General features: G+C 62.9%; 209 protein-coding genes (2 of these 209 cut by a window edge). 116 read left to right on the top strand and 93 right to left on the bottom strand.

All coding sequences use genetic code 11. The features are described from left to right. From BMZ70_RS04885 to BMZ70_RS04890, 3 genes are all read left to right on the top strand, one after another. Positions 1-282 carry the 3' end of a Clp protease N-terminal domain-containing protein gene (locus tag BMZ70_RS04885; protein WP_092270660.1) on the top strand. It extends 303 nt beyond the left edge of the window, so 282 of the gene's 585 nt are visible here — the last part of the coding sequence; the start codon falls outside the window, past its left edge; it ends in the stop codon at positions 280-282. 113 nt (positions 283-395) lie between these two features. After that, positions 396-524 (top strand): hypothetical protein, encoded by a 129-nt coding sequence (locus BMZ70_RS29080; RefSeq protein WP_255372214.1) that lies wholly within the window; start codon positions 396-398, stop codon positions 522-524. A gap of 3 nt (positions 525-527) precedes the next feature. After that, a complete protein-coding gene (locus BMZ70_RS04890; RefSeq protein ID WP_092270663.1) occupies positions 528-1,514 on the top strand; it encodes a TraB/GumN family protein in 987 nt (328 codons plus the stop codon). A gap of 2 nt (positions 1,515-1,516) precedes the next feature. Here BMZ70_RS04890 and BMZ70_RS04895 read toward each other — a convergent pair whose 3' ends face one another. Continuing rightward, positions 1,517-3,139, bottom strand: coding sequence for a response regulator (locus BMZ70_RS04895; protein WP_092270666.1), 1,623 nt, complete (start codon positions 3,137-3,139; stop codon positions 1,517-1,519). Next, entirely contained in the window at positions 3,139-4,794 is a 1,656-nt protein-coding gene (locus tag BMZ70_RS04900) for a tetratricopeptide repeat-containing response regulator (protein ID WP_092270669.1), read from the bottom strand. The genes BMZ70_RS04895 and BMZ70_RS04900 overlap by 1 nt, the downstream gene beginning before the upstream one ends. Before the next feature lie 261 nt (positions 4,795-5,055). Here BMZ70_RS04900 and purL point away from each other — a divergent pair, with 261 nt between their 5' ends. Beyond that, positions 5,056-9,105 (top strand): phosphoribosylformylglycinamidine synthase, encoded by a 4,050-nt coding sequence (gene purL, locus BMZ70_RS04905; protein ID WP_092270672.1) that lies wholly within the window; start codon positions 5,056-5,058, stop codon positions 9,103-9,105. A 76-nt stretch (positions 9,106-9,181) separates the two neighbouring features. On the opposite strand, the gene BMZ70_RS04910 is transcribed toward purL, so the two are convergent. The 7 genes from BMZ70_RS04910 to BMZ70_RS04940 all read right to left on the bottom strand — a co-directional run bounded on the left by BMZ70_RS04910 (position 9,182) and on the right by BMZ70_RS04940 (position 14,378). Beyond that, positions 9,182-9,832, bottom strand: coding sequence for a DNA alkylation repair protein (locus BMZ70_RS04910; protein ID WP_092270674.1), 651 nt, complete (start codon positions 9,830-9,832; stop codon positions 9,182-9,184). A gap of 93 nt (positions 9,833-9,925) precedes the next feature. Beyond that, a complete protein-coding gene (locus tag BMZ70_RS04915; protein WP_092270677.1) occupies positions 9,926-10,705 on the bottom strand; it encodes a peptidylprolyl isomerase in 780 nt (259 codons plus the stop codon). Positions 10,706-10,796: 91 nt separating this feature from the next. Next, positions 10,797-11,573 carry a peptidylprolyl isomerase gene (locus BMZ70_RS04920; RefSeq protein ID WP_092270680.1) on the bottom strand — a complete coding sequence of 259 codons (777 nt, stop codon included), beginning with the start codon at positions 11,571-11,573 and terminating at the stop codon, positions 10,797-10,799. 90 nt (positions 11,574-11,663) lie between these two features. Continuing rightward, a complete protein-coding gene (locus BMZ70_RS04925) occupies positions 11,664-11,939 on the bottom strand; it encodes a BolA family protein (RefSeq protein ID WP_092270683.1) in 276 nt (91 codons plus the stop codon). Then, positions 11,936-12,565, bottom strand: a complete 630-nt coding sequence (locus BMZ70_RS04930; RefSeq protein ID WP_092270686.1) for a septation protein A — start codon at positions 12,563-12,565, stop codon at positions 11,936-11,938. Before BMZ70_RS04930 ends, BMZ70_RS04925 begins: the two co-directional genes overlap by 4 nt. An 11-nt stretch (positions 12,566-12,576) precedes the next feature. After that, positions 12,577-12,975: a peptide-methionine (R)-S-oxide reductase MsrB gene (msrB, locus tag BMZ70_RS04935; protein ID WP_092270689.1), complete on the bottom strand. Its 399-nt coding sequence runs from the start codon at positions 12,973-12,975 to the stop codon at positions 12,577-12,579. A 14-nt stretch (positions 12,976-12,989) separates the two neighbouring features. Further along, positions 12,990-14,378 carry a protein adenylyltransferase SelO gene (locus BMZ70_RS04940; protein ID WP_229205297.1) on the bottom strand — a complete coding sequence of 463 codons (1,389 nt, stop codon included), beginning with the start codon at positions 14,376-14,378 and terminating at the stop codon, positions 12,990-12,992. A 207-nt stretch (positions 14,379-14,585) separates the two neighbouring features. On the opposite strand from BMZ70_RS04940, the gene BMZ70_RS04945 reads away from it, so the two are divergent. From BMZ70_RS04945 to BMZ70_RS04955, 3 genes are all read left to right on the top strand, one after another. Then, positions 14,586-16,208 (top strand): 3-(methylthio)propionyl-CoA ligase, encoded by a 1,623-nt coding sequence (locus BMZ70_RS04945; protein ID WP_175500791.1) that lies wholly within the window; start codon positions 14,586-14,588, stop codon positions 16,206-16,208. A gap of 78 nt (positions 16,209-16,286) precedes the next feature. Next, positions 16,287-17,888, top strand: coding sequence for a methyl-accepting chemotaxis protein (locus BMZ70_RS29180; RefSeq protein WP_092270698.1), 1,602 nt, complete (start codon positions 16,287-16,289; stop codon positions 17,886-17,888). A gap of 67 nt (positions 17,889-17,955) precedes the next feature. After that, on the top strand, positions 17,956-18,363 hold the full coding sequence (locus BMZ70_RS04955) for a hypothetical protein (protein WP_092270701.1): 408 nt from the start codon (positions 17,956-17,958) through the stop codon (positions 18,361-18,363). Here the strand turns inward: BMZ70_RS04955 and BMZ70_RS04960 are convergent. From BMZ70_RS04960 to BMZ70_RS04990, 7 genes are all read right to left on the bottom strand, one after another. Beyond that, entirely contained in the window at positions 18,360-19,754 is a 1,395-nt protein-coding gene (locus BMZ70_RS04960; protein ID WP_092270704.1) for an MDR family MFS transporter, read from the bottom strand. The two genes, BMZ70_RS04955 and BMZ70_RS04960, sit on opposite strands and share 4 nt — an antisense overlap. Continuing rightward, the gene (locus BMZ70_RS04965; RefSeq protein ID WP_092270707.1) at positions 19,751-20,194 is read right to left on the bottom strand and encodes a MarR family winged helix-turn-helix transcriptional regulator; all 444 of its coding nucleotides are present in this window, start codon (positions 20,192-20,194) and stop codon (positions 19,751-19,753) included. The genes BMZ70_RS04960 and BMZ70_RS04965 overlap by 4 nt, the downstream gene beginning before the upstream one ends. Before the next feature lie 194 nt (positions 20,195-20,388). Further along, positions 20,389-21,081: a DUF4197 domain-containing protein gene (locus tag BMZ70_RS04970; RefSeq protein WP_092270710.1), complete on the bottom strand. Its 693-nt coding sequence runs from the start codon at positions 21,079-21,081 to the stop codon at positions 20,389-20,391. Positions 21,082-21,128: 47 nt separating this feature from the next. After that, positions 21,129-22,643 (bottom strand): chemotaxis protein CheW, encoded by a 1,515-nt coding sequence (locus BMZ70_RS04975; protein WP_092270713.1) that lies wholly within the window; start codon positions 22,641-22,643, stop codon positions 21,129-21,131. Beyond that, positions 22,636-23,199 carry a chemotaxis protein CheD gene (locus BMZ70_RS04980; protein ID WP_229205298.1) on the bottom strand — a complete coding sequence of 188 codons (564 nt, stop codon included), beginning with the start codon at positions 23,197-23,199 and terminating at the stop codon, positions 22,636-22,638. Before BMZ70_RS04980 ends, BMZ70_RS04975 begins: the two co-directional genes overlap by 8 nt. A 3-nt stretch (positions 23,200-23,202) precedes the next feature. Further along, entirely contained in the window at positions 23,203-24,018 is an 816-nt protein-coding gene (locus BMZ70_RS04985) for a CheR family methyltransferase (protein WP_229205299.1), read from the bottom strand. 2 nt (positions 24,019-24,020) lie between these two features. Then, the gene (locus tag BMZ70_RS04990; RefSeq protein WP_092270720.1) at positions 24,021-25,718 is read right to left on the bottom strand and encodes a methyl-accepting chemotaxis protein; all 1,698 of its coding nucleotides are present in this window, start codon (positions 25,716-25,718) and stop codon (positions 24,021-24,023) included. Positions 25,719-26,011: 293 nt separating this feature from the next. Here BMZ70_RS04990 and BMZ70_RS04995 point away from each other — a divergent pair, with 293 nt between their 5' ends. The 3 genes from BMZ70_RS04995 to BMZ70_RS05005 all read left to right on the top strand — a co-directional run bounded on the left by BMZ70_RS04995 (position 26,012) and on the right by BMZ70_RS05005 (position 29,648). Beyond that, entirely contained in the window at positions 26,012-28,093 is a 2,082-nt protein-coding gene (locus tag BMZ70_RS04995) for a 3-hydroxyacyl-CoA dehydrogenase NAD-binding domain-containing protein (protein ID WP_092270723.1), read from the top strand. 109 nt (positions 28,094-28,202) lie between these two features. After that, the gene (locus BMZ70_RS05000; RefSeq protein ID WP_092270726.1) at positions 28,203-28,832 is read left to right on the top strand and encodes a PEP-CTERM sorting domain-containing protein; all 630 of its coding nucleotides are present in this window, start codon (positions 28,203-28,205) and stop codon (positions 28,830-28,832) included. Positions 28,833-29,021: 189 nt separating this feature from the next. Continuing rightward, positions 29,022-29,648 (top strand): PEP-CTERM sorting domain-containing protein, encoded by a 627-nt coding sequence (locus BMZ70_RS05005; RefSeq protein ID WP_092270729.1) that lies wholly within the window; start codon positions 29,022-29,024, stop codon positions 29,646-29,648. Positions 29,649-29,782: 134 nt separating this feature from the next. Here the strand turns inward: BMZ70_RS05005 and BMZ70_RS05010 are convergent, their stop codons facing one another. Next, complete coding sequence (locus BMZ70_RS05010) at positions 29,783-31,477, bottom strand: MFS transporter (protein WP_373922466.1); 1,695 nt, start codon at positions 31,475-31,477, stop codon at positions 29,783-29,785. A 205-nt stretch (positions 31,478-31,682) separates the two neighbouring features. Here BMZ70_RS05010 and BMZ70_RS05015 point away from each other — a divergent pair, with 205 nt between their 5' ends. The 6 genes from BMZ70_RS05015 (at position 31,683) to BMZ70_RS05040 (ending at position 37,915) form a co-directional block, all read left to right on the top strand. After that, positions 31,683-32,861, top strand: coding sequence for an acetyl-CoA C-acyltransferase (locus tag BMZ70_RS05015; RefSeq protein WP_092270735.1), 1,179 nt, complete (start codon positions 31,683-31,685; stop codon positions 32,859-32,861). A gap of 4 nt (positions 32,862-32,865) precedes the next feature. Then, complete coding sequence (locus tag BMZ70_RS05020) at positions 32,866-34,707, top strand: acyl-CoA dehydrogenase (RefSeq protein ID WP_092270738.1); 1,842 nt, start codon at positions 32,866-32,868, stop codon at positions 34,705-34,707. Positions 34,708-34,807: 100 nt separating this feature from the next. Beyond that, positions 34,808-35,587: an SDR family oxidoreductase gene (locus BMZ70_RS05025; protein ID WP_092270741.1), complete on the top strand. Its 780-nt coding sequence runs from the start codon at positions 34,808-34,810 to the stop codon at positions 35,585-35,587. A gap of 2 nt (positions 35,588-35,589) precedes the next feature. After that, a complete protein-coding gene (locus BMZ70_RS05030) occupies positions 35,590-36,597 on the top strand; it encodes an NADP-dependent oxidoreductase (protein ID WP_092270744.1) in 1,008 nt (335 codons plus the stop codon). Further along, positions 36,594-37,505: an SDR family oxidoreductase gene (locus BMZ70_RS05035; protein ID WP_092270747.1), complete on the top strand. Its 912-nt coding sequence runs from the start codon at positions 36,594-36,596 to the stop codon at positions 37,503-37,505. The genes BMZ70_RS05030 and BMZ70_RS05035 overlap by 4 nt, the downstream gene beginning before the upstream one ends. Continuing rightward, the gene (locus BMZ70_RS05040) at positions 37,502-37,915 is read left to right on the top strand and encodes a GNAT family N-acetyltransferase (protein WP_092270750.1); all 414 of its coding nucleotides are present in this window, start codon (positions 37,502-37,504) and stop codon (positions 37,913-37,915) included. The genes BMZ70_RS05035 and BMZ70_RS05040 overlap by 4 nt, the downstream gene beginning before the upstream one ends. Positions 37,916-37,926: 11 nt before the next feature. Here the strand turns inward: BMZ70_RS05040 and BMZ70_RS05045 are convergent, their stop codons facing one another. After that, positions 37,927-38,277 (bottom strand): flagellar protein FlaG, encoded by a 351-nt coding sequence (locus BMZ70_RS05045; RefSeq protein WP_092270753.1) that lies wholly within the window; start codon positions 38,275-38,277, stop codon positions 37,927-37,929. A 163-nt stretch (positions 38,278-38,440) separates the two neighbouring features. Here BMZ70_RS05045 and BMZ70_RS05050 point away from each other — a divergent pair, with 163 nt between their 5' ends. Continuing rightward, positions 38,441-39,832, top strand: coding sequence for a pyridoxal phosphate-dependent decarboxylase family protein (locus BMZ70_RS05050; protein WP_207231553.1), 1,392 nt, complete (start codon positions 38,441-38,443; stop codon positions 39,830-39,832). Beyond that, a complete protein-coding gene (locus tag BMZ70_RS05055) occupies positions 39,829-41,040 on the top strand; it encodes an ATP-grasp domain-containing protein (protein ID WP_092270759.1) in 1,212 nt (403 codons plus the stop codon). Before BMZ70_RS05050 ends, BMZ70_RS05055 begins: the two co-directional genes overlap by 4 nt. Here the strand turns inward: BMZ70_RS05055 and BMZ70_RS05060 are convergent. The 4 genes from BMZ70_RS05060 to BMZ70_RS05075 form a co-directional block, all read right to left on the bottom strand. Continuing rightward, positions 41,023-41,964 carry a hypothetical protein gene (locus BMZ70_RS05060; RefSeq protein ID WP_092270762.1) on the bottom strand — a complete coding sequence of 314 codons (942 nt, stop codon included), beginning with the start codon at positions 41,962-41,964 and terminating at the stop codon, positions 41,023-41,025. The two genes, BMZ70_RS05055 and BMZ70_RS05060, sit on opposite strands and share 18 nt — an antisense overlap. Positions 41,965-42,076: 112 nt before the next feature. Then, entirely contained in the window at positions 42,077-42,820 is a 744-nt protein-coding gene (locus BMZ70_RS05065) for an NRDE family protein (RefSeq protein ID WP_092270765.1), read from the bottom strand. Next, complete coding sequence (locus BMZ70_RS05070) at positions 42,811-43,101, bottom strand: DUF4936 family protein (RefSeq protein ID WP_092270768.1); 291 nt, start codon at positions 43,099-43,101, stop codon at positions 42,811-42,813. The genes BMZ70_RS05065 and BMZ70_RS05070 overlap by 10 nt, the downstream gene beginning before the upstream one ends. A gap of 2 nt (positions 43,102-43,103) precedes the next feature. After that, entirely contained in the window at positions 43,104-44,087 is a 984-nt protein-coding gene (locus tag BMZ70_RS05075) for a CAF17-like 4Fe-4S cluster assembly/insertion protein YgfZ (RefSeq protein WP_092270771.1), read from the bottom strand. A 105-nt stretch (positions 44,088-44,192) separates the two neighbouring features. Between BMZ70_RS05075 and mltG the strand changes: the two genes are divergently transcribed. From mltG to BMZ70_RS05100, 5 genes are read left to right on the top strand one after another with little or no spacing between them, the layout of a single operon-like run. Next, on the top strand, positions 44,193-45,182 hold the full coding sequence (gene mltG / locus BMZ70_RS05080; protein ID WP_175500753.1) for an endolytic transglycosylase MltG: 990 nt from the start codon (positions 44,193-44,195) through the stop codon (positions 45,180-45,182). A gap of 5 nt (positions 45,183-45,187) precedes the next feature. After that, a complete protein-coding gene (gene tmk / locus BMZ70_RS05085; RefSeq protein ID WP_092270774.1) occupies positions 45,188-45,793 on the top strand; it encodes a dTMP kinase in 606 nt (201 codons plus the stop codon). A 16-nt stretch (positions 45,794-45,809) separates the two neighbouring features. Beyond that, entirely contained in the window at positions 45,810-46,841 is a 1,032-nt protein-coding gene (locus BMZ70_RS05090) for a DNA polymerase III subunit delta' (RefSeq protein WP_092270777.1), read from the top strand. A gap of 10 nt (positions 46,842-46,851) precedes the next feature. After that, complete coding sequence (locus BMZ70_RS05095) at positions 46,852-47,235, top strand: PilZ domain-containing protein (RefSeq protein ID WP_175500754.1); 384 nt, start codon at positions 46,852-46,854, stop codon at positions 47,233-47,235. 15 nt (positions 47,236-47,250) lie between these two features. Then, positions 47,251-47,754, top strand: coding sequence for a GNAT family N-acetyltransferase (locus tag BMZ70_RS05100; protein WP_092270782.1), 504 nt, complete (start codon positions 47,251-47,253; stop codon positions 47,752-47,754). Here BMZ70_RS05100 and BMZ70_RS05105 read toward each other — a convergent pair. Together BMZ70_RS05105 and BMZ70_RS05110 are read right to left on the bottom strand one after the other, a co-directional pair. Beyond that, the gene (locus BMZ70_RS05105; RefSeq protein ID WP_175500755.1) at positions 47,729-48,262 is read right to left on the bottom strand and encodes a DNA-binding protein; all 534 of its coding nucleotides are present in this window, start codon (positions 48,260-48,262) and stop codon (positions 47,729-47,731) included. The genes BMZ70_RS05100 and BMZ70_RS05105 overlap by 26 nt on opposite strands. Before the next feature lie 20 nt (positions 48,263-48,282). After that, positions 48,283-49,491 (bottom strand): cation:proton antiporter, encoded by a 1,209-nt coding sequence (locus BMZ70_RS05110; protein ID WP_175500756.1) that lies wholly within the window; start codon positions 49,489-49,491, stop codon positions 48,283-48,285. Positions 49,492-49,615: 124 nt separating this feature from the next. On the opposite strand from BMZ70_RS05110, the gene BMZ70_RS05115 reads away from it, so the two are divergent. Both BMZ70_RS05115 and BMZ70_RS05120 read left to right on the top strand, forming a co-directional pair. Beyond that, a complete protein-coding gene (locus BMZ70_RS05115; protein ID WP_092270791.1) occupies positions 49,616-50,395 on the top strand; it encodes a TatD family hydrolase in 780 nt (259 codons plus the stop codon). Beyond that, positions 50,395-51,075 (top strand): ankyrin repeat domain-containing protein, encoded by a 681-nt coding sequence (locus tag BMZ70_RS05120; protein WP_092270794.1) that lies wholly within the window; start codon positions 50,395-50,397, stop codon positions 51,073-51,075. Before BMZ70_RS05115 ends, BMZ70_RS05120 begins: the two co-directional genes overlap by 1 nt. Here BMZ70_RS05120 and BMZ70_RS28720 read toward each other — a convergent pair. Together BMZ70_RS28720 and BMZ70_RS05125 are read right to left on the bottom strand one after the other, a co-directional pair. Continuing rightward, entirely contained in the window at positions 51,072-51,239 is a 168-nt protein-coding gene (locus BMZ70_RS28720; RefSeq protein WP_229205300.1) for a hypothetical protein, read from the bottom strand. The two genes, BMZ70_RS05120 and BMZ70_RS28720, sit on opposite strands and share 4 nt — an antisense overlap. Beyond that, on the bottom strand, positions 51,206-52,087 hold the full coding sequence (locus BMZ70_RS05125) for a Fic family protein (RefSeq protein WP_229205301.1): 882 nt from the start codon (positions 52,085-52,087) through the stop codon (positions 51,206-51,208). Before BMZ70_RS05125 ends, BMZ70_RS28720 begins: the two co-directional genes overlap by 34 nt. A 126-nt stretch (positions 52,088-52,213) precedes the next feature. Between BMZ70_RS05125 and BMZ70_RS05130 the strand changes: the two genes are divergently transcribed. Next, positions 52,214-53,137: a class I SAM-dependent methyltransferase gene (locus BMZ70_RS05130; RefSeq protein ID WP_092270797.1), complete on the top strand. Its 924-nt coding sequence runs from the start codon at positions 52,214-52,216 to the stop codon at positions 53,135-53,137. Positions 53,138-53,162: 25 nt separating this feature from the next. Further along, positions 53,163-53,411, top strand: coding sequence for a hypothetical protein (locus BMZ70_RS05135; protein WP_092270798.1), 249 nt, complete (start codon positions 53,163-53,165; stop codon positions 53,409-53,411). Positions 53,412-53,419: 8 nt separating this feature from the next. Here the strand turns inward: BMZ70_RS05135 and BMZ70_RS05140 are convergent, their stop codons facing one another. After that, positions 53,420-55,129, bottom strand: a complete 1,710-nt coding sequence (locus tag BMZ70_RS05140; protein ID WP_130300906.1) for a tetratricopeptide repeat protein — start codon at positions 55,127-55,129, stop codon at positions 53,420-53,422. A gap of 132 nt (positions 55,130-55,261) precedes the next feature. On the opposite strand from BMZ70_RS05140, the gene BMZ70_RS05145 reads away from it, so the two are divergent. Further along, entirely contained in the window at positions 55,262-55,459 is a 198-nt protein-coding gene (locus tag BMZ70_RS05145; protein ID WP_092270804.1) for a hypothetical protein, read from the top strand. Here BMZ70_RS05145 and BMZ70_RS05150 read toward each other — a convergent pair. After that, positions 55,456-56,514 (bottom strand): phospholipase A, encoded by a 1,059-nt coding sequence (locus BMZ70_RS05150; protein WP_092270807.1) that lies wholly within the window; start codon positions 56,512-56,514, stop codon positions 55,456-55,458. The two genes, BMZ70_RS05145 and BMZ70_RS05150, sit on opposite strands and share 4 nt — an antisense overlap. A gap of 135 nt (positions 56,515-56,649) precedes the next feature. Between BMZ70_RS05150 and fusA the strand changes: the two genes are divergently transcribed. Further along, positions 56,650-58,761, top strand: a complete 2,112-nt coding sequence (gene fusA / locus BMZ70_RS05155; protein WP_092270810.1) for an elongation factor G — start codon at positions 56,650-56,652, stop codon at positions 58,759-58,761. On the opposite strand, the gene BMZ70_RS05160 is transcribed toward fusA, so the two are convergent. After that, positions 58,758-59,228: a hypothetical protein gene (locus tag BMZ70_RS05160; protein WP_092270812.1), complete on the bottom strand. Its 471-nt coding sequence runs from the start codon at positions 59,226-59,228 to the stop codon at positions 58,758-58,760. The genes fusA and BMZ70_RS05160 overlap by 4 nt on opposite strands. A 59-nt stretch (positions 59,229-59,287) precedes the next feature. Between BMZ70_RS05160 and BMZ70_RS05165 the strand changes: the two genes are divergently transcribed. Continuing rightward, positions 59,288-60,517 carry a hypothetical protein gene (locus tag BMZ70_RS05165; RefSeq protein WP_130300904.1) on the top strand — a complete coding sequence of 410 codons (1,230 nt, stop codon included), beginning with the start codon at positions 59,288-59,290 and terminating at the stop codon, positions 60,515-60,517. Here the strand turns inward: BMZ70_RS05165 and BMZ70_RS05170 are convergent. After that, positions 60,514-61,566 carry an acyltransferase family protein gene (locus BMZ70_RS05170; RefSeq protein WP_092270818.1) on the bottom strand — a complete coding sequence of 351 codons (1,053 nt, stop codon included), beginning with the start codon at positions 61,564-61,566 and terminating at the stop codon, positions 60,514-60,516. The two genes, BMZ70_RS05165 and BMZ70_RS05170, sit on opposite strands and share 4 nt — an antisense overlap. Before the next feature lie 122 nt (positions 61,567-61,688). Between BMZ70_RS05170 and BMZ70_RS05175 the strand changes: the two genes are divergently transcribed. The 3 genes from BMZ70_RS05175 to BMZ70_RS05185 are packed head-to-tail and all read left to right on the top strand — an operon-like array spanning position 61,689 to position 66,576. Then, the gene (locus BMZ70_RS05175; protein WP_092270821.1) at positions 61,689-63,365 is read left to right on the top strand and encodes a methyl-accepting chemotaxis protein; all 1,677 of its coding nucleotides are present in this window, start codon (positions 61,689-61,691) and stop codon (positions 63,363-63,365) included. Between the two features lie 2 nt (positions 63,366-63,367). Next, complete coding sequence (locus tag BMZ70_RS05180; RefSeq protein WP_165403527.1) at positions 63,368-65,158, top strand: sensor domain-containing phosphodiesterase; 1,791 nt, start codon at positions 63,368-63,370, stop codon at positions 65,156-65,158. A gap of 44 nt (positions 65,159-65,202) precedes the next feature. Next, the gene (locus tag BMZ70_RS05185; protein WP_092270826.1) at positions 65,203-66,576 is read left to right on the top strand and encodes a DUF2799 domain-containing protein; all 1,374 of its coding nucleotides are present in this window, start codon (positions 65,203-65,205) and stop codon (positions 66,574-66,576) included. Here the strand turns inward: BMZ70_RS05185 and BMZ70_RS05190 are convergent. Next, on the bottom strand, positions 66,573-68,750 hold the full coding sequence (locus tag BMZ70_RS05190) for a TonB-dependent receptor (RefSeq protein ID WP_092270829.1): 2,178 nt from the start codon (positions 68,748-68,750) through the stop codon (positions 66,573-66,575). The two genes, BMZ70_RS05185 and BMZ70_RS05190, sit on opposite strands and share 4 nt — an antisense overlap. Before the next feature lie 120 nt (positions 68,751-68,870). On the opposite strand from BMZ70_RS05190, the gene BMZ70_RS05195 reads away from it, so the two are divergent. Genes BMZ70_RS05195 through BMZ70_RS05220 form a run of 6 tightly spaced genes read left to right on the top strand, consistent with a single transcriptional unit; the run spans position 68,871 to position 73,396 of the window. Beyond that, complete coding sequence (locus BMZ70_RS05195) at positions 68,871-70,013, top strand: PepSY-associated TM helix domain-containing protein (RefSeq protein ID WP_092270831.1); 1,143 nt, start codon at positions 68,871-68,873, stop codon at positions 70,011-70,013. Next, entirely contained in the window at positions 70,010-70,192 is a 183-nt protein-coding gene (locus BMZ70_RS05200; RefSeq protein ID WP_092270834.1) for a hypothetical protein, read from the top strand. The genes BMZ70_RS05195 and BMZ70_RS05200 overlap by 4 nt, the downstream gene beginning before the upstream one ends. A 51-nt stretch (positions 70,193-70,243) precedes the next feature. Beyond that, entirely contained in the window at positions 70,244-71,164 is a 921-nt protein-coding gene (locus tag BMZ70_RS05205; RefSeq protein WP_092270837.1) for a phosphate acetyltransferase, read from the top strand. A gap of 4 nt (positions 71,165-71,168) precedes the next feature. Next, positions 71,169-72,362 (top strand): acetate/propionate family kinase, encoded by a 1,194-nt coding sequence (locus tag BMZ70_RS05210; protein WP_092270840.1) that lies wholly within the window; start codon positions 71,169-71,171, stop codon positions 72,360-72,362. Next, on the top strand, positions 72,359-73,135 hold the full coding sequence (fabI, locus tag BMZ70_RS05215; protein WP_092270842.1) for an enoyl-ACP reductase FabI: 777 nt from the start codon (positions 72,359-72,361) through the stop codon (positions 73,133-73,135). The genes BMZ70_RS05210 and fabI overlap by 4 nt, the downstream gene beginning before the upstream one ends. Before the next feature lie 12 nt (positions 73,136-73,147). Then, a complete protein-coding gene (locus BMZ70_RS05220) occupies positions 73,148-73,396 on the top strand; it encodes a hypothetical protein (protein WP_092270845.1) in 249 nt (82 codons plus the stop codon). Here the strand turns inward: BMZ70_RS05220 and BMZ70_RS05225 are convergent. From BMZ70_RS05225 to BMZ70_RS05255, 7 genes are read right to left on the bottom strand one after another with little or no spacing between them, the layout of a single operon-like run. Then, positions 73,393-75,048, bottom strand: coding sequence for an FAD-dependent oxidoreductase (locus BMZ70_RS05225; protein ID WP_092270848.1), 1,656 nt, complete (start codon positions 75,046-75,048; stop codon positions 73,393-73,395). The genes BMZ70_RS05220 and BMZ70_RS05225 overlap by 4 nt on opposite strands. 41 nt (positions 75,049-75,089) lie before the next feature. After that, positions 75,090-76,451, bottom strand: a complete 1,362-nt coding sequence (locus BMZ70_RS05230; RefSeq protein ID WP_092270851.1) for an FGGY-family carbohydrate kinase — start codon at positions 76,449-76,451, stop codon at positions 75,090-75,092. Beyond that, positions 76,448-77,446 (bottom strand): ABC transporter permease, encoded by a 999-nt coding sequence (locus tag BMZ70_RS05235; protein WP_092270854.1) that lies wholly within the window; start codon positions 77,444-77,446, stop codon positions 76,448-76,450. Before BMZ70_RS05235 ends, BMZ70_RS05230 begins: the two co-directional genes overlap by 4 nt. Beyond that, entirely contained in the window at positions 77,443-78,426 is a 984-nt protein-coding gene (locus tag BMZ70_RS05240; protein ID WP_092270857.1) for an ABC transporter permease, read from the bottom strand. Before BMZ70_RS05240 ends, BMZ70_RS05235 begins: the two co-directional genes overlap by 4 nt. After that, on the bottom strand, positions 78,423-79,940 hold the full coding sequence (locus tag BMZ70_RS05245; protein WP_092270860.1) for a sugar ABC transporter ATP-binding protein: 1,518 nt from the start codon (positions 79,938-79,940) through the stop codon (positions 78,423-78,425). The genes BMZ70_RS05240 and BMZ70_RS05245 overlap by 4 nt, the downstream gene beginning before the upstream one ends. Positions 79,941-79,952: 12 nt before the next feature. Beyond that, positions 79,953-80,939, bottom strand: coding sequence for a rhamnose ABC transporter substrate-binding protein (gene rhaS / locus BMZ70_RS05250; RefSeq protein WP_092277576.1), 987 nt, complete (start codon positions 80,937-80,939; stop codon positions 79,953-79,955). Between the two features lie 17 nt (positions 80,940-80,956). Next, positions 80,957-81,823, bottom strand: a complete 867-nt coding sequence (locus BMZ70_RS05255) for a DeoR/GlpR family DNA-binding transcription regulator (RefSeq protein ID WP_092270863.1) — start codon at positions 81,821-81,823, stop codon at positions 80,957-80,959. 249 nt (positions 81,824-82,072) lie between these two features. On the opposite strand from BMZ70_RS05255, the gene BMZ70_RS05260 reads away from it, so the two are divergent. From BMZ70_RS05260 to BMZ70_RS05270, 3 genes are read left to right on the top strand one after another with little or no spacing between them, the layout of a single operon-like run. After that, entirely contained in the window at positions 82,073-84,151 is a 2,079-nt protein-coding gene (locus BMZ70_RS05260; RefSeq protein ID WP_092270866.1) for a bifunctional rhamnulose-1-phosphate aldolase/short-chain dehydrogenase, read from the top strand. Between the two features lie 19 nt (positions 84,152-84,170). Continuing rightward, on the top strand, positions 84,171-85,466 hold the full coding sequence (rhaI, locus tag BMZ70_RS05265) for an L-rhamnose catabolism isomerase (RefSeq protein ID WP_092270870.1): 1,296 nt from the start codon (positions 84,171-84,173) through the stop codon (positions 85,464-85,466). Further along, positions 85,463-85,777 carry an L-rhamnose mutarotase gene (locus BMZ70_RS05270; RefSeq protein WP_092270873.1) on the top strand — a complete coding sequence of 105 codons (315 nt, stop codon included), beginning with the start codon at positions 85,463-85,465 and terminating at the stop codon, positions 85,775-85,777. Before rhaI ends, BMZ70_RS05270 begins: the two co-directional genes overlap by 4 nt. Here the strand turns inward: BMZ70_RS05270 and BMZ70_RS05275 are convergent. Further along, positions 85,765-86,667, bottom strand: coding sequence for an alpha/beta hydrolase (locus BMZ70_RS05275; RefSeq protein WP_092270876.1), 903 nt, complete (start codon positions 86,665-86,667; stop codon positions 85,765-85,767). The two genes, BMZ70_RS05270 and BMZ70_RS05275, sit on opposite strands and share 13 nt — an antisense overlap. Before the next feature lie 12 nt (positions 86,668-86,679). Between BMZ70_RS05275 and BMZ70_RS05280 the strand changes: the two genes are divergently transcribed. Next, a complete protein-coding gene (locus BMZ70_RS05280; RefSeq protein WP_092270878.1) occupies positions 86,680-87,309 on the top strand; it encodes a 3-keto-disaccharide hydrolase in 630 nt (209 codons plus the stop codon). A 39-nt stretch (positions 87,310-87,348) separates the two neighbouring features. Here BMZ70_RS05280 and BMZ70_RS05285 read toward each other — a convergent pair whose 3' ends face one another. Then, positions 87,349-87,837, bottom strand: a complete 489-nt coding sequence (locus BMZ70_RS05285; protein ID WP_207231522.1) for a glycine-rich domain-containing protein — start codon at positions 87,835-87,837, stop codon at positions 87,349-87,351. A gap of 124 nt (positions 87,838-87,961) precedes the next feature. Between BMZ70_RS05285 and BMZ70_RS05290 the strand changes: the two genes are divergently transcribed. Together BMZ70_RS05290 and BMZ70_RS05295 are read left to right on the top strand one after the other, a co-directional pair. After that, positions 87,962-90,451, top strand: a complete 2,490-nt coding sequence (locus BMZ70_RS05290) for a cellulose binding domain-containing protein (RefSeq protein ID WP_092270881.1) — start codon at positions 87,962-87,964, stop codon at positions 90,449-90,451. A gap of 16 nt (positions 90,452-90,467) precedes the next feature. Further along, positions 90,468-92,435: a cellulase family glycosylhydrolase gene (locus BMZ70_RS05295; RefSeq protein ID WP_130300902.1), complete on the top strand. Its 1,968-nt coding sequence runs from the start codon at positions 90,468-90,470 to the stop codon at positions 92,433-92,435. A gap of 1 nt (position 92,436) precedes the next feature. Here the strand turns inward: BMZ70_RS05295 and BMZ70_RS05300 are convergent, their stop codons facing one another. Continuing rightward, positions 92,437-93,072 carry an NrsF family protein gene (locus BMZ70_RS05300; protein WP_092270884.1) on the bottom strand — a complete coding sequence of 212 codons (636 nt, stop codon included), beginning with the start codon at positions 93,070-93,072 and terminating at the stop codon, positions 92,437-92,439. Continuing rightward, positions 93,069-93,641, bottom strand: a complete 573-nt coding sequence (locus BMZ70_RS05305; RefSeq protein ID WP_092270887.1) for a sigma-70 family RNA polymerase sigma factor — start codon at positions 93,639-93,641, stop codon at positions 93,069-93,071. The genes BMZ70_RS05300 and BMZ70_RS05305 overlap by 4 nt, the downstream gene beginning before the upstream one ends. 138 nt (positions 93,642-93,779) lie before the next feature. Here BMZ70_RS05305 and BMZ70_RS05310 point away from each other — a divergent pair, with 138 nt between their 5' ends. Genes BMZ70_RS05310 through BMZ70_RS05320 form a run of 3 tightly spaced genes read left to right on the top strand, consistent with a single transcriptional unit; the run spans position 93,780 to position 95,432 of the window. After that, positions 93,780-94,385 carry a cytochrome b/b6 domain-containing protein gene (locus BMZ70_RS05310; protein ID WP_092270890.1) on the top strand — a complete coding sequence of 202 codons (606 nt, stop codon included), beginning with the start codon at positions 93,780-93,782 and terminating at the stop codon, positions 94,383-94,385. A 15-nt stretch (positions 94,386-94,400) separates the two neighbouring features. Then, positions 94,401-95,177 (top strand): molybdopterin-dependent oxidoreductase, encoded by a 777-nt coding sequence (locus BMZ70_RS05315; protein WP_092270893.1) that lies wholly within the window; start codon positions 94,401-94,403, stop codon positions 95,175-95,177. Between the two features lie 42 nt (positions 95,178-95,219). Then, positions 95,220-95,432, top strand: coding sequence for a pentapeptide MXKDX repeat protein (locus BMZ70_RS05320; protein ID WP_092270896.1), 213 nt, complete (start codon positions 95,220-95,222; stop codon positions 95,430-95,432). Between the two features lie 24 nt (positions 95,433-95,456). On the opposite strand, the gene BMZ70_RS05325 is transcribed toward BMZ70_RS05320, so the two are convergent. Together BMZ70_RS05325 and BMZ70_RS05330 are read right to left on the bottom strand one after the other, a co-directional pair. Further along, on the bottom strand, positions 95,457-98,699 hold the full coding sequence (locus tag BMZ70_RS05325; protein ID WP_092270899.1) for a di-heme oxidoredictase family protein: 3,243 nt from the start codon (positions 98,697-98,699) through the stop codon (positions 95,457-95,459). A 168-nt stretch (positions 98,700-98,867) separates the two neighbouring features. Then, positions 98,868-100,838, bottom strand: a complete 1,971-nt coding sequence (locus tag BMZ70_RS05330) for a peptidase U32 family protein (RefSeq protein ID WP_092270902.1) — start codon at positions 100,836-100,838, stop codon at positions 98,868-98,870. A 303-nt stretch (positions 100,839-101,141) separates the two neighbouring features. Here BMZ70_RS05330 and BMZ70_RS05335 point away from each other — a divergent pair, with 303 nt between their 5' ends. The 8 genes from BMZ70_RS05335 (at position 101,142) to BMZ70_RS05370 (ending at position 115,006) form a co-directional block, all read left to right on the top strand. After that, entirely contained in the window at positions 101,142-103,070 is a 1,929-nt protein-coding gene (locus tag BMZ70_RS05335; protein ID WP_092270905.1) for a TOL_0244 family TonB-dependent receptor, read from the top strand. A gap of 2 nt (positions 103,071-103,072) precedes the next feature. Continuing rightward, on the top strand, positions 103,073-103,648 hold the full coding sequence (locus BMZ70_RS05340; protein WP_165403525.1) for a TOL_0243 family YfiR-like periplasmic protein: 576 nt from the start codon (positions 103,073-103,075) through the stop codon (positions 103,646-103,648). Continuing rightward, on the top strand, positions 103,645-106,668 hold the full coding sequence (locus BMZ70_RS05345) for a sensor histidine kinase, YfiR-like protein-associated (protein WP_092270911.1): 3,024 nt from the start codon (positions 103,645-103,647) through the stop codon (positions 106,666-106,668). Before BMZ70_RS05340 ends, BMZ70_RS05345 begins: the two co-directional genes overlap by 4 nt. Further along, the gene (locus BMZ70_RS05350; RefSeq protein WP_092270914.1) at positions 106,665-108,902 is read left to right on the top strand and encodes a two-component system response regulator; all 2,238 of its coding nucleotides are present in this window, start codon (positions 106,665-106,667) and stop codon (positions 108,900-108,902) included. Before BMZ70_RS05345 ends, BMZ70_RS05350 begins: the two co-directional genes overlap by 4 nt. An 87-nt stretch (positions 108,903-108,989) precedes the next feature. Further along, positions 108,990-110,216, top strand: coding sequence for a hybrid sensor histidine kinase/response regulator (locus BMZ70_RS05355; protein ID WP_092270917.1), 1,227 nt, complete (start codon positions 108,990-108,992; stop codon positions 110,214-110,216). Further along, a complete protein-coding gene (locus tag BMZ70_RS05360) occupies positions 110,197-111,219 on the top strand; it encodes an ABC transporter substrate-binding protein (protein ID WP_092270920.1) in 1,023 nt (340 codons plus the stop codon). Before BMZ70_RS05355 ends, BMZ70_RS05360 begins: the two co-directional genes overlap by 20 nt. Before the next feature lie 8 nt (positions 111,220-111,227). After that, positions 111,228-113,744: an ATP-binding protein gene (locus tag BMZ70_RS05365; protein ID WP_092270923.1), complete on the top strand. Its 2,517-nt coding sequence runs from the start codon at positions 111,228-111,230 to the stop codon at positions 113,742-113,744. An 86-nt stretch (positions 113,745-113,830) separates the two neighbouring features. Then, positions 113,831-115,006: a tyrosine-type recombinase/integrase gene (locus BMZ70_RS05370; protein ID WP_092270926.1), complete on the top strand. Its 1,176-nt coding sequence runs from the start codon at positions 113,831-113,833 to the stop codon at positions 115,004-115,006. 85 nt (positions 115,007-115,091) lie between these two features. Here the strand turns inward: BMZ70_RS05370 and BMZ70_RS27880 are convergent, their stop codons facing one another. The 9 genes from BMZ70_RS27880 to BMZ70_RS05410 form a co-directional block, all read right to left on the bottom strand. Continuing rightward, positions 115,092-116,861 carry a patatin-like phospholipase domain-containing protein gene (locus tag BMZ70_RS27880; protein WP_130300900.1) on the bottom strand — a complete coding sequence of 590 codons (1,770 nt, stop codon included), beginning with the start codon at positions 116,859-116,861 and terminating at the stop codon, positions 115,092-115,094. A gap of 127 nt (positions 116,862-116,988) precedes the next feature. Further along, the gene (gene pcaD, locus BMZ70_RS05375; protein WP_092270930.1) at positions 116,989-117,741 is read right to left on the bottom strand and encodes a 3-oxoadipate enol-lactonase; all 753 of its coding nucleotides are present in this window, start codon (positions 117,739-117,741) and stop codon (positions 116,989-116,991) included. A gap of 3 nt (positions 117,742-117,744) precedes the next feature. Next, positions 117,745-118,527, bottom strand: a complete 783-nt coding sequence (gene benD / locus BMZ70_RS05380) for a benzoate diol dehydrogenase BenD (RefSeq protein WP_092270933.1) — start codon at positions 118,525-118,527, stop codon at positions 117,745-117,747. Further along, positions 118,524-119,549: a benzoate 1,2-dioxygenase electron transfer component BenC gene (gene benC, locus BMZ70_RS05385; RefSeq protein ID WP_092270936.1), complete on the bottom strand. Its 1,026-nt coding sequence runs from the start codon at positions 119,547-119,549 to the stop codon at positions 118,524-118,526. The genes benD and benC overlap by 4 nt, the downstream gene beginning before the upstream one ends. Positions 119,550-119,559: 10 nt before the next feature. Continuing rightward, positions 119,560-120,039, bottom strand: a complete 480-nt coding sequence (benB, locus tag BMZ70_RS05390; RefSeq protein ID WP_092270939.1) for a benzoate 1,2-dioxygenase small subunit — start codon at positions 120,037-120,039, stop codon at positions 119,560-119,562. After that, on the bottom strand, positions 120,036-121,391 hold the full coding sequence (gene benA / locus BMZ70_RS05395; protein WP_092277580.1) for a benzoate 1,2-dioxygenase large subunit: 1,356 nt from the start codon (positions 121,389-121,391) through the stop codon (positions 120,036-120,038). Before benA ends, benB begins: the two co-directional genes overlap by 4 nt. A 10-nt stretch (positions 121,392-121,401) precedes the next feature. Beyond that, the gene (catA, locus tag BMZ70_RS05400; RefSeq protein WP_092270941.1) at positions 121,402-122,322 is read right to left on the bottom strand and encodes a catechol 1,2-dioxygenase; all 921 of its coding nucleotides are present in this window, start codon (positions 122,320-122,322) and stop codon (positions 121,402-121,404) included. A 27-nt stretch (positions 122,323-122,349) separates the two neighbouring features. Further along, the gene (gene catC, locus BMZ70_RS05405) at positions 122,350-122,640 is read right to left on the bottom strand and encodes a muconolactone Delta-isomerase (RefSeq protein ID WP_092270944.1); all 291 of its coding nucleotides are present in this window, start codon (positions 122,638-122,640) and stop codon (positions 122,350-122,352) included. A 12-nt stretch (positions 122,641-122,652) separates the two neighbouring features. Further along, entirely contained in the window at positions 122,653-123,762 is a 1,110-nt protein-coding gene (locus tag BMZ70_RS05410; RefSeq protein WP_092270947.1) for a muconate/chloromuconate family cycloisomerase, read from the bottom strand. Between the two features lie 100 nt (positions 123,763-123,862). Between BMZ70_RS05410 and BMZ70_RS05415 the strand changes: the two genes are divergently transcribed. Next, on the top strand, positions 123,863-124,777 hold the full coding sequence (locus BMZ70_RS05415) for a LysR family transcriptional regulator (RefSeq protein WP_092270950.1): 915 nt from the start codon (positions 123,863-123,865) through the stop codon (positions 124,775-124,777). Here the strand turns inward: BMZ70_RS05415 and BMZ70_RS05420 are convergent. Continuing rightward, positions 124,774-126,111 carry an MFS transporter gene (locus BMZ70_RS05420; RefSeq protein ID WP_092270953.1) on the bottom strand — a complete coding sequence of 446 codons (1,338 nt, stop codon included), beginning with the start codon at positions 126,109-126,111 and terminating at the stop codon, positions 124,774-124,776. The two genes, BMZ70_RS05415 and BMZ70_RS05420, sit on opposite strands and share 4 nt — an antisense overlap. Continuing rightward, positions 126,089-127,282 (bottom strand): benzoate/H(+) symporter BenE family transporter, encoded by a 1,194-nt coding sequence (locus BMZ70_RS05425; protein WP_092270956.1) that lies wholly within the window; start codon positions 127,280-127,282, stop codon positions 126,089-126,091. Before BMZ70_RS05425 ends, BMZ70_RS05420 begins: the two co-directional genes overlap by 23 nt. A gap of 300 nt (positions 127,283-127,582) precedes the next feature. Here BMZ70_RS05425 and BMZ70_RS05430 point away from each other — a divergent pair, with 300 nt between their 5' ends. From BMZ70_RS05430 to BMZ70_RS29275, 3 genes are read left to right on the top strand one after another with little or no spacing between them, the layout of a single operon-like run. Next, on the top strand, positions 127,583-128,578 hold the full coding sequence (locus tag BMZ70_RS05430; RefSeq protein WP_175500757.1) for a zinc-dependent alcohol dehydrogenase family protein: 996 nt from the start codon (positions 127,583-127,585) through the stop codon (positions 128,576-128,578). Next, positions 128,575-128,838: an LLM class flavin-dependent oxidoreductase gene (locus tag BMZ70_RS29270; RefSeq protein WP_373922468.1), complete on the top strand. Its 264-nt coding sequence runs from the start codon at positions 128,575-128,577 to the stop codon at positions 128,836-128,838. The genes BMZ70_RS05430 and BMZ70_RS29270 overlap by 4 nt, the downstream gene beginning before the upstream one ends. Beyond that, positions 128,784-129,554, top strand: coding sequence for an MsnO8 family LLM class oxidoreductase (locus tag BMZ70_RS29275; RefSeq protein WP_373922469.1), 771 nt, complete (start codon positions 128,784-128,786; stop codon positions 129,552-129,554). Before BMZ70_RS29270 ends, BMZ70_RS29275 begins: the two co-directional genes overlap by 55 nt. A gap of 195 nt (positions 129,555-129,749) precedes the next feature. Here BMZ70_RS29275 and BMZ70_RS05440 read toward each other — a convergent pair whose 3' ends face one another. The 3 genes from BMZ70_RS05440 to BMZ70_RS05450 form a co-directional block, all read right to left on the bottom strand. Then, positions 129,750-130,217 (bottom strand): MarR family winged helix-turn-helix transcriptional regulator, encoded by a 468-nt coding sequence (locus tag BMZ70_RS05440; RefSeq protein ID WP_092270959.1) that lies wholly within the window; start codon positions 130,215-130,217, stop codon positions 129,750-129,752. 4 nt (positions 130,218-130,221) lie between these two features. Next, a complete protein-coding gene (locus BMZ70_RS05445; protein ID WP_165403568.1) occupies positions 130,222-131,394 on the bottom strand; it encodes an MFS transporter in 1,173 nt (390 codons plus the stop codon). Between the two features lie 104 nt (positions 131,395-131,498). Then, positions 131,499-132,314: a ferritin-like domain-containing protein gene (locus tag BMZ70_RS05450; protein WP_092270965.1), complete on the bottom strand. Its 816-nt coding sequence runs from the start codon at positions 132,312-132,314 to the stop codon at positions 131,499-131,501. A 152-nt stretch (positions 132,315-132,466) separates the two neighbouring features. On the opposite strand from BMZ70_RS05450, the gene BMZ70_RS05455 reads away from it, so the two are divergent. From BMZ70_RS05455 to BMZ70_RS05515, 13 genes are all read left to right on the top strand, one after another. Further along, positions 132,467-132,976, top strand: a complete 510-nt coding sequence (locus BMZ70_RS05455) for a PRC-barrel domain-containing protein (protein ID WP_092270968.1) — start codon at positions 132,467-132,469, stop codon at positions 132,974-132,976. Between the two features lie 85 nt (positions 132,977-133,061). Further along, positions 133,062-134,123 (top strand): ABC transporter substrate-binding protein, encoded by a 1,062-nt coding sequence (locus BMZ70_RS05460; protein ID WP_092277584.1) that lies wholly within the window; start codon positions 133,062-133,064, stop codon positions 134,121-134,123. Between the two features lie 43 nt (positions 134,124-134,166). After that, positions 134,167-134,919 carry a transporter substrate-binding domain-containing protein gene (locus tag BMZ70_RS05465; protein ID WP_092270970.1) on the top strand — a complete coding sequence of 251 codons (753 nt, stop codon included), beginning with the start codon at positions 134,167-134,169 and terminating at the stop codon, positions 134,917-134,919. Positions 134,920-134,980: 61 nt separating this feature from the next. Continuing rightward, a complete protein-coding gene (locus tag BMZ70_RS05470; protein ID WP_092277586.1) occupies positions 134,981-136,411 on the top strand; it encodes a circularly permuted type 2 ATP-grasp protein in 1,431 nt (476 codons plus the stop codon). A gap of 2 nt (positions 136,412-136,413) precedes the next feature. After that, positions 136,414-137,361, top strand: a complete 948-nt coding sequence (locus BMZ70_RS05475) for an alpha-E domain-containing protein (protein WP_092270973.1) — start codon at positions 136,414-136,416, stop codon at positions 137,359-137,361. 16 nt (positions 137,362-137,377) lie between these two features. After that, positions 137,378-138,181 carry a transglutaminase family protein gene (locus tag BMZ70_RS05480; protein WP_092270976.1) on the top strand — a complete coding sequence of 268 codons (804 nt, stop codon included), beginning with the start codon at positions 137,378-137,380 and terminating at the stop codon, positions 138,179-138,181. 33 nt (positions 138,182-138,214) lie between these two features. After that, positions 138,215-139,090, top strand: a complete 876-nt coding sequence (locus BMZ70_RS05485; RefSeq protein ID WP_092270979.1) for a proteasome-type protease — start codon at positions 138,215-138,217, stop codon at positions 139,088-139,090. Positions 139,091-139,148: 58 nt separating this feature from the next. After that, on the top strand, positions 139,149-139,544 hold the full coding sequence (locus BMZ70_RS05490) for an Hpt domain-containing protein (RefSeq protein ID WP_092270982.1): 396 nt from the start codon (positions 139,149-139,151) through the stop codon (positions 139,542-139,544). A 290-nt stretch (positions 139,545-139,834) separates the two neighbouring features. Beyond that, on the top strand, positions 139,835-140,224 hold the full coding sequence (locus tag BMZ70_RS05495) for a hypothetical protein (protein WP_092270985.1): 390 nt from the start codon (positions 139,835-139,837) through the stop codon (positions 140,222-140,224). Between the two features lie 9 nt (positions 140,225-140,233). Then, on the top strand, positions 140,234-141,142 hold the full coding sequence (locus BMZ70_RS05500) for a LysR family transcriptional regulator (RefSeq protein WP_092270988.1): 909 nt from the start codon (positions 140,234-140,236) through the stop codon (positions 141,140-141,142). Between the two features lie 80 nt (positions 141,143-141,222). Beyond that, positions 141,223-143,169, top strand: coding sequence for a serine protein kinase (locus BMZ70_RS05505; protein ID WP_092270991.1), 1,947 nt, complete (start codon positions 141,223-141,225; stop codon positions 143,167-143,169). A 1-nt stretch (position 143,170) separates the two neighbouring features. After that, entirely contained in the window at positions 143,171-144,292 is a 1,122-nt protein-coding gene (locus tag BMZ70_RS05510; RefSeq protein WP_092270994.1) for a DUF444 family protein, read from the top strand. Further along, positions 144,289-145,656: a SpoVR family protein gene (locus tag BMZ70_RS05515; protein WP_092270997.1), complete on the top strand. Its 1,368-nt coding sequence runs from the start codon at positions 144,289-144,291 to the stop codon at positions 145,654-145,656. Before BMZ70_RS05510 ends, BMZ70_RS05515 begins: the two co-directional genes overlap by 4 nt. A 7-nt stretch (positions 145,657-145,663) precedes the next feature. On the opposite strand, the gene BMZ70_RS05520 is transcribed toward BMZ70_RS05515, so the two are convergent. Then, entirely contained in the window at positions 145,664-145,954 is a 291-nt protein-coding gene (locus BMZ70_RS05520) for a cation transporter (protein WP_175500758.1), read from the bottom strand. Between the two features lie 200 nt (positions 145,955-146,154). On the opposite strand from BMZ70_RS05520, the gene BMZ70_RS05525 reads away from it, so the two are divergent. From BMZ70_RS05525 to BMZ70_RS29095, 5 genes are read left to right on the top strand one after another with little or no spacing between them, the layout of a single operon-like run. Then, positions 146,155-146,469: an ArsR/SmtB family transcription factor gene (locus BMZ70_RS05525; protein WP_092270999.1), complete on the top strand. Its 315-nt coding sequence runs from the start codon at positions 146,155-146,157 to the stop codon at positions 146,467-146,469. Positions 146,470-146,487: 18 nt separating this feature from the next. Beyond that, positions 146,488-146,979: an arsenate reductase ArsC gene (locus BMZ70_RS05530; protein WP_092271002.1), complete on the top strand. Its 492-nt coding sequence runs from the start codon at positions 146,488-146,490 to the stop codon at positions 146,977-146,979. A gap of 51 nt (positions 146,980-147,030) precedes the next feature. Further along, positions 147,031-147,747, top strand: a complete 717-nt coding sequence (gene arsH / locus BMZ70_RS05535; RefSeq protein WP_092271005.1) for an arsenical resistance protein ArsH — start codon at positions 147,031-147,033, stop codon at positions 147,745-147,747. A gap of 40 nt (positions 147,748-147,787) precedes the next feature. Further along, entirely contained in the window at positions 147,788-148,054 is a 267-nt protein-coding gene (locus tag BMZ70_RS27885) for a hypothetical protein (RefSeq protein ID WP_130300898.1), read from the top strand. Positions 148,055-148,107: 53 nt separating this feature from the next. Next, positions 148,108-148,239, top strand: coding sequence for a hypothetical protein (locus BMZ70_RS29095; RefSeq protein ID WP_255372215.1), 132 nt, complete (start codon positions 148,108-148,110; stop codon positions 148,237-148,239). A 53-nt stretch (positions 148,240-148,292) separates the two neighbouring features. Here BMZ70_RS29095 and BMZ70_RS05540 read toward each other — a convergent pair whose 3' ends face one another. Then, positions 148,293-149,354, bottom strand: coding sequence for an SDR family oxidoreductase (locus tag BMZ70_RS05540; RefSeq protein WP_092271007.1), 1,062 nt, complete (start codon positions 149,352-149,354; stop codon positions 148,293-148,295). After that, complete coding sequence (locus BMZ70_RS05545; RefSeq protein WP_092271010.1) at positions 149,354-150,928, bottom strand: TIGR03013 family XrtA/PEP-CTERM system glycosyltransferase; 1,575 nt, start codon at positions 150,926-150,928, stop codon at positions 149,354-149,356. The genes BMZ70_RS05540 and BMZ70_RS05545 overlap by 1 nt, the downstream gene beginning before the upstream one ends. A gap of 168 nt (positions 150,929-151,096) precedes the next feature. Between BMZ70_RS05545 and nadB the strand changes: the two genes are divergently transcribed. Beyond that, positions 151,097-152,713, top strand: coding sequence for an L-aspartate oxidase (gene nadB, locus BMZ70_RS05550; RefSeq protein ID WP_092271013.1), 1,617 nt, complete (start codon positions 151,097-151,099; stop codon positions 152,711-152,713). Continuing rightward, entirely contained in the window at positions 152,710-153,249 is a 540-nt protein-coding gene (locus BMZ70_RS05555) for a GNAT family N-acetyltransferase (protein ID WP_092271016.1), read from the top strand. Before nadB ends, BMZ70_RS05555 begins: the two co-directional genes overlap by 4 nt. Here BMZ70_RS05555 and BMZ70_RS05560 read toward each other — a convergent pair. From BMZ70_RS05560 to BMZ70_RS05580, 5 genes are all read right to left on the bottom strand, one after another. Further along, positions 153,236-154,012 (bottom strand): substrate-binding periplasmic protein, encoded by a 777-nt coding sequence (locus BMZ70_RS05560; protein WP_092271019.1) that lies wholly within the window; start codon positions 154,010-154,012, stop codon positions 153,236-153,238. The two genes, BMZ70_RS05555 and BMZ70_RS05560, sit on opposite strands and share 14 nt — an antisense overlap. A 44-nt stretch (positions 154,013-154,056) precedes the next feature. After that, entirely contained in the window at positions 154,057-154,836 is a 780-nt protein-coding gene (locus BMZ70_RS28725) for a PEP-CTERM sorting domain-containing protein (RefSeq protein ID WP_092271022.1), read from the bottom strand. Between the two features lie 103 nt (positions 154,837-154,939). Then, positions 154,940-155,806 carry a carboxylating nicotinate-nucleotide diphosphorylase gene (gene nadC / locus BMZ70_RS05570; protein ID WP_092271025.1) on the bottom strand — a complete coding sequence of 289 codons (867 nt, stop codon included), beginning with the start codon at positions 155,804-155,806 and terminating at the stop codon, positions 154,940-154,942. After that, positions 155,803-156,957 carry a quinolinate synthase NadA gene (nadA, locus tag BMZ70_RS05575; protein ID WP_092271027.1) on the bottom strand — a complete coding sequence of 385 codons (1,155 nt, stop codon included), beginning with the start codon at positions 156,955-156,957 and terminating at the stop codon, positions 155,803-155,805. The genes nadC and nadA overlap by 4 nt, the downstream gene beginning before the upstream one ends. Positions 156,958-156,963: 6 nt before the next feature. Beyond that, positions 156,964-158,565 carry an ABC-F family ATPase gene (locus BMZ70_RS05580; RefSeq protein ID WP_092271030.1) on the bottom strand — a complete coding sequence of 534 codons (1,602 nt, stop codon included), beginning with the start codon at positions 158,563-158,565 and terminating at the stop codon, positions 156,964-156,966. A gap of 278 nt (positions 158,566-158,843) precedes the next feature. Between BMZ70_RS05580 and BMZ70_RS28730 the strand changes: the two genes are divergently transcribed. The 3 genes from BMZ70_RS28730 to BMZ70_RS05595 all read left to right on the top strand — a co-directional run bounded on the left by BMZ70_RS28730 (position 158,844) and on the right by BMZ70_RS05595 (position 161,165). After that, a complete protein-coding gene (locus tag BMZ70_RS28730; protein ID WP_229205303.1) occupies positions 158,844-159,719 on the top strand; it encodes a PEP-CTERM sorting domain-containing protein in 876 nt (291 codons plus the stop codon). 44 nt (positions 159,720-159,763) lie between these two features. After that, entirely contained in the window at positions 159,764-160,627 is an 864-nt protein-coding gene (locus BMZ70_RS05590; protein ID WP_229205304.1) for a PEPxxWA-CTERM sorting domain-containing protein, read from the top strand. A gap of 76 nt (positions 160,628-160,703) precedes the next feature. Further along, positions 160,704-161,165: a hypothetical protein gene (locus tag BMZ70_RS05595; RefSeq protein WP_092271039.1), complete on the top strand. Its 462-nt coding sequence runs from the start codon at positions 160,704-160,706 to the stop codon at positions 161,163-161,165. Here BMZ70_RS05595 and BMZ70_RS05600 read toward each other — a convergent pair whose 3' ends face one another. The 5 genes from BMZ70_RS05600 to queE are packed head-to-tail and all read right to left on the bottom strand — an operon-like array spanning position 161,166 to position 164,639. After that, complete coding sequence (locus BMZ70_RS05600) at positions 161,166-162,086, bottom strand: LD-carboxypeptidase (RefSeq protein WP_092271042.1); 921 nt, start codon at positions 162,084-162,086, stop codon at positions 161,166-161,168. A 10-nt stretch (positions 162,087-162,096) separates the two neighbouring features. Beyond that, a complete protein-coding gene (locus tag BMZ70_RS05605; RefSeq protein WP_092271044.1) occupies positions 162,097-163,038 on the bottom strand; it encodes an alpha/beta fold hydrolase in 942 nt (313 codons plus the stop codon). A gap of 41 nt (positions 163,039-163,079) precedes the next feature. Beyond that, the gene (gene tadA / locus BMZ70_RS05610; RefSeq protein ID WP_092271047.1) at positions 163,080-163,565 is read right to left on the bottom strand and encodes a tRNA adenosine(34) deaminase TadA; all 486 of its coding nucleotides are present in this window, start codon (positions 163,563-163,565) and stop codon (positions 163,080-163,082) included. Further along, complete coding sequence (gene queD / locus BMZ70_RS05615; RefSeq protein WP_092271050.1) at positions 163,555-164,004, bottom strand: 6-carboxytetrahydropterin synthase QueD; 450 nt, start codon at positions 164,002-164,004, stop codon at positions 163,555-163,557. Before queD ends, tadA begins: the two co-directional genes overlap by 11 nt. Then, positions 164,004-164,639, bottom strand: coding sequence for a 7-carboxy-7-deazaguanine synthase (queE, locus tag BMZ70_RS05620; RefSeq protein ID WP_092271053.1), 636 nt, complete (start codon positions 164,637-164,639; stop codon positions 164,004-164,006). Before queE ends, queD begins: the two co-directional genes overlap by 1 nt. Before the next feature lie 151 nt (positions 164,640-164,790). Here queE and BMZ70_RS05625 point away from each other — a divergent pair, with 151 nt between their 5' ends. Both BMZ70_RS05625 and BMZ70_RS05630 read left to right on the top strand, forming a co-directional pair. Beyond that, positions 164,791-165,552 carry a sensor histidine kinase gene (locus tag BMZ70_RS05625; RefSeq protein WP_092271056.1) on the top strand — a complete coding sequence of 254 codons (762 nt, stop codon included), beginning with the start codon at positions 164,791-164,793 and terminating at the stop codon, positions 165,550-165,552. A gap of 27 nt (positions 165,553-165,579) precedes the next feature. Beyond that, positions 165,580-166,569 carry a sensor domain-containing diguanylate cyclase gene (locus BMZ70_RS05630; RefSeq protein ID WP_229205305.1) on the top strand — a complete coding sequence of 330 codons (990 nt, stop codon included), beginning with the start codon at positions 165,580-165,582 and terminating at the stop codon, positions 166,567-166,569. A gap of 4 nt (positions 166,570-166,573) precedes the next feature. On the opposite strand, the gene BMZ70_RS05635 is transcribed toward BMZ70_RS05630, so the two are convergent. The 3 genes from BMZ70_RS05635 to BMZ70_RS05645 are packed head-to-tail and all read right to left on the bottom strand — an operon-like array spanning position 166,574 to position 168,030. Beyond that, positions 166,574-167,005 (bottom strand): hypothetical protein, encoded by a 432-nt coding sequence (locus BMZ70_RS05635; protein ID WP_092271062.1) that lies wholly within the window; start codon positions 167,003-167,005, stop codon positions 166,574-166,576. Between the two features lie 3 nt (positions 167,006-167,008). Further along, a complete protein-coding gene (locus BMZ70_RS05640; RefSeq protein ID WP_092271065.1) occupies positions 167,009-167,257 on the bottom strand; it encodes a hypothetical protein in 249 nt (82 codons plus the stop codon). After that, complete coding sequence (locus BMZ70_RS05645) at positions 167,254-168,030, bottom strand: DNA/RNA non-specific endonuclease (protein WP_092271068.1); 777 nt, start codon at positions 168,028-168,030, stop codon at positions 167,254-167,256. The genes BMZ70_RS05640 and BMZ70_RS05645 overlap by 4 nt, the downstream gene beginning before the upstream one ends. 315 nt (positions 168,031-168,345) lie before the next feature. On the opposite strand from BMZ70_RS05645, the gene BMZ70_RS05650 reads away from it, so the two are divergent. The 4 genes from BMZ70_RS05650 (at position 168,346) to BMZ70_RS05665 (ending at position 174,400) form a co-directional block, all read left to right on the top strand. Then, a complete protein-coding gene (locus BMZ70_RS05650; protein ID WP_130300896.1) occupies positions 168,346-168,840 on the top strand; it encodes a hypothetical protein in 495 nt (164 codons plus the stop codon). A 12-nt stretch (positions 168,841-168,852) separates the two neighbouring features. Then, positions 168,853-171,150 (top strand): hypothetical protein, encoded by a 2,298-nt coding sequence (locus BMZ70_RS05655; protein WP_092271073.1) that lies wholly within the window; start codon positions 168,853-168,855, stop codon positions 171,148-171,150. After that, the gene (locus BMZ70_RS05660; protein ID WP_092271076.1) at positions 171,147-172,526 is read left to right on the top strand and encodes a hypothetical protein; all 1,380 of its coding nucleotides are present in this window, start codon (positions 171,147-171,149) and stop codon (positions 172,524-172,526) included. Before BMZ70_RS05655 ends, BMZ70_RS05660 begins: the two co-directional genes overlap by 4 nt. A 278-nt stretch (positions 172,527-172,804) precedes the next feature. Beyond that, the gene (locus tag BMZ70_RS05665; protein ID WP_092271077.1) at positions 172,805-174,400 is read left to right on the top strand and encodes a methyl-accepting chemotaxis protein; all 1,596 of its coding nucleotides are present in this window, start codon (positions 172,805-172,807) and stop codon (positions 174,398-174,400) included. On the opposite strand, the gene BMZ70_RS05670 is transcribed toward BMZ70_RS05665, so the two are convergent. Beyond that, the gene (locus BMZ70_RS05670; protein WP_092271080.1) at positions 174,354-175,535 is read right to left on the bottom strand and encodes a glycosyltransferase; all 1,182 of its coding nucleotides are present in this window, start codon (positions 175,533-175,535) and stop codon (positions 174,354-174,356) included. The genes BMZ70_RS05665 and BMZ70_RS05670 overlap by 47 nt on opposite strands. Further along, on the bottom strand, positions 175,532-176,176 hold the full coding sequence (locus BMZ70_RS05675) for an HAD family hydrolase (protein WP_092271083.1): 645 nt from the start codon (positions 176,174-176,176) through the stop codon (positions 175,532-175,534). Before BMZ70_RS05675 ends, BMZ70_RS05670 begins: the two co-directional genes overlap by 4 nt. 127 nt (positions 176,177-176,303) lie before the next feature. On the opposite strand from BMZ70_RS05675, the gene BMZ70_RS05680 reads away from it, so the two are divergent. Further along, positions 176,304-178,250, top strand: a complete 1,947-nt coding sequence (locus tag BMZ70_RS05680; RefSeq protein ID WP_229205453.1) for a diguanylate cyclase domain-containing protein — start codon at positions 176,304-176,306, stop codon at positions 178,248-178,250. Between the two features lie 8 nt (positions 178,251-178,258). On the opposite strand, the gene BMZ70_RS05685 is transcribed toward BMZ70_RS05680, so the two are convergent. Together BMZ70_RS05685 and BMZ70_RS05690 are read right to left on the bottom strand one after the other, a co-directional pair. After that, a complete protein-coding gene (locus tag BMZ70_RS05685) occupies positions 178,259-178,897 on the bottom strand; it encodes an FABP family protein (protein WP_092271089.1) in 639 nt (212 codons plus the stop codon). A gap of 24 nt (positions 178,898-178,921) precedes the next feature. After that, positions 178,922-179,341, bottom strand: coding sequence for an ATP-binding protein (locus BMZ70_RS05690; protein ID WP_092271092.1), 420 nt, complete (start codon positions 179,339-179,341; stop codon positions 178,922-178,924). 40 nt (positions 179,342-179,381) lie between these two features. Between BMZ70_RS05690 and BMZ70_RS05695 the strand changes: the two genes are divergently transcribed. Beyond that, the gene (locus tag BMZ70_RS05695) at positions 179,382-179,822 is read left to right on the top strand and encodes a FecR family protein (RefSeq protein WP_229205306.1); all 441 of its coding nucleotides are present in this window, start codon (positions 179,382-179,384) and stop codon (positions 179,820-179,822) included. Between the two features lie 3 nt (positions 179,823-179,825). Next, positions 179,826-180,416: an OmpA family protein gene (locus BMZ70_RS05700; protein ID WP_092271098.1), complete on the top strand. Its 591-nt coding sequence runs from the start codon at positions 179,826-179,828 to the stop codon at positions 180,414-180,416. Between the two features lies 1 nt (position 180,417). Here the strand turns inward: BMZ70_RS05700 and BMZ70_RS05705 are convergent, their stop codons facing one another. The 3 genes from BMZ70_RS05705 to BMZ70_RS05715 are packed head-to-tail and all read right to left on the bottom strand — an operon-like array spanning position 180,418 to position 183,899. Next, complete coding sequence (locus BMZ70_RS05705) at positions 180,418-182,565, bottom strand: CHASE2 domain-containing protein (RefSeq protein WP_092271101.1); 2,148 nt, start codon at positions 182,563-182,565, stop codon at positions 180,418-180,420. Between the two features lie 9 nt (positions 182,566-182,574). After that, positions 182,575-183,543 carry an MBL fold metallo-hydrolase gene (locus BMZ70_RS05710; RefSeq protein WP_092271104.1) on the bottom strand — a complete coding sequence of 323 codons (969 nt, stop codon included), beginning with the start codon at positions 183,541-183,543 and terminating at the stop codon, positions 182,575-182,577. Continuing rightward, complete coding sequence (locus BMZ70_RS05715; RefSeq protein WP_229205307.1) at positions 183,540-183,899, bottom strand: STAS domain-containing protein; 360 nt, start codon at positions 183,897-183,899, stop codon at positions 183,540-183,542. Before BMZ70_RS05715 ends, BMZ70_RS05710 begins: the two co-directional genes overlap by 4 nt. Before the next feature lie 121 nt (positions 183,900-184,020). Between BMZ70_RS05715 and BMZ70_RS05720 the strand changes: the two genes are divergently transcribed. Continuing rightward, complete coding sequence (locus tag BMZ70_RS05720; protein ID WP_092271110.1) at positions 184,021-185,316, top strand: NCS2 family permease; 1,296 nt, start codon at positions 184,021-184,023, stop codon at positions 185,314-185,316. Here the strand turns inward: BMZ70_RS05720 and BMZ70_RS05725 are convergent. After that, positions 185,294-185,545 (bottom strand): hypothetical protein, encoded by a 252-nt coding sequence (locus tag BMZ70_RS05725; RefSeq protein WP_092271113.1) that lies wholly within the window; start codon positions 185,543-185,545, stop codon positions 185,294-185,296. The genes BMZ70_RS05720 and BMZ70_RS05725 overlap by 23 nt on opposite strands. Positions 185,546-185,656: 111 nt before the next feature. Here BMZ70_RS05725 and BMZ70_RS05730 point away from each other — a divergent pair, with 111 nt between their 5' ends. The 7 genes from BMZ70_RS05730 to BMZ70_RS29185 all read left to right on the top strand — a co-directional run bounded on the left by BMZ70_RS05730 (position 185,657) and on the right by BMZ70_RS29185 (position 193,166). After that, positions 185,657-186,115, top strand: a complete 459-nt coding sequence (locus BMZ70_RS05730; protein ID WP_092271116.1) for an Lrp/AsnC family transcriptional regulator — start codon at positions 185,657-185,659, stop codon at positions 186,113-186,115. Positions 186,116-186,177: 62 nt separating this feature from the next. Then, positions 186,178-186,687 (top strand): sigma-70 family RNA polymerase sigma factor, encoded by a 510-nt coding sequence (locus BMZ70_RS05735; protein ID WP_092271120.1) that lies wholly within the window; start codon positions 186,178-186,180, stop codon positions 186,685-186,687. Further along, positions 186,684-187,637, top strand: a complete 954-nt coding sequence (locus BMZ70_RS05740; protein WP_092271123.1) for a FecR domain-containing protein — start codon at positions 186,684-186,686, stop codon at positions 187,635-187,637. The genes BMZ70_RS05735 and BMZ70_RS05740 overlap by 4 nt, the downstream gene beginning before the upstream one ends. Positions 187,638-187,715: 78 nt before the next feature. Continuing rightward, on the top strand, positions 187,716-190,160 hold the full coding sequence (locus BMZ70_RS05745) for a TonB-dependent siderophore receptor (RefSeq protein WP_092271126.1): 2,445 nt from the start codon (positions 187,716-187,718) through the stop codon (positions 190,158-190,160). A 2-nt stretch (positions 190,161-190,162) separates the two neighbouring features. Beyond that, positions 190,163-191,935 carry a PepSY-associated TM helix domain-containing protein gene (locus BMZ70_RS05750; RefSeq protein ID WP_092271129.1) on the top strand — a complete coding sequence of 591 codons (1,773 nt, stop codon included), beginning with the start codon at positions 190,163-190,165 and terminating at the stop codon, positions 191,933-191,935. After that, a complete protein-coding gene (locus BMZ70_RS05755; protein ID WP_229205308.1) occupies positions 191,932-192,285 on the top strand; it encodes a DUF3325 domain-containing protein in 354 nt (117 codons plus the stop codon). Before BMZ70_RS05750 ends, BMZ70_RS05755 begins: the two co-directional genes overlap by 4 nt. Before the next feature lie 80 nt (positions 192,286-192,365). Further along, entirely contained in the window at positions 192,366-193,166 is an 801-nt protein-coding gene (locus tag BMZ70_RS29185; protein ID WP_092271132.1) for a beta/gamma crystallin-related protein, read from the top strand. A 13-nt stretch (positions 193,167-193,179) separates the two neighbouring features. Here BMZ70_RS29185 and BMZ70_RS05765 read toward each other — a convergent pair whose 3' ends face one another. Then, the gene (locus BMZ70_RS05765) at positions 193,180-194,106 is read right to left on the bottom strand and encodes an NAD(P)H-binding protein (protein ID WP_092271135.1); all 927 of its coding nucleotides are present in this window, start codon (positions 194,104-194,106) and stop codon (positions 193,180-193,182) included. A gap of 95 nt (positions 194,107-194,201) precedes the next feature. Here BMZ70_RS05765 and BMZ70_RS05770 point away from each other — a divergent pair, with 95 nt between their 5' ends. Beyond that, positions 194,202-195,110 (top strand): LysR family transcriptional regulator, encoded by a 909-nt coding sequence (locus BMZ70_RS05770; RefSeq protein ID WP_092271138.1) that lies wholly within the window; start codon positions 194,202-194,204, stop codon positions 195,108-195,110. Here the strand turns inward: BMZ70_RS05770 and BMZ70_RS05775 are convergent. Further along, positions 195,097-195,435, bottom strand: coding sequence for a DUF4124 domain-containing protein (locus tag BMZ70_RS05775; RefSeq protein WP_165403523.1), 339 nt, complete (start codon positions 195,433-195,435; stop codon positions 195,097-195,099). The two genes, BMZ70_RS05770 and BMZ70_RS05775, sit on opposite strands and share 14 nt — an antisense overlap. A gap of 140 nt (positions 195,436-195,575) precedes the next feature. On the opposite strand from BMZ70_RS05775, the gene BMZ70_RS05780 reads away from it, so the two are divergent. Both BMZ70_RS05780 and purT read left to right on the top strand, forming a co-directional pair. Further along, positions 195,576-196,325 carry a DUF481 domain-containing protein gene (locus BMZ70_RS05780; RefSeq protein WP_092271144.1) on the top strand — a complete coding sequence of 250 codons (750 nt, stop codon included), beginning with the start codon at positions 195,576-195,578 and terminating at the stop codon, positions 196,323-196,325. 17 nt (positions 196,326-196,342) lie between these two features. Then, positions 196,343-197,554 carry a formate-dependent phosphoribosylglycinamide formyltransferase gene (gene purT / locus BMZ70_RS05785; RefSeq protein WP_092271147.1) on the top strand — a complete coding sequence of 404 codons (1,212 nt, stop codon included), beginning with the start codon at positions 196,343-196,345 and terminating at the stop codon, positions 197,552-197,554. A gap of 4 nt (positions 197,555-197,558) precedes the next feature. On the opposite strand, the gene BMZ70_RS05790 is transcribed toward purT, so the two are convergent. The 5 genes from BMZ70_RS05790 to BMZ70_RS05810 form a co-directional block, all read right to left on the bottom strand. Continuing rightward, a complete protein-coding gene (locus BMZ70_RS05790) occupies positions 197,559-198,302 on the bottom strand; it encodes a LytR/AlgR family response regulator transcription factor (RefSeq protein ID WP_229205454.1) in 744 nt (247 codons plus the stop codon). A 20-nt stretch (positions 198,303-198,322) separates the two neighbouring features. Then, entirely contained in the window at positions 198,323-199,510 is a 1,188-nt protein-coding gene (locus BMZ70_RS05795) for a sensor histidine kinase (RefSeq protein ID WP_092271149.1), read from the bottom strand. Beyond that, positions 199,507-200,925: a carotenoid oxygenase family protein gene (locus tag BMZ70_RS05800; RefSeq protein ID WP_092271151.1), complete on the bottom strand. Its 1,419-nt coding sequence runs from the start codon at positions 200,923-200,925 to the stop codon at positions 199,507-199,509. Before BMZ70_RS05800 ends, BMZ70_RS05795 begins: the two co-directional genes overlap by 4 nt. 12 nt (positions 200,926-200,937) lie before the next feature. Continuing rightward, the gene (locus BMZ70_RS05805; protein WP_229205309.1) at positions 200,938-201,357 is read right to left on the bottom strand and encodes a DUF2141 domain-containing protein; all 420 of its coding nucleotides are present in this window, start codon (positions 201,355-201,357) and stop codon (positions 200,938-200,940) included. Positions 201,358-201,438: 81 nt separating this feature from the next. Further along, positions 201,439-203,115, bottom strand: coding sequence for a PAS domain-containing sensor histidine kinase (locus tag BMZ70_RS05810; RefSeq protein ID WP_229205310.1), 1,677 nt, complete (start codon positions 203,113-203,115; stop codon positions 201,439-201,441). Positions 203,116-203,233: 118 nt separating this feature from the next. Here BMZ70_RS05810 and BMZ70_RS05815 point away from each other — a divergent pair, with 118 nt between their 5' ends. After that, on the top strand, positions 203,234-206,809 hold the full coding sequence (locus BMZ70_RS05815) for a CHASE domain-containing protein (RefSeq protein WP_092271159.1): 3,576 nt from the start codon (positions 203,234-203,236) through the stop codon (positions 206,807-206,809). Between the two features lie 44 nt (positions 206,810-206,853). Here BMZ70_RS05815 and BMZ70_RS28540 read toward each other — a convergent pair whose 3' ends face one another. Further along, on the bottom strand, positions 206,854-207,048 hold the full coding sequence (locus BMZ70_RS28540) for a hypothetical protein (RefSeq protein ID WP_165403522.1): 195 nt from the start codon (positions 207,046-207,048) through the stop codon (positions 206,854-206,856). On the opposite strand from BMZ70_RS28540, the gene BMZ70_RS28545 reads away from it, so the two are divergent. The 3 genes from BMZ70_RS28545 (at position 207,047) to BMZ70_RS05830 (ending at position 211,753) form a co-directional block, all read left to right on the top strand. Beyond that, positions 207,047-210,019, top strand: coding sequence for a ligand-binding sensor domain-containing diguanylate cyclase (locus BMZ70_RS28545; protein WP_165403521.1), 2,973 nt, complete (start codon positions 207,047-207,049; stop codon positions 210,017-210,019). The two genes, BMZ70_RS28540 and BMZ70_RS28545, sit on opposite strands and share 2 nt — an antisense overlap. 116 nt (positions 210,020-210,135) lie before the next feature. Next, a complete protein-coding gene (locus BMZ70_RS05825) occupies positions 210,136-211,332 on the top strand; it encodes a hypothetical protein (RefSeq protein WP_165403520.1) in 1,197 nt (398 codons plus the stop codon). A gap of 10 nt (positions 211,333-211,342) precedes the next feature. Continuing rightward, positions 211,343-211,753: a type 2 periplasmic-binding domain-containing protein gene (locus BMZ70_RS05830; RefSeq protein ID WP_092271164.1), complete on the top strand. Its 411-nt coding sequence runs from the start codon at positions 211,343-211,345 to the stop codon at positions 211,751-211,753. A 6-nt stretch (positions 211,754-211,759) separates the two neighbouring features. On the opposite strand, the gene BMZ70_RS05835 is transcribed toward BMZ70_RS05830, so the two are convergent. Next, positions 211,760-213,142, bottom strand: coding sequence for an MATE family efflux transporter (locus tag BMZ70_RS05835; RefSeq protein ID WP_092271167.1), 1,383 nt, complete (start codon positions 213,140-213,142; stop codon positions 211,760-211,762). A gap of 181 nt (positions 213,143-213,323) precedes the next feature. Between BMZ70_RS05835 and BMZ70_RS05840 the strand changes: the two genes are divergently transcribed. From BMZ70_RS05840 to BMZ70_RS05855, 5 genes are all read left to right on the top strand, one after another. Continuing rightward, on the top strand, positions 213,324-214,433 hold the full coding sequence (locus BMZ70_RS05840; RefSeq protein WP_092271170.1) for an ABC transporter substrate-binding protein: 1,110 nt from the start codon (positions 213,324-213,326) through the stop codon (positions 214,431-214,433). 11 nt (positions 214,434-214,444) lie between these two features. Beyond that, positions 214,445-218,560 carry an EAL domain-containing protein gene (locus BMZ70_RS05845; protein WP_092271172.1) on the top strand — a complete coding sequence of 1,372 codons (4,116 nt, stop codon included), beginning with the start codon at positions 214,445-214,447 and terminating at the stop codon, positions 218,558-218,560. Next, complete coding sequence (locus BMZ70_RS05850) at positions 218,557-220,668, top strand: TonB-dependent receptor plug domain-containing protein (RefSeq protein WP_092271175.1); 2,112 nt, start codon at positions 218,557-218,559, stop codon at positions 220,666-220,668. Before BMZ70_RS05845 ends, BMZ70_RS05850 begins: the two co-directional genes overlap by 4 nt. A gap of 153 nt (positions 220,669-220,821) precedes the next feature. Continuing rightward, positions 220,822-221,181 (top strand): hypothetical protein, encoded by a 360-nt coding sequence (locus BMZ70_RS27900; protein ID WP_130300892.1) that lies wholly within the window; start codon positions 220,822-220,824, stop codon positions 221,179-221,181. Then, a complete protein-coding gene (locus BMZ70_RS05855; protein ID WP_092271178.1) occupies positions 221,150-221,650 on the top strand; it encodes a hypothetical protein in 501 nt (166 codons plus the stop codon). Before BMZ70_RS27900 ends, BMZ70_RS05855 begins: the two co-directional genes overlap by 32 nt. Positions 221,651-221,724: 74 nt before the next feature. On the opposite strand, the gene BMZ70_RS05860 is transcribed toward BMZ70_RS05855, so the two are convergent. Beyond that, positions 221,725-223,350, bottom strand: a complete 1,626-nt coding sequence (locus tag BMZ70_RS05860) for a methyl-accepting chemotaxis protein (protein WP_092271181.1) — start codon at positions 223,348-223,350, stop codon at positions 221,725-221,727. A 207-nt stretch (positions 223,351-223,557) separates the two neighbouring features. Between BMZ70_RS05860 and BMZ70_RS05865 the strand changes: the two genes are divergently transcribed. From BMZ70_RS05865 to BMZ70_RS05880, 4 genes are read left to right on the top strand one after another with little or no spacing between them, the layout of a single operon-like run. After that, a complete protein-coding gene (locus tag BMZ70_RS05865) occupies positions 223,558-224,760 on the top strand; it encodes a SpoIIE family protein phosphatase (RefSeq protein ID WP_092271184.1) in 1,203 nt (400 codons plus the stop codon). A 12-nt stretch (positions 224,761-224,772) separates the two neighbouring features. Then, positions 224,773-225,330, top strand: coding sequence for a SiaB family protein kinase (locus tag BMZ70_RS05870; protein WP_092271187.1), 558 nt, complete (start codon positions 224,773-224,775; stop codon positions 225,328-225,330). A 20-nt stretch (positions 225,331-225,350) separates the two neighbouring features. Next, positions 225,351-225,737 carry a DUF1987 domain-containing protein gene (locus BMZ70_RS05875; RefSeq protein ID WP_092271190.1) on the top strand — a complete coding sequence of 129 codons (387 nt, stop codon included), beginning with the start codon at positions 225,351-225,353 and terminating at the stop codon, positions 225,735-225,737. A gap of 8 nt (positions 225,738-225,745) precedes the next feature. Continuing rightward, entirely contained in the window at positions 225,746-226,513 is a 768-nt protein-coding gene (locus BMZ70_RS05880) for a GGDEF domain-containing protein (RefSeq protein ID WP_092277594.1), read from the top strand. Here the strand turns inward: BMZ70_RS05880 and yjjJ are convergent. Then, positions 226,470-226,694 carry the end of a type II toxin-antitoxin system HipA family toxin YjjJ gene (gene yjjJ / locus BMZ70_RS05885; protein WP_092271193.1) on the bottom strand. The gene runs 1,149 nt beyond the window's last position, so the window shows 225 of its 1,374 coding nt (coding positions 1,150-1,374); its start codon lies beyond the right edge, outside the window; its stop codon occupies positions 226,470-226,472. The two genes, BMZ70_RS05880 and yjjJ, sit on opposite strands and share 44 nt — an antisense overlap.

The raw sequence follows: 226,694 nt of genomic DNA on the forward strand, positions 1-226,694 counted from the left end.
GGGCCGGCCGACGCCGCCGCCGCCGCGCGCGCCGACGACGCCGTGCCGCCGGCGGAAGCCAGCATCTTGTTCGACGCCCAGCCTTCCGGCCAAGCCTTGATGCAAAGCCTGCCGGAGTTGCAGCGTCGCTTGTCGGCGCCGCTGTGTGGCGCCCACGTCCTGCTGGCTGCGGCGGCGATGGCCCACAGCGCGGCCGGCCGCGCCTTCAAGGCCATCGGCATCGATCTGCAAGCACTCGGCAGCGCCGCCGAAACTGAGCTGCGGTCCGGCATGCCTTTCTGATAAGCTCGTTTTGCGATACCCGAGGTATTGCAATCCGCGACCACGGAATCCCGGCTTGTCGGCCTCCCGGCTGGCACGTACAGTCGGGTTTTTAACCGGCGGGGAGAGACATCATGGCGAAATTACTGAGGCACTTGCAGCCCGCCCCAGCGATCGTTTCGGCATTCGCGCTGTGCGGACTGTACTTCGTGTCGTGGTACGTGATCAGCCACTACCTGACCGCTGGCCTGGTGGGCTACTGAACCATGCGCCTGCTGCTCGCTCTCTGCCTGACCATCCCATTGAGCGCCGTGCTGGCGCAAACTGAAACGCCGGAGGTTGAAGCGCCGCCGGAGCAAGTGCTGCTGGTCGGCCAACGCCCGGGGCCCGGCCTGTGGAAGGTCAGCAAAGACGATCACGTGCTGTGGGTGCTCGGCATCTACACGCCGCTGCCGCAAAAGATGGAGTGGCGCTCGCAGCAGGTCGAGGTCACGCTGGCGCAGTCGCAGGAATATCTGGCGCCGCCCGCCGCCCATGCCAAGGTCGGCTTTTTCCGCGGCCTGACCATGTTGCCGGGCCTGATCGGCATCAAAAAGAATCCGGACGGCGCCACCTTGCGCGACGTCCTGCCGCCAGACGTGTACGCACGCTGGCTGCCGCTGAAGGCCAAATACCTCGGCGATAACGACAGTATTGAACGCGAACGTCCCATTTTCGCGGCAGATACCTTGTTCAGCGCCGGCCTCAAGCAGGCCGGGCTGACCAGGGGTATGGTGGTCAGCACCAAGCTCGACGCCATCATCAAACAGCACAAAATCAAGGTCACCGAAACCGGCATCAAGCTGGACATGGACGGCGCGTCGGACATGATGAAGGACTTCAAGAAGTCGTCGCTGGCCGACGCCGCCTGTTTCGACAAAACGCTGGCACGCCTGGAAACCGATATCGAGGCCATGCGTGTGCGCGCCAACGCCTGGGCCAAGGGCGACATCGAGGCGATTCAGAAACTGACGTATCCAGACCAGGACAACGAGTGCAACAACGCCATGCTCGGCGCCGAGTTCGTCAAGAACCGCCCCGGCTTTCAGAATATCAAGGAGCGGGTGCGCACCGCTTGGCTGGACTCAGCCGAGCAATCCATCGGCGCCAACGCCAGCACCTTCGCCGTGCTGCCGTTGTCGAACATCATCGGCGCGGACAGCTATCTGGCGGCGCTCAAGGCCAAGGGCTATCAGGTCGACAGCCCGGAATAAACTCAGGCCACCACCGAAATACCGTACTTGCGCTGGGTGTGCTGGTACTGCGCCAGCAGGTTTTCCAGTGATGGATGATTCGGATCCAGCCGGCGCATGCGATCCAGCAGGAACTGGCACTGTTCGGCCAGCGGCGCTTCCCAACCGAGGTCGTCCAGCTGCTTGAGCATGGCCGAGGCGGCCGCCGGCAGCAGCGCCAGATTGCCGGGCGCCTTGCGCAGGCCGGCGTTCAGCGTATCCACCGCCGCGCGCAGGTCGCCTTGGGTGCGCTGCTCTTCGGCATGCGCGATGAGCTCGTCCACCTGAATCTTGATTTGCTCGCCCATGCCTTGCGCCAGATCGTGGCGGCCGGCTTTTTCGAACACTTGCACCGCGTCGTCCATCGACACGCCGCTTTCGGTGTCGTTCATCAGATTGAGCATCAGGTCCGAGGCCTGCTGGTCGAGCTTGATGTTCAGGCAGCTGTGCACCAGCCCGATCTTGAGCCCGGTCGATAGCCCACGGCTGCCGGCCACGGCGTTGACCGCATTGGTCAGCTCGGCCGCCGCAGCGGTGATGTTGCCGGTCATTTCCTGCAGCATGCCGGCGGCGATGGCGCGGCAGGCGTCGACATTGGTGCCGCCGCGTAACGAGCGCTCCATGTCGCGGATCACGCCGCTGGCCTGGTTGGCGTCGCCCTTGCGCACCAGCGTCTTGACCAGCTTGACGTGGTCCTCGGGATCGCGGAATTCGGAATATTTAGCCTTGGCCACCACTTGCTTGAAGGCCTTCTCGGCCGCCGTGACGTCGCCCGTTTCATAGGCCACGTCGCCGAGGTGGCGCAGCCGGTGCACCATGTGCGGCGAGATGGCGACCGCGTCTTCCAGAATCTTCTTGGCCGCTTCCTGCTGGCCCAGCGCTTCATGCGTGCGCGCCAGCAGGTCGTAGGCCGCCATGTATTGGGAGTTTTGGTTGAGCAGTTCTTGCAGCGTGGCCTGCGCCTCGACGTATTTCTGCAAGCCGAACTGGCTGCGTGCCAGGCCGAGGTGCGCCCAGGCGACCGGCTTGGTCATCAGGATCAACTGGTAGGCTTGCTCGGCCTGCGCCAGTTCGCCTTGCTGCGTCAGCAGTTCTGCGCGCAGGCGGATGAAATCCGTGGCGTAGCGTGGGTTCTTTTCCTCGCCCGTGACGCATTCGGCGATGGCTTTTTGCAGGTTGCCCAGCTCGACCATCTGGTAGGCGCGCTGGAACACATCGCGCCGCTCGACGGCCCGGCGCATGCGCTGCAGCAGGGCGTCCACGGTGAACGGCTTGAGCACGTAATCGGTCGGCGTCAGCTCGGCGGCGCCGATGACTTTGCTGTACACGCCTTCCGAGGTCAGCATGATGAAGATGGTCCACGGCTGGATCAGCTTGTGCAGGCGCAGGTCTTCCAGCAATTGCTGGCCATCCTGGCCGCTGCCGAGGTCGTACTCGCACAGCACCACGTCGTAGCTCTTCTTGTTGATCTGGCGGATGGCCGTGCCGGCGCTGACGGCGTCATCAATACTGGTAATGCCGGCCTGGCCGAGCATGTTGCGCAAGTTGGCGCGCATGCTCTGGCTCGGGTCGACCAGCAGGACGGAGAGGGCGGCGTAATCGGCCATCAGTTGCTTTCTGCCGCAGCGGGCGTTGGGTTGGCGGCGGCCTTCTGCCGCAGCGATGCGTATTGTGCCAGCAAACCCGGCAATAGTGGGTGTTGTGGATTGTCTTCGCGCATGCGGCGCATCAGCGTGGTGCACTGGGTGGCCAGCGCCTGATCCCAGCCCAGCTCGGCGATCAGGCGCAGCATGGCGGTCACGCTCACGGACCACAGACCGGTATGGCTCGGGTGGCGCTGCAAGGCGTCCTGCAGCGCCGCGACCGCGCCGCGCACGTCGCCTGAACGGCTGAGGACGGCCGCTTCGCGCACCACCGCGTCCACCTGCTGTTCCTGGCTCATGGTGTAACGCTTGACGATGTCCTGCCGGCCGGCTTGTTTGCACAGCTCGGCCACCTGTTCGGCATCGATGCCGCTGTTCGGGTTGGCGATCAGTTGGTCGAACAGGGTGGCGGCTTGCTCGTCCATGCGGTTGGTCAGGCAGCTGTGGGCCAGGCCGAGCTTGAGATCGCTGGACATGCCGGTGGCTTCGGCCAGTTTGTCCATTGCCTTGGCCAGTTCGGCCGCCGCACCCTCGGCATCGCCATTGAACTGCTTGATCATGGAGGCGGCGTAACCTTTGCAGACTTCCACGCTGGGGCTGCTGCGCATCGAACGCTCGAGGTCGCGCACCACCCCGGCCGCGCCGGCCGCGTCGCCCTTGTGCACCAGCGCGCGCACCAGGTTCACATGGTCGGCCGGATCGCGGAATTCGGAATACTTGGCCTTGGCCACCACTTGCTTGTAGGCTTTCTCGGCGCCGGCCACGTCGCCGGTCGCCAGCGCCACGTCGCCGAGGTTGCGCAGCCGGCGCACCATGTGCGGCGACAGCGCCACCGCGTCTTCCAGCACTTGCTTGGCGTCGGCGTCGCGGTCCTGCTCGCGCAGCAGTTGCGCCAGCAGGTCGTAGGCGGCGATGAATTTGGCGTTCTCCTCCAGCAGCGCGCGCAGCAGTGCTTCGGCATCGGCCAGCCGGCCCAGCTCGTAGACAGCACGGGCCTGGCCCAGCTGCGCCCACCCCAGCGGCTTGACCTTGAGGATGGCGGCGTAGGCTTGCTCGGCTTCGGCGTGGCGGCCAAGGCTGGCCAGCAGCTCGGCGCGCAGGCGGGCGTAGTCGACGGCGTAGCGCGCTTGCGTCGCTTCATTGGTCAGGCAGGCTTCAATCGCTTCGCTGGCGCGGCCCTGGCCGATCAACTGGTACACCGGCAGGAACTTGGCGCGCCGCTCGAGCGCGCGGCCGATGCGCTGCGACAGCACGTCCACGGTAAAGGGCTTGAGAATGTAATCGGTGGGCAGCAATTCGGCCGCGCTCATCACCTTGCCATACACGCCTTCCGAGGTCAGCATGACGAAGATGGCCCACGGGCTGATGACTTTATGGTGGCGCAGGTCTTCCAGCAATTGCTGGCCGTCCTGGCCGGCGCCGTCGGCGCTGGTGCCGAGGTCGTATTCGCACAGGATCACGTCGTAGGAGCGGGTAGAGAGGGCGCGAATGGCCAGGGCGGCGCTGACCGCGTGGTCGACCTTGGTGATATTCACCTGCGTCAGCATATTGTGCACGCTGGCGCGCATGCTCTGATTGGGATCGACAATCAGGACCGACAGGTTGCTATAGTCTGGCATCGCTTGCTCTCGTGGGCCGCTACTTTCAAATCAGCATACTCCAAGGCAAGCCGAAAAGCCGGAATTTCGCACTTTTTGGCCCGAAATGTTGCATCGGAGGCACGTTTTAAGGCCGCATCGCGACGAAATATCCAAGGGCGGCGGGTGGCGGGAGAGGGGGCAAAAAGGTATAATGCGCGCAAAGGAAATTCTGCATTACAAGTATCTCGTGCCCCATCTCCCTTTAAACCGCAGCCTAGCTGCATCAACTATCTTCCCACCATGCTGATTCTGCCGGGTTCCAACGCCCTGTCCGCATTCCGTAGCCAACGCCTGTTGAACCAATTGCAAGCGGTGCTGCCTTCCGTTGCCGCTGTCCAGGCACACTACGTCCACTTCATCGATGCCGCCGCGCCTTTGTCGGCCGACGACACCCAGCGCCTGACCGGCCTGCTGACCTACGGTGAGCCGGCCCACGCCGAAAACACCGAGGGCCACGCCGAAGAGTTCTTCGTCATCCCGCGTTTCGGCACGATTTCGCCGTGGGCCTCCAAGGCCACCGACATCGTCCACAACTGCGGCATGGCGCACATCAAGCGCGTCGAGCGCGGCGTGGCGTTCCGCATCAACCTGAAGACTGGCCTGCTGGGTACCTCGCTGGGCGCGGCCAAGAAGCTGAGCGACGACGAGTTGCAAGCCGTTGTGGCGCTGCTGCACGACCGCATGACCGAATCGGTGCTGCGCTCGGCCAACGACGCAGCCGGCCTGTTCCGCGAACTGGAAGCTCGTCCGCTGGAAACCGTGGATGTGATCGGCAGCGGCAAGGCCGCGCTGGACAAGGCCAACACCGACCTCGGCCTGGCCATGTCGGAGGATGAAGTTGAATACCTGGACGCCGCCTTCACCAAGGCCGGCCGTAACCCGACCGACGTTGAACTGATGATGTTCGCGCAGGCAAACTCGGAACACTGCCGCCACAAGATCTTCAACGCCGACTGGACCATCGACGGCGTCGCCCAGCCTAAATCGCTGTTCGGCATGATCAAGAACACCCACCAGCTGCAGCCGAAGGGCACCGTGGTGGCCTACAGCGACAACTCGTCGATCATGGAAGGCGCGGAAGTGATGCGTTTCTTCCCGCAGGCCGGCAGCAATGAATATGCGCCGACCACCGAGCTGACCCACACGCTGATGAAGGTGGAAACTCACAACCACCCGACCGCGATCTCGCCATTCCCAGGCGCCTCGACCGGCGCCGGTGGTGAAATCCGCGACGAAGGCGCAACCGGCCGTGGCGCAAAGCCGAAGGCCGGCCTGTGCGGTTTCACCGTCTCCAACCTGCTGCTGCCGGGCGCTGTGCGTCCGTGGGAAAGTGACGCTGTCGTCACCGCTCCAGTGGCCGACTACCGTGACACCGGCACCCCATACGGCAAGCCGGAGCGCATCGCTTCGCCGCTGCAAATCATGATCGAAGGCCCGCTCGGCGGCGCCGCGTTCAGCAACGAATTCGGCCGTCCTGTGCTGGGCGGTTACTTCCGTACCTACGAACAAAACATCGGCAGGCAGTTCGCCGGCGCGCACGACACCGTGTTCGGCTACCACAAGCCGATCATGATTGCCGGCGGTATCGGCAATATCTCGTCGCAGCACACCCACAAGAACGACATCCCGGTTGGCAGCCTGCTGGTGCAGCTGGGCGGTCCTGGCATGCGCATCGGCATGGGCGGTTCGGCCGCTTCGTCGATGGCAACCGGTACCAACACCGCCGACCTGGACTTCGACTCGGTCCAGCGCGGCAACCCGGAAATGGAACGCCGCGCGCAGGAAGTGATTAACGCTTGCTGGCAGCTGGGCGCGAAGAATCCGATCATCTCGATCCACGACGTGGGCGCGGGCGGTCTGTCGAACGCATTCCCGGAAATCACCAACGACGCCAAGCGCGGCGCGATCTTCGACCTGCGCAAGATTCCGCTGGAAGAGAGCGGCATGGCGCCGAAAGAAATCTGGTCCAACGAATCGCAAGAGCGTTATGTGCTGGCGATTGCGCCGTCCGACCTGCCGCTGTTCCAGTCGATCTGCGAACGCGAGCGCAGCCTGTTCGCCGTGGTTGGTACTGCCACCGAAGAGCGCCAGCTGAAGCTGATCGATCCTGAACTGGGCAACAACCCAGTCGACATGCCGATGGACGTCCTGCTGGGCAAACCGCCAAAAATGCAGCGCGACGTACACCACGTGCAAAACGACTTCCCGGCCATCGACCTGACCGGCATGGATCTGGAAGAAGCCGCCAAGCGCGTGCTGCTGCTGCCGACCGTGGGCGACAAATCGTTCCTGATTACCATCGGTGACCGTACCGTGGGCGCCATGTCGGTGCGCGACCAGATGGTCGGTCCGTGGCAGGTGCCAGTGGCGGACTGCGCTGTGACCGCGATGAGCTACGAAGGCTACCTCGGTGAAGCGATGGCAATGGGCGAGCGTACCCCGCTGGCGGTGATCAACGCCGCCGCATCGGGCCGCATGGCTGTTGCTGAAGCCGTGCTGAACATCGCCGCCGCGCCGATCCGCTCGATCGAAGACATCAAGCTGTCGGCCAACTGGATGGCGGCTTGCGGCCAGCCAGGCCAGGACGCCGCGCTGTACGACACCGTCAAGGCAGTCGGCATGGATCTGTGCCCGGCGCTGGGCATCTCGATCCCGGTCGGTAAGGATTCGCTGTCGATGCGCACCACCTGGAAGGATGGCGATGAGTCCAAAGCCGTGCTGTCGCCAGTGTCGCTGATCGTATCGTCGTTCGCTCCGGTGTACGACGTGCGCAAATCGCTGACCCCGCAGCTGCGTACCGATGCGGGCGAAACCTCCATCATCCTGATTGACCTCGGCCGTGGCAAGAACCGCCTGGGCGCCTCGGCGCTGGCGCAAGTCATGGGCCAGCTGGGCAACTCGGTGCCGGACGTCGACAATCCGGAAGACGTGAAAGCCTTCTTCGCCGCCATCCAGCAACTGAACGCTGACGGCAAGCTGCTGGCTTACCACGACCGTTCGGACGGCGGCCTGTACGGCACGCTGACCGAGATGGCCTTCGCCGGCCGCGCCGGCCTGTCGATCAACCTCGACATCCTGACGCTGGAAGAAGGCCACGGCGCCGACCAGGGCGATGCCAAGAACTGGGCCACCCAGATCGCCGAGCGCCGCAACGAGCAAACCCTGCGCGCGCTGTTCTCGGAAGAGTTGGGCGCTGTGATCCAGGTGCGCGCCGACGAAAAATCGGCCGTGATGGACGTGCTGCGTTCGTTCAACCTGGGTGCATGCAGCCACATCATCGGTAAGCTGAACGACCGTGGCGTGATCGAATTCACCCGCGACGCCAAGATCATCTACAGCAAGCCGCGCATTGAATTGCACCGTCTGTGGAGCGAAACCAGCTGGCGCATCGCCCGCCTGCGCGACAATCCAGCCTGCGCGGACGCCGAATATGATCGCCTGCTGGACGAACAAGACCCTGGCATCACCCCGAAAGTCACCTTCGACCTGTCGGAAAACGTGGCTGCACCGTTCATCGCCACCGGCGTGCGTCCGCGCGTTGCCATCCTGCGCGAGCAGGGCGTGAACTCGCACATCGAGACCGCCTTCGTGATGCACCAGGCCGGCTTTACCGCCGTCGACGTGCACATGAGCGACCTGATCGCGGGCCGTGCCAAGCTGGACGACTTCCAGGGCATTATCGCCGTCGGCGGCTTCTCGTACGGCGACGTACTGGGCGCGGGCGAGGGCTGGGCCAAGACCATCCTGTTCAACAGCGCGCTGTCTGATCAATTTGCCAAGTTCTTCGCGCGCAAGGACAGCTTCGGCCTGGGCGTCTGCAACGGCTGCCAGATGATGAGCAACCTGAAACCGCTGATCCCCGGCGCGCACGCATGGCCGAAATTCACGACCAACAAGTCGGAGAAATTCGAAGCCCGCTTCGCAATGGTGGAAGTGCTGGACTCGCCGTCGATCTTCTTCAACGGCATGGCCGGCACCCAAACGCCGATCGCGATCGCCCACGGCGAAGGTTATGCCGACTTCTCGCAAACCGGCAATATTGCCGAAGCCGTGGCCGCCATGCGCTTCGTCGACAACCGTGGCGCAGCGACCGAAGCCTACCCGTACAACCCGAATGGCTCGCCGCAAGGCCTGACTTCGGTGACCACGCCGGACGGCCGCTTCACCGTGATGATGCCGCACGCGGAGCGCGTATTCCGCTCGGTGCAGCATTCGTGGGCGCCGGAATCGTGGGGCGAGGAAGCGCCTTGGATGCGTATGTTCCGCAATGCCCGTAAATTCGTCGGGTAATTAAATTCGGGGTCAGATCCGACAATCGGACATTTCGCTGGCGAAATGTCCGATTGTCGGATCTGACCCCGAATCTTTAGAGGTGTTTATTCGCCTCCCGGAAAGAGAGCGGCGCAAGCCGCTCTTTTTGTTTGTGGGTGAATAAACGCACGGCGTCCGGCGCGTGGCGGGCATAATCCCTTAATGCCCAGCCGATGGCTTTTTGAATAAAGAATTCTTTTTCGTGAGCCAGCTTTAAAGCGTAATCGAATAAACGCTGCTCATCGGTTTTATTCCGCCAGCCTAATTGGTGCAGTAATGCGATACGGCGCATCCATAAATTATTATGACTTAAACAGTCGTCCATATAATCGTGCCGGTGCCGTAAAACATCGCCAATAATTCCTGCCAGCGCATCTACCGTATCCCACCACGATTTATCCTGCACCAGTTCCAGCAGTGCGGGAATATCTTCTGTATTTAATTCTTTCCAGTGCATGGCCAGCAAATCCAGTGCCACGTATTGATATTCGCGCTGCGGCAGGTCCCACAGCGCGCGGGCGTGCTGCAGCAGGTCGGCGTTGCGCAGCGGCTTGAGCAGCGCGCGGCAGGCGCCACGGCGCTGTGGCGTGCCGACGCCCATGAAGTCGAACTGGTCGCGCATGTAGGCGCGCATGGCTGGCGCGCGTTCCGCGTCGGCTTCGGAGGCGAGAGCAATCGACACATCCGTCAGGAAGTCAGGTTTCATGCTAGTTGTTGGCACGTACAAGCCAGCTTTGAGTTTAAGAAGGGCGTAAAAAAAGCGCCTGCATGCAGGCGCTTCTTGCTGACCAGATCCTGATTACTGGATCTTGGCTTTCTTCAGCAGTTCTTCGCGGTAGGCCACGATCTTGCGCTGTTGGATGCCTTCGGCCACCTGGGCTTTGACTTCCTCGAACGATGGGAACTTGGTTGGGCGCGATTCTTCCAGTTTAATAACGTGATAGCCGAAGTCCGATTTAACCGGAGTCTGGGTCATTTCGCCGTTTTTCAGTGCGACCATTGCATCGGCGAATGGTTTAACCAGTTTGCCCGGAGTCATCCAGCCCAGATCGCCGCCATTGGCGCCCGAACCTGGATCTTTCGATGCTTTGGCCAGTTCTTCGAATTTAGCGCCGCCTTTCAGCTTGGCGATAATATCCTTGGCTTCCTGCTCGGTGGCGACCAGAATATGACGCGAGTGATATTCGGTTGGGCCGACAGCGGCTTTATATTTGTCGTATTCAGCTTGAATCTCGGCGTCTTTTACCGGATTCTTTTTCACATAATCAGCCAGCATGGCGTTGATAATAATGCTCTGACGGGCATTATCAATAGCGGCGGTAACTTCCGCTTTTTTGCCGTAACCCTGTTTGTCTGCTTCTTGCAGCAGTACTTCGCGGCCGATCAGTTCTTTTTTGACGGCTTCGCGCAGTTGTGGCGAATCCGGCTGCTGGCCTTGGGCGACAACTTGTTTCACCATTTGATCAACCTTGGCGGCTGGAATGGCTTTGCCGTTGACGGTGGCGACGTTCTGCGCGAAAGCAGGTGCTGCCGCAACAGCGATCAGGGCTAACATCAGGCGAGCTGGCTTCAACATCATTATTAAATCCTTAAAAAATTACACTCTGAAGGTGCATGATACCAACGCAGAATCAAAAACGGCGCCCCGCAGGGCGCCGCCTTTCATAACATTACTGCACTTTTGCTTTCTTTACCAGTTCTTCCTGGAAGGCTTGCAGTTTCTTCTGGGTCAGGGCTTCGGCCACTTGTGGCTTCACTTCTTCCAGGGTAGGCAGCTTGGCCTGGCGCACGTCGTCCACTTTGATTACGTGGAAACCGTTAGGGGTTTGCACCGGCTTCTCGGTAACCTGGCCTTTTTGCAGGGCTACGAAGGCTTGCGAGAATACTGGTGGGAAGGACGAAGGCGAGGCCCAGTCCAGATCGCCGCCGTTGGCTGCCGAGCCGGTGTCTTTCGACAGTTTGGCCAGGTCTTCGAACTTGGCGCCGCCCTTGATCTTGGCGATCACGTCGTTGGCTTCAGCTTCGGTGCCCAGCAGGATGTGGCGCACGTGGTATTCCTTGTCGCCGGCTTGCGCTACGAAACGGTCGTATTCGGCCTTGATGTCGGCGTCCGACACCGGGTTTTTCTTGACGTAGTCAGCCACCAGCGCGTTGATGATGATGGCTTGGCGGGCGTTTTCCAGCGCTGCCTTGACGTCGGCGTTCTTGCCAAAACCTTGCTTCTCAGCTTCCTGCATCATGACTTCGCGGCCGATCAGGTCTTTCTTGATCAGATCGCGCAGTTGCGGCGAATCTGGCTGCTGGCCCTGGGCCACGACTTGCTTGACGACGGCGTCCACGCGCGAGGTCGGGATAGCCTTGCCATTAACCACGGCAACGTTTTGTGCGAAAGCTGGTACAGCAACAACGAGGAGTGCGATCAGCAACTTGGCTGGCTTGAAAGTCATTATTAATTCCTGTCAGGGGAAAGTTATAGCGAATTAGCTTTGGACGGCTAGGTTCTTGTCTTCAATTATTTTAAAAGCCGATAGCGGCCATCATACTTCGGACGGTGCCAAAGCTGTAATGGCCAGTGCATGAATCTCTTTATGCATCATATCGTGCACAGAATCATACACGAGACGATGCCTTGTGACGAGTTTCAGCCCCTCGAATTGTAACGAAACAATTCTGACGTTGTAGTGGCCGCCGCCGGAAGCCGCACCGGCATGGCCGGCGTGGGCGGCGGAGTCGTCGTCCAGCACCAGTTCGGTGGGTTGCAGCTTGGCTTCAAAGGCAGCGCGCATGCGCTCCATGCGGGTATCCTGGGTCATGCCTGGTCTTTCATGTGACGCGATAAATAAATCGTTTGTGCGATGATAAACACAAACATGATGGCGGTGGCGCCGAACGCTTTAAAACTCACCCACGCATCGGTATTTCCTTTAAACAGCACAAACGCCAGATACCAGTTCAACGCGCCCATGAAGGTAAAGAAGACGATCCATGCCAGATTAAGGCGGGCCCAGACCAACTCCGGCAATTCAATGATTTCCTTCATCGATTGGCGCATCAGGTTCTTTTTAAACAGCAGGTCGCTGAACAGCAGTACCACCGCAAACAGCCAGTAGACGATGCTCAGTTTCCATTTGATGAAATCCTCGTCGTGCAGGTAGATTGTCAGGCCGCCGAACACCACGAACATGCCCAGCGAAACCCACAGCACACCGTCGACCTTGCGGCCGCGCAACTTGATCCAGGCGATTTGCGCCATCGTGGCCAGGATGCCGACCACGGTGGCGATGACGATCGGTGATTGCTCGGCGGTCACGGAACCGCCGGAAATCATGCCACTCATATAGGTGTTGATGAGGTGCTGTGCAGCCTCGGCGTTCATGCCGGCCACTTTGTAGGAGCCGAAGAACAGCAACACCGGGATCATGTCGAACAGGAATTTCATGATGTCTCTTATTAGTCTTGTGGGTCGAAGCGGAGCGAGGCGGAGTTAATGCAGTAGCGCAGGCCGGTCGGCGGCGGGCCGTCCGGGAATACGTGGCCGAGGTGGGCGTCGCACACCCCGCAAATGGTTTCGGTGCGCAGCATACCATGCGAGCGGTCGACTTTTTCGATCACATTGGCCGGATCGATCGGTTCGAAGTAGCTTGGCCAGCCACAGCCGGAGTCAAATTTGGTGTCGGAACGGAACAGCGGCGTGTTGCAGCAGACGCAGGTGTAGATGCCTGGCGCATGATGATCCCAGAACTTGCCGGTGAAAGCGCGTTCGGTGGCGGCATGGCGCGTGACTTGGTATTCCATCGGGTCGAGTTGGGCGCGCCATTCGGCGTCGGATTTGACAACTTTATTGCTCATGACTTATTTCTCGCTTAAGAAGAACAGCTGACTTCGAGGTGGCTTGCCCAGTCCGGCGGCAAGGCTGCATAGTGTTCGTGCTCGGGCTGTTCGTCGTAGGGACGCTGCAATACAGCCAGCAAACGCTCCACCTCGGAAAAGTCCTTATTTTGCGCCTTTTCGATCGCCACTTGGGCGAGATAGTTTCGCAGCACGTATTTGGGGTTGACTTGATTCATCGCAAGCGCGCGCGCTTTGTCGTCGCTCTGTTCGGCTTGCAGGCGAGCGCGGTAGCGTTCGGCCCAGGCGTCGAACGCTTCGCGCTCGATGAACAGGTCGCGCAGCGGTTCATCGCCGCTGGCGTCGGCCGCGCGCACGCCGCTCAGGCGGCGGAAGAACAGGGTGAAATCGACGCCCGGCAGGATAGCGAACAGGTCGTCGAACAGGGCGCGGTCGGTGTCGAAGTGCTCGTCCAGCAGTGTCAGGCCGAGCTTGGCGTGCAGCAGTTCGTCGATCTTGGCGGCGAATTCGGGCTGGTAGACGTCCAGCGCAGCCTGGGTCGGCTCGATTTCGCCGATCAGCGGCAGCAGCGCCTGCGCCAGTGCGTAGCAATTCCAGTGCCCGACTTGCGGCTGGTTGGCGTAGGAATAGCGGCCTTGCTGGTCGGTGTGGTTGCAGATGTGGTTGGCGTCGAAGGCTTCCATGAAACCGAACGGGCCGTAATCCAGCGTCAGGCCGAGGATGGACATGTTATCGGTGTTCATCACGCCATGCATGAAGCCGACCGCTTGCCAGTGCGCGATCATGTGTGCGGTGCGGCGCGTGACTTCTTCCAGCAACGCGGCGTACGGGTTGTCGGCGTCACGCAGGGCAGGGTAGAAGCGGTCGATGACGTAATCGGCCAGCAATTTCAGTTCATCGTTTTTCTTGCGGGTGTACCAGTGCTCGAACGAGCCGAAGCGCACGAACGACGGCGCCATGCGCACCACCACCGCCGAAGTTTCCACGGTTTCGCGCATCACGCCCTGGTCCGAACCGGCCACCGACAGCGCACGCGAGGTCGGGATGCCGAGCGCGTGCATCGCTTCCGAGCACAGGAATTCGCGGATCGAGGAGCGCAGCACGGCGCGGCCATCGCCCATGCGCGAATACGGCGTCAGGCCGGCGCCTTTCCACTGCAGCTCCATCGGGCCTTGGGCGGTGACAACGTCGCCGAACAGGATGGCGCGGCCGTCGCCCAGCTGGCCGGCCCAGACACCAAACTGATGGCCCGAATACACGGCCGCCAGCGGTTGCGCGCGTTCCGGCACGGCGTTGCCGATCAGGATGTCGAGGCTGTCGGACAGATCCGGGCCGAGGCCGATCAAGCCCGCCGCCGGCGCACTGACCGCCACCAGATAAGGTGCAGGCAGCGGCGTAGGCATCAGGCGGGTGTAGAAAGCAGGCGGCAGCGATGCGAAGGAATTGTCCAGCGGCAGGTTGGCGGCAGTGATGATGTACTCCTATTAGCTCAGTCCCGGATTTTACCGCAGGGCGGCGATGCGGCAGTGCAGCATAGAAAAGCGTTGACGCTGCGCGCAACGCGCCGCCACACTCGAATCAAGCAAACGACCAATGGAGACCTCATGCTGATGGGCCAGATGATGGATCAGCCTTTGCTGATTTCAAGCATCCTTGAATTCGCCGCCCGCCACTACGCCAACAGCGAAATCGTTTCGCAGCGCGTCGAAGGCGACCTGCACCGCTACACCTTCCGCGACTGCCACCAGCGTGCGCAGCAGCTGGCCAATGCCTTGCAGGCGCTGGGTGTGCGCAGCGGCGAGCGCGTGGCCACGCTGGCGTGGAACGGCTACCGTCACCTGGAGGCTTACTATGCCGTGTCCGGTAGCGGCGCAGTGCTGCACACCATCAATCCGCGCCTGCATCCGGAACAGCTAGCCTACATCTGCAACCATGCGGAAGACCAGTACCTGCTGTTCGATTTCTGCTTCCTGCCGCTGGTCGAGGCGATCGCGCCGCACTGCAAAACGGTCAAGGGCTGGATCCTGCTGGGCGCGGCCGACCGCATGCCGGCCGAGACCAGGATTCCCAACCTGCTGTGCTACGAGGATTTGCTGGCCGCCCAGCAGGCCGATTACGCCTGGCCGCGTTTCGATGAAAACGCCGCCGCTACACTGTGTTACACATCCGGCACCACCGGCAATCCGAAAGGCGCCTTGTATTCGCACCGTTCGACCGTGCTGCATGCCTATGCATCGGCCTTGCCGAACGTGCTGAACGTGTCCTCGCACGATGCGGTGATGCCGGTGGTGCCGATGTTCCACGTCAATGCATGGGGCTTGCCGTACTCGGTGCCGCTGTCGGGAGCGAAGATGGTGCTCCCCGGCCCGGCGCTGGACGGCAAGTCGGTCTACGAGCTGATGGAGAAGGAAAAAGTCACGTTCTCGGCCGGGGTGCCGACCGTCTGGCTGGGCTTGATCAATTACTGCCTGCAGAACAAGCTCAAGTTTTCGACCTTCCGCCGCACGGTGATCGGCGGCTCGGCCTGTCCCCCGGCCATGATGAACACGCTGATCGACGACTTCGGCGTGGAAGTGATCCACGGCTGGGGCATGACCGAGATGTCGCCGCTCGGCACCACCGGCGGCCTGTTGAGCAAGCATATGGCGCTGCCGAAGGAAGAACAGCGCAAGATCCTGCAGAAACAGGGCCACGCTATCTACGGCGTCGACATGAAAATTGTCGACGAACTGGGAGAGGAGTTGCCGTGGGACGGCACCACTGCGGGCAGCCTGTTGGTCAAGGGGCCGTGGATCATCGCCAGCTACTTTAAAGGCGAGGGCGGCGGTGTGTTGGAAGACGGCTGGTTCCCGACCGGCGATGTCGCCACTATCGACCCGGACGGCTTCATGCAGATTACCGACCGCGCCAAGGACGTGATCAAGTCCGGTGGCGAGTGGATCGGCACCATTGACCTGGAAAACATCGCCATGTCGCATCCGGGCGTGATGCAGGCGGCCTGTATCGGCGTGTTCCACCCGAAATGGGATGAGCGGCCGCTGCTGGTGGTGGTGCGCCGTCCCGGCAGCGAAGTCACACGCGACGAATTGCTGGCCCATTACGAAGGCAAGATCGCCAAGTGGTGGCTGCCCGATGACGTGGTGTTTGTCGACGCTTTGCCCGTCGGCGGCACCGGCAAAATCCAGAAAAACAAGCTGCGCGAGCAATACCGCGACTATCAAATGTCTAGTTAATTCATGAATAAATAGTTTGACTGCGAATTGTTTTCCTCATACATTATTGCCTTGGAGCATTTAAAACAGAGGGAAACAATGTTTAATAGCATAACCATACGAGCGCGCCTGATCCTGACCATGTCGGTATTGGGTGTGCTGATGCTGGTCTTGGGCGGCCTGAGCATCTTCGGTATGAATACCGTCAACTACGCGTTGAAAGACGTGTACTCCAACCAGATGGCCTCGACCATCGCACTGGCCAACGCCAAGAATTTCCTGAACCGCTCGCGCTTCGTGATTGACCGCGGCGTATTTCATCCCGAGGCAGCTGACCTGGATAAAACCCTGGGCCGCGCCGACGGCTTCATCCAGGACGCCGACAAGGCCTGGAAAGACTACCTCGCGCTGCCGCTGAGCGACGACGAGAAAACGCTGGCCGCCGACCTGGACGCCAAGCGCACCGTGTACGTCGCCGAGATGCGCGCCCTGATGGCGGCCTTGCGTGCGCAAGACAAAGACAAGATCGAAGACCTGTCGATGAAAACCCTGTCGGCGCAGTTCGGTATTTTTGACGCGGCCTCGGTCAAACTGGAAAACTTCCAGCTGGATTCGGCCAAGACCCACTACGACGAGAGCCAGTCGTTCTTCTCCGGCTTCACCAAGGGCTACACCATTGCGCTGCTGCTGGGTGCGGCGCTGATCGTGTTCTCGGCGGTACGCTTGCTGGGCGCCATCCTGCGTCCGCTGGAAAGCGCGCTGGGCCACTTCGACCAGATCGCCAGCGGCAACCTGGCCAACCGCATTGTGGCCGACCGCAACGATGAAATGGGCAAGCTGATGCAAGGCCTGACCAAGATGCAGGACCAGATGTCCGGCACCGTCAGCAGCATCCGCACCGGCAGCAGCGCGATCGCCACCGCCAGCGCCGAAATCGCTTCCGGCAACCTCGACCTGTCGCGCCGCACCGAGAACCAGGCGGCCGCGCTGGAAGAAACCGCGTCGTCGCTGGAAGAGCTGACGTCGACCGTGCGCCAGAATGCCGACAACGCCCGCCAGGCCAACCAGCTGGCGCTGAGCGCGCAGGATGTGGCCGGCAAAGGCGGCCAACTGGTGTCGCAAGTGGTGGACACGATGGGTACCATCAACAGCTCGTCGCGCAAGATTGCCGACATCATCGGCGTGATCGATGGTATCGCCTTCCAGACCAATATCCTGGCGCTGAATGCGGCGGTGGAGGCGGCGCGCGCTGGTGAACAGGGCCGTGGCTTCGCGGTGGTGGCGACCGAAGTGCGTAACCTGGCGCAGCGCTCGGCGGCGGCAGCGAAAGAGATTAAAGAACTCATCACCGCATCAGTGGAACAGGTGGATGCAGGCACGCAGCTGGTCGACAAAGCCGGTGCGACGATGGAAGAGATCGTCACCAGCGTGGAGCGCGTCACGAGCATCATGACCGAGATCATGATCGCCGGCGAAGAGCAAAGCTCGGGCATCGAGCAGATCAACCAGGCCATCGTGTCGATGGACGAAGTGACCCAGCAAAACGCCGCGCTGGTGGAAGAGGCGGCGGCTGCCGCCAACGCCATGCAGGAACAGGCGGCGCAGCTGGAAGAAATGGTCAGCACCTTCAAGCTCGACAGCACCGTGCGCGTTGGCCATCACCAAGCCCTGCGCCGTCCGGCGCTGGCCCTGCCAAACTGATTTGACGCTCCACAAGCATGGCTGTGGTGCGAGTTGCACGCGCTGCGTGAAGCTCGTACCATGAGCCATGACTACTGTCACCACAGATCTCCTGAATGCCCGGCTCAAAACCGTCGAAACGCGGATGGATGCCAGGATTTTGGCTATTGAAGCCGCGATCGCGGGATTGATCGAGTCGCAACGCCAACTGCGTGCGGACATCAAGAGCTTGCAGGTGACCGTCGTCGTCACAGCCATTGCATCGGTACTGGCGATTGGCGCGATTAACGCAACCGTCTTTTCCAACATGCTGGCTGCTTTCAAATCGGGCGCGGACGTCGGCGCTTTTCAAACCGAGCTACTAAAAACCCAAGCGGAGTTGGCTGAGACTCAAGTCGAAGTCAAGCGGCAAGTGGAGGCCACTGCCACTTTACTCAAGAAAATGGAAGCCAGGGAGCGACAGCAAGCTGAGGCAGCCAACTCTCGCCGTAATTAGCGTGCGGCTGGCGTGGTGCTCAACGGTTGCTCCGGGAGCCAGAACAGCATCAGCAGGCCCAGTCCCACCAGCACCGTGCCGGCACCGAAGATGGTGCCGATGGCGTGACGGTACATCGCGGCGTTGGCCGCCTGGCCGTGTAGTTGCTGCGCCAGGATAGCGCCGGAGCCGGTCACGCCGATCAGTCCCCCCAGCGAACGGAAGAAGCCCAGCATGGCCGTGCCGACGCCGCGCCGCATCAGGGGCAGGGCGTTTTGGACGGCGATGGTCATATTCGGCATCACCAGTCCCAGCCCCGCGCCAAGCACGAAGATGGCCGGTTCCAGCACCATGTAGCCGGCGGCCGAGCTGATCCCCCATGCCAGCGCGGCAAACGACGCCGTCGCCATCGCCAGGCCCAGCACCTGCGCCGGCTTGTAGCGGCCGGACTTGGCCAGCACGCGGCCGTTCAGCCCCGACGAGATCACCAATCCCACCATCATCGGCATGGTCAGCAAGCCCGAGCTGGCCGGCGACGCCCCCATCACCATCTGGAACAGCAGCGGGAAGAACACACTGGAACCCATCATGCCGACGAAGGTCAGCGCCAGTACCACGCTGGCGATGTTGAACACGCGGTTGTCGAACAGATCCGGCGGCAGCACCGGCTCCGGCACGCGGCGCACGTGGATCAGCAGTCCAACCGCCAGCACGCCGGCCAGCACGCCGGTGTAGAGCAGCTCGCGCGAATCCCAAGCCCACTCATTGCCGCCCAGCGCCAGCACCAGCAGCGCGGCGGTGATGGCACCGGTCAGCAGCACCGAGCCCAGATAATCGATCTTGTGGGCGGTGTGTTTTTTATCGTGCGGCATGAACTTGGCGATGACGTACAGCGCCAGCGCGCCCATCGGCAGATTGATGTAGAAGATGGCGTGCCACGACAGCCAGTCCGTCATCAGCCCGCCCAGCACCGGTCCGAGCACGCTGGTGGCCGCGTACACGGCGGCGATGGCGCCCTGGCGCTTGCCGCGCTCGGCCGCCGGGATCAGGTCGGCGATGACGATTTGCGCCAGCGGCATGAAGCCGCCCGCGCCCAGGCCCTGGATGGCGCGGAAGGCGATCAGCTCGACCATGTTCTGCGCCAGCCCGCACAGCGCCGAGCCGATCAGGAAGATGATGATGGCCGTGTACAGCAGCGGCTTGCGGCCGTACTGGTCGCTCAATTTGCCATACAGCGGCATGGTGGCGGTGGAGGCCAGCACGTAGGCCGTCACCACCCATGACAGGTGCGCCATGCCGCCGAGATCGGAGACGATGCGCGGCAGCGCGGTGGCCACGATGCTCTGGTCCAGCGCCGCCAGGCCGATCATGATGACCAGGCCCATGTAAATGTTACGGATTTGATGATTCATTCGCCAATCTCGTTGAGGTAGACAAGTGCGTTGCGCAAGGCAGCCGCGCCTTCCGGCGGCAACTGGGCCAGCCGGCGGGCCAGCCAGTCGCGGCGGCGGTTGCGGATATCGGCCAGCACCGCCGCGCCGTGCTCGGTCAGCAGCAGGCCGCTGCGGCGGCGGTCTTCAGGATCGGGCGCGTCGCGCCTGACCAGATTGAGCGCTTCCAGCGTCTTGATGTGGCCGCTCATGGTGGGGCCGCGCAGCTTTTCCTGCCGCGCCAGTTCGGCCACGCCGATGCCGGGCTGCAGGCTGATGGTCGAAATCAGCATCTTCTGCTGCAGCGTGAGTCCGGACGAATCGTCGTCGCTTTCCTGCCTCAGGCGCCGGAACACGTGGTGCAGGGCAACGCGCAGCTCATCGGCCAGCGCGATGGCATGTTGGGGGATTTCAGTCGTCATGATAGTTAGATAGGTAGGCTACCTATCTATTATATCAAAAAGACTTTTGGTCAGCATATTGAGGCTTCTCAAAGCTGGGGTACTGCGGCCGCCACGCACCCGGATCCCAGGTACGTGCAGGCGGCGCTCACTTATTACGCCGATCAGGTGCTGCGCGCGCCTGCCAGGCGCGCCGAGTTCTGCGGCAGGTAAGCTTATTTGAGTGCGCCGAAGACTTTGCCGATCAGCTTGCTGCCGGTGCCGATCGGATCGGCGCGGATGGCTTTTTCTTCTTCGGCGATCATGGTGTACAGGCCGTCCAGCGCACGCTTGGTGACGTAGCCTTCCACCGTGGCCTGGTCTTTCGCCACCACGCCCAACTGCGGCGCCAGGCTCATGGCGGTGTTGTACTTGGTGGCCAGGCCGGATTTGTCGGTGACTTTTTTCACCACCGGCAGGAATTGCACCGCCAGCTTGTCCTGCGTTTTGCCACGGAAGAAATCGGTCACCGAGGTGTCGCCGCCGGTCAGGATGTTCTTGGCGTCGGTGATGGTCATGGATTTGACGGCGTCCAGCAGCAAGGGCTTGGCCATCGGTACGGCCGCCTCGGCGGCGTGGTTCATCTGCACCACCAGGTCGTCCAGCTGCTGGCCCTTGCCGGTCATCTTGAGGATGGGGCGCGCCTGCTCGAGGATTTTCGGCAGCGGGATGCGGACCTTGTCGTTGTTGAGGAAGCCGCCGTCCGCGCCCAGCTTGGACACGGCCGCGTTGGAGCCGGTCTCCAGCGCCGCTTTCAGGCCGCCCGCAGCGTCCTTGTTGGTCAGGTCGTCCAGCGACAAGGCAAAGGCGCTCGCAGCCAGCAGGCTGCATGGAATCAATAGGGCAATGGCGCGGCGCGAAACTGGCATGGTTAAACCTCCGGGTGAGCAAAGGCTTTACTGTACTCCACCGCAGCCTACGCCGCCAGCGCCGGAATCTCCCTGGCCAGCCGTTCGAGCAGGCGGTCGCACTGGAATACGCTCAGGGTTTTGTGAGCGTCGCCTTCGCCTTCGATGTCGATGACTTCGTCCATTTCCGCGCGCGGGTCGCCGTTGGTGCTCTGGTTACGCATCATTTTCGGCGCGCCGAAGCGCTTGTTGTCGGCGATGGTCATGATGTTTTCCACCGCATCGACCAGCAGGCCGTAGCACTCGTCGCCGCGCTCGATCACCAGGATCTTGGATTGCGAGGTATCGTCCAGCGCAGCCATACCGTACAGGCCGCGCAGGTCGATTACGGTCACCATCTGCTTGCGCAGGTTGAGCATGCCGCGCATGAAGGCCGGCAACCCCGGCGGCCGGGTGATTTCGCCCACCGTCAGGTCGATAATCTCGCGCACTTGCTTGATCTCGACCGCATACGAGTTTTCCAGTGCGAAGGTGATGTAGACCTTGCGCTGGCCGCGCTGCACATCGTGGCGCTGGATCTTGGCCACCTGCGCCTCGTCCTTGGGATACAGGTTGGCATGGCCGTTGCGCATTTCCTTGATCTCGTTGCTGGAAAAGATTTGCTGATGGTCGAGGAAGAAGATATCGCCCAGGTCCGGCTTCGACAGGCAGCCGCCGAACATGCCGGCGCGCGCCTTGCTCAGCATCGGGATCGGCATGATTTCTTCGCTGTAGAAGTGCACGATGTTATCCACCGAGTCGACCAGGAAGCCGATGGTGGCATCGTCGATGCGTGCCACGATGATGCGCTGGTCGGGCAGGGCGCCGCGCTCGCTGGACGGCTCTGAATTGAGCAGGATGCCAAAGTCCACCACCGCCACCGGGCTGCCGCGGAAGTTGATGCGGCCCAGGCACAGCGCGCTGTTCAGCACCGACGGCTGCAGTTCCGGCACGCGGATGATCTCCTGGATGGCCGCCATCTCGAACGCGAACGAGGCGGCGCCGACCCGGAAGCTGACGCACTTGCGGCGCTCGCCCTGGTGGCGGCGGGTTTCCTTGTCCGCGCATTGCAGCGCCAGCACTTGCGGCACGTTTTCAATATGGACCAGGGTGTCGGGATCGAGGATTTGCACCAGCCGCGCGCCGTGGTCCAGCAGGATGGTGCCGGCCACCACGCCGCGCTTTTCGCCGTCGGCATAGGTCAGCGTGCTGCGCTGTTCGGGCCGCACCCGCAGGATTTCGCCGGTGGCATCGAACAGGATGCCGACCAGCACGCCCTCGTAATCGAGGATGGCGATCTTATCGGTCGGCAGCGCCGCGCGCGCTTCCGGATTGAACACCCGGCCCAGGTTGACGATCGGGATGACGCTGCCGCGCAAGGTGAAGATGCCTGCCAGAAAACGCGGCGACAGCGGCAGTGGCGAGATTTTCTCCGGATAATTCACCACTTCGCGGAAGCACTTGGCGGGGAGGGCGAACTCGTCGTCGCCAAGGACAAAAGAACCAAATAATTCAGTGCTGTTGGTGGTGGGCGCATCAGGCATGCCGGGCTCCGCTGTAAGGGGTAACGAGTTCCTGCACCGTGTAGTCGCAAGTCGCACAGTCGATGGTCAGGGTGCGGCCGCTTTTGCCGCCGACGCGGCAGTAGCTGACGTTCAAGCCGAACTGGCGCAGGTAGCGGCGCGCCGCATCGGCATTTTGCTGGCCGATCTGCAAGCGGCTGGAACAGCCATTCAGCATGGTGGCGCCGCCGGCCAGCACCACTTCGATGTCGGGATAGTCCGCCACGCAAGCGCCCATCAGGCGCAGCAGGGAGGGCACAGCCTGGCTGACGTAGCGCGCGCCCAGTTCGCCATTGGCGGTGTCGCACTCCGGCAGCAGGCAGTGGGCCAGCCCGCAGCGGCCCTGTTTTTTCCAGAGGAAGGCGATGCCGACGCAGGAGCCGAGCAGGGCCTGCAGGTGGCCGCTGCGCGCGCTCACCTTCAGCTGGCCCATCGCCACCTGTTGCGGCCTGCCGATGTCGAGGTCTTGCGCGTCGTCGGCGTCGTCCCACGGCACGGCGGCCGGACGCATATCGCTGGGCAGGTGCGTGACTGGCATGGCTTATTCCATCCGATAAATCATTGGCCGGTCGAACTGGTAGGCCGTGTTCATGCCCGAGATCGACTCCGACTCGCCCACGATCATGACCGCGTGCGACGCCATGCTCAAGCGCGCTTGTTGCAATATGGTTTGCTGCTGTTCCTGGTCGAAGTAAATCAGCACGTTGCGCAGGAAGACCAGATCGAATTGCTTGCCGGGCCGGAGTGGCGTCAGCAGGTTGTGCTGGGCCAGTTCGACATTCTTTTTCAGCGCATCGACCACGCGCAAGCCGTTGGCGCCGGGGCGGAAGTACTTCTTCACCCATTCCGGATGGGTTTCCTGGATGCGCTCCACCGAGCGGCCGGTGTACTGGCCGTCGCGCGCCAGCGCCAGGATTTGCTGCGAGATATCGGTCGCATGGATCTGATAGCCGAAGCCGGGATGGCGCTCCTGGAATTCCTCGCACAGCATGGCCATCGAATACAGCTCTTCGCCGCTGGAGGCGGCCGCCGACCACACCTTGAGGCGTTTGCCCGGATGCTCGCTCCACCAGCGCGGCAGGAATTCCTGCTCGACGTAGTCCCACACCTGCGGGGTGCGGAAGAACAGGGTGTCGTTGGTGGTGACCAGATCGATAAAGTGCGGCACCTCGGCGCGGTCCTGTTCCACCTTGTCGAGGTAAGCCTGATAGCTGTTCAGCTTGAGCGCCTGCACGCGCGGACGCAGGCGCCGTTCCAGCAGCACGCTCTTGCGCTCGCTCATCGCGATGCCGGTGTGTTTGCGGACGAGCGCGATCAGCGCCGTCAGCGTGGCGGGAGTGATGCCGGTGGCGTCCATGATTACACCGTAAAGCCGGCCACGGTTTTATTCAGGTCGCCTGCACGCTGGTTGAGCCCCTCGGTGGAGCGGGCGATGCTGTCGCAAGCGGCGGCCGATTTTTCGGCTTCCTCGGCAATGTACTGCACGGCGGTGCTGACTTCGCGCGCCGTCAGCAGCTGCTCGTTGGCCGCCTTGGAAATATCGGAAATCGCCACCGTGGTCTTGACCACGCCGTCGAGGATCTTGTCGAAAGCATCGCTGGCCTGGCGCGAAATCTCGCTGCCGGCGGAAACCCGCTTGACCGATTCGTTGATCAGCTTGGAAATCTCCTTGGTCGCCTGCGAGGAACGCTCGGCCAGCTTGCGCACCTCGTCCGCCACCACCGAGAAGCCGAGTCCATGCTCGCCGGCGCGCGCGGCTTCGATGGCGGCGTTGAAGGCCAGCATATTGGTCTGGTTGGCGATGTCGCTGATGACTTTGACGATTTCGCCGATGTCTTCCGAGGAGCGGTTGATCAGGTCCATCGCCTCGATCGACTTGGCGACGGCCTTGGCGCCGACTTCGGCCTCGTGCTGGGTCGACTTGGCCATCGAGTCGGCGTCCGAGGTGTTGTTGGCGATGGTGTTGATCGAGCTGGTCAGGCCGTCGATGGAGGCGTTCATTTCCTCCACCGTGGCGCCCAGCGCCTGGGTGCCCACTGCCACGCCGTTGGAGCGTTCGGCGATGGTGGTGGACGCGTCGGCCAGTCCGCTCGCGGACATCACCACGTCGCTGATCACCTTGCGCAGGTCGGCTATCATCTTGCTGATGCCTTCGGCCAGTTGGTCCAGCGGTTCGTTGCCGTCGACCACGACGTTGCTGGTCAGGTCGCCGTTGGCGGCGCGCGCCACCGAGTCCAGCAGGCGGGAGATTTTTTCGCCGTCGGAGCTGGCCTTGGCGGCGACCGACTCTTCCAGCGCCACCTGGTCGGTAATATCGCTTGCATATTTGACTATTTTGTATGGTTTGCCACTTAAATCCAAAATCGGATTATATGTTGCTTGAATCCAAACGGTTTTCTTGTTATTGCCGACGCGTTTATAGCGGCCGCTATCAAATTCACCACGATTTAATTTTTGCCAAAAACGTTTATATTCGGCGCTGGCGGCATATTCCGGGTCGCAAAATATGCGGTGATGCTCGCCCTTAATGTCGTCCAGGTAGTACCCCATCACTTCAAGGAAGTTATCGTTGGCAATCAGTACATGGCCCTGCATGTCGAATTCGATCACGGCCTGGGCCTTGCTGATGGCGCTGACCTTGCCTTCATACTCGGCGTTGCGCAGGCGGTTGGTGGTGATGTCGGTGGCGAACTTGATGACCTTGTAGGGCTTGCCGTCGGCGTCCATCACGGGGTTGTAGGAGGCCTGGATCCAGATTTCACGGCCGTCCTTGGCTACGCGCTTGTATTCGCCTTGCTCGAACTCACCCTTGGCCAAGCGGCCCCAGAATTGTTTGTAGGCCGGCGAGGCGGCAAACTCCGGCTCGCAGAACATCGAGTGATGCTGGCCCTGGACTTCGGCCAGCGAGTAGCCTAGCACGCGCAGGAAGTTGTCGTTGGCGTGTAAAATTTTCCCTTCCAGATCAAACTCGATGACCGCTTGCACGCGGTTGAGCGCGGCGTGGATAGCTTGGAGTTCTACATCCTGGGTCTGGATTACCTGGCTCGGTGCGTTCATAAGATTCCCGGTTATGTGATATTTGGTGAGATTTAATCTGATATTCGGGGGCGGGGAATATGCAAGCTGCGTTTAATTATTTCCCTTATTCAAATTCGAGGCAAGCACGGCAATAACGAATCGGGATCAAATGTATTCTGCAAGCGACATATGTTGTACTTATTCTCAGCATTACAAAGCAGTACCTACGGATTCAAAAGTGCGGTACCGTACATAAAAAAATAACACGGTCGTTCTTTTTATGAGGTATAGTGAGCGAGCCTCCCATTCCAACCAGAACACAAGGATGAGACATGACTGCTGAATACCAAGTACACGGCGCGGTTGCCGTCATCACGCTGAACAATCCGCCGGTCAACGGCATGGGCCTCGTCACCCGCACGGCCGCCGTCAAGGGCATTCAGCAAGCGCTGGCCGACGACGCCGTCAAGGCCATCGTCATCACCGGCGCCGGCAAAGCCTTCTCGGGCGGCGCCGACATCAAGGAATTCAACACCCCGGCCGCGCTGGCCGAACCTAGCCTGCACACCTTCATCGCCACCGCCGAAAGCTCGACCAAGCCGGTGGTCGCCGCCATCCACACCGTCTGCATGGGCGGCGGGCTGGAACTGTCGCTGGGCTGCCATTACCGCGTGGCGCTGCCGGGTGCCCAGATCGCGCTGCCGGAAGTGAAGCTGGGCCTGCTGCCGGGCGCCGGCGGTACCCAGCGCCTGCCGCGCGTGCTGGGCCTGGAGCCGGCACTGAACATGATCGTCTCGGGCAACCCGGTGCCGTCGGAAAAACTGCCGGCCCTGTTCGACCAGATCTTTGCCGCCGATGCCGATATCGTGCAATCGGCCGTGGCGTTTGCCGAGAAAATCGCCGATGTGCGCCCGCTGCCGAAAGTGCGCGACCGCAAAGTCGACTACCCGAACCACGAAGCCTTCCTGCAATTTTCGCGCAACACCGTGAAAGCCATGTCGGGTCCGTTCCCGGCGCCGCTGGAGTGCGTGGAAACCGTGGCCGCCTCGGTCACCATGAAATTTGAAGACGGCATGAAGTTCGAGCGCGAGCGCTTCCTGCACCTGATCCAGACCACCGAATCGAAATCGCTGCGCCACGCGTTCTTCAGCGAGCGCACCGCCAGCAAGGTACCGGATGTGCCGGCCGATACGCCGGTGCGCAGCATCAAGTCGGCTGCCGTGATCGGCGCCGGCATGATGGGCGGCGGCATCGCCATGAATTTCCTCAACGCCGGGATTCCGGTCAAGCTGCTGGAAACCAGGCAGGAAGCGCTGGACAAGGGCATTGCCACCATCCGCAAGAACTACGAGAGCAGCCTGAAAAAGGGCAAGCTGACCCAGGAAAAACTGGACCAGCGCATGGGCCTGCTGACCAGCACGCTGTCCTACGATGACATCGGCCAGGCCGACATCGTGGTGGAAGCAGTGTTCGAAGAAATGGGCGTGAAAGAAGCCGTGTTCCGTAAGCTGGATGAGGTGATGAAGCCGGGCGCCATCCTGGCCACCAACACCTCGACGCTGGACGTGGACAAGATCGCCGCCTTCACCAAGCGTCCGCAAGACGTGATCGGCACCCACTTCTTCTCGCCGGCCAACGTCATGAAGCTGCTGGAAATCGTGCGTGGCAAACAGACCGGCAAAGATGTGCTGGCGACCGCGCTGGCGCTGTCCAAGAAACTCAAGAAAACCGGCGTGGTATCGGGCGTATGCGACGGCTTCATTGGCAACCGCATGATCGAGCAGTACAGCCGCCAGGCCGGCTTCCTGCTGGAAGAGGGCGCGCTGCCGGAACAGGTCGACAAGGCGGCCGAGAAGTTCGGCTTCGCGATGGGCCCGTTCCGCATGGGCGACCTGGCCGGCAACGATATCGGCTGGGCCATCCGCAAGCGCCGCTATGTCGAGAAGCCAGAAATCACCTACTCGAAAACCGCCGACCTGCTTTGCGAAATGGGCCGCTACGGCCAGAAAACCGGCGGCGGCTGGTACGACTACAAGGCTGGCGACCGCAAGGCCTACCCGAACGAGCAGGTCAACGCCATGATCGTGCAGCATTCGGCCGATCTGGGCATCACGCGCCGCAAGATCAGCGACGAGGAAATCGTCGAACGCCTGGTGTATTCGCTGGTGAATGAAGGCGCGCTGATCCTGGAAGAGGGCATCGCGCTGCGCGCGTCGGACATCGACATGGTTTATCTCACCGGCTACGGCTTCCCGCTGTACCGTGGCGGCCCGATGTTCTACGCCGACACCGTGGGCTTGCCGAACGTGCTGGCGGCGATCAACAAATACGCCAAGGGCCACCAGGGCCAGGCGTGGAAGCCGGCACCGCTGTTGCTCAAGCTGGCTGCTGAAGGAAAGTTGCTTAACAGCTAGTAGTTGTTGCATTTAAGCCATATCTGTTGAAATTATTTACACGAAACAGCGTGGGTCGTTATAATGCGACCCACGCTGTTTTTATTTCAACAACAAAAAAGGGGATCAAATGAAGCACACTATCTTTGCTGCAGCACTGGCCCTGGCCAGCCTTTCCGCCCACGCCCACACCATCGGCGGCCTGTACAACACCGGCCTGGGCCAAGGCGCCACCGACGCACACTACAACCTGAGCTCGGCTGTCAGCAACACCGCCTACATCTCGACCGAGTCCGCATGGCCGATCAACGACGGCACCTGGCTGCACAACTCCGACGTTTCCAAGTGGATTACGCCATTGGCCGACCAGGCGACCTCGCTGGATCCGAGCGTTGACGGAATCTACACCTACACCCTGAGCTTCGACCTGACCGGCTACAACGCCAGCACCGCCTCGTTCAGCGGCCACTTCGCGGCGGACAACTCCGTGGTCATCAAGCTGAACGGCGCTGAAATCGCCAGCGGCACCGGCTTCAAATCGTGGCTGGACTTCGGCGCCAGCAGCGGCTTCGCTTCGGGCGTGAATACCCTGGAATTCGTGGTCACCAACGACCACCTGGGCTCGGGCAACCCGACCGGCCTGCGCGTTGAGTTCGCTGCGTCGAACGTGAGCGCCGTCCCTGAGCCAGCCACCTACGGCATGCTGCTGGGCGGCCTGGCACTGGTGGGCGCAGTCGCCCGCCGCCGCAAGCAGAAGTAATCTGTGGAAAAATGCTCACATGCCACACAGAAATTTAAGTGGCATGTGAGCACAAGCCCCCAAAGCTGGCTATAATTCATCCCAACAGCTCCCACCTTTTCGACGCCCTAAAAAACGGTTCGATGAAATCCAGGCATCCGTACTTCCGATGCTGGCTGACACGCTAACCAACCTTTTTTAGAGGCACTCATGAAACGCACCCTGATCGCCGCCGCACTGGCGCTGACCGCAATCACCTCCGCACACGCGGCCACCATCACCGGCCTGAAGAATACTGGTTTAGGCGACAGCGGCAGCGTCGACAGCAACTACAGCCTGAGTTCGGCGGTCAGCAGTACCCCCATCATCACCGTTGACGGCCAGTGGCCGATCAGCCCGTGGCTGGCGAATGACAGCACCTCCAAATGGATCACGCCGACCAGCAACCAGGCGGAAAGCTTCGATCCGTGGAGCAACGGCACCTACACCTACACCCTGACGTTCGACCTGAGCGGCTACAACGCGGCGACGGCAGTGTTCACTGGCCGGCTGGCGGCGGACAACTCGGTGGTGGTCAAACTGAACAACAGCGTCATCAGCAGTGCGACCGGTTTTACCGACTGGACCAGCTTTGGCGCCAGCAGCGGCTTCGTCTCGGGCGTCAACACGCTGGACTTCGTGGTGAACAATTGGGCGCAGAACGGCGGCAATCCGACCGGTCTGCGGGTGGAGTTTGGCATGTCGAGCATCGCAGCGGTTCCGGAACCGGCAACCTACGCGATGCTGCTCGGCGGCCTCGTCATGGTGGGCGCCATCGCGCGCCGCCGCAAGCAGTAAGCAGAAGCACCGCAGTACCGCAGTATCGTAGTAAGGGACTCCTTGGGTTTATTTCACCGCCTCTCCACGAGGCGGTTTTTTTTGCCCGAAAAAAAGCCGCCCGGAGGCGGCTTGAGGGTCAGGGGTAACGAGGCTTAGTCGCCTGCATAGATGTTGTTGTCTTTGGTCTCGCCGATGAACAGCACGCCGATGACGACGGTGATCAGGGCGATGATGATTGGATACCACAAGCCGTAGTAGATGTCGCCCTTGAACGCCACCAGCGCGAACGAGATGGTCGGCAGCAGGCCACCGAACCAGCCGTTACCGATGTGGTATGGCAGGGACATCGAGGTGTAGCGGATGCGGGTCGGGAACATCTCCACCAGCATGGCCGCGATCGGGCCGTACACCATCGTCACGTACAGCACCAGGATGAACAGGATCAAGACCATCATCGGTTTGTTGATCTGCGACTCGTCCGCCTTGGCTGGGTAGCCGGCCGCTTTCACGGTGGCGGCGACTTCTTTCTTCAGCGCGGCGTCCTGGTCTTTACTGGCTTTGTCGAAGTTCAGGCCGTCCGGGGTCAGCACCGCGTTGAAGGCGGTGATTTCCTTGTCGCCCACTTTGATCTTGGCCACGCTGCCAGCCGGCGCGTCTTGCTTGGTGTAGTTCACCGAGGCGTTCGACAGGATGCTGGTGGCAATGTCGCACGACGAGGTGAATTTTTTCTGGCCGGTCGGGTTGAACTGGAAGTTGCACGAGGCAGGATCAGCGTACACCACCACCGGCGAGTTTTTCAGCGCGGCTTCCAGCTGCGGGTTGCCGTAGTGGGTCAGGGCGCCGAACAGCGGGAAGTAGGTAGCAGCAGCCAGCACGCAGCCGCCCAGGATGATGTATTTGCGGCCGATCTTATCCGACAGCATGCCGAAGAAGATGAAGAACGGGGTGGCCAGCGCCAGCGACAGCGCGGTCATGATGTTGGCGTTAGGACCGTCAATCTTCAGTACCTGGGTCATGAAGAACAGGGCGTAGAACTGGCCGGTGTACCACACCACCGCCTGGCCCATGGTCAGGCCGATCAGGGCCAGGATCACGATTTTCAGGTTTTTCCATTGGCCGAAGGCTTCGGTCAGCGGCGCTTTCGAGGTTTTGCCCTCGGCTTTCATTTTGGCGAAGGCCGGCGATTCATTCATCGACAGGCGGATCCACACCGAAATGCCCAGCAGCAGTACCGATACCAGGAATGGCACGCGCCAGCCCCAGGCGTTGAAGGCTTCTTCGCCGACGGCGGTACGGGTGCCCAGGATCACCAGCAGCGACAGGAACAGGCCCAGCGTTGCAGTGGTCTGGATCCATGCGGTGAACGAGCCGCGCTTGCCGTGCGGTGCGTGCTCGGCCACGTAGGTGGCTGCGCCGCCGTACTCGCCGCCCAGCGCCAGGCCTTGCAGGATGCGCAGCGTCACCAGCACGATAGGCGCAGCAATGCCGATCGCCGCATAGCCAGGCAGCAGGCCGACAATAAAGGTCGATGCGCCCATGATCAGGATGGTGATCAGGAAGGTGTATTTACGGCCGATCATGTCGCCCAAGCGGCCAAACACGACAGCGCCGAATGGACGCACGATAAAGCCGGCAGCAAACGCCAGCAGCGCAAAAATGAAGGTGGTGCTTGGATCGCCGATAAAGAACTGCTTGGCGATAATCGATGCGAGCGAACCGTACAGATAAAAGTCGTACCATTCGAACACGGTGCCGAGCGAGGATGCAAAGATCACTTTGCGCTCTTCGGCGGTGATTGGTGTGGCTTTGCCCGATGCGCGCGGGTCAGCCGTTCCTGTATTTGCCATGATGTGTGTCTCCTTTGATTTTTAGGATGTTATTTCCCCAGCCGAGATAGTTACTCCTTCGTCAGCTTATCCACAGTCTGGACTCTTAACCTTACGGCATTCTTGCACCAAACTTACGCGAAACTTACAAAATAAATTTGCGAACGACCGTACTAAAAATATGCTATTCTGGTCCGAACAACACTACACCATAGGAGACACTCTCATGATCGATGCCGTCATTGTATCTACCGCCCGCACGGGTTTGGCCAAGTCCTGGAAAGGCGCGTTCAACATGACGCACGGCGCCACCTTGGGCGGACACGTGCTGCAAGCCGCCATCCAGCGCGCCGGCATCGAAGCCGCTGAAGTCGAGGATGTGCTGGTCGGCTGCGCCAATCCGGAAGGCGCCACCGGCGGCAATATCGCCCGCCAGATCGCCATTCGCGGCGGCTGCCCGGTTACCACCGCCGGCATGACCATCAACCGTTTCTGCTCTTCCGGCCTGCAGACCATAGCCACTGCGGCCCAGCGCATCATTGCTGGCGAGGGCGATATTTACGCCGCCGGCGGCGTGGAGTCGATCTCCTGCGTGCAGCAGGAAATGAATATGCACATGTACAAGGAAGTCTGGCTGTCGCAGAACAAGCCGGAAATCTACTGGCCGATGCTGCAAACCGCCGAAACCGTCGCCAAGCGCTACAGCATCAGCCGCGAGCGCCAGGACGAGTACGGCGTGCAAAGCCAGCAGCGCGCCGCCGCCGCGCAAGCCGCCGGCCTGTTCGACGCTGAGATCGTGCCGATGACCACGGTGATGGGTGTGGCCGACAAGGCCTCGGGCATGCTGCTGTCGCGTGAAGTGACGATCTCGGCCGATGAAGGCATCCGCGCCGATACCACTTACGAAGGCGTTTCAAAAATCCGCACCGCAGTGCCGGGCGGCGTGATTAGCGCCGGCAACGCCAGCCAGTTCTCGGACGGCGGTTCGATGTCGATTGTGATGAATGCCCAGACAGCCGCCGCCAAGGGCTTGGAGCCGCTGGGCGTGTTCCGTGGCTTCGCCGTCGCCGGTTGCGAGCCGGACGAGATGGGCATCGGCCCGGTGTTTGCGATTCCCAAGTTGCTGAAAAAAGCCGGCCTGAAGGTGGAAGACATCGGCCTGTGGGAACTGAACGAAGCGTTTGCCGTGCAAGTGCTGTACTGCGCCGACAAACTGGGCATCCCGATGGATCGCCTGAACGTGAACGGCGGCGCGATTGCGGTCGGCCACCCGTACGGCGTGTCAGGCGCGCGCCTGGTCGGTCATGCGCTGATCGAAGGCAAGCGACGTGGCGTGAAATATGTGGTGGTCACCATGTGTATCGGTGGTGGCCAGGGAGCGGCAGGCCTGTTCGAAGTGGTGTAAGCGCATGGACTCGACCATCCTGTCGCGTCGCGACATCGCGTTCATGCTGTACGAATGGCTGGATGTGGAGGCGCTCACCGGGCGCAGCCGCTTCGCAGACCACAACCGCGAGACGTTCGACGCCGCCCTCGATACCGCTGAGCGGCTCGCCACCGATCTGTTCGCGCCACATAACAAGAAGTCCGACCAGCACGAGCCGCATGTGGTGGGCGGCAAGGTGCAGATCATCCCCGAGGTGAAGGCGGCACTGGACGCCTTCGGCGCCGCCGGCCTGATGGCGGCCGGGCAGGATTACGAACGCGGCGGCATGCAGCTGCCGTCGGTGGTCGACAAGGCGCTGGCGGCCTGGTTCACGGCGGCCAATGTGGGCACGGCGGCCTACACCTTCCTCACCATGAGCAATGCCAACACCTTGCTCAAGACCGGCACGCCGGAGCAGATCGAACGCTTCGTCACGCCGATGCTGGAAGGCCGCTTCTTCGGCACCATGTGCCTGTCCGAGCCGCAGGCCGGTTCCAGCCTGTCGGACATCACCACCCGCGCGGTGCCGGATGGCGAAGGCCAGTACCGCATCACCGGCAACAAGATGTGGATTTCGGCCGGCGAGCATGAGCTGGCGGAAAACATCATCCACCTCGTGCTGGCCAAGATCCCCGGCGAAGACGGTAAGCTGATTCCGGGCGTGAAAGGCATCTCGCTGTTCATCGTGCCGAAATATCTGGTCAACGATGACGGCAGCCTAGGCGCGCGCAACGACGTGGCGCTGGCCGGTCTCAATCACAAGATGGGCAATCGCGGCACCACCAACTGTCTGCTCAATTTTGGCGAGAACGGCGGCGCGATCGGATATCTGGTTGGCAAGCCGCACCACGGCCTGGCCAATATGTTCCACATGATGAACGAGGCGCGCATCGCCGTCGGCCTCAACGCCGCTGTACAAGGCTACACCGGCTATCTGCATGCGCTCGATTACGCACGTAATCGCCCGCAGGGCCGTCATCCGGCGCAGAAAGATCCGGCGCAGCCGCAGATTCGTATCATCGAGCACACCGACGTGCGGCGTATGCTGCTGGCGCAGAAGGCTTACGTGGAAGGCGCGCTCGGGCTGGTGCTGTACAGCGCCCGCCTGGTCGACGAGCAAAACACTGCCGAAACGCCGGAAGCCCGCGAGCATGCTGGACGGTTGCTGGAATTCCTGACGCCGATCACCAAGTCGTGGCCGTCGCAGTGGTGCGTGGAGGCCAATTCGCTGGCGATTCAGGTGCATGGAGGCTACGGCTACACGCGCGAGTACAACGTCGAGCAGTTCTACCGCGACAATCGCCTGAACGCCATCCACGAGGGCACGCACGGCATCCACGGTCTCGATCTGCTGGGCCGCAAGGTTTCGCTGCAAGATGGCGCCTTGTTCAAGGCATTTGGCGCCGAGATCCGCAAAACGGTGCGTAAAGTGCGCGGCAGCGTGGGGGCGCCGGATGTGGCGCCGGTGGGCTACGCCGACATCGGCAAGGAGCTGCTGGCCCATGCCGATGCGCTGGAACAGGCGTGGCAGGCCTTGGAGCAAACCACGCAGAAGCTGTATGCTGTCGGCGACATGAACAAGACGCTGGCCAACGCCAGTACCTATCTGGAAGCGTGCGGCCACATTGTGGTTGCGTGGATCTGGCTGCAGCAGGCCTTGCTGGCCGCTGCATCGCTACAGCGTGGCGACGCGGATTTCTATCGCGGCAAGCTGCAAGCCTGCCGTTACTTCTTCCGCTGGGAGCTGCCGAAAATCGGACCGCAGCTGGAACTGCTGGCCAGTATCGACACCACCACGCTCGATATGCAAGACGCGTGGTTCTAAGCCGTCGCACCGGCGCAGGCCGGTGCCTAAGAAATGCTAGCTCAGCATGGGTACCGGCCTTCGCCGGTACGACGTGCATGGGCAAACACAAGGAGACATAATGCGTACAACTCAAGAACTGTTTTCGCTGGCCGGCAAGACCGCGCTGGTCACTGGCGGCTCGCGCGGCCTCGGCCTGCAAATGGCGCTGGCGCTGGGCGAGCAGGGCGCGAAGATCGTGGTCTCGGCCCGCAAACAGGCCGACCTCGATGAAGCGGTCGCCTTCCTGTCGCAGCACGGCATCAGCGCGCACGCGATTGCCGCCGACCTGTCGCAGGACGAGCAAGCCGCCAAACTGGTAGATGGGGCGATCGCCCATCTCGGCCACATCGATATCCTGATCAACAACGCCGGCGCCAGCTGGGGTGCTCCAGCCGAAGATCACCCAGTCGAGGCCTGGGACAAGGTGATGGACCTGAACATCCGCAGCATCTTCGTGGTGTCGCAGCTGGTCGGCAAGCGCTCGATGATCCCGCGCGGCTACGGCCGCATCATCAACATCGCCTCGATCGCTGGCCTGGCCGGCAATCCGCCGGGCACCATGACCACCATCGCCTACAACACCTCGAAAGGCGCGCTGGTCAACTTCACCCGCACGCTGGCGGGCGAGTGGGGCCGTCATGGCATCACCGTCAACGCGCTGGCGCCGGGCTTCTTCCCGTCGAAGATGACCAAGGGCTTGCTGTCGCAAATGGGCGATGAGCTGATCAGCCACGCACCGCTGAACCGTCTCGGCGACGATGAAGACCTGAAAGGCGCGGCAGTCCTGTTCGCATCCGACGCGGGCAAGCACATCACCGGCCAGATCCTGGCGGTGGATGGCGGCGTCTCGGCGGTTTAAATATGCTGGAGATTCCTGAGTCGTACCGGCGCTTCGTGCTGGCAGCGCGTCCGCGCGGCCCGGTGGTGCCGGAAAACTTCCGCCTGGAGACGGTGCCGGTGCCGGCACTGGCCGAGGGCGAAGTCCTGATCCGCAATCACTATCTCTCGCTCGATCCTTACATGCGCGGCCGCATGAGCAAGGCGGCCAGCTACGCCGCCTCGCAAGCGCTGGACGAGACCATGATTGGCGGCACGGTCGGCCAAGTGGTGGCCTCGCGTAACGAGTTCTACCAGGTAGGCGATTACGTCAACGGCACGCTGGGCTGGGCCGAGATGGGCGTGTCCGATGGCCTGTTGCTACGCAAGCTCGACACCACGCGCATTCCGCTGTCGGCGTATCTTGGCGTGGTTGGCATGCCGGGCATGGCTGCGTGGTATGGCTTTAACCAGATCATGGAAGCGGCGGCCGGCGAAACTGTGGTGGTGTCTGCCGCCAGCGGTGCGGTCGGCAGCGTCGTCGGCCAACTGGCGCGGCTGCGCGGCTGTCGCGTGGTCGGCATCGCCGGCGGTCCGGAGAAATGCAGCTACGTGGTCGATGAGCTGGGCTTCGATGCTTGCGTCGACTACAAGGCCGGCAACCTTGAGGCTGACCTCGCCGCTGCTACGCCGGACGGCGTCGACGCCATCTTTGAAAACGTCGGCGGCGCCTGCTTCGACGCGGCGCTAGCACGTACCAACGCCTTCGCCCGCATCGCGCTGTGCGGCCTGATCGGCGGCTTCAACGGCGCCGACATGTCGATCAAGAACACCCGCGCGCTGCTGCTGAATCGTCTGACGCTGCGCGGTTTCATCATCACCGAGCACATGGAGTATTGGCAGCAGGGCCTGCAGGAGCTGGCCGTGCTGGTCGCCAACAAGCAAATCAAGTACCGCGAAACGGTGGCGCAAGGACTGGACGCCGCGCCGCAAGCATTTATCGGCCTGCTGCAAGGGCATAACTTTGGCAAACAACTGGTGAAGCTCATATGAAAACATTCCGGGACAAGGTAGCCGTCATCACTGGCGGCGCGAGTGGTTTGGGTCGTCAATTCGCCAACGTGGCGGCGCGCGAGGGCATGAAGCTGGTGCTGGCCGATGTGCAGTCCGATGCGCTCGACCGTGCGGTCGAGGAGTTGCGCGCGCAAGGCGCCAGCGTCACCGCCCGCCTGTGCGACGTGCGCCAGAGCGAGCAAGTGCAGGCGCTGGCCGATGCCGCCGTGGCCGAGTTCGGTGCCGTGCACCTGGTGTTCAATAACGCCGGCGTTGGCTCGGGCGGCCTGATCTGGGAAAACACCGAGGCCGACTGGGAGTGGGTGTTGGGCGTGAACCTGTGGGGCGTGATCCACGGCGTGCGCATCTTCACCAAGCTGATGTTGGCCTCGGCCGCGCAGGATCCATCGTTTGAAGGCCACATCGTCAACACCGCCTCGATGGCCGGGCTGGTGAATACGCCGGCGATGGGCGTGTACAACGTCTCCAAGCATGCCGTGGTGTCGTTGAGTGAAACGCTGTATCACGACTTGCAACTGGTGGAAGCGCCGATCGGCGCGTCCGTGCTGTGCCCGTACTTCGTCCCGACCGGCATCAGCCAGTCGCACCGCAACCGTCCGGAAGACGTGCGCATGACGGCCGGGCCGACCGCCAGCCAGCTGGCGGCGCAAGCCATGACCGACAAGGCCGTCACTTCGGGTAAAGTATCGGCCGAGGATGTGGCCGAGACGACCTTCAAGGCGATTGCCGCCGGCCAGTTCTACATTTACTCGCATCCGGAAGCATTGACCGGCGTGCGCGAGCGCATGGAGCACATCGTGGCGGGCGACAATCCGGCCGATCCCTACACCCACGCGCCGCAGCTGCGGGAGATCTTGCGGGCCAAAATCAAGGGAGCCAAACAATGATCAAGCTGGGAGACTGGACCACGCTGAGCGCCGATGCAAAGCTGATCCGTTTCGAGGTGTTCGTGCAGGAGCAAAACGTGCCGGCCGAGCTGGAGATGGACAACATGGACGCGGTCTGCCTGCACGCCGTGGCCTACGCCGGGGATGGCACGCCGGTCGGCACCGGCCGCCTGCTGCCGGACGGCCATATCGGCCGCATGGCGGTGCGCAAGCCGGGTCGTGGCACTGGCATCGGCGGCGCCTTGCTGCAGGCGCTGATGGCGCAGGCGAAGGCGCGCGGCGACAAGGCCGTGGTGCTGAGCGCGCAAACGCACGCCGCGCCGTTCTACGAGCGGCACGGTTTCAGCGTCGACGGGGAAGAGTTCTTCGAGGCGGGCATCGCACACATCAATATGCAATACACCTTCTGATAGTCAGATAATCAGGCTTCGCTATTAATTAGCAAACCCTTGGTGCTGAGGTTTTTCCCGATTTCCAGCGACTGCTCGGACGGGAACTGCCGCAGCACCTTTTTCGTTTCAGTATCGATCACTTTCACAACCGAAAGTCCACTGTCTTCATCGATGCTGAAAAGCACCTCACTGTTATTTTCGAGGAAGCGATTAATTGCATCCACGGAATTTTTTAACTCAGTTTTACTCGGCACGCGGGCCGCAGCATCGTCTTTAGCGGCGACAATACTCTGTGGCGTCGGCGACCCCACAGTCTTTCCGGACGTGGGCACGGTGGATGCCGGTAGCAAATCCAGTCGATTGATACTGCTCGTGTCCATGATGGGCTGATTCCTTCGTTTTAGTGGGGTAGATTACTCCGCTACTGGTGATAACGGCAGGGCTGAAGAAAAATTGAGTTAAATGTCAGAGAAAATGCAAAATATTTCCAACGGATCGCTTGATCCGGGGGATTGGCAGCAATTCCGCGCGCAAGGGCATCGCATGCTGGACGATATGATCGATTACTTGCAGGGCATTCGCCAGCGTCCGGTCTGGCAGCCGATACCCGACGCGGTGCGCCACAGCTTCGGCGACGGCATGCCGGCGCAGGGCAGGGAGCTGGCCGAAGTGCACCAGCAGTTCATGCAGCAGATCTTGCCTTATGCGGTCGGCAATGCGCATCCGGGATTTTTCGGCTGGGTGCATGGTGGCGGAACGCCGGTCGGCATGCTGGCTGACATGCTGGCGGCCGGGCTGAACGCCAATCTCGGCGGGCGCGACCAGATTCCGGTCGAAGTCGAGCGCCAGCTGGTGCGCTGGATGGCGGAGCTGTTCGAGTTTCCGGCCACCGCTTCGGGCCTGTTCGTGACCGGCAGTTCGATGGCCAATATGATCGCGCTGCTGGTAGCACGCTATCATGCGCTGGGTCGCGAAGTGCGCAGCCACGGCATTCCGCCCAAGTGCCAGCTGGTCGCCTATGCCTCGGCCGGCGCGCACGGCTGTATCGCACAGGCGATGGATCTGGCCGGGCTGGGCAGCGCCAATCTGCGCAAGATCCCGATGAATGCGCAGTTCCAAATGGATACCCTGGCGCTGGAAGCGGCCATCACCGCAGACCGCCAGGCTGGCCTGCAGCCGTTCTTCATCGCCGCCACTGCCGGCACGGTGGATGTCGGCGCCATCGACGAGATGCCGGTGATGGCCGCCATTGCCGAGCGCAACAGTCTGTGGTTCCACGTTGATGGCGCGTATGGTGCGCTGGCCGCGCTGTCGCCGGAGTTGCGGCCGCTGCTGGAAGGCATCGAGCTGGCCGACTCCATCGCCTGCGATTTTCACAAATGGGGACAAGTACCGTACGACGCCGGCTTCATCCTGGTGCGGGACGGTGCGCTGCACCTCGACACCTTCGCCACCCGCGACACCTATCTGCGCCGCGACGAGCGGGGAATGGCGGCCGGCTCGCCGTGGCCGTGCGATTTCGGGCCGGACCTGTCGCGCAGCTTCCGCGCCTTGAAGACCTGGTTCACCTTCCAGGTTTATGGCGCCGAGCGCATCGGGCAAGTGATCCACCAGACCTGCGAGCTGGCGCGCTACCTTGCTGAGCGCGTGGCTGCGCAGCCGTCGCTGGAATTGCTGGCACCGGTGGCGCTCAACATCGTCTGCTTCCGCCATCGCTGCGACGGCGATGTAGACAGCTTCAATGCGGCGCTGGCGGCGGACCTGCAGGAGTCCGGTATTGCCGCTCCCTCCGCTACGACAGTGCGCGGCAAGCTGGCGATCCGCGTGGCGATCGTCAACCACCGCAGCGGCCGCGACGATCTCGATGCGCTGCTGAATGCCGTGCTGGCGCTGGGCGCTGCACGCTTGAACAACCTCACCACGGAGACTGCATGACTTTTGATGCAAGCACGATCGGCCATCACAACGCGCCCTTGATCGGCGTCGCGCCCCTGATGCGGCGCGCCTTTGCCGGCGAAGATTTAACGCCTGTGGGCGAGATCCTGCTGGAACGGGCGCAAACCTATCCCAACGACGCGCATGCTTACATGGATTTTTCCACCGTACTGCAACTGACCGGCAACCGCGACGATGCGCTGGCGGTGCAGGCTGAAGCCATCATGCTGCAGCAGCATTACACGCTGCCGGCGCCCGAACCGGGCCTGACCTTGCTAGTGCTGATGGGGCCGGGCGATTTGATGGCCAACACGCCGGTCGAATTTCTGGTCGAACAAAGCGATGTGACGCTGGAACTGCTGTACCTGCGCGCCGATGAAGAGTTCCCGGATGAAGTCCCGGACCACGACGTGATGCTGGTGGCGGTGGCCGAGTCGCAAGCCAACCAGCCGCTGCTGGAACGGCTCACCGAGTATGTCCGCGACTGGCCGCGCCCGGTGATCAACCGGCCGGAGCAGATTCGCCGGCTGTCGCGCGATGGCGTGTGCGCGGCCTTGCAGGGCGCGCCGGGGATCGAGATGCCGCAATCGGTGCGGGCAGGGCGCTACACCTTGTTCAAGGTGGCTTCGCTCGAGCAGCCGATTGAATCGTTATTGAGCGACGGCGGTTTTCCCATCATCGTGCGCCCACTGAGTTCGCATGCGGGCACCAATCTGGAAAAGATCGACACGCCGGCGCAGCTGGCCTCGTACCTCAATGAAGTGAGGGGCGAACAGTTCTATATCTCGCGCTTTGTCGACTACCGTGGTGCGGATGGTCTGTTCCGCAAATACCGCGTGGCGCTGGTGGACGGCAAGCCGTTCATCTGCCATTACGCCATCTCGGAACGCTGGATGATTCACTACCTGAACGCCGGCATGACCGAGAGCGCGGACAAACGTGCGGAAGAGGCGGCGTGCATGGCCGCGTTCGACGATGGTTTCGCGGTGCGCCACAAGGCGGCGCTGGCGGCGATCCATCAGCGCATGGGCTTGCCGTATCTGGGCATCGACTGCGCCGAGATGCCAAACGGCGATCTGCTGGTGTTCGAGGTGGACAATGCCATGATCGTCCACGCGATGGATCCGGAAGATATGTTCCCCTACAAAGTGCCAGCCATGCGGCGCGTATTCAACGCCTTCCGTCAGCTGTTAAGCCGGGCCGCCTAGCAGGCGTTCGAAGAAAGCCAGCTTGCTGGCGTAGCGCTCGCTGCGCCAGTCCATCTGCCAGTTCAGCAGCAGCTCGCCGTGCTGGTAGATGCGTACCGACAGCGGCCGCTGCAACAGCACCATGTGGACGTAGCAGGCGAGCGACTCGGCGAAATCCTCATGCACGTTGGCGGCCGAGTACAGCGTCGGGAAGCTGGTGCGCTTCAGCGCGCGGTAGATATCGGCCATGTAGCCGGCCGGCAGGCGTGGATCGCCATCGTAGTGCGACACGCTGGCGCGCAATGGAAAGTCATTGCCAGGGAGCGGCACTATGCGGCGCTTCTCGTCGATCTGCCACGAGATGGGCAGGTAAGAATAATCGCTGGCCGCACGGCCGTCCGGCAGGCCGCTCCACCAGTCAGGCAGGAAGTTGCGGCCTGCGCTTAATGCGTGACCAAGCTCGTGCAGCAGCAGGAAGCGGATGGCGTGCAGCAGATCGTCGTCATAATCATCAGCGATGCGCATATCGAGCGTCATCGCGGCCGAGTAATCGAACGGCGAACGCTCGCGCCAGCTGGCCCAGGCGTTGGCGTCCGCATGATCGAGCGCCTCAAGATCGAGCACGATAATCAGCCCAAGAAACTCGCTGCGTTGCGATACGACGATGTCGGTAACCGCTGACGAGCCCACGCCATTGGCGAAATACACGCCAAGAAAACTATCCTGCAAGCGCGCAATGACAGCCTGCGGCAATTCCGCCAGCGCCAGCTGGATGCGCATGAGCAGCGCGTCGTCAGGCACGGCGGCGCGCGTATCAGTCCACATGCGTCCGGCGTTCACCTGCCTGATATGCCGCAGCGCCTCATCCGGCGCCGGACCGTAGCGTTGGTGGATAGGGAGATCAAATACGTTGGCCCAGGTGCTATCTGCGCTGGCAATAATCATGAAAATCGAAGGTTGTACTGCCAAGGGCAAGAACAACCATCTTATTCACGAATGAAAGCGCTATGTGTTAAGGCGCGTTAAGGCAAGTAAAGTTATGTTTTGCAATTCAGGGTCAATGGACCAGCATTTCCTGCAGCGTGGCCGGGGCGTTTGCATATAGCTTAACGACGGTGGAGGTGCGGGTGCCGTAGCTCGGGCTTTCGATGCGCACGGCGGAGAGCACGCGCTCAAGGTCGAGCGGGACGCCGGTTTCCGGCAGGCGCAGGTCCGGCGCCTGGGTGGTGTCGGCCAGCATTTCGAAGTAGGCGTCGTCCGGGGCGCCCAGGCATAGCAGGCTGGCGAATTGGGCTTTGGTTTTCAGGACTTTCGGCCACGGTGCGTCCAGCAGCGCGTTCGATAAACCGTAGACGCCAGGCTCCAGCGGTTTGCCGTTGCGTGGGTCGGCGTCGCCTTTGTTGGAGTACCAGATCAGGGTGTCGCTGTCGCCCAGCACGAGGTTGAAGCCGTTGTACTCGTGCGCGGTGGTGCGGATCGCGTTCACGTATTCTTGCGGCGTCATGCTGCCGGCCAGGTAGTCGGCGACCAGATGGCCGCGGGATGGCGCATCGTCCTTGTGCTCTGACGGCGCGCGGATGTTGGTGATGGCGGCGAAGCGCGATGGCCCGCCATCGTCGCCCGGCTTGGTGATGCCCATCCAGCTGCCGCCGGCTTGCAGGTCGCGGCCGGCGTAGATCTGCGGATGCTCAGGCCACGGCGCGGCCGGTGCGGTGGCGCGCTGGTAGTATTCATCGCGATTGGCGGCGGCGATCAGCGGCACCGCAGGCACCACCTGCCAGGCGAAGACGATCAGGCACATGATGGAACCACGTCCACAAAAACTTCGGTATGACGCAGGCCTGCAATCCAAGCCAGCACGCCGGCTTCATGCACGGCGCTGTCCAGCAAGGCCGCAAATCCTTCAGGCGTGGACGCGTACACTTCCATCCACGTCTGCACGCCATCCTTGGCTTCCGGGCGGCGCTTGAGTTGGCCAGCAACGCCGTGGCGCTGCGCCAGTGCCGTCTGCATCGCGGCCACGGCCGCCTGCAAGGACGCGGCGTCGGCGTCCTTGACCTTGTAGTAGATGTACAGGTCCATGCTTACAGATCGAGCGGTTCCAGCACGTACGGCATGTCGAGGAAGGTCAGCGCCGTGCCTTCGGCCGAGCCGAGGCGCACCGAGCCTGCCTCGATGGCGGCCAGTTTCATTTCCACCAGCGCGTCGACGCCGCCGTTGCCGTTCGGCGCGGCGTTGACGATCATGCCGCATGGCTGCTCGGGATCGGCGGTGGCAAATACTTCCATGCCGGCCGCTGCGGTCGCATCGGGAATGCTGACCAGCGTGGTGCGGCGCTTGAGCTTGCCCAGGTATTGGCTGCGCGCGACGATCTCCTGGCCGGGGTAGCAGCCTTTCTTGAAGTTGACGCCGCCCAGCAGTTCGTAGTTCACCATCTGCGGCACGAACTGTTCTTGCGTGGCTTTGGCGATTTGCGGCACGCCGGCGTGGATTTCCGACAGATGCCAGGCGTCGCCGGAAGCGGCCAGCAGCTTGCCTTCCAGCGCAGGTAGCACGGTTTCAGCGGTCTCGGCCGACATCAGCCATTGGTAGCGCGGCGCGCCGAAAGCGTCGGCCACGCGGATCAGGGTGCCCAGCGCGTGGTCGACTTTGGTGTACGGCGCAGCGGGCAGGACATCGAACCACGCTTGCAGCGCGGCCGGGGCCTTGGCGCCGCCGACGCCCAGTACTACCGCGTTGGCGGCCGCTTCGGTCGCATCGCTCAGTTTGGTTTTGGCGCGCAGCACGAACATCGACAGGCGCTTTTGCACCGCCGCCTGGATGTCGCGCGGCAGTTGCAGGTAGATAGTCGAGGCGCTGCGCCACATCAGGAACGATGCCAGCAGACGGCCTTTCGGCGAGCAGTAACCGGCCAGGCGCGCTTCGCCCAGACCGAGGTGTTCGACATCATTGGTCAGCTGATTGTGCAGGAAGCTGGCCGATTCTTCGCCGTCCAGTGCGATCAGACCGAGGTCGGCGATACGGGCAACGAAGCCGTCAGCAAGTTGGGTAGGGCTCAAGGAAGACATAATTTTCAATATTTTCACTGGGAAGGCATTATCATTACGGGCTTATTATAGTGATGTCGCGCAAAACGCGTCAGATCGTCCCGATCCACCAATTCGGCTTCAACAATGGCTTTTATCAAAAAAATAATTAGTCTGTTTATCGTACTCGCCATTCTCGGCGGCGGTTATTTCATGTACTGGTCGCAAAAGCCCATCATTCCCGAGGATGCGGAGGCGATTGAGTTTAGCATCACGCCCGGCAGCGGCGCGCATGCGGCCGGCCAGCAGATCGCCGAGGCCGGTATTCCGATCCAGCCGCTGCTGTTCAACCTGCTGGCGCGCGTGACTAATAAAAGCGCCAGGCTGAAAGCCGGCTCCTACGAGTTGAAGCCGGGTTCGTCGCCGCTGCGCCTGATCGACCAGCTGGCGCGCGGCGAGTATGCGCAGGAACAGCTGACCATCATCGAAGGCTGGAGCTTCCGCCAGATGCGGGCAGCCATCGCCGCGCACAAGGGATTGAAGCACGACACCATCGCGCTGTCCGATGCCGAGGTGATGAGCGCCATCTCGTCCGACTACAAGCAGGCCGAGGGCTTGTTCTTCCCCGATACCTATCTGTTCGCCAAGGGCGCGAGCGATCTGCAGATCTACAAGCAGGCCCACGTGATGATGCTGACCCGCCTGGCCGAAGCCTGGGACAAGCGCGACCCGGCGCTGCCATACAAGACGCCATATGAAGCGCTGACGATGGCTTCGATCGTGGAAAAGGAAACCGGCCAGAAGTCCGAGCGCGCCATGATCGCCGGCGTGTTCGTCAACCGCCTGAAGATCGGCATGCTGCTGCAGACCGATCCGACCGTGATCTACGGCATGGGCCTCAAGTACGACGGCAAGATCCGCAAGAAGGATCTGGAAACCGACACCCCGTACAATACCTACACGCGCGCCGGCCTGCCGCCGACGCCGATCGCTTTGCCGGGCGTGCAATCGCTGACGGCGGCGCTGGCGCCGGCCAAGACGGCCGCGCTGTATTTCGTCTCCAAGGGCAATGGCACCAGCCATTTCTCGGACAACCTGAACGATCACAATCGCGCAGTCAATCAGTACCAACGTTAATAATAATGAGTAAATTCATCACCTTTGAAGGCATCGATGGCGCCGGTAAGTCGACGCACATCGCCTTCGTTTCCGACTACATCAGGCAGCGCGGCGTCGAGCTGGTGAGTTCGCGCGAACCGGGCGGCACGCCGCTCGGCGAAAAGCTGCGCGAGCTGGTGCTGCACGAAAAAATGCACCTCGAGACCGAAGCGCTGCTGGTGTTCGCCAGCCGCCGCGAGCACGTGGCGCAAGTGATCAAGCCGGCGCTGGCACGCGGCGCCTGGGTCATCTCGGACCGCTTTACCGATTCCAGTTTCGCCTACCAGGGCGGCGGCCGGGGCCTGGAGCTGGCCAAGCTGGATGTGCTCGAACAGTGGGTGCATCCGGATTTGCAGCCGGACCTGACTTTGCTGTTCGACGTGCCGCTGGACGTGGCGCGCGCCCGTCTCGACGCCAGCCGCGAGCTGGACAAGTTCGAGCAGGAAAAGGCCGACTTCTTCGCCGCCACCCGCAACGAATACCTGCGCCGCGCGGCGCAGTTCCCGCAGCGCTTCCGTGTCATCGATTCCACACAAAGCATCGCCGCGATTCAATTGCAGATCGCAAGCATCCTCGATGCTTGCTTTTGAAATACAATACTGAGTAATGAGCAATTCCATCTACCCGTGGCAAGAATCGTCGTGGCAGCAGCTGCAAACGCTGCGCCAGCGCATGCCGCACGCCATCCTGTTTCATGGCGCCGCCGGGATAGGCAAGTCCGACTTCATCGAGCGCTTTGCGCAAGGCTTGCTGTGCGAGGCTGTGCTGCCGGACGGCCATGCCTGCGGCGCGTGCGCCTCCTGCGGCTGGTTCTCGCAGCAAAACCATCCTGACTACCGCCGCGTGCGGCCGGAATCGATGGAAGACGAGCCGCCGGCCGAGGGCGAGGAGGGCGAGGGCGAGACCAAGAAGGCTGCCAAGTCCAAAACGCCATCCAAGGAAATCAAGATCGAGCAGATCCGCGCGCTGGCGGATTTCATGAATATCTCGACCCACCGCCAGGGCTTGCGCGTGGTGGTGCTGTATCCAGCTGAAGCGCTGAATATGCCGGCCTCCAACGCGCTGCTGAAGACGCTGGAGGAGCCGCCGCCAGGCACGGTGTTCCTGGTTGCCTCCAACAGCCTGGACCGCGTGCTGCCGACCATTCTGTCGCGCTGCCGCAAGTTCGCCTTGCCGATGCCGAGCCACGCCGAAGCGTTGGCCTGGCTGAAGGAACAAGGCGTGGCGGACGCCGACAGCTGGCTGCGCGAGCAGGGCGGCGCGCCGCTGGCGGCGATGGAGCAAGCCGAGTCCGGCAGCCGGGAAGATCTGGAAACCCTGCTGCAGCTGCTGGCGCACCCAAGCATTGAAGGCGCGCTGAAAGTGGCCGATAAATTGCAGAAAGTGCCGCTCAGCGGTACGGTTTCCTGGTTGCAGCGCTGGCTTTATGATGTGTTTTCCTACAAACTGGCAGGTAACATCCGGTATTATCCTCGCTACCAGAAAGAGCTGGCCGGGCTGGCGGACAAGATCCATGTCAGCCGCCTGATGGCTGCGATCAAGGGCGTCAACGAGCGGCGCGCGACATCCGACCATCCGCTGTCGCCCAAGCTGTTCCTGGAGGAGATGCTGCTTGACTACGCCAACTGCTGCGCCTGAAAGGTAAGGAATGTCCGCTGCCAGCCCTCTCGACCCGAACACCGTGCCAATGACGCCACGGCCGACGGTGTTGTCGCTGGCGATCAAGGAAAAGGCGGCGCTGTACGCCGCCTACATGCCGTTCCTGAAAAACGGCGGCATCTTCGTGCCGACCCAGAAACCGTACAAGCTTGGCGACGAGATCTATCTGATCCTTGCCTTGATGGACGACCCCAATAAATACCCCATCGCAGGCAAGGTCGCCTGGATCACGCCGCCCGGTGCCCACCACAACAAGGCGCAGGGCATCGGCTTGCATTTCCCGGACGACGAAAGCGGCCAGCGCGCCCGCCTGCGCATTGAAGAAATCCTCGGCGCCGCGTTGCGCTCATCGCGCGCCACCCACACTTTGTAACCTCGCTTTTATCTCATGACTTTCCGCCACCGCCTCGCCACGCTTGAAGACCTGCCGACCATTGTAGCCATTTACAACAGCACCATCGCCTCGCGCGAGGTAACTGCCGATACCGAACCGGTGTCGGTCGAATCGCGCTTGCAGTGGTATCACGATCACACCCCGGACAAGCGTCCGCTGTGGATTATCCACCCGGCCGAAGGCGATGAGATTCTGGGCTGGATGTCGTACTCGAACTTCTACGGCCGTCCGGCTTATTCGGGCACTTCGGAGATTTCGATTTACATTGCCGAAGCGTCGCGCGGCAAGGGCGTGGGCCGCTACTGCATTGAGCAGGCGATCGCCTACGCGCCGCAGATCAAGGTGCACACGCTGCTGGGCTTCATCTTTGGCCACAACAAACCTAGCCTCGGCCTATTCGGCAAGTTCGGTTTCGAAACGTGGGCGCACCTGCCCAAGGTGGCGAATCTGGACGGCGTTGAACGCGACCTGATTATCCTTGGAAAACGCGTGGCGTAAGCTGGATTTGCGGGCTGTCGAAATCGACCACAGCTGAGCGGCCGCCGTTCATCAACATGCTGAATGGCGTGCTGTCGTTCAGGCCGCAGCGCAGGCTGGACTGCATGTGGTTGAAATGGCCGAAGCCGTGGTCGTGCGGCTGGCTGGCGTAGGCGTCGATTTCCAGTCCTTCCACACGGGCGCGCAGGCGCTCGACTTCGCGCCGCAAGGCCGCCAGTTCCTGGTCTTTCTGTTCCAGTTGGGCTTCGTAGCGACGCTCGGCGTCCTGATGCAGCTTGTCGGCCAATTGTTCGACCAGTGCTTGCAGCGTGCGGGTGGTGTCTTCGTGCTTGAGGCCGACGCGATTGTCTTCCTCCGCCAGCTCTTTCAAATGCTTGTGGATGGTGGACTTGGAGCCGGTGTCGCCCAAGGCATGGCGGACCGCATCAACCGAGGGGTAACGCCCGTCAGCCAACAGCTGATCGCGGGTTTCCCTGACTTGAGACTTGGTTAATCCGGTACGCGCCATGTTCTTCATCCTTTCAAAGCTCAGGAGCTGGCTTGACCAACCAGTCCACGATTCTGTGCACGGTTAAGTTTAGGGTGCACGACAGGAATCGTCAACATGGTGCTGCCAACTGCCATCAACAGCAGGGCGGTGAAGGTCTCGCTGGTGATGATCTGCTTGTCCAGCAGGATGTTGGCAAAGATGATCTCGATCAGGCCCTTGGATTGCAGCAGCCAGCCGATGATCGAGGCTTCACCGTCTTTCCATTTCAGGACTTTGCCGGCGATATGGGCGCCAGCCAGTTTGCCACCAACCGAGGCGAACAGCAGCAGGCCAGCCACGAAGAATACCGAGTAGCCACCCAGGTCCCATTTGGTCCGCAGGCCGGTGCTCAGGAAGAACACTGGCATCAGCACCAGCAGCACGTTCTTGAACAGGCTGTCCAGTTTCTCCTGGCCGAACCATTCCACATCCATCACCACGCCGGCCAGGAAGGCGCCCACCATGAAGTGCAGACCGGCCCAGTCGGCGCCGAAAGCGCAAGCCAGCAGCCAGAAGATGGCGACGTACCAGCGGTCGCTTTCCTTCAGGCGCACCATCATGCGGCGGAACAGCGGGGTCAGCAGGGCGAAGGCGACCAGGAAGCCGAGTTGGCGGCCCATGCGTTCGTAGTCCAGCATGATCACGGCCAGCACGCCCCAGATAGCGACGTCATCCAGGCTGGCGTAACGCATGATGCGCTGACCCATCGGCTGGCGCAGGATGTCCAGTTTTTCCAGCAGCAGCACCAGCACCGGCAGCGCAGTAACGGCGCAGGCCATGCCTACGCCCAGCATGAATTGCCAATTGGCGGCCTTGGCGCCCATCCAGCCCTGGTAGCCCATCAGCAGCAGCGCGGCGGCGCAGCCGAAAATCAGCGGCATGGTCAGCGACAAGCCGGCGGTGGTGACGCTCTCACGGCGATATTGCCAGGTCTTTTTCAGGTCCAGCTCGATACCGGCGAGCATTACGAAAAGCATTACACCCCATTGGGCCACGCCGTTGAGGGTCTTGACCACGTCGGGATTGAAGACGAATTTGTGGTACTCAGGGAAAGCGGCGCCGACTACGCCCGGGCCGAGAATGATGCCCATGATGATCTGGACAATGACCAGCGGCGCGAAGTAGTCGGTCTTGAATAGTCGCCAGACCAGGAATGGGGCGACGAAGATCAGCAGCATCGCCAGCAAATAGATTTCGGTGGTACTCATATGAGCGTTCATAGGTCTCCTTGTCGTATTACGTAATTACATAACGTGCATGAATGCTATCTTAGTAATTGGTAAAGAGGAAAGCGTTTTTTAACGACCGTGGCGGATACGGTACAATCGCGGCATGTATATCGATTCTCACTGCCATATCAATTTCCCGGAGCTGGCCGCCCGCATGCCGGACATCCTGGCGCAAATGGAGCACAACAAGGTGACCCATGCGCTGTGCGTGTCGGTCGACCTGCCGGACTTCCCGCAGGTGCTGGCGCTGGCGCACCAGTATCCGCACATCTACGCCTCGGTCGGCGTGCATCCGGACTATGAAGACACGCCGGAGCCGTCGGTGGAACAGCTGGTGCAGCTGGCCGATGACCCGAAAATCATCGCCATCGGCGAGACCGGGCTGGACTACTTCCGCCTGGAAGGCGATCTGGAATGGCAGCGCGAGCGCTTCCGCACCCACATCAAGGCCTCGCGCATCACGCGCAAGCCGCTGATTATTCACACCCGCAATGCCAGTGAAGACACGATACGTATCATGCGCGAAGAGGGCGCAGGCACCGAGGCGGGCGGCGTCGCCGGCGTGATGCACTGCTTTACCGAATCGCTGGAAGTGGCGCGCGCGGCCATCGAGATGGGCTTTTATATTTCCTTCTCCGGCATCGTGACCTTCAAGAGCGCCAAGGAATTGCAGGCGGTGGCGCTGGAGCTGCCGCTGGAGCGCATCCTGATCGAGACCGATTCGCCTTACTTGGCGCCGGTGCCGTATCGCGGCAAGATGAACGAGCCGGGCTTTGTGGCGCACGTGGGCGAGTACATCGCCAAGCTGAAAGGCGTGCCGGTCGAGGAAGTGGCGGCGCAGACCACCGCCAACTTCCGCAAGCTGTTCAACGTGCCGGCGTGATGGTGCGCGTGCGTCGCTTGCTGTTGTTGGCGCTCGCCGCTGTGGTGGCGGCTCCGGCCCTGGCTGCCGCCGCCGAGCCGCGCGAGCAGACCGACGATGAAGTCGACTTCTTCCGTGCCGCCCAGCTGGACGGCGCCAGCCGGGTGGCGACGGCGCTGCTGCGCGGCGTCGACCCGAACGTGCGCGATCCCAATGGCGAAACCGGCCTGATCGTGGCAATGCGCTACGAATCGCTGAAAGTCGCGCGGCTGCTCATGGACCAGCCGGGCATCGACCTGGAAGCGAAAGCACCCAACGGCAACACGGCGCTGATGATGGCCGCGTTCCGTCAGAATAAAACCGCTGTGCTTGAACTGCTGAAGCGCGGCGCGCAAGTCAATCAAAAAGGCTGGGCCGCGTTACATTACGCGGCGGCCGCTGGCAGCGTGGAAATCACCCGTATCCTGCTCGACAAACACGCCTACATCGACGCCGAGTCCCCATCCGGCATGACGCCGCTGATGATCGCCGCCCGCGAAGGCCAGGAAGACGTGGTTGCGCTGTTATTGGAGGAAGGCGCCGACGCCACGCTGAAAGATGGCGGCTTCCACCTCACCGCCGCCGAATTCGCCCTCAAGGCCGACAAGCCCTGGATCGCCAAAACCATCAACACCTTCCTCGCCAACAAAAAGCCCCGTTAATCGCGGGATAGCAACTGGATGTAGCGCAGATAGCCGAAGCTGCGATTTTTCCGTTGTCCGCTCATTTCGCTGACGATCCCGCAGTCCACAAGCAGCTTGATCGCTGCGTTCGCCGTCGGGAAACTGGTTTTCAATTGCTGCCGTGCGCGTTCGACGGTAAACATGCCTCCCAATCTCCTTGATTGCGGATCGAGGAAAGCAGCCGATAGTATTCTTCCTGGTGCCGCTTCAGGTAACCGCTCAGGTATAGTAACGGCTGGGGCAGTAATCCCCAGTGCTCAACCAGCGCGGCAATAAGCAGGCGCCCCATGCGGCCATTCCCATCCAGGAAGGGATGAATGGTTTCAAACTGCGCATGCAGCAATGCGATGCGCACCAGCGGAGGGAGGTCGCTATGCTCTGTGTGTATGAAGTGTTCGAAGTCAGAGAGCAGTCCGCCGATGAGGCCGGGCGGAGGCGGAACAAAGACTGCATTGCCCGGACGGCTGCCTCCGATCCAGTTCTGCGAGCGCCGCAGCTCTCCGGGAAGCTTGTCCTTGCCGCGCACGCCGGCCATCAGCACGCGGTGAGCATCGCAAATCAGGCGAGTGCTGAGCGGCAGGCCATGCTCATCGCGTAAATTGTCCTGTACCATGCGGAACGCGCGGATGTAGTTGGTAATTTCCTCAACGTCGTCCCGATTGCTAAGCGGAAGTCCGGCTTCCTGCGCAAATAGATCCGTCAACGTGGCTTGCGTACCCTCGATTTGGGATGTCAATAAGGCTTCCTTGCGGACCGCACTGTAAAGTAGCCAATCAACCGATGGCACGAGGCCAGCGACGGCGGACAGGCGAGCCAAGGCCAACTCCGCAATGCGATGCAAATCCTCGTAGCTTTCGGCTGCCAACGCGGGCTCCGCCGGCGGCAGGCGATGCGGCACGAAGGCTCGTACTATTTCGCCCTGCATGATGCTACTGATACTGGTTCCGGACACGCGCGGCACGTTAAAGACTCCTTTAATACGCCATTTCATATTAAAGCATCCATTAACATCAGCAAGCCCGATCCGGGAATTGAAGGGTGTTTGCGGCCTAGCTCGCGGCATGGGGAGTGCGCGTTGTTCACGATAATGTTCCTCAGGCACTTACCGAGGATCACCATGCTGAACGAACGCGAAATTGAGAGCTGCTATCTGGGGCAGTTTATTCCAGTCCACTACCATCACAATATGCTGATGGATCAGAACCGCATGCACGGCTTTAAGTCGGCCATCGACTATGCCGTCAAGCCGGGCGCCAAGGTGCTGGAGCTGGGCGGCGGCACCGGCGTGCTGTCGTGGTTCGCGGCGGCCAAGGCGGCCAAGGTGTATTGCGTCGAGTTCAATCCGGACATGGTAAAGGAGGCGCGCAAGTTCCTGGCCAAGAATCCCAACGGCGAAAAGGTCGAGGTGATTCACGCCGATGCCTTCGAATACCTGCCGCCGGAACCGGTCGATGTGGTGATCTGCGAGATGATCCATGTCGGCATGCTGCGCGAAAAGCAGGTGGAAGTGATCGAATCGTTCAAACGCCGTTACGCCGAGCGCTTCGGCGGCCCGCTGCCGGTGTTCCTGCCGGAAGCGGTGATCATGGCGGTGCAGCCGCTGCAGCAGGAATATGACTTCGAAGGCTTTCACGCGCCCATCGTGCAGTTCCAGGAAACCACGGTCATCTATCCGGGCACGGTGGAGATGGCGCCGCCGGCCGTCTACAGCATCATCGATTTCAATCAGCCGAATGAGCTGGTCTACACCTGGCAGGGCAAGTTCGTGGTGGAGCGCAACGGCGAGATCAACGCCATGCGCTTCGTCACCAAGAATATTCTGGCAGTGGTGCAGGAGCGCTCCACCACCATCGACTGGCTCAATCACTACATGACCTTGCCGCTGGCCGCGCCGGTCAAGGCGCGTGAGGGGGATGTGCTGCAGGTGAGCTTCCAGTACCGCGCCGGCGGCTCGATTCCATCGCTGCAAGCCTCGCTGAAAGCGGAAATTCTGTACGAGGCGGTACTGCAACCAGCCCAGCAAGTCCCGGCATTCGCTTAAAATAGACCTTTTAAGCGAGATTTGTATGACCGACACCGACCAACGTTACCTGATCCAGCAAAACAAGATCGCCGACGGCGAAACCAAGCCGCCGGTGTTTGCCAAGGTCATGCGCAGCAAGGACGGTGCGTTCGAGGGCGTGTCCTTCATTAAGTCGAAGGACAAGGCCTCGGTGCTGACCATCGAGCAAGCCAATGAGGCTATCGCATGGGCGAACAAGAAGAAGCCCAACGCCAAGGAATACGTCACCAAGATTATCTGCGTCGGCCAGTAATCAAGCAATCAACGCGTCGGTGACGACGGCATAGCCTGCGCCGGGATCGATGGATTGAGAGCCTGGTCGATGTGGCCGCGCGCGTCCTGCATGCCGGCGTTGCGCTCCACGTCCGCCATCACGCGGGCGTTGGCGATGGTCCATTCCCTGAACGCCGTACCGGCCGCCGGTTGCTTGCGCATCTCGGCCAGCAGTTCCGGCTTGCTGGCGCCGGCCGCCACTTTCCTCAGCCAGGTCCTGGCCCACGCCGACAATTCCGGTTCCCTAATGTTATGCGCCATCAGCCTGAGCGCATTGCGCGCGCGTGCTGTGTTGCCGGTGTAGGCATAGGCCAGCGCCGCTTGCCGGGCAAAGGTATTGACTTCATGCGCACTATCCCAGGCCGCGATGGCCGCCAGCAGGGTAGTCTCGTCCGGCTCTGCCGACGATTGCAGGCCCGCCAGAAATAGCGCGTGCGCTGTTTCGGCCGAGTTTGGATTGAGTTCCAGCGCCCGGTTTAAATTGCTGTGCGCCGCCTCCAGCTGCGACAGGCGCAGATGGGCCTGGCCCAGCAGGTAGAGCACTTCCGCATCCGGCTTGCGTGCTGCGGCATTCAGGTAGGGCAGCGCATCTTGCGGATTGCCCCAGTCGACCTGGGCGCGGCTCAGCACGCGCTGGGCGTAGTCATTGGCGGGATAGCGCGCCGCCTCGGCCGCCACGCGGCGCAGCAGGGCCTCGCCCTCCTTGCGCTCGGGGCAGGACTTGAGCGCGGCCTCGGCCAGCACGAATTCTCCCGATGATTGCGGCAGGCTCTTGAACGCCATCCTGGCCAGCGGCAGCTCCGGCACATTGACCGTCAGGACCTTGATGGATTGGCGCCGGTAGCGCCACAGGATATTGCCCAGGTCGGCCACTTTGATGCCGAACGCCTGCTCGAAGGCCTGGCTAATCGGCACGTCGCGATAGACGGCGCCCAGGTAGTTTTCCATGCGCTTGCGCGTATCCTGGCTGGACAGCATGTAATGCGTCAGCAGCCACGAGCGCGCCGCGAATTCCAGCTTGAGGCCCGCCGTGGCGGCGTAGTTGACGCCGCGCGTATCGTTTTGCTCCAGCACGTCCTTGTAATCGAGACTGTAGCGGCGGCCTTCGTCGAGGAAGCTCAGGTATCGGCCGACGTTGAGCGGTGTTTTACCGACGGTCATCTGGGTATCGCTAAAGCGGGCGCTGGCGAAGTAGTGGGCCAGGCCATCGATAAAGGAGATCGGCGCGCGGATATCGGTGTAGCGGTACAGGAAGTGGCGGGTGTAGGCCTCGTACAGATAGCTCAGGCCTTCGTCGCTGGGATCGAGCTCCACGCCGAAACCCTGCACGCCCGCGCTGCAACTGTTGTACAGCCCGATGGCATTGGCCGGCTGGCTGACTGCCAGCGCATTCAGCGCCACCGCGCCGTCGTGGTAGTAGAACGTGAGCCGTGGCTCGGCGCCGGTGGTCTTGAGGAACGGCTGGGTGTAGATCCGCAGCATGTAATCAAGCCGCTCCAGCTGGTTGAGCAGCGCGGCCACATCGTCATTGCTGGTGTTGGAATACACCACGAAGTGCTGGCTCTCGACCCGGAACCACTCCGACGCGTTGCGCTGGCCTGCCACCACCACGCGTTGTTCGGCCACTTGTTGCGCATGAACGTTGACCAAGCTGGCGCTACCGAGCAGCATTGCCACATACAATGGTTTGAATCTCATTTTTCCGTTTGTCCCCAAAAAGCGCCGATTGATCGCCGTTATCTGCAGCTGGTCGCACGGGAATTGCGTCTGCGCCGCCGCTCTAATAGAGTGTCATTATAGACATTAAATTAACTGTATCGGGGGCGTCTCATGCTGAGTTTCATGCTATGGCTGGTGTTGTTGTTCCTGTGCTGGCCGCTGGCCTTGCTGGCGCTGGTGTTGTATCCGCTGGCGTGGCTGGTCCTGCTGCCGTTTCGCCTGATCGGCATCGGCGTGGAAGGCGTGTTTGAGCTGTTGCGCGCCATCGTCATGCTGCCGGCGCGCATCCTCGGCGGCTCGCCGCGTTAGAAGTCGACCAGGAAGCCGGCGCCGACGGATTTCTGCGAATAGTTGTAGTCGATCAGGCTTTGGCCGTAGCCGCTGAAGCCCTGCACATATCCCTTCAGATTGGCGGCTACGGGGAACGACCAGCCCACGCGCAGCGCGCCATGCTTCTTGCCGAAATTGCGGCGCGCCATCACCGAGAGCTCGTTGCCGTCAAAGCGGTAGGTGGCGGTCAGGTCGCCGTGACCAAGGTAGTCGGTGATGTCGATGTTGTCATTGTCCGAGCGCGCATTGTCCAGCCGCTTCCACAGGCGGAAGGAAACGCCGAATTTCCCTTTCTCCGCTCCCACCTCCGCATAGATCCGGTTCCAGCTGCGCGACAGCGTGGAGGTCTGGCCGTTCGACTGGTGATTCAGGCCCAGCGTCAGGTAGCGCGTCTCCAGCGGCCCGAGGTTCAGGTTCAGCGGCGTGGTCAGCATCATCTCAGGCTGGTAGTTGGTTTCGCGGAAGGGGCTGGACGCCGCGCGGTTGTATGCTTGCCAGAAGCTGTTCTGGGTGTAGCCGAACCACAGGTCGACCGGCGTGCTCATCAGCTGCTCGATCAGCTTCATCTTGAAACTGATCTGGTAGGTCAGCTCCACATGCTTGGATTTGATGCCGGCAGGCGTAAACTCCTGAAAAGGCGCATCATTGGAGCTGGTGCTGTAATTGGCCAGCAAAAGATAGGTGTCCTTGTGCGGCCGGAAGTTGAACACGCCGCGCTTGGCGGCGCGATCGAGCTCCCATTCCTGCACCATGCGCGAGACGCTGTCTTCCGGCGCAATGGTGGTCAGCGCGGCCACCTTGGCCGGGACTTTCGGCTCGGGCGGGGGCGCGGCCGGCTGGGTGCGGGCCGGCTCAGCCTTGCGGTCGGGCGTGGCGACGTTGGCCAGTCCGTCGTAGCAGGCGAGGCGGGCGCTGGCGTCGCCGAGCACGGCGCAGCGTTCCAGCCGCAGTTGAAGATCGGAGGCCTGGGCGAAAGCCAGGGCCGGGGCTATGCCTAAAGAGAGGAAGAGCGTGTTTTTTGCCAGTGCGCGCATGCAGTGAGGCCCAAGGAAAGGTAGAGTTAGGCGCCAGATTACATTAATTGCCGCGAATCATGTAGCACGCTAGCTCTTGAATTCTATCGCATGCGCCATATTTGTGAGTTCCATCAAGATACCAAGGAGATTGTGATGACCCGCAAGACCCCCATCGAGCGTTACCGCAACATCGGCATCAGCGCTCACATTGACGCTGGCAAAACCACGACCACGGAGCGCATCCTGTTCTATACCGGCGTCAACCATAAAATCGGCGAAGTGCACAACGGCGCGGCGACGATGGACTGGATGGAGCAGGAGCAGGAACGCGGGATCACGATCACCTCGGCCGCCACCACTGCCTTCTGGAAGGGCATGGCCGGCAATTTCGCCGAGCATCGCATCAATATCATCGATACGCCGGGCCACGTCGACTTCACGATCGAGGTGGAGCGTTCGATGCGCGTGCTCGATGGCGCCGTGATGGTGTACGACGCTGTCGGCGGCGTGCAGCCGCAGTCGGAGACCGTGTGGCGCCAGGCGAATAAATACCATGTGCCGCGCATCGCGTTCATCAACAAGATGGACCGCGTCGGTGCGGACTTCTTCCGGGTGCGCGAGCAGATCGCCAATCGCCTGAAAGGCGTGGCAGTGCCGATCCAGATTCCGCTCGGCGCCGAGGATAACTTCCACGGCGTGGTGGATCTGGTCAAGATGCGCGCGATTAACTGGGACGACGAAACCCTCGGCGTCAAGTTCACCTATGAAGACATCCCGGCCAACCTGCAAGGGCTGGCGCAGGAATGGCGCGACAAGATGGTGGAAGCGGCCGCCGAAGGCACGCCCGAACTGCTGGAGAAATACCTGGACGGCGGCGTGCTGACGGAAGACGAGATCAAGACCGGCCTGCGCCTGCGCACCATCCGCAACGAGATCGTGCCGATGCTGGCCGGCAGCGCCTTCAAGAATCGCGGCGTGCAGGCCATGCTGGATGCGGTGATTGAATATCTGCCGTCGCCGGTGGACGTGCCGGCCATCGCCGGTCACGACGAGGACGATAAGCCGATCGAACGCCATCCGACCGATTCGGATCCGTTCTCCGCGCTGGCGTTCAAGATCATGACCGATCCATTTGTCGGCCAGCTGACCTTCTTCCGCGTGTACTCGGGCGTGGTGAATTCCGGCGACACGGTCTACAACCCGACCAAGTCGCAGAAGGAACGTCTGGGCCGCATCCTGCAGATGCATGCGAATGAGCGCAAGGAGATCAAGGAAGTCTACGCCGGCGATATCGCGGCGGCGGTGGGCCTGAAGGGCGTGACCACCGGCGATACCTTAAGCTCACCGGACCACGTGATCGTGCTGGAAAAGATGATCTTCCCAGAACCGGTGATCTCGCAGGCGGTGGAGCCGAAGACCAAGGCCGACCAGGAAAAAATGGGCATCGCCCTGAACCGGCTGGCGCAGGAGGATCCATCCTTCCGCGTGCATACGGACGAGGAATCGGGCCAGACCATCATGTCCGGCATGGGCGAGCTGCATCTGGAAATTCTGGTGGACCGCATGCGGCGCGAGTTTGGCGTGGAGGCGACGGTCGGCAAGCCGCAAGTGGCTTACCGCGAGACCATCACCAAAACGGCGACCGACGTCGAAGGCAAATTCGTCAAGCAGTCCGGCGGGCGTGGCCAGTATGGTCACGTGGTGCTGACGCTGGAACCGCTGGAAGCCGGCGGCAAAGGCTACGAGTTCGTGGACGCCATCAAGGGCGGCGTGGTGCCGCGCGAGTTCATCCCTGCGGTGGACAAGGGTATCCAGGAGACCTTACGCACGGGCGTGCTGGCGGGTTATCCGGTGGTCGACGTGCGCGCCACGCTGACCTTTGGCTCGTATCACGACGTGGACTCGAACGAGAATGCCTTCCGCATGGCCGGTTCGATGGCCTTCAAGGAAGGCATGAAGCGCGCAGGGCCGGTGCTGCTGGAGCCGGTGATGCAGGTGGAAGTCGAAACGCCCGAGGAATTCATGGGCAATGCGATGGGCGACCTGACCGCGCGGCGCGGCATGGTGCAGGGCATGGACGAGATCCCAGGCGGCGGCGGGAAGATCATCCGCGCCTCGGTGCCGCTGGCCGAGATGTTTGGTTACTCGACCACCCTGCGTTCACTGACGCAGGGCCGGGCGACCTACACGATGGAGTTCAAGCACTACGCTGAAGTGCCGAAACACATCCTCGACCACATCGCCGTGACCAAGGCGCGTGCTTAAAACGCCTTGAGCTTCAACTGAAGCGAAATCCCGCCGTACAAGCGGTCTTTGTACGACGGGATGATCGCCACGTTGATGCCGACGCGTTCATATTCGTAGCTCAAAGTCGGAATGGCGGCGGGGAACCAGCCGCCATTGCGCATTTTAGGGTAGCCGTCAAAGGCGCCCAGCACCGCGCCGATGCGCACCGGGCCGACTTTCCACGGCTGGTAGTAGATGCCGGCGTAGTTGGAGTAGGCGCGGTCGCTGTTGTAGAAACGCCCCGCCGTGGCCGAGGCGACGGTCGAGAAGCGCCATTCCGCGCCGATGCCGCCGTTGGCGCCGTTCAGGTCTTTGTCGCGCTGGAAGTGCGCGGTATAGAAGCCGCCGTTGATCCACACTTCATTCAGCGGCGCCGATTCGATGGTTTCGGCGCTTGCGCTACCCGCCAACAGTGCCAGCAGCGCGATACATACACGTTTCATCATCTAAAGCTTTCTTCATCTAAGTTGAAGGACGATGGATTATAGCCGTGTATCATGCAGGCATGAAACTACGCTTGATTCCCTTCATGCTGGCGCTGGTGGCCTCGTCCGCTGGCGCACAAAACGTTGAGTGGCGCGGCCTGCTGGACGTGCGTGCCGTCGATTCCGACGCCGGCCGCAGCTTCCTCGATAGTGGACTGGGCAAGACCCGTTACGATGAAAACTCGCCGCGCCTGAGCATCGGCCAGGCCGTACTGCGCGCCGATGCCGATTTATTGGACAGCGTGAGCGCCAGCCTGGAACTGAGCGCAGACCAGCAGCATCGCGGCGTGGTCGATGTGCGCGAAGCCTTCCTCACATGGAGCCCGGTGCCGGACGGTGCGTGGAAAACCCGCGTGCGGGCCGGCTTTTTCTTCCCGCCGACCAGCGTGGAACTCGATTACGACAGCGTGGGCTGGGTGCCCAAACACACCATTTCCAGTTCTGCCATCAACAGCTGGATCGGCGAAGAGCTGCGCACCAATGGTATCGAGTGGAGCGCGCGGCGGCTGGGCCGGTACAGTGGCGATGCGTACGATGTTGGTGTACTGGCTGCCGTCTTCACCGGCAACGACCCTACCGGTACACTTTTGTGCTGGCGCGGCTGGTCGATCAGCGACCGTATCGCCGGCCGTAACGATACTGTGAAGCTGGCTGATTTGCCGGTGTACCGGCGGCCTGGCGGCTATTTGCTGCGGCAGTCGCGCGACATTCACCCGTTCCGGGAGCTGGACGGGAAGCTTGGCTACTACGTCGGCGCGAATTTCAATGTGGGCACGCGGCTGGAAGCGGCGGCGCTGCATTACGATAACCTGACCGACCCCACGGTGGTCAAGGACGGCCAATACGGCTGGCGTACGCATTTCAACCACGTGAGTGTCGTGTGGCGCCCGCATGGCGCATGGGAATTGGCGATGCAGTCCATGCGCGGCGATACCATCATGGGCCGGGTCGGCGCTGGCAGCTACTTCCAGTCCTGGTTTGCGCTGGCCAGCCATCCACTCGGCCCTGGTACGGCGGCCGTGCGCTATGACCGCTTCAGCACCACCGAACACGATAACATTCCATCCGATCCGAACGGCGAAGTTGGCCACGGCGTCGCGCTGGCCTACGACCTGCCGCTGGCGGAAAGCCTGTCGCTGATGACCGAGGCACTGCTGGTGCGCAGCGAGCGCCCGGCGCGCGCCCTGATCGGCGAGCCGGTATCGCAAAAGGAGCGCAGCCTGACCGTCTCGTTACGCTGGCGCTTTTAAATGGTGACGCGCCAGCCGCGTTTGTAGGCATAGGCCATCGCCAGCCAGAACACGGCGGTGAAGCTGGCGGCAAACGCCATCGACGCAAACTCGGGACCGAACACCGGTGCCAGTGGCGCGCGAAACACATGTTCATACAACGGTCCCATCACGCCGCCGTAGGCCAGCGCGCATGCTGCCAGCCACGAACCGGCATACGCCGTGATGGCGTTCACACCCATCGCACGACCCAGTGGCGGCCAGCCTTGCACATCGATCAGCCGATGGGCGAGGGCGATGGCAAGCATGCCCAAGCCGCCGGTCCACAGCACGAACGATGAAGTCCACAACTGCTTATTCAGCGGCAGCGCCAGCGACCACACGCCTCCAACTAGCATCGCCACCACGCCCGCGAGGGCCAGCGTGCCGGTGCGGCCTTTGCGCAGCCAATCGCCCGCGCGCATGCCGAGGATGACGGTGCCCAGCGAAGGCAGCGTACTCAATATGCCTTCCGGTTCGTGCGCCAGACCGGTGGCGGCGTCGTACTGATAAGAGAGTGCGCCCAGCACGGCGGTGTCGATGCGGTCTGCGAGGTTGAGGTCAGGTTCCACACTTCCGCTCAACAGCGCCCAGTAGCCGAGCAGGATGGTGGCCAATGCGGCCCACTGCGCGCGGGCGTTGGGCAGGTAGATGGCGATCAGGCCGGCGGCCGCGAAGCAAATGCCGGTGCGCTGCAGGACGCCGAGCAGGCGGAAATGCGCGCCCATCGCCAGCATCGAGACCACATTCAGTGCGACACCAAGCAGCACGATGCGTGCCCCGCGCAGCATGACGGCGCGCGCCATCGGCGCGGCGGGCGCGTCGGCGTCGAGCTGCTTGCCGAGCGCCAGCTGCAGCGATACGCCGACGATCAGCATAAATACAGGGAAGATGAAATCTGCCGGCGTGCAGCCGTGCCAGTGCGCGTGCTCCAGCCAGGGATAGATGTGAGACCAGTCGCCGGCATCGTTCACCAGCAGCATGGCGGCCACGGTGAGGCCGCGCACAGCGTCGATAGAGTTGATCCGCATAGTGTTTTTATATTTTTAGCCAGCGCGAACAGTATCACAGCATCCCTCCTTAGGGAGGTGTTTTCTGTCTCTTTGGATAGTACAGTTTCAACCAGTTTCACTAATGGTGCGAGGAGCAGGGAATGGAAGTCAACAAAAATGAGATCAGCGTGTCGGGCCGCCTTGGCATGGGCTTCGGGATTATCCTGGCCATGATGCTGGTGCTGTCTGCGCTGAGCGTGTTCAAGGTGAACGCGATCGACAACAGCCTGCAGCACATCAGCGAGGTGAATAACGTCAAGCAGCGCTACGCGATTAATTTTCGCGGCAGTGTGCATGACCGCGCGATCGCGCTGCGCGATGTGACGCTAGTCGGCGATGCTGAGATCTCCGCCGTGACGGCGTTGATCGATAAACTGGATAACGACTACCAGCAGTCCGCACGTCCATTGGATGCGCTGTTCAGCGACACCAAGGCCATCGTCTCGGTGGAGGAACGCGCATGGCTGGAAAAGATCAAACAGACCGAAGCCCGCGCCATGCCGCTGGTGCGCAAGATTATCGCGGCGCGCCAGTCAGGTGATGTCGACGGCGCGCGGGCGATGATGCTGGCGCAGGCCAAGCCCGCCTTTGTGGATTGGCTGGCCAGCATCAACGGCTTTATCGATCAGGAAGAGAAACTGACCGAGGCCGAGTCGGCCCTGGCCCGGCATGGCGCGCATAACTTTCAATCGCTGGCGTTGGCTGCGGTGGCGGTGGCGATCGCCATCGGCGTGGTGGTGGCCTGGCGCGTGACGCAGTACTTGCTGCGCGCGCTGGGCGCCGAGCCGGCCGAAGTCAAGGCGCTGGCGAATGCGGTGGATCGCGGCGAGCTGTATCACGAGGTGGCGCTGCGCGGCCAGGATCATGACAGCATCATGGCGGTGCTGGTGAAGATGAGCCGCAACCTGCGCACGACGGTGACGGAGGTGCATGACGCCGCGCTGGCGGTAGCCAGCATCAGCGATCAGATCTCGGAACAGAACCAGCATTTGTCCGGCCGCACCGAGGATCAAGCCAGCTCGCTGGAGGAAACCGCGTCGGCGATGGAGCAGTTGACTGCTACCGTCAAGCAGAATGCCGACAGCGCGCGCGATGCCAATGCGCTGGCGCAGAATGCGTCCGAAATCGCCAGCAAGGGCGGCGAGATAGTTGGGGAGGTGGTGCTGACCATGAACGCCATCGATGAATCGTCGCGCAAGATCGAGGAAATTATCAGTGTGATTGACGGTATCGCGTTCCAGACCAATATTTTGGCCTTGAATGCGGCAGTGGAAGCGGCGCGCGCAGGTGAGCAGGGACGCGGCTTCGCTGTAGTGGCGACCGAGGTGCGCAATCTGGCGCAACGCAGTTCCAGCGCGGCGCGCGAGGTGAAGACGCTGATCGATACGTCGGTGGCACGGATTCATGCGGGCACGCAGCTGGTGGAGCACGCGGGCAGCACCATGCGCGATATCGTGGACAGCGTGAAGCAGGTCAGCGATATGGTAGGCGCGATTACGCTGGCCAGTACTGAGCAACGCCAGGGCATCGAGGAAGTCAACCGCGCGATTTCGCAGATGGACCAGGTGACGCAGCAGAATGCGGCACTGGTCGAACATGCGGCCGCCGAGGTGGAGGTCTTGCAGGATCAGGCAGCGCAGCTGAACCACGCGGTCAGCGTGTTCAAGACCGAACGCGAAGGCTGGCGCGCGCCGACCGGCCGCAGCGGCCACGCGTCCACCGGCGGCGAGGCGCGTGCGTTGACGGCCGGCCTGCTGCCAGCGCCTGCTGGAGCCTGAGCATGCAGGAGATCTTGCTGAACCACTCCGAACCTGAACGGCTGCAGGCGCTGCACCAACTGGGCCTCCTGAACACCAACACCAGCGCCTACTTCGACTCCATCACCAAACTGGCGATGGACATCTACGGCACCGCCGGCGCCTACATCTCGCTACTGGATAGCGACCGCCAGTGGCTGAAGTCCACCGTCGGCTTCTGCCCGCCGAACACGCAGCGCGACCAGACCTTCTGCCAATACACCATCCAGCAGGCCAGCGTGCTGGTGGTGGAAGACACGCTGTGCGACGCCCGCTTTGCCGGCAATTCGATGGTCACCGGCCCACAGTCGGTGCGCTTTTACGCGGGCGCGCCGCTGATTACGCAGGACGGCTTTGCGATCGGCGCGCTGTGTGTGATCGATACCCAGCCGCGCACACTGGCCGCCGCCGAGCGCGAACAACTGGCCAACCTCGCCAGCATGGTCATGGCGCACATCACGCTCGGCCGCGCCGTCGGCCACGTGGACGCGGTGAGCGGAATGCCGAATAAATACCAGCTGTTCGAAGATCTGACCGCGCAGGCCAGCACTGGGCGTGGCCAGCGTCGCGTGCTGGTCGATATCGACATGCCCGACGCCGCCAAGGCCTTCGAAATCATCCGCGTGCTGGGCGCGCCGGTCTATGATGAACTGGTACGCGAAGCCGGCGCGCGTCTGCTTCGGTTGTTCGAGGGCAGGGCGCAGGTCTACCACCTGACCGACGCCCGTTTCGCCATCCTCTCGCGCGATGAAGATACCGAAGGCTTCATCAGCTACCTGCATGGGCTGGAACCTGAACTGCAAGCGCCGTTCAACAGCGTGAACATCCCGATGGTGCTGCCCAGCTTTGGCGGCATCGTGCAATTCGACCTGTGCACCAACTCCGCGCAGGACGCGCCGCGCAAGGCAGCCGCCGCCATCAACCAGTCGCTGATGCGCCAGCAGCGCTGGAGCTTCTACAGCAACGCCGAAGACGAGCAGCAAAAGCGCGCCTTCCGCCTGCTGCATGACGTGCGCCATGCCATCGCCCATGATCATTTTGAACTGGTCTACCAGCCCAAGCACGCGCTGCAAAACGGCGCCTGCCTGGCCGCTGAAGCGCTGCTGCGCTGGACCCACGAGGAACTGGGTCCGGTGTCGCCGGCTGAATTTATCCCGCTGATCGAAAAGACCGCGCTGATTGGTCCCTTGAGCCACTGGGTGATCCGCAGCGCCATCCGTCAGGTCGCGGAATGGCATGCGGGCGGCAATCCGATCAAGGTGGCCATCAACCTGTCGGCCTTTAACTTCGAGGAAGCGGACATTGTTGAACGCCTTGCGGCGACCTGCCACGAATTCGGCGTCGATCCGCGTTACATCGAAATCGAATGCACCGAAGGCATCTGGATGGAAGGCCCCGGCATCCTGAAGGCGCTGCACGGCATCCGCGATCTGGGCATGAGCCTTGCGCTGGACGACTTCGGCACCGGCTACAGCAATTTCGCCTATCTGCAGAAGGTGCCGGCCACCGTGGTCAAGGTTGACCAATCCTTGATCCGCCATGTGGATGCGAATCCGCGCGACCAGCGCATTGTGCGCTCGCTGATCGCACTCGCACGCGAACTCGATTATCAGGTGGTGGCGGAAGGCGTGGAAACCGAACAGTCCCTGGGATTGATCCGCGATTGGGGCTGCGACCTGGCGCAGGGCTACCACTTTGCCAAGCCGCTCAGCGCCAGCGCTTTCCTCGCGCATGCGATCCAGTACCGCGACAGCCACATGGCGATCGCTGCATAAGGATAGCTGCATTGGGATAGTAATTTGGCACTATAATTCAGGCCATGAAAACCTCATTGCGCCTGATTCCCTTGATCCTGTTGCTGGCCGGCTGCCAGTCCCACATGCAGCGAGTCGCCGATTGCAAAGTCGGCGACTGGAACGCTATTGGCCACAAAGACGGCTTGCTCGGCGAGCCGGCCAACTATGCCGAACGCAAGGACTTCTGCGACGACCACGCCGACAAGCCAGCAGCTAGCGATGCCGCCACGCGCTACACCGCCGGCTGGGCGCAAGGGAACTGGGATTTGTGGTACTCGCTGGGCAGCCAGGATGGCCAGCAAGGATCGCTGGCACAGTACCCGCGTCACGCCAATAGTGAGGAAGTGCGCAAGCATAAAACGCCGCTCAACCCATCCGCCTACGACGCCGGCTGGACCGCCGGGAATAGCGCTTACTGGACCGCGACCGGACAGCGAGAAGGCGCAGCCGGCCAGCCGCTGACGCAGAAGGAAGCCAATCGCAGCAAGGCTTCCGCCGCGCAGCTGCGGTTTGACGAACAGGCATACACCAACGGTTGGCGCGCCGGTAATCGCACCTTTTGGTCGGACGCCGGCTACTCCGATGCACGCAGCGGCATCCCGGACAGCGAATTCCGTAAGCGCGCTGCCGCCGCGCGCAGCGCTGGTGTCGAAGTGCAGGAAGAGTCGTACCGGGCTGCGTGGGAAGCGGAAATCGTCAACTACTGGCGCAACCTCGGCACGCAGGACGCCACCAGCGGCAAGGAGTTCGGCACGCGCGGACGCGAAGCCAAGGCCAAGGGCCTGAAGATCCACGAACGCGAATATCGGGAAGCATGGGAAGCGCGCCTGCTGGTCTACTGGCGCGACACCGGCGCGGCCGATGGCTACGGCCATCCATTCCAGCTGGATCAGCGTATCGCCAACGCCAGCCGCGACGGCGTGTTCGCGATTCCCGGCACGCAGGATGCCTACACCAACGCATGGCGGCAAGAGAATGCGCGCTACTGCACGCCGGAGAGTGCGTTCGAGCGAGGCCGGGGCAGCGTCGGCATGGCGGTGGAGGTGTGCGCACCGGCGGCGCAAAACCAGTTGAAGCACGCCTATGTCAGCGGCCAGGATTTCGAAGTGGTGGCGGCCAAGCACCGGCAGGCGGTGGCGGACGCGAATGAACTGGCGAGCCGCGTGCGCGATGCACGCAATCGTCTGGGACGGCTGGAACGCGAGATCCGCGCCAGCCAGGACGCGAAAGACCGTCCCGTCAACGACGAAACGGTCAAGCAGGACAAGCGCCGCGAACAGGAGCGGCGCGAGTTAAGCGACTATGTGCAACGGCTTGAGCGCCAGCTGGATGACGCCCGCCGTTGGGTGGATCGTCATGACCAGCAAATGCAGCGCCTGCGCCGCGAGATTTATTAGAACTCGAAAGTCGCCGATACCGAAGCGGTGCGCGGCGCGCCCAGGATCAGGTAGTTCGAGCCAGGGTAGCCGCCCGCCGAGGCCCAGTAGGCCTTGTCTGTGACGTTGTCGATGCGTGCGCGGAAGGTCACGTTGCGATCCAAAATGCGGGTCGCGTAGCTGGCGCCGATGTCGAGACGGGTCCACGACGGCAGTTGCTGCGTATTGGCCGCATCGGCGTATTGCGACGAGGTGTACACGGTGCGTGCGTTCAGGTTCAGGCCTTGCACGCCCGGCATATCCCATTCCGCGCCGATGTTCAGCTGCGTATCCGGCACGCCGATCACGTCCTTGCCCTGATTCTTGCCGCCCTGCGTGACCTGCTGTTTTGCTTCCAGCAGCGTCAGGCCGCCGAGCAGGCGCAGGCCGCGCAGCGGCACGCCGTACACGGTCAGCTCCATGCCCTGATTGCGCTGTTCGCCGAACACGCCAAAGTGGCCGTTTTCCACGTAGCCTGCTGGCTGGTTGGTGCGGAACAGGGCGGCGGTCGCGCCCAGCGTACCGTGTTCATACTTGACGCCGACTTCCTTCTGCTTCGACACGTACGGGGCGAACATGAAGCCTTCATTGTCGATGACGGTGCCGGCGCCGGAAGCGGTCGCGCCTTGCTGCAGGCCCTCGATATAGTTCGCATACAGCGACACGCCTTTTACCGGCTTGTACACGATGGCGGCGACCGGCGTGACCTTGGTCTGGTCGTAGTGCGCGGTGGTGGCGCCGCTGTTGTAGTCGTAGCTGTCCGCCTTGATGGACTGATGGCGCGCGCCCACGGTCAGCAGCACTTTATCGTCCAGCATGGACAGCGTGTCGGCGATGGCGTAGCTGGAGAGGATACTCTTCGCAGTCAGGCCAGGATTGCTCAACACACCGCCGGTGTAGAAGGTGGCGGCGGGTGCGCTCACGTCCACCGGATTGTAGATGTTGGTGGCGATGCCGCCAAAGGTGCTGAACGCGTAAGCGTTACGCGATTCCATCCAGTAGCTCGACGCGCTGGCGCTGATGGTGTGGCCGATATCACCGGTACGCAGCTTGGTGCGCACGCCGACTTCACCGGTGCGCACGTTGTCGTGGCGGGTGTTGTCGAAGCGGTAGGCGGTTGCGCTGCCGTCGGTTTTGTAGACGCTAGGCTCGGACAGCACGTTGTTCTCATCGCCGCTGCGCGCGCCGAAAGCGGCCCAAGCGACGGTGTTCTTGTTCAGATCCCATTCGCCGCGCAGGGTGCCGAAGGTATCGCGTTCGTTGGAGTGGGTCCAGTTCTGCGCCCAGTTGCTGCTGCTGTCCGGTGCTGCCGGCAGCGTGATGGCGGCGCTCGGCGTCACGGCAGGGCGCGGGTTGGTCAGTTTGTGGTCCTGGTAGCCGATATCGGCCGACAAGCGGAAGTCGCGGCCCTGATAGTCGAGGCCCACCGAGGCCACGTTCAATTCACGGTGTTCTCTATCGACGCTGGTGTCGCCATCGCGGCGTGCGACGTTGACGCGGATGCCGGCGCGGCCTTCGGGGCCGAAGCGGCGGCCGATGTCGGCGGCGGCATAACCCTGGCCGCCGCTTTCCACGCCAACCGTCACCTGAGTCAGCGGATCCGTACCCGCGCGTTTCGGCAGCAGGTTGATTGAGCCGCCGATGCCGCCGCCGCCTGGCGCGGCGCCATTCAAGAAAGAGTTCGCGCCACGGAATACTTCCACGCGCTCCAGCAGTTCGGAGGCTACGAACTGGCGCGGCAGCACGCCGTACAAGCCGTTGTAGGCCAGATCGTCCGAGCTGACGGCGAAGCCGCGAATCACATACAGCTCCTGGAAGTTACCGAAACCGCGCGCAACGCGCACCGATGGATCGTTCTGCAGCACGTCGCCGACGCTGCGCGCCTGCTGGTCCTGGATCAGGGCCGAAGTGAAATTCAGCGAGTTGAATGGGCTGTCCATGATGTCGACGTTGCCCAGCAGGCCCGCGCGGCCGCCGCGTGCGACCTGGCCGCCCGCGAAGTTTTTGGACAGGCCTTCGGCCGAAGCGTCGGCGGAAGCGCTGACGACCACGGTCTGCACTTTGTCGGCGTTGTCCTCAGCGGAGGCGGTGGCGCTGGCGGCCAGCATCATGGCGGCGAGGGCGAGCGGGGACAGTTTCAGATTCTTGTTATGCATGGCGATTTGCTAAGTAAATGAGAATGATTCCCAATTATATCCGTTGCGGCCGATTTTTGCTGCTAAATGAGAGTCATTTGCATTATCATTAGAGTTTGAGCATCGCATCCGGATTTTGAAATGACACCAAACACCGTCCGCCGCTGGGCATGGATACACAAATGGAGCAGTTTGATCTGCACCGTGTTCATGCTGCTGCTTTGCGTGACCGGCCTGCCGCTGATTTATCACCATGAGATTGACCACGCGCTGGGCAATGCCATCGAGGCGCCGGCCATGCCGGCCAATACACCCAAGGCCAGCCTGGATGACGTGATCGCCGCCGGCAAGGCGCTGTACCCGAACAAGATCGCGATGTACCTGTCGCAGGAAGCGGACGATCCAAGCATCTGGTTCCTGACGATGGGTGATAACCCCACCGACGAAAAATTCAAATCGATCGCGGTCGACGCACGCACCGCCAAGGTGCTGGGCGAGCCTAGTTTCGAAGGCAGCTTCCTCGGCGTGATGTTCCACCTGCACGTGGATTTGTACGCGGGCTTGTGGGGCAAGCTGTTCCTCGGTTTCATGGGGCTGCTGCTGGTGATTGCGATTGTCTCCGGGGTGGTGCTGTACGCGCCGTTCATGCGCAAGCTCGATTTCGGCGAAGTGCGGCGCGAGCGCGGTCCGCGCGTGAAGTGGCTGGACCTGCACAATATGCTGGGCATCGTGACCATGACGTGGGCGCTGGTGGTCGGCGCCACCGGCATGATCAACACCTGGGCGGACCTGATGTTGAAGTACTGGCAGGTTACTGAGATGGCCGAGATGATCGCGCCGTATAAAGGCATGGCGCCGCCGACGCAACTGGGCTCGATGCAAAAATCGTTGGAGCACGCGGTGGCTGCGGAGCCGGGCATGAAGATCGGCTTCGTCGCGTTCCCTGGCACGGCATTCAGCAGCCCTCACCATTACGGTATCTTCATGCGCGGCGATGCAGCGTTGACCTCGCGCTTATATAAACCGGTGCTGATCGACGCGCAAAGCACCGAGATCACCGACCGCCGCGAACTGCCGTGGTATCTCACCGGCCTGCTGATTTCGCAGCCGCTGCACTTCGGCGACTACGGCGGCGCGTGGATGCAGTTCCTGTGGGCGGCGCTGGATGTGATTACCATCTTCGTGCTGGGTAGCGGCTTGTATTTGTGGCTGAAGCGCCGTGCGCCTGCACCGGCAACGCGCGCTGCCGCTGCGGCGCCAGCGGAAGAGGAGGCGACAGTATGAGCGGTCCATTCGTGCGCATGTGGGGCGCGCCGATCGCGCTGGCGATCCTGACTTTGATCGGCCTGATTTCGGCGCTGGTCGGCGATGGCGTATGGGATCACGTATCGGCCGTCGCGCTGGGCGTGCCGGTGGCACTGTGCCTCTGGTACGGTTTGCCGCGTCGCACAAAAAAAGATTGATTTATTTGCATGGCTTGATATGATTTCCTTGTCGCCCAACGAGGAGATCGTATGGAAGTGCAGCACCCGCATTACGATAGGCTGATTGCCGCAGCGCGGCAGGCAGGGCCGGTGACAGTAGCTGTCGCCCATCCGTGTGACCGCAACGCGCTGGAAGGCGCGCTTGATGCGGCCAACCTGGGCATCATCAAACCGATACTGGTTGGTCCGCAAGCGCGCATCCGCCAGGCTGCCGACGCCGCGCATCTCGATATCTCCGCACTATCCTTGATCGACACGGAACACAGCCACGCTTCGGCCGCGCGCGCGGTGCAGCTGGTGCGCGAGGGCCATGCGTCCGCGCTCATGAAGGGCAGCCTGCATACCGATGAACTGATGGGAGCCGTGGTCTCCAGCGCTACCGGCTTGCGTACCGCGCGCCGCCTCAGTCACTGCTTTGTCATGGATATTCCGGGCCGTTCCGAGCCGCTCATCATCACCGACGCCGCCGTCAACATCACGCCTGATTTAACCGACAAGGCCGATATTGTGCAGAACGCGATCGACCTGGCGCATGTGCTGCGATTCGATCCGGTCAAAGTCGCCATCCTCGCCGCCGTGGAAACGGTGAGCGCCAAAATGCCATCCACTATTGATGCCGCCGCGCTGTGCAAGATGGCGGATCGTGGCCAGATCACCGGAGCGCTGCTCGACGGCCCGCTGGCGATGGATAACGCTATCGATCCGGAGGCGGCGGCAATCAAGCATCTGGTGTCGCCGGTGGCGGGGCAGGCCAATGTGCTGGTGGCGCCGGATCTGGAGGCCGGCAATATGCTGGCCAAGAGTCTGACGTTCATGGCCGGGGCCAGTGCGGCCGGGATTGTGCTTGGCGCGCGTGTGCCGGTGATCCTCACCAGCCGTGCAGATACTGTACAGGCACGGTTGGCGTCGTGTGCGGTAGCTGTGCTGGTGGCGCATAGTCGCAGGAGCTGATGGCATGCAGGCCAATGACTGCATCATCGTGATTAACGCCGGGTCGTCGAGCATCAAGTTCTCGATGTACACCGGACCGGCGCTGGCGCTCGGCCTGCGCGGCAAGATCGAAAACCTGTACAGCGGCGTGGCGCGTTTTGCCGCGCAGGATGCGGACGGCACGGTGGTCGGTGAGCGCAGCTGGCCAGATGCACGGCTCGACCACGAAGGCGGCATGCGCTTTCTGGTCGACTTTGCGCAGAAGCATCTGGACGGGTATCGGGTGGTGGCGGTCGGCCATCGTATCGTGCATGGCGGCGTGGCGCACAGCGGGCCGCAGCGGCTGGATGCCGCGCTGGTCGACGAGTTGCAAAAGCTGGTGCCGCTGGCGCCCCTGCATCTGCCGCACAATCTGGCGCCGGTTCGCTCGGTGCTGGCGATGGCGCCGGACGTGCCGCAGGTTGGCTGTTTCGATACGGCCTTCCATGTCGGCCAGCCGGCCGAGGCGCAGGCGTTCGCGCTGCCTGCGCGGATAACTGATCTGGGCGTGCGCCGGTACGGTTTTCATGGGTTGTCTTACGAGTATATCGCCAGTGTATTGCCGCAGGCGGATCCTGTACTGGCACAGGCCAGGGTAGTGGCTGCACATCTGGGCAACGGCGCCAGCATGTGTGCGATGCGGGCCGGGCACAGCGTGGCCAGCACGATGGGCTTCACGGCGGTCGACGGCCTGCCGATGGGCACCCGCTGCGGTGCGCTTGATCCGGGTGTGGTGCTGTACCTTATGCAGGAATTGGGCATGGACGTGGCGGCGGTGCAGCGGCTGATGTATCAGGAATCAGGCTTGCTGGGCGTGTCCGGGATATCGTCGGACATGCGCACGCTGGAGCAGAGCGACGATCCGCGCGCCAAAGCGGCGATCGCGTTGATGGTGTACCGCATCGGCCGCGAGCTTGGCTCGCTGGCGGCGGCGCTGGGCGGGCTGGACGCGCTCGTGTTCTCCGGTGGCATAGGCGAAAACAGCGTCGCGCTGCGAGCTGCCGTCTGCCGCGATGCGGCATGGCTCGGCGCGCGGCTGGACAGTGCGGCCAATACCGCTGTGTCTAACGGCGTGCGGCGGATCAGCGCGGAGGACAGCAAGGTCGCGGTGTGGGTGGTGCCGGCCAACGAGGAGTTGATGATCGCCCGACACGCATTGGAACTGGTGGAGCAGCCATGAATACGGAAACGGTCTATCCCATTTTGTCCGGCAAGCGCGCGCTGGTGGTTGGTGTGGCCAACGAGCATTCAATCGCATGGGGCTGCGCGCTGGCCTTCCGCAGACTGGGTGCGGACGTGGTGCTCACTTACCTGAACGAGAAAGCGCTGCCGCACGTGGCCCCGCTGGCCGAACAAATCGACGCGCAACTGCTGCCGCTGGACGTTACCCAGCCCGGCCAGCTGGAAGCGGTGTTCGCCGCGCTGGCCGAGCGAGGCAAGCTCGATATCCTGGTCCACTCCATCGCCTTCGCACCCAAGGCCGACCTGCAAGGCGGCTTGCTGGACTGCTCGCTCGAAGGCTTCCTGCAAGCGATGGACGTGTCCTGCCACTCCTTCGTGCGCATGGCCAAGCTGGCCGCGCCGCTGATGACCGACGGCGGCAGCATGTTCGCCATGAGCTACCACGGCGCCGACAAAGTGGTCCCCAACTACAACGTCATGGGACCGGTGAAGGCCGCACTCGAAGCAGCCTGCCGCTACCTGGCTTATGAACTCGGTCCGCGCGACATCCGCGTGCATGCCATCTCACCGGGACCGCTGCAAACCCGCGCCGCCTCTGGGCTGAAGGACTTCGACCACTTGCTGGCCGAAGCCGTGCAGCGCGCGCCGCTCGGTGAACTGGTCGACATCATCGATGTCGGTAACACCTGCGCCTATCTGGCATCGCCGTACGCCAGGCGCCTGACCGGCAGCACGGTCTACGTCGACGGCGGCTTGAATATCATTGCGTGAAAGGAGCGCCAGATGCAAATTATCCTGAGAGGCTTGCACGGCGACGACAACGAGGAAAGCGTGACACAGGAACTGTCGACCTACCTGCATGTCACGTCCGTTGAAATGGTGCGGCAGGGCGAGGAAGACAATCCGTGGGCGCTGGTGGAAGTCAGCGATTCGTATGAGCGGGTATGGAACGTCTGCAATCAGCTGCGCGGCGTTTTCCATCGCGGTAAAGCGCTACACCTCACCATTCCGCTGCACCACGACGATACCTAGCCGCGCCGCGCGAGGAAACCGTGGATCTGTGATACCACGGCCGCGCCTTCGCCCACCGCCGCCGCCACACGCTTGGTCGAATTGGCGCGCACATCGCCAATGGCGAACACGCCTGGCACGCTGGTCTCCAATGCCGCGCGTCCTTCGCCGCCCGGCGCATCGTAGCCGGTCAGGATAAAGCCCTTGTCGTCCACCTGCACACCGCAATCGCCCAACCAGCCGGTGTTCGGGTCGGCGCCGATGAACAGGAATATGCGGCAAATGTCATAGTCTGTTTCAAGCTGGCTGCGGTTGTCGCGCACGCGCACTTGCTGCAAGCCTTCCTCATCGCTGCCTTCCAGCGCGACGATTTCGGACTCCACATGCAGTTCGATGTTGGGCGTGGCCGCAATTCTCTCGATCAGGTAGCTGGACATGGTGGAAACCAGGCTGTCCTTGCGGATCAGCATATGTACCTTGGCCGCGTGCGCCGACAAATACACCGCCGCCTGTCCCGCCGAATTGCCGCCGCCGACCAGGATCACTTCCTCGCTAGCGCACAGACCCGCTTCCAGCGGCGAAGCCCAGTAGTACACGCCTTTGCCTTCAAACTGGCGCAGGTTGGCCAGCGACGGACGACGGTAGCGCGCGCCGCATGACAGCACCACAGTGCGGCCTTGCAGCAGCGTGAGGCTGCCGCACATCTCCACTTGCAGCGGATAGGTATCGCACAGCAGGCGTCCGGCCGGCGCCGGAATCGCCATCTTCACACCGAACTTCTGCGATTGCACGAACGCGCGTCCAGCGAGCGCGCCGCCGGATATGCCGGTCGGGAAACCGAGATAATTCTCGATGCGCGCGCTGGCAGCGGCCTGTCCGCCATAGGCGCGGGTTTCCAGCACCAGCACCGACAAGCCTTCGGACGCCGCATACACGGCGGTCGCCAAACCAGCAGGGCCGGCGCCGACCACGATCACGTCCCAGACATCGTCGGGATTGAGCGGCGGCAGGGTGCCGAGACAGCGGCCCAGATCGACCACGCTGGGATTTTTCTTGACGTCGCCGTTGGGGCACACGGCCAGCGGCCAGTCCTCGGCCGTCGGCTGATAGTGCTCGCACAGCGCGCGCGCCTGTCCGTCGCTGGCGGGATTCAGCACCCGGTGCGGCAGCCCGTTACTGGTCAACCAGCCTTGCAAGGCATGCAGGCGCGGATGGCCCGGCGTGGCTACCAGCACCAGTCCACCATCTTTGCTATCGATTTGCTCCACACGGCGCAGGATGAAGGCGCGGACGATGCGCTCGCCCAGCTCCGCCTCGGCGATGATCAGCGCACGCAGGCCTTCAACGCTGAGCATCAGCGCTTCCACATCGCCGACCGCGTGGCCGTTGACCAGCGTCGGCGCGCCGGCCAACTGGCTGATTTCGCCCGCAAACTCGCCATGCGTATGTTCGGTGATGACGGAGCTGTTACCAAGGCCGTCGTAACGGCTGATGCGGATCGCGCCTTTCAGCACCACGTACATGCCAAAGTAAGTGAGGCCCGCCTCAAACAGGCGTTCGCCATCCTTGAAACAAACGAGTGTCCCAAAACGCTGGATGCGCTTGAGTTCCGCCGGTGCCAGCTTGGGCAGCGCCTGGGCGGTGCGGTTCTTGAAGGTGTCGTAGATGGTCATGCGCCATAGTCTAGCGCGAATTTTCCTCCGCTCGCCAGATTCTAAAGTAAGACTTTTAGCCAGCGTTGTTTATAGTCGTCCCACCCTGGCAAATGGAGCGGCGTGGCGGCCCGCTTGTTGTTGGCCGGTGCCCGGCCCCAGTGATGCAGCATCCATGCGCCGCTGGCGGTGCCGCTGCTGTCGTCGGTGCTGCTGACTTTCTGATGCGGTCGCAACGCGGCCAGCAGGCGCGCGAACCAAGGGTTCCCGGTGAAGCTGCCTTCGACGACGATGGCCGTGCCTTCGGCTTTGACGCCCAGCGCGTCGAGGCAGTAGTCACTCATCAGCACGCAGTACAAGGTGGCGAGTGCGTAGCGCTGGCCGCTGCTGGATGGCGCGGGGCCTACGATGCTGCCGGTGAGACCTGCGAATGGACCGCCGGTGGCGGCAAAACAGGGCAAGGCCAGCGTGAATTGGTCGATCATCGCCTGCAGGTCGGCGAGGCTGCACGGTTCTGTGTGCGGGCCGGCCAGTTCGGCAAATTCACGGCCGCCCATGAAGCGCATGCTGGGCACAGGATGACCCATTGCGTCGCTGTTGGCGAGCATGTCGGCTTGTTCGTGCAGCGCGTCCAGCGGCGCGCCGGGAGCGGCGGCGATGACCCAGGTGCCGGTTGATAGCACGGCGGGCGGCGGCGTCACGGTCAAGTGGCGCAGCAGCGAGGCGTTGCTGTCATGGATGCCGCACAGGACGCGGCAATTCTCCGGCAATCCGGTGCGTGCGACGATTTCCGGCTTGAGTGTGCCGAGCGCGGTCCACGCTGGACGCATGGGGGCAAACAGCCGGTTCCAGCCCGTACGGTCGACCAGCGATGAATACTGCTTGCGCGACGGCTGCCACAAATCGGTATGGCAGCCGAGCGAAGTGATTTCGCTGGCTGCGACGCCGCACAGCCGCCAAGCCCAATACTGCGGGTACATCAGGATATGGCGCGCACGGCGGAATTGTTTCGGGAAGGTGTGCGACTGCCACACCAGTTGTCGGCCCAGATTCAGGCCCGCAGGCAGCAGCGGCGAGTGCGTGGCGGAATAGGGTGGCCGCTCCACGGCGTAATGCGTTTGCTGCGAGGCTGGCAGTTCGTATTCGTAGTCCAGCACCGGTAGAACAAGGCCTTCATCGTCCACCAGCGCGGCGGTGGCGCCGTGCGTGACCGGAACGATGGCGTCGATTTCCGCCTTCTGCGCGAAGTCGCACATCCGGTCCAGCATCCATTCCCAGATGCGTTCCGTGTCGTGATGCGGATACGGCCCGTCGCGCAGTATGGTGTTGGCGCTGCGCTGTTCGGCCAGTACGGCGCCTTGCGCATCGAGCAGCACCAGCTTGACGTTGGTCTTGCCGATGTCCAGAACGATGGTGGCGCTCATGCTTTGCGGCCGCGCAGCAGGCGTGGCAGCGCGATGGTCGCCAACAGCAGCATGCCGATCACGATGGTCATGTAGATGCCGGGGACATTGGCCAGCGACAGGCCGTAGGTCACAGTGCCGAGCGTGAGCACTGCCAGCATGACTCCCGCGATGGTGCCCGCGCCGCCGGCGATACTCACTCCGCCGAGGATGACCATCGTGATGATCTCCAGCTCCCAGCCCATTGCGATATTGGGGCGCGTGCTGCCGATACGGCCTGTGAGCAGGTAGCCTGCCAGTCCGGCCATCGCGCCGGTCAGCATGAACAGCGCGAGGCGGTAGCGGTCCACGGCGATGCCTGAGAAGCGCGCAGCGACCGGATTGTTACCGATCGCGTAGATGCGGCGTCCCCAGCTCGTTGCGTGCAGCATTACCGCAAACAGCGCGGCGCACGCCAGCAGGATGACGAATTCGCGCGGAATGGCGTCGAAGAAGTATCCCTGGCCCCAGTCGGCCATTTGCTGAGGATAGCCGGTGTAGGCCTGGTCGCCCAGCATCACGCTGGCGACGCCGCGGAATACCGACACGGTGCCGATGGTAACCACGATGGACGGCAGGCCAAAGCGCGTCACCATCACGCCGTTCAGCAAACCGCAGGCGGTGCCGGTGGCCAGCGCGATTGGCAGCAGCGCTTCCGGCGGTGCGCCATTGGCGTTGGCGAAGCCCATCGCCACCGATGACAGGGCGAGGATGCCGGAGACGGAGATGTCGATTTCGCGGCAGATAATCAACAGCGCCATCGGCAAGGCGATCAGCGCTTTTTCGCTGAAGTTGAAGGTGCCGTCGGCCAGGTTGTCGAGGTCGAGGAAGTTCGGCAGCAGGATGCTGTTGGCGATGAAGGCGGCCAGCAGCAGCAACGCCAGCAGGCTCTCGCGCCGACCCAGCGCGGCGCGAATACGGAAGCCCGGGCGGTCCGAGATGATGTAACGTGAAGTTGGCATGGTGGTCGTGTTCATGCGGTGCGGCCTCCATGCAGCGGCAGGATCTGGCGGCCACCTTGTTTGCCGTTGCGGGCGTTGATCAGTACTGCGGTGAGGATGACGATGCCGGTCAGCGCGCTTTGCCAGAACGGCGATACTTTCACCACCGGCAGTGCGTTGCCGATCACCGCGAGGAACAAGCCGCCCAGCACCGCACCGGCCACGCTGCCGCAGCCGCCGGCGATGCTGATGCCGCCGATGACACAGGCTGCGATCACGGTGAATTCAAATCCATACGCGATCTCGGTGTAGGCGACGGCGTAGCGCGCTACCCACAGGTAGCCGCACAGTCCCGCCATTGCACCGGACAGTCCATAAGTCCACAGCAGCCGCTGCGCGATTGGAATGCCGACATAGCGCGCCGACGATGGCGCGTTGCCGATGGCGTAAAGGTCGCGGCCGAAGCGGCTGTGCCGCGCCACGTACCACGCCGCCAGCACGACCAGCGCCGCAATCCATACCAGATGCGTCACGCCGAGCAGCCGCGCCAGAGGGAATGCCACGAAATCTGAAGGCATCTGGTGCGACGACACCCAGGCACCGCCGGAGAGCACGAACACCATGCCGCGATACACGCTCATGGTGCCTAGCGTGACCACGATGGGCGGCAGGTCGAGATAGCCGATCAGATAGCCGTTAATCAGGCCGAGTGCCAGACCGATGCCCAGCGCCGCCAGCACGATCAACGGCAGCGGCAGGGCGGGGAAGCGCGCCGCCAGCAGTGCCGACATCATGCCGGCCAGCGCCAGGCTGGAAGCCATCGACAAGTCCACGCCGCGCGTGACGATGACCAGCATCTGCGCCAGCGCCAGCATGATCAGCGGCGTGCTGTCGGTTAGCAGGTTGGCCAGGCTGGCCGGCGTGACGAACACCGGCGCACGCGCGCCGACCAGCGCAATCAGTCCAATGATGCACAGCGCCAGTTGCGTCTCACGCATTCTCAACAGCGCCTTCATGCGCATTCCTCCAGCGGCAGCGCGCAGCCCGATGCGGCGGCGACGATCATTTCCGGCGTGGCCTCGGCCCGCGCGTATTCGTTTTCAATTCGGCCTTGATGCATGACGATGATGCGGTCCGCGAGACCCATCACTTCAGGTAGTTCGGACGACACCAGTATCACGGACAAGCCCTTGGCTACCAGATCGCTGATGAAGCGATGTACGGCGGCCTTTGAGCCGATGTCGATGCCCTTGGTCGGCTCGTCCAGGATGATGACCTTGGGATCGGTCGCCAGCCATTTTCCCAACACGACCTTTTGCTGGTTGCCGCCCGAAAGTTCGGACACATGCTGCGTCAGATGCGTCGCCTTCAGTTCCAGCTGTTCCGCGTAGTGCCGCGCAATCGCGTTCTCCTGCTTGCGTCGTCCGCACAGGAAGAAACCGACACGCGACAGGATCGGCAGCGTCATGTTATGCAGGATGGGCAGCGTCAGGTGCGCGCCTTGATGCTGGCGGTCTTCCGGCACGTAGGCGATGCCGTGAGCGATGGCGTCTGCGGCGGAGCTGATATCGGCCCGCTTGCCGTGTATGCGCACTTCGCCGCGTACCCCGGCGGTGAGGCCGAACAAGGCTTGCATCACTTCCGAGCGGCCGGCGCCTACCAGGCCGTAGAAGCCCAGTATCTCGCCCTGGCGCAGCGAGAAGCTGACATTATCGAATTCGGTTGGATGGCTGAAGTTGCGCACTTCCAGCACCACTTCGCCCGGTGTGACGTCGGCCTTGGGATAGGCTTCTTTCACGGAGCGGCCGACCATCAGGGCCACCAGTTCAGGCTCGGTGATATCGGCCAGCGCGCCCTCGGCGATGAACTGGCCGTCCCGCAGTACCGTGTAGCGGTCGGCGACGGCGAAAATCTCGTCGAATTTGTGGGAGATGAAAATCACCGCCGTGCCGGCAGCACGCAACTGGCCGATGATGCGGTACAGCTCCTGTATCTCGCGCTGCGACAGCGAAGCGGTCGGCTCGTCGAGGATGACGACCCGCGCATCCTGCGACAGGGCGCGAGCGATTTCCACGAAATGGCGCTGCGCCACGCTCAAGTCCTTCACGCGTGCGCGCACCGGCAGCGCGACTTCCAGTCGCTCAAACAGCTTTTCCGCCTCAGCCTCGATGCGCTTCCAGTCGATGCGCGCACCACGGCAGGGCTGGCGGCCGACGTAGATATTTTCAGCGACCGTCAGTTCATCGAACATCACCGTTTCCTGGTGCACGGCGGTGATCCCGGCCTGCATCGCGTCCTGCGCGCTGCTGAAAGACACCGGCTGGCCGGCCAGCGTAATGCTGCCTTCATCCGGTTGATAAATACCGGTGAGCGTTTTCACCAGCGTGGACTTACCGGCGCCGTTCTCGCCGATCAGCGCCATCACTTCGCCGGCGCGCACCGTCAGCGCGACTTGATTGAGCGCGACGATGCCTGCAAAGCGCTTGCTGATCCCGGCCAGTTGCAGGACCGGGCTTGTATTGGTGGTCATAGTGGGCCCGGCTCAGAAGATCTTGGCGAATTTGTCGACGTTGCTCTTATCGTAGGTGAACGGCGGCGCCATCGCACCTTCGCCGTTCGCATCGATAGCGATGGCGCCCATGCGGCCAGCCGAGATGCTGCCGCCGGGATGTGCGGTCGGCCGCTTCTGCACAAATTCGTACGCAGCGTATGTCGCCGCGTATCCGAGATCAATCGGATTCCAGATCGCGAACTCGCGCACTGCACCGCTCTTCACGTGGCCCGCCATCTCAGACGGCAGGCCAAGACCGGTGACAAACACCTTGCCCACCAAATGCTCGTCCACCACGGCCTTGCTTGCCGCGTTGATGCCGACCGTGGTCGGTGCAATGATGGCTTTCAGGTGCGGATTGCTGCGCAACAGGCCGATGGCTTCGCGGTAGCTTTTGTCCGACTGGTCATCGCCGTAGACCGTGGCCACCAGTTTCATCTTGCTGTACTCCGGCTGCTGCAGCACCTTCTTCATCACGCCGATCCAGATATTCTGATTGGTCGCTTGCGCCGATGCCGACAGGATGGCGATTTCACCCTCGCCGCCAATGGCGTCCGCCGCCATCTGGACCTGCTTGGTGCCGATCAAATCGGCGTTGGAAGGATTCAGCTGCATTAAACGTCCTTCCGGCGCCAGGCCGCTGTCGAAGGAAATCACCTTGATGCCGCGCCCCATTGCCTTCTTGGTGATCGGCACCAGCGCGTTCGGGTCGTTGGCCGAGATGACGATGGCGTTGACCTTCTGGCTGATCAGCGAATTGATGATCTCAATCTGGCCTTCCGCGCTGGGCGTGGTGGGGCCGGTGTAGATAATCTCGACGTTCTTCAGTTCCCTGGCGGCGTCGTTGGCGCCGTTATGGGCGGCGTCGAAGAAGCCGTTGCCGAGGTTTTTCACCACCATCGCGATGCGGATGTGGTCCGGCTCTTTTTCCTTGCAGCCTGCGATGGCCACCAACAGGCCGGCGGCAACGGCCGCCATTACGATCTTCTTGAGTTTCAATGCGTGGCCTCCGGTTGGAACATGCCTACGGATTCAAAGCCGTACGGTGCGTTGAACGCCGACGGCGCGATTTGCTGCGGCAGCGCTTCGCGCTCCACGGTGACCACGCGCACGCCGGACTGTTCCAGCAGCTGCACGGCCGCATCGGATGCCTCGGTATCGGTGATGACGGTCGACACGCGGTTCAATCCGCACAGGATCAGGCCCGCCTTCTTGGCGAACTTGGAGCTATCGGCCAGCACGATCAGTTCCTCGGCCTGCGAAATCAGGCGCTTCTCGGCCTGGATCAGCAGTGGGTCAGCCTCCATCAGGCCAAGCAGCGACAGGCCGTAGACGCTCATGAACATCTTGGCCGCGTAGTGGTGCTGGGTGATGTCGTTGTCGAAGGGGCTGAGGATGACGTTCTGTTCGCGGTACACCTTCCCGCCGGGGACGATGATCTCGTTCTCGCTCGAGACCAGCAGGCGCTCGGCCATCAGGAAGGAATTGGTGAGGATCTTGAGGTGATGGTCGACCAGGAATTCAGCCATCATGAAGGTGGTGGTGCCGCCGTTAATGATGATGGTTTCACCCTCGTTGCACATGCCGGCGGCGTAGCGGGCGATGGCGCGTTTGTGCTCGGCGCGGCACTGGATATTGTTCTGGAAGGTCTCGCTGGTGAGCGTGAAGCCGCGCTTTTTCTGCTCAAGATTGGCGGCGCCGCCGCGTGTGCGGGTGAGCAGGCTACGGGCCGCCAGCCAGCTGATATCGCGCCGCACGGTGGCGGGCGAGGCGTTCAGCCAATCGACCAGTTGTGGCACACTGGCCGTATTATGTTCGGCAAGCAGTTTCAATAAACGCTTGCGACGCTTGTGATTTACCATTTGAGTCTCCTTTTATTCTGGGCTACTCCCGTCATTCACTGCGGCGTGCCCGTTTATTAGCGATAAAGGCTAACCACTTCCAAATCGCTCGTCAATCATTGTTCGATCAATTTAGTGATTGTTTTATCAGGTTCGATCAATAGAGTGATTATTTGGTGCTTGCTCATTTTCTTGATTGCTTCTGCATTGACACCCATCGCCCGCCGGTTTCTACTGAATAAAGTGAAAACACAACAACGGAGACCAGCAATGAAAGAACCCCCGATCACTTCCTTGTGGGACGACGCCGCAGCCGCGAAGATGAGCGAACCTGAGCTGCTGCTGTACCGTTCCAACCTGCTTGGATCGGACCTGCGCATTACGAACTTCGGCGGCGGGAATACCTCGGCCAAGGTGATGATGGAAGACCCGCTCACCGGCGCTCAAGTGGAGGTGCTGTGGGTGAAGGGCTCCGGCGGGGACCTGGGCAGCATCAAGATCGACGGCTTCTCCACGCTCTACATGGACAAGCTGCAGGCGCTGAAGGGGCGATATCGCGGCCTCGCGCACGAAGACGAAATGGTGGCCTATCTGCCGCACTGCACCTTCAACCTGAATCCGCGCGCGGCCAGCATCGACACGCCGCTGCATGCCTACATCGCCCGCAAGCACGTCGACCACATGCACCCGGATTCAGTGATTGCGATCGCCGCTTGCGCCAGCAGCCAGGCGCTGACGCAGAAGATCTTTGAAGGTGAACTGGGATGGCTGCCGTGGCAGCGTCCCGGCTATGATCTTGGCCTGAAGCTGGAAGCGCTGTCGCAGCTGCAGCCGCACTTGAAGGGGATCATCCTTGAAGGCCACGGTCTGTTCACCTGGGGCGATACCGCCAAGTCCTGTTACGAAACCACGCTGGCGATCATCAAGCGCGCGGAAGAATGGCTGGCCGCGAACGTCAAGCAGCCGGTGTTTGGCGGTGCGGCCATCAAGCCGTTGCCGGCCGAAGAACGTAGTGCTTTCGCAGCCCGCTTGATGCCGCTGCTGCGCGGGAAAATCAGCCGCGACGAATATAAGCTCGGTCACTTTGACGACAGCGCGGCGGTGCTGGAATTCGTTTGCAGCAAAGACTTGCAGCCGCTGGCGGCGCTGGGCACTTCGTGTCCGGACCACTTCCTGCGCACCAAGATCCGTCCGTTCGTGGTCAACTACGACGCCGATTTCGACAAGGTGGTGGCGGGGCTGGATGACGCGCTGGAAGCCTATCGCGCCGACTACAAGGCCTACCACGAGCGCTGCAAGCGCGATAACAGCCCGGCGGTGCGCGACGCTAATCCGATCATCTACCTGATTCCCGGCGTCGGCATGCTGTCCTTTGCAAAGGATAAGGCCACGGCGCGCATCGCCGGCGAGTTCTACGTCAACGCCATCAACGTGATGCGCGGCGCGAACGGCGTCGATACCTACGTCGGTCTGCCGGAACAGGAAGCCTTCGACATCGAATACTGGCTGCTGGAAGAAGCGAAGCTGCAGCGCATGCCGAAACCGAAAAGCCTGGCGGGCCGCATCGCGCTGGTGACTGGCGGTGCTGGTGGCATCGGCCAGGCGGTGGCGAAGCAGATGCTGCAAGAGGGCGCATGCGTGCTGCTGACTGATATCGACGCCGAAGCGCTGGAGCAGGCGCAAAAGGATCTGGCCAAGGTGGCCGGCAAGGACAACGTCGGCGGCGTGGTCGCCAACATCACCAGCGAGGAAGATGTCGAGAACGTGCTGAAAGCGGCGTCGTTACGCTTCGGCGGGCTGGATCTGCTGGTGTCGAACGCCGGTATCGCTTCGTCGGCGCCGCTGGAAGACACCACGCTGGACGTCTGGCAGCGCAATCAGGACATCCTCGTGAAAGGCTACTTCCTGGCCAGCCGCGCGGCCTTCCGCATCATGAAGCAGCAGAAACTGGGCGGCAGCATGGTGTTCGTGGCGAGTAAAAATGGCTTGGTGGCGTCGGCTGGCGCGTCAGCCTACTGCACCGCCAAGGCGGCCGAGATTCACCTGGCGCGCTGCGTCGCGCTGGAAGGCGCGCCGCACGGCATCCGCGTCAACGTGGTCAATCCGGACGCCGTGATTCGCGGTTCGCGCATCTGGGACGGCAAGTGGAAGCAGGAGCGTGCGCAGTCCAACAAGATCGACGCCGATGATGTGGAAGCCTTCTATCGGGACCGCAGCATGCTGAAACTGAGCGTGCTGCCGGAGGATATCGCGGAGGCGGTGTATTTCCTGTCCAGCGACAAGGCGGCCAAGAGCACTGGTAATATCCTGAACGTGGACGCCGGTAACGCTGGCGCATTCACGCGATAAAAAGAATCAAGGAGACATTGTGAGCACCATCATCGACAGCGGACGCGTGGCCGAGCATAACGCTCAACTGCGCGCCGGACTGAATGCGGACTACGAAGCGCTGGGCGGCATGCTGGCACGGCGCGGCGTGGATATCGAAAAGCTGACCGCCGCCGCGCAGACCTTCGCCGTGGCCTTGCCCAGCTGGGGCGTCGGCACCGGCGGCACGCGCTTTGCGCGCTTTCCCGGTCGCGGCGAGCCGCGCAACGTGTTTGAAAAAATCGACGACTGCGCGGTGATTCATCAACTGACGCGCGCCACGCCGGGCGTGTCGCTGCACTTCCCCTGGGATAAAACCACCGATCCCGCAGCGCTGCGGCAGCAGGCCGAAAGCCACGGCTTGTATTTCGATGCGGTCAATTCGAATACCTTCCAGGATCAGGCAGGGCAGGAGCACACCTACAAACATGGCAGCCTGACCGCCATCAACGCCGCCACGCGCGCGCAGGCTGTAGCGCACAATATCGAATGCATCGAGCTGGGACGCGCGCTCGGATCAAAAGCGTTGACGGTGTGGGTAGGCGACGGCGCCAACTTCCCCGGCCAGCACAATCTGCGCGGTGCGCTGGAGCGCTATCTCGGCAGCATGCGCGAGATTTACGCGGCCTTGCCGGCGGACTGGCTGATGTTCATCGAACACAAACTGTTCGAGCCGGCGTTCTACGCCACCACCATCGCCGACTGGGGCACCAGCTTTGCCTGCGCGCAGACGCTGGGCGAGAAGGCACGCTGCCTGGTCGACCTGGGCCACCACGCGCCGAACACCAATATCGAAATGATCGTCGCGCGGCTGGCGCAATTCGGCAAGCTCGGTGGTTTCCACTTCAACGACAGCAAATACGGCGACGACGATCTGGATTCGGGCAGCATCAATCCCTTCCAGCTGTTCCTGGTGTTTAACGAGCTGGCCGATGCTGCGGAGCGCGATGGCGCGTCGTTCAAGCCGGCCTACATGCTGGACCAGTCGCACAATGTGACCGATCCGATCGAAAGCCTGATGAACAGCGCGGTGGAAGTGCAGCGCGCCTTCGTGCAGGCGCAGCTGGTGGACCGCGCCGCGCTGCGCCAGCATCAGGAGTCCAACGATGCGCTGCAATCGGCGCAGGCCTTGAAGCATGCCTACCGTACCGACGTCAGTGCGATCCTGGCGATGGCGCGGCTGCGTGCCGGTGGCGCCATCGATCCGGTGGCGTGCTATCGCGAGAGCGGCTATCGCGCCAAGGCGGCGGAAGCGCGTCCGGCCAAGGCGGGTGCCAGCGGCAGCGGCATCGTGTGAATACGCGCGCCTTCCGGATGCAGCTCAAGCCCGGCGCTGTCGCCGAGTACAAGCGTCGCCACGATGAATTGTGGCCGCACCTCGGCAAGGCGCTGCGCGACGCCGGCATTTACGACTATTCGATTTTCCTCGATGAAGAAAGTCTTCAGCTATTCGCCGTACTCAAACTCTGGCCTGACCACAGAATAGAGGATCTGCCGCTCAAGCCCGTAATGCAGCGGTGGTGGGACTATATGGCGGACCTGATGGAGGTGGAGCCCGGCAACCGGCCACGCGAGTGGCCGCTCAAGCAGGTGTTTCACTTCGCCTGATTCAACAGGCCGCGATCGCGCAGCCATTCCTCCGCGCGGCGCGGCCACAGCGACGACGTGCCGAGGCCATCGCGCATGCCCATGCCGTGGCCGCCGTGCTCCAGCAAATACATCTCCGCCGGTACTTTGTTTTTGGTGAGCGCCTGATAGAACAGGATGCTGTTGTCTACCGGGACGGCGGTATCGGCCTGGGTGTGGATCAGCAGCGTCGGCGGGGTGGCTGCCGTGACCTGCTTCTCCAGCGACATCAGGTTCAAAAGCTCGGCGGACGGCGCGACGCCCAGCAGCGCCTTGCGCGAACCTGCGTGCGCTGCTGGATCCTGCATGGTGATCACGGGGTACATCAGCATCAGGAAATCCGGCCGGGCGCTGACACTATCCAACGCCCCGCCTGTACGGCCAAGGGGGTGGTCGAAAAGTGTACCGGCGCTGGCGGCAAGGTGGCCGCCGGCGGAACTGCCCATCGCACCGATGCGGTCCGGACGGATGCCGAATTCGGCCGCGCGCGAGCGCAGCATGCGGACCGCGCGCAGCACATCCTGCAAAGGTGCTGGATGCCCGAACTCCTGCATGCGATACTTGAGCACAAAGCTGGTCACGCCCAGGGTGCTGAGCCAGGTCGCGTATTGATCGCCTTCGCGCGCGGTTGCCATGCGGATGTAGCCGCCGCCGGGACAGATGATGACCGCAGTGCCATTGGGATGATCTACCGCCGGTCCGATCATGGTCAATGCCGGCTCGCTGACGTTGGAGGTGTAGCCGTCGCCGACCTTCTCCGGTCCGATATTGCGTTGGCCAGGTACGCCTTCAGGCCAGAGCGGGATCACAGCGGGTGCTGCGGAAGTCCATCCGGCGGCACTGAGCATCAGTACGAGCAGTAGTTTTTTCATAGAGGAGACAGTGTGAACAAATTGTTGGGCGCCATAATATTAACCTTGTCCGCGCACAGCGCGGGCGCGGCTGAATTGTTTAATGGCCGCGATTTCAGCGGCTGGGAATTGCAAACCACACCCGCTGCTGCGGTGGCGGAGGCGTTCCAGGTGCTGCCGGACGGCGTGATCGCGTCGGCTGGCAAGCCTTCCGGATTTATCGCCACGCGCGAAAGCTACCGTAATTACAAACTGCACGTAGAATGGCGCTGGCCGGGCAAGCCGGGGAACGGCGGCGTGCTGCTGCACATCAGTCCCGGCACATTCGACCGCGTATGGCCGGTGAGTTTGCAGGTGCAGACCAAGTTTGGCAATGCCGGCGACCTGCTGCCGATGGCGGCGGCCAGCTTCGCCGAGCCGTTGACCAGCGCGCCCGGCGCGGAAACCCGCATCAAGGCGCACACCGCTGCGGACAGCGAAAAGCCTGCGGGCGAGTGGAATACCTGCGACATCGTCAGCCGCGATGGCACGGTGGAGGTGACGGTGAACGGTGTTCTGCAAAATCGTGTCTCGAATGCGTCGCCGGCGTCGGGGAGGATCGGCTTCCAGCTGGAAGGCACGCCTTACGAATTGCGCCGCGTGGAACTGACGCCACTCGATTAAAAAAGAAACCCTGCCGGCCGAGGAGACGTGGGAGAGTGTTTAGCCGGCAGGGAAGGAGTGCAGATCCAGTATCTGCATTTGCGCACAACGTGTCAACGGCGCGCGCAATCTAATCACATTGATGATCGGATTAGTCGCCGCCGCAACCACCGCCGCCGCAGCTGCTGCCACCATCTCCACCGCCGTCGCTTCCTCCGCCTCCACAAATGCCTTCCGGCAGAACTGCTCGTAGTTTCTGGTGTAGAGGATGAACTCATGCCATAAATCGTCCGCCACCTGTGACGGCATGGAGACGTATTTGCGTCCGCTCTTCAAGTGCGCGAGGAAGAATTGGCGTAATCCCTGTGCCACCAACTGGCAATCCTTCAGACTCAGATGCGGGTGCCGGGCGCGCAGTTTGTCGAACAGGCCATGCGGCAGGATGAAGTCGCGGATATAAGCCTCGCGGCGTGCCTGGTGCTGTCGCGCCCACAATACGGCCGAGACACCGGCAAGGGCGATGCAAGCGATGGAAGTGGCTGTATTCATAGTCTGGTTGCCAAATTTCGTTCCCGGATTTGGTGGTTTTCGTAATTGCCCTAACGTGAAACCAGTCGCAGAATGATTTCACACGTGCTAACACGTGATAACTATAAAACGACGGAGACGAAAAATGAAGCTCAAACACAGCTTGGCGCTGCTGACGGCAGCGCTATGGATGCCGCTCGCCTGTACAGCGGAAAACTACCACTGGGATTCGGTCGCCATCGGTGGTGGCGGCTACGTAACGGGGATCATTCCCAGTAAAACTGAACGCGGCGTGGTGTATGCGCGCACCGATGTCGGCGGCGCCTACCGATGGGACGCAAACAACGCACGCTGGATCGCATTGAACGACTGGATCGGCGAGGCGGATATCGGCTTGCTCGGCATCGAGTCGCTGGCAGTCGATCCACGCAACGCGGCCAATATCTATCTGCTTGCCGGTACCAGCTACTTCAGCGGCGGCAAGACCGCCATCCTCCATTCCACCGACTACGGCAAGACCTTCACCGTGACCGACGTGAGCGCGCAGTTCAAGGCGCACGGCAATGGCATGGGGCGGCAGAACGGCGAACGGCTGCAAGTCGATCCCGGATCCAGCAATGTGCTGTACGTGGGCACGCGCCGCAATGGCTTGTTCAAGAGTGTGGACTCCGGCGCGACATGGAACCGTGTGGCCGGGCTGGATGTGACCACCACGCCGAATGATAACGGCATCAACTTCGTGCTGCCGGATCCGTCCAGCGTGAGCGGCGGCGTGGCGAAACGTATCTTCGTCGGCGTGTCGCGCTTTGCTTCGGCTGGCCCTAACCTGTACTTCAGTGCCGACGGCGGCGCCACCTTCACTGCGGTGAAAGGCGGGCCAGGCGCCAGCTTGATGCCGCAGCGCGCGGCCATCTCGTCCAAGGGCAAGCTGTATGTCACCTATGCCAACGGCGCGGGGCCGCATCCGGTCGACGGCGAGCCGATGGACAATGGCCAGATTTGGGAATACAACGCGGTGGGCGGCAACTGGGTCAACATCACGCCGGCTGGGCTGGCACGGCCTTTCGGCGGCATTAGCGTGGACCCTGCCAATCCCAAGCATCTGGTGGCATCGACCATCAACACATGGATGCAGCAAGGCGCCAACGCATATGGCGACCGCATCCTGACTTCCCTCGATGCCGGCCGCACGTGGACCGATGTGGTGGCGCGCGGCTTCGCGCTGGACAGTGGCGGTGCGAGCTGGATCACCAACGGCGCCTCCATCCACTGGGCTGGCTCGATTGAGTTCGATCCGTTCGATACCAAAAAAGCGTGGGTCGGCTCGGGCAACGGCTTGTTCAAGACCGCAGATATCGATGCGCCCACCACCACCTGGAACTTCAACGTCGCCGGGCTGGAAGAAACCGTGCCGTTCAACTTTGAGACGGTTCCGGATGGCCCGCTGGTATCGACCATCGGCGACTTCGATGGTTTCGTGAACGCAGATCCAGCGCAGTACGGCGTGCAGCACAACCCTCAAATGGGCACCACCAGCGGCCTGGCGATCGCGCCGCAAGATGGCCGTATCATGGCGCGCGCCGGTTCATCGCTGTACTACTCGATCAACGGCGGCGCCAGCTGGAACAAGTCGGCTTCGTTCAACGGCTCGCAAGGTCAGCTGGCCTTGTCGGCCGATGGCTACGTGCTGCTGCACAGCCCCGCCAATTCGTCGACCAGCTATCGCTCCACCAACTACGGCGGCAGCTGGACGCCAATTGCCGGACTGGCGATCAACAACGCTCGCCCGGTGGCCGATCCGGTTAATCCCAACAAATTCTATGCCTACGACGGTGGCAGCCTGCTGGCCAGCGTGGATGGCGGCGCGAGCTTTGTGGCCAAGGGCAATCCCGGTGCTGGCGGATCGAACATCATCCGCCTCGCTCCCGGACGGGAAGGGGACGTGTGGGTTTGCCTGAACGGCGGCGGCTTGACGCGCTCCACCGACTCCGGCGCCACTTTCACCAAGATCGCCAGCGTGAACCAGTGCGGCGGCATCGGCTTCGGCAAGGCCGCGCCGGACGCCAGCTATCCAGCGTTGTATATGCTGGGCGCCGTGGGCAGCACCCGTGGCGTGCTGCGCTCGATCGACGCCGGCGCAACGTGGGTGCGCGTCAACGATGACGCTCACCAGTACGGCGGCAGCGGCAACGCGCACATGATTAACGGCGACCTGAATGTGTTTGGCCGGGTGTACATGAGCACCGCCGGGCGTGGCATCGCTTACGGCAGCGTGGCGGCTGAGGGGGACGTGGCCGTCACGCCGGTCACCGCCGCTCCACCGACCAGCACAGAACCGGTAAACCAATGCAGCTACGTGGTGACGGCGTCCTGGAACGGCGGCTACAACGCGGCAGTACGCATCACGAACAATCGCAGCACAGTGATCAGCGGCTGGTCCGTCACTTGGACCTATACAGACAACTCAGTCGTACAAGGGTACTGGAACGCCGCCGTTACAGGCAGCAGCCCGACCTATACAGCGGTGCCGAACCAGAGCTGGAACCACGACATTTATCCGGGCAATACCGTGGAATTCGGCATGACGGTGAGCGGCTCGGCCATTCCGGTAGTGACCGGCGACGTTTGCAACTGAACGAGGGAACCACAATATGAAGAACTTCCTGATCGGCTTACTCATGAGCGCCGGCCTGCTGCTGGCAACGCAGGCGCAATCCGCAGCGGTGGACTTTGAAGACTTGCATGCGGACGGCGACCTGACCGCACTGACCAGCCAATACGCTGGCCTGAACTGGGGTGAGGACTGGTACTACGGCGACACCACGGTCGAAGGTTACGGCAACGCCGCGCATTCCGGCGCGTCCTACGTCACCAACGGCTACGGCGTGGACAACCTCGCGGTCAGCAGCGCCAGCGGCTTCAATTTTGCTGGCGCATGGTTCGCCGCGCCGAACACGAATGGCGCGGTGGCCAGCTGGATCAACATTACCGCCTATGATGCGGCTAACCACGTAATCGGCAGCACCGGCAATGTCAGCATCGGTTCAAGCTACCAATGGATTGCCGCAAACTTCAGCAACGTCGCACGACTCAACATCACCCGCGACGACGGCTGGTTCGTGATGGACGACTTTACGCTGGCAAGCGCGGTGCCGGAGCCTGGCAGTGTCCTGATGCTGCTGGCCGGATTGGCCGTGCTGGCGGTTACCGCGCGCAAGCGGCTGGCGGCGCGGCTGATGTTGCCGCTCGCTGCGGCCGGGCTGTTGATGGCGACTGGCGGCACGGCGCAGGCGCAAAGCTGCGGCACCGGCGCGGGCGCCACGGTGTGCCTTAGCGCCGCCGGTTCATCCGATAACATCAAGCTGACATGGACCGTCAGCGGCACGGTCACCGGCGTGCAAATCTACCGTGATACTGACAGCGACGCCAACGGCCGTACCCGCATCGCCATCCCAAGCGCTACAGCCACCACCTACACTGACACCACGCCGACGCTCGGCGTGCCTTATTGGTATTGGGTCAAATTCACCACCAGCTCGGGCAGCGGCAATTCCGGCTCCGCCACGGCGGTGCGCGTGGGCGTTATCCGCAGCCTGACCAGCGTACAGCTGTCGGCGCAGATGTCGCCAGGCTGGAATCTCGGGAACTCGCTGGAAGCCATCGGCGGCGAAACCGCGTGGGGCAATCCGCCAGCCAACCAGACCTTGTTCAACGCGGTGAAGGCGGCCGGCTTCAAGACCGTGCGCATTCCGCTGTCGTGGACCCAGTACGCCGATGCCAACTACAACATCAGCGCCAGCTGGATGGCGCGCGTGAAGGAAGTGGTGGACGCGGCCCGCAGCGCCGGTTTGTACGTCATCATCAATGTGCACTGGGACGGCGGCTGGCTGCAGCCAACCTACGCCGCGCAATCCGCTGCCAACGCGCGGCTGGCCAAGTTCTGGACGCAGATCGCTAACACCTTCAAATACTACGATGACTACCTGCTGTTCGCCGGGACCAATGAGGTGATGGTGACGGACGTGTACTCCGCGCCGACGGCGGAAAACATCGCCGTGCAAAACGGTTTCAATCAAGTGTTCGTGAACACCGTGCGCGGCACCGGCAGCAACAACGCCCAGCGCCACCTGGTGGTACAGGGCTACAACACCAACATCGACTACACCTACGCGACCAACACGGTGCCGTCCGACAGCGCGGCCAACCGCCTGATGATGGAGGTGCACTTCTACGATCCGTACAACTTCACGCTCAACACCAACAGCACGATCTGGCAGTGGGGTTCCATCGCTACGGATAGCACGGCTACGGAGACCTGGGCCAACGAATCCTACGTCGATGCCCAGTTCCAGAAAATGAAGACGCGCTTCATCGACAAAGGTGTGGCGGTGATCCTGGGTGAGTACGCTGCCAGCCTGCGCACCGAGTACGACTCGGCTGGCAAATACCGCCAGTACTGGGACCAGTACATCACCAAGTCAGCTTACCAGCGCGGTTTGGTGCCGGTGTACTGGGACAATGGCCCGACCACCAACCATCAATCGGGACTGTTCAACCGGTCCACCGGTGCACAGGCTTACCCGGCGGTGATCACGGCCATCGTCAACGCTGCCAAATAGTTCACCAGGCCAGCACGCGCGGCCCGATCAGCGCGCCGACCGCCGCAGGAATGAGCATGCCGAGCAAGTACCAGAAGCCGACAAAGACGATGCTCAGTTCCGGGCAGTGCAGGCAGTAGACGGCGGCGGCAGCCGCGCCGGCCGCAAATCCCGCCGCCGCGCCGGCGGTGCGCAGCCGTGTTGGGGTGCGCGAACGCATGATGGCCAGCATGGAGGCGAACAGCGGAATGGAGATCAGGGCGATCAGCACAGGGCAGTAGCGCCAGGTGCTGCCCCAGAACAGGGCCGCGCGCGTTTCGGGCGCGGCCTGTGACAAGACCACGGCGCTGGTCAGCCAGATTGCCAGCACTGGTGCGCCGAGGTAGAACGGCAGAGCGTTGGTGCGCGCGCCCGGTATCGACAGGCGCCGTACCGCGACCCAGCCGGCTGCGGCTAAGGCGAGGGAGAACACTAATTTGCTCCAGAACGCCGGCCAGGTCAGCTCTTCCAGCAGATTGGGGCGCACGCCCAGCAGCACCAGCAGCAGTGCGAAGCTGGCCAGCAGGCCGCCAGCCAGCAGAGGCAGGAAGCCGGTACGGCGCGATGGCGGCGTATCCGCACCGGCGGCCAGCATATCGATCAAATCATCAGTCTTCATTTCTCTTCTCGCATTAAGGCCGCCAATGTCTTCAGGCCGCGGTGGACCGATACCTTGACAGCCGCTTCCGACATGTCCAATAGCTGCGCCGCTTCGCGCATGGATAGGCCATCCAGCTTGGTGTGGACGATGGCCTCGCGCTGCTTTTCCGGCAGCGCGGCCAGCAGTGTCGCGACGTCGCGCCGTGCATCGCCGGCTTCCTGGTCGGCGCTGGAAAACAGCGCATCTTCATCATCGAGCGGCAGAAGCATGCTGTCCTGCCGTGCGTGCCGCCGCAGCCAGTCGATCAATTTATAGCGCGCGATGGCGTAAATCCACGCCGTCACCGGTAAGCCGGTGTCGTAACTCTGGCGCTGGTTGTGGATCGCCAGCAGCGATTCCTGTACCAGATCCTCCACCTGATCCGGCCACGCAACCAGGCGCCGTCGCAGGAAAGCACGCAAATACGGCGCGGTCGCCTTTAAAAAGCCGCGATATGCCGTCGCGTCGCCATCCAGCCCTTGCAAGAACAGGGCGTGCAGGCGCAACTCGGTATGGTGCAAGGGACTATGCTCAGTTATTCGTTCCATTGGCGTCGTTGGTAACAGCCTCTAAAAATTATTTTTGCATGACGCTGTAACTATTTTGTCCATCACAGCGAATTACCTGGCACTGTCTCTCCAAACAGGTGATGCGCAATGAAACCTTCTGATTCGCGGCTGAATGATATGCCGGCTGTGGCCAGCAAGTCAAAACTAGTCCATCCAGCATGGCTACGATGCATGCATTGGCTGAACGCCATTGCGGTGGTGATACTGGTCACCAGCGGCTGGCGCATTTACAACGCTACCGGCTTTCTGGGCTTCAGCATCCCGCGCAGCATTACGCTGGGCGGCTGGCTGGGCGGGGCCTTGCAATGGCACTTCGCGGCGATGTGGCTGCTGACGGCCAACGGCGCCTTGTATTTGCTGACTAACCTGCTGTCCGGACGTTTGCGCAGCCAGTTCTTCCCCATCTCGCCGAAACAGCTACTGCTCGACTTGAGCGCAGCGCTGAAGGGCAAGCTGTCGCACGCAGATCCGCGTCACTACAACAGTGTACAGCGTCTCGCCTACATCTTCGTGATGCTGGATTGCCTGCTGCTGGTGCTCTCCGGGCTGGTGCTGTGGAAGTCGGTGCAGTTTCCGCTGCTGCGTGAATGCCTGGGCGGCTACGAGGGCGCGCGATACATCCATTTCTATGCAATGTCCGCGCTATGCGCTTTCGTCGTCGTTCATGTGGTGATGGTGGCACTGGTGCCGCGTACCCTGTTGGCCATGCTGCGCGGTCATTAACCATCGGGACCTGCCATGAAACTAAAACGTGAGATTATCCTGCCGGGCGATGGTGACCTGATGCTGACGGATGCGATCAAACGCCTTGCCCAGCCGTCGCGCCGCGCCTTCCTGCAGCGCAGCCTGACGCTGGGCGGCCTGAGTCTCCTGACCGGGTGCGCCACGGATGACGCGGACAGCATCGAGCAAGCGCTGACGAGCATCTCGCGCTTGAATGACCGCGCCCAGGCTTGGCTGTTTGATCCCAACCGCCTGGCGCCGACTTACCCGGCCAGCTTGATCACGCGGCCGTTTCCGTTCAACGCCTATTACGAAGAAGATGAAGTGCGCGAGGTTGACGGCAGCGCGTGGCGGCTGGAGCTGAGCGGCTTGATCGCCGATCGCAAGCCGTGGACGCTGGAGCAGTTGCGCGCCATGCCGCAGCAGTCGCAGATCACGCGGCACATCTGCGTGGAAGGCTGGAGCGCCATCGGCCATTGGGGCGGTGTGCCGTTCGCGCAGTTCCTGCGCCGCGTGGGCGCGGACCTGAGCGCGAAGTACGTCGGCTTCAAATGCGCCGACGATTATTTTACCAGCATCGACATGGCGACCGCGCTGCATCCGCAAACGCTGATGGCGCTCACCTACGACGGCGAGACGCTGCCGCCGCGTTACGGTTACCCGATGAAGCTACGCATGCCGACTAAGCTCGGCTACAAGAATCCCAAGCACGTGCAAGCCATTTTTGTCACCAATACCTACTCTGGCGGCTACTGGGAAGACCAGGGGTATAACTGGTTCGGCGGCAGCTGAACTTTTTCTCTCTTAATTCTCTTAATTTACGAAGGAACCATCATGAAAAAAATCGCCATCGCACTGATCGCCGCATGCCTGTCCATGTCTGTCTACGCGCAGGACGGTATGAAGAAGGAGCCAGCCAAGGAAGACGCCATGCACAAGGACAAAATGGGCAAGGACAAGATGAAGAAGGACGGTATGAAGAAAGACGAAATGAAAAAGGACGAGATGAAGAAAGATGAAATGAAGAAGGACGACATGAAGAAATAGTCGTCCCTCTTCAAGCAAGCTACATTACAGCGACTTCAGGAACGCCAGCAGGGCCTCGCGGTCCGTCTTCGAGAGCGCCTCGAAGCGCTGGCGCGACTTGGCGGCTTCGCCATCGTGCCACATGATGGCTTCCGTCAGGTTGCGCGCGCGGCCGTCGTGCAGGTAGCCGACCTTGCTCGCATTACCCATCACTTTTTCCGTGTAGCCGATGCCCCACAGCGGTGCGGTACGCCACATGCTGCCCTTGGCCTGGCCTTCGGCGAATTTGTCGGCCAGCCCCGTGCCCATGTCGTGCAGGAGCAGGTCGGAATACGGACGGATGGTCTGGTTGCGCAGTTCCGCAAACAGGTGGCCGCTGCCGGTTTTCATTTCAGCCGTGTGGCAAGCCGCGCAGCGCATGCCGGTGAACACCTTGGCGCCCGCCGCCACCTTGGCCGGATCCACATTCAGCTCATCGATCGGCGCCACGCCTTTCGGGAAGCCGCTGGCCAGGCTGCGTTGCGCCGGCACCGCCACCAGCGCCAGATAGCGCGACAGCGATTGCAGGTCCGCTTCCGAGATGCCTTTCTGCGCTGCCGCCGCCGAACAACCGGCAGGATCGCTATTGCACGAACGGTTGCGGTACACCGGCGAGGTCACCGCCATGTCCTGCAGCAGCGCCGATGCGGCTTGCTGGCGCAGCGTGGCCTTGGATGCCTTCCAGCCGAAACGGCCCAGACGCACCGCGCCGCTCTCCGGATCGAACACATAGTTGGCCACGCCTTTCACGCCGTCGACATCGGGCGTGCTGGTCGCGCGCGACAGGATGTCGGTTTCCGCCACAGCTTCCAGCAGACCGGCGCCGATGATAGGCTGGGCCGCGCGCAGTGACACCGTATCCGGCACCGGACCTTCAAACGCCAGCACCGGCTTGCGCAGTTCCACCGCCGTGCCGTCGGCCAGTTTGCGCGACGCCGTCTCGAAGCCGGACACGCGCACACCAGTGCCCCAGTTCTGTGGCGCGCCGGTCGAGGACACGGCATTCATCTGCACCGTGGTGCCATATAGCGGATGCGGCAGCTGCTGGCCCGATGCGTTGGTCGTCGCCACCCGCACCGACATGGTATCCAGGCGCTGGTTCAGCGCAGTCGGCGCCACGCTGCGGCCGTTGTTCACGTGGCAGGCAAAGCACGACGACTGGTTGAAGTGAGCACCTTGCAGCCCGACGGCCGCATCGTAGCGGTCATTCCCCGGTTCGTTGTGCTCACCGGTGGTGAAGCTGGTGTGGAACAGGCGGCGGCCTTCGACAAAGCGCTGCATATTCTGCATGCCGATGTTGGTGTGCGGCTGCTGGAACATGAACTGCGCATTGTCCGAATAGTTGTAGCCCACCGAGCCGATACCGCCGGACAGCGTTTCAGCCGGCAGCGGCACGGAGTTCAGGCGCGGCTGCACGCCGTACCAAGGCTTCAGGCCCTGGCCGACCACATACACCCATTCATACGAGTAGTAGCGGATGCCGCCGTTGTCGCCCTTGGCCTGCATCGACTCGGTCGTCGTGAACATCGACGGCGACACTTCGATCACATCGCCCTGTACCAGCGGCCGCGCCTTGATGTCCTTGCCGGCGATCGGGAAGCCGCTGGCATCCAGCGCCGTCATGCCCGGATACTCCTTGATCTGCAAGGTGCACGCGCCGTTGATGCCGTTCGCGCTGGAAAGCTTGTTATTCGTGGGGTAGGCAACCGGTTTGCAGACCTTGACGCTATCGTCCACCAATTGGCCAGGCGCCATCCAGCCGTAGCCGGTCACGCCCGGCCGGTCGATGGCGCGGAAGAAGGCCACGCCGCCTTGCAGGAAGTCGACGGTGGTGTACTGGTTGACGATCAGCTGCGGCTTGGTGACGCCGGCCACCTTGCTGTTGTCGATGATCTCCATGCCCCAGGTGCGGTTCTTGAAGTACTGCGGCACGAAGGTCAGGTAATTGCCGGGGCCTTTGTCCACCGGCAGCCCGGTGACCGCATCCACGGTTTCATTCGGGCCGTAGCCGATTTCATTCCATTCCTCGCCGCGCTCGCGGCCATGACGCGCCAGCCCGCGCGCGCCGAAGCGCGTGACCAGCGTGCCGTCCGGCAGCGTGAATTGCAGCGATTCGATCGCATCGGAGGCAGGCAAGGGCGCCCAGCCCGCGCCGCTGGCCGGGAACTTGAACGCTGAAGTGGTCGACGAAGCCAGCGTGTTGTCGCTGCCCGGGGTCTTGAATTCAACCTCGAACAGCGAGTAGCCGTACTGCGATGCCCGCACCACGCCTTGCAGGCGGATGTAGCGCGCATTCACGCCGAGATTGAAGAATTCTTCCGTGCCGCCCTGGCCGTTGGCGACGTTGCGGATTTGTGTCCAGTTCTTGCCGTCGTCCGACACCAGCAGGTTGTACTGCTTGGCGTACGCGTTCTCCCACAACAGCTTCATGTAGCCGACCTGCGTTTTCACGCCGAAGTCGAACTGGATCCATGCGCCGTCGTCGAAGGCGCTGGCCCAGCGCGTGCCGGTTTTGCCGTCGATCGCGTTGGCGGCCGAGTTGCCCGGGTTTTCCAGCGGCGAGGAAGTCGCGGCCACCGGCTTGATGGCGACGCCAGGCTTGCTGGTATCGACCGGCACCGGATCCGGCGTGGTAGTCGGCGGCGGTTCGGTGGCGCCGGACGAGCCGCCGGAGTAGGCCTGGATTTCAAAAATCGAATAGCCGTAACCAGATGAGCGTTTCACGCCCTTCATGCGCAGGTAGCGGCCCTGTGCGCCCAAGCCGCTCCAGTCCTCGATGCCGCCGGTGCTGTTGTCCACCGTCTTGATGGTGGTCCAGGTAGCGTTATCATCGGAGACCTGCAAAAGATACTGCAGCGCGTGGGCGTTTTCCCATTCGATGTGGACGCGGTTGATCGGCTTGGAGACGCCGAAATCCAGCGTCAGATACTGGTCGTCGCTGAACAGGCTGCCCCAGCGCGTGGCCGGGTTGTGGTCGATGGCCGCAGCCGCCGACAAATCGCCGCGTTCGGAACCGCTGGACGTGGCCGCCACCGGCGTCAGCGCCACTTCCGGCTCGGAGACGGATGTGCCCGAGGCGACGCCGCTGGACAGCCGCATGGCGCTCGCCGACCGCTGCTCGGACGCCGTCGTGTTATCGCCGCCGCCGCCGCAAGCGGCGAGCAACAGGCTCAGGGCCAGCGGCAAGCCCGTCACGGTTAATTGGTGAAACCTTTCCAGTGATCGGGGTCGATCTGGACGATTCTTCATGCTATCTCCTTGGCTCGTGGCTGGATTGCCGCATGGCAACGACCGTGAAGATATATTGTGTTGTATTGCATGTCAAGCCAGTTTGCCAATCGTGCGCAAGTAACAATAATTATCATGAAGGCGCGCGATCAGGATCGCGCGCAACATGAAACTGGCTCAAACTGAAGGTCAGGCGCGTGGGCGCTGGCGGTGGAAGGTGAGGGGCGTATAAGCGACGTTCGACGGTGGCGGAGACTTCAAAATACCCGGCTTCATAGCGCCGACCACGTGCATTTCGCACGGTTTGCAGTCGAAACGCAGGGTGTAGGTTTCGTCGCCGCTGACCAGCGTCATCGGTTCTGCACGCACCTGGCCCTGTACGCCTTGCACGCCCTTGGCCTGTTTCGGGCACAGGTTGAACGAGAAGCGCAGGCAGTGCTTGGTAATCATCAGCGGCACTTCGCCCGGTTCTTCGTGCGCTTCGTACGCGGCGGCGATCAGTTGCACGCCGTGCTTGTGATAGAAGGCGCGGGCTTTCTCATTGTAGACGTTGGCCAGATAGCTCAACTGGGTGTCCGGGAACTGCGCCGGCGGTTCGGCCGGGGCCTTGCGTTGCGGGCGGTCCCAGGCGGCCAGGCGCATGGCTTCATGCGCCTCGATGGCATCGCGGCGCAGCGCATTAATGGCGGCCGACGGCACGAACCACGGCTTGGACAAGTTCAGCTCCACGCTGTCCGCCACAAACATGGTGGCGCCCAGCTTGGCCAGGCTGGCGCGCAGCGAGGCGTCCGCCTGTTCGGCCTGCTGTGCCGGCTGGTAGGCGATGGCGGCGTCGGTTTCGCTGGTGAGGCCGTCTTCGTCGCACAAGGACAGGCGCAGGCCGTCGTTATGCTCGCTCAGCGTCAGGTGCAGGCCGACCTTGCGTTCGGAGGACTTCTTGTTCAGCGCGCCTTCCCATTGATGATCGCGGTTGCGCATGATGGTCATGCCGACCTTCAGGCCTGGCAGGGCACTGATGGTTTCGTTCGGGAATACGCGCCATTGCTGGCCTTCTTCATCCTCGCCCAGTTTTTTCACCGTGTTGGCCTGGATGCCGAAGGTCTCGCGCTTGTGCAGGTAGTTCAGGCCGTCGCCGTTGGCCATCGATGCGTTGGTGTGCAGGTCGATGTGATCGGTGGCGATGCGGGTGACCTGGCCCAGCTCCACGCCCACGTATTTCGGGCTGTCGAAGGCGCCGATGTCGTCCAGGCGGCCGTTAGCGAAGTAATCGGTGTGGCCGCGGTGGAAAGTCTTGTCCACGTCCGGCGTGAACAAGATGCTGGTGCGGCCGCTGGCGGCGCGCGAGAATTCCGTGCGGCGTTCCATGATCTCGTCCAGCAGCAGGCGGTAGTGGGCCGTGATGTTTTTCACGTAGCCCATGTCCTTGTAGCGGCCTTCGATTTTGAACGAGCGGATGCCGGCGTCGACCAGTGCTTCCAGGTTGGCGCTCTGGTCGTTGTCCTTCATCGACAGCAGGTGTTTTTCATACGCCACCACGCCGCCCTTGCTGTCGCTCAGGGTGTACGGCAGGCGGCAGGCTTGCGAGCAGTCGCCGCGATTGGCGCTGCGGCCGGTGTCGGCGTGCGAGATGTAGCACTGGCCCGAATACGCCACGCACAGCGCGCCGTGGATGAAATATTCCAGCGGCGTGTCGACTTCGGCGCGGATTTTCTTGATCTGCTCGATGGTCAGCTCGCGCGCCAGCACCAGCTGCGAGAAGCCGACATTGCCCAGGAACTTGGCCTTTTCCACCGTGCGGATGTCGCACTGGGTGCTGGCGTGCAGCTGGATCGGCGGCAGGTCCATTTCGAGCAAGCCCATGTCCTGAATGATCAACGCATCGACGCCGGCCTCATACAACTGCCAGATCTGCTTGCGCGCGGCTTCCAGCTCGGCGTCGTGCAGGATGGTGTTGATGGTGACGAAAATGCGCGAGCGGTAGCGGTGCGCGAACTCCACCAGGCTGGAGATTTCCTCGATCGTATTGCTGGCGTTGTGACGCGCGCCGAAGGCCGGGCCGCCGATGTAGACGGCGTCGGCGCCGTGCAGAATGGCTTCGCGGCCGATTTCGGCGGTTTTGGCGGGCGACAGCAGTTCAAGCTGGTGGGCTAGCAGGGACATGGCCTTGATTCCTTACGTATGAAGGCGGGAATTATAGCAAAATCAAGGCCTTAAGTCACTTGGCGCAATGCTGGCGGGCGCGGTGGCGGCGGCTGGCCTCGGCAGAGCAAGCGCGGCGGTTGTTGTATTTACTCCATATCAATCAGCAATCTTGATAAAACATTTAAATTCCTTCCGGACGGAGGGAGCTAGGTGGCTATAATTTTCCCATCATAACGGCGCGGCACTGCATTCGCGACTGTCCATGACAATGTGCCGCCCCCGGTGATATGGCGGTGAAGAGTAGGCAACCGCGAGGGCTTTATGGCCAGAACCGCCAGCTATTCTTTGGGACTCTTTGTTGCAACCGTATTGGCCGCCGCACCGGCGCGGGCCAAAGTGGCGGAAGCGGACACCATTGCCGACATGTCGCTTGAGCAGCTGAGCGATGTGATCGTGACCTCGGTATCGCGCCAGCAGGAAAGGCTCAGCAGCACCGCCGCATCGGTGTTCATCATCAGCGCCGGCGACATCCGGCGCAGCGGCGCGCAATCGCTGCCCGAGGCGCTGCGGCTGGCGCCCAATCTGCAGGTGGCGCAGGTCGATGCGCGCAACTGGGCCGTCACGGCACGCGGCTTCAACAGCCCATTCGCCAATAAACTGCTGGTACTGATCGACGGCCGCAGCGTCTACACCCCCTTATTTTCCGGCGTGTTCTGGGATGCGCAGGACGTGGTGCTGGAAGACGTCGAGCGCATCGAGGTGATCAGCGGTCCCGGCGCCACCATCTGGGGCGCCAACGCGGTCAACGGCGTCATCAATGTCATTACCCGCTCGTCGGCCGACACCCAGGGCGGTCAGTTCAGCTATGCCGGCGCCAGCCGCGACCAGAACGGCGCGGCGCGCTACGGCGGCCAGTTGGCCAACGGCGGCAGCTATCGCGTGTACGGCAAGTACCAGCAAATGGACGACACCGTCACCGCCAGCGGGCTCAATACCCGCACCGGCATGCATCGCTCCCAAGCCGGGTTCCGCGCCGACTGGAATTTGCAGGACGACAGCCTGAGCGTGTTTGGCGATGGCTACCAGGGTCAGCTCGGGCAGTTTAATGTCTTGCCGGTGCATATCTCCGGCGTCAATCTGCAGGGCCGCTACCTGCGCAAGCTCGGGCCCGACGCCAATCTGCGCCTGCAGATCATCCTCGACCATACCGAGCGCAACCAGCCAGGTCAGTTTGCCGAGCGCTTGTCCACGCTGGACCTGGAAGCCCAGCACGACCTGCGCCTCAACGCGCGCAACGTGCTGACCTGGGGCGGCGGCTATCGCCACAGCCGCGACAGCGTGAATAGTTTGACTGGCGTGGCTTTCCTGCCTGGCGACCTGAATCTGCGCTGGGCCAATCTGTTTGCCCAGAATGAATACGCGGTCACGCCGGATCTCAAGCTCACCGCCGGCGCCAAGGTCGAGCACAATGACTACACCGGCGCCGAGTATCTGCCCAGCCTGCGCCTGGCATGGACGCCGGATCCCAGCCAGCTGCTGTGGAGCAGCCTGGCGCGCACGGTGCGGGCGCCATCGCGCTTCGATCGCGACCTGCATTCGCCGGGTGCGCCGGTGCCGGTCGGTGGCCGGCGCGTGTATGTGGTCGGCGCCAGTCCCGACTTCGAATCCGAGGTGGCGCGGGTGCTGGAACTGGGCTATCGCGCCCAGCCGATCGCGTCCCTGTCGTGGTCGGCCACGGCGTATTACAGCCGCTACCAACAGCTGCGCACGCTGGAACCGCAGCCCGGCACCGCGCAGGCGCTGTACGCGTTCGACAACGGGGCCGAGGGCAGCAGCCGTGGCATCGAGCTGTGGGGACGCTGGCTGGCGACCCCGGCATGGCGGCTCGATGCAGGCCTGGTGGCGCAGCGCGTGCAACAGCACCTGCTGCCCGGCAGCCGCGACGCCACCGCCATCTTCGGCCTGCTGACCAATGATCCCAGCCGGCACTGGCTGCTGCGCACCTCGCACGATCTGAGCGACCGCAGCACGCTGGAGCTGACGCTGCGCTACGTCAGCGCGTTGCCGCATCCGGTCGTGCCCGCATATTACGAACTGGATGGCCAGTGGATGTGGCAGCCGCACCCCAACCTCGACGTGGCGCTGATCGGGCGCAATCTGCTGCACCGTTCACATCCCGAATTTGGCGCAGCGCCGAACCGCAGCGTGATTGAACGCGGCGCGTTGCTGAAACTGACCTTGCGATTCTAGACGTGGCGGCCAGCATCAGATTGGCAGGGATACGGCAGCGCTTCACGGCGGCGGCGCTGGGCTGCGCGCTGCTGGCCGGGCCGGCGGCGGGCGAGGCCGATGTGGGCGCGGTGGAGGCCCAGGTCAAGGCGGCGTATATCTATCGCTTTGCCGAGCATGTCGAGTGGCCGCCGGAGGCGTTCACCAGCACCAGCGCGCCGCTGACGATCGCGGTGATGGAGGCGGACCAGGTGGCCACCGAACTGAACCAGTTGCGCCAGACGCGCCAGATCAAGGGCCGTGCGGTCAGCGTGCGCACGCTGCGCGCCGGCGAGGCGGCCGCTGGCGCCCAGGTGCTGTACATCGGCGCGCTCGATGGCGGGCGCCTGAAGCGGATGCTCGAAGCCGTGCCCAGCCCCGGCGTGCTGTCCATCACGGATGGCGCCGGCACGCTGGCGGCCGGCAGCGCCATCAGTTTTGTGCAGATCGACAACCGGATCCGCTTTGACGTATCGGTGGTGCATGCCGAGCGCAACGGTTTGAAGATCAGTGCCAGACTGCTGGCCGTGGCACATAAAATAGAGGGAGACAAGCCATGAAGCTGCAGATACGCTCAGTGCGCCATAAGCTGCTGTTGCTGGTGCTGGCGACCAATCTGTGCGCTCTGGCGCTGGCCGGGGTCAGCCTGCTGTATCACGACCTCGGCGAGAATCGCGACACCACGGTGCGCGAGCTGACCTCGATTGCCGCCATCCTTGGCCAGGGCAGCGTGCTGGCCATCGAGTTTGACGACGCCAAGGTGGCCAACGAAAACCTGGCGCTGCTGCGCGCCAACGCCAACATCCTGACGGCAGCCATCTACACCGCGCGCGGCCAGCTGTTTGCCAGCTACCGGCGTGATGCGGACGCGCCAGCCGCGCCGGCGTCGCTGGCCCCCGGCGACGGCGCCAGCTTCGGCACCGGCGACCTCACTGTGTTCCGCCGCATCGTCGACGCCGAGGGCGTGCGCGGCACCGTCTATCTGCGCGAGCGCTACGACCTGGGCGCCTGGCTGCGCGGTTACCTGGGCATCCTGGCGGCGGTGCTGCTGGCCAGCCTGTTGCTGGGGCTGGGCCTGTCCTCGCTGCTGCAGCGCTGGATCTCGGGGCCGATCACCCGTGTCAGCGAGGTGGCCCGCCAGATCGTGCGCGAGCGTAACTACCGGCTGCGCGCACCGAAAGACAGCGAGGATGAAGTGGGCCAGCTGGCCGACGACTTCAACGGCATGCTGCAAACGCTGGAGCACGAAATCACCGAGCGCGTCGCCGCCGAAACCGAGGTACGCGCGCTGAACGCGGGCCTGGAAGCGCGGGTGGCGGCGCGCACCGGCGAGCTGCAGGTGGCCAACGCCGCGCTGGAGGCGCGCACCGAGGAGGCCGAGGCCGCCAACCGCGCCAAGGCCGAGTTCCTGGCCAATATGAGCCACGAAATCCGCACGCCGATGAACGGCATCCTCGGCCTGGCCTATCTGCTCGAACAGCGCCAGCTGGACGGCGACGCGGCCGACCTGGTGCGCAAGATCCGCAACGCCGGCCGCTCGCTGCAGGCCATCATCAACGACATCCTGGACTTGTCCAAGATCGAGGCCGGGCGGCTGGACATTGAACGGGTGCCGTTCAACCTGTCGGACGTGCTCGACAACCTGGCCAGCATCATGGCGGCCAGCGCCGGCGACAAGGACCTCGAGCTGACCATCGCACCGTCGCCGCGCGTGGGCCAGCTGGTCGGCGACGCCCTGCGTCTTGAGCAGGTGCTGATCAACCTGACCGGCAACGCCATCAAGTTCACCACGCGCGGTGCGGTCGGTATCGGCCTGTCCGTGCTGGAGCAGAGCGACAACCATGCCGTGCTGCGTTTTGCCGTCACCGATACCGGCATCGGCATCCCTGAGGACAAGCAGCAGCATATTTTCTCGGCGTTCAGCCAGGCCGATAGCTCGACCACGCGGCGCTTCGGCGGTTCCGGCCTGGGCCTGACCATTTGCCGCTACCTGGTCGAGCACATGGGCGGCCAGATCGGTGTCAACAGCGTGCCGGGGCGCGGCAGCGAATTCTGGTTCACCATCCCGTTCGACTGCGTGGCGGCCGGCCAGGTCGAACCGGCGGCGCTGACCAATCTCGACGTGCTGGTGGTCGACGACAGCGATCTCGCGCGCGAGAATATTGCGCTGATGGCGCGCGGGCTGGGCTGGCGCGCCAGCCAGGCCGTGTCCGGGGAACAGGCGGTCGCCTGCCTGCGCGATCGGCATCATGCGGGCAGCCATTTCGATGCTTTGCTGCTGGACTGGCAGATGCCGGGCATGGATGGCATGGAACTGGCGCAGGTCATCCGCCAGGCCTATCCCGCCGAGCAGCAACCGATGCTGATGATGGTGACTGCCTACGCCCGCGACGAATTGCTGCGCCATCCGGAGATCGAGCTGGTGGACGGCGTGCTGACCAAACCGGTCACCAGTTCCTGCCTGTACAACGCGCTGGCGCGGGCGCAGCAGCGGCGCGGCGGTGAGCTTGAAAGTGTGCCGGAACGTGCCGCCAGCGCGCGCGTGGCCGGGGTGCGCTTGCTGGTTACCGATGACAGCGATATCAACCGCGAGGTCGCCATGCGCATCCTCACCGCCGAGGGCGCCACCGTCAGCCTGGCCAGCAATGGCCGCGAGGCGGTTGACTGGCTGGTGCAGAATCCGGACGCGGTGGATATCGTGCTGATGGATGTGCAAATGCCGGTGCTGGACGGCTACGAGGCCACTCGATTGCTGCGCCAGATGCCGGCCTTCGCCGACCTGCCCATCGTGGCGCTGACGGCAGGTGCCTTCAAGAGCCAGCAGGATGAGGCGCGCGAAGCCGGCATGGATGCGTTTGTCGCCAAGCCGTTCAACGTTGACGAGTTGTTGGAGGTGGTACGGCGGCTGGCGCGCGTCGGCCCGGCGCCGCGCCAGGCGGCCGAGGCGCCCGCCAGCGTCGAAGCACCTGCGGCGGCTGTGCCCGACACGCTGCCTGGCGTCGATCTGGCGCGTGCGCTGAAGGTGTGGAAGGAGCCGCAGCGCTACAGCGCCATCCTCGACCGCTTTACCGCCGACTTCGGCGACATCGGCGACCGCCTGGCTGCGGAACTGGCGGCGCACGGACCGGCCGGCCTGGACGCCATCAGCCACCAATTAAAAGGCGTGGCGGGCAATCTGGCCATGCCGGAAGTGACCCGGCTGGCCGGCGCGCTGCAACTGGTCACGGTTCAGGGCGGCGACGCGGCCGGCTTGATCGATGACTTGCGCGCCGCGCTGGCCACGGTGCAGGCATCGGCCGCGACCCTGGCCGCCCAATCGGCCGGGAAGGGCGCGCCGCCGGTACCGGCCTCACTGGCGGCGCAACCGGCGCAGGCCCTGCTGGACGAATTGCTGGCCTGCCTGGACCAGGATAATCCCGATGCGGCCACCGCGCTGCTGGCCGCGCTGGCGGCCCGGCTGCCGGCCGGCGCCCTGGACGCCGTACGGGCGCGCCTGGACGGCTTCGACTTCCGCGGCGCTGAAGCAGAAGTGCGCGCGCTGATGGACACCCTGCGCGAACAACCAACAGGTGCGCGATGACAGCCCCGATCCTGATCATCGACGACGAGCCGGGCAACCTGGCCACGCTGCGCGCCATCCTGGCGCCGGACCATGCGCTGGCGTTCGCACGCAACGGCGCCGAAGGCCTGGCCGCCGCGCGCAAGCATCAGCCGGCGCTGATCCTGCTGGACGTGCAGATGCCGGACATGGACGGCTACGCCGTCTGCCGCCAGCTCAAGGCGCAGCCGGAGACCAGCGACATCCCGGTCATTTTCGTCTCGGCCATGAGCGAGGTGGGCGACGAGGCTGCCGGTTTTGCCTGCGGCGGGGTGGACTACATCGTCAAGCCGGTGTCGCCGGAGCTGGTGCGCGCGCGCGTGCGCACCCACCTGTCGCTGGTGCATGCCAACCGGCTGGCCCATTATGTGCAAGAGCTGGAAGCGCAGCAGCTGAAGATCGCCCGCCTGAGCCGCATCAAGAGTGTCCTCAGCGGCATCAACGCGGCCATCATCCGCATCCGTGACCGGGCCGCCCTGTACGACGAGGCGTGCCGCATCGCCGCCGAGGCGGGCGGCTTCGACACCGTCTGGATCGCCCTGCGCGACGGCCGCAGCTTGCGCGCCGCCGCCTGGCGCGGCACCGATGCTGACCGGCTGGAGCAACTGCTGGCGGCGACGACGCTGGAAGCGGACGACGAGCTCAGCGCCCCGCGCCGCGCGCTGGCGCACGGGCAAGCCGCCTGCTGCAACGACCTGAGCGCCGCCGGCCAAAGCGGCGCCGCCTGCGCCGATGCGCGCGCACATGGCTTCCTGTCGCTGATCGCGCTGCCGCTGATGCTGGGAACTGGGGCGGCCGGGGTGATGGTGCTGTACGCGCGCGACGCCGGCTATTTCGACGCCGAGGAACGGGCGCTGCTGGAAGACCTGGCCGCCGACATCTCGTTTGCGATGGAGTACATCGCGCAGGAAGAGCGGGTCAACTACCTGTCCTACTACGACGCGGCCACCGGCCTGCCCAACCACGCGCTGTTCTACGACCGCCTCGGCCAGATCATCCAGTCCTGCAAGCACGACGGCACCCATGCGTTTGTCTTCATGATCGATCTGGACCGCTTCAAGCGTCTCAACGATGCGCTGGGCTCGCGCGCCGGCGATCAGGTGTTGCGCATCGTCGGGCAACGGTTGGTCGCAGGCCTCGACCGGCCGTGCACGGTGGCGCGGCTGGCCAATGACGTGTACGTGATCGCCGGAACCTGCGGCGCCAGCGAGAACCTGCTGCCGCTGATGGAACACGCGGCGGCGCTGGTCGCCCCGGTGATTGTGCTGAACGGCCGCGAGATCCACCTGACGGTGCATGGCGGCATCGCCAGCTACCCGCGCGACGGCGCCGACGCCGACGCAGTATTGCGCCATGCCGAGGCCGCGCTGCGCCAGGCCAAGAGCGGCGGCGAGCGGCTGTCGTTTTATTCGCCCGAGCAGAATGCGGCGATGGTCGCCCAGCTGGAACTGGAAAGCCAGCTGCGGCGCGCCTGCGAGGAACAGCAGTTCGTGCTGTACTACCAGCCCAAGATCGACCTGCGCAGCGGCCGCATTGCCGGCGCCGAGGCGCTGATCCGCTGGATCCATCCGGAACGCGGCATGGTGTCGCCGGCGCAATTCATCCCGTCGGCCGAAGAGAACGGCTTGATCCTGGCGATCGGCGCGTGGGTGATTGCCAGCGTGTGCGCCCAGCAGGCCGCCTGGCGGGCCGACGGCGTGCCGCTGGTGCCGGTGGCGCTGAACTTGTCGTCGCTGCAGTTCGGCCAAGGCGATCTTGCTGAGCAGGTGGCCAGCCAGCTGGGCGCCCACGGGCTGGGCAGCGAGCTGGTCGAGCTTGAGCTGACGGAATCGCTGGTGATGCACGACCCGGCCGGCGCCGAGCAAACCATGCACCAGCTGCGAGCGCTGGGCTTGCACCTGTCACTGGACGATTTCGGCACCGGCTATTCTTCGCTGGCGCACCTGAAGCGTTTTCCCTTCAACAGCGTCAAGATTGACCGTGCCTTCGTCACCGACATCACCACCAACCCGGACGACGCCGCTATCGCCTCGGCCATCATCGCCATGTCGCACCACCTGCGCATGCTGGTGATTGCCGAAGGGGTGGAAACGGCGGAGCAACTGGAATTGTTGCGTAGCAAGGGATGCGACCTGATGCAGGGTTATTACTTCAGCCCACCGGTGCCGGCGCCGGCCTTTGCCGCCATGCTGGTCGCCGGCAAGGGCATCCCGTAGCACGATGGTGATAATTGATGACAATTGCTTCCGCCTGTAACTGGCATAATCTTTAACGTTGCTAACCTGTCCCGAAAGGGGGCGCAAATGGCCGAATTCGTTTCGCCTGCGCGGATCGTGGTGGTGGACGACCAGTTGTCGCACCTGCGGGCGTTGTGCGACATTCTTGGGCAGCACGATTTCGATCCCACCGGCTGCGCCACCGGCGAGGCCGCACTGGCCGCGCTGCGGAGCGGCAACTTCGATCTGCTGCTGACCGACCTGGTCATGCCCGGCATCGACGGCCTGGCCCTGGTCGAAGCGGCGCGCGCCATCGATCCCCACATCGCCTGCATCATCATGACCGGCGAAGGCACGGTCGATACGGCGGTCAAAGCCATGAAAATCGGCGTGCTCGACTACATCGTCAAGCCGTTTAAGGCGGCGACCCTGTTGCCCATCCTCGAGCGCGCCACCGAATCGCGCCGGCTGCGGCTGCAAAACGCCAGGCTGGAAGCGGCGCTGCGCGACCGCGTGGAAGAACTGGGCTGGCTGAACACCGTGCTGGACGCCGCCCGCCAGGAGGCCGAGCGCGCCAACCAGGAAAAATCCACCTTCCTGTCCAGCATGAGCCATGAGTTGCGCACGCCGCTCAACAGCATCCTCGGCTTCGCCCAGATCCTCGCCAGCGACAAATTCCCCAAGGGCGAGGGCGAGGCCCGGCGCTTTGCGCAGAATATCGTGCAGTCCGGGCGGCACCTGCTGTCGCTGGTGAACGAAATCCTCGACCTGGCCAAGATCGAAGCGGGCAAAATCCCGCTGAACATGGGGCCGGTGGCGCTCGACAACGTGCTGCGCGAGGCCTACACCATCGTGGCCCCGCTGGCGCAGGCGCGGCAGGTGACACTGGCGCCGCTGCCGGAATCGCGGCTGCTGCTGTGTGCCGACGAAGTCCGGCTCAAGCAGATTCTGGTCAACCTGCTGTCGAATGCCATCAAGTACAACCGCGAGCGCGGGCGGGTCAGCGTGCGCTGCGCGCAGCACGACGGCCACGGCTCGGTGGCGGTGACCGATAGCGGCCAGGGGTTGAGCCCGGCCCAGCTTGCCGCCATTTTCCTGCCCTTCAGCCGTGCCGGGCGCGACGAAAATTCCGAGGAAGGCACCGGACTGGGCCTGACCATCACCCAGCGGCTGGTGGAAGCCATGCGCGGCAGCATCGAAGTCGAAAGCGAGCCGGGCGTTGGCAGCACTTTCCGCATCGACTTACCGCTGCAATGCGAGCCCGAGGCCGCCACGCTATCCAATCGGAGCCGCCATGAATCCGTCAGGCCGTAGGGCGATGTGGCTGGCGGCCGGCGCGGCCTTGCTGGCGGGGATAAGCATCGGATTGTGGCTGGGCTTGCGTCCGGCGAGCGTTGCGCCGCCAGCGGTGGAAGCCATCACCATCGCTACCAACACCGACTACCTGGGCGCCTGCCCGGTGGTAGCGGCGCGCGACCAGGGCTACTTCGATGCGCACCAGTTGCAGGTCCAGCTGCAGCCGCACAGCAGCGGCAAGCAGGCGCTGGCGGCGGTGCTGTCCAACAAAGCCGACATGGCCACCGTGGCCGATATACCGATCGCCTTCGCCGCGCTCAACGGCACGCCGATACAAATATTCGGCACCATCTTCCGCACCGGCGGCGATCATGGCGTGGTGGCGCGGCGCGACCACGGCGTCAACCAGATGGCGGACCTGAAGGGCAAACGTATCGGCGTCACGCTCACCACTTCGGGCCACTTCGCGCTGGACGTGCTGCTCAACCGCCTGCGCCTCGATACCGATGACGTCCAACTGCGCAACTACGCGCCCGATCGCCTGCTGCCGGCGCTGCTGGCCGGCGAGGTGGACGCCGTCAGCGGCTGGGATCCCTTCCTTGGCCTGATGGAGCAGCAGCTGGGCGCCAACGCGCTGCGCTTTTCCGGACAGGACAGCTACGAAAGCATCTACAACATGGTGGCGCCCAACGCCTATCTGAAGCAGCATCCGCAGACCATCGTCCGGCTGCTGCGGGCGCTGGAGCAGGGCGAGCGCTACTGCCGCGAACATCCGGCCACGGCGGCCGCCTTCCTGAAACGCCTGACGCCGGAGGGCAGGGCGGCGCTGCTGGCGGCGTGGCCGCAGCATCACTTCGGACTGGAGCTGGACCAGAGCCTGCTGCTGGTGCTGGAGGACCAGTCGCGCTGGGCCATCAAGCAGGGGCTGAGCAGCGCACGCGACGTGCCGAATTTCCTGGACTACGTTTACCTCGACGGCATGAAGGCCGTCAGTCCGGTCGAAATGACCATCATCTTCTAGGAACCAGCGTGAAAATCGTCACCCGTCTCAAGCTGGCGCAACTGATCTGCATCGTGCTGCTGGCGATCATGGCCGTCATCTTCGCGCGCACCACCTTGCAGATGCGGGCCGAAGTCGCCAAGGCCGAAGTGACCAACGAAGTGCTGCGCGCGGCGTCCGGCCTGCGCTACCTGTCGCTGGAATACGTGCTGCATCACGGCGAGCGCAGCCGCCAGCAATGGCTGATGCGGCGGACCTCGCTGCAACAACTGATCGCCGGCGACGGCAACTTCGACGCCGCGCCGGAGCGGGAGTTGCTGGACGATCTGCGCCAGAACTCGCAGTCGATCGCCACCCTGTTCGATGAATTGCAGGGCTTGCAGGCCGAACACGAGCGCGAGCCGGGCCGGGAAGCCATCCTGCAGGAACTGGAGGCGCGGCTCACCGGCCTGATCATGAACCGCGCGCAAAACATGATGTCGGACGCCGAGGCCTTGTCGCGCCTGAACCGCGAACGCATCCTCGCCGCGCAAAACGATGCGATGATTGCCGCCGCCGCGCTTGGCGGCCTGATCCTCATCGTGGTGCTGGGGGCGATGGGCCTGACCGTCCGCAGCGTAACCGTGCCGCTGGCGCGCCTGCATCGCGCCACCGAAGTCGTGGGCGGCGGCAGCCTCGACTTTTCGCTGGCGCTGCGGGCGGACGATGAAATCGGCAGCCTGGCACGCTCGTTCGACCACATGGTGCAGCGGCTGCGGCAAACCACGGTGTCACGCAACGAACTGCTGCAGACCAACCAGGCGCTGCAAGTTGAAATCGGCGAGCGTCAGGCGGCCGAAGCCAAAGTGCTGGCGCAGTTGACCCGCATGAGTCTGCTTCACCAGATTACCCGTTCCATCGGCGAACGGCAGGATTTGCGCAGCATCTTCCAGGTCGTCATCCGTAGCCTGGAAGACCAGCTGCCGGTGGATTTTGGCGCCATCTGCGAATACACGGATGGCGAACTGGTGGTGCGCAGCGTCGGCGTGCGCAGCTACGACTTGTCGATGACGCTGGCGATGGGCGAGGCGGCGCATATCCCTATCGACCAGAACGGCCTGTCGCGCTGCGTGGCGGGACAACTGGTGTACGAAGCCGATATCGGCGCGATCGACTTTCCCTTCCCGCAGCGGTTGGCGCACGGCGGTCTTGGCTCGATGGTGCTGGCGCCCTTGCTGGCCGAAAGCACCGTGTTCGGCGTCCTGGTGGTGGCGCGCCGCCAGCCGCAAGGCTTCTCCAGCAGCGACTGCGAATTCCTGCTGCAATTGAGCGAACACGTGGCGCTGGCGGCCACCCAGGCGCGCCTGTACGCGACCTTGCAGCAAGCCTACGACGACCTGCATCAAAGCCAGGCCCAGGTGACCAAGCAGGAACGGCTGCGCGCGTTGGGGCAAATGGCGAGCGGCATCGCGCATGACATCAACAACGCCATCGCGCCGATCGGGTTGTATGCCGAATCCCTGCTGGAAACCGAGCACGGCCTGAGCGAGCGCGGCCGCGCCAGCCTGCAAGTAATGGAACGCGCCATCGACGACGTGGCGGCGACCGTAGCGCGGATGCGCGAATTCTATCGCCAGCGGGCGCCGCAATTGACGCTCAGCACCGTCAACGTCAACCAGATCATGCAGCACGTGGTCGATTTAACGCGGGCGCGCTGGTCGGACATGCCGCAGCAGCGCGGCATCGTCATCGAGATGCGGCAGGACTTGGGCGAGAACTTGCCGCTGATTCTGGGCGTGGAAGGCGAAATCCGCGAGGCCTTGACCAACCTGGTGTTCAACGCCGTTGACGCGATGCCGGACGGCGGCGTCGTCACACTGCGCACGCGCTACGTTGAACGGTTGGATGGCGCGCTGGGCGCACACGTGCTGATTGAAGTGCGCGACAACGGCGCCGGCATGGATGAGGCCACGCAGCGGCGCTGCATGGAGCCGTTCTTTACCACCAAAGGCGAGCGTGGCACGGGGCTGGGACTGGCTACCGTGTACGGCATGACCGAGCGCCACGGCGCGCGGCTGGCAGTAGACTCCAAGCCGGGCGGGGGCACGGCGATGAAAATGTATTTCCCGGTCGCCGGGCAAGCCATCGACGTGGACGAGGGCGCGACTGCGCTGCGGCCGGCCAGCAGCCTGAAAATCCTGATCGTGGACGACGATCCGACCTTGCTGGCATCACTGGGCAACATCCTGGGGGCGGATGGCCATGAAGTCACACAGGCCGACAGCGGGCAGGGCGGCATCGACCGTTTCCGCGAGGCCCAGTCGAGCGGCCACGGCTACGAGGTCGTCATCACCGACCTCGGCATGCCTTACGTGGACGGTCGCAAAGTCGCCGAAACAGTGAAACAAATCGCGCCAGCCACGCCGGTCATTCTGCTGACAGGTTGGGGCCAGCGCCTGATTCCGGACAGCGACGAAGGCCCGGTCAACGTCGACCAGGTACTGAGCAAGCCGCCGAAAATCCGCGAACTGCGGGCCGCGTTGGTCAAGTGCACTGCTGTCATTTAATCGACATTACTACCTATATTGTCGATTAAAAACACTGGGTAAAATACTGTATAATTCACTGGGTATTCATACAGTTTTCATGCTTAATGCAACCCAAGAAATTCGACGTCATCAACCTGGACCCATATCCCGCACAAAGTGACGGTGCCGAACAGCGCCGTCAACGCGACATCGACGCCCTGCGTACCATCGCCGAGGACGCCATGACCGATGCCCGCACGGACAGCGAAATTGCGCGGGAATTCATCAGCCACGGCGAACTGGGCCCCAAATCGATGGCCAACACGCAAAAAGAGCTGTTCCGGTTCCTGACCTGGTGCCGGGAAGAGGCAGGCAAATCGCTGCGCCAGCTGAACGTGGCCGACCTGAACGGCTACAAGGAGTTCCTGAAATCGCCGCCGCAGGACTGGGTTTCGACCACCAAATGGCCGCGCAACGATCCGCGATATCGACCATTCAGCGGCCCGTTGTCGGACGCCAGCCGCCGCCAGGCCATGATCGCGGTCAAAGGATTGTTCGCGTACGCCACGCACACCGGCTACTTGCGGCGCGATCCGGCGGCGCTGGTCAAGCACGTCAAGACCGCCAGTGCCAGCCGCATCACGCGCTACCTGACGTCGGACGCGCTGAATCTGGCGCTGTCCAAGGCAGCCGCGCGCGAAGCGACGACGCCAGCGGCCGTACGCCGGCGCGAGCGCGATCATTTTCTGTTGAGCGCATACATCCACACCGGCGCGCGCCTGAACGAAATCGTCAGCGCCAATATGGGCGCGCTTTACACCGAAGGCAACGGCCGCTGGTGGCTGGACGTGCTCGGCAAAGGCAACAAACCGCGCCGGTTGCCGGTGCCGCCCGAAATGCTGGCGGCGTTCCGCCAATATCGTTTCGCGTACGGCATGACGCCACACACGGTGCGCAGCGACGACACGCCGCTGGTATTGTCGAGCCGTGGCGAAGCGCGCGTGCGGATTACGGACGAAGCCGCGTCAGACGCGCTCAAAGCCATCTTTGCCGAAGCGGCCAGCGCAGCGGACGTGATGGGCGACGCCGACATGGCAGCTACATTGCGGCAAGCGTCGGCGCATTGGCTGCGGCACAGCATGCTGACCAACCATGCCAACAACGGCGTGCAGCTGAAAACCCTGCAAGAAACCGCCGGCCACGCCAGCATCGCCACAACAGCTGCGTATTTGCACAAGACCGACAACGAGCGCCACGACGAGATTCTCGCTTCCGTGGGCACCTCCAAGAACTCGACGTAATTTCGCATAATTTATATTATGTAAAATGGTTAACCCCGCCGTCCCTTGCCTGTTTCCACCCGCACTACGGTTTGTACGGGTGAGATTAAGAAAATTTCGCAGTAAATTCCGGCTCATATGCAAGTTCAAGAGCTAGCTCACGTCCCAGACGATATAACGCCATAATCTCATCGGTCGATAGTTGCTGATCGAGCGTCGTGATGTGCGGAAAGCCTTTGAATTTTCCTGCGAGGCTATGCTGTGAGCCATTAATTTTGACGTGTATGTACTTACCATACTTTAACGCGCCGGCCGCCCCTCCTGGGTAGACAATATTCCCGGTCAAAATACCGGATGTATTCTGTTGAAATCTAAATTTTGTAGAGGCGCTAGCCAAGTCAGGAATGACTAACGTTGCTAAATCCTCCGACCGTAACGTGACGCACAACTGCCGCAGATCCTCAAATTCAAATTCAGGATCAAATCCCGCATCAAGACATACAATTACATCGGACCGTCGTTTAAACAATGCAAGCGCACCTAAATTTTCTACAAATCCTCCGTCCGATAACTGCATAGTGGTTGGACGTGCGCCGGCCAACGTCAGTAACCGGTTCAGACTTGTGAGCACATATTGTAGTTGTCCGCTCGTTTGAGCTGCTACCCAATACCCTGTGCCGCCAAACAGCGCTCCCCCCAAGGCAGATAGCGTTGCAGTCGATTTGATAAAGTCCACTGCCCCACCTGAAATCGCCATTGCATCTGCCAAATCGAGATCTGGCAGATGTTCGCTTAATTTGGCGTATCCAGTCTTAAACGAGCCGCAGTAGTGTGGCGTTAATTCAAATTCGATGAGGGACGAGCCTAGATTCGCGGAAGCATTGAAAATGGGATACGGATTCCATGACTGAGGTAAATTATGCAACTTAACCGGAGTGGTATCTTGCGGAAGAAATCGATCGAGCAGAATTTGACGGTAGGATTGAAATACAAAATGTACCTTATTCTGCCACTTCAACGACCAGTTCCAAGGAAACAGCAAGCCAATGAAAGCGACTACCCAAAGCGCTATCTCTGCCCATGTGTGCATATGCACAATAAGCACCAGCGTTGTTGACAGAACGCCTAGTAGTGTCGCGAAGGACCAGCGAAACAACGGATCCGAAGTCCGTTGAAAACGATGCGGATTCGCTGAAACATAGCGCTCTCGTAAGAACATACAGAGCAGAATCGTCGCGCTACTTTGCCACGCTCCATATTCTATAGCGGCAAGAGCGCCGAGGAAAAAACAAAGAAACGTGGTTAGGACGAATAGCTCGGCCGTTAATGGCGGACGCTGACTTATACGGCGGCGCCTGGATACCTCCCCCAATGCTAGCGCGCCGAATGCGGTAAGTCCGCCGACGATTGACACATTCTGACTATCCTCGGCATTGCCACGTACTAGCGTGAACAACGGTAGCGCAATCAAGGCAAAGAGCGGTAGGCAATGGAATAGCAGATCGAGCACGAAGGCAGTGATTAACCTGCCTAGCTTGTATGGTGGTGCTTCCAACCGGTAATCACTATTGAACAGCGGATCGGCCGGTCGGTGACATAGTTGGCTAATCACACCGGCTGCAGTGTATCCCCCGCCAGACACGGACGAAATATAGTCGAATTTTGCGAAAAATTTCCGCGTATGAAGCTCTTCGATCAGTCCACGTGCGATAAACGCAGAACGAATTCCGCCACCAGAAAGCGCTAATCCTTTAATTTCTTGCGCATCGATATCGGTTTTTTTAAGATGCCCAGCTACGTGGGCCTTTTGCCTGCGTAATGAAATCGCCTTGCGCTCATCGTTCCGAAGATAGGGTGGAAGTTCGTGTTGTTTCAAGTTTTGGCTCCGTCCAAATTCTGCATTACCCCACCCTTTGTCACTTAGACTTTGTTACTCAAAGATAGACAGTATCACAACGGAGCGAGGTCGCTGCAACAAAAAAAACAGGAGTTTTCGCCGCTGGTTAATTGAGCAGGAATTTTCGTAGCGCCTTGTTGAATGCAGCTTCGGCTTCGATGTTGGAAATGTGGGATGCTTCCAGCGTGACCAATGCCGAGCCTTGGATGTGCGCTAGCATGGCGGTGGCGTCGGCGACGGTGGTGACTGGGTCGCTGGCGCCGGCGATGAGTAACGTTGCCGCCGCGATCTGCGATATTTCGGCACGCAGATCTGCGCCGGCCAACGCGTCGCAGCAGTTGGCATAGCCTGGCGCATCGGCATTGCGCAGCGCGGCAACCAAAGCGACCACGCGCTGCGGTTCGTGCGCGATGAAGGCGGGCGTGAACCAGCGGCTCGCAGCGCCGTCGGCGACGCCATTGAGTCCGGCCGCCCTCACCTGCGCGGCGCGTTCTTGCCAGCCTTGCGGCGTGCCGATGCGCGGTGCGGAGTTGGCGATGACCAGTTTGTCCAGCCGCTGCGGTAAGTGGATACCGAGCCACTGTGCGATCGCGCCGCCCATCGACAGCCCGCAGAAGTGCACCCGCTCGATCTCCAGCTGATCGAGCAGCGACAGCACGTCCTGTCCCAGTGTAGCCAGGGTGGTCGGTCCCGCAAGTGCCGGCGAGCCGCCGTGGCCGCGCGTGTCGTAGCGCAGGATGTGGAAGTCGTCTTTGAAGAACGCGACCTGCGCATCCCACATGCTCATGTCCGTGCCGAGTGAGTTGGAAAACATCAGCCACGGCTTGCCGGGCTGTCCGTCAATCTGATAGGCGGTCATTATTTATCCTTGGTCGCCGCCGCCCACCGGCAGCACGCTGCCCGTGATGTACGACGAATCGCTCGATGCCAGGAACAGGATTGCGCTGACTTGTTCGGCGATGGTGCCGTAGCGGTGCATCAGGCTACTGGCCTTGGTCTGGTCGACGATGCCTTGGTACCAGCGCTGTTCCTGTTCATTCAGCGGCTGCGCATTGCGCGGTACTTTGCGCGGAGGCGCCTCCGTGCCGCCGGTGGCCACCGCGTTGACGCGAATGCCGTTTTCGGCGTGCTCCATCGCCAGGCTGGCGGTCAGTGCGTTGACCGCGCCCTTGGCCGCCGAATACGGAATGCGGTAAATGCCGCGCGTTGCCACCGAAGACACGTTGACGATCACGCCCTGCTTGCGCTCCACCATTTGCGGCAGCACGGCGCGGCAGCACCATAAGGTCGGGAACAGCGACCGGCGGATTTCCGCCTCCACCTGTTCCGGCTGGTATTCCGGGTAGGGTTGCACCCAGATCGTGCCGCCGACGTTATTAATCAGCACATCGACGCGGCCATACGCGGCAATCGCGGCGGCGTTGAGCTGCTCCGCGCCTTCCCACGTTTCCAGATCGCCGCGCGCGACGACAGCCATTGCGCCCAGCTCCTGCACCTCGGCCGCCACTTCCTCCACGATGGCGGAACGGTCGGCCAGCACCAGTTGCGCGCCTTCGCGTGCCAGTGCCAATGCCACGCCACGTCCGATGCCTTGCCCGGCGCCGGTGACAATCACCGCTTGTCCTTCAAACCGGCGCGCGCTCATGCCGCCACCTCGCTGCTGGCCGAGAATTTCTCGAAGTAGAAATTGGCCGGCGTCACGCCGCAATCCTTGAGCCAGCGTCGTACCGCATCCACCATCGGCACCGGGCCGCACAGGTAGATATCGACGTCGCCGCCGTTCAGCCATTCTTGCTCCACATGCTGCGTGACGTAGCCTTTGCGCGGATGCGCGCTGTCGTCCGAAGCCACGCAAGTGCGGAAGCTGAACTGCGGATGCGCCGCCGCGATGCGCTGCAAATGCTCGATGGCGACCAGATCGACGTCATTGGTCACGCCAAACACCATGCGCACCGGCTGGCGCATGCCGCCCGCCGCCAGTACCTGCAGCATCGACAAAAATGGGGCGATGCCGGTGCCGCCGGCCAGCAGCAGCAAAGGCCGCTGCACTTCGCGAAGGTAGAAGCTGCCGTAGGGGCCGGAGAACGCAATCGGCTGGCCGACTTGCGCATCTTTTGCGAGGAAAGTGCTCATGCGGCCTTCCGGCACATTACGCACCACGAATTCAAAGCGGCGCGCACCGGGCGCGGAACTGAACGAGTAGGAGCGCGTAAGCGTGGTGCCGGGCACTTCGACGTTCACGTATTGACCGGACAGGAAGCTCACGTCCGCGCCCTGCTCCAGTTCAATCGCAAAACCCAGCGTGGTGTCGGACAGCTGCTGCACCGTGGCCAGGTTGCCGGTGTAGCGCGAGATGCCGGTCTTGCATGCCGCCGAGGTGGCGGGAATTTTCACTACGCAATCGGAGGTCGGCTTCATCTGGCAGGCCAGCACCTGGCGCTGGGCCGCTTCCTCCGGCGTCAGCGCGTCTTCGATGTAGCTCGATTCAGGCATGTCGTAGCTGCCGGATTCGCACAGCCCGCGGCAAGTGCCGCAGGCGCCGTCGCGGCAGTCCAGCGGGATGTTGACCTTTTGCCGGTAGGCGGCATCGGCCAGTTTTTCGTTCTCGTTGCACGAGATGAAGCGGGTTACCCCGTCTTCAAACTGAAGGGCGATGTTGTAGCTCATCGTTGTCTCCTTAGATGTGATAGACGTCGATCACCTGGTTGATGTAATCGTTCTTCAGCACCACGTATTTATTGAGGATCTGCGGGCGTTCGCCGGAAAAGTCGATCACGTAGCGCGACATGCCGAAGTAGCTGAAGTCCGTCTTGTAGCGGTGGCTCAGCGTGTGCCAGTTGAAACGCACAGTAAACACGCGGCCTTCCTGCTTCTCGATCTCCACGTTGGCGATGTTATGGCTGGTGCGCGTATCCGGCATGGTGGCGCTGGAACGCTCGGTCTTGATGCGGAACACGCGGTCTTCCAGGCCCTGGCGGGTTGGGTAGAAAATCAGCGAGATTTCGCGCTGCGGGTCGGTCACCAGCTGGTCGTCATCGTCCCACGACGGCATCCAGAATTGCGCGTCCGGGTGGTAGCATTCCAGCCATTTGTCCCACTGCTCATCGTCCAGCAGGCGGGATTCGCGGTACAGGAAAGCGCAGATTTCGTTAATCATTTCGCTGCTCCTTCGGCTTGCAGGGCTTTCTTCATCACGTCCAGCCAGTAGCGGTGCTGGATGGTGTACAAGCCTTCGTCCTCAGTCTTCACGCCGCTCATGACGGGATTGAGGCCGATTTCGCGCGCGGCGGCATCGGCGCCCTGCACCCAGTGTTTCGAGCCACGGCACATGTCGTTCCATTCCAGCGCGATTCCCTTGTAGCCTTGCTGGCAGGCGCGGAACTCTTCCAGGTCGTCCGGCGTCGCCATGCCGCTGACGTTGAAGAAGTCCTCGTACTGGCGGATGCGGCGTGCACGCGCTTCGTCGGACTCGCCTTTCGGCGCGATGCAGTAGATCGTTACCTCGGTCTTGTCGACCGAGATAGGCCGCAGCAGGCGGATTTGCGAACCGAATTGGTCCATCAGATAGACGTTCGGATACAGGCACAGGTTGCGCGAGCGCTCGATCATCCAGTCCGCCGTGGCGCCGCCAAACTGCTCGGCGTATTCCGCGCGGCGCGGATAGTTGGGCCGGTCCTGTGGATTGGCCCATTGGGTCCACAGCAGCAGGTGGCCGTGCTCGAAGGCGTAGAAACCGCCGCCCTGCTTACCCCAATTGCCGGCATCCATCGCCTTGATCTTGTCTTCGCGCGCCGCTTCTTCCTTGCGACGGTTGGTGGTGGCGGCGTAATTCCAGTGCACCGCCGAGACGTGGTAGCCGTCCGCGCCGTTCTCCGCTTGCAGCTTCCAGTTGCCTTCAAAGGTGTAGGTCGAGGAGCCGCGCAGCACTTCCAGTCCATCGGCGGACTGGTTGACGATCATGTCGATGATCTTGGCCGCTTCGCCGAGGAACTCCGGCAGCGGCGCCACGTCGTCATTCAGGCTGCCGAACAGGAAGCCTTTGTAACTCTCGAAGCGCGCCACTTTCTTCAGGTCGTGCGAGCCTTCCTTGTTGAAGCAGTCCGGATAGCCTGCATCTTCCGGATCTTTCACCTTCAGCAGCTTGCCGCTGTTGTTGAAGGTCCAGCCGTGGAACGGGCAAGTGTAGGTCGCCTTGTTGCCGCGCTTGTGGCGGCACAGCTGCGCGCCGCGATGGGTGCAGGCATTGATGAAGGCATTCAGCTCGCCCTGACGATTACGCGCGATGAAGACCGGCTGGCGGCCGATGTGCGTCGTGTAGTAGTCGTTGTTGTTCGGGACTTGGCTTTCGTGGGCAAGGTAGATCCAGTTTCCTTCGAAGATGTGCTTCATCTCCAGCTCGAACAATTCGGGATCGGTAAAGGCGGCGCGGTGCAAGCGATAATCGCCCTTGTCGTGGTCTTCGATCAGATACTGGTCGATGGACGGCTTGGCTTTGTGGATCGGGATCATGGCCAACCTCTTATGCAGCGGCGCGCACGCGTTCAACTTCCGCAGCCGGCGCGGCATCACGCTCTGCATACAGGCTGAAGTCGAAGTCGATTTCGGCGTATGGCTTGTCCAGGCCCTTGGCGCTGATCTTTGCCGCATCGGTAATGTGGCGCACCGCCGGCACCAGGCCTTCGCGGCTGGCGAAGGCAAAATCGTCCCACAAGTATTCATCGCCGTCGATGTTGATCTGAGTGGTCAGCTTGCGCTGGCCTTCGGCGCTGATGAAGAAGTGGATGTGCGCTGGACGATGGCCGTGGCGGCCCAGCTGGTCCAGCAGGCGCTGGGTGGTGCCGTCCGGCGGGCAACTGTAGCCAACCGGCAGGATGCTGCGGAATTGGTAGCGTCCCTCGCCGTCGGTGTAGATGGTGCGGCGCAGATTGAACGGCGACTGGGTCTGGTCGAAGAACGAGTAGCCGCCCATCAGATTGCAGTGCCAGACTTCGACTTTGGCATTGGTCAGCGGCTTGCCTTGTTCGTCGCGCACCGTGCCTTGCATGAACAGGACTTCGGCCTTGTCGACTTCAGTGCCATCATCGAGACGTGCAAAACCCTTGCTTTCCGGTGCGCCGGCTACATACAGCGGGCCTTCGATGGTGCGCGGCGTGCCGCCGGTCAGGCCGGCCCTGGCTTCCGCTTCATCGGCGCGGATGTCGAGGAAGCGTTCCAGTCCGAGGCCCGGCGCCAGCAGGCCCAGTTCATTACGCACGCCGGCTTCGCGCAAGTATTCCAGGCCGCTCCAGAATTCCGTGGCCTGGATGTCCAGGTCTTCGATGGTTTTGCACAGGGCGCTGACCAGGCCTACCACCACCTGCTGCACGCGCGGGTTGGCCGGGGCGGTTGCGCTGTCGATGATCCAGCTCTTTACCAGTGCGTCGATTTCTTGATGGTTCATGTTATGTCTCCTCTTCGAGTGGTGGATTTAAGCGTCGGTATCGCGTACGGAAGACGGATGCCGGCACATTGGGTTGATGTCGATCTTCATATAGGGGAAAAGCGGCAGCGAAGTCAGTAGCGCGTGCAGCTCGTCGACGCTTTCGACATCGAACACGCTGAAGTTGGCGTACTGCCCGGCGATGCGCCACAGGTGACGCCACTTGCCGCTGCGCAGCAGGCTTTGCGCCAACTCGCGCTCATTCTTCTTGAGTTCATCGGCCTGCGCGGCCGGCATGGCCGGTGGCAGTTGAACATCCATGCGGACGTGGAACAGCATGGCAATCTCCTTTTATTTGCGGCGCAGGCGCGCCAGTTTGTCCATATCGATGTCGACACCGAGGCCAGGGCCGGTCGGCACTTGCAGCATGAAGTCTTTGTAGACCAGCGGCGTTTGCAGCACTTCCTCGGTCAGCAGCAGCGGTCCAAACAGCTCGGTGCCGGCCGACAGGTCGGTGAAGGTCGAGAACAGGTGGGCCGATGCCGCCGTGCCCACGCCGCCCTCCAGCATGGTGCCGCCGTACAGGCTCACGCCGGACAACTGCGCCACCGTCGCCACCTGCGCGGCCGGAATCAAGCCGCCGGACTGGGTGATCTTCACCGCGAAGACGTCGGCCGCCGAGGCGTTTGCAAACGCCAGCGCATCCTGCGGGCCATGCAGCGCTTCGTCGGCCATGATGGAGACCGCGTAACGCTGCGCCAGGCGCGCCATTGCCGCCGTGTTCTCGGCGCGCACCGGCTGTTCGATCAGATCAATGCCGCCAGCTTCCAGCGCGGCGATGCCCTGCACCGCTTCCAGCTCGCTCCACGCCTGGTTCACATCGACGCGCACACTGACCGCATCGCCGAGTGCTTTTTTAATCGCCAGCACATGCTTGACGTCGTCGGCCACCGGACGGGCGCCGATCTTCAGCTTGAAGATGCGGTGGCGGCGCTTCTCCAGCATCAGCTCTGCTTCGGCGATGTCTTTGGCGGTGTCGCCGCTGGCCAGCGTCCACGCCACCGGCAGCGCATCGCGCACGCGGCCGCCCAGCAGTTCGCTGAGCGGGATGCCGAGGCGGCGTGCCTGCGCATCCAGCAGCGCGGTCTCGATCGCGCATTTGGCGAAGCGGTTGCCCTGGATGATCTTGCGGATCTTCGCCATCGCCTTCGCCACCTGGCTCGCTTCCATGCCTGTCAGCAGCGGTGCGATGTGGGTGTCGATATTGACCTTGATGCTCTCCGGGCTCTCCTCGCCGTAGTTCAAGCCGCCGATGGTGGTGGCCTCGCCCCAGCCTTCGATGCCGTCGGCGCAAACCACGCGCACCAGCACCAGCGTTTGCGTATTCATCGTCGCCACCGAGAGCTTGTGCGGACGGATGGTCGGGACGTCGGCGAGGATGACTTCAATGTTCTGAATCATATTTAGTTTGTATAATTGATCGGATAAGTACACAATATTCTTGAAGAACCTCCCCGTCCAACACTGATTTGGCATTGTTTTAATACCCGAAAGGTATGCAATGGAATTGCGTCACCTGCGTTACTTCGTCGCCGTCGCCGACGAGAAAAACTTCACCCGCGCCGCCGAGCGCCTGCACATCGCGCAGCCGCCTTTGAGCCGCCAGATCCAGCAACTGGAAGAGGAGCTGGGCGTGGAATTGATTGAGAAAGGCACGCGCCCGGTGAAGCTGACCGAGGCCGGCGCATTCTTCCACGCGCATGCGCAGGAATTGCTGGCCAAGGCGGCCGAACTGAAAACCATGACCCAGCGCGTGGGCAAAATCGAGCGCACTTTGTCGATTGGTTTTGTGGCGTCCACGCTATACGGCCTGCTGCCGCGCATCGTGCGCCGGTATCGCGCGCAGCATCCGCAGGTGGAGGTGACCTTCCATGAGCTGACCACCATGCAGCAGATCCAGGCGCTGAAGGATGGCGTGATAGATGTCGGCTTTGGCCGCGTGAAGAGTGAGGATCCGAATATCCGGCGCATTGTGCTGCGCGAGGAGCGGCTGGTGATGGCGCTGCCGGCGGGGCATCCGCGCGCGGCGTCGTCGGATCCTTTGAGTCTCGTCGACCTGCAATCGGAAACGCTGCTGGTATACCCGAAAACGCCGCGCCCCAGCTTTGCCGACCAGGTGTTGTCGGTGCTGTCCGAGCGCGCCATCGTGCCGCTGAAAATCATCGAGGTGCGCGAACTGCAGATTGCGATCGGCCTGGTGGCGGCCGGCCAGGGCGTGGCCATCGTGCCGGAAAGCGTGCAAGGCATGAAGCGCGACGACGTGGTGTTCCGCGCCCTCACCGACCGCCACGCCGTGTCGCCGGTGATGTTCAGCGTGCGCAAGCTGGATCGCTCGGAGGAACTGCAGAAGATGCTGGCCGTGATCTACGACGTGTACGACGCGGCCGGCATCAGCTACATCCGGGAAACGCTTTAAGCCGCAGCCGGCGCTGCCGCCAGCGAGACAGACGCCGAGCGGCCGTGCCGGATCAGCGATACGGCTATCGTCGCAATCACCGCCGGTATTGCGATGGCGACGAAGTTCTGCTCCAGCGGCAGCGCCATGCCAACCAGCGTGCCGATCACGATCGGCGCCAGGATCGCGCCGCTGCGGCCCACGCCCGAGGCCCAGCCTATGCCGGTCGAGCGCACGGCGGCCGGATAGAACTGGCCCGCATAGGCATAGGTCACAATCTGGGTGCCGATGGTCGAGGCGCCGGCCAGGCCGACCAGCACATACAGCACTTCGGTCGATACCTTGTAGCCGAGCAGCGTGATCGATACCGCCGCCAGCGCGTACATCCCCACCAGTACGTATTTGATGTGGAAACGGTCCGCCAGCCAGCCGCCGCCCACCGCACCGACTACCGCGCCGAAGTTCAGCACCAGCACAAAGGTCAGCGCGGAGCCAAGGCTGTAACCTGCGCTGGCCATCAGCTTGGCCAGCCACGAGCTCAGTGCATACACCATGAACAGGCACATAAAGAAGGCGATCCAGAACATCACGGTGCTGAAGCCGCGGCCGTCCTGGAACAGCTTCCCGATCGGCGCACCTTCGGCGCGGTCATGGGTGGCGACGGCATAACGGTCGGTCGCTCCGACAACATACTGCGGCTCCATGCGAGTCAGGATGCTTTGCAGTTCGCCGATGCGCGCCTGGCGAATCAGGAACGGCATCGATTCCGGCAATGACTTCAGGATGAACGGAATCAGCACCACCGGTGCGCCGGCCGCGAGAAACACAGACTGCCAGCCATAGGCTTCGATCATGCCTTTGCCCAGCAGCGCCGCCAGCATGCCGCCTACCGCGTAGCCGCTGAACATCAGCGTCACCATCGTCGAGCGGATTCTGCGTGGCGAGTACTCGGTCATCTGCGCCACCACGTTCGGCATCACGCCGCCGATGCCAAGGCCGGCCAGAAAGCGCATGGCGCTGAACACATAGGGATCCTGCGTCAGTCCCGCCGCCGCCGTGAAGACGCTGAACAGCGCCAGGCAAATCGCAATCGCACGTGGACGACCAATGCGGTCGGCCACCGTCCCCAAAAAGATCGCGCCGAACATCATGCCGAACAACGCCGAGCTGACCATGAAGCCGGCATTCTGCGCCGTTACCCCCATGCTCTTCATGATGGATGGCAGCGCGATGCCGGCAACCGCCAGGTCGTAGCCGTCGCAAATGATAATGATCGCGCACCACGCCAGGATGCCGGCATGGAAGCGGTTGAAGCGCGCGTTGTCCGCTAGTTTATGGATGTCGATGTGCTGCATGATGCTGGTCTCCCTTGTTGTAGTAGTGGTGATTAAACTTATGTGCGGCCATGCCGATCAAAATGCCCCAGAACGCCGAGCCGAGACCGAGGAAGGTCATGCCCGACGCGGTGGCGAGAAAAGTAAGCACGGAAGCTTCGCGCTCCGGCGATTCGGCAATCTGTGCGAGGTTGGTGGTGATGGGGCCCAGCAGCGCCAGTCCTGCCAGTGTCACGATCAATTCCTTGGGCAAGGCGGCGAACAGCATCACCACCGAGCCGCCGCACAAGCCGGCCAGCAGGTAGAACACCCCGTTGGCGATGCCGGCGATGTAGCGCTTGCGCGGATCCTCATGCGCATCGCGCCCGGTGCACATGGCGGCCGTAATCGCGGCAATCGCGATCGTGATCCCGCCGGTGAATGCAGTGATGATCGAAGCCACGCTGTTGACCGCCACCACGCGCCGCACCGGCACGTTGTAGCCGGCGCTCTTGAGGATCGTCATGCCGGGCAAGTACTGGCCGCTCAATGTGGTCAGCACCAGCGGCAAGGCCAGGCTGAAGGTCGAAGACCAGCTCCACTCGGGCGGGATGAATTGCGGTGTCACCAACTGCAGCTGTACGCTGGCGAGATGCGTCTGCCCGGTCATCATAGCGATGGCGATGCCTGTCGCCAGCAACAGCACGACGGCATAGCGCGGATAAAGACGCTTGAACAACAGGAATGTCACCAGCATGCCGCACACCAGCAACGGCGAGGTGCCCATGCCTTTGAAAGCGTTGAGGCCAAACGGCAGCAGGATCCCTGCCATCATGCCGCTGGCGATCCCCTTGGGTACATACGCCATCAGACGCTCAAAGCCGCCGCTTAAGCCGATTGCCAGCAACAGCACCGCAGCGGTCAGGTAGGCGCCAACCGCTTCATGAATCGACAGCGCGGGGAACAAGGGAATGAGCAGCGCAGTGCCGGGCGCGGACCACGCGGTGATGACCGGCGCCTTCAGCGTCCAACTCAACATGATGCCGGCCAGCGCCGCACCCAGCGTGATGCCCCATACCCACGAAGCGAACATCTCGTTGGACATGTGCCCTGCTTGCGCGGCCTGGTAAAAAATGGCGAGCGGCCCGGCCAGTGAAACCAGCACGGCGAGAAAGCCCGCGCCGATGGCGGAAACGGGCAGTGAGGATGGCATGGGTGTCTCCGTGTTTTTGTCTTTGTGGCAGAGTAGACAAGTTACAGGGCACGGTCCAACACCGATTTAGTATGCTTTAAATACCTTTCGAGTATGCGCAAAATGCCTGCAGATAGCTCTTCAGGCTTGGGGCATTTCATGGTAAATGGGTCATTGTCCACCTCCATTGGTCGTCCCGTAAGTCGATATAAGCAGGGGCTTTATGCAAGATTCTGGGATTCTGTATTTGCTCCCGGGCCGTTGCGGCGGCGCCCCTGGCTCCCTACACTGGATTCATTCCCAATCCAACTGGAGCAAATCATGAAACAGACGATGAAAGCAGCCGTACTGAACGCCTTCGAAGCACCACTGGCATTGTCCGAGGTGGAGCGCCCGGTCGCCGCCAAGGGCCAGGTGCTGGTCAAGATCATGGCCAGCGGCGTCAATCCGCTGGACATCAAGATCGCTGGCGGCAAGGCCGATCATGCCAACGTCACCCTGCCCGCCATCCTCGGCATCGACATGGCCGGCGTGGTGGAAGCCGTTGGCGAGGGCGTGACCGGCTTCGCCCCTGGCGACGAGGTGTGGGGCATGACGGGCGGCGTCGGCGGCGTCCAGGGCTCGCTGGCCCAATACGCCGCCGTGGATGCCGACCTGCTGGCGCACAAGCCGACCAGCATCAGCATGCGCGAAGCCGCCGCCCTGCCGCTGGTGTTTATCACCGCTTGGGAAGGTCTGGTGGACCGCGCCAAGGTCGGTCCCGGCATGAAGGTGCTGGTGCACGGCGGCGCCGGCGGCGTCGGTCATATTGCGGTTCAACTCGCCCGCGCTTACGGTGCCGACGTGTACGCAACCGGCAGTGCTGCCCAGCGCGCCACCATCGAGGGCTACGGCGCCACCTTCATCGACTACCAGGCCAGCACGGTGGATGAATACGTGCGGCAGCACACCGGCGGCGAGGGCTTCGACATCGTGTATGACACGGTGGGCGGCGCCACCCTGGATGCGTCTTTCGCTGCCGCCAAGCGCTACCACGGCCATGTGGTGAGCTGCCTCGGCTGGGGAACCCACGCGCTGGCGCCACTGTCGTTCCGCGCCGCGACCTACTCGGGCGTGTTCACCCTGCTGCCATTGCTGAGCGGCTTTGGCCGTGCCAACCACGGCGCCATCATGACCGCCGCCGCCAAGCTGGTCGATGACGGCAAGATCTCGGTGCTGATGGATGCCCAGCGTTACGCGCTGGCCGACGTCGGCAAGGCCCACGCGGCGCTGCAGGCCGGCACCGCGCGCGGCAAAGTCGTGGTGGAGGTGGCATGAGCCTGCTGGCCTCGGTCCCGTTCTCGGCGCTCGATGTCGTGCCCCAGCGTGCCGGCGGGACGATGGCCGACGCCCTGAACGAAGCGCTGGCTTACGGGCGGGCGCTGGAGCGGCTAGGCTACCATCGGCTGTGGCTGGCGGAACACCACAACCTGTCGGGTGTCGCCTCGGGCTGGGACGCGCGCCGGGCGCCGACGGCGACACCATGCGGGCTTTGCGGCGGGGCCCGGCCGATGGGAATGTTTTCGCGGAACTGGTGACGGAAGTCCAGCAATACGTAGGGCCGGTTTTGCCGGGACAACGCGTGCGCGCGGTGCCCGGCGCCGGCACCAACGTGCCGATCTGGATCCTCGGTTCCGGCACGTTTGGCGCGTCGCTGGCGGCGGAGCGCGGCCTGCCCTTTGCATTCGCCGCGCATATCGCGCCCCGGGCGCTGCGCGAGGCGGCACAAGTCTACCGCGCCCGGTTCAAGCCGTCGGCGGCACATGCCCGGCCTTACCTGATGGTGTGCCTGCCGCTGGTGGCGGCAGCGTCGGACGCCGAGGCGCAGTTCCTCGCCACCACCATGTTCCAGCGTTCGCTGGCGCTGTTCCGGGGCGAGGGCCTGACCATGTTGCCGCCGGTGGCCGATATGTCTGCCATTTGGAGCGAGGCCGAGGAAGTCGCCGTGCGTGGCATGCTCAGCGCCGCCATCATCGGCGGGCCCGCTACTGTGCTGAAGCGGCTGGAGCAAGTACTGGCGTCAACCCAGGCGGACGAGCTGATGTTCAGCTCCAACTTCTACCACGCCGAGCACCGCTTGCGTTCGATAGAAATCGTCGCCGGCCTGCATGGACCGCAGCGGCTTGCCGGTGCGCTCGAGCGTGTCGATCAGGCGCGCCGATCAGCCCGGCCCGATTGCGCTCCGTGGCGGCGGCCATCGCATCGCCATCGGCGGGGGCGGCCCGGTGACCTCGTTTGTCAGCGGCTTCTTTGACATTGACCAGATGGAGGCCAAGCCGCTGTTAAAAGCGCTGCCGAAACTCATCCATCCGCGCTTACTCCAGCATGCCGCAGGGGCCCACGCGCGGCTGGCTGGCGGCGGCCCGCGACCGTCACTTGTCGCACTCAATCGGGATGACGCCGGGCGCCTTCCGCAAGGCGCACGAGGCGGCGGTTCAATTATCATAGCCTACAAGGTTTCCGCCGGCAGGCTATTGGCGATCGATAGCAGCGCGCCAGCGCCTTGCTCGCCCAGCAGCCGTTTGGCTGTCTCCTGTGCGTCGCGCCAGGCGGGCATGGCGGCTTCCAGCAGCTTGCGGCCCGTTTTGGACAACACGATGGGCCGGCTGCGCCCTGAGCTTGGCGGCTGTTCTTCAACCCATCCCTGATCAAGCAGCAGCTGCAAGTTGCGGGTGGAGGTCGACCGTTCAAGGTGATTGGCGCGCGCCAGTTCTGCGCGGCTGGCGCCCTTCATCTTGGCGATGACCACCAGCATGGAAAACTGGGAAGAATTCACGTCAAACGGACGCAGCGCCTGGTCGTAAATATTGGTGATGACACGCGAAATAATCCGCGTGCGGGTCAACAGGCAGTGCTGGGTGACTTCTGCAATCAGGCCTGCTTCGAGGTGCGCGTGGTTGGCTGTATCGGTTTTCATGGGCCTATTTTAGTGTAGATGTTGCAGCCAGCGCCACGACGCGGATTTTCCGGCTGGCCGATTGGGCGAACATGAATGCCAGCACGATGGGCGCCACCGCGATCAGTCCCAGCAGGTGATGGTCCAGCGCGGCAATCCCGGCGGCGCCCACCACCCCGGCCACGGATATACCCACATACAAGGCAGCCGAGTTCAGTCCCATCAGCAAGGGCGCGGCCGCCGGAGCGATCTGGATCAGGCGTGCCTGCTGCGGCACCACCAGGCCCCAGCCGCAAATGCCCCAGATCACGACAGCGATAGCTGCGGTAGGTAGCGATGCACTGGTCCACGGCAGGGCCAGGAAATTCAGCACCAGCAAGGCGATGGCGCCATTGATGATGACGCGGCTGCCAAAGCGGTCGGTCAGGCGGCCTGCGGCCAGGTTGCCGGCCGTAGCGGCAACGCCCCACAGCAGCATCAGGCCAGCGAGCACTTCAGGATGGCCGCCGGTAGCCCGGTCAAAGCTCACGCCCATGTAGGTGTAGACCGAGAACATGCCGGCATACGCTGCCAGCGTTGTGAGCAGGGTCAGCGCGACGCGGCTGTCCTTCAGCGGCGCCAGGCGCTGTTGAAGGCTGGCCGACGGCAAGGCCGCAATCGTGGGCAGCAGGTACTGCACCGCTGCCAACGCAGCCAGACCGACGGCGCAGACGAACCACAAGGTGTCGCGCCAGTTGCCCAGGCTGCCGATAAAGGTGCCCAGCGGCGAGCCGAGCGCGGTGGCGCTGGACAATCCAGCGATCACCACCGCCAACGCTTGCGCGCGCTTCTCCGGCGCCGCCAAGGCAGCGGCGGTTGCGGTGGCGGTTGGGCTGTACATGGCCGCGCCCAGGCCGGCGATGAAACGGCTGGCAAGCACCAGCCCCAGCGTTGGCGCCAGCGCGGTGATGGCATTGCCAATGACAAAAATTGCCAAGCCTGCAAGCAGCAGGCGCTTGCGCGGCCAGTGAGACGCCAGTGCCGCGATCACGGGCGACAGCAAGGCATAGCTCAGCGCATATACCGTGACCATCTGGCCGGCCACGGAGACCGATACATTCAGCGACTCGGCCACCTGCGGCAGGATGCCTGCCACCACAAAGCTGTCGGTGCCGACTGCGAACATGCCGGCAGCGAGGGTTAATAGACGACGATCGATATTCATCGCAGTTTCCTTATGGTGTATCTACACCATTGACGTTAAAAATATTGCGGCATGACGCCGCAGGCTTGAAGTCACTATAGTGTATATGCACCATAAGGTCAAGCGACAGTTTTTGTCTGCAGTGCCGCAAGTTCGTCCTCGGTGAAGCCAGCCTGGCGGCGCGCCTCAAGATTGAACGGGCCGCGCGGGGTTGGTGCGTTGTACTGGCGTGCGAGGTCGGCGTAGGCTGGGATCAGTTCCAGCCCGCGCTGGCGGCACAAGTAGCCGTACCAGCGGTTGCCGATTTCGACGTGACCGATTTCGTCGCGCAGGATGATGTCGAGGATGGCCGCCGCTTCCCGGTCGCCGGCCTGCCACAGCTTGGCGCGCAGCGGTGGATTGGCGTCGAGACCGCGCGCTTCCAGCGTGCGCGGCACCAGCGCCATGCGCGCCAGCACATCGTCCGAGGTCTTGGCGACCATCTCCCACAGGCTGTCATGGGCGATGAACTGGCCGTAGTGGTAGCCCTGCTTCTGCAAATGCTCTTCCAGCAGCGAGTAGTGGTAAGCCTCTTCCTTCGCCACTTGCAGCCAGTCGGTGTAGTACGCGGCCGGCAGGCCGGGGAAGCGCCAGATCGCATCCAGCGCCAGGTTGATGGCATTGAACTCAATGTGCGCCAGCGCGTGAATCAGCATCGCCCGGCCTTCCACCGTATTCATCGCGCGCCGCCCAACCTGCAGCGGCGGCACCAGTTCCGGCTTGTCCGGGCGGCCCGGAATCTCGGCGGACGACGCCAGCCCCGCCTGCGGATCCGGGACGCAGCTGCCGTCCTGCGACGCCGCCGCCATCGCGTACACCGCCGCGACCTTGGTGGCCGGATCCGGCTCGACCAGGCATTGCAGCGCGCGGGCGCGGAGTTCCAGTGGTGCTTGCATAATTCGTGTTCCAATTTAACGAGGCCGATAGTCTACCACTACGTTCCGCGTGAACTCAGTCCTGTCCTACAGTGACACTGCCTGTGCACCTATACCTCGGCAGTCGCTGCGCCAGCATGATGTGTCAACCAACTCACCACATGGAGACCATCATGAGCTATCTGGACCGCGACACCTATGGCATCTACACCAACGACGACGACACCGGCCCTGGCCCGCGCCTGATGGGGGCCGACACGCTGATCGGCGAGGATGTCTATAACCGCCAGGACGAAGATCTGGGCGACATCAAGGAAATCATGCTGGACATCCGCAGTGGCCAGGTGGCGTACGCCGTGCTGTCCTTCGGCGGCTGGCTGGGCATGGGCGATAAGCTGTTTGCGGTGCCGTGGCAGGCGCTGGAACTGGACACCGTCAACAAGCGCTTCCTGCTGGATGTGTCGAAAGAGCACCTGAAAAATGCGCCCGGCTTCGACAAGGATGACTGGCCGGACATGGCCAGCACCGAATTCAACACCGAACTGCATAGCTTCTACGGCACCCGCCAGAATGTCGCGGGCGGCGTCACCTCGACCGGCAGCGTAATGGGCACCGGCAGCAGCAGCCTGCAAAGCGACCCAGGCTACACCGGCAGCCGTGGCACGGGCGGCGGCAACATCTGACGCTGGCCCGACCGGAGCACATATTGGCTCGCCAAGGCATGCGATAACGCGCATGCCGGGCGGGCCTTTCTGGTTTAATCGCTGCATGCACAAGACCTTAACTACCCTGCTCTTCTTTGCGGCCTTGTCCGCCAATGCGATTGAACCGCTGCCGGCGGAAACGATGGACGATACCCGCGTGTTCCGGGTCGAAGTCCTGCAAGTGACCGATATCGAGCCTTACCGCGAAGCGCTGGCTGGCTTCCTCAAGTCGCTGCAAACCAGCGGACTGGTGGAAGGCAAGAACCTCAGCGTGCACAAGGCCACCATCGATTTCGACGCTGAAAATGGCGGCTTCTGGAGCAAGCTCGGCGTGCTGCTGCGCATCCGCCAGGAGTCGGCGCGCATTGTCGAGGCCAAGCCGGATCTGGTACTGACCATCGGCACGCCGGCCACCAAGTACGCGCGCGGCATGATGACCGATGCTCGCATTCCACTCGTGTTCACGGCGGTCGCCAATCCCGAGGACGCCGGCTGCGTGTCGCTGGTCGATGCCGGTGAAGGCGCTACCGGATCCACCCTCTACACCGACATGACCGACTCGCTCAAGCTGGTCAAGGATGTCTTCCCCGACGTGCGCCGCATCGGCATGGTCCACAGCGACGACGACAACGGCATCGCCAACGTGGCGGCGGCCACCGCCAAGGGCAAGCCGCTGGGGCTGGATGTCAGCGCGCGCCAGGTCAACAAGAATGAGCACATCGCGCCCAAGCTGAAGGAGTTGTACGCGGCCGGCGCCGACATGTTTGCCGTGCCGTTGGACACTTACTACGGCCTGCACCGCTACGAAGCGTCGATGGACCTCGGTGATTTCGGCGTCGAGAACAAGGTGCCGGTGGTGACGCTGGCGATGGTGCGCGTGCCCGGCGCCGCGCTGTACATCGGCGCCGATTTCAAGCAGGTCGGCCAACTTGCCGGCACGCAGGCGGCCAAGATTCTCAAGCGTCACACCAAGCCGGACGTGCTGCCCATCCTGCGCCAGGAAACCCCGACCGTGCTGGTCGATCCGGCCCGGCTGGAAGCGCTCAAAGTCGCCCTGCCGGCGCAGCTGGCGGCACGCAAAACCGTGGCCGCCAACGGTTTCTGGCAAATCGATCTGGTGAAATAAAGTTGTTATACTGGGCCGGTCATCGACTCAGGCAGGACCGGCCATGCAGCGCAGGCAATTCGTCACCGGCATCACCCTGTCCGCTCTGTCCGCCTTGCCCGGCGGGATAATTTGGGCCGACGAGCCGCGTCGCATCGTCATGGCCAGCCTGGTCAGTAATCGGGATGGGTTTGCCGCGCGCTGGTTGCAACTGATCTACAGCGACGCCTTCCAGCAACTCGGCATCGAGTTGGAAATCCGTACCTTCCCCGCCGCCCGTGCTGCCGCCGAATCGGCCGCCGACAATGTCGACGGCGAGCTGGCACGCAGCTTCGAATACGCTGACACCCACCCCAACCTGATTCGCGTGCCCGAGCCCACGCTGTTCGCCAACACCATCGCCTACGCCGTGCGCGCCGACATCAAGCTCGAGCCCCGCTACGACAGCCTGCGCGACACCGGCTACCGGGTCGAGCACCGGCTGGGCTATCCCATCATCGCCCGCAAGCTGGCGGCGGTGGTGCCGCCCGCCAACCTGTCCGAGGTGCGCAATGCCGAGACCGGCCTGCGCAAGCTCGTCCTTGGCCGCTCCGATATCTACGTGGACGTCGAGGACACTGTGGAATCGCTGCTGCTAGCCGCCGAATTCCGTGACGCCGGCGTGCGCAAGTTGGCGGTAATGGACCGTGGCCCGGTCCACGCCTATCTCAACCGCCGGCACAGCCAATTGGCGCCGCGCCTTGCCGCCGTCATCAAGAAGATGCGCGACAGCGGCCAGATCGAACGCTATCGCCAGCAAGCCTTGCACCAAAAATGAGCATTCCCACTGGCACGTTTCTTGATAGAAGAGTAAACGTGCTCAACAGGGAATGTTCGATATGGCTAAATTCTTCAATGAAATGACCGCTGATGGCCTGGCGCACAACGCCAGCGCTGAAATACGTGAACACTACCGCGAGTTCTGCGGCTGGCTGCAGCGCCAGTCGGAGGAAACCATCGAACGCAAGCGCGCCGAGGCCGACCTGACTTTCCGCCGCGTCGGCATCACCTTTGCGGTCTATGGCGACGATGCCGGCACCGAACGGCTGATTCCTTTCGATACCATCCCGCGCATCATTCCGGCGCCGGAGTGGCAGCAGTTGCAGACCGGGCTGGTCCAGCGCGTCAAGGCGCTGAACATGTTCATCCACGATATTTACCACGACCAGAACATCATCAAGGCCGGCATTATCCCGGCCGAGCAAATCTACAGGAACGCCCAGTACCGGCCGGAGATGCAAGGCATCAACGTGGTGTCGGACATCTACGCCCACATTGCCGGGGTCGACATCGTGCGCGCCGGCCAGGGCGAGTTCTACGTGCTGGAAGATAATCTGCGGGTGCCGTCCGGCGTGTCCTACATGCTGGAAGACCGCAAGATGATGATGCGGCTGTTCCCCGAACTGTTCGCCCGCAACAAGATCGCGCCGGTCGACCACTACCCGGACATGCTGCTCGATAACCTGCGCTCGGTGGCGCCGATGGGCATCAACGATCCCACCGTGGTGGTCATGACGCCGGGCATGTACAACTCGGCCTATTTCGAGCACGCTTTCCTGGCGCAGCAAATGGGCGTGGAACTGGTCGAGGGCAAGGATTTGTTCGTCAGCGATAACACCGTGTTCATGCGCACCACGCGCGGGCCGAAGCGAGTGGACGTGATCTACCGCCGCCTCGACGACGATTTCCTCGACCCGCTGGCCTTCCGGCCGGATTCCTCGCTCGGCGTGCCGGGCCTGCTGTCGGTCTACCGCGCCGGCCGCGTGACGCTGGCCAACGCTATCGGCACCGGCGTGGCGGACGACAAGTCGATCTACCCATATGTGCCGGACATGATCAAGTTTTATTTGTCGGAGGAGCCGGTGCTGAACAATGTGCCGACTTACCAGTGCCGGAAAAAAGAAGACCTGGCCTACACGCTGGCCAACCTGCCCGAGCTGGTGGTCAAGGAAGTGCACGGCGCCGGCGGCTACGGCATGCTGGTCGGGCCGGCCTCGACCAAGGCGCAGATCGAAGACTTCCGCCAGCGCCTGATCGCCAGGCCGGACGGCTACATCGCCCAGCCCACGCTGGCCCTGTCGGCCTGCCCGACCTACGTCGACAGCGGCATTGCGCCGCGCCACATCGATCTGCGGCCGTTCGTCCTGTCCGGCAAGACCATCTCGATGGTGCCGGGCGGCCTGACCCGCGTGGCGCTGCAGGAAGGCTCGCTGGTGGTGAATTCGTCGCAAGGCGGCGGCACCAAAGACACCTGGATATTGGAGAAATAATCATGTTGAGCCGCACCGCCGACCACCTGTTCTGGATGGCCCGCTACACCGAGCGCGCCGAAAACACCGCCCGCATGCTGGACGTGAACGTGCAAACCTCGATGTTGCCGCAGTCCGAGCAAGAGAACGCCCAAGGGTGGCGCGCCCTGCTCGGCATCTCCGAGCTGCAATATGCGTTCAACCAGAAATACAGCTCGCTCGAAGGCCGTGAAGTCATCGATTTCATGGTGCGCGATCCCGGCAACTCGTCCTCGATTGTGGCCTGCCTGACGGCCGCCCGCGAGAACGCCCGCGCCGTGCGCGGCACCCTGACCACGGAAGTGTGGGAAATCCAGAACCAGACCTGGCTGGATATGCAGCGCCGCCTGAAGTCCGACTTGCTGGAAACCGATCCCAGCAAGTTCTTCGAATGGGTCAAGTACCGCTCCCACCTGTCGCGCGGCGTCACGCTGGGCACCATGCTGCGCGACGAGGCGGTGCATTTCATCCGCCTCGGCACCTTCCTTGAGCGGGCCGACAACACGGCGCGTATCCTGGACGTCAAATACCACGGCGGCGCCAAGGAAACCGGGGAGAACATGACCCAGCGCGACTTCTACTACTGGGGCGCGATGCTGCGCTCGGTATCGGGCTTCGAGATCTACCGCAAGGTCTACCGCGACGTCATCACCCCGGCCCGCATCGCCGAGTTGTTGATGCTGCGCGGCGACATGCCGCGATCTTTGCTGGCATGCATGGATGAAGTGGTTCAGAATCTGCACGAAGTGCGCAACGACGTCTCCGCCGATACCGAACGCTTCGCCGGCCGCCTGCGTGCAGAACTCCAGTTCGGCAAGATCGAGGATATTCTGGCGGAAGGCCTGCATGACACCCTGACCCGCTTCCTGGCCGATATCTACGAACTGGGTAACCGCGTCAGCCGCGATTTCCTCGTGCCGCTGGCGGCCTGAGCACAAAGGCGACGCTATGCATCTGACGATACGGCACGAAACCCGCTACACCTACACCCTGCCGCTGGCCTACACCATCCAGCAGCTGCACCTGACGCCGCGTGTGGAGCCGCAGCAGCATGTGCTGTCGTGGCAGCTGTCCACGCCCGGCCACGTGCACGCCTACACCGACGCCTACGGCAACCAGTCGCACATGATGACGATGGACGTGCCGCACCAGGCGCTGTCCATCGTGGCCTACGGCGCGGTCGAGACCACGGCGCCGGACCGCGGCCGGGTGCAGAACGGCGATACCCTGTCGCCGCTGATCTTCACCGTGCCGACCCGCCTGACCGGCGCCACGCCCGGCATCCTTGAACTGGCGGCGTCCTGCCTGCCGGACGGCCAGGCCACCACGCGCGACCTGATGTGCCTTGCCGAGCACATTTTTGGTGCGGTCCGGTATCAAAGCGGTGCGACCGCAGTCGACACCACGGCCAGCGCCGCGCTGGCGCTGGGCGAAGGCGTGTGCCAGGACCACGCTCACCTGTTCCTGGCCTGCTGCCATGCGCACGGGATCCCGGCGCGCTACGTGTCCGGCTACATCGATCCGGAAAACAGCGACCATGCGGCCAGCCACGCCTGGGTCGATGCCTGGGTCGAGGACAAGGATTACAGCGGCTGGGTCAGCATCGACGTCACCCATGCGCGCCTGATGACCGACGCCTACTGCCGCATCGCCATCGGCCGCGATTACGACAGCGCGGCGCCGGTGCGCGGCGTGCGGCGCGGCGGCGGCATCGAATCGCTGAGCGTCGACGTACAGATCGTGCCGCAGTAAAATGAAGCCACTTTTAATGATTACTGAGCAACGATGACCTATTGTGTGGGCATGCGCCTGAATGCCGGGCTGGTGTTTTTATCCGATTCGCGGACCAACGCGGGCGTGGACCAGGTCGGCACGTTCCGCAAGCTGAGCGTGTTTGAAATCCCTGGCGACCGCATGATGGTCATGATGACCGCAGGCAACTTATCGATTTCCCAATCGATCCGGCAGCTGGTGTCGGAGCTGAAAACCGAGGACGGCCACAGCATCTGGAATGCGCCCAATATGTACGAAGCGGCGCGCATTCTCGGCCAGGCGGTGCGCCAGGTGCATGAGCGCGATGCGGCGTCGCTGTCCTCGTTCGGGATCGAATTCAACGTCAGCATCATCTTTGGCGGCCAGATCAAGGGCGAGCGCTGCCGGCTGTTCCAGATTTACTCGGCCGGTAATTTCATCGAATCGCACGACGAAAACACCTATTTCCAGATCGGCGAAGCCAAGTACGGCAAGCCCATCATCGACCGCGTGGTGACCCCGGCCACCTCGCTTGACGACGCCGCCAAGTGCGCGCTGATCTCGATGGATTCGACCTTGCGCTCCAACGTCTCGGTCGGCCTGCCGCTGGACTTGCTGGTGTACGAGGCCGGCAAGCTGGAAGTCACCCACTTCGTCACCATCGACGAGCGCAATGAATACTTCCAGATGATCCGCAGCACCTGGGGCCACCAGCTGAAGAGCGTATTCGAAGGCCTGGACGCTCCGGTGTGGAACGCAGCGCCTGAAGTCGCCGGCAACGTGTTGCATTCCGCCAACGCCGGGGCCAGGCCGGTACGTGTAGCGCCACCGGCCAATGTCGCGGTACCGGCGGTATCTCGTTCGCCATTGCAGACCCTGTCGCAACAGTTTTACGACGGGCAACAGTAATCGGCTGGCGCCGACGGCGCATATGATAGGATAAAGTCAATCTATCCCGGAGTAGCGCATGACAGAAGTAAGCCCATCCCCCGCAGAAGAGACCATTTTTTCGGTCGATACCCTGATCAAATACATGGGCAACGACGATAAGGCGCTGGCCGTCGTCGCCAAGATCGTGCGCGACGCCTGCGCCCCGCGCATGGCGCCGTTTGAACTGGCCGGCGCCGCCCTGCGCGAACAGCGCCTGACCGAAGCGGGCAAGATCTTCCACAGCCTGCGCGGATCGATCGGCACGCTGGGCGCCAAGCGCCTGGTGTCCGCCTCCCTCAAGCTGGAAAAAGCCATCGCCGAGCAAAGCCAGGAGGCCATCCCGGCACTGTTCGCCGCGCTTGAGTCCGAGTATCAACTGGTCTTGCGCGACGCCGAGGCCTGGCTGCAGCGCAACGCGCCGCAAGCCGGCTGAGTCCTCCCCCCATCATTCACGATTTGTGAAGTCCGGCCTTTGCTGCGTCGCACAGCAGGGCCGCGCGCAACCATGCCGTTTTAGTCATTAACGAATGGTTACAAATGTTACCCTGATGAGGAAACTCTGAACGGGAAGCGCAAAATCTTCATGTTAATATCGCTTCCACTGAAGTTTGGCTCGCACCTTCTTGCGTATTCGACAATTTGCCCGAACGCAAGTATAATGGTGCAATGCGTCGAAAGTCCGTTTGGACGGGCTGGCACTGCTCTCACCTGGGGTTTTAATTTATGGAATTATTCAACAAGTCTGGTGTATTGGTATCGTCGGTGCTGGTACTGGTCGGCGCCCTGATTGCCTGCCAGGCTCAAGAAGATGCGATTCCATCCCCGACTGTGATTGAAGCCGCCGCCATGCAAATCGGCCCTACCGGCCAGCCTGCCGCCGAACGCCGCCTGCAGGAGTGGGCCGCGCAAGGTTCGCCGGTCGCCCAGCGCGAACTGGCGCTGCGCTACCTGTCCAATCCAGCCAAGCGCCGCGAAGCGATGGAATTGTTTGAACGCGCTGCCAGTGCCGGCGACGCCCAGGCCGCAGTCGGACTGGTAGGTATGGCCCACGATAGCAGCGCCGCCCACCGCGTTATCAAGGAAGCTGCCACCGCCAACTACGTGGCGCATTAAGCGCACGACATGGATCGCCTGCGCGCACTGGAAGTGTTCGTGGAAGTGGTGAAGCGCGATAGCTTCGCCCGCGCGGCCGAAGCGCTCGATACCTCCCCTGCCAATGTCACCCGCTATATCAGCGATCTCGAAGCCCACCTGCAAACCCGGCTGCTGAACCGCAGCTCGCGCAAGATGTCGCTGACGTCGAGCGGCGAAGCGCTGTTCGAGCGCGCCAAATCCATACTCGACGACGTGGCCGAGGCCGAAGCCATCGTGTCCTCCGCGACCATGCAGCCGCACGGCGTGCTGCGCATCAACGCCCCGCTCAGCTTTGGTGTGCTGCACCTGGCGCCGCTGTGGGCCAAGTTCATGCGCGAATATCCCGAGGTGCAGCTGGACGTGGCGCTGATCGACCGCGTGGTCGACATTGTCGAGGAAGGCTACGACATGGCGGTGCGCATTTCGCGCACGGGTTCCGCCTCGAATGTGGCGCGCAAGCTGGCCACTTCGCGCAACGTGCTGTGTGCTTCCCCTGAGTACATCCAGCAGCGCGGCATGCCGCAGACGCCCGCCGATTTACTGCAGCATGCCTGCATCGGCTACAGCTACGCCGCCAGCGCCGACGAGTGGCAGATGCTGGACGCCAGCGGCGCCTCGCATGCGGTCAAGGTGCAGTGCGTGATGCACACCAATAATGGCGATACCGCCCGCGCGGCCGCGCTCGGCGGGATGGGCGTGATCTGGCAGCCGACTTTCCTGGTCGGCGAGGATTTGCGCGCCGGGCGCCTGCAACGGGTGCTGCCCGACTACCATATGGCCGACATGGATGTGCTGGCCGTCTACCCGAGCCGCCGCCACCTGAGCGCCAAGGTCCGGGTCATGATCGACTTCCTGGTGCGCGAGCTGGCCGGCACGCCGTGGGACCACATCGCATAAAGTTCCCCTGTTTCTATTGAGGCAGATCATTCGAAGCTGCCGCGCTAGCGCCGATACTCCTATCTTTCGGAGGGCAGGTAATGAGCGCAAGCACGCAGCAAACCGGGTCTCAGGAGCAATTTCGTGAGCAGTTGACCGCCTTCACGCGGCAGCATCGCGCCGGCCACTGGCGTGGCAGTTTTGCCGAGTTCATGGATCAGGTGCTGCCGGCGGCGCCGGCGCAGCTGGCGCGCAGCTCGCACCAGTACATCTGGGACATGCTGCGCTGGAGCGGCAAGGAAGGCGACAACGGCAAGCTGCATTGCAGCCTGTTTGCCGATGAACTGTTCGGCATTGACGACGCCCTCACCCGCGTGGCCGGTTATTTCAAGGCAGCCGCCGCCGGCAGCGAGGTGGGCCGCCGGCTGCTGTTGCTGCTGGGGCCGCCATCGGGCGGCAAGTCGACGCTGGTGATCCGCCTCAAGCGCGGGCTGGAGGAATACAGTTACACCGAGGCTGGCGCGCTGTACGGCATTGCCGGCTGTCCGGTGCGCGAATCGCCGCTGCACCTGGTGCCGCACACCTTGCGCCACAGCTTCCGCGAAAGCTACGGCGTCGACGCCACCGGTGAGCTCTGTCCGTACTGCCGGGCGCGGCTGGAGCATGAACTGGGTGGCGATTTCCTGCGCATGCCGGTTGAGCGCATCTTCATTTCCGAGGCCGGGCGCAGCGCCATCGGCACCTACGCACCGCATGATCCGAATACCGCCGATATCGCCGACCTGGTCGGCTCGGTGGACTTGTCGCGGGTGGCGGAATTCGGCGACGAGGGCGATCCGCGCGCATGGTCGTGGTCCGGCACGGTGTATGCGGCCAGCCGGGGCGTGCTGGAGATGATCGAGATCCTCAAGGTGAAGCGCGAATTCCTGTACCTGCTGCTGACACTGACGCAAGAGAAAAACGTCAAGGTGGCGCGCTTCCCGCTGATCTATCTCGACGAGACCATCCTGGCCCACACCAACCTCGCCGAATTCCGCAAGTTCCTGCAGGAGAGCGAAAACGAAGGCCTGCTGGACCGCATGGTCATCGTGCAGGTGCCGTACACGCTCAACTACAAGGCAGAGGCGCGCATCTACCGCAAGCTGATCCTGTCGGCGCCGGCCTTCCGCGATGTCCATCTGGATCCGCACGTGCTGCATGCGGCGGCCGTGTTTGCCGTGCTGAGCCGCCTGCATGAGGGCGAGGACCGCGAGGCCGATCTGGCCAAGCGGGTGCGCATCCACGGCGGCGAGGACGTGGATGGGGTTCATCACGCGGAGGCGCTGCGCGTGCGTAACAAGGAAAAGTCGCCCGACGAGGGCTTGTCCGGCGTGTCGCCGCGCTTTGTGATCAATGGCCTGTCGCAGGCCATCATCCAGTCTGCGCGCAACAGCATCAGCACGATGGATTTGCTGCTGGCGCTGAAAGACGCGATTGAAAGCGATGCGCGAATTGATTCCTCGCGCAAGCGGCGCTGGGTCGATTATCTGGTCCTCACGCGCAAGGAGTTTTACAACCGCTGGGTCAAGGAGGATGTGCACAAGGCGCTGTTCGTCTCGTTCGAACAGGAAGTGGCCGACCTGCTCGATAAATACCTCGACGAAGTCGAAGCCATGCTCGACAACCGGCAGGTGCGCGATCCCATCACCAACGAGGAACGCCGACCGGACGAGCGTTTCCTGCGCGCGGTCGAGGAAAAGATCCATATTTCCGACTCGGGCAAGCAATCGTTCCGGCAAGAGGTGGTGCGCAAGGCCATGAGCGCCTACAAGCGCGGCGAGCGTTTCGGCCTCGGCAGCCACGCCCAGCTGCGCGACGCCTTGCAGCAGTACCTGTTCGAGCAGCGGCGCGACGTGCTGCGCTTGGTCAGCTCGTCCAAGCGCCCCGACGACGAGGTGCGCGCCAAGATTTCCACCGTCGAGCAGCGGCTGGTGGACGATTACGGCTACGACAGCCACTGTGCGCGCGAAGCGCTGAATTACGTCACCACGCTGCTGGCACAGGAGTGATATGCGCACCGATTGGTACGACTTGTTTTCCCGCGGCTCGCGCGACTGGCTGCGCCACAACGACAAGGTGCGCGAGGCGGTGCGACAGCATCTGCCCGAGGCGCTGTCCGCGCCGGACCTGATGACCGGCCCCGGCCAGCGCGGCATCCGGGTGCCGCTCAAGCTGCTCGAGCATGCGCGCTTCCGCCTGTCCGGCGACCACAGCCGCACCGGCGCGGGACAGGGGCCGGCCCAGCCCGGCGACCTGCTGCGCTCGCCGTGGTTTGACGACGATGACAACGGCGCGGGCAGCGATGGCGGCGAAATGACGCTACTGATGGAGTTCTCGGTCGATGAGGTGATGGATTGGCTGTGGGAAGAACTCAAGCTGCCGCAGCTGGAACCGCGCGGCAAGGCCGTGCTCGACCAGAGTGACGTGGTGCGCGCGGGCTGGGACAAACATGGCGCGCGCTCGCGGCTGGATCGGCGCCGCACCGTCAAGGAGGCAGTCAAGCGGCGCGCAGTACAAGCCAATCCACCGCCGTTTTCCAATGACGACCTGCGCTTCCGCCAACTGGTGCCGCATCCCAAGCCAAGCAGCAACGCGGTGCTGATCTTCATGCTGGACGTATCGAGCAGCATGTCGTCGGCGGAACGGCAACTGGCCAAGACCTTCTTCTTCCTGGCCTTGCATGGCTTGCGCCGCCAGTACCGCAACATCGACACGCGCTTCATCGCCCATGCCGCGCGCGCCTGGGAATTCAACGAGGGCAATTTCTTCGAAGCCAGCGGACTCGGCGGCACGCTGGCCTCGACCGGCTTCCAGCTGGCGCTGGAACTGCTGCGGCAACACTACGATCCTTCGCAGTGGAACAGCTACCTGTTCTACGCTTCGGACGGCGACAACTTCGCGGAAGACAGCATGGCGGCCAACACGGCGCTCGGCGCGCTGGCCGGGCATCTGAACTACCTGGCCTACGTGGAAACCCTGCCCGGCATGCCTTGCCTGCAGGACACCGAGATGAGCCGCCTGTGGAAAGAGCGCGAGCGCCAAGGCCTGCCCATGTCGAGCGCCCTGCTCACCGATGGCGACGACGTGTTCACCGCCCTCCGCCAGTTCCTGACCCGGCAGGCCGCATCATGACGCTGGAGGATTACAGCACCCGGCTGCAAGCCCTGGCCGCCTCGCTCGGCCTGGAATACTACCCGGTCGATTTTGAACTGGTGCCGCAGAACTTCATGCTGGAAATCGCGGTCTACGGCATGCCGGTGCGCATGCATCATTGGTCGTTCGGCCTGCGCTACATCCACCAGCTGCTGCACCAGAACATGGGCCATTCGCGCGTCTTCGAAGTGATGTTCCCCGGCTGCCCTTGCCGCGCCTACATGATGGACACCAACTCGCTGGCCGAAAACACGCTGGTGACGGCGCACGTGATCGGCCATGCCGACTTCGTCAAGCGCAACGCCTTGTTTGTCCGATCCATGAGCATGGCCGGCGGCCGTATCCTCGAACAGAGTGCTGCCCGCGCCCACACGCTGGAAGACGCGCGGCTGCGCCACGGCCAGCGCGCAGTCGAAGCGGTGCTGGACGCGGCGCTGGCGCTGGAACCGCACATCGATATCCAGCAGCCGCTGTACCGCCCGCCCTACCCCGAGCCGGCCGACGTGGCGCGCCCGCCGCCGGACGGCTTCCATCGGCGCTACCAAACGCTGCCCGGCGAAACGCCGCCCGTGCCTGTCAAGCCGGCGCGCCGCCAACTGCCGCCGCATCCCGAGCAGGACCTGCTGTGGTTCATCGCCCACCACGCCCCCGAACTGCAAGACTGGGAACGCGATATCTTCCTGGCCGTGCGCGAGGAAGCGTTTTATTTCTATCCGGTCCACGCCTGCCAGATCATGAACGAAGGCTGGGCCTCCTACTGGCATGCGCGCCTGCTGCGCGAGGCCGATTTCCTGCCGCAGGAGCTGTACCTGCAAGCGCTGCGCACGCACTCCGACGTGGTGCGCCCCTACGGCAATGAGCAGGACGTGGCGCTGTCCATCAATCCCTACCACCTTGGCTTCGCGATCTGGGAAGACATTATCGAGCGCGACGGCATCGAGACGGCGCGCCGCATCTGCGCCGAGGAAGACGACTTCGGCTTCATCCGCAATCACCTGAACGCCAGGCTGGTGGACAAGCTAAACCTGTTCAGCTATCAGGAGCGCACCGATGGCGAAACCCGCGTGCTCAGCCGCGATATCCACGATGTGCATGAAGCCATCCTCGGCCCCAAGTACAACTACGGCGCGCCCTGCATTGCCGTCGAGCGCATGGACGACGACCACAGCCTGGTGCTACGCCACGATCACAGCCGCGACGGCCGTGGCCTGGACCTGGCGCTGGCCGGCCAGGTGCTGCAATACGTGGCGCAAGTCTGGCGCCGGCCGGTGACGCTGCACACGGCCGATTTTCGCGGCGTAGCGCGCACCATTCAGAGCGACGGACGGCAGAAATCCGCGTAGTGACGCTTTACGTATATTGTCTCTCCAGCGAGCGTAGCTCTTGTCGGGCACGGTTGATAATTTCACGTGCCGATATCAGGCCGAGAACGGCCATGATTGAAGCGACGGCAATATCCGGCCACGCGGCGCCGGTACCGAATACGCCCAGCGCGGCCGCCAGAACGGCGAGATTGCCCAGCATGTCGTTGCGCGTGCAAAGCCACACTGAACGCATGTTGGCATCACCCTCACGAAAGGCATAGAGAAGCCAGGCTACCAGAGCGTTGGCGGCAAATGCCAATACGCCGATCACCCCCATCGTTTCTGCTGCTGGAGTATCCCCACCTAGTCCGGTCCAGAGTGCTCGTGCCAGCACAACCGTGCTGGTAAAAGAATGCGAAATACTTCGCGATCTGGGAAGGACGGTTGGCGCGCCAGTCAAATAATTCGATAATATTTGAATTGTCGTATAAAATTAGGTATCATAGTTCAATAGTTATTGAAGTATGAAAGTAAATCATGGAAACCAAAGACGTTCTCACAGCCCTGGCAGCGATCGCCCAAGAGAGCCGGTTAGCGGTATTTCGCCTGCTGGTTCAAGTTGGGCCCGACGGCATGGCAGCAAGCAAGATCGCTGAACAGCTCGATATTGCGCCGTCGTCGTTGTCATTCCACCTGAAGGAATTGACTCACGCTAAGCTCATTTCATCACGCAGCGAGGGCCGCTTCGTTATTTACTCGGCCGATGTCGCCGTCATGAACGGAGTCATTGCTTACCTGACCGAAAACTGCTGCGGCGGCATCCCATGTGGCCCTGTGGGCTGTGGCACCTAACTGAATTGGGGAATTCAAATGCTGGATAAAGTCTATAACGTGCTGTTCCTTTGCACCGGCAACTCCTGCCGCTCTGTTCTTTCCGAAGCCACTTTCAACCATCTCGCACCAGCTGGCTTAAAGGCCATCAGCGCGGGCAGCCAGCCGGCAGGCCTGCTCCATCCGCGCGCGGTGTCTTTGCTGGCCAGCAAAGGCATCTCGACCGAGGGCTACTACAGCAAATCGTGGGACAACCTGCCGGTGACGCCTGATATCGTCGTCACTGTTTGCAGCAGCGCCGCAGGAGAAACGTGCCCTGCCTACCTTGGGCCAGTATTGCGCACCCACTGGGGCCTGGATGATCCCGGCCACGTAGTGGGGACCGAGGAAGAAATCACGGTAGCCTTTGAGAAGACGTACAGCATTATCCTGGCCCGGATCGAGGCCTTCCTGGCGTTGCCTCTGGCTGAGCTGAACGACAAGGCGAAGCTGAAGGCCGAACTGGACAAGATCGGCGTCATTGCGGCATAACACACGCTGGCCGCACTTGCCGTGCAGCTGGCCTAAGGTAAAGCGTCAAACATGGATAAGATCGACAATCTTCCGAACATTAATCCGTCGCAGCTTGATTTGCCGAGCGCTGAGAAACTTGGCCAGGTCGGCGACATGAACCATCCGCCACGCATCCTCATGCTGTATGGCTCGCTGCGTGAGCGTTCGTTCAGCCGCTACCTCACCGAAGAAGCCGCCCGCATCCTGGAGCATTTCGGCGCCGAGGTGAAAATCTTCAACCCGATGGAATTGCCGATGGTGGGCAGTGTCCCGGAGGATCATCCGAAAGTGGCGGAGCTGCGCGAGCTATGTCTGTGGTCCGAAGGACAGGTTTGGTGCAGCCCTGAACGGCATGGCGCCATTACGGCGGTAATGAAAAACCAGATCGACTGGATACCGTTGGAGATGGGGGCGATTCGTCCAAGCCAGGGGCGCACACTGGCGGTGATGCAGGTGTGCGGCGGCTCGCAGTCATTCAACGTCGTGAACACGCTGCGCCTGCTTGGCCGCTGGATGCGCATGTTCACCATTCCCAATCAGTCCTCCGTCCCAATGGCCTATAAGGAATTCGATGAGCACGGCCGCATGCGGCAATCCGGTTATTACGAGCGTGTGGTCGATGTCATGGAGGAACTGTTCAAGATGACGCTGCTGCTGCGTGGCCGGACCGATTACCTCACTGACCGCTACAGCGAGCGCAATGAACGATCGATGAAGGCTATCAACCAGGCAATCCTTAAAATCTGAGCTGTCGGCCTGTCAATCGGTTAATCAGCTAGAATACGACATGCGCAAAATTCGAATACTCCTGCTGGCATGGCTACTTGTTCTGGGAGCGACCGCTTCGGCGGTGGCTTCAGTCCATACCTGCTGCCCGTTGAAGGACTGTTCGATCGCTCAATGTGTTGAAATGGGCTGCGCGCCGGTCATGCCCAATGTGGCTTTCGGAAATACGTTTGTGCTGCCGGTGACACCACCAGATAGAAACTACGCCGCCTACGTGCCTGTGGTTCCGCCTGATAGATATGTTGAAGTTTGGACGCCGCCCGACTGACGAGCAGGCAAAGGCAAGACCAAACTTCTCAATCTACTCAAAAGGAAACCACCATGAAATCCAAGGTCACTAAATTTGTTGTCGCCGTCGGCTTGCTCACCAGCTCGGCATGGGCTCTCGCCGCTAGCGCGGGCTGCTGCGGCGACGTTATCTGCTGCATCAAGATGCTGGCTTGCTGCCTGTAATCAGATAGCGATTCAGATGTAAAATGGCCCGCTTCGTCATGAAGCGGACCATTTCAGTCTGCAAGATGCTGTTCATACCAGCGTAAAGCCTGCCGGAGTCCTCGCCGCAAATCGTGCGTTGGCGCATAGCCGAGCAATTGCGCCGCCTTGGCGATATCTGCCTGCGAATGACGCACATCGCCGACGCGGAACGGCGCATAGGTTGGCCGGCTGTCCAGCAAGTGCGGATGACGCTCGGATAGCAGTTCCAGCAACAGCAGATACAGCTCGTTGAGGCTGGTACGCGCGTTCAAGGCCACGTTGTAGACTTGGTTGACGGCGGCTGGCCTGGCGGTCAGCGCCGCCAGCAAGTTGGCCTGCACCGCGTTGGCGACGTAGCAGAAGTCGCGGCTGCTTTCACCGTCGCCGTTGATGACGACCGGCCGGCCCCGGATCATGGCCGCCACCCATTGCGGAATGACTGCGGCATAGGCGCCGTTCGGGTCCTGACGCGGCCCGAACACATTGAAATAGCGCAGGCCGATGGTTTCGAGCCCGTAGCAGCGCGCGTACACGCCGGCGTACAGCTCGTTCACATGCTTGCTCAGCGCGTACGGCGACAAGGCTTGTCCGATGTGCTGCTCCTGCTTGGGCAAGGCCGGATGGTCGCCGTAGCTGGCGCTGGACGCGGCGTACACCACGCGCCGCACGCCGTTCAGGCGCGCCGCTTCGAGCAGGTTCAGGTGGCCGCCGACGTTGATGTCGTTGCACAGCAGCGGCTCGGCCAGCGAGCGTCCGACCGAGCCCAGCGCGGCCTGGTGCAGCACGTAGTCGGCGCGGTCGCAGGCGGTGCGGCACACCGGCAGGTCGCGGATATCGCCTTCGATCAGCGTGAAACGGCGCCAGGCCTGCTCGCCGACCAGTACCCGCACCTGTTCCAGGTTGTCGCGGCGGCCGGTGAGGAAGTTATCAACCCCGACCACGGTTTGCCCCAGTTCCAGCAGCGTTTGCAGTAAGTGCGAGCCGATAAAGCCGGCCGCGCCGGTCACCACCCAGCGGTACTGTTCGTATTCAAGCTGCTCGCGCGCCAGCTGGTAGCTGCTGGTGGCTGGCGTGCCGTTCTCGTAGTCGCTCATCACAGCCTCCAGACGTTGAGGCCGCTGCCACGCAAGGCGTCGGCGTCGAATTGGGATTTGAGGTCGATGAAGCAGCCGTTGACGGCGATCTTGTCCAGCATTTGCCGCAGCGGACGGGCCGCCAGCTCGCGGTGCGCGACCGCGCTGATCAGCGCCTCCGCGCAAGGCAAGTCTTCCCACGCTTCCAGCCGCACGCCGTATTCGTGCAGGGCTTCGTCGGCGTCCGCCACCGGGTCGTGCACGTGGACTTGCAGGCCATACGATTGCAGCTCTCGGATCAGGTCGGCAACCTTGGAGTTGCGCAGGTCCGGGCAGTTTTCCTTGAAGGTCAGGCCCAGCACATTTTGCAGCGCATCCTCGACCGACGCGCCGTAGCGATAGCGCACCTGCGCCAGCCCGGTGATGCCCGGCTTGATCCCGTGCCGCACATTGTAGTAAGCAATCTGCTCGCACAACTGCTCGACAAAATACGCGCGCTCCGGACGCGGGCCGACAAAACTCATCTCTCCCTTGAAGACATTGAGCATCTGCGGCAGCTCGTCGATGCGCAGCTTGCGGATCCAGTGTCCCACCCTGGTCACGCGCGGATCCGCTTCCGCCGCCCACTGAGGGCGTCCGTCGCCCTCCGCATCCTGCCGCATGCTGCGAAACTTCAGCACCTGAAAGATGCGGTTGTCGCGCCCCACCCGCTCCTGCCGGTAGAACACCGGTCCACCATCCTCAAAACGGATCGCCAGCGCCGTCGCCAGCATCACCGGCAACGCCAGCACACCGATGGCGGCGCTGGCCAGCAAATCGAACAAGCGCTTGACCGCCGCGCGCATCAGGCTTTGGTCAAAGCCGCCGCCGAAAATCAGGTAACTGGGTTGTAGCGAATCGACCCGGATCTGGCACGCCTCGCGCTCGAAGAAGGTGGCGGCGTCGGTCACCGGCACGCCGCCCAGCGCACACTCCAGCAGCTGACGCACCGGGAAAGCGCCGTTGCGGCGGTCGCCCACCGTCACCACGATTTCATCGGCGGCATAGCGCCGCGCCAGCGTCAACAGCGGCAGGTCGGACGGCAGCAGCATGGCCGGCGGCACCGCCCGCAGCTCGCCGGTCACCGGCACAAAGCCGACCACCCGGAATGGATGGAAGCTGATGCTGCGTGCCGCCAGCTCCAGGCATTCGCGCGCCATCGCGCCATCGCCGACGATGATCAGGCGCTGCTCCAGCATGCTCGACTGGGCCGAGGTGAACACCACCATGCGCGCCACCAGCACCGCGCCGCCGCCCAGCAAAAACACCATGCTGCCCAGCCGCAGCACCGGCAGCAGCCCGGCCAGCAGCTGCATCAGGAAAAATCCCAGCACGAACGACGGCATGATGCGCAGCAGTGTACTTTTGATATCTTCGCGCGACTGGTCGTGCTGATACATGCCGAGCGTGCCCATGCTCAGGACCATGACCAGCGCAAATGCCAGCGCCGGCCCCAGTGGCGCACTGGCGACGGCGGCCGCCAGCAGGATAGCCAGTTCCAGCAACAGCAGCATGAATGCCATTCTGGATACATAATGATGAAAGATCCGGATCACGATACGCTCCCTCAGTCGAGCTTTCATGATGAGGAAGGCCGTACCGAACCGTCTTGAGGCCCCGCAATCCGCAACGTCAAAAGGGCTATTTGTGACGCAAGTATGACAAATGGTCTATAGTCTTACTTCTTTAGTGCATTTCCACTCACGTAAGTCACTCACGTAATCATGAAATTTGATGTTGCCATCGTCGGCAGCGGACTGGCCGGCCTGTCGGTCGCCCTGCATCTGGCCGAGACCCGTACCGTAGCGATTATTTCCAAGCGTGCCCTGAAAGACGGCGCCAGTAACTGGGCCCAGGGCGGCATTGCGGCCGTGCTGGACTCCGGCGACAGCCACGGCGAGCACATTAACGACACCCTGATCGCCGGCGGCGGCCTGTGCGACGAAGGCGCCACCCGCTTCATCGTCGAACACGGCCGCGAAGCGATCGAATGGCTGATCGAGCAAGGCGTGCCCTTCACCCGCGACGAATCGGCGGAACTGGGCTTTCACCTGACCCGTGAAGGTGGCCATAGCCAGCGCCGCATCATCCACGCCGCCGACGCCACCGGCAACGCGGTGCAAACCACGCTGGAAGAAAAAGTCCGCGCCCATCCGAACATCACCCTGTTCGAGCACCACTGCGCGGTCGACCTGATTACATCGGACAAGCTGCACCCTGTCAAAAAAGGCAACGCCCAGCCAAAGTGCTACGGCCTGTACGTGCAGGACGAGGAAACCGGCCAGGTGCACACCTTTGCAGCTGAACACACCATCATGTGTACCGGTGGGGCTGGCAAAGTGTACCTGTACACCACCAATCCAGACACCGCCAGCGGCGACGGCATCGCGATGGCGTGGCGCGCCGGCTGCCGCGTCTCGAACATGGAATTCATCCAGTTCCACCCGACCTGCCTGTACCACCCGTACGCCAAGTCCTTCCTGATCACCGAAGCGATCCGCGGCGAAGGCGGCTTGCTCAAGCTGCCGCCGGAAGCCGGCGCCGCCGCCGGCCAGCGCTTCATGCTGAGCCACGACGAACGCGCCGAACTGGCGCCGCGCGACGTGGTGGCGCGCGCCATTGACTTTGAAATCAAGAAGCGCGGCCTCGATTACGTCCACCTGGACATCAGCCACAAGCCGGCCGACTGGCTGATCGAGCACTTCCCGACCATCTATGCGCGCTGCCTGGAGCTGGGCATCGACATCACCAAAGAGCCGATTCCGATCGTGCCGGCCGCGCACTACACCTGCGGCGGCATCGTCACCGACCTGCATGGCCGCACCGACTTGCCTGGCCTGTACGCGGTCGGCGAGACCGCCTGCACCGGCCTGCACGGCGCCAACCGCCTGGCCAGCAACTCGCTGCTGGAATGCGTGGTGATCGGCCGCGCCTGCGCCACCGATATCGCCTCCAAGGAAAAAGGCGAAGTGCCATACCTGCCGGACTGGGACGAAAGCCGCGTCACCGACGCCGACGAGGAAGTGGTCATCGCCCACAACTGGGATGAACTGCGCCGCTTCATGTGGAACTATGTCGGCATCGTGCGCACCACCAAACGGCTGGAACGCGCGCAGCACCGCCTTGCGCTGCTGAAGGAAGAAATCGACGAGTACTACCAGAACTTCCGCGTCACCCACGACCTGCTGGAGCTGCGCAACCTGGTGGAAGTGGCCAGCCTGATCGTCAACAGCGCCCTGCTGCGCCGTGAAAGCCGTGGCCTGCACTTCAGCCGCGACTATCCGGAAACGCTGGCCAAGGCCCTGCCGACCATCCTCACGCCGCCGCAACGCAAAAAATGATCTCCGTCCGCCACGCTACGCCAGCCGATATCCCCGCAATGGAAGCGCTGATCAAGCGCTCCGGCATCGAATTGAGCGAAGGTTTCTACACCAGCGCGCAAGCGCAAGCCGTCACCCAGCACGTGTTCGGCGTGGATACCCAGCTGGTGGCGGACCAGACGTATTTTGTGATTGAAAAGGACGGCCAGCTTGCCGCCTGCGGCGGTTGGAGCAAGCGCAGTACCTTGTTCGGTGCCGACCGCACCAAGCAAGGCGCCGATCCGCTGCTGGATCCAGCGCGCGAACCGGCCCGCATCCGCGCCTTCTTTGTCGACCCGTCGGCGGCGCGCCAGGGGCTGGGCCGTTTGCTGCTGCAGCACTGCACCGACGCGGCGGCCGCCGGCGGCTTCCACACGCTGGAACTGGCCGCCACCATGCCCGGCGTGCCGCTCTACACCGCCTGCGGCTTCGATATCGTCGAGAACATGGAGCTGGATTTGCCAGGGGACGTCAAAGTCCCCCTGATGAAGATGCGCAAACCACTCAAGGCAGCGTGACGCCGTAACGGCGCGCGCGCTTTTGCAGTTCGCCGCTCTTCTTCATTTCCACCAGCATCTGGTCCAGCTGCGCCGGCACCTCCGCCCAGCGCGGCGCCAACGGGAAAGCGAAGTACGCATCCTGCACATCGATCAGCGGCGCAAGCGCCATCAGCTTATCCTGCAAGCCCAAGGCCAACAACACCGGGTCGGTATCGCGCCGGTTAGTGGCAAACATCTCCACGTGCCCAGCCGCCAGCATCCGAAGGCCGCTTTCCACTGAATTGGTGACGCTGATATGAAGCCGGGGCGCGGCCTGCGTGAACGCGAGGCCGTAGTTCCAGCCATTGAGCGTCGCGATGCGGCGTGCTTTCAGCGCGTGGTAGTCGCCCTCCCACACCGGCATGGCGTTGGCGCGCACATAGAACGCCACGTGGTCCTGGAAAAATGCTTGCTCGCTAAAGCGCATGCTGCGCTCCCGCTCGGCGGATTTGTACGGGCCGACCAGCATGTCCGCCCTGCCGGAGATGACCAGTTCCTGCGCGCGCCGCCAGGGATAGATCTCGAACTGCAAGCGGTAGCCGTAGCGCCGGGCAAACTCGCGCAGCACATCGACGCCCATGCCGGCAAACTCGCCGTCGGGGCGCCGCTCGTAGATTTTTTCGAAGCGCGTACCGGCGATAACCAGTTCCGGCGATGCGGCCCATGAAAAATGCGGCAAGGCGCCAAGCGCAATGCCGCACAGGCTAGTCAACGCATGCCGCCGATCGACAGTACTCTGCATGGTCCAGCCTCCTCGCTACGCCGGCGATCCGGCTGGAGGCTATTCTATGCCTGCTTGCGGCGACGCGCCACCACGCCCAGCAAGCCGATGCCGGCCAACATCATGCCGTAGGTTTCAGGCTCGGGCACCGGCAAAGCAGCGCCAAAGCCGTCGAGGTAGGCATAGCCGGTATGGGCGGTTGGATTGCAGTCGGCCGCCAGCAGCGACAGCGTGAAGCTGTGGCCCGACAGCGACTTGTCGATGCTCAGGGTTTCAACTTGCCATTCCGGCGTGTAGAACAAATTCGCCGCGGTCTGGAAGCGCGTATCGACGCCAGCGCCGCTGTAGCCGGCATTGTAGGTGCGGCTGACCAGCAGCTGGCCGGTGGTGTTGTCGGTCAGCGTCAGCTTCATCACGGCAGATTCATCCTCGACGTGGCCGCCGTTTTCCAGCACAGCCTTCCAGGCGAATACGATTTGCGAGTCGGTGTAGTTGTCGACCTTCTGGCTGATGGCGGTGCCGTAGCCACCGGTCCAGGTGTCTTCTGCGCGGTAGGCATATTTACCGCTGTAGATGGTCGAGCCGACCAGTCCGCCCAGTAGCGGATCGATGTAGCTGCCGTCGATGACCGCGCCACGGCTGCCGCTGTCGCTATACAGGCTGCCACCCGGCAGCAGCTGGGCCGGCGTCAGATCGGCGTTGTAAACACTGCCCCGATAACCGCCGCCAGTCGTCCAGCCGGCGGTGGTGCCATTCTCAAAACCACCATTGACGAAGCTGTCCGCTTGAGCGGCGCCCGCCAACATCATCATCCCCAACACACCCGCAACATAATTTAGGTTCATCTAGATTACTCCTTTATTAAGAGAATCGAGATTTTATTGTTTTATTGATTACTTAAATTGACAATTTCAATCGTGCGCGGGTGTAGTCAATAATAAAATTTTATTAACTAATGATGCGTAAAGAATAGTCGGTGGCGCGGATGTCCTTGGTCAGGCTGCCGATCGAGATGCGGTCCACGCCGGTTTCGGCGATGGCGCGCACGGTGTCGAAGTTGATGCCGCCCGAAGCTTCCAACAGCGCACGGCCGGCGTTGATGGTCACCGCTTCGCGCATCATGCCGGTGTCGAAGTTATCCAGCAGGACGGAGACGGCGCCCGCATCCAGTGCTTCCTTCAACTCGTCCAGCGATTCCACTTCCACCTGGATCGACACACCCTTGTTCAGCGCCTTGGCCGCCAGCACCGCGTTGGTGATGCCGCCGGCCGCCGCGATGTGGTTTTCCTTGATCAGGATGCCGTCGTACAGCGCCAGGCGCTGATTCTGGCCGCCGCCCACGCGCACCGCGTACTTCTGCGCCAGGCGCAGGCCCGGCAGCGTCTTGCGGGTGTCGAGGATGGCGGCGCGGGTGCCGGCGACGACGTCCACATACTTGCGGGTGGCCGTTGCCACGCCGGACAGCAGCTGCATGAAGTTCAATGCGGCCCGTTCGGCGGTCAGCAGCGCGCGCGCCGGACCGCTGATCAGGCACACCACGCTGTCGGCCTTCATCATGTCGCCTTCGGCGTACTTCCAGTCGATTTCGATCCCGGCCTGCATGCAGTTCATGATGCCCTCGAACCACGGCGCGCCGCACAGCACCGCGTCTTCACGCACGATCACGCGTGCCTGCGCGCGGCCGCCTTCCGGCACCAGCAGGCCAGTGAGGTCGCCGCTGCCCACGTCTTCCAGCAACGCCGACAGCAGGTTGGCTTCAAAAGCCGATTTCAGCGCGTCGTCAAACGGCGCGAATTTGTTCAGCAAAGTGCTCATGCAGGACCGATTCCCGAAAACAGTTGTGCTTCTTGCGCCAGGTCCGGACCTGGCTGCACCTTGGCCTTCTTGGCCGCCGCGAAGTCCAGCATGCGGGTGATCGAAGTGACCGCCTGCTTGCCGATTTCCGGATCGACGAAGATTTCGTTGGTGCTGCCGGTCGCCGGATTGTCCATGTTCTCCAGCACATCGGCCAGGTTTTGCAAGCCGTTCATGGCCATCCACGGGCAGTGCGCGCAGCTCTTGCAGGTGGCGCTGTTGCCGGCGGTCGGCGCTTCGATGAAACGCTTGCCCGGTGCGGCAGCGCGCATCTTGTGCAGGATGCCGTTATCGGTGGCGACGATGAAGGTATCGCAGTCCGATTCCACGGCGGCGTTGATAATCTGCGTGGTCGAGCCGACGACATCGGCCAGTTCCACCACATTGGCCGGCGATTCCGGGTGCACCAGGATCTTCGCCTGCGGATACTGGGCCTTCAGCAGCTCCAGTTCGACGCCCTTGAATTCATCATGCACCAGGCAGGAGCCCTGCCACAGCAACATGTCGGCGCCGGTCTGCTTTTGAATGTAGGAGCCGAGGTGCTTGTCCGGCGCCCACAGGATCTTCTTGCCCTGCTCGTGCAGGTGCTTGACGATATCGAGGCCGATCGACGAGGTCACCATCCAGTCGGCGCGCGCTTTGACGGCGGCGCTGGTGTTGGCGTACACCACCACGGTGCGGTCAGGATGCTGGTCGCAGAAAGCGGCGAATTCCTCGATCGGGCAGCCCAGGTCCAGCGAGCAGGTGGCGTCCAGGTCCGGCATCAGGATGCGTTTTTCCGGGCTCAGGATCTTGGCGGTTTCGCCCATGAAGCGCACGCCGGCGACCACCAGCGTCTTGGCCGGGTGGTCGCGGCCGAAGCGCGCCATTTCCAGCGAATCCGAAACGCAGCCGCCGGTTTCCTCGGCCAGGTCTTGCAGGTCGGCGTCGACGTAGTAGTGCGACACCAGCACCGCTTCTTTTTCCTTCAACAGGCGCTTGATGCGCTCCTTGAGTGCGACGCGCTCCTCAGCGCTGGGCGTGGCCGGCGTGCGCGCCCACGCATGGGCTACGCAGCTCGCGCCGTCTTGTGGATGCTCGTACTCGACGGGTTTGATTTCGATGGCTTGCATGATGGCTTAGGCGATACCTTGGCTGGTCAGATACTCTTCATAGTTACCGCGGAAATCAACGACTTCGTTGTCCTTGATCTCGATGATGCGGTTGGCCAGCGACGACACGAATTCACGGTCGTGCGACACGAAGATCAGGGTGCCGGCGTATTTATCCAGCGCGATGTTGAGCGACTCGATCGATTCCATGTCCATGTGGTTGGTCGGTTCATCGAGCAGCAGCACGTTGTGACGGCCCAGCATCAGCTTACCGTACATCATGCGGCCCTTCTCACCACCGGACAGCACGGTGACCGACTTCTTTACCTCGTCGCCGCCGAACAGCAGGCGGCCCAGGATGGAGCGCACGGCCTGGTCGTCGTCGCCTTCCTTGGTCCACTTGCCCATCCAGTCGGTCAGGTTGATCTCTTTGGCGAAGTCCTCGGTCGGATCTTGCGGCATGTAGCCGACGTTGGCATTTTCCGCCCACTTGACGGTGCCGTGATCGGCATCGAGGCCGCTGATATCGGCGCCGCCGATGCAACGCAGCATGGTGGTCTTACCGGCGCCGTTGGCGCCGATGATGGCGATGCGCTCGCCCGCTTCGACCATGATGCTGAAGTTGTTGAACAGCGTGCGCTCGTATTTCTTGCTGATGCTGTCCACTTCAACGGCCAGGCGGTGCAGCTTCTTCTCGCCTTCGAAGCGTACGAACGGATAGGCGCGCGAAGACGGTTTGATGTCTTCCACCTTGATCTTGTCGATCATCTTGGCACGCGACGTCGCCTGGCGGGCCTTGGACTTGTTGGCCGAGAAGCGGCGCACGAAGTCCTGCAGCTCGGCGACCTTCTCCTTGGCCTTGGCGTTGTTGGCCAGTTGCTGGTTGCGCGCTTGCGTCGAGGCCAGCATGTAGTCGTCGTAATTGCCTGGGTAGATCTTCAGCGTACCGTAGTCCATGTCGGCCACGTGGGTGCACACCTGGTTCAGGAAGTGGCGATCGTGGGAAATGATGATCATGGTGGAGTTGCGCTCGTTGAGCACATCTTCCAGCCAGCGGATGGTGTTGATGTCCAGGTTATTGGTCGGTTCGTCGAGCAGCAGGATGTCCGGGTTCGAGAACAGCGCCTGCGCCAGCAGCACGCGCAGCTTCCAGCCTGGCGACACGGCGCTCATCGGGCCCTGGTGCAGGTCAATGGTGATGCCCACGCCCAGCAGCAGTTCGCCGGCGCGCGATTCGGCGGTGTAGCCGTCGTACTCGGAGACCTTGCCTTCCAGTTCGGCCGCTTTCATGTAGTCGTCGTCGGTGGCGTCCGGATTGGCGTAAATGGCGTCGCGTTCAGCGATGGCGGCCCACATCTCGGTGTGGCCCATCATCACCACATCCAGCACGCGCATGTCTTCATAGGCGAACTGGTCCTGGCGCAGCTTGCCCAGGCGCTCGTTCACATCCAGCATCACGTTGCCGGCCGACGGTTCGAGGTCGCCGCCGAGGATTTTCATGAAGGTCGACTTACCGCAGCCGTTGGCGCCGATCAGGCCATAACGGTTGCCGTCACCGAACTTGACGGAGATATTTTCAAACAGCGGCTTGGCGCCGAATTGCATCGTGATGTTGGCAGTGCTGAGCATTGTGGACGGGTACTTTTTCGAATGAAATCAGGCCGTTGAGGCGAAGCCTGACATTATACAGCAGCTACCGCGAAACGCAGCGGGTTGCTCCAGCTCAAGCACTGCAACATTGCCCCAAAAAATCATGTGGTGAACAACAAACGAACTTTATTTGAAATCGTTAACATTCATTCATTTTAGTTGCAATAATTAAATCTGAGGCGGAGAATAAAACCTCGTTAAGGGGTTAACGAGTTTCATTTTTGTTTCACTTAAGCAAATAACAAGAGGGGAAAAAAGTGAAAAATATACTAAGCACGGCAGTACTGTCGGCGGTCACCCTGTTCGGGGCCCAGTCGGCAATGGCAGATGTCACAGTGTCGGGGGATTATCTGAAGTTCGGCGTGGGCGACAACGGCGCCCTGATCGACTTCGGTCTATATGGATGGCCGGTCACGGGCCTGCAGTTCGACCCTAGCGGGACGGGCAATTTCTCCGGCGCGCCGGACTTCCTGACACCAGGCACGCCATTTGCCTTCTTCTCGCTCGGCGTCAACAGCGCCGTCGCCACCGCCGGCGGTGGTGGGCAAAACAACCCATTCAGCTCGACCACCGCCACCTTGAGCAACGTCGGCACCACCTATGTATTCACCTCCGGCGGCACCTACGCCGGGCTGAATATCTCCCAGACCATCACGTTCGACACCAACTCCAACATCATTCACACCGATGTGGTGCTGACCAACAAGTCGAACGGGGTGCTGAGCAACGTCACCTACGCTGCCGGCCTCGACCCTGACCAGGACGCCACCTGCTGCACCTACAGCACCATCAACACTATCGGCGGCCAGGGCATGGGCGCGGAAGTGACGGCGCTGGGCGCGTACACCGGCCTGAGCATCACGATGAGCAACACCAGCGGCTGGGCTGCGGTGGCGTCCATCAGCGGCTGGGAAACCAACCCGTACACCCTGTCCGGCGCGGTGATCGACTACGGCAACGGCGACAACACCATTGCGCTGGGCTACAAGTTCGGCGACATGGCGAAAAACCAGCAAATCGCCATCGGCTATGACTACACCGTCGCCGCCGTGCCGGAACCAGCAACCTACGGCATGCTGCTGGCAGGTCTGGGTGCAGTCGGCGCCATTGCACGGCGCCGCAAACAAGCTTGAGCTACTTCCAGTTTCACAACAAAACCAACTAAAGGGGAATAGCAGTGAAGAACATTCTACGCAGCGCAGTTCTGTCGGCGGTGATGGCTTTAAGCGCACAGTCGGCAATGGCGGACGTTACTGTGTCTGGTGACTATCTGAAGTTCGGCGTCGACACCAGTGGCGCGCTGATCGACTTGACCTCCCTCACCGGCTTGCAGTTCGATCCTACCGGCTCCGGCAACTTCGGCGGCCAACCAGACTTTCTCTATCCAGGCACTCCTTTTGCCTTCTACTCGCTGGGCGTGAACGGCTTCTATGACGTAGCCTCCCCGGGCGCCAATGCGTTCGGCACCACGACCGCGATCCTGAGCCTGGTCGGCACCACCTATGTGGCGACCTCGGGCGGAACCTATGGCGGCCTGAAAATTTCCCAGACCATCACCTTCGACACCACCTCCAACATCCTGCACACGGCAGTGGTGCTGACCAACGTTTCGGGTCACACGCTCAACAACATTGCCTACGGCGTCGGCTTCGACCCGGACCAGGATTACGACAACTACAGCCAGTTCAACACGGCCAACACCATCCTGGGCCAGGGTGTGGGCGGCTCGGTGGAAGCCACTGGCGTCAACACCGGCTACACCATCAAGCTGAGCAGCACTGGCGGCTGGTCGGCCAATGCTGGTGTGTACCTGCCTTGGGAGACCAATCCCTACACGCTGGCGACCGCAGCCACGGCTAATTCCTACTCCGACAGCAGCATCGGCCTCGGCTATCACTTCGACAGCCTGAAAAATGGCAAGCAAATCTCGATCGGCTATGACGTCACTGTCACCGCCGTGCCGGAACCAGCAACCTATGGCATGCTGCTGGCAGGCCTGGGCCTGATCGGCGCGGCGGTTCGCCGTCGTCGCAGCGCCTGACTCCGGGGCGTGTTCTGGATATAATCCGGAACAGAGGGCGCCGCCACTGCGGCGCCCGTTTCCTGGAAAGAGTTTGATGAAAGCTTTGCTTGTTTTACTCGCCGTATCCGGCTCCGCTTGGGCGAACGACGCCGACCTCCTGCGCTGCCGCGCCATCTCCGACATTTCCAGCCGCGTAGCCTGCTACGATGCGATTCCGCTCGCCGCCACGCCTGCAGCAACGTCTGCAGCGACACCGGCACCGGCTGCAGTCAAGCCTGCACCGGCCGCCACCTTCGGCCTGACCGCCACGCAAATGCGCAAGCCTGAGGAGCCGAACTTCATCGAAAGCACCCTGCTCGGCCGCATCGACGGCTGGAGCGGCAGCACGCTGTTCCGCCTTGCCAACGGCCAGATCTGGCGCGTGAGCGATGACAGCAGCGGCTCGGTCACCGAGATCGACAATCCAAAGATCAAGATCACCCGCAACTCGCTGGGCACCATGTTCCTGGAAATCGAAGGCGCCAACCAGGCGCCGCGCGTGCGCCGGATACAGTAATTACAGCGTCGGATAGTCGCTGACGGTCAGCGTGAACGCGCGCGGGCCGGACACCAGCTGCGCCATGCCGCCATACGGCAGCGTGGCGCGCTCCTTGATGTGGCCGAACGGCAGGCCGGTCAGCACCGGCATCGGCAAGCGCTGGCGCAGGTACGCCAGCATGGCGTCGAAGTCGTAGCCGTTGTCCGCCGGGTTCAGCTTGTAGCCGGAAAAATCGCCGAGCACCAGCGCCCGCTGGCCGTCGAGCGCGCCGGCGTAGAACAGCTGCAGCAGCATGCGCTCGATGCGGTACGGATGCTCGCCGATATCCTCGATAAAGCAAATGCCGCGCTGCTCCGCCTGGAAATACGGCGTGCCGAGCAGGCTCACCATCATCGCCAGATTGCCGCCCCACAGCTTGCCGCTGACCTCCAGCGCCGGATTGTCGACGCCGCCATCGGGGACCGCGCCGTGCACCGTGTGCACCGGGCCGCGCAGGCAGTGCCAGAACTGGTCCAGCGTGTACGTCACCGGCTCAGTACGAATAAAGTCATCACACATCATCGGGCCGGCGAAGCTGATGCGGCCGGTCTGCTTCATCAGCGGCATCTGGAAGGCGGTGAAATCGCTGTAGCCGACGAACAGCTTGCCGCTGTCGGCCATCTTCTGGAAATCGATGGCAGGCAGCAGGCGCGACATACCGTAGGAGCCGCGCAGCGCGATCACCACCTGCGCTTGCGGATCGGCCGCCGCCGCATTCAGCTGCGCCAGGCGCCACTCGTCGGTGCCGCCGAAGCGCTGGAATTTCTTGTCGTCGTCGTAGTAGTCATGGACCAGATAGCCCTGCTGCCGCAGGCGCTGCACGCCCAGCGTGTAGGCTTCGATGTCCAGCGGACGGCCGCTGGGCGCCGCAATGGCGATGCCGATGTTCGATGTGCTCAAAATGCCTCTGTCAGTGATGGGTGCCGCTGCCCGCGCGCTGCGTGGCCGACGGGGGAAGTTCCGCCGTCATCTTACCGCGCAGGTGTTGGTCAAGCAAGGCAAGCAGGCGTTCATTCAGCTGCTGCGGCAAGTCGTGGCCCATGCCCTCGATGATGTGCAGGCTGGCGCCCGGTATCGCGTGCGCGGTGTCGATGCCGCAGGCGACCGGCACCAATGCATCGGCGGCGCCGTGGATCACCATCGCCGGACAGCGGATCTTGCGCAGCAGCGGCGTGCGGTCGCCGGAGGCGATGATGGCCAGCATCTGGCGCGTCACGCCGTCCGGGCTCGGACCGCGATCCAGCGCGCGCTCGATACCGAAGCGCAGCATCCGTTCGGGCGTCGGGAAGGCCGGGCTGCCGACCACGCGGTAGATATTCAGCACCCGCGCGATCACCGCCTGGCGGTCGTTCGGATCGGCCGGGCGCAGCATGGCGTTGCGCGCCGCTGCCGTGGGACCGGGCAAGCCGCGCCGCCCGCTGCTGGACATGATGGAGGTGAGACTGAGGGTGCGCCCGGCAAAGCGCGAGGCGAAAATTTGCGCGATCATGCCGCCCATCGACATGCCCACGATATGGGCGCGGCCGATGCCGAGCGCGTCGAGCAGGCCGAGCGCATCGTCGGCCATGTCATTGAGGGTGTAGCCGGCGGCGGGCTTCAGGCCCACCAGCGATTTGAAGTAAGCCCAGAACAGATTGCGTTTCTTGACATGATCGAGTTTGCTGGACAGGCCGATATCGCGGTTGTCGAAACGGATCACGTAATAGCCCTGCTCCACCAGGCCGTCGATGAAATCCTGCGGCCACGCGATCAACTGCATGCCCAGCCCCATGATCAACAGCACCGGCGGGTCGAGCGGACTGCCGCTGGTTTCGTACGCGATTGTGATGCCGTTTACTTGCGCGGTAGCCAAGGCCTTCTCCCAAGTGATCCTTGGGAATCAGGATACCATTTTTAGCTCTGCGCGGCGCGCCTGGCTGCGGCTACTGCGGCGCGGCGCGCGGCAAAGAAGTTCTTCAGCATGGCGCCGCATTCCTCGGCCATCACGCCGCCGACGATCTCGGTGTGATGGTTGAGCTGCTCCTGCTCGAACAGGTTGACCACCGAACCGCAGGCGCCGGTCTTGGGATCGGTTGCGCCGAACACCACCTTGCTCAGGCGCGCATGCATCATGGCGCCGGAACACATCACGCATGGTTCCAGCGTGACGTACAACTCGCAGCCCGGCAGGCGGTAGTTGCCGAGCTTTTCGGCGGCGGCGCGCAAGGCCACGATCTCCGCGTGCGCGGTCGGATCGTGCTTGCCGATCGGCTGGTTGCAGCCGACCGCAATCACCTCCCCATCCTTGACGACGACGGCGCCCACCGGCACCTCGCCGAGGTCCCACGCTTGCTGCGCCTGTGCCAGCGCCAGCTGCATGAAATCCGTGTCAGACACCATCGGTGATCTCGGCCCAGCAGTTAGGGGTTTCATGCAGCACCAGCTTGTGCAGGTGCAGGCCGGTGCCGTAGCGGTCCTTGTAGGCCGCCTTCAGGATGCCAAACGCCACCTGCGCCAGGTTCTCCACGGTCGGGATACGGTCGATCACCACCGTCTTGTGGTTCGGCAGCGAGGCCAGGAAATCGCGCACCGACGCGTCTTTTTCGTAGACGATGAAGGCGTGGTCCCACACGTCCACCAAGTGCTCTTTGGCCAGCGCCTTGATGTCCGAGAAGTCCATGATCATGCCGTTGTCGGAGTTGCCTTCAACGTCGATGATGTTGCCGGTCAGGGTGATTTCCAGCGTGTAGCGGTGGCCGTGCAGGTTGCGGCACTGGCTCTTGTGGTCGGGAATGCGGTGGCCGGCATCGAATTCCAGCTTACGGGTAATGGTTAACATTATGGTATCTGTAAAAGTTTATGGGTTTGCAGGCTCAGTTTCCATTTCGGATTGCGCTTGCAGGTTTCAATCGCCAGTTTGGTGTTGAACTCCGCCAGCGGGCCGTCCATCGCCTGCACGTAGAAATTCTCGAAGTCCAGCTGTTCGTAGACCGACAGGTCTTGGTTGGTTTGCGGGATCACGACCTTGATTTCGCTGCCCTTCTTCACCACCAGCTCGGAGCCCATTTTCGGGCTGACGCAGATCCAGTCCACGCCGTCCGGCACTGGCAGCGTGCCGTTGGTTTCAATCGCGATGGTGAAGCCAACCGCGTGCATGGCGTCGATCAGCGGCTTGTCCAGCTGCAGCAGCGGCTCGCCGCCGGTGAACACCACGTACTTGCTGGCGGCGTAGCTTGCCGGCCAGAGGGCGTTGATGGTCGCGGCCAGTTCTTCCGGCGTCTTGAACTTGCCCCCGCCTTCGCCGTCGGTGCCGACAAAGTCGGTGTCGCAGAACTGGCAAATGGCGCTGGCGCGGTCGCTCTCGCGGCCGGTCCACAGGTTGCAGCCCGAGAAGCGGCAGAACACCGCCGGACGCCCGGCGTGGGCGCCTTCACCCTGCAACGTGTAGAAAATCTCTTTAATGCTGTAAGTCACGATAGTTCCCGATTGGACAACCCTCAATTATATCCCACGCCACACTTTTCCGGAAAGCATCGCTTCGTGTTGACGCAATGTTGACATTTCACAATGCTTCCGAGCGGCAAGCAGGCTAAGGTGGCTTGTGGCCATCACAGGAAGATACACCATGAGATACGCGCCGCCTCTCCTTGAAATCGATATCGTCACCGCCGCCATCGTCGTGCTGCTGGCCGTCGCCGGCGTGCTGCTGTGGCGGCACCAGCGTGTGCAAGCCGCGCAGGCGCTGGACGAAGCGCAACGCCAGATCTGCCGGCTGGCCGCCAGCCAGCACTCGCTGCGCGACGCCGAACGCCGCCGCATCGCGCGCGACCTGCACGACGACCTGGGCCAGCACCTGCTGGCGCTGGGCCTCGACCTCGGCGCGCTGGCGTCCGCCCACCCTGCCCTGCGCCTGCCGCTGGAAGCGCTGCAGGAGCGCGTCGGCCAAGCCACCCGCGCCATGCGCGCCATCGTCCACGACCTGCCGGGCGAAGCGCTGGAATCCGGGCTGGAAGGCGCGGTGCAGCAGCAGATCGCCCAGTTCTCGCGCCTGAGCGGCATACGCTGCCGGCTGGATGCCGAACCGGACGCGTTTGCCGCGCCGGACGGCGGCATCGAGGCGGTGCTGTACCGCGTGCTGCAAGAATCGTTGAGCAACATCGTACGCCATGCGCAGGCCTCGGAAGTGTGCGTCGGCCTGTGCCGGCAGGAGCACAGCCTGAGCCTGACCGTGCGCGACAACGGCGCCGGCCTGCCACAGCCGACCGCGCGGCGCGGACACGGACTGCGCGGCATCGCCCAGCGCGTGAGCGAGGCCGGCGGCCGCTTCGACATCGCCAGCACGCCAGGCGCGGGCACCGCGCTCACCATGTCTTTCCCCATCCAATAACAACGCAGTGACCATATAGGCGGCGCCATGAGCGGAACACAAAAAATCCAGCACCTGATGGAATTCTCCCAGCCGGACCAGCAGCACGGCTTTGCCCTCAAGCTGATGGAATTGCTGGTGATACCCACTTTCGTGATCGACATCCACGGCAAGGTCATCATCTGGAACCTGGCCTGCGAGCGCCTGACCGGCGTGCCGGCCTGGGAAGTGCTGGGTACCTCGGACCACTGGAAGCCGTTCTACCAGGAGCAGCGCCCCACCCTGGCCGACCTCGTGATCGAGGGCCGCAGCGCCGAGCTGCACCGCCTGTACCGCCAGCACGCGCGCCGCAACGACAGCGACAACAACCTGTGCGCGGAAAACTGGTGCGACATGCCGCGCATCGGCCGCCGGCGCTACCTGGCCGCCGACGCCAGCCCCATCTTCGACAACGACGGCAAGCTGGTGGCGGTGGTGGAAACCCTGCGCGACGTCACCGATGAAAAGCGCGCGCAGGTGGCGCTGGAACAGCTGGCCACGCGCGACGGCCTGACCGGCCTGGCCAACCGCCGCTGCTTCGATGATACGCTCAATGCGGAATGGCAGCGCGCCTTGCGCCAACAGCAGCCCTTGTCCCTGCTGATGGTCGATGTCGACAACTTCAAGCAGTACAACGACGCTTACGGCCACCTGGGCGGCGACGAATGCCTGCAGCGCATCGCCACGGCGGTGTCCAGCGAGATGCGCGCCAACGACCTGGTGGCGCGCTACGGCGGCGAGGAATTCGCGGTGATCCTGCCCAACCAGTCTTTGAAAGGCGCTGCCATCGTGGCCGAGCGCATCCGCTGCCGGGTCGAGCAGTTGCGCCTGCCGAATCTGGGCAGCAAGCAGCACGTGGTGACGGTCAGCATCGGCGCCGCCACCGCGCTGGCGGCGCCGGAAAACGACCCGAGCCAGCTGGTGGCCACGGCCGACTCGGCGCTGTACCGCGCCAAGCACATGGGCCGCAACCGCATCAGCCTGCCGGGGGCGGAATAGCGGGTTAAAACGGCAGCGGCGCGCGGTCCGGGGCGATCCAGTCGCGCCGCGCCTCCTTCGAAAACAGCAAGTCCGGGCTCCAGTACTGCATCAGCCAGGCCTTGTCTCCATACGGGCTGCTCAGCAGTGCTTCGCACGCCATGTGCAACGGCGTGCCGGCCGGCTGGCGCGACAGGAAATCGCCCACCGCGCGCAGCGACGCCAGCGTAATCGTGTGGTGGTAGCCGCCGGTGTCGGTGTTGGCAGTGCCGGTGGCCTCGTTGTAGGCGCGGATGATGTCCGGCATCTGCGCCGGCGCATCAATGTCGGGCCGCACCGCCAGCAGCCAGGCCGCTGCGGCCAGATGGGCGGCGTGGGTCCAGGCGGCCTTGGGCAGGCTGCGGTCCAGCAACCCCTGGCCGATGGCGTGAATCTCCTGGTCGGATTGAAAGTGCATGGCTTACTCGAACGGGTTGGCAACGGTGGCGACGGCGGGCGGCGGCAACTGGTCCGGCAGCGTCTGCGCTTCGAGCCTGGCCACCACGTCGGCCAGCAGTTGGTGCAGCGCGCGCGCATCCCGCAGGCCGGCCTTGTCGGCGGTGAGGTCGATATCGCCGCAAATGGTGACGCGGTCGAGCCGGTTCTCGATGCTCAGGCCGCCGATCTGCAGCACGTCGGATTCATTTTTATACGGTACAAACTTTTTCATCCCTTGCTCCCGTCTTTACGTTGGCGCACCTTCGGCATGCGCAGCAGCACCTGCTTCTGCGCCGCCGGCAGCGACGGCAGCAGGTTGATGCCGACCTTGTCTTCCAGCTGGGCGATGCTCAGCATTTCATACTGCGCATCGGCGCGGTTCTCAATGAAAAACGCGGCGCCGGCGCGCTGGCGCGGACTGTACACCAGTTTATACAAGTGGCTCGGCACCAGCACATTACCGATCTTTTGCAGGTTGCCGCCGATGAAGGCCGGACCGGTAATCACATACAGGTCGCCCTCCTTCTGCGCCAGCTTGCGCACCACGCCCTCGATGCCAGCCCAGACGTGGCGGTTATTCTCGGAATCCTGCGGCACCATGTTCGCCAGCGTGAAGCTTTCGTGCTGGGTTTCGCGGTCCGGCATGTCGCCGTTCGGGGCCATATGGCCACGGTCGTAGCCGCTGCGCGCGTAGTCGGCCAGTTCGGCGCGGGCGCGGCTTGGCAGGCGCGGCTCGGGATGGAAGGAATTCTCGCGCGACAGGTTCTTGGCGGCGGCGATGTTTTGCGCGGTCAGGTGTTCGGCCGACCACAGCGGCGTGCGCGTGATGCCGGAGTGCATGACGCCAAATACGCCGTAGCACAGCTCGGTCGTGGCGGCGCTCATTTTGGGGTTGCGGATTTCCGGCAGGCGGCCGTCGACATAATGGGATGGGCATTCGCCCGCCGAGGCCAGGCTGGCCGCCAGCAGCGCAGCGGCGGCCAAGGTGCGATGAAACAGTGACATATCTTCCTAGAAACATTGTGGTCACTGCATTCTAGCGGACGACCGCGCCATCGGCATAGTGTGCATTGAGCTCAAGAATCGTTGTATTTTCAGCAGTAAAGTGCAAAAGTGATAATTAGATAGAATTTTGACAAAACTATGGATGAGAATGTAGGAGTTATCCTACATATCAAGGGGCGGACAATGACTGGAGTTGCGACAAGTATATGGCGGTATCGCTGCGCTTGGCTTTTGTGTTCCATCATCCTCACCGGTTGCTCGGCCTTTAAACCGGCGGAACGTAATTACGCGGCCGCTTTGGCAGGAACGACGGCCTTGGCAATGACACCAAGCGCGGAAGTTGAGCAGGTCTACTATCTCGGCAGTTTCGATCCGCAAGAGCAACTCCCTCCGGCCATCTACCGCATCAGGGTACGCGGCCAATCAAGCATCCTGAATTCGACACGATTCGCGTCCGGCTGGGTGCCGGCGGAAATTGTCGACTCGCTCAACCGCAACATCACGGTGGACGCCCGTACCGGCGACGTCACCACCAGCGAGAAAGAGCCAAAGTCGACCCTGAGCGATACCGGGCGCGGCCTGGTGCTGTTTGGGCCGGAAGGTTTTCGGGAAGCGCCGCGTGGACATCGGCTGGTGATTCTGATGGGCTCCAATCCTGAAGTGGTCGAGCAGGCATTCTCGTCCGCATTGGGCTCGATCGCGCAGATTAAGTTTGGCGAATCGGGCGGCGAGCTCGATCGCAAACTGTTTTCCCAGCTGACCGCGCTGCATGCCGACAAAGAGCGCCTCAAAGCCGTGACCAATCCTTGACCGGGAGTTTCCATGACTTCGCCACTAAGCCGGACGCGGCAATGCGTCCTCGCGGCCCTGTTCGCCGCTGCGCTCTCAGGTTGTGCCGCCTTGCATGTAGACGTCGACGTCTACAAAGGGCCGCTCATCAACAACGAAGATGTACAGCATCAGCAAATGCTGTCGATGGCGCTATCGGCCAAAGTCTTGATGACAACCATGCGCGACCAGTTTTTGAGCAAGGCCGGCACGGCGAACACGATAACGAATCTCAATGCAGCGACGAACTGCAAGCGAAATGCATTCGACCGCAAAGCCTTGCTCGAAGTCGAGATCCGGCAGGCAGAAGATGCCTATCACTATCACAAATTGGCAGTCCAGCTGAATGATCTGCTTAGCCTGTACGACGATGCTCTCCCAGTTCAGAACCCTCCTCGTGTCGGCCCAAGCCTATGCCCGCTGGTTCAGGACGTGGACGGCACGGTGTTCAAGGGAAGAAACAAGCAAGGCATCGACAGCTTGGCCGACAATTTGGTGACGGAGTCCAAAAAGCATCGGCTGGAATCCGGTCCTGAAACAAAGAGTGAGGAAGCGGTCAAAAAGGACGTGGAAACCGCGCTGGTCGATATTGCAACCCGCATGCAATTCCTTGCAACAAATCGATGGATTTCTGATGGTTACAAAAAGTCCGATGTACAAAAGGAAGATCAGCTTGAGCAGGAATTCAGCGAGGACAGGACGCGTACGCTGCTGGAAGCGATAGGTAATTCAATTCTCATTTTTGCCGATGACATTCAGCGCCGGCGGAACTTCGATGGCGCCTCAAAGAAAGCTGCCCGGGCTGAAACCGCAGCAGCCAGCACAGCAAATGCGAATTCCACCAGCAACACAAAGCGCAGTGACGACAACAACGAGAGAATAAAAGATGTAATGGATCAAGTCATCGCCACGCTCAAATACAAGTATCTTGCAGCGCTGGAGAAGGGAGACGGCTCTGCCGAGAAGCTGCGTACAGCTCTGGTTGCCGCGCGCAAGGAGCGCGCCAGCATGATTTACATCCGCCCGAGCAGCACCTACCTGCGCTCCGTGTTCACCGCTATTTTCGCTCAACCAGATCCGACATTCGACGACGATCACAATCTTCTCAACAACCGCTTGAAGGCAACCGCCAAGTTCATGACCGGAGGCGGCGATGATGGACGCGACAAAGGCCTGAAGAAAATCCGGGATGGCTTGGACAAGGCTTACTGGCAGAACATCAATACCGTCAAGGTCAGTGCTGCAAGCGGTTCCAACTTCGCGATCGCCAAGGACGATGTCGGCAACTGGTATGTCAAGTCAATGGGCCAGGACCCCAGCGCGATGGTGAAAGCCGCCAAGAATCTGGCACTGTATAACTTCGGCGGAAAATTCAATACCAATATGCTACGGGTCAATCAGCTCCAGGATCGGATTGACGATGAGAAGCTGTCGGATACAGAGCGAGACCGGGCGGCAAAAGAATTGAAAGGCATCACCGGTGGCAGCAGCGGTCCGGCCGTCGCCGCACATGGCCAGACCATGACGCTGTTCACGCAGAACTACGAGAAGCAAAGCGAAGCCCAGCGCCAGAAGATCGAGTCTATCCTTAGCAAGGACGACTTGGCAACCGAGCTGCGCGCACGCTGGACCGTCACCATGCGCGACTCGCCCACCGCAGCCCACCTGAGCGCACTCAATGGCCTGCTCGATAGCGCGCAGACCAAGCAGCTGGCACTGGATGCGAAAAACAAGATCGCCTTGCCCGCAAAAGGAAGCAGCGCCGATGCGCCCGCCAGCATCCTGAACACACTGGAAGTCCTCGCGCAGTACAACGCCAACATCAAGGCCGCCATAGGCGCCAGCGCTGAGCTCACCAGCCCACAAAAGGACACATCGACCACTAACGACGGCCAGCTTGCAAAATCCGAAACAGCGCTCACCGCAAGTCTGAAAAAGCTCAAGGAACTCGAAGATGAGCTGATCGCGGCCGAAAAAGCCTTTGATGAGCTGGCGTCCGAAACGAATACAACACGCCTCGCCAACGCCAAACGCAATTATCAGAACGGGCGAACGACAGTCCAGAACGACACCACTGCGCTGGCCGATGCAAGAACCGCCGCGATCACAGCCAAAGCGGCGTTAAGCGAGGCCATCGCCCGCCAGCAAAGCGCCATTTCCGATACCGATGCCATTATTGGAAAGTTCGCGCGTGCAGCAGCGGCTCAACGTATTCGCGCCATCGAGGAAATGGAAACCGCGATCAACGTCATTGGCCAAAGCGCAGGCGGCGTATCGACAGGGGCACCATGAAAATCCGCGTTTACGGCGTCGGCGTTATCGCTCTGCTTGCGGTTACAGCGCAAGCACAAACACTGACCGAACATAGCTTGGGCAGTGTCAAAGTAAGCGGCACTGCCAACGGCCCTCGCCTGTTTTCCCCGGAAGGTAACGACATGGCGATTCGTGAGAGGGTGGGCGAAAAGCTGCGCTACGTCACGCTATCGGGGCCAGGCGAGCTTTTTGACGAACTGGGTCCCAGCGCTGGCTGGGTAAAGGGCCGTCTTGTCTATTACGGCCGCATCGGCAAGCACCACTACCTGATCGACGGCAATTCCAAGCTGGCGCTGCCGGGAAAGCCAACCTCGCCCAACGGATCCGCACGCCCTTGGGTATCGGCTGATCGGCAGCATTATGCCGCCTTCAGCAGCGATGGCCGCGAAGTGAGCTGGTATCAGGATGGCAAAAAGAAATCGCAGAAATTCAAACGCCTGGGACTGGTTCAGATTCCCGGTGCCCCCGGTACGCCCGCCTTTGTTGCCTATAAAAATTGCAGCATCCTGGTGGCCGGCTTTCCGGTCATCGCTAACGAGGAATGGGACATGATCCACTCCATCAAAGCGAACGCCACTGGCAACGAAGTTCTTGTGCATGGGGAGAAAGCCAATCTCTCCTACCTCAACAAAAACGGCAAGACCATTCTTCAAGCGCCAATCAGGGATGTGTTTGCAGGCGACGATCTGGCTACCTGGTATGCAACGGTTGATCGACCGGTGGAGGGGCAGCCCTCCATGACGCTCATTAAGAACGGTCTGGCAATTTCAACTGCGGACGTCGATTTTACACGCCAGGTTTTTTATTCATCCGCCAATGCGCAAGCGTGGGCATGGCACATTTTTGATGAGGATTACATTGGGGTTACCGTTCGCTATTCGAATGGCACCCAAATTCATTCTGCCAAAACGCCCAGTGGTTTCGTCTTCTCGCATGACGGATCGCGGCATGCCTACTTCCTCGCTGGTGATGATGCGGAACACATTCGGCTAGTCATTGATGACCAGCCCCCGGAAATTATCGCTGGCGGCGTGCTCTCTGGTTCATTTGTGTTCGGCCCTGTTGGGGCGTACGGATATGTGGTGCGGAAGGATGGCAAGGACACTGTCATCACTCACCGTGGGGCTGGTCCGCAGTTTGATGCGATTAGCGCCATCTTGTTTCTACCTGACGGTACACCCGCCTACGCGGCCAGCAGCAGTGATGGCAATTTCATCGTCGTGGGAGAGAAGGTAGTGAAGACAGCGGTCGACAATTTGCACTTCACGTCTTCCCTGCGCCTTGCCGGTTCAGCGATAGAAGTCATGGGAACTCGCGGCACTGAGGTCGTTGCAATCTCGGTGAGGAACAACTAGGCAAATTCGCCCTCGCTGCCCAAGCGAGGTATATACAAAAAGGGCCGGCGTCTTGCGAACGCCGGCCCTCTCAAACATCCAGCCCTACCAGAGGCAATGTTTTTATTTCTAATGCGACAACACTGATTGTCATTATACATCGGCGCTGTTGCTTTATCCACTCAAATGTCCATATTGTTAAGCAATATTGCTAGCTATACATTAATTTTTCACGTTACACTTAGCATTCCCACAGGCAACTACTATCTCTTAAAAACAACCATTACAAAAGACGATTCATGAACATTGCAAACCTGAAGATCGGCCATCGGCTGACCATCGCATTTTCGCTGACGACGCTGCTGCTGGCCATCGTCGTCGTGGTGGGCGCGCTCGGATTGAACGTGACCAGCAAAGAGGTCAACCTCACTATCAGCGACCGCTACATGAAGATCGGCCTGCTCAACCAGGTCAAGGAGGACGTCGCCCTGCAAGCACGAACCCTGCGTGACCTGCTGCTGCTCGACGCCAGCGAAACTGGCGCGGCGTTGGCATCCGTGGCTGAGCGCAGCAAGGAGATACGCGCCATGCTCGACCAGTTGGGCAGCCTGCTGAAATCGCCGCAGGGACTGGCGCTGTTCAAGGAGATGAGCGATGCGCGCGCCGTGTACTCGCCGCTGCGCGACCAGATGGTGGCTGCCGTCAAGGATGGCGACAAGGAAGCCGCCCGTGTGCTGCTGCTGGAAAAAGTGCGTCCGGCGCAAGCCGCTTACGTGGCGTCGCTCGACAAGCTGGTCGCCTTCCAGGTGCAGCTGATGAAGGATTCCGGCGCGCAGGCCGAGCAGACCGCGCGCAATGCCAGCATCCTGATGATCGTGCTCGGCGTGGCCGGCGCCGGCCTCGGAGTGTTCGCCGGCTGGTACGTGACCGGCACTATCGTGCGCCCGATTCGCTATGCCGTGCGGGTGGCGCGCACCGTGGCCGATGGCGACCTCAGTTCCGAAATCCAGGTCCGCACCCGCGATGAAATCGGCCAGCTGTCGGCCGCGCTGAAGGACATGAATGCCAGTCTGATTTCGATCGTCTCCGAAGTCCGCAAGGGCACGGATTCGATCGGCACCGCCTCGCAGGAAATCGCTGCCGGCAACCTGGACCTGTCCGAGCGCACCGAACGCCAGGCTGGCTCGCTGGAAGAAACCGCGTCCTCGATGGAGCAGTTGACCTCCACCGTGAAGCAAAACGCGGTCAACGCCAACCAGGCCAACCAATTGGCCCGCTCGGCCTCCGACGTGGCGGGCAAAGGCGGCGAAGTGGTGGCGCAGGTGGTCGACACGATGGCCTCGATTAACGCCTCGGCGCGCAAGATCGTCGACATTATTTCGGTCATCGACGGCATCGCCTTCCAGACCAATATCCTGGCGCTGAATGCGGCGGTGGAGGCGGCGCGCGCCGGTGAACAGGGGCGCGGTTTCGCGGTGGTGGCGACCGAGGTGCGCAACCTGGCGCAGCGCTCGGCCGCAGCGGCCAGGGAGATCAAGGAATTGATCGGCGATTCGGTGGACAAGGTGGACGCGGGCGCGCGGCTGGTAGACCAGGCCGGCGCCACGATGGAGGAAATCGTCGCCAGCGTGCGCCGCGTGACCGATATCATGAGCGACATCGCCGCAGCCAGCCAGGAGCAGTTGTCCGGCATTGAGCATATCAACGGCGCCATCACCGAGATGGATCAGACCACGCAGCAGAATGCCTCGCTGGTGGAACAGGCGTCGGCCGCCGCCATCACCATGCAGGAGCAGGCTTCCAACCTCGTTGGCGCGGTCAGCGTGTTCAAACTGACCGGCCGTGGCGTCAGGTCAGCAGAGATTCCAGCTGGCGCGCTAGTTCTTCGTTCATAAGCTGCTGATCAAATCCGCTGTGGCGCGCGGCGAATGCCTGCGCCGCAGTGCGATAAGCCGGATCGGTGAGCAAACCGCGTATCATAGCGCGCCAGTCGGATTCGGGCGTCAGCAAAGCCGCGTTGTAGCCGGCGCCGGACATGGCGACACGGCGCGCGCTTAAAAACTGCTCGGTGTGTGACGGCAGCATCAGTAGCGGCACGCCGGCCAGCAGCGATTGCGCCAGCGTCGCCTCGCCGGCGTGGCAGACACAAAGATCGGCCTGCGCCAAAGCCTGCGACAGCGATACCGGTGCTTCGGCGTACAGTACGTTGTCGCTGACCAGCGGCGGCGGTCCGCCAGCAGCCACTTCCGGTACGTAGGCCAGTACGCGGCAGCCCTCTTCCACCAACGCTTTCAGCACCACGCCATGCGCCGCGTGGGACGCCTTCAAATAGGCGAACACCTTGCGGCCATCACCCTCAGGCCAGTGCGGAGCGATGCCGCCGTGTGCCACGAAGCTGGGGCCGAGCCATTGCGCCTCGCCGCGCTCTTCGTATGGATCGAGTTCCGGCCAGGTGCACAGCAAAGGCAGATCGCCCGTGAACACATCGGCCGCATGCGCAAATGGCTGCGCACCATACTCCGCCAGCACCGCGTTGGCCGTCGCCAGCATGCGCGCTTCGGAGGCCGCCAGCCGTTCCACAGGCGCAGGCTGGAACGCCGGCAGCGCACGGCCTGGCGGCGGACTGCTAAAACCGCTGCTGACCGAGGCGCTACGCAAGCCCATGCTGCGCGCCGCCAGCAACGCGGTGGGCGCATAATCGCCGACCACCAGATCCGGCTGCAGCAACGCGAACAGGTCGCGCCAGCCGGACACCATGCCGCGCAACGCGGACGCTTGCAGATAGCCGCAATGGAAAGCGATTTCCGCCAGGCTGGCGGACGGCGGCAGTCCCTGCGCCTTGTGCAGCCACACAGGCGCCTGCAATTTGTGGACATCCAGATCGGCAAGCACGGCATGCGTGTGCATCAGATCGCGCAGGCTGATGGTCACGCGATGGCCGTGCGCCAGCAACGCCTGCGCCAGCATCTTCAGGCGGCCCGCATGTCCAAGGCCACCGCCCAATTCCCAGCACAAGTGGATATGGCTCATAGCAGCGCCTCCACTTCCGCCTGCACCTGCGCCATCGTATCGACCACGCGCCACGCGCCGGGAAAATCGTAATGCCGCGTCAGCGCATTGCGCAGGATGATGCAACGGATGCCGGCCGCCGTCGCCGCCTGCAGGCCGCGCGGCGAATCCTCGATCACCAGCGCTTCGTCGGCGCCCACGCCCATGCGCTCGAGTCCAAGCAGGTAGGGCTCTGGCGACGGTTTGCTGTGGGTGTAGGATTCATGCGTGAGCACGAACTCGAAGTGGCGCAACAAATCCAGCCGCTGGTGGATGATTTCGAAATGATCGGCGTTGGAGCTGGTGACCACGCCCATGCGCACACGCGGCGACAAAGCGGCCAGCGTGCCGGCCACACCGTCGATGGCCGGGATATGCTCGGACGCCAGCCGCGCCGCATAACGGCGGTTGCGCACCGACCGCAGTGCCTCGGCCTGCTCTTCGGACAAACGTGGATCCAGCAAATGCCACGCGCCGCAGTTATCGGCCAGATACCAGTCGAAAAAGTGCTGCGCGCTGAGTTCCAGCCCCAATGGCTGGAACAGCTCCCGGTTAGCTTCGTAAAACAGTTGTTCCGTATCGACCAGAACACCGTCGTTATCCCACAAAATCGCCCGCAGCATCGTCTGTTTTCCGCATAAAGACTGAATTGTACCCGCTCGCGGCTTGTGACATACTCGGCACATGCCCGTCTTTTCCAAGCTACCGAGCAGCCTTAAATTCCGCATGACCGGAGTGGTGGTCTTGCTCGTGTTGAGCGCCACACTGATCGTCACGCTCATGGCCCTGCTGCTGGCGGAACGCGACATGCGCAGCGTGATCGGCAACCAGCAGTTTTCCCTGCTCACCTCCATCGCCGCTCAAGTCGATGCGCAGATGGAGTCGCGCAAAGTGCTGCTGGCCAGCCTGGCCGACACCATCCCGCAGGCCGCCGCGCAGGATCCCGCTGCCATGCAGGCCTTCATCGACCGTCATCCTGTGGCGCGCCGGCAGTTCCTGAATCTGCACATCTTCAACCGCCAGGGCGTGCTGCTGCACACCGACGGCGACCACACTTCCGTCACGCGCCACATGCCGCCGCCGGCCCGCGATTTCCTCGATCGCGCAATGGCGGCCGGCAAACCGGTGGTGTCGCTGCCCTACAAAAGCGAGATCACCGGCCTGCCCTCGATCATGATCCTGCATCCGGTGCGCGACGCGCAGGGCCAGGTGGCCATGCTGTTGGGAGGCAGCATAGACCTGAGCAACTCCAACTTCCTTGAGCAAATCGCCCAGCAAAAACCGGGCGAGACCGGCTATCTGTTCATCATGACGCGCGCAGGCATCCTGGTGCATCACCCGGACCGCAAGCGGCTGCTGGCGCACATCAACGCCCGTCCCGGCTACAACCGCGCCACCGAAATGGCGCTCGATGGTTTCCAGGGCTGGGTCGAGGCGGCCAACAAGGATGGCAGCGACGGCATCTACTCATACAAGCACCTGGCTTCGACCGGCTGGATTATCGGCGCCCGCTTCCCGGTCGACGAAGCCTTCGCACCGATGATCGCCATGCGCCAGCACGCCATGCTGGCCGCCGCCGCATTCGCCGCCGTCGCCGGGCTGGTGGCGTGGCTGGCGATACGTTCGCTGCTCGCCCCCTTGGGCAGGCTGCAGCGGCACATCGCCAACATCCGCAGCGGCAGCGCCGACATCAGCGTGCTGCAACGTCGGCGCGGCGATGAAATCGGCGAGCTGGGCGCCGCCTTCCACGACTTGATGGCCGAGCGTGAAGCGGCGCAAAGCGCGATCCGCGACAGCGAATCCCTGATCAGCAATATCCTCGAACGCGCGCCCGATGCATTCGTCAGCTGCGAAAACACCGGCGTGGTCACCAAGTGGAATGCTGCCGCCGAGCGGGTATTCGGCTGGAGCAGCGAGGAAGCCATCGGGCGCGATATCGCCGAACTGATTATCCCGCCCGCGCAGCGCGCCGCCCACCGCGCCGGCATGGCCCGTTTCGCCGACGGCATCCCCGGCCCGTTCGTCAACAACCGCGTACGCGTGACGGCGCTGCACCGCGATGGCCACGAGATTCCGGTGGAGCTGTCGATCGGCGCGCTGCGCCACGACGGCGCCTACTACGCCACCGCCTTCCTGCACGACGTGACGGAACGGGTGCAGTACGAGCAGCAGATCGCCGCCAGCGAGGCGCGCTTCAAGCAACTGGCGCGCATCGATACGCTGACCGGCATCGCCAACCGGCTGGTGTTCGAGGAAGTGCTGCAACAGGCCATCCTGCGCGCGCGGCGCAACCGCAAGGCGCTGGCGCTGGCCTATCTGGATATCGACTACTTCAAGGAGATTAACGACACGCTGGGACACGGCGCCGGCGACATCGTGCTGAAGGAGTTCGCCAGCCGCCTGGTGGCCAGCGTGCGCGCCTCGGACACCGTGGCGCGGCTGGCCGGCGACGAATTCGTGATCGTTTTCGAACAGGTGGCCAACGCCGACGAAGCTGCGCGTCTCGCGGCAAAGATCGTGACTGCGGTGCGCAGCCCGTTCCCGCTGGAAGACGCGCCGCGCAAGGTCACTACCAGCATGGGCGTAGCCCTGCATGAAGGAGACGATGAAACCTGCGCGGAACTGATCGCCCGCGCAGATAGCGCCTTGTACGCGGCCAAGCGCAATGGCCGCGACGGTTTCGTGGTCGGGGACTAAGCCGGTAGTTAAGCCGGCACGCCGCTGTGCAGCGGATTCGGCACCGGATCGGCCACGCGGTGCAGCAGGTTGCGGTCCACGTGGTGGAATTCCTCCTCGCCGCGCAGCAGCATCACGGTGTCTTCCTCGTAGCCCCAGGTGCCGTCGTCATTGATGGTGACCTTGATGCGGTACTCGATGGTCTTGAAGCCGTATTCCAGGAACGGATTGGAACGGATGCCGTAGGTATCAGAATCCAGCCGCGCGACCAGTTCGAACTCCTTCGCGTCCGGTTCCACCACGGCGGACGCCATCGCGATCTGGCCACGCGGGATGCCCAGCGTCTGGATCACGGTCTTGGTCTTCGGCTCCCACAGCCAGTAGCCCACCTGCTCGTGGTAAGTCTTGACGTTATCCGGCTTGTTCACGATGATCAGGTAGCGCAGGCCGTAGAACAGCTGCGGGCCATTGGTCACCGGATCGATCGGATACAGTTCGATACGTTCGACGTAGGCTTGCTTGCGCGCGCCATCCGCCTTCGGCTTGATATCCAGCCCACGCTCGCCCTTGAAGATGCCGGCCATTGGCGCCAGCGGGCCAAGGTTGGCCAGCGTGTTGACATCGATTGGATGCGGCTCGGTGTAGATATCGGTGGAAAACTCGGTCATGCGAAATCCTGATGAATGAAAACGCTATTGTAAAGCGATCTCGATCCGGTTGCGTCCCTCGCTATAGGTATAAGCCACGGCGCCGCCCAACTGGCGGATCAGCAGCAGGCCGACGCCGCCGACGATCAATTCTTCCGGCGGCAGCGTCGGATCGGGCGGCGGCGGCCCTTCGGTCAGGGGATTAAACGGCGGCGCGGCGTCTTCATAGCACAACACCTGGCCGCGCACGCCGACCCACACGTCATGCGCGCTGTCGCCGCCGTAGCCATGCAGGATGCTGTTGCGCAGCAGCTCTTCGAGGATTAATTCGGCGCGCGCGACCGCGCCCGGCGCAAGGCCGGACTGCGTCAGCGCCATAGCGGCAAACGCCATCGCGCCGGGGACCGCATCCAGCCGTGCCGGAAAACGCAGCAGATGCGCGATACCGGTTTCTTTTTCGTCCATTCGAGCATATTATCGGAATGCTTACGTTAGGAGAAGAACCGTGAAAACAATAATAATGATGCTGGCAAGCTGCATGGCGCTGCTGGCACACGCCGCCGACATCCCGGCCGGCATGATCAAAACCGCCAAAGGCAACGCCGCCATTGAGCGCGAGGGAAAAAAATCCCCGGCGCAGGCGGGAGCCGCGTTGATGGCCAGCGACCGCGTGGTAACCGGCGCCGATGGCAGCGTCGGCATCACGCTGCGCGACGAAACCCTGCTGGCTGTAGGCCCGAACAGCAATGTGTGGCTCGAAAAATACGCCTTCGACCCAACCTCGCACGAAGGCACCCTGAACGCCACGGTCAAGAAAGGCACGCTGGGCGTCATCTCCGGCAAGCTGTCCAAGCAATCGCCCGGCGCGGTGCAGTTCCGCACCCCGACCTCTATCCTGGGCGTGCGCGGGACCGAGTTTGTGATCGACGTCAAGGACGGGGACTAAGCTATGGCCCTGCTGATCTGGGCCGTGTGCCTGCTCGCCGCTGTCTCGCAACTGCAACGCGGCCCGACCGAACAAATCACCTTGCTGCCCAATCAGGACGGCAAACCGAGCGCCGTGATCATCACCACCGCCGGCAAGGACACGGTGCTGGACAAGCCGTATCAAACCGCCGCCGTCGATAGCCGTGGCGCGGTTGCCACAACCAGCGACAGCGCCGAGATCAAGAGCCGTTACGGCGCCCTGATCGACACGCTGCCGCAGCGCGCGGCCGTGTTCATCGTCTACTTCGTCACGGACACCGACAACCTGACGCCGGAATCGGCGGCGCAGCTGGCGCAGATCAAGCAGCAACTGGCCTCGCGCCCGGCGCCGGAGATTATCGTGATCGGCCACACCGACACCGTCGCCAAGCGTGAATACAACGATGCGCTATCGCTGCGCCGCGCCGAAACCGTCAAGCGTATTCTGGTGGAAGCCGGCATTGCGGCCGACCAGATCGCGGTGCAGGCGCGCGGCGAGCGTGAGCTGTTGATCCAGACGGCGGACGGCGTCGACGAACCGCGCAACCGGCGGGTCGAGATCCGCGTACGTTAATTTAATTGGCGGCGGCCTGCGGGCCGTTCCAGCGCAGCACCAGCAGCGTCAAATCGTCCGATGCTTCCGCGCCGTCCACGTGACGGCGCACATCATCCCGCACCGCTTGCACCACGGCCGCCGGTGCGGTCGTGGCCACTCCCGCCAGCAGGCTGTTTAGCCGCTCGTTCCCGTACAGCTCCCCTGCCTTGTTCATCGCCTCGCTGATGCCGTCGGTGGTCAGGCACAGGCTTTCGCCGGGCTGCAGCTGGTACTGCTGGACCGGATATTCGAAGTCGTCGATCACGCACAGCGGCGGGCCGTCCGCCGGTTGCAGCAGTTCGATGCCGCCATCGGCCGTGATGCGTCGCGGCGCGTCGTGGCCGGCGTTGCACAGGTAAACCTGGCCGTTGGCCGCGTCCAGAATGCCGGCCACGCTGGTCACGAACAGCATCTCGGGATTCTCGCGTACCAGCTCGCGGTTGGCGCTGTTCATGATCCGGCCCATGTCGCCTTCGCCGCGCAAGGCGATGCTGCGAGACAGCGCCTTGGCCACCACCATGAACAGGCTGGCCGGCAGGCCTTTGCCCGACACGTCGCCGACCATGAAGAATACGCGGTCGTCATCGAGCTTGAAGAAATCATATAAATCGCCGCCGACTTCCTTGGCCGGCTCCAGCAGCGCATCCAACTCGAAACGGCGCTCGCCGGGGAAGGAGGTGGCGGCCTGCGGCAGGGACGCCATCTGGATCCGGCGCGCGGCGTTGAGTTCACCGGCGGTGCGCGCGGCGGATTCACGTGCGGCTTGCAGCGCGCGTTCGGAGTGCTTGCGGTCGCGCACTGCGGCGGCCAGCATGCTGGTCAACAGGCTGAGACAGATGGCGGTGTAGCCCAGCGCCACGCCGGCCGCGTCGAACAACAAGCCGGCGCGCGCGAACAGCAAGGCGCCGGCGCCGAACAAGGAGACGCCCAGCATAAGGGCCATCGGCACGCCTGCGCGCAGGCGAAGACGGGGCAGCAGCCAGATGGTGAGCAAGCCGAAGGCGGCGAAAACTGCCACTTCGGTCCAGCGCATCCACTGCGGGCGCCGCAGGAAGGAACCGTCGAAGAAGCTTTCGATCATTTGCGCGTGTGTGTCCACGCCGGGCAGCAGGTCGCCGCGCGCGTTGGTCTTGTAGTCGCTAAGGCCAAGGCCCGTCATGGCGACGATGACGATTTTGTCTTGCAGCGCGGCCGGATCGATGCGGCCGCGCATGACATCGAGCGCAGAGACGTAGCGGTCCAGCGCGGGGGCAGAGAAATTGACCCACACCGCGCCGTCGGGCAGTGTCGGCACGCGCAGGTCGCCGACCGAGACCGCGTGCACGCCATTGGCGTCGGCCTCGATCTCGATGGCTTGGGTGCCGGTGGCCACGCGCAGCAGTTCCATCGACAGCGACGGCACCAGCATGTCGCCAACCGCGCCGACCAACGGCGCGCGGCGCACGATGCCTTTTTCCAGATTCGCCGACAACAAGCCCTGCCCGCGCGCCGCAGCCTGCAGCATCGGAAGACTGGACATCGCCTGCGGGAAGCGCATCACCGGCAAATGCGCAGCGTCCGGCGCGGTCTGTCCGCGCGCGCCATCGCCGGCCGCCCGCACGCGCATCGGCCATACGCGCAAGGCATCGCTGGTCCCTGCCTCCGCGTGCATGAAACCTGCCGTGCCAAGCACGATCGGCGCGCGCCGCATCTGCGCGGCGAGCAGCGCATCGTGAGATGGCAACTGCGCCAACTCATCATGCAGACGCCCTTCCGGCAGGCGCGCCGCCAGCGCCTCGGGCGAGGTGTTATCCGGTTCCGGCATCAGGATATCGAGCCCAATCGCCAGCGGCCGCTGCGCCGCAATCTGCTCCAGCAACTCCTTGAACAAGGTGCGCGGCCAAGGCCACTGGCCATACTCGCTCAGCGCCGCTTCATCGATATTGACAATATGGACCGGGCCGGAAAGCCGCTCGCGCGGCAAATACGTTTGATAAGCGTCGAACAGCGCGAGGCGTAACGCAGGCAGCGTGCCATCGCCGCCACGCGCCAGCAGCAGGGCCAGCACCACCGCCAACAGCAAGGCCAGCGGCCTGCCCTGCCCGGCGCGCACGCCGCCCCAGGCGCGAGTTTGCAAACGGCGCAGCATGGGCGGCGCTTACAGCGCGATTTCCATGCCGTCGTACGCGGAGACGATTTCCAGCGGCGCTTCGCCGGTAATCTCCGCATAACGGCGCGTCTCGGCCAGCACGCGCGAGATTTGCGCGTCATCGTAGATAGGTTCGTGGTGGAACAGGCAAAGCTTATGCACGCCTGCCAGCTGGCACAACTCCACGCCCACCACGTTGCTCGAGTGGCCCCAATCCGCCTTCACCGAAATCGAATCGGCGAGCGAATACATGGCGTCGAAAATCACCAGGTCCGCATCGCGGAAAAAGTCCACGAAGGCCACGCGTTCGGCGGCGTTATCGAGCTTGTGCTCGGAGTCGGTGCTGTAGATGATCGTCTTGCCGCCGCTTTCGAGCCGGTAGCCATACGAATCGCCCGCATGCAGCTGCAGCTTGGCGGTCACCGTCACATCGCGCACCTGCAACGGCACGCCCGGCTCCATCAGCACAAACTCAATGGTCGCGCCGAGCTGGTGGAAGCCCACCGGAAAGCTGATCGGCTCCTGCTGGCGGCGGAACGCCGTTTCGAGATCCTTGTGGCAGCCGTAGATGATGATGCGGTTGCCCGGAATATAAGCCGGCGTAAAGAACGGGAACCCCATGATGTGGTCCCAGTGCAGGTGCGACATGAACACGTGATAGGTCTGCGGCTTGCCCGGCCCGTACTTGGCCAGCTTGGAACCGGCCAGCGGCCGCGCGCCCGAACCCAGGTCGAAAACAATGTGCTCATGGATGGCATCCGTATCCCAGGCCTCCACCTCCACGCAGCTGGAATTGCCGCCGTAGGTGCCGCTCACCTCAAAGCCGAGATGATTGTCGACGTAGTCGACGACCTTGTCCGTGCTATCGAGATTGCGGCCGATGGCGCCTTCCAGCGCCGTCACGAGCTTGGACCGGATCTGCTTGTGCGTCAGCGCCACCGGCAGCGAACCGCGCGCGCCCCAGATGCGGGCCTTCATGGAGCCACCGTCACTGCCGCCAAAGCAGCAGCGCGGTCAGGGAAAATCTCGAACAGCATGTCGAAACGGCTGATGGTGAACACTTCCAGCACCAGCGGCTGCAGCGCCGCCAATACCATGCGTCCGCCCTGCGCCTTGACCTGCTTGATGGCCACCATCAGCGCGCGCAGGCCGATGCTACTAATGTAGTTCACATTGGAGAAGTCGATCACCAATGGCGCGCCGTCCTTGCGGCAGTCCGCCAAATGCGGATCGAGCGCCAGTTTAAAAGCATCGGCATGGGTGTGATCGATGCGGCCGGCGGGGCTGAGCACAATAGTGCTGCCCTCTTGTTTGGGCTGGAGGTCCATAGTCATGCCTTGGAGTGCGTTGATAACTATTTTTCCATTATCACATCTTTTTATACTTTTGACACCAGCAAGTGTTGCGCCCATCCGTGCTATTCTTCGCCCCTCGTCGTTTTAGCAGGGGCGCGCCATGTCTTTACTTAACCAATTTTTCAAGCTCTCCGAACACGGCACCACCGTCCGTACCGAAGTCGTGGCGGGCGTGACCACCTTCCTGACGATGGCGTATATCATTTTCGTCAACCCCGCCATCCTCGGCGACGCCGGTGTGCCGAAAGATGCGGTCTTCGTCGCCACCTGCCTCGCGGCGGCGCTGGGCACCATCATCATGGGCCTGTACGCCAACTACCCGATCGGCATGGCGCCGGGCATGGGCCTGAACGCCTACTTCGCCTACGCCGTGGTGCTGGGCATGGGCGTGCCGTGGCAATCTGCGCTGGGCGCAGTGTTCATCTCGGGCTGCCTGTTCATCATCGTCAGCCTGTTTAAAGTGCGCGAGCATATCGTCAATGGCATTCCGCATTCACTGCGCGTGGCCATCACCGTGGGCCTGGGCCTGTTCCTGGCGCTGATCGCGATGAAGAGCGCCGGCCTGGTGGTCGCCAATCCTGAAACGCTGGTGCGCGTGGGCGACATGCACAATCCGCACACCATCATGGCCATCTTCGGCTTCATGCTGATCGTCACGCTGGACCGCCTCAAAGTGCCGGGCGCGCTGTTGATCGGCATCGTCTCGGTGACGGTGCTGAGCTTCTTCTTCGGCGGGAATACCTTCCACGGCTTCATGTCGCTGCCGCCGTCGATTTCGGCCACGCTGCTGCACCTCGACCTGCCGGGCGCCTGGCATATGGGCCTGTTCAACGTGGTGCTGGTGTTCTTCCTGGTCGAACTGTTCGACGCCACCGGCACCCTGATGGGCGTGGCCTCGCGCGCCGGTCTGCTGGTCAACGGCCGCATGGAACGCCTGAACAAGGCGCTGCTGGCCGACAGCTGCGCCATCGTCGCCGGCTCGGTGCTGGGCACCTCCAGCACCACCGCCTATCTGGAAAGCGCGGCCGGCGTGCAAGCGGGCGGGCGCACCGGCCTGACCGCAGTGGTGGTGGCAGGCCTGTTCCTGGCAGCGCTGTTCTTCGCGCCGATCGCCGGCGTGGTGCCGGCCTACGCCACCGCACCGGCGCTGTTGTTCGTGGCCTGCCTGATGCTGCGCGACTTCATCGACATCGACTGGAGCGACACCACCGAGAGCGTGCCGGCTGCGATCACCGCGCTGGTGATCCCGTTCACCTACTCGATCGCGCACGGCATCGCCTTTGGCTTCATCACCTACGCCGGCCTGAAACTGCTGACCGGCCAGGCGCGCCAGGTCAAGCCGGTGGTGTGGGTGATCGCCATCGTCTTCCTGATCAAGTACAGCTATGTAGCCTGATCGGCAGCACGCCGACCAGATTGTGCAGGCGCATGCGGCATAACGTCAGAATATCCTCCTCTTCGGCCGCAAGGCGCATCTGCACCTCCATGCCATGCGGCGTGGAGGTGGTGCGCAGCGCGCGCAACTCAATATTCAAACGGCGCACCACCTGCAACGCCGTTTCCAGCGTGGCGATAGGCGCATCCGGCTCGATGCAGAATCGGTAGCTTTTTTGTGTGGTTTCCATGCTGCTAGCATAGCGAACAACGCCAAAAATAGGCTTCTTGAATTTACGTCAAATTCGCCAATGTGTAGTACATTCTTCCATTCATTTGCTAATTGATGGAATTTCATTCTTATGGAAATCGACGAACTGGATCGCCGCATCTTGCGCGAACTGCGCAAAGACGGCCGTCTGAGTAACACCAAACTGGCGGAAAAGGTCGGCCTGTCGACCACGCCATGCTGGAACCGCGTACGTGCGCTGGAAGACGGCGGCATGATCGAAGGCTACACGGCCCTGATCAGCCAGACCGCGCTGGGCTACCCGGACACCGTGATCATCGAGGTGACGCTGGACCGTCACGACGACGATATCTTCGACAAATTTGGCGCCGCGCTGGCCAAGCTGCCGGAAGTGATGGAAGCCTACCTGCTCACCGGCGACTACGATTATCTGATCAAGGTCGCCGTGGCCGGCACCGCAGGCTACGAAGAATTCCTGCGCAAGAAGCTGTACAAACTGCCGGGCCTGAAGCACAGCCGCTCCACCTTTGTACTGCGCTGCCTGAAACGCACCCACTCGGTCGAGCCCTGATCCGGTTGCGATGACAGGTCGCCTCATGTAGAATTAATGAGAATAATTCGCATTCTCATAAAATGACCAGCGCTGTCCCGCATCCCCACTTCACCGCCCTGTACAGCAAGCACCACTCCTGGCTCCACCGCTGGCTGTGCGCCAAGCTGGGTAACACCCATGATGCCGACGATCTGGCGCAGGACACCTTTACCCGCATCCTCGGGCGCAGCGATTTAACTGTACTGGTGGAGCCGCGCGCCTATCTCACCACCGTCGCCAAAGGTGTACTGGTCAACTGGTTCCAGCGCCAGTCGCTGGAGCGCGTCTACCTGGAGGCATTGGCCGCCCTGCCCGAGCCGACCGCCATTTCGCCGGAACAGCGCATGGTGATCCTCGAAACCCTGCACGACATCGACGCCATGCTCGATACGCTGCCGCCCAAGGTCAGGCAAGCCTTCCTGTTGTCGCAACTGGACGGCATGGGCTACGCCGAGATTGCGACGCGCCTCGATCTGTCGCTCATCACCATCAAGCGCTATATGAAGCAGGCCTTCCTGCAATGCCTGCTGGCGATGGAGGACGCTGTATGAACGCGCGCGTCTCGCCACAGGCGCTGGAACAGGCGGCGGAATGGCTGGTGCGCCTGCAGGACGGCGCCACCAATGCCGACCGCGCCGCCTGCGAACAATGGCGCAGCAGTGATCCGCAGCACGCCCTGGCATGGGCGCGCGCCGAGCAATTAATGGGCAAGCTTGATACGCTGCCGCCGGAGCTGGCGATGCCGGTCCTGAACCGCAAGCCGGACGCCGCGCGCCGCGCCGCCATCACCCGCATCGCCGCCCTGATGCTGACCGTGCCGGTAGGCTGGAGCGCATGGCGCTACGCCGAATCGCAGCCGTGGTCCGGCGAGATCCACACCGCCGTTGGCGAGCACCGCACGCTGACACTGGCCGACGGCACCAGCGTCACACTCAACACCGCCAGCGCCATCGACGTGCAGTTCAGCGACGGCGAACGGCTGATCGTCCTGCGCAACGGCGAAATTCTGGTGCGCAGCAGCCCGGCACATGACCGCCGTCCGCTGCGTGTGCGCACCGCCGAGGGCATGATGCAAGCGCTGGGCACCGTATTCAACGTGCGCCGCAATGAATGCAGCACCTCCCTGTCGGTACTGGAGGGCGCGGTACGCATCACGCCGGCCAAGGGCGCCAACGCCGCCTTAACCATCGCCGCCGGCAGCCAGACCCGCTTCAACCAGCACCACATCGCTCCGGCTCGCGCCATCGATCCCGCCCTTGCCGCCTGGACTACCGGCATGCTGCTGGCCGACCGGATGCGGCTCGACGAATTGGTGGCCGAGCTGTCGCGCTACCGCCACGGCGTAGTGCGCGTGGACCCGGCGCTGGCGGCCTTGCGCGTCTCCGGCGCCTTCCCCATCGCTGACAGCGAGCGCACGCTGGACATGCTGGTGTCCACTTATCCGGTCGACGCGGTGCAGCGCCTGCGCGGCTACTGGATCACGCTTGTTCCGCGCAACTAAAATAGTTGATCCGGGCTGATACTTTTTTGCGGCTCGGCTGGCAAAGAGACTGAAACCATTTTAAAGAGAGTCTCTTCCATGTCCTTTGCACGTCCTACCTCGTCCGAGCGCCGCCTGCCGCGCGCCGTTCGCATCGCCCTGTTCAGCATGACGCTGGCCGCCGCCCACGTTCACCACGCTGCCATCGCCGCCGAAGCGCCGGCCGCCGCTGCGCAAACCTACCAGCTGCCGGCCGGCCCATTGGGCCGCACCTTGTCCGGCGTGGCGGTCGGCGCAGGTATTTCGTTGTCCTTCGACCCGGCGCTGACTGAGGGCATGACCAGCCCTGCGCTGCACGGCAGCTATACCCCGCGCGCCGCGCTGGAACACCTGTTATCCGGCACCAGCCTGGTACTGGTCGCCCGCACCGACGGTACCTTGACGCTGCAAAAACGCGCGGGCGCACCGGCGGCCGGCCCTGCTGCCGCCGCACCCGCCACGCTGGCGCAGGTGGAAGTTCACGGCGTGACCGACGGCTCGCCCGGCCAGCAACGCAGCACCGGCGCCACCGGCCTTGAACTGTCGATCCGCGAAACACCGCAGGCCGTCAGCGTCATGACACGCCAGCGCATCGAAGACCAGCGCCTGGAAACGCTGCAGGACGTGGTGGCGCAAACCACCGGCATCACGCTGGACCACTCGTCGGCCACCCGCGAGACTGACCAGATGTACTCGCGCGGCTTCGTCATCGACACCTTCCTGTTCGACGGCATCCCGACCACCAAGCTGGTAGAGCCATCCGGCTTCGACGCCAATATCTACGAGCGTATCGAAGTAGTGCGCGGCGCGGCGGGCCTGATGGGTGGCACCGGCAGCCCGGCCGCCGCTGTCAATCTGGTACGCAAGCGCCCATCGCGCGAACTGCACGCGGACTTTGAGTTGCAGGCCGGTTCGTGGGACCGATTCCGCGCGCAGGCCGACATCTCCGCGCCGCTGAGCGAAGATAAGCACGTGCGCAGCCGCATCGTGGTGGCCCAGCAGGACGATCATTCCTTCATCGACCGCTACCACCAGGACAAGGATCTGTTCTACGGCGTAGTCGAAGCGGACGTCACGCCATCCACGCTGCTGAGCGCAGGCCTGATCTACCAGAACGAGATACTGGACGGCGCAAGCCGCCGCTTCGTCGCGTACTACAGCGACGGCACGCTGACCGACTTCCCGCGTTCGACCAACAGCGCCGCCGAATACTCGTACTACAAGCGCAAGCAAAGCCTGGGCTTCGCCACGCTGGAGCACTTCTTCGACAACGAATGGAGCGCCAAGCTGGCCATCAATTACGCCGCCAATCAATACGACGCGGTGCAAAGCTACGCCATGCGCGGCCAGCTCGATAAAAACACCGGCGCCGGCCTGTCGCTGTGGGTGACCAAATGGGTGTCCAAACCGGAACAAGTCACCGCAGACGCCTACGCCAGCGGCCCGTTCACCGCCTTCGGCCGCAAGCATGAACTGGTGTTCGGCATGAGCGCCTCGCGCATGGAACTGAAAGGCCCGAGCTATCCGGCGTGGGTCCTGCCGGGTTACGACGCCACGGTGCCGAACTTCTTCACCTGGAACGGCAACTCGCCGACGCCTGGCTACAACGGCAAAATAATCGGCAGCACGCTGGAACGCGAAAAACAACTGGCTGGCTACAGCTCCATGCGCCTGCGTCCGACCGACGACCTGTCGCTGATCCTGGGCGCGCGCATAACCAACTGGTCGCGCGACACCAAATACGTGGAATTCGGCGCGCCGACCATCAGCGACGATTTCCGCAAGAACGGCAAGCTCACGCCCTATGCCGGCGCGGTCTACAACTTCACACCGGCGTGGTCGGGCTATGCCAGCTACACCAGCATCTTCTCGCCGCAGACCTACCGCGACCGCAACAACCGCCTGCTGGCGCCACTGGAAGGCAACAACGCCGAAGTGGGCATCAAGGGCGACCTGCTGAATGGCCTGTTGAGCACCAGCTTCTCGGTATTCCACATGAAGCAGGATAACCTGGCCGAGATAGACTCCGACATGCTGTTGCTGCCGGCCGGCGGCGGCACTTACGCCTACCACACGGTGCAAGGCGCAACAGCCAAGGGCTACGAGCTGGAAGTCTCCGGCCAACTGCAACCGGGCTGGCATCTGACTGCGGGCTATGCCCACTCGCGTATCGAAGACGCCCAAGGCCAGCGCCTGCAAACCGGCCAGCCGCTGAACAACTTCAAGCTGTGGACCAGCTACGACATCAACAAGCTGACCGTGGGCGGTGGCGTCAACTGGCAAGGCGAGGTTTATACCAACGGCGCAGGTCCGAACGGCGAACGCTTCACGCAGCAAAGTTATGCGCTGGTGGCGCTGATGGCGCGCTATCGCCTGACCAAAGAGTTGTCGGCCACGCTGAACGTCAACAATCTGCTGGACAAGAAGTACTACTCGTCGGCAGCCGGCGGTTTCTATGGTGATCCGCGCAACGTGATGCTGTCGCTGAACTACCGCTTCCGTTAATCATGAAGCGCATCGCCATCATCATATTTGGCGCGTACCTGTTCGCGTCCATCGGCGCGGCGCTGCTGTCGTCGCTCAATGGCCCGGGCAGCGACGCCATGCTGGGCGGCGCGTTGCTCGGCCTGGCCTTGTATGCGCCGCTGGTCGCCTGGGGCTTTGCCACGCGGCGCGGCAACGTCGGCGCGGTTGCGGGCGGTCTGCGCCAGCGCATGGCGTGGCTGCACACGTGGGCCGGTCTGTGGGTGTGCTGGCTGGCTTTCGCCATCTTCCTGACCGGCACCCTGAGCGTGTTCGTCGATCCGATCTCCGACTGGATGCGGCCGGAGAAGGTGCATGAAACGGCGACGGCGCCGTTTGCCGAGCCGCTTGATCATGGCGTGCAGCTGAAGCATGGCCTGCGCTACCTTGAACAGCACGCGGCCCACAGCAAGATGTGGGAACTGTGGCCGCGTCCCGGCAAGGACGAATTTCAGGTGTTCTGGCTGAATGAGCGCGGCATGTACGAAGACGCCCACCTGTCCAGCATCACCGGCGCGGCCATGCCGGAAGAAGCCAGTACGGTGCGCGACACGTTGGGCGGCATGCATTTCGTCGAGTTCCATCATGCCCTGCACGCGGGCACGGTAGGCTTGTGGATCGTCGGTGTGGCGTCGGCCGCGATGCTGGTGGCGCTGATTTCAGGCGTCATCACGCACAAGCGTATTTTCAAGGACTTCTTTACCTTCCGTCCCGCCAAGGGCCAGCGTTCGTGGCTGGACGCGCACAACCTGGCCGGCGTGCTGACGCTGCCCTTCCTGTTCATGATCGTGTACAGCGGCCTGGCCATCAGCTGGAGCACTTACATGCCGGCGGTGAGCTGGGCGCAGGAACTGCGAACCGGCGAGCCGGCGCAGGTGCGCGAGTACGGCCCGGAGAGCACGCCATCGGGCCACCCGGGCGTGCTGACGGCGCTGGATCCGTTGGTGCGCCTGGCCGAGGCGACCTTCCATGCGCCGGCATTCGCCGTAGTGGTCAATCACCCCGGCGACGCGGCGATGACGGTGCAGGTCTACGGCACCACCTCGCCCGACACGCAGGAGGGCAAGCTGCTGAGCAAGCGCGGTGTGATGAAGTTTGATGGCGTCAGCGGCGGGCTGCTGGAAACCGAGATGCCGCACCGCGCTCCGCCCAACGGCGCGCGCGCCACGCTGGTCACGCTGGATGAACTGCATCGCCTGCACTTCGCCGGCGCAGTGATCCGATGGCTGTACTTCGTGGCTGGCATGGCCGGAACGGCGATGATGGCGACCGGCGCCATCCTGTTCATGGTGAAGCGCCGCCAGAAATCGCTGAACGAATTCGGCGCCGCCACGCCGCGCGTCTACCGTGCGATCGACGTGCTGAACGTGGCCGCCATCGCCGGGCTGTCGCTGGCCTGTATCGGCTTCCTGTGGTCCAACCGCCTGCTGCCACTGGGACTGCCGGAGCGCCATGAATGGGAGGTCGCCGCTTTCTTCGGCGTATGGGCGGCCGCGCTGGCGCATGCCGCCTGGCGTCCAGCTGCGCAGGCCTGGAGCGAACAGCTGGCCACATGCGCAGCACTGTGCGTAGCGCTGCCGCTGCTGAACTTTGCCAGCACCGGCCAGCACCTGCTGGCCTATCTAGAACGGCGCGACCTTGAGCGCGCGGCCGTCGAGCTGACGGCCATCGCCATCGGCGTGCTGCTGGCTATCGTCGCAGCGCGTATCGGCCGCCGCAGCAGCATCTCCGCAACCGCCAACCGAAAGGCCGCATGATGGCTTACGCTTCCATCGTCATGACCGCACTGGGGCTGAGCTACGCCGGCATGGCAGCGCTGTCGCTGGCAATCGACCGCCATCATCGCCAGGTGTACGGCTGCGACGCGCCGGGGCGCCGCCGCAGTATGCTGCGCGCCGCCGGCAGCGTGCTGCTGATCCTCGCCCTGCTGCCTTGCGTGCTGCTGTGGGGCGCAGGCGCGGGCTGCGTCGCCTGGCTCGGCGTGCTCACGGTTGGCGCACTGGCAGCCGCGCTGCAGCTGCCGTACTGGCCGCGCAGCGCCATCCCGTTGGCCGCCTTCGTCGGCACGCTCTCCCTTGCGAGGTTAGCCGGGCTTGCGCTCGGCTAACCCTTGCCTTTGTGCGCCGCCGTACAGAGTGCGGCGCCAAAATCGTCCATCCTCGGGCTTCATCCCAACAGGAGAAGATAATGAACAAGACGATGAAGTTCGCCGTGGCCGCTGTCGCCGCCGGCATGACCGCACAGGCATTCGCGCAAGTCACCTTCTACGAGGCAGACGGCTGGCGCGGCCGCGCATTTACCGCCAACGGACAAGTGCGCGACCTGTCGCGCAACGGCTTCAATGACCGTGCCTCTTCGGTAGTCGTCGAGCGCGGACAATGGGAGGTCTGCGAAGACGCCAACTTCCGTGGCCAGTGCATGATTCTGCGTAAAGGCAGCTACGAGACGCTGGGCGGCATGGGCCTGAACAACCGCATCTCATCGGTGCGCCCGGTGAAGGCGCGCGACCGCTACGACAACGAAGCACCGCCGCCGCTGGCGCAGCCGAGCTACGAGTGGCGCCGCCGCCCAAGCGAGCGCATAGTCGAGGTGCCGGTCAGCTCGGTGCACGCGGTGGTTGGCGCGCCGGAGCAGCGCTGCTGGGTCGAGCGCCAGCAGGTCAACGAACCTTCGCGCCCTAACGCCGGCGGCGTAATTGCCGGTGCGCTGATCGGCGGCATCCTTGGCCACCAGGTCGGCGGCGGCACCGGCCGCGATATCGCCACGGCCGGCGGCGCCGTGGCGGGTGCAGCCATCGGCAACAACATGGCTAACCAGAACAACAGCTCTTCGCGCGACGTGCGCCGCTGTGAAACTGTCGGTAACCAGAAGCCGGAGTACTGGGACGTGACCTATAACTATCGCGGCGTCGAGCATCGCGTGCAAATGAGCACACCACCGGGATCGACCGTCGCCGTCAATAGCAAAACCGGCGAACCGCGCATGTAGCGGCATTTAACGCCTACGCCAGGCAGCCCAGCCCCTGCAAGGTGCGCTGTACCGCCAGGTCCAGCGGCGTATGCGGCTCGCTGCCCAGCACCGCCAGCAGGCGCGCATTCGACATGCGCACCGGTTGGCGCCACAGGTAGCGCATCTCGCGCAGTTCGCGGAATACCGGCACGAACGGTGCAGCGACCCAGGTCAGCCACCAAGGGAAGGCGCTGGCGCGCAGCTCCGGTTTTCCGGAGGCGCGTGCGATGGCGGCCGGCAGTTGCGTGCCGTCCGCATCCCAGTGACCGGCCATCTGGTAGCTGGCGAACTGCGGCAGCGTGTCGGCTCGCTCCACCAGGCGCACCATCGTCTCCGCCACATCCGGCAGGTAGGCCCACTGGTGGCCCACGCCCGGCGCGGAAGGATTACTGATCGACGTCACCGGCTTACCCGGCTTGACCAGTCCCTGCGCAAACCAGCTATTACCGGCCTTCGGCCCGAAGAAATCCCCCGCCCGCACAATCAGCACCGGCAATCCGCTATCCTTCAGGCGCTGCTCCATCTCGGCGCGGATCGCACCTTTGCGGGTGACAGGCCGCTGCGGCGCATCTTCGTGGATGTGCGGCAGCACGTCCGGTCCGTAGTTGTAGACAGTCCCCGGCAGCAGGATGCGGGCGCCGGACGCGCGCGCCGCCGCAATGGTGTTGTCGATCATCGGCAGCACCAACTGGCCCCAGTTGCGGTAGCCGGGCGGATTCACGGCATGCACGATCAGCTGCACGCCTTGCGCCGCGCGCACCACGTCGTCGCGGTTCATGGCGTCGCCGGCGATCCACTGCAGGCCGTCGCCCTCGCGCACCGAGCGGTGCAAGGCCTTCACGCGCCAGCCGCGTGCCACCAGCAACCGCGCTACTTCACCGCCAATACCGCCCGTTGCGCCCAGAACCAGTGCTTCCATTTTGCTCTCCTGTGTGAGTGTCGATGGATGCAGTGTCGCGCGAAGCCAGCTAAAAGAAAATTACCGAAATGAGCATAGTCGCTATACAATTTCGTATGACCTCGATTGAACCGAACTGGGATTTGTACCGCTCCTTCCTGTCCGTGCTGCAGGAAGGGTCGCTATCGGGCGCCGCGCGGGCGCTGGGCCTCACGCAGCCGACCGTCGGCCGCCATATCGACGCGCTGGAACAATCGCTAGGCCTGCCGCTGTTCACGCGTTCGCAGTCCGGCTTCATCGCCACCGAGGCCGCGCTCGCGCTGCAACCTTATGCGGAAACGCTGGCCTCAGCATCGACCGCGCTGCTGCGCACCGCCTCCGGCATGAAGCTCGGCGAAGATGAGGAGATCACAGGCTCGGTGCGCGTCACCGCCAGTGAAGTGGTCAGCGTCGAAGTGCTGCCGCCGATACTGGCCAAACTGCGCACCAGCCATCCCGGCATCACCATCGAACTGGCGTCGTCCAACCGTATCGAGAACCTGCTGCGGCGCGACGCCGACATCGCCGTGCGCATGCAGCGTCCGGAGCAGGATTTGCTGGTGGCGCGCCGCATCGGCAATATCGACCTTGGTTTCCATGCGCGCCGCGACTACCTGGAGCGCCACGGCATGCCGCGCACCTGGCAGGAGCTGGCGCAACATGCGCTGATCGGCATGGATCGGGAGAGCGCGCGGGCCCGCAAGTTCATGCCGCTGCTCGGGGAGCTGGAAAGCGGCAGCTACGCGATCCGCAGCGACAGCGACCTGGTTCACCTGTCCTCGATCCGCGCGGGGCTCGGCATTGGCATCTGCCAGGTGCGGCTGGCGCAGCGCGATCCGGCGCTGGTGCGCGTGCTGCCTGACCTGCTGACCATCCCGCTCGATACCTGGCTGGTCATACACGAAAACTTGCGCGCCAATCCGGCTTGCGCAGCGGTCTACAAAGCACTGGCGGCAGGATTGGAAGACTACGTCAACGCGCGCTGAGCAAACGACGCGGCTTGCGCAGTTCGTCCTGCGCCAGCATCGACTGGTACGCGGTTTGCAACGTGCTGGCGTCAACACTCGCCTGCTTGCGTTTCAAGCCATGCGGCAAATCAGCCCATCGGCTGCGTGGCGCAGGCATCGCCACGACCATCGATGGCGACGACGATGAAGTTGGCGGTTGCGCAACCGCATCCTGCTTCTCGTCGCCTTGCGGGCAAGGTACGTCAGTGAACAATACATGGCCTTCCTGATCCACGCATTTATTCACCTCTGCGCCGGCTGCGCCCCACATCACGGCCAACACCACACATAAGATAAGTTTCATGATCGATGCCCCTCTGATAAGTGGCACCATCATCCGCCCGCACGCAGGCGCCTTCTGTACGCCCACGCACCTCCATCATGCGGCATTGTCCGTCTATGTCGGGTACAATACCGCCTTCTTTCGGTATCACGCAGGTCTTCATGAAACATCTCCTCATCCTTTCCGCGCTGCTGGCCGGCCAAGCCGCAGCAGCCGATTCGATCGACCCCGCCGACGCGCATGGCTGGAACACGTCCGCAGAACTTGGCGCCATCTCCACCTCCGGTAACACGGTCGGTACTTCGGTGACCGGCAAGATCGACGCCAAGCAGGAAACGGTCAAGTGGAGCAATGAGTTCATCCTGGCTGGCTACTTCAAGGATGAAGAAGTCACCGACGACAACGGCGAGAAAATTCGCGAACGCTCGGCGCAGCGCTACTCGGTGTCCGCCAAGGCCGGCTACAAGCTGCTGCACGACGACCACGGCAAGCTGTTTGCGCTGGCCACCCACGTCGACGACAAATTTGGCGCGTACACGCGCTACTCGACGATCGGCATCGGTTACGGCACCCAGACCTACAAGTCGGACACCCACACGCTGGACGTGGAAATCGGTCCGGGCTACTTCCGTGGCGTGCGCTCGGAAGGCAATACCGAAAACGGCATGACCATTCGCGGCGCCGCCGCCCTGAAATGGAAGCTGAGCGACAACGCGCAATTCCGCCAGAATGTCAGCGTGGAGCGCGGCACCGACAACATCCACTCGATGGCCGAAACCGCGCTGCTCACCAAGATCAACGGCACCCTGCAAATGAAGGCTGCGTTCAACATCCGTAACGACACCAACGTCCCGGCTGACAAGAAAAACACCGACACACAAACGTCGGTCACCCTGGTTTATTCTTTCTAAACTTGAGATACCTCACCATGCACACTCCACGCACTCTCGGTACGCCCCTGTCCCCTACCGCCACCAAAGTCATGCTGCTCGGCTCCGGTGAACTCGGCAAGGAAGTCATCATCGCGCTGCAACGCCTGGGCGTGGAAGTGATTGCGGTCGACCGCTACCCGAACGCGCCGGGCCATCAGGTTGCGCACCGCGCCCACGTCATCAACATGACCGACGGCGCCGCGCTGGCCGCCTTGATCGAGCAGGAAAAACCGGATCTGGTGGTGCCGGAAATTGAAGCCATCGCCACCGACAAACTGGCGGAGCTGGAAGCGGCTGGCAAAATCACCTGCATCCCGACCGCGCGCGCCGCGCAGCTGACCATGAACCGCGAAGGCATCCGCCGACTGGCCGCCGAGACCCTGGGTCTGGCCACGTCGCCATACCGCTTCGCCAGCAGCCTGGAAGAACTGCAGGCCGGCGCTGAAGCCGTGGGCTTCCCTTGCGTGATCAAGCCGGTGATGTCGTCGTCGGGCAAAGGCCAGTCGAAGATCGACAGCGCCGCCGAAGTCAAAGCGGCGTGGGACTACGCCGCCGCCGGCAGCCGCGTTGATTCGGGCCGCGTGATCGTGGAAGGCTTCATCGACTTCGACTACGAAATCACGCTGCTGACAGTGCGCTCGCTGGGCGCGGACGGCAAGGTGGTGACGCAGTTCTGCGACCCTATCGGCCACGTACAGGTGCAAGGCGACTACGTGGAATCGTGGCAGCCATGCCGCATGGACCCGGTGGCGCTGGAGCGCGCGCGCGACATCGCCGCCAAAGTGACCGGCGACCTGGGTGGCCTGGGCCTGTTCGGCGTGGAGCTGTTCGTCAAGAACGATATGGTCTGGTTCTCGGAAGTGAGCCCGCGTCCGCACGACACCGGCATGGTGACGATGGCGACGCAAGTGCAAAGCGAATTCGAACTGCACGCCAAGGCCATCCTCGGCTTGCCAGTCAACGTGGCGCTGAAAGCGCCGGGTGCATCGGCCGTGATCTACGGCCAGCATGAAGCGGCCGGTATCGCCTTTGAAGGCGTGGCCCAGGCATTGCAAGTGCCTGGCAGCGACATCCGCTTGTTTGGCAAACCGGAATCGTTCGCGCGCCGCCGCATGGGCGTGGCGCTGGCCACCGCCGATGATGTGGAAACCGCACGCGTCAACGCCAAGGAAGCGGCGTCGCGCGTCAAGCCGGTGATCGTGAAGTAATCAGCTACATCCCCCGGAACAGATCGACGTAGTTACGGCTCACGACCAACTGTTCCGGGCGGCCCTTCAGCTGCACCATCAAGCGTCCGCGAAAGTCCTGCCGCGTGCCTGCAACATGGCGCGCGGCGACAATCACGCTACGGTGTATCTGCCAGAACTGCTGTTCATCGAGCTGCTCGCGCAGCTTGCTGATCGGCGTCCGTATCAAACTCTCGCCATCCGCCACGAACACGCTGGTGTACTTGTCGTTGCTCTGGAAGTAGATCACGTCCTCGATCGGGATCAAGCGCGTTTCCTCGCCATGCGAGGCGCGGATCCATTGCAGCGGCGCCGGTGCTGCCACCGCCGCCGCTGGCGCTGCGCTCAAATGCGCCAGCAATGCCTGCAAGGCCGCCGCCGGCACTGCGGCAGAAGGCGTTGCAAGCCGCGCTTTCAGCTTGGCGACGGTTTTCTCAAGCCGCTCCAGGCTCGCAGGCTTGAGCAGATAATCCACCGCCGAGTGCTCGAATGCCTCCACCGCATACTGGTCGAAGGCGGTGACGAACACGATGTGCGGTGGCTTGCCGCCCGCCACCAATCGCGCCGCCACATCCAGCCCGGTGAGGCCGGGCATGCGGATATCGAGGAACACCACATCCGGCGCATGTTCGTCAGTCATGGCCAGCGCTTCAAGGCCGTTGGCCGCGCGCGCGACCACGCGCAATTCAGGCCATACGGTTTTCAGCTGACCTTCAAGGTACTCACGCAGATGTGCTTCGTCGTCTGCAATCAGGGCGCGGATGGTATCGATGTTTCGCTCGCATTCAAAGGCAGCATGAGGCGCACCGTCATGCCGCAAGGTTGATTTTCCAACAATTCTACCTTAGCCCCGGCGCCGTACAAACTGCGCAGACGTTCGCGCAGGTTACTCAGTCCAACACCGCCGCCCGGCTTGCGCGGCGCCGACTCGTTGAATCCCACGCCGGTGTCGCTGATGCGCACGCATACATGCCCATCCTCCATCTGCGCACTGACCACGATCTCGCCGCCCTCCACCTTCGGCTCAAGGCCGTGCGCAATGGCGTTCTCCACCACCGGTTGCAGCAGCATTGGCGCGATCCTGAACTGGCGCAGTTCATCCGGCAGCTCGATCCGGTAGCGCAGGCGGTCTCCCATGCGCACGGCCAGCACGTCCAGATAGGCGGCAATCAGGCCGGCCTCGGAGGCCAGCGTGGCCTCTTCGCTGCGGCTGGCGGCCAGGCTGGCGCGCAGATAGTCGATGAAGCGTTCCAGCATGTACTGCGCCTGCGCCGGTTGAGTAGCGATCAGGCTAAGCACATTCGCCAGCGTGTTGTAGAGGAAGTGCGGCTCGATCTGCGCCTGCAAGGCGCGCAGCTTGGCCTCGGCCAGCATGCGATCAGTCGATGCCACCAGGGCAGCCTGCCGCGCCTCGGCCATGTCGCGCTCATGACGCCGCTCGGCCGAACTGCGCACCAGATATAACAGCACTGCCACACCGATGCCAATCACAATGGACTCTGCCACCACGCTGCGGTTGGACAGCAGCTTGACCGGATCGGTGCCACGCCAAATCAAATTCCCCAGCGCGATCCCCAGCGGTACACTGATGCCGACCAGCGTCATGCTGAATAACACGCGCGGCAACCCGCGCGCGCGGCGCGGCCAGCCATGCAGGTAGCGGTTGGACAGCACCGAACCGGCATGGATCATCAGGCCAATCAGGTTGGACATCAGCAGCAAGGGCCATATTGATTCCGCCGCCAGCGCTTCGCCGCGCAGGACGACCACCTCCAGCACCGCGAACAGCAGGCCCATGGCACTGCTCCAGATGGCGGTGTACAGCAGGTTGCGTCCCATCGACGACGGCCAGCGCCGGAACAGCGGGATCTGTTCAAGCGGGTGTGTCAGCGGCGGAATCTCGTCGCGTGCAGTGGTGCAGGTAGTTGAATTTTTCATGTCGCCAGAAAGTTACCATGAAAGCAAACCGGTGCGCGATATGGCAGGCGCGCCAACGCCATCGGACCGGCCTTGATGTTGTGCGCATCAAACACCGTGAGCACGGTTTGGGCGTGATGCGTGTGCTGCGCCACGCCGACCACATAGCCGTCGGTTTCGGAACGCGCGCTGCGGCGCGGCACCAGCACGTGCTCCTCGACCTGCCAACCCGCGCCGAATGCATAGCCGTCCACTTTGCCGCTGTCGGTATCGATCATGTTGACGCTATCGAGCGTCAGATCATAGCCGCTTGCACCCAGCACCAGCAGCTTGCGGTGGCGCGACGACACTGCCTGCGGCGCCACGCGTGGAAATTCGCTGGCGCCGAACAGCCGCGCCTCGCGCGCCTGCCCGCTAGCGTGATCGAGCGTGATTTGCACCGTGGCGCCGGGATTGTCGCCCGGTTTGCGTAATGCTGCCTGTGTTTCCAGCGTGGTCTTGAGCAGCGCGTCGCCTTGGTACAGGATTGCGTCGAATCGCGTGCAGCCGCCGTCTTCATACGCATTCCCGAAATGGAAAACCGAGCATGCAGGCAGTTCGAATACCTGGCGCACCGTGAGCGTGTCCTTGGCGACGACCACCGCGCGCATCGGCCGGCGCTCGCCCGCCCATTGCAGGCAGTCGCGCAGGCTGCGCCCCGGGCCGGCTTCAAAGTCGTAAGGAGCCAGCAGAAAGATCAGGTGGCGGCCGCTGACCACAAAGTCGTGCACCATGTTTAGCTGCGGCACCGGGATGATGACGGTACGCGCGACCTCGCCCTTGGCGTTCAGGCGATAGATCACCAGTTTATCCGCGCCCGGTGCGGTGCCGAAGTTCCACAAGCCGCCATCCGGATCGATTTTCGGATGCGCGGAAAACGGCATCGCCTTCAAATCGCTGCGCCAGGTCTTGATGCCGCGCGTGGCCAGCGTTTGCGGATCCAGTTCGATGGCCGAGCCGCCTTCCCACAGCGCGTACACGCCGCCATTGAACGGCAGCAGATTGGTGTTGGCTGTGTTGATAGTGTCGTTGTTCTTATAGCCTTTGCGCTCGAAGTAGCTGCCGAACGCCGGATACAGGAAGCGCCCTGCCTTGCTTTCATCCTCAAACTTTTGCGTGGCGACGAAGCGGCCAACATGGCTTACCTTGCCGTCGGCGATTTGCCAGCGCTGCGCAAAGCCGTCGCCGTCGAACCAGTGCTGATAGCGTTCGCCGCCCAGCTCAAAGCGCCCCGGCCCGTTGCGGTAAAAAATACCATTCAGGTCTGCAGGCAAGCGGCCCAGCACTGCGGCCTGGCCGGAAAGCTCGCCGGTGGCGCCGATAACGACGTCGGCCAGCGCGGGGAACGGCGCCGCAGCCAGTGCGGCAAGGCTCATGAATTGACGGCGATTGATCATCACGGCCTCCGTTCAGCGCAGGCTGACGCGGATGGTTGCGCCGTCCGCTGGCAGCGCGATGCGCGCATCCTGGAAGCTCGGCGCGCCGCGCTTGCCGAAGGCGTTGTTACTGAAGGCGTAGTCCTCGGTCGGCATGCCGACCGAATTGCGGTCCAGCTTACCGTTGCCGTTGGCGTCGTGGTACACCGCGAACGCATAGTCGCCAGCCGGCAGGTCGGCCACCTGCACTTGCACCGTCCCCTCATGCGCCGGCGCGGCGGCCCCGCGCAGCGGCTTGGCCAGGAAGGTATCGGCGGAATTGAAGATGGCGACCATCACCTGGCCGTCGGCGCTGGCAACGCCTTCTATGCTGATGGTCAGTTCTGCCGCGAAGGAAGGTGCGGCGGCGGCAAACAATAAGGCAAACGACGAGGCAAACATCAATCGGGACATGCTGGGCTCCTGTGTGGATGAAGTGTGAGCCCACTTTATCCACCGCCCTGCGACGGCGCTGCGCCTTGCGACGGATTACCGTCAGCCGGCGCGAATTGCTTCCCAGTGGCGCGAAATGGTGTCCAGCATTTGGTCCACGTCGACCGGCTTGGCGATGAAATCGTCCATCCCAGCGGCGATGCACTGATCCTGCTCCGATTGCATTACGCCCGCCGTCATCGCCAGGATGGGCAGCGTCAGGCTCAGTTCATGGCGCGCGTGACGGGTGGCCGCGAAGCCGTCCATCACCGGCATCTGCACGTCCATCAACACCATGTCGTAGTCGGAGGCGCGCTCGCGCAGGCGGTCAACGGCCAGCTTGCCGTTCTCCGCCACTTCCACACTGGCGCCGGCTTGCTCCAGTATGCCGCACGCAACCACCTGGTTGAGCGGATGGTCCTCCACCAGCAGCAGGCGCAGGCCCTGTAACCTTGGTGCTTCCACGTCCGCCGGCTCTGATTTGACAGCGACGGCGGTAACTGCGGGCGGTAGCACCAAAGCCTGCGCCGGTACGCTTGCTTCGCCGTCCTCCGCGCCCAGCGGGAACGGCAGCGTCACCACAAATTCGCTGCCGGTGCCCTGAGTGCTGCGCACCATGATGTCGCCGCCCATCAGTTCCGCCAGCCGGCGGCAGATCGCCAATCCCAGCCCGGTGCCGCCGAAACGGCGCGTGGTCGATGCGTCGGCCTGGCTGAAGGCCGAGAACAAGCGGCTCTGCTGCGTGGGGTCCATGCCAATGCCGGTGTCGCGCACCGCGAAGCGCAGCATCACGCCATCGTCGCCGCGCGGCGACGTGACCGATACCCGCACAGTGACGCCGCCGCGTTCCGTAAACTTGATCGCATTACCGACTAAATTCATCAGGATCTGCTGCAGGCGCGTGACATCGCCCACCAGCACCGGCGGCACATCGGCGTCGGTGCTGATAACGAGACTGATACCGCGCGCGGCCGCATTCGCCGTCATCACAGTACGCACCGTGTCCAGCAACTGGCGCGGGCGGAAAGTGGTGGGCGCCAGCTCCATGCGGCCCGCCTCGATCTTGGAAAAGTCCAGCACATCGTTGAGAATCCCCAGCAACACCTGGCCGGACGAGCGGATCATGCCGACGTATTCCTTCTGGGTGTGGCTGAGCGGCGTGTTCTCCAGCAGGTAGGCCACGCCCAGCACCGCATTCATCGGGGTGCGGATCTCGTGGCTCATATTGGCCACGAATTCGCTCTTGGCGCGGCTGGCCGCTTCGGCGCGCTGCTCGCTGTTCTTGCGGTCCGTGATATTCATGGCGGTCAGGTAGAAGCCCGCCACCTTGCCGTCGACGCCAATATCGGGTACCAGGTCAACCAGGTAGTGGCGGGTGCCGTCGGCGGCGGCGAAGTCGCGTTCGAAATGCAAGCGACAGCCGGACAACGCTGCGCGCAATTCGTCCAGCCACGGCTCGGCGGCGGCGCCGAATACCTCGGTCACCGATTGGCCGATCATCGCTTGCGGATCCAGCCCCCATTGGGTACGGTAGTAGGCGTTGGCGAAGCGGTAGCGCAGGTCGTGGTCGATGTAGGCGATCAACAGGGGCAACGTATCGGCCAGCACGCGGGCGCGCCGTTCGCTCTCGCTGCTGCGCAACTGGGCCACATCGCGCAGGGTCTTCAGGCGAATGGCGCTCACCACCGACCATACGCCGGCCAGCAACGCAAATACCACCGACACGGCGACAATTAACAAGGTAGGCTCGCTAAGATGAATAAGCGAAAATATAACCCGCATACGTCATGAATGCCAAACCATTATGGCAATATTTACGCTATAGTGGCTCATCGCCGACAACCCCAACGAACCCGCCATGCGCGCGTTGATGCTTCTTACGCTGTGCTACGCTGTGATTGCCTGCGCCAGCCTGCTGTTGGCGTTCGCGCACACCAATGCGACGCCGGTCTGGCCGCCGTCCGGCATCGCCTTTGCCGCGCTGCTGCTGATCGGCTACCGCGCCTGGCCGGCCATCTTCATGGGGGCGTTGCTGGCCAACCTGGCCACCTTCCAGGCCAACGGCGTCGCCTTCGGCGGCGATACTGTCGCCGCTTCCCTGCTTATCGCCAGCGGCAACACGCTAGAAGCGCTGGCCGGTGTGTGGCTGGTGCGGCGCTACTTCGACGTCAAGCAGCCGATCGGGCAGCAGCAGAACGTCTACAAATTCGCGTTGGTGGCAGCCATCATGTGCACCGTCAGTGCAGGCATTGGCAGCAGCACGCTGGTGCTGCTCGGCCTTGCGCCGGCCGCCGCCTTCAACACCGTCGCGCTGACCTGGTGGGTCGGCGATACCGCCGGCGTGCTGCTGTTCGGTCCCGCCATCCTGATCTGGTGCGTGCGCCGCCGGCCGCGCTGGAGCTGGCGCGGCGCGCTGGAAATCGCCGCCTCGCTGTTCGCCCTGGCGCTGCTGGCCGCTGCGGTTTTTGGACGCCGCTATTCCTATCAGGACGGACTCGGATGGCTGCCTTACCTGTTTGTGCTGGCCATTGCATGGTCGTCCTACCGCCACGGCCTGCGCGGCGCCAGCACGGTGTGCGTGATCGCCGCCGGCAGCGCGGTGATGGGCACCATCAATGGACGCGGGCCGTTCGCGGTCGGCACGCTGAACGACGCGCTGATCGCGCTGGTCAGCTTCATTATGCTGTGCAGCCTGATCTCGATGGTGCTGTGCGCCGACGCCAGCGAACGCAAACGCGCCGGCGACGGCGCGGTCAGCTACAGCGCCGCGCAGTGGGCCACGCTGCTGATCGGCGTCGGCCTGACGGTCGCGGTATGGCACCTGCTGTCGGTCAGCACCGAACGGCGCGCGCAGGAGCAGTTCGACGCCGAGTGCGCCGATATCGCAAAGCGTATCAATCGCCGCATGGTGTTGTACGAATCCGGCTTGCGCGGCGCGCAGGCGTTGTTCAAGGCGCAGCAAGATCCAACCCGCGACCAGTGGCGCGACTTCGTCGAGGGCATGGACCTGCGTAACAATTTCCCCGGCGTGATGGGACTGGGCTACGGCATGTTCCTGCGCGCCGACCAGCGCGCCGCCACCGAGCACGATATCCGCAATCAGGGCTACGAGGATTTCCGCATCTGGAACAACAACCACGGCGCCAATGACAACGGCATGTCGGTGGTGGTGATGTACCTCGAACCGTTCTCCGGCCGCAACCTGCGCGCCTTCGGCTACGACATGATGTCCGAGCCGATGCGGCGCAATGCCCTGCTGCAGGCGGCGCGCAGCGGCATGCCGGCCATGACCGGCAAGGTGGTGCTGGTGCAGGATGAGCTGAAGGAAGGCCTGCCCGGCTTCCTGATGTACTTCCCCGTCTACCGCAAACAGGCGCAGTTGCGCCCCGGCGCCAGCGAAGCGCAGCGCATGGCGGCGCTGCAGGGATTTGCTTATAGCCCGATCCGCGCCGATGAACTGATGCAGGACTTGCTCGGCCCCGCCGACCGCACCGTGCGGATCGAGATTTTCGACGGCGCCGCCGCCGCGCCGGAAGCGCTGCTGTACGCCAACGAACGCGAAGCGGCGGATGCACAGCAGTATCCGAACCCCTACCTGCGCACCATTCCGCTGGAACTGCTGCACCACCAATGGACGCTGCGCTTCACGTCGCAGCCCTCGTTCGAAAACGCCATCGACCGCCAGAAATCGCACATCGTGCTGCTGGCCGGTGTGATTATCAGCCTGCTGTTCTTCGGCGTGGTGCGCGCGTTGACCGCGCGCCAGGCCTATGCCACCGCGCTGGCGCGCCAGATGACCGGGGCCCTGCGCGATTCCGAAAGCTCCTTGATCGCCGCGCGCGATCAGGCCGAAGCGGCCAGCCGCGCCAAGAGCGAGTTCGTGGCCAATATGAGCCACGAGATCCGCACGCCGCTCAACGCCGTGCTGGGCATGACCCACTTATTGAGTAACACATCGTTATCGCAGGACCAGCTGAAATACGTGGAGATGATCCGCTCTTCCGGCAATTCGCTGCTCAGCATCCTGAACGACGTGCTGGACTTCTCCAAGATCGAAGCCGGCCGCATGGAGTTGTCGCCGGCGCCGTTCCAGCTGTCGGCCATACTGGAAGCGGCTGCCACCATCATGACCGTGAACGCCGGCGAGAAGGATCTTGAACTTGCCATCGGCGTGGAGCCGGGCGTGCCGCAATCCTTGCTCGGCGACGGCCACAGGCTGCAGCAGGTACTGGTCAACCTGGTCGGCAACGCCATCAAGTTCACCGAAAAAGGTTCGGTCTCGGTGCTGGTGGAACTGGCGCAGGCCCCGGCCACGCTGCGCTTCACGGTGCGCGACAGCGGCATCGGCATCGCCGCCGACAACCTGGCCCAGTTGTTCGCGCCGTTCTCGCAGGCCGACGCCTCGATGACGCGCCGCTTCGGCGGCACCGGGCTGGGACTGGCCATCTCGCGCCGCATCGCCGCGCTGATGGGCGGCGCCATCGACGTGCGCAGCACGCCGGGCGTGGGCAGTGAATTCATGCTGACCGTGCCGCTGCAGGCCAGCGCCGACAGCTCGCCTGCACTGGGCCCGGTACAACATCTGCTGGTGGTGGACGACGATGCCGGCAGCGCCGATTGCCTGTGCCGCAGCATCCGCGCGCGCGGCTGGAGCTGCGACAGCGCCGCCTCTGGCGAACAGGCGCTGACACTGCTGCGCAATCACGCCGTGCGCTACGACGCGGTGCTGGTCGACTGGAGCATGCCCGGCATGTGCGGCCCAGCCACCCTGCAGGCCATCCGCGCCGATGCCGCCATCGCCGCCATGCCGCGCGTGCCGCTGATCCTGATGACCAGCGTGTTCGGCCAGGGCAAGCTGCTGCACACCGACGGCGCGGCGGCGGCCGACGCCATGCTGCTCAAGCCTGTCACCATCAGTCGTCTGGCCGAAACCCTGCAACAAGCACAGGCCAGCGTGCGCGATACCATGAGCGCCGGCACCGGCACCGGCATCGGCAATGCACCGGTGGCCGATGTGGAAAGCGGCGGCCAGCGCCTGGACGGCGTGCGCCTGCTGCTGGTGGAGGACAATCCGGTCAACCAACTGGTGGCCAACAGCATGCTGACCTACGCCGGCGCGGTGGTGGACGCCGTCGGCAATGGCCGCGAAGCAGTCGATCACCTGCGCGCCGACGCCCATCGCTACGACCTGGTGCTGATGGATGTGCAGATGCCAGAGATGGACGGCTTTGAAGCCACCGCCAGGATCCGCAAGGAACTGGACCTGCACCTGCCGGTACTGGCCATGACGGCGGGCGTGATGGAGTCCGAGCGCGAGCAATGCATCGCCTGCGGCATGAATGACTTCATCGCCAAGCCTATTGACGTCGACGAAATGTTGCGCGTCATCGCCCGCAACCTGCCGTCCGCGCAAAAGGCCGCCGCCCGCTCCTGAATATGGTGGCCGCGCCACAGTCGCGAGAAATGTGTTGACGTTTGCTATGCGCTCGCAGATAGTCGACTCAGCATGTAATACTCACCAAATGTCTCCATATCGATGCGCGCGCCGGGATTTTCAACTTGTTGTATTTTACTGGCCTGCCTGCTCACGCCCTGCCGTGCCGCCACGCCAGCCAGACTGCCCTTGACCTTTGAAGCGATCGAGTCGCTCGGGTCGGACAGCCAATCGATCATGTCGCTGCTGCAGGATAGGCACGGCTACATCTGGATCGGCACTGTGGAAGGCGGCCTGTTTCGCTATGACGGCCGGCGCGCCACCCGCTACGCCAACGATCCCGCCAATCCAGCCACCCTGCCTGCCGGCCGCGTCGGCGTGCTGCACGAGGACGGCCAGGGCCGCATCTGGGTCGGCACCGACGAAGGGCTGGCGCGCTTCGAGCCGGAGACCAACAGCTTCAAGCGTTTCCAGCCCGATGGCGTGCAGCGCAATATGCGCATCATCCGGCGCATCATCGGCGACGGCGCCAACGGTCTGTGGCTGGCCACGTGGGGCGGCTTGCAGCACTTCGATCCGGCCACCGGCGCCTTCCGCATCTACCGGGCCGACCCGGCGCGCAACGATGCGCTGCGCTACAACGACGTCAACGCCATTGCGCTTGATCCGGCCGGCGGCCTGTGGGCCGCCACCTGGCCCGGTGGCCTGAGTTACCTGGCGCCCGACGCGCAAGGCTTCACGCACCTGCGGCTGGACAGCGAACAGCAGCCGGACGCCAAGCTCAATGACGTGCGCGCCATGCGCTTCTCGCCCGACGGACGCCTGTGGATGGGCACCGACGCCGGGCTGGTGGTGTGGAAGAACGGCACGCCGTGGGGCGACCGCCAGCACCTCGACGTCGCCACCGGCCGCGTCAACAGCATCTACTTCGACACCCACCACAACGTGTGGATCAGCACCCGCACCGAAGGCCTGATGCGCTGGACGCGCGACATGCAGCACGTGCAGACCTATACCCACCGCGCTGAAGATAACCACAGCCTGCCCAGCAACGCTATCAACACCGCAATGGAGGACCGCAACGGCACGCTGTGGGTCGGCAGTTTCACCGATGGCGTGGTGCGCGCCAACCTCGGGAACTACGGGCTGGAACGCATCATTCCGCGCGACGTGGCGCCGGAGAGCTTTCCATCGTCGAACTTCGTACGCAGCATGGCGGCGGGCGATCACGGACAGGTGTGGCTGGGCGTCGACGGCGGCGTGCTGCTGTTCGATCCCGCCGCCAAGCGCATCCTGCAGCGCTACACGGCCACCGGAAAACCGGGCGGCTTGAATCACAACTCGGTCTACAGCTTGTACCAGCAGCCGGACAACGGCCCGCTGTGGATAGGCACGGCCAAGGGCCTGAACCGGCTCGATCATCCGGGCGGCAAGCTGGCCTCCATCCTGTTCGAGGTCCCGTCCGATAACTTCGTCAACGCCATCGCACCGGGACGCGGCGGCGTGCTGTGGTTGGGCACCGGCGCGAGCCTGATGCGCTACGATCCGGCCAGCGGCGCCATGCGCCGCTACGTCCACGTCGAGGACCAGCCGCACAGCCGCGCCATCAACGAAGCCAGCGCGGTGCTGGAAGATTCGCAGGGGCGGGTCTGGGTCGGTGAATTTTTCCGCAGCGCCGGGTTGGACATGATGAGTGGCGACGATGGCCGCTTCCAGCACTTCCGCCACGACCCGCTGCGCACCGACAGCATCAGCAGCGACAAGATCACCTGCCTGTACGAAGACCTGTACGGCACTGTGTGGATCGGCACTTCACGCGGCCTGAATCGCATGGTGCCGGGGCCGGACGGCAAGCCCGCCTTCAAGCGCTACACCGGTCCTGGCGAACCGGGGCCGGTGCTGATCGAGTCGATCGAAAGCGACACCGCCGGCATCCTGTGGATCAGCACCGTGCGCGGCATGTCGCGGCTCGATCCCAACACCGGCGCCTTCACCCACTACGCCGCCGACGACGGCCTGACCGACGGCCTGTATCAAGCCTCGTCCGCGCGCGCCAGCGACGGCAAGCTGTATTTCGGCGGCACCACCGGCATCACCGCCGTGTATCCGGAACTGCCGTTGCGCACACCGACCGTGCCGCTGGCGGCCATCAGCGATATCCGCATCTACGACCGCTCGCTCAGCCACGGCCCGCGCATGAAAGACGTGCTGCTGGAAGGCCCGGTGACGGCGCCGCGCGCGCTCACCATCCCGTGGACCGCCACCATGCTGACGCTGGAATTCACCGCCCTGCACTACGCCGCGCCCAAGCGCAACAGCTACGCCTACTGGATGGAGGGCCTGGACAAGCAATGGGTGCAGACCGACGCCAGCCAGCCCATCGCCAGCTTCACCTTCCTGCCGCCGGGCGACTACCGCTTCCATTTGCGCGCCTACACCAACAAGGGCATGGTCAGCGAAGAGTTGGTCCTGCCCATCACTGTCACGCCGCCGTACTGGCACACCTGGTGGTTCCGTACCGGTGCAGCGTTGCTGCTGATTGCTACAGCCGCGCTGCTGTACCGGATGCGTGTACGGGCACTGACCCGGAACGCCCGCGCACTGAAGGCGCTGGTGGCGCGCCGCACGCAGGAACTGGAAGAGTCCAACCGCAAGCTCACGGCGCTCTCCGCCACCGACGGCCTGACCGGACTGGCCAACCGCCGCAGTTTCGACGAAGCGCTGGTGCGCGAGTGGGGTCGCGCCCAGCGCGCCGGCGAACCGCTGGCGCTGGCCATGCTGGACGTCGACTGCTTCAAGCTCTATAACGATCACTACGGCCACCAGGCCGGAGATGAATGCCTGCGCCAGGTCGCGCGCATGCTGGCAGCCGGCGTCCACCGCGCAGCCGATGTGGCGGCACGCTACGGCGGCGAGGAATTCGCCTTCATCGCACCGCTCGACAGCGCGGCGCAGGCGGCGGAGCTGGCCGAGCGGATCCGCGCCAGCATCCAGGCGCTGGCCCTGCCGCACGCCCGCGCGCCGCTCGGCTGCGTCACCGTCAGCATCGGCGTGGCGTCCATCATCCCCGGCGAGCAGCAAGGCCCGGAAACGCTGCTGCGCGCCGCCGACCAGGCTTTGTACCGCGCCAAGGGAGCCGGCCGCAATTGTGTCATGCAGACGCAGCTCGGCCGCTCGCGCATTGCCGTGAATATCGCAGACGCCCTTTAGGTAAGGCATACGTTGCCAGTCGTTGCCATTCCGCAACGGATTTGTGACATGGGCCGTAAAAGCGCCCATACTGCGAGGGCAGCACCAACAACGATAACTCATGGACGGGAGACACGATGAAACAACCCACGCTCGCCATCACCACGTTAGCAATCCTCAGTAGTTTCAACGCGTATGCGCAGGACGGCATGCCCATCACCGTCAGCGGTTTCGGCACCGGCGCCCTGACCATGACCAATACCGACCAGGCGGAATTCAACCGTGTCAATCAGGCGGCCGGCGTTGGCAAGGACGCCCGCCCCGGCGTCGACTCCAATCTCGGTCTGCAAGCCACTGCGAAGTACAGCGACAGCGTGTCTTTCACGCTGCAAGGACTGGTGCGCAAGAACGGCAACAACGACCAATTCGGCGCCGAACTGGCGTGGGCCTTCGCCAAGATCCGCCTGAACGATGACTTCTCGCTGCGCCTCGGCCGTATCGGCCTGCCGGTGTACATGATCTCGGACGTGCGCAACGTCGGCTACGCCAACATCATGCTGCGCCCACCGAATGAAGTGTACCGTCAAGTCACGGCCGACAATGCGGACGGCGGCGACATCATCTACCAGCACAGTTTCGGCGACAGTACCATCACAGCGCAAGCCGCTGTGGGCCGCACCAAGGTGCGCGCGCCGGGCAACTACTACCTGGAATTCAAGCCGGTGATATCGACCCAGGTGGTTCTGGAAAACGGCCCGTTCACCTACCGTCTCGGCCACTCGCGCGCTACCTTCGGCCTGTTTGAAAACGCCAGCCTGAATACGCTGGTGGCCACGGTCAAGGGTGCGGGCTTGAGCGCCGTCGCCGCCGAGCTGCCGCTGACCGACGTCAAGGGCACCTTCAACTCGGCCGGCATCAGCATGGACTACAACAACGTCATCGGCCAGGCCGAATACGCCAAGCGCAAGACCGACACCCGCCTGGTGCAGGACACCAGCTCGTGGTACGTGATGTTCGGCTACCGCTATGGCAAGTTCGTGCCCTACGTGTCGCACGGCGATGTGAAGCAGGACAGCCGCCGCAGCTTCGAAACGCTGCCCACCACCGGCCCGCTGGCGCCGCTCTCCGCCGTCATCAACGGCGCGGTGAAAGGCGGCCTGCAGTCCACCACCGCGATCGGCTTGCGCTGGGACTTCTACAAGTCCGCCGCGTTCAAGATCCAGATGGACCGCATCAAGACGCGTGATGGCAGCGGCTACTTCATCAACGCCAAACCTGGTTTTGCCGGTAGCTCCGTCAACGTGTATGCCGCAGGCATCGATTTCGTCTTCTAAGGAGAACGCCATGCATAAGACTATCGGCACGCTGCTGCTGGCAGCCGGCGTATGGCTGGCCGCAGCCCCGGTGGTGGCGGCGGAAATCGTCGTCATCGTCAATCCGAAGAATCCTGCCACGCGCATGTTCAGCGAACAGGCGGCCCAGTTCTTCCTCGGTAAATCCACGCTGTTCACACCCGTCGAACACACCGACGGCGCGCTGCGCAACGAGTTTTACAAGAAGGTGCTGGACAAGGACAGCACGCAGGTCAAGGCCATCTGGTCCAAGCTGGTGTTCACGGGTAAGGCCAGCGCGCCCAAGGAGTACGGCTCCAGCGCGGAGGTGAAGAAAGCCGTGGCTTCCGACACCAGCGCCATCGGCTACATCGAGAAGTCAGCGGTGGACGACAGCGTGAAGGTCATCCTCACCGTGCAGTAACAACGCTTAGCCTTCCACCACAATGGCAGGCCGCAGCCGCTTGCGCGAGACCCGCGCATGCGGTACCCAGGCGTGGGTTTGCCAACGCCGCCACATGATGAGGCCACGTATCCATTCATCGGCGGCGTAGGCGATCCACACGCCGGGCAGTCCCCAGCCCAGCACCACGCCGAGCAGCCAGCTGCCGCCGGCCAGCACAAACAACATCGAGAACGCGCCCGCCATCACCGGGAAGCGCGCGTCGCCGGCGGCGCGCAGCGCATTGATCACCACCAGATTAAAAGTGCGGCCCGGTTCCAGCACCACCGTAATCCACAGCAGCGTGGCGCCGGCCGCGAGAATCTCCGCATCCTGCGTAAACCAGCCTAGCAGCCAGCGGCCGCACACTGCGGCAAGCGCCGCAATCAGCAGGCACACCACCAGCCCGCGTCCCAGCGCGCGCTTGACCACCCGGTGCGCCTCGCGCAGCTGTCCCGCGCCGATCAGGTAGCCGACCACGATTTCAACCGCCAGCCCGGTGGCGATACTGAACATCATCACACCGCCCATCAGCTGCAGCACATAAGCTTGCGTGGCCAGCGCTTTCGCGCCCAGTTCCGCCGCCGTCGCCACGCTGACCATGAAGGCCAGGCGCCACGCGATATTCTCGGCCGCTCCCGGCAAGCCGATATGCAGCACCGCCGCCAGTTCGCGGCGCGGCAGCCGCCACCAGTCGTCGCGCCGGACCTCAATGTGCAAGTGCACGCGCCACATCAGCAAATGCAGCGCCAGGCCGATCATGCGGCTTACCGCCAGCGCCACCGCGTAGCCGGGCAAGCCCAGTGCGGGCAGCGGCCCCCAGCCATAAATCAGCGGCAGCGCCATCAGCAGATGGCTGACGTGCATGATAACCAGCACCACCAGCGTGTCGCGCGTGCGCAGGTGGGCGCGCATCACGCCGGCCATCGATGCGTTCCACGCGTCGAACAGCATGGCCGGTCCCAGCGCCACCAGGAACGGCGCGGCCAGCGGGAATACTTCGGCCGGAGTGTTCAGCAGATGCAGCAAACCGTTCGCGCCCAGCATGGCGATCAAACCGGTGACGGCGCCCAGCCAGGTGCTAGCGCCCACCACCGCGCACGCCACTTTGTTGGCCGCTTCGCGCTGGCCGCCGCCCAGGTTCTGCGTGACCACCACGCTGACGCCGGCGCCGATGATGCGGAACAAAATGAACAGCGCCGCCGACACCTGGCTGGCGATGGCGAACGCGCCGCCGGCCGCATCCGAAATGCGCGACGCCAGCGCCGTGCCGACCACGCTGGAGGCGATCGCCAGCCCCAGCTCGACCAACAATGGCCACGCAAGGTTGAACATGGGCGGCGTGCGGATCGGCGTTTTGGCGGCTGGCATGAAGATATTCGATCAAGTGTTTCCTGAAAGACCCATTTTATACCATGTGGAAGCGCTACCACTGTCGTCCGCCAACAACGATATGTGCCTGATTTTCTTTCCGTTTTAGCAAAGACTCGACTTATACTATGAAAGCATCTTGAGGGCGCTGTTCGCTCGCGGATGCCGCACCGATAGCCTGATGAAAAAAATTACAATTGCCCTGTTTGCTGCGGTAGCGCTGCTGATCTCGGGCGGCGCCGCGCAAGCTACCGGCACCGTCCTGCAGTCGAGCGCTGTAGTAGCCGCCTCTGCCGCCGAAAGCGGCATGCTGATCGAACCACTGGACGTGGTCACCATCCCCGCGCCACTGCGGCCGGACGTCCGTCCCGTCACCCTCGCCCAGCTGGAAGACCAGCTGCGCCGCCCCGAACTGCAAGCCTCGCTCAACAAAGGCAGCATCGCGGTGGTCTATCCGAATGTGGAAGAGCCGTTCCGCTCCGCCTTCCTGGCCATGATCCAGGGCATAGAAGAGCGCATCAAATTCAAGGTGCGCAGCTATCCGGTCGACCCGCGCGTCGACACCGCCGAACTGAATAACACCCTCAAACGCAGCGGCACCAAGGTGGTGATCGCGCTGGGCCGCCAGGGCCTGAACGCCACCGCCGGTTTCGACCGCGAGATCTCGGTGCTGGCCGGCGGCGTGCTGCTGCTGTCGGAATCCGAAAACGTCACGGGCATCAGCATGACGCCCGATCCGGCCATGCTGTTCTCGCGCCTGCGCGTGCTGCTGCCGGAGCTGCGCCGCATCGTGGTGGTCTACAACCCGCAGAAATCCGAGTGGCTGATCAAGCTCGCGCGCGAAGCGGCCAAGGCGCAGAACATCGAACTGTCGGCCCATGTGGCGGCCGACCTGGCCGGCGCCGCCAAGCTGTATAGCCAGTTGATCGCCGCCGCCGACAACCGCCACGACGCCATCTGGCTGCCGCACGACAGCACCACGGTGGAGGAAAGCACCATCCTGCCGCTGGTGCTGCGCGAATCCTGGAACAGCAACCTGCCGCTCTTTTCCAGCAATGTGCTGCACGTGAAAAAAGGCGCGCTGTTTGCGATGGTGCCGGATAACGTGGAACTGGGCCGCACGCTGGCCGCTTCCGCGATGGGCGTGATCGCCGGCGAAGTGCGCCGCCGTCCGCTGGTGCCGCTGCGCGAACTGCAAACCGCGATCAACCTGCGCACCGCCAGCCATATCGGCCTTAATCTCGGGGCGCTGCAGCAGCGCAGCTTCGATTTCGTGTACCCACAACCCTGAGCAAGACGACCATGTTCCGACATTTTTTACGCCGTACCGGATTCCAGCGTCAGCTCACCATCATGGTATCTGCCGGGATCCTGAGCTTGGCGGTGTTTTCGGCGCTGATGAATGCCTGGGCCGCCAACTCGCGCATGCGCGACCACTTCATCGGCCAGGGCCAGCGCATCGCCGACAACCTGGCGCGCCAAAGCACACTGGCGCTATTGTTCCATTCGGTCGAAAACGCCCGCGACGTGGTCGGCGCCACGCTGGCCTTCCCGGATGTGGCAGGCCTGCAGATCATGGATGCGCGCCGCAAGGTGCTGCTGTCGCGCGCGCAGGGCGGCGCGAAACTTGATCCGGCGATCTTCGGCGCCATGCCGCCGTCGCATGCGGGCATGGCCGGCGAGAATGCGGACGGCTGGGTGTTTGTAGCACCGGTCTACGGCGGCCAGGGCGAGGCTAGCCCGTTCGAACTGCAGGACAACCAGCAGCAGCTACTCGGCTACGTGCATGTGCAGCTGTCCAAGGCCACGCTCAACAAGTTGACCTGGTCCCTGCTGCTCGGGAACCTTGGCCTGACGCTGTCGTTCGCCGTCATCCTGCTGGTGCTGGCGCGCTTCCTGACGCGTCACATGCTGACGCCTTTGAACGCCCTCTCGCGCCTGATGCGGCGTGCGGAATCCGGCGAATCCGGCATGCGCGCCACGCCGGACGGCCCGCGCGACCTGATCGAAATGGGCCAGGCCTTCAACCAGATGATGAATGTGCTGGAACAGCGCGAGGCGGCCGCCGTCAACATGGCGCAGATGAAGGCGCAGTTCGCGGCCACCGTCAGCCACGAGGTGCGCACGCCGCTGAACGGCGTGGTCGGCATGCTGGACATGCTGAAGGAAACCCGCCTCACGCAACGCCAGCAGGAATTCGTCGACGTGGCCTGGAATTCCTCGCGCACGCTGATCGCCCTGATCAACAACATCCTCGACTTCTCCAAAATGGAAGCGGGCAAGCTGACGCTGGAAGAAACGGAGTTCAGCCTGACCGCCCTGCTGTCGGAAGTGACCGAACTGCTGGCCGGACCGGCGCAGCAAAAAGGCGTGACCGTCAGCTGGGTTGTCGACAGCGACGTGCCGGAACGCGTGTGCGCCGATGCGCTGCGCGTACGCCAGATCCTCATCAACCTGACCGGCAACGCCGTCAAATTCACCGAGCGCGGCGAAGTGGCGCTGCGCGTGTCGCTGGCGGCGGCCGATCCGCTCAAGCTGCGCTTCGAAGTGCGCGACACGGGCATCGGCATGAGCGCTGAAGTGCAGCGCCATTTGTTCGAGGCCTATTCGCAGCCGGATCCCGGCACCACGCGCCGCTTCGGCGGCACCGGCCTTGGCCTGGCGATCTGCAAACAGCTGGCGGACCTGCTCGGCGGCGAGATCAGCGTGCAAAGCGCGGCCGGCAGCGGCACCACCTTCCACTTCTCGATCCCTTGCCATCCGGCGCAGCCTGTGCAACCCGCGCAAGTCGTACAGTCCACGGTGCTGCACGCGCCGCCGCGTCCAATGCCGGAGCGCCAGTACCGCGTGCTGATCGCGGAAGACAACCGCACCAACCAGATGGTGGCAGCCGGCATGCTGGCCATGAACGGCTGCGTATGCGAGTTCGCCGCCGACGGCGTGGAAGCTGTGAGAGCAACGCAGCGCGACCGCTTTGACCTGATCCTGATGGATTGCAGCATGCCGGAGATGGACGGCTATGAAGCCACGGCCCATATCCGCCTGTTGGAGCAGGCACTGGGCCGGCGCACGCCGCTGATCGCCATGACCGCCAACACGCAGGCCGGCGATGCCGAGAAGTGCCTGGCGGCCGGCATGGACGATTACCTCGCCAAGCCTATCACGCTGGTCGAGCTGCGCCACAAGCTGGAAAAATGGCTGCCGCATGCCGCCCCTGTCGCGGCGTCCCCTGCCGCCAACGCCAGCGCGGGCAACGCAGCGCCTGCCGGCGGCCGCGCCAGCAGCGGCGCGACCTCGCACGCGGCAGGCGCACCGGCCTTCCCGCCACGCTCCAGCACCGGCGGCCCAGCCCCGGTCGACCTGGTCGTGTTCGACAAACTGCGCGAAGTGCTGGGCGACTCGCTGCCGCACGCAGTCACGCCCTATCTTGAAGACATGCCGGCCTGCCTCGACGAACTGGCGCAAGCAGTTCGCAGCGGCGACATGAAAGCCGCCCGTATTCGCGCCCATACATTGAAAGGCGCCTCCGGTAACTTCGGCGCCGAAGCGCTGGCGCAGCTGGCGCTGCAGGCGGAACAACTGGCCGCTGCCGGGCAGCCGGAGCGCATCGCGCCGCTGCTGCAGCCGCTGAACGAACAATACCGGGCCGTCGCCGCCTTCCTGCGCGTGGAACTGAGCTACACCGATGCGGACGACCTGCGCCCCGGCGACGACCTGCCGCAAGTGCTGGTGGTCGATGACGACCGCAGCACCCGCAGCACGCTGCGCCACACTCTGCAGCGCGACGGCTTCCGCGTGGAAGAGGCCTCGGACGGCCAGCAAGCCTTGTCCATGCTGACCCGCTTCCAGCCCGACGTGATCCTGATGGACGCCATGATGCCGGTGATGGACGGCTTCACGGCCTGCGCCCGCATGCAGGAACTGCCCAACGGCGCCGACATCCCGGTGCTGATGATCACCGCCCTGCAGGACAACTCCTCAGTGGAACGCGCCTTCGCCGCCGGCGCCAGCGACTACATTCCAAAGCCGATCCACTACGCCGTGCTGTCGCAGCGCGTGCGCCGCATCATCGAAGCCAATCGCGCCGAGAAACGCATCCGCCACCTCGCCTACAACGACGTGCTGACCAGTCTCCCCAACCGCACGCTGTTCTTCGAACTGCTGGCCAAGAGCATCGACCACGCACGCAGCAACGAGCAGCAAGTGGCGGTGCTGTTCATGGACCTGGACCGCTTCAAATACGTCAACGATAACCTCGGCCACGCCGTCGGCGACCGCCTGCTGCAAGCGGTGGCCCAGCGCGTGCGCCAGACCGTGCGCTCGGACGACACCGTGGCGCGTCTCGGCGGCGACGAATTCACCGTGGTGCTCAATCAACTCGACAACCCGGCGGCAGCGGCGACGGCAGCGCACAACATCGTGCGCTCCCTGTCCGTGCCCTTCCCCATCGACGGCCACGAAATCTTCGTCACCGCCAGCGTCGGCATCGCCATGTTCCCGCATGACGGCAGCGACGTCGCCGCGCTGGTCAAGCACGCCGACAGCGCCATGTACCGCGCCAAGCGCACCAACACCGGCTTCCAGTTCTACGAATCGTCGATGGAGCACTCCATCTCCGAACACGTGCGGCTGGAGAGCGACCTGCGGCGCGCGATGGAACAGCAGCACCAGCTGGAAGTCCATTACCAGCCGCAGGCCTGCGTGACCAGCGGCCGCATCATCGGCATGGAGGCGCTGGTGCGCTGGCGCCATCCGGTGCGCGGCATGATCGCGCCGGCGGAATTCATCCCGCTCGCCGAGGAAACCGGCATCATCAACCAACTGGGCGACTGGGTGCTGCGCACCGCCTGCGCGCAGCTCAAGCAATTCATCCGCAACGGCCTGCCGGAGATGCGCGTGGCAGTCAACCTGTCGGTGCGCCAGCTGCTGCAAAAGGATTTCGCCGCGTCGGTGGAAGCCGTGCTGGCCGACACCGGCCTGCCACCGCACCTGCTGGAACTGGAAATCACCGAAAGCACGCTGATGGAAAACGCGCACGACACGCTGGCGGCGCTGCACCGCCTGCGCGAACTGGGCGTGCGGCTGTCGATCGACGATTTCGGCACCGGCTATTCGTCCCTGTCCTACCTGAAGCGCTTCCCGGTCGACATCATCAAGATCGACCGCTCATTCGTGCAGGACCTGCCGCAGGATCCGGACGATGCGGCCATCGTCAGCGCCATCATCGCGCTGGCCCACAGCCTGCGCCTGCACGTGGTGGCAGAAGGCGTGGAGACCGATGCGCAGCTGGACTTCCTGGCGCGCCGCTCCTGCGACATGATGCAGGGCTACCACCTGAGTCCCGCCATTCCGGCCGACCAGTTCGAAGATTTCGCAAGACGAGCACAAAAAAGAATAAACCGGGAGATAGCATCTTGAACAAGTCGAGCGCCCAGCGGCTGTACGCAACAGCGGCACTCACCCTGCCATTGATCGCCTCCGCGCATGGCGCCTCGTCGGGAACGGACGACGACGAACTGGCGCTGGTCTACGGCGCCGGCGACAGCGTGAGCATCGCCACCGGCAACCTGCAGGCGCTGCGCCGCGCGCCGGCGGTGGCGTCGGTCATCACGGCCGCCGACATTGCTGCGATGGGCGCCACGGACCTGGACCACATCCTCGAAAGCGTGGCCGGCATCCACATCAACCGCACGCCGAACAGCTACTCGCCGCTGTACGTGGTGCGTGGCATCGTCAGCCCCTACGGGCCGCAAATCCTGATGCTTCAAAACGGCGTGCCGATCACCACCGCCTACATCGGCAACAAGGGCAATATCTGGGCCGGTTATCCGGTCGAGCATATCGCGCGGATTGAAATCATTCGCGGCCCCGGCTCGGCGCTGTATGGCTCAGATGCTTTTTCCGGCGTGATCAACATCATTACCAAAGGCCCGAATGAAGCGGCAGGCACCGAGGTCGGCGCACGCGCCGGCTCTTTCGGCACGTACGACGGCTGGGTGCAGCATGGCGGCAAACTGGGTACGATCGACGTCGCGGCCTACCTGCGCGTGGGCTCGACCGACGGCTTCCACCGCACCATCGAGGCCGATGCGCAAAGCCGCAACGACAAACTGTTCGGCACCCACGCTTCGCTGGCGCCCGGAGAACTCAACACGCAATACAAAGCCGTCGACGCCAACCTGGACCTGGTCTACGGCCAGTGGCGCGCGCGCTTCGGCTACAAGTACCGCTACGACATGGGCACCGGCGCCGGCATCGCCTCCGCGCTCGACCCGGTCGGCCGCCAGCAGGGAGAACGCATCACCAGCAGCCTCGCATGGGCCGAGCCGCAATTCGCGCGCGATCTCGGGCTGGGCGCCGGCATCAGCACGCAGCAGTATTCGCAGGAGATGCCGACGCTATATCGGCTGCTGCCGGCGGGCCTGGTATTTCCAACCGGCGCTTTCCCGGACGGGATGATCGCCGCGCCGGAAGCGTGGGAGCGCGCGTACCGTTTGTCCGGCTACGCCGACTACAGCGGCGTGCCGGGCCACCACCTGCGCCTCGGTGCTGGCCATGACGATATCGACATGTACCGCGTGCGCGAGTATCGCAACTTCAACTACGCGGCCAACGGCACGCCGATCCCGCTGCCGTCGGTGGTGGAGACCACCGACACCACACCGTTCATCCGCCCGCAACGGCGCAAGATCGACTACATCTACCTGCAGGACGAATGGAACTTCGCCGCCGACTGGAACCTGACCGCCGGCGTGCGCCACGACCAGTACTCGGACTTCGGCGGCACCACCAATCCGCGCATGGCGCTGGTGTGGGATGCGAGTTTCGACCTGACCGCCAAGCTGCTGTACGGCCGCGCCTTCCGCGCCCCGGCATTCGCAGAAAGCTACGGCATCACCAACCCGGTGGCGCTGGGGAATCCGAATCTCAAGCCGGAACGGAACACGACCACCGAACTGTCGTTCGCGTGGCAGGCGCGCACCAATGCAACCGTGAACCTGACCTTCTACCGCTATCACATGAAGGACATCATCCGCACCGTGCCGAATGCGCTGGTGGGCACAGGCGCCACCTACATGAACACCGGGAACCAGAACGGGCATGGCGTGGAAGTGGAATCCAATTGGACCGTTACGCGCGAGCTGCAACTGAGCGGCAACTACGCATGGCAACGCTCGACCGATGAAACCAACCACACCGATGCCGGCTACGCGCCGCACCACCACCTGTACGGCCGTGCGGATTGGGCTTTCGCCAGCGGCTATCAATCGAGCGCGCAAGTGAACTGGGTAGCAGGCCGCAAACGCGCCTTCAGCGATGCACGCGCGCCGCTGCACGACTACACCACCCTGGACCTGACCGTCGCCACTCGCAACGGCCGCAGGCAGTGGAACTTCTCGGCCGCACTGCGCAACGTGTTCAACACCGACGTACGCGAACCAAGCCCCGCACCAGGCCTGACCCTGCCCTACGACCTGCCAATGGCGCCACGCGCGATTTCAGTCCAGGCCTCGTACAAGCTGTAAGCCGCTATAGCGTGTGCAGGTCGGCCGTGAGGTCGACCTTTTCCTGCTCGCTCACTTAGGTCAAAGCGCACCGCCAAATCTTTTGCGGCAGGTCAAATCACGGGCAAGCGACCTCAGGACAAAATAGAAAAATAGTCCTCGCTGCATAGGCCCATGATGAAAGCGATCACCAAGATCCAAGGTTGGCCCGGCACAGGCGGTTCGGGGCCGCTGCCCGGCAGTATTGGCATTACCGATACGAGTTCTGTGGCAGCCCTAAAGAACTACTATCCGAAAGAAGGAGGCGTAGAATTTGTGTACGCTCCCGAAAGCAATCGGCTGGTAACAGGAGTCGTAAAGCGCCATGTGCACTTGGATGGTTCCTGGCATGAGCAGTTAGCGGCCGCTCTTGGGATTGGACTCCTGCTGTCCGCGACCAATTTCGCCTGTGGTTATCGATGCGGACCGGTTACCCAGTCATTCATAATCATTGGGAGAAGATATGAAAGTCGCATTGATGGCGCCTACTATTGAACAGTCATATTGTTGGCTATTTACGCGCAACCAGCAGGTCATCGGTGTGCACAAGACTGATGGCTGGTGCACGCGACTCCGGGATGAAGAGCCAATCTTCTTTTCTAACGAAGAGCCATGCATGCTCATTATGATTCTGCTGGAATTAAAGGTCAGCGAGTTTGATGAGCACCTCAGCGCGGCAGTCCACCTGGCGCCGGAGTTCGCATCAAGCATTCAGCAGTTCCCGCTGACGATGCTCATCAAGTACGTCTTCCACAGCTGCTACTCCGACTACTGGCCCGACAAGGCGATGAATTGGCTCGATGAGAAACCCCGGCTGCTGCCGTTGTTCGTGGATGAACTGGAGCACATGTACACGCACAAGGTCATGTCTCAATCCTTACGCCATCGCGCCCGCCGCATGTGGCGCAGTGTGACGCGCGATGATCCATCGGTCGTGCGCCACATGCGCCATGCACATGGATAGACTTCCATGTGGCAGCTCACTATGCTGCGCGTTAATTTGCATAAACTGTGAGAACGACTAGCGGCTCTTATAATTTAGGCAGCGCGGCGCAGCTCCGCTTGTTCCGGTGCTGCCAATATTGCGCGCTGTGGCAGGTGCTGGACCACGGCTTGCTGGTGATCGGTCTTGAAGGAGCCGACCAGCTGCGCCAGTTCGCGGGCCTGCGCTTGCATCGCGGCGGCGGCTGCGGCGGCTTCCTCCACCAGCGCGGCGTTTTGCTGCGTCACGTCGTCCATGTCGCTAATGGCGGCGTTGACTTGTTCGATGCCGTGCTCCTGCTCCGCGCTGGCCGCGCTGATGGCGCCGATGATGGCGGTGACTTTCTGCACGCTGGTCACGATCTCGCTCATGGTGGCGCCGGCCGTTTCAGCCAGTTCGCTGCCGCTGGCCACGCGCTCGGCCGAGTCGTTGATCAGCTTTTTGATTTCCTTGGCCGCTTCGGCCGAACGTTGCGCCAGGTTGCGCACTTCGCCTGCCACCACGGCAAAGCCGCGACCTTGCTCACCGGCGCGCGCCGCTTCCACTGCCGCATTCAAGGCCAGGATATTGGTCTGAAACGCGATGCCGTCGATCACGCTGGTGATGTCGACGATCTTGTGCGCGTACTCGTTGATGCTGGCCATCGTCTGCACCACTTCCGTCACCACCGCCCCGCCCTTGCCCGCCACTTCGGATGCCGACATAGCCAGCTGGTTGGCCTGGCGCGCGTTGCCGCTGTTCTGTTTCACCGCCGCCGTCAGTTCCTCCATCGCCGACGCGGTTTCTTCCAGCGCGCCCGCCTGATGTTCGGTGCGGCGCGACAGCTCCATATTCCCGCTGGCGATCTCGCGCGAGGCCGAGTCGATCGCCACCGCGCCATCGCGCACGCGGCCCACGGTATCGGCCAAGCGGCCGGTCATGTGCGACAGCGCGTCGAACAGCTGGCCGATTTCATCGCTGCGGCCATGTGTGATCGCGACATGCAGCTCGCCGCCGGCCACTTGCTCGGCCAGCGCCACCGCCTGCGTCAGCGGACGCACGATGCTGCGGGTGAGCGCCAGCGCCAGCACGGCCCCCAGCGCCAGCGTCGCCACGCCGAGGCCAATCAACAGCGCGCGGCTGCCCTGGAACTGGCTGGCCGATTGCTCGGCCAGTGCCCTGGCTTGCTGTGTTTGATACGCCAGCAGTTTTCCCAGCGCGCCGGTGTAGGCCTTGAACACGCCCGGCCATTTGTTATCCAGCAGGTCGCTCACCTCTTGTATGCGGCCGCTGTCCTTGAACTTGAACAGCTCTCCGCGCATGGCGAGGAAGGCTGTCTTCTTTTCGGCCACCACGCGCAGCAGCGCCGCCTCATCGCCCGAGGCCTGCATCGCCGCCAGCTTGCGTTCCATCTCGGCCGCTACTTTCTCGCCGGTGTTCAGCTGCGCCTGAAAGATATCCGACACTTCCAGACTGTCGCTGCGGCCGATCGACATCGCGCGCAAGCCATTCAGTTCGGTCACGCCCAGCAGCTCAGAGGTCAGCTGCTGGCGCGCCAGTTTTTCGTTCACCAGGTTGGACGCGGTGTCATTGGCCGACTGCAGCCGCCACAGCGACACGCCCGACATGCACGCCATCGCCAACAACAGCAGCGCGAACGACGCCACCACACGCATACCCGTATTCAATTGAGGGAATTTCATAAGCCTTGGTCAAAAAAGTAAAAGTGCCTCATGCACGAATACTCACCAATGTACACACCGAATATGACGCCCTCGTTACCACAAGGCAATTACGACAACAGTATTTTCTTACGGTTAAGATGTAATGAGGAGGTAACAATTTCTCATTAGCATGCAGACCTCAGTGTTGATAAAAGGTTCCCGGCTGTGGAGTTCAATGCCTCTCGTTTGCACCTGCCCCGTTTTCGCTTGTCCGTTGCCGCCGACCTGTGTGTGGAGACTGTATCGGTACTGTCCGACGCCACCAACTTCGCTGTACTGGAACTGTTCACCGAACGCCGCGATTTAATGAGCCTGCCCGTGATCGAAGGCGGCCGGCCGATAGGCCTCATCAGCCGCAACATCTTCATGTCGCAGATGTCCAAGCCCTTCTATCACGAGCTGTATGGGAAAAAGAGCTGCATCGCTTTCATGGACAAGGAGCCGCTGATCGTCGACGCGGCCATGAGTATTGAAGCGCTGACCTTCCGCGCGGTTGAATCGGGCGAGAAAGCGCTGGCCGACGGCTTCATCGTCACCCGCGATGGCACGCTGGCCGGTGTCGGTTTCGGCCTGCAGCTGATGAACGTGGTGGCCAATATGCAGGCCGAGAAGAACCGCCAGATCATGCACAGCATCGATTACGCCAGCGTGATCCAGCGTTCGCTGCTGCGCCCTTCCAATCTGGCCTTGTCCGATGCGCTGGACGATGCGCACCTTGAATGGCAGCCGCGCGATGTGGTGGGCGGCGACTTCTATCACTTCGCCCGCTATGAAGACGGCTGGTTCGCCGCCATCGCCGACTGCACCGGCCACGGCGTACCGGGCGCGTTCATGACGCTGATTTCGTCGTCCACTTTAACGCAGGCCTTGCAGCAACTGGGCCCACGCGATCCGGCCCGCCTGATCGCGGAAGTCAATCGCGGCGTCAAAGGCATGTTGGGACAAGTGGAAGGCCACGGCCACGCCGAATCCAACGACGGCATGGACGCTGCCTTCCTGTGGTTCGACAACGCCAGCCGTCAACTGAGCTTCGCCGGCGCCAAGCTGTCGCTGTTCCAGCTCGACCCGGACCAGCAAGCCGTGCAAACCGTGGACGGTGAACGCATGGGCGTCGGCTACACCGATACACCGCTGGGCTACCAGTGGACCAACAAGACCATCGCCATCCCGGAAGGCAGCCTGCTGTTCCTGACCACCGATGGCCTGATCGACCAGATCGGCGGCGCCAAGGACATCGCCTACGGCAAGCGCCGCATGCGCGATGTGCTGCTGGCCAATCGCACCGACTGCGCGCGCCACGTATCGCAAGCCATGCTGGATGACTATCAGGCGTGGCAAGGCGAACAACCGCGCCGCGACGACCTGACTTTTTTCTGTTTCCGTCCTTGAGAGGATCCTGTTTTGCTGTACGAAGAATTCAACGACTTCTTTGACGTGGCTCGCAAGCGCCATATCATCTTTTTCTACGTGGGCTATTTCTCGCAGCACGTGGTGGCCGCCATTTCGGAGACCATCAAGGCGCGCCTCGACGTTGCCGGTGCGGCCGGGCCGACGCGCCGGCGCATCTTCTCGTCGTTTGTCGAAATGTCGCAGAACATCATGCACTATTCGTCCGACTCGCTCACGCCCGATGAGCAGGCCGAGAACCAGATCCGCCGCGGCTCGTTCTGCATCGGCATGAAGGGCGACAGCTTCTTCCTGCTGTGCGCCAATCCGGTCGACAGCGCCAATGTGGAGCGCATCAGCAGCCGCCTGGAACCGCTGCACACCATGACAATCGACGAGATCAAGTCGGCCTACAAAAAAGCCCTGCGCGACGAGACCCCGGCCGACAGCAAAGGCGCGGGTCTTGGCTTCCTGACGATGGCGCGCGACGCCAGCGAACCGCTGGAATTCGAATTCGTCGCGGACGCACACAATCCGGACGCCACCATCTTCTGCATCAAAGCGATTATCTGAATCAAATAACGAGAACGACAATGGAACCACTGTTTATCGCCGCTTCACCCACTTCGCCGGAAATCGACTTCCGCTTCGAACAGCACACGCTGTCGATCAAGGGCGAGTCCTATCCGGAGAACGCCGCCGCATTCTACGGCCCCGTCATCGCCCGCGTGCAGGCGTGGCTGGATGGCTGCAAGGAGGCCGAGATCACCGTTAATGTATCGCTGGCCTACTTCAACAGCTCCAGCACCAAGATGCTGTTCACGTTCTTTGAAGCGCTGAACAATGCGGCAATGGCCGGCAACCACGTGCGCCTTAACTGGTATCACGACGAAGACGACGACACCATCCTCGAATTCGGCCAGGAACTGCAGGATGATTTCGGTGCGCTCGATTTCCACGACCACGCAGTGAGCAACTAATGAAGCCAATGGCCGACGCCGACCTGTTTGCGCTGGAAAGCGCCGCGCTGGCCAATGCCAAGGCGGCGCACGACGATCCGCGCGCCGACTCGCGGGCAGCGCTGGCTGAACTGATCGTCCACTATGAGCGCCTGATGCGCGAAAGCCGCCGCCTGATCCGCCGCAGCGACCGCGCGGAGCTGGACATGAACCAGATGAACCGCCAGCTGCACGAACTGGCGCAGCAGCTGGAATACCGCGCCACCCACGATCCGCTGAGCGGAGCGCTTAACCGTGCGGCCGTCATCGATCACGCCTCGGCGCGGCTAGCCGAGGGCGACATGGCGCTGATCGTGCTGGATATCGATCACTTCAAATGGATTAACGATGATTTCGGCCACCCGGCCGGCGACGCCGTCATCATCACCGTGGTGTCCTGCCTGCAGGCGCTGCTCGGCCCCGGCGTGGCGATCGGTCGCGTGGGCGGCGAGGAGTTCTCGGTGGTGTGGCCGACTTCCTCCGCCGATGAAGCGAAGGAAGTGGCGCTGCGCATCTGCGACGCCATCGCCGACCAGGTGTTCGATGCACCGATCAACCGTCAGATCACGGCCAGCGTAGGCGTCAGTTGGAACGCGCAAGGCACCAGCTTTGAACTAGCCTACAGCCGCGCCGACGAAGCCCTGTACGCCGCCAAGCGCGCAGGCCGCAACTGCGTGAAAGTCTACTCCCAGCTGCCGCTATCGGTCACACCAGTCACGCCACCAGCCTCCGCAGACGCCTCAACTCCTTGCCATTAGCCTTGCAGACGGCGCGGAAGCCGGCGCTGATGCGCTCATCCGCCGCCGCCGTGTGCCAGAAGGCCAGCGCCGCATCGGCCGCCGCCAGCCAGTCATCGCGCTCCACCGGCAGCGGCAGCGAAGGCGCGAATTCGCGCTGCGGCAGTTCCATGCCGCGCACCGGCGCGTACAGCATCGGCAG

Origin of the sequence: Duganella sp. CF402 (assembly GCF_900109645.1) — a bacterium.
In the GTDB taxonomy this organism is placed as follows: Bacteria; Pseudomonadota; Gammaproteobacteria; order Burkholderiales; family Burkholderiaceae_D; genus Rugamonas.

What these genes read in the sequence shown, in the direction of transcription:
- BMZ70_RS04930 (WP_092270686.1), bottom strand. Translation starts at nt 12,565, where the DNA reads ATGAAATTCCTGTTCGACATGATCCCGGTGTTGCTGTTCTTCGGCTCC.
- BMZ70_RS05875 (WP_092271190.1), top strand. Translation starts at nt 225,351, where the DNA reads ATGGAACCACTGTTTATCGCCGCTTCACCCACTTCGCCGGAAATCGAC.
- benB (WP_092270939.1), bottom strand. Translation starts at nt 120,039, where the DNA reads ATGATTAACGAAATCTGCGCTTTCCTGTACCGCGAATCCCGCCTGCTG.
- BMZ70_RS05150 (WP_092270807.1), bottom strand. Translation starts at nt 56,514, where the DNA reads ATGCGCGCACTGGCAAAAAACACGCTCTTCCTCTCTTTAGGCATAGCC.
- BMZ70_RS05795 (WP_092271149.1), bottom strand. Translation starts at nt 199,510, where the DNA reads ATGAAAAATTCAACTACCTGCACCACTGCACGCGACGAGATTCCGCCG.
- nadC (WP_092271025.1), bottom strand. Translation starts at nt 155,806, where the DNA reads ATGAGCACTTTGCTGAACAAATTCGCGCCGTTTGACGACGCGCTGAAA.
- benC (WP_092270936.1), bottom strand. Translation starts at nt 119,549, where the DNA reads ATGAGCTACAACATCGCCCTTCAGTTTGAAGACGGGGTAACCCGCTTC.
- BMZ70_RS05830 (WP_092271164.1), top strand. Translation starts at nt 211,343, where the DNA reads ATGCATAAGACTATCGGCACGCTGCTGCTGGCAGCCGGCGTATGGCTG.
- BMZ70_RS05855 (WP_092271178.1), top strand. Translation starts at nt 221,150, where the DNA reads ATGAAAGTCGCATTGATGGCGCCTACTATTGAACAGTCATATTGTTGG.
- msrB (WP_092270689.1), bottom strand. Translation starts at nt 12,975, where the DNA reads ATGAGCAATAAAGTTGTCAAATCCGACGCCGAATGGCGCGCCCAACTC.
- BMZ70_RS05845 (WP_092271172.1), top strand. Translation starts at nt 214,445, where the DNA reads ATGTTCCGACATTTTTTACGCCGTACCGGATTCCAGCGTCAGCTCACC.
- BMZ70_RS05625 (WP_092271056.1), top strand. Translation starts at nt 164,791, where the DNA reads ATGAGATACGCGCCGCCTCTCCTTGAAATCGATATCGTCACCGCCGCC.
- BMZ70_RS05730 (WP_092271116.1), top strand. Translation starts at nt 185,657, where the DNA reads ATGGAAATCGACGAACTGGATCGCCGCATCTTGCGCGAACTGCGCAAA.
- BMZ70_RS05310 (WP_092270890.1), top strand. Translation starts at nt 93,780, where the DNA reads ATGCCGGCTGTGGCCAGCAAGTCAAAACTAGTCCATCCAGCATGGCTA.
- BMZ70_RS05675 (WP_092271083.1), bottom strand. Translation starts at nt 176,176, where the DNA reads ATGCTGCGGGCGATTTTGTGGGATAACGACGGTGTTCTGGTCGATACG.
- BMZ70_RS27885 (WP_130300898.1), top strand. Translation starts at nt 147,788, where the DNA reads ATGCGCAAAATTCGAATACTCCTGCTGGCATGGCTACTTGTTCTGGGA.
- BMZ70_RS05335 (WP_092270905.1), top strand. Translation starts at nt 101,142, where the DNA reads ATGGCCAGAACCGCCAGCTATTCTTTGGGACTCTTTGTTGCAACCGTA.
- BMZ70_RS05455 (WP_092270968.1), top strand. Translation starts at nt 132,467, where the DNA reads ATGAGCTATCTGGACCGCGACACCTATGGCATCTACACCAACGACGAC.
- BMZ70_RS05135 (WP_092270798.1), top strand. Translation starts at nt 53,163, where the DNA reads ATGACCGACACCGACCAACGTTACCTGATCCAGCAAAACAAGATCGCC.
- BMZ70_RS05465 (WP_092270970.1), top strand. Translation starts at nt 134,167, where the DNA reads ATGCAGCGCAGGCAATTCGTCACCGGCATCACCCTGTCCGCTCTGTCC.
- BMZ70_RS05160 (WP_092270812.1), bottom strand. Translation starts at nt 59,228, where the DNA reads ATGATGAAACGTGTATGTATCGCGCTGCTGGCACTGTTGGCGGGTAGC.
- BMZ70_RS05345 (WP_092270911.1), top strand. Translation starts at nt 103,645, where the DNA reads ATGAAGCTGCAGATACGCTCAGTGCGCCATAAGCTGCTGTTGCTGGTG.
- BMZ70_RS05025 (WP_092270741.1), top strand. Translation starts at nt 34,808, where the DNA reads ATGCGTACAACTCAAGAACTGTTTTCGCTGGCCGGCAAGACCGCGCTG.
- BMZ70_RS05075 (WP_092270771.1), bottom strand. Translation starts at nt 44,087, where the DNA reads ATGTCTTCCTTGAGCCCTACCCAACTTGCTGACGGCTTCGTTGCCCGT.
- BMZ70_RS04955 (WP_092270701.1), top strand. Translation starts at nt 17,956, where the DNA reads ATGACTACTGTCACCACAGATCTCCTGAATGCCCGGCTCAAAACCGTC.
- BMZ70_RS05775 (WP_165403523.1), bottom strand. Translation starts at nt 195,435, where the DNA reads ATGAAACTTATCTTATGTGTGGTGTTGGCCGTGATGTGGGGCGCAGCC.
- BMZ70_RS05505 (WP_092270991.1), top strand. Translation starts at nt 141,223, where the DNA reads ATGAGCGCAAGCACGCAGCAAACCGGGTCTCAGGAGCAATTTCGTGAG.
- BMZ70_RS05440 (WP_092270959.1), bottom strand. Translation starts at nt 130,217, where the DNA reads ATGAAAACCGATACAGCCAACCACGCGCACCTCGAAGCAGGCCTGATT.
- BMZ70_RS05430 (WP_175500757.1), top strand. Translation starts at nt 127,583, where the DNA reads ATGAAACAGACGATGAAAGCAGCCGTACTGAACGCCTTCGAAGCACCA.
- BMZ70_RS04925 (WP_092270683.1), bottom strand. Translation starts at nt 11,939, where the DNA reads ATGACCCAGGATACCCGCATGGAGCGCATGCGCGCTGCCTTTGAAGCC.
- benD (WP_092270933.1), bottom strand. Translation starts at nt 118,527, where the DNA reads ATGAGCGCGCGCCGGTTTGAAGGACAAGCGGTGATTGTCACCGGCGCC.
- BMZ70_RS05200 (WP_092270834.1), top strand. Translation starts at nt 70,010, where the DNA reads ATGAGCGGTCCATTCGTGCGCATGTGGGGCGCGCCGATCGCGCTGGCG.
- BMZ70_RS05305 (WP_092270887.1), bottom strand. Translation starts at nt 93,641, where the DNA reads ATGGAACGAATAACTGAGCATAGTCCCTTGCACCATACCGAGTTGCGC.
- BMZ70_RS05185 (WP_092270826.1), top strand. Translation starts at nt 65,203, where the DNA reads ATGAAAACCTCATTGCGCCTGATTCCCTTGATCCTGTTGCTGGCCGGC.
- BMZ70_RS05070 (WP_092270768.1), bottom strand. Translation starts at nt 43,101, where the DNA reads ATGGACCTGTACATCTACTACAAGGTCAAGGACGCCGACGCCGCGTCC.
- BMZ70_RS05420 (WP_092270953.1), bottom strand. Translation starts at nt 126,111, where the DNA reads ATGCAGCACATCGACATCCATAAACTAGCGGACAACGCGCGCTTCAAC.
- BMZ70_RS05175 (WP_092270821.1), top strand. Translation starts at nt 61,689, where the DNA reads ATGGAAGTCAACAAAAATGAGATCAGCGTGTCGGGCCGCCTTGGCATG.
- BMZ70_RS05195 (WP_092270831.1), top strand. Translation starts at nt 68,871, where the DNA reads ATGACACCAAACACCGTCCGCCGCTGGGCATGGATACACAAATGGAGC.
- queD (WP_092271050.1), bottom strand. Translation starts at nt 164,004, where the DNA reads ATGTTAACCATTACCCGTAAGCTGGAATTCGATGCCGGCCACCGCATT.
- BMZ70_RS05500 (WP_092270988.1), top strand. Translation starts at nt 140,234, where the DNA reads ATGGATCGCCTGCGCGCACTGGAAGTGTTCGTGGAAGTGGTGAAGCGC.
- BMZ70_RS05735 (WP_092271120.1), top strand. Translation starts at nt 186,178, where the DNA reads ATGACCAGCGCTGTCCCGCATCCCCACTTCACCGCCCTGTACAGCAAG.
- BMZ70_RS04890 (WP_092270663.1), top strand. Translation starts at nt 528, where the DNA reads ATGCGCCTGCTGCTCGCTCTCTGCCTGACCATCCCATTGAGCGCCGTG.
- BMZ70_RS05750 (WP_092271129.1), top strand. Translation starts at nt 190,163, where the DNA reads ATGAAGCGCATCGCCATCATCATATTTGGCGCGTACCTGTTCGCGTCC.
- BMZ70_RS05860 (WP_092271181.1), bottom strand. Translation starts at nt 223,350, where the DNA reads ATGAAATTCCCTCAATTGAATACGGGTATGCGTGTGGTGGCGTCGTTC.
- BMZ70_RS05460 (WP_092277584.1), top strand. Translation starts at nt 133,062, where the DNA reads ATGCACAAGACCTTAACTACCCTGCTCTTCTTTGCGGCCTTGTCCGCC.
- BMZ70_RS05315 (WP_092270893.1), top strand. Translation starts at nt 94,401, where the DNA reads ATGAAACTAAAACGTGAGATTATCCTGCCGGGCGATGGTGACCTGATG.
- BMZ70_RS05355 (WP_092270917.1), top strand. Translation starts at nt 108,990, where the DNA reads ATGGCCGAATTCGTTTCGCCTGCGCGGATCGTGGTGGTGGACGACCAG.
- BMZ70_RS29275 (WP_373922469.1), top strand. Translation starts at nt 128,784, where the DNA reads ATGCGGGCTTTGCGGCGGGGCCCGGCCGATGGGAATGTTTTCGCGGAA.
- BMZ70_RS04970 (WP_092270710.1), bottom strand. Translation starts at nt 21,081, where the DNA reads ATGCCAGTTTCGCGCCGCGCCATTGCCCTATTGATTCCATGCAGCCTG.
- BMZ70_RS05800 (WP_092271151.1), bottom strand. Translation starts at nt 200,925, where the DNA reads ATGATCAATCGCCGTCAATTCATGAGCCTTGCCGCACTGGCTGCGGCG.
- BMZ70_RS05515 (WP_092270997.1), top strand. Translation starts at nt 144,289, where the DNA reads ATGACGCTGGAGGATTACAGCACCCGGCTGCAAGCCCTGGCCGCCTCG.
- BMZ70_RS05230 (WP_092270851.1), bottom strand. Translation starts at nt 76,451, where the DNA reads ATGAGCGCCACCATCGTTCTGGACATCGGCAAGACCAACGTCAAGCTG.
- BMZ70_RS05370 (WP_092270926.1), top strand. Translation starts at nt 113,831, where the DNA reads ATGCAACCCAAGAAATTCGACGTCATCAACCTGGACCCATATCCCGCA.
- BMZ70_RS05285 (WP_207231522.1), bottom strand. Translation starts at nt 87,837, where the DNA reads ATGAATACAGCCACTTCCATCGCTTGCATCGCCCTTGCCGGTGTCTCG.
- BMZ70_RS05295 (WP_130300902.1), top strand. Translation starts at nt 90,468, where the DNA reads ATGAAGAACTTCCTGATCGGCTTACTCATGAGCGCCGGCCTGCTGCTG.
- pcaD (WP_092270930.1), bottom strand. Translation starts at nt 117,741, where the DNA reads ATGACCGCCTATCAGATTGACGGACAGCCCGGCAAGCCGTGGCTGATG.
- BMZ70_RS05275 (WP_092270876.1), bottom strand. Translation starts at nt 86,667, where the DNA reads ATGAAAAAACTACTGCTCGTACTGATGCTCAGTGCCGCCGGATGGACT.
- BMZ70_RS05510 (WP_092270994.1), top strand. Translation starts at nt 143,171, where the DNA reads ATGCGCACCGATTGGTACGACTTGTTTTCCCGCGGCTCGCGCGACTGG.
- BMZ70_RS05825 (WP_165403520.1), top strand. Translation starts at nt 210,136, where the DNA reads ATGAAACAACCCACGCTCGCCATCACCACGTTAGCAATCCTCAGTAGT.
- BMZ70_RS05720 (WP_092271110.1), top strand. Translation starts at nt 184,021, where the DNA reads ATGTCTTTACTTAACCAATTTTTCAAGCTCTCCGAACACGGCACCACC.
- BMZ70_RS05125 (WP_229205301.1), bottom strand. Translation starts at nt 52,087, where the DNA reads ATGAAATGGCGTATTAAAGGAGTCTTTAACGTGCCGCGCGTGTCCGGA.
- BMZ70_RS05840 (WP_092271170.1), top strand. Translation starts at nt 213,324, where the DNA reads ATGAAAAAAATTACAATTGCCCTGTTTGCTGCGGTAGCGCTGCTGATC.
- BMZ70_RS04945 (WP_175500791.1), top strand. Translation starts at nt 14,586, where the DNA reads ATGGGCCAGATGATGGATCAGCCTTTGCTGATTTCAAGCATCCTTGAA.
- tadA (WP_092271047.1), bottom strand. Translation starts at nt 163,565, where the DNA reads ATGGTGTCTGACACGGATTTCATGCAGCTGGCGCTGGCACAGGCGCAG.
- BMZ70_RS05520 (WP_175500758.1), bottom strand. Translation starts at nt 145,954, where the DNA reads ATGGGGGTGATCGGCGTATTGGCATTTGCCGCCAACGCTCTGGTAGCC.
- BMZ70_RS05665 (WP_092271077.1), top strand. Translation starts at nt 172,805, where the DNA reads ATGAACATTGCAAACCTGAAGATCGGCCATCGGCTGACCATCGCATTT.
- BMZ70_RS28725 (WP_092271022.1), bottom strand. Translation starts at nt 154,836, where the DNA reads ATGAACCTAAATTATGTTGCGGGTGTGTTGGGGATGATGATGTTGGCG.
- BMZ70_RS05095 (WP_175500754.1), top strand. Translation starts at nt 46,852, where the DNA reads ATGTCCGCTGCCAGCCCTCTCGACCCGAACACCGTGCCAATGACGCCA.
- BMZ70_RS05555 (WP_092271016.1), top strand. Translation starts at nt 152,710, where the DNA reads ATGATCTCCGTCCGCCACGCTACGCCAGCCGATATCCCCGCAATGGAA.
- BMZ70_RS29270 (WP_373922468.1), top strand. Translation starts at nt 128,575, where the DNA reads ATGAGCCTGCTGGCCTCGGTCCCGTTCTCGGCGCTCGATGTCGTGCCC.
- BMZ70_RS05210 (WP_092270840.1), top strand. Translation starts at nt 71,169, where the DNA reads ATGCAGGCCAATGACTGCATCATCGTGATTAACGCCGGGTCGTCGAGC.
- BMZ70_RS05490 (WP_092270982.1), top strand. Translation starts at nt 139,149, where the DNA reads ATGACAGAAGTAAGCCCATCCCCCGCAGAAGAGACCATTTTTTCGGTC.
- BMZ70_RS05655 (WP_092271073.1), top strand. Translation starts at nt 168,853, where the DNA reads ATGACTTCGCCACTAAGCCGGACGCGGCAATGCGTCCTCGCGGCCCTG.
- BMZ70_RS28540 (WP_165403522.1), bottom strand. Translation starts at nt 207,048, where the DNA reads ATGATCGATTGGCTGTCCGACCCGAGCGACTCGATCGCTTCAAAGGTC.
- BMZ70_RS28720 (WP_229205300.1), bottom strand. Translation starts at nt 51,239, where the DNA reads ATGTTTACCGTCGAACGCGCACGGCAGCAATTGAAAACCAGTTTCCCG.
- BMZ70_RS05100 (WP_092270782.1), top strand. Translation starts at nt 47,251, where the DNA reads ATGACTTTCCGCCACCGCCTCGCCACGCTTGAAGACCTGCCGACCATT.
- BMZ70_RS05740 (WP_092271123.1), top strand. Translation starts at nt 186,684, where the DNA reads ATGAACGCGCGCGTCTCGCCACAGGCGCTGGAACAGGCGGCGGAATGG.
- BMZ70_RS05480 (WP_092270976.1), top strand. Translation starts at nt 137,378, where the DNA reads ATGCATCTGACGATACGGCACGAAACCCGCTACACCTACACCCTGCCG.
- nadB (WP_092271013.1), top strand. Translation starts at nt 151,097, where the DNA reads ATGAAATTTGATGTTGCCATCGTCGGCAGCGGACTGGCCGGCCTGTCG.
- BMZ70_RS05485 (WP_092270979.1), top strand. Translation starts at nt 138,215, where the DNA reads ATGACCTATTGTGTGGGCATGCGCCTGAATGCCGGGCTGGTGTTTTTA.
- BMZ70_RS04985 (WP_229205299.1), bottom strand. Translation starts at nt 24,018, where the DNA reads ATGGACGCCACCGGCATCACTCCCGCCACGCTGACGGCGCTGATCGCG.
- BMZ70_RS05050 (WP_207231553.1), top strand. Translation starts at nt 38,441, where the DNA reads ATGCTGGACGATATGATCGATTACTTGCAGGGCATTCGCCAGCGTCCG.
- arsH (WP_092271005.1), top strand. Translation starts at nt 147,031, where the DNA reads ATGGATAAGATCGACAATCTTCCGAACATTAATCCGTCGCAGCTTGAT.
- BMZ70_RS05705 (WP_092271101.1), bottom strand. Translation starts at nt 182,565, where the DNA reads ATGCTGCGCCGTTTGCAAACTCGCGCCTGGGGCGGCGTGCGCGCCGGG.
- BMZ70_RS05245 (WP_092270860.1), bottom strand. Translation starts at nt 79,940, where the DNA reads ATGACCACCAATACAAGCCCGGTCCTGCAACTGGCCGGGATCAGCAAG.
- BMZ70_RS04910 (WP_092270674.1), bottom strand. Translation starts at nt 9,832, where the DNA reads ATGAAACCTGACTTCCTGACGGATGTGTCGATTGCTCTCGCCTCCGAA.
- BMZ70_RS05470 (WP_092277586.1), top strand. Translation starts at nt 134,981, where the DNA reads ATGGCTAAATTCTTCAATGAAATGACCGCTGATGGCCTGGCGCACAAC.
- BMZ70_RS05115 (WP_092270791.1), top strand. Translation starts at nt 49,616, where the DNA reads ATGTATATCGATTCTCACTGCCATATCAATTTCCCGGAGCTGGCCGCC.
- BMZ70_RS05635 (WP_092271062.1), bottom strand. Translation starts at nt 167,005, where the DNA reads ATGCACTTTCAATCCGACCAGGAGATTCACGCCATCGGCCAGGGGTTG.
- BMZ70_RS05475 (WP_092270973.1), top strand. Translation starts at nt 136,414, where the DNA reads ATGTTGAGCCGCACCGCCGACCACCTGTTCTGGATGGCCCGCTACACC.
- BMZ70_RS05130 (WP_092270797.1), top strand. Translation starts at nt 52,214, where the DNA reads ATGCTGAACGAACGCGAAATTGAGAGCTGCTATCTGGGGCAGTTTATT.
- BMZ70_RS05120 (WP_092270794.1), top strand. Translation starts at nt 50,395, where the DNA reads ATGGTGCGCGTGCGTCGCTTGCTGTTGTTGGCGCTCGCCGCTGTGGTG.
- BMZ70_RS04895 (WP_092270666.1), bottom strand. Translation starts at nt 3,139, where the DNA reads ATGGCCGATTACGCCGCCCTCTCCGTCCTGCTGGTCGACCCGAGCCAG.
- BMZ70_RS05595 (WP_092271039.1), top strand. Translation starts at nt 160,704, where the DNA reads ATGAAAGCTTTGCTTGTTTTACTCGCCGTATCCGGCTCCGCTTGGGCG.
- BMZ70_RS05530 (WP_092271002.1), top strand. Translation starts at nt 146,488, where the DNA reads ATGCTGGATAAAGTCTATAACGTGCTGTTCCTTTGCACCGGCAACTCC.
- BMZ70_RS04960 (WP_092270704.1), bottom strand. Translation starts at nt 19,754, where the DNA reads ATGAATCATCAAATCCGTAACATTTACATGGGCCTGGTCATCATGATC.
- BMZ70_RS05450 (WP_092270965.1), bottom strand. Translation starts at nt 132,314, where the DNA reads ATGCAAGCACCACTGGAACTCCGCGCCCGCGCGCTGCAATGCCTGGTC.
- BMZ70_RS05325 (WP_092270899.1), bottom strand. Translation starts at nt 98,699, where the DNA reads ATGAAGAATCGTCCAGATCGACCCCGATCACTGGAAAGGTTTCACCAA.
- BMZ70_RS05065 (WP_092270765.1), bottom strand. Translation starts at nt 42,820, where the DNA reads ATGTGCCTGATCGTCTTCGCCTGGCAGGTGGTGCCTGCGGTGCCGCTG.
- purL (WP_092270672.1), top strand. Translation starts at nt 5,056, where the DNA reads ATGCTGATTCTGCCGGGTTCCAACGCCCTGTCCGCATTCCGTAGCCAA.
- BMZ70_RS05690 (WP_092271092.1), bottom strand. Translation starts at nt 179,341, where the DNA reads ATGGACGAAAAAGAAACCGGTATCGCGCATCTGCTGCGTTTTCCGGCA.
- BMZ70_RS05710 (WP_092271104.1), bottom strand. Translation starts at nt 183,543, where the DNA reads ATGAAGGCCCGCATCTGGGGCGCGCGCGGTTCGCTGCCGGTGGCGCTG.
- BMZ70_RS29180 (WP_092270698.1), top strand. Translation starts at nt 16,287, where the DNA reads ATGTTTAATAGCATAACCATACGAGCGCGCCTGATCCTGACCATGTCG.
- BMZ70_RS05415 (WP_092270950.1), top strand. Translation starts at nt 123,863, where the DNA reads ATGGAATTGCGTCACCTGCGTTACTTCGTCGCCGTCGCCGACGAGAAA.
- BMZ70_RS05685 (WP_092271089.1), bottom strand. Translation starts at nt 178,897, where the DNA reads ATGACCGAGTTTTCCACCGATATCTACACCGAGCCGCATCCAATCGAT.
- nadA (WP_092271027.1), bottom strand. Translation starts at nt 156,957, where the DNA reads ATGCAAGCCATCGAAATCAAACCCGTCGAGTACGAGCATCCACAAGAC.
- rhaS (WP_092277576.1), bottom strand. Translation starts at nt 80,939, where the DNA reads ATGGCGGCCGTTGCCGCCGGCCTGTTGGTGGCCATCGCAGGCTGCAAG.
- BMZ70_RS04915 (WP_092270677.1), bottom strand. Translation starts at nt 10,705, where the DNA reads ATGATGTTGAAGCCAGCTCGCCTGATGTTAGCCCTGATCGCTGTTGCG.
- BMZ70_RS29185 (WP_092271132.1), top strand. Translation starts at nt 192,366, where the DNA reads ATGAACAAGACGATGAAGTTCGCCGTGGCCGCTGTCGCCGCCGGCATG.
- BMZ70_RS29095 (WP_255372215.1), top strand. Translation starts at nt 148,108, where the DNA reads ATGAAATCCAAGGTCACTAAATTTGTTGTCGCCGTCGGCTTGCTCACC.
- BMZ70_RS05300 (WP_092270884.1), bottom strand. Translation starts at nt 93,072, where the DNA reads ATGAAGACTGATGATTTGATCGATATGCTGGCCGCCGGTGCGGATACG.
- BMZ70_RS05410 (WP_092270947.1), bottom strand. Translation starts at nt 123,762, where the DNA reads ATGATTCAGAACATTGAAGTCATCCTCGCCGACGTCCCGACCATCCGT.
- BMZ70_RS05190 (WP_092270829.1), bottom strand. Translation starts at nt 68,750, where the DNA reads ATGCATAACAAGAATCTGAAACTGTCCCCGCTCGCCCTCGCCGCCATG.
- BMZ70_RS05170 (WP_092270818.1), bottom strand. Translation starts at nt 61,566, where the DNA reads ATGCGGATCAACTCTATCGACGCTGTGCGCGGCCTCACCGTGGCCGCC.
- BMZ70_RS05725 (WP_092271113.1), bottom strand. Translation starts at nt 185,545, where the DNA reads ATGGAAACCACACAAAAAAGCTACCGATTCTGCATCGAGCCGGATGCG.
- BMZ70_RS04975 (WP_092270713.1), bottom strand. Translation starts at nt 22,643, where the DNA reads ATGCCTGATGCGCCCACCACCAACAGCACTGAATTATTTGGTTCTTTT.
- BMZ70_RS28545 (WP_165403521.1), top strand. Translation starts at nt 207,047, where the DNA reads ATGTCGCTGCTGCAGGATAGGCACGGCTACATCTGGATCGGCACTGTG.
- BMZ70_RS05255 (WP_092270863.1), bottom strand. Translation starts at nt 81,823, where the DNA reads ATGGTAAATCACAAGCGTCGCAAGCGTTTATTGAAACTGCTTGCCGAA.
- BMZ70_RS05165 (WP_130300904.1), top strand. Translation starts at nt 59,288, where the DNA reads ATGAAACTACGCTTGATTCCCTTCATGCTGGCGCTGGTGGCCTCGTCC.
- BMZ70_RS05040 (WP_092270750.1), top strand. Translation starts at nt 37,502, where the DNA reads ATGATCAAGCTGGGAGACTGGACCACGCTGAGCGCCGATGCAAAGCTG.
- BMZ70_RS05110 (WP_175500756.1), bottom strand. Translation starts at nt 49,491, where the DNA reads ATGAGTACCACCGAAATCTATTTGCTGGCGATGCTGCTGATCTTCGTC.
- BMZ70_RS05260 (WP_092270866.1), top strand. Translation starts at nt 82,073, where the DNA reads ATGAAAGAACCCCCGATCACTTCCTTGTGGGACGACGCCGCAGCCGCG.
- BMZ70_RS05045 (WP_092270753.1), bottom strand. Translation starts at nt 38,277, where the DNA reads ATGGACACGAGCAGTATCAATCGACTGGATTTGCTACCGGCATCCACC.
- fusA (WP_092270810.1), top strand. Translation starts at nt 56,650, where the DNA reads ATGACCCGCAAGACCCCCATCGAGCGTTACCGCAACATCGGCATCAGC.
- BMZ70_RS29080 (WP_255372214.1), top strand. Translation starts at nt 396, where the DNA reads ATGGCGAAATTACTGAGGCACTTGCAGCCCGCCCCAGCGATCGTTTCG.
- tmk (WP_092270774.1), top strand. Translation starts at nt 45,188, where the DNA reads ATGAGTAAATTCATCACCTTTGAAGGCATCGATGGCGCCGGTAAGTCG.
- BMZ70_RS05700 (WP_092271098.1), top strand. Translation starts at nt 179,826, where the DNA reads ATGGCCCTGCTGATCTGGGCCGTGTGCCTGCTCGCCGCTGTCTCGCAA.
- BMZ70_RS05780 (WP_092271144.1), top strand. Translation starts at nt 195,576, where the DNA reads ATGAAACATCTCCTCATCCTTTCCGCGCTGCTGGCCGGCCAAGCCGCA.
- BMZ70_RS05030 (WP_092270744.1), top strand. Translation starts at nt 35,590, where the DNA reads ATGCTGGAGATTCCTGAGTCGTACCGGCGCTTCGTGCTGGCAGCGCGT.
- BMZ70_RS05235 (WP_092270854.1), bottom strand. Translation starts at nt 77,446, where the DNA reads ATGAACACGACCACCATGCCAACTTCACGTTACATCATCTCGGACCGC.
- BMZ70_RS05060 (WP_092270762.1), bottom strand. Translation starts at nt 41,964, where the DNA reads ATGATTATTGCCAGCGCAGATAGCACCTGGGCCAACGTATTTGATCTC.
- BMZ70_RS05525 (WP_092270999.1), top strand. Translation starts at nt 146,155, where the DNA reads ATGGAAACCAAAGACGTTCTCACAGCCCTGGCAGCGATCGCCCAAGAG.
- BMZ70_RS04940 (WP_229205297.1), bottom strand. Translation starts at nt 14,378, where the DNA reads ATGCCTACGCCGCTGCCTGCACCTTATCTGGTGGCGGTCAGTGCGCCG.
- BMZ70_RS05645 (WP_092271068.1), bottom strand. Translation starts at nt 168,030, where the DNA reads ATGTCACTGTTTCATCGCACCTTGGCCGCCGCTGCGCTGCTGGCGGCC.
- BMZ70_RS05540 (WP_092271007.1), bottom strand. Translation starts at nt 149,354, where the DNA reads ATGAGCGACTACGAGAACGGCACGCCAGCCACCAGCAGCTACCAGCTG.
- BMZ70_RS04995 (WP_092270723.1), top strand. Translation starts at nt 26,012, where the DNA reads ATGACTGCTGAATACCAAGTACACGGCGCGGTTGCCGTCATCACGCTG.
- BMZ70_RS05360 (WP_092270920.1), top strand. Translation starts at nt 110,197, where the DNA reads ATGAATCCGTCAGGCCGTAGGGCGATGTGGCTGGCGGCCGGCGCGGCC.
- BMZ70_RS05880 (WP_092277594.1), top strand. Translation starts at nt 225,746, where the DNA reads ATGGCCGACGCCGACCTGTTTGCGCTGGAAAGCGCCGCGCTGGCCAAT.
- BMZ70_RS04900 (WP_092270669.1), bottom strand. Translation starts at nt 4,794, where the DNA reads ATGCCAGACTATAGCAACCTGTCGGTCCTGATTGTCGATCCCAATCAG.
- BMZ70_RS05755 (WP_229205308.1), top strand. Translation starts at nt 191,932, where the DNA reads ATGATGGCTTACGCTTCCATCGTCATGACCGCACTGGGGCTGAGCTAC.
- BMZ70_RS05000 (WP_092270726.1), top strand. Translation starts at nt 28,203, where the DNA reads ATGAAGCACACTATCTTTGCTGCAGCACTGGCCCTGGCCAGCCTTTCC.
- BMZ70_RS04965 (WP_092270707.1), bottom strand. Translation starts at nt 20,194, where the DNA reads ATGACGACTGAAATCCCCCAACATGCCATCGCGCTGGCCGATGAGCTG.
- BMZ70_RS04920 (WP_092270680.1), bottom strand. Translation starts at nt 11,573, where the DNA reads ATGACTTTCAAGCCAGCCAAGTTGCTGATCGCACTCCTCGTTGTTGCT.
- BMZ70_RS05805 (WP_229205309.1), bottom strand. Translation starts at nt 201,357, where the DNA reads ATGTCCCGATTGATGTTTGCCTCGTCGTTTGCCTTATTGTTTGCCGCC.
- benA (WP_092277580.1), bottom strand. Translation starts at nt 121,391, where the DNA reads ATGATCCCGATCCACAAAGCCAAGCCGTCCATCGACCAGTATCTGATC.
- mltG (WP_175500753.1), top strand. Translation starts at nt 44,193, where the DNA reads ATGGCTTTTATCAAAAAAATAATTAGTCTGTTTATCGTACTCGCCATT.
- BMZ70_RS05090 (WP_092270777.1), top strand. Translation starts at nt 45,810, where the DNA reads ATGAGCAATTCCATCTACCCGTGGCAAGAATCGTCGTGGCAGCAGCTG.
- BMZ70_RS05010 (WP_373922466.1), bottom strand. Translation starts at nt 31,477, where the DNA reads ATGGCAAATACAGGAACGGCTGACCCGCGCGCATCGGGCAAAGCCACA.
- purT (WP_092271147.1), top strand. Translation starts at nt 196,343, where the DNA reads ATGCACACTCCACGCACTCTCGGTACGCCCCTGTCCCCTACCGCCACC.
- BMZ70_RS27900 (WP_130300892.1), top strand. Translation starts at nt 220,822, where the DNA reads ATGATGAAAGCGATCACCAAGATCCAAGGTTGGCCCGGCACAGGCGGT.
- BMZ70_RS05320 (WP_092270896.1), top strand. Translation starts at nt 95,220, where the DNA reads ATGAAAAAAATCGCCATCGCACTGATCGCCGCATGCCTGTCCATGTCT.
- BMZ70_RS05495 (WP_092270985.1), top strand. Translation starts at nt 139,835, where the DNA reads ATGGAATTATTCAACAAGTCTGGTGTATTGGTATCGTCGGTGCTGGTA.
- BMZ70_RS05240 (WP_092270857.1), bottom strand. Translation starts at nt 78,426, where the DNA reads ATGAAGGCGCTGTTGAGAATGCGTGAGACGCAACTGGCGCTGTGCATC.
- fabI (WP_092270842.1), top strand. Translation starts at nt 72,359, where the DNA reads ATGAATACGGAAACGGTCTATCCCATTTTGTCCGGCAAGCGCGCGCTG.
- BMZ70_RS05630 (WP_229205305.1), top strand. Translation starts at nt 165,580, where the DNA reads ATGAGCGGAACACAAAAAATCCAGCACCTGATGGAATTCTCCCAGCCG.
- BMZ70_RS05670 (WP_092271080.1), bottom strand. Translation starts at nt 175,535, where the DNA reads ATGAGCCATATCCACTTGTGCTGGGAATTGGGCGGTGGCCTTGGACAT.
- BMZ70_RS05020 (WP_092270738.1), top strand. Translation starts at nt 32,866, where the DNA reads ATGGACTCGACCATCCTGTCGCGTCGCGACATCGCGTTCATGCTGTAC.
- BMZ70_RS05205 (WP_092270837.1), top strand. Translation starts at nt 70,244, where the DNA reads ATGGAAGTGCAGCACCCGCATTACGATAGGCTGATTGCCGCAGCGCGG.
- BMZ70_RS05560 (WP_092271019.1), bottom strand. Translation starts at nt 154,012, where the DNA reads ATGCAGAGTACTGTCGATCGGCGGCATGCGTTGACTAGCCTGTGCGGC.
- BMZ70_RS05835 (WP_092271167.1), bottom strand. Translation starts at nt 213,142, where the DNA reads ATGCCAGCCGCCAAAACGCCGATCCGCACGCCGCCCATGTTCAACCTT.
- BMZ70_RS05005 (WP_092270729.1), top strand. Translation starts at nt 29,022, where the DNA reads ATGAAACGCACCCTGATCGCCGCCGCACTGGCGCTGACCGCAATCACC.
- BMZ70_RS05180 (WP_165403527.1), top strand. Translation starts at nt 63,368, where the DNA reads ATGCAGGAGATCTTGCTGAACCACTCCGAACCTGAACGGCTGCAGGCG.
- BMZ70_RS05015 (WP_092270735.1), top strand. Translation starts at nt 31,683, where the DNA reads ATGATCGATGCCGTCATTGTATCTACCGCCCGCACGGGTTTGGCCAAG.
- BMZ70_RS05105 (WP_175500755.1), bottom strand. Translation starts at nt 48,262, where the DNA reads ATGGCGCGTACCGGATTAACCAAGTCTCAAGTCAGGGAAACCCGCGAT.
- catA (WP_092270941.1), bottom strand. Translation starts at nt 122,322, where the DNA reads ATGAACCATCAAGAAATCGACGCACTGGTAAAGAGCTGGATCATCGAC.
- BMZ70_RS05330 (WP_092270902.1), bottom strand. Translation starts at nt 100,838, where the DNA reads ATGTCCCTGCTAGCCCACCAGCTTGAACTGCTGTCGCCCGCCAAAACC.
- BMZ70_RS05225 (WP_092270848.1), bottom strand. Translation starts at nt 75,048, where the DNA reads ATGACCATCTACGACACCTTCAAGAACCGCACCGCCCAGGCGCTGCCC.
- BMZ70_RS05640 (WP_092271065.1), bottom strand. Translation starts at nt 167,257, where the DNA reads ATGAAAAAGTTTGTACCGTATAAAAATGAATCCGACGTGCTGCAGATC.
- BMZ70_RS05035 (WP_092270747.1), top strand. Translation starts at nt 36,594, where the DNA reads ATGAAAACATTCCGGGACAAGGTAGCCGTCATCACTGGCGGCGCGAGT.
- BMZ70_RS05140 (WP_130300906.1), bottom strand. Translation starts at nt 55,129, where the DNA reads ATGAGATTCAAACCATTGTATGTGGCAATGCTGCTCGGTAGCGCCAGC.
- BMZ70_RS05290 (WP_092270881.1), top strand. Translation starts at nt 87,962, where the DNA reads ATGAAGCTCAAACACAGCTTGGCGCTGCTGACGGCAGCGCTATGGATG.
- BMZ70_RS04980 (WP_229205298.1), bottom strand. Translation starts at nt 23,199, where the DNA reads ATGCCAGTCACGCACCTGCCCAGCGATATGCGTCCGGCCGCCGTGCCG.
- BMZ70_RS05055 (WP_092270759.1), top strand. Translation starts at nt 39,829, where the DNA reads ATGACTTTTGATGCAAGCACGATCGGCCATCACAACGCGCCCTTGATC.
- BMZ70_RS05580 (WP_092271030.1), bottom strand. Translation starts at nt 158,565, where the DNA reads ATGCTCAGCACTGCCAACATCACGATGCAATTCGGCGCCAAGCCGCTG.
- BMZ70_RS05715 (WP_229205307.1), bottom strand. Translation starts at nt 183,899, where the DNA reads ATGACTATGGACCTCCAGCCCAAACAAGAGGGCAGCACTATTGTGCTC.
- BMZ70_RS05660 (WP_092271076.1), top strand. Translation starts at nt 171,147, where the DNA reads ATGAAAATCCGCGTTTACGGCGTCGGCGTTATCGCTCTGCTTGCGGTT.
- BMZ70_RS05425 (WP_092270956.1), bottom strand. Translation starts at nt 127,282, where the DNA reads ATGCCATCCTCACTGCCCGTTTCCGCCATCGGCGCGGGCTTTCTCGCC.
- BMZ70_RS05765 (WP_092271135.1), bottom strand. Translation starts at nt 194,106, where the DNA reads ATGGAAGCACTGGTTCTGGGCGCAACGGGCGGTATTGGCGGTGAAGTA.
- BMZ70_RS05145 (WP_092270804.1), top strand. Translation starts at nt 55,262, where the DNA reads ATGCTGAGTTTCATGCTATGGCTGGTGTTGTTGTTCCTGTGCTGGCCG.
- catC (WP_092270944.1), bottom strand. Translation starts at nt 122,640, where the DNA reads ATGCTGTTCCACGTCCGCATGGATGTTCAACTGCCACCGGCCATGCCG.
- BMZ70_RS05815 (WP_092271159.1), top strand. Translation starts at nt 203,234, where the DNA reads ATGCGCGCGTTGATGCTTCTTACGCTGTGCTACGCTGTGATTGCCTGC.
- BMZ70_RS05350 (WP_092270914.1), top strand. Translation starts at nt 106,665, where the DNA reads ATGACAGCCCCGATCCTGATCATCGACGACGAGCCGGGCAACCTGGCC.
- BMZ70_RS05745 (WP_092271126.1), top strand. Translation starts at nt 187,716, where the DNA reads ATGTCCTTTGCACGTCCTACCTCGTCCGAGCGCCGCCTGCCGCGCGCC.
- BMZ70_RS04990 (WP_092270720.1), bottom strand. Translation starts at nt 25,718, where the DNA reads ATGAACGCACCGAGCCAGGTAATCCAGACCCAGGATGTAGAACTCCAA.
- BMZ70_RS05220 (WP_092270845.1), top strand. Translation starts at nt 73,148, where the DNA reads ATGCAAATTATCCTGAGAGGCTTGCACGGCGACGACAACGAGGAAAGC.
- BMZ70_RS05770 (WP_092271138.1), top strand. Translation starts at nt 194,202, where the DNA reads ATGACCTCGATTGAACCGAACTGGGATTTGTACCGCTCCTTCCTGTCC.